The organism is Micromonospora inositola (assembly GCF_900090285.1).
Lineage (GTDB): Bacteria > Actinomycetota > Actinomycetes > Mycobacteriales > Micromonosporaceae > Micromonospora > Micromonospora inositola.
This window is the reverse complement of sequence record NZ_LT607754.1, coordinates 3,473,452-3,699,830: the sequence shown is the minus strand read 5'-3', so window position 1 is coordinate 3,699,830 and position 226,379 is coordinate 3,473,452. Positions and strand designations below refer to the sequence as shown.

At 73.0% G+C, this 226,379-nt stretch carries 218 protein-coding genes, 1 tRNA gene, 1 other RNA gene and 3 pseudogenes (2 of these 223 only partly in view); 104 read left to right on the top strand and 119 right to left on the bottom strand.

Annotation, left to right across the window (positions count from 1 at the left end; all coding sequences use genetic code 11):
* The 4 genes from GA0070613_RS17750 to GA0070613_RS17735 all read right to left on the bottom strand — a co-directional run.
* Positions 1-612, bottom strand: the 5' portion of a protein-coding gene (locus GA0070613_RS17750; RefSeq protein ID WP_089013322.1) for an endonuclease/exonuclease/phosphatase family protein. Its footprint begins 87 nt before the window's first position; only the first 612 of its 699 coding nucleotides appear in the window; its start codon is at positions 610-612; its stop codon lies beyond the left edge, outside the window.
* A gap of 1 nt (position 613) precedes the next feature.
* Complete coding sequence (locus GA0070613_RS17745) at positions 614-1,561, bottom strand: ROK family glucokinase (RefSeq protein WP_089013321.1); 948 nt, start codon at positions 1,559-1,561, stop codon at positions 614-616.
* 61 nt (positions 1,562-1,622) lie between these two features.
* Positions 1,623-2,306: a hypothetical protein gene (locus GA0070613_RS17740; RefSeq protein ID WP_089016021.1), complete on the bottom strand. Its 684-nt coding sequence runs from the start codon at positions 2,304-2,306 to the stop codon at positions 1,623-1,625.
* A 40-nt stretch (positions 2,307-2,346) separates the two neighbouring features.
* Positions 2,347-2,802 (bottom strand): SRPBCC family protein, encoded by a 456-nt coding sequence (locus GA0070613_RS17735; RefSeq protein ID WP_089013320.1) that lies wholly within the window; start codon positions 2,800-2,802, stop codon positions 2,347-2,349.
* 190 nt (positions 2,803-2,992) lie between these two features.
* On the opposite strand from GA0070613_RS17735, the gene GA0070613_RS17730 reads away from it, so the two are divergent.
* The 5 genes from GA0070613_RS17730 to GA0070613_RS17710 all read left to right on the top strand — a co-directional run bounded on the left by GA0070613_RS17730 (position 2,993) and on the right by GA0070613_RS17710 (position 9,977).
* Positions 2,993-4,804: an AMP-dependent synthetase/ligase gene (locus GA0070613_RS17730; RefSeq protein ID WP_089016020.1), complete on the top strand. Its 1,812-nt coding sequence runs from the start codon at positions 2,993-2,995 to the stop codon at positions 4,802-4,804.
* A gap of 14 nt (positions 4,805-4,818) precedes the next feature.
* Positions 4,819-6,510, top strand: a complete 1,692-nt coding sequence (locus GA0070613_RS17725) for a GAF domain-containing sensor histidine kinase (RefSeq protein ID WP_089013319.1) — start codon at positions 4,819-4,821, stop codon at positions 6,508-6,510.
* 7 nt (positions 6,511-6,517) lie between these two features.
* Positions 6,518-7,186 carry a response regulator transcription factor gene (locus GA0070613_RS17720; RefSeq protein ID WP_007072219.1) on the top strand — a complete coding sequence of 223 codons (669 nt, stop codon included), beginning with the start codon at positions 6,518-6,520 and terminating at the stop codon, positions 7,184-7,186.
* Between the two features lie 201 nt (positions 7,187-7,387).
* Positions 7,388-8,200: an SAM-dependent methyltransferase gene (locus GA0070613_RS17715; RefSeq protein ID WP_089013318.1), complete on the top strand. Its 813-nt coding sequence runs from the start codon at positions 7,388-7,390 to the stop codon at positions 8,198-8,200.
* Between the two features lie 82 nt (positions 8,201-8,282).
* Entirely contained in the window at positions 8,283-9,977 is a 1,695-nt protein-coding gene (locus GA0070613_RS17710; RefSeq protein WP_172876000.1) for a putative bifunctional diguanylate cyclase/phosphodiesterase, read from the top strand.
* A 26-nt stretch (positions 9,978-10,003) separates the two neighbouring features.
* Here GA0070613_RS17710 and GA0070613_RS17705 read toward each other — a convergent pair whose 3' ends face one another.
* Together GA0070613_RS17705 and GA0070613_RS17700 are read right to left on the bottom strand one after the other, a co-directional pair.
* A complete protein-coding gene (locus GA0070613_RS17705; protein WP_089013316.1) occupies positions 10,004-11,128 on the bottom strand; it encodes a glycosyltransferase family 4 protein in 1,125 nt (374 codons plus the stop codon).
* The gene (locus GA0070613_RS17700) at positions 11,125-12,384 is read right to left on the bottom strand and encodes a M48 family metallopeptidase (protein WP_089013315.1); all 1,260 of its coding nucleotides are present in this window, start codon (positions 12,382-12,384) and stop codon (positions 11,125-11,127) included. The genes GA0070613_RS17705 and GA0070613_RS17700 overlap by 4 nt, the downstream gene beginning before the upstream one ends.
* A 231-nt stretch (positions 12,385-12,615) precedes the next feature.
* Here GA0070613_RS17700 and GA0070613_RS17695 point away from each other — a divergent pair, with 231 nt between their 5' ends.
* The 4 genes from GA0070613_RS17695 to GA0070613_RS17680 all read left to right on the top strand — a co-directional run bounded on the left by GA0070613_RS17695 (position 12,616) and on the right by GA0070613_RS17680 (position 15,811).
* Positions 12,616-13,128 carry a hypothetical protein gene (locus GA0070613_RS17695; protein ID WP_089013314.1) on the top strand — a complete coding sequence of 171 codons (513 nt, stop codon included), beginning with the start codon at positions 12,616-12,618 and terminating at the stop codon, positions 13,126-13,128.
* Positions 13,129-13,197: 69 nt separating this feature from the next.
* Complete coding sequence (locus tag GA0070613_RS17690; RefSeq protein ID WP_089013313.1) at positions 13,198-14,043, top strand: DUF4097 family beta strand repeat-containing protein; 846 nt, start codon at positions 13,198-13,200, stop codon at positions 14,041-14,043.
* Between the two features lie 26 nt (positions 14,044-14,069).
* Positions 14,070-15,023 carry an ATP-binding cassette domain-containing protein gene (locus GA0070613_RS17685; RefSeq protein ID WP_089013312.1) on the top strand — a complete coding sequence of 318 codons (954 nt, stop codon included), beginning with the start codon at positions 14,070-14,072 and terminating at the stop codon, positions 15,021-15,023.
* Positions 15,020-15,811, top strand: a complete 792-nt coding sequence (locus GA0070613_RS17680) for an ABC transporter permease (RefSeq protein ID WP_089013311.1) — start codon at positions 15,020-15,022, stop codon at positions 15,809-15,811. The genes GA0070613_RS17685 and GA0070613_RS17680 overlap by 4 nt, the downstream gene beginning before the upstream one ends.
* 30 nt (positions 15,812-15,841) lie before the next feature.
* Here GA0070613_RS17680 and GA0070613_RS17675 read toward each other — a convergent pair whose 3' ends face one another.
* A complete protein-coding gene (locus GA0070613_RS17675; RefSeq protein ID WP_089013310.1) occupies positions 15,842-16,063 on the bottom strand; it encodes a hypothetical protein in 222 nt (73 codons plus the stop codon).
* 121 nt (positions 16,064-16,184) lie between these two features.
* The gene (locus GA0070613_RS17670; RefSeq protein WP_089013309.1) at positions 16,185-17,636 is read right to left on the bottom strand and encodes an NYN domain-containing protein; all 1,452 of its coding nucleotides are present in this window, start codon (positions 17,634-17,636) and stop codon (positions 16,185-16,187) included.
* Between the two features lie 127 nt (positions 17,637-17,763).
* Here GA0070613_RS17670 and GA0070613_RS17665 point away from each other — a divergent pair, with 127 nt between their 5' ends.
* From GA0070613_RS17665 to GA0070613_RS17645, 5 genes are all read left to right on the top strand, one after another.
* On the top strand, positions 17,764-19,521 hold the full coding sequence (locus GA0070613_RS17665; RefSeq protein WP_089016019.1) for a DEDD exonuclease domain-containing protein: 1,758 nt from the start codon (positions 17,764-17,766) through the stop codon (positions 19,519-19,521).
* Between the two features lie 128 nt (positions 19,522-19,649).
* Complete coding sequence (locus GA0070613_RS17660) at positions 19,650-21,440, top strand: RelA/SpoT family protein (protein ID WP_089013308.1); 1,791 nt, start codon at positions 19,650-19,652, stop codon at positions 21,438-21,440.
* Positions 21,441-21,488: 48 nt separating this feature from the next.
* On the top strand, positions 21,489-22,028 hold the full coding sequence (locus GA0070613_RS17655; RefSeq protein WP_089013307.1) for an NUDIX hydrolase: 540 nt from the start codon (positions 21,489-21,491) through the stop codon (positions 22,026-22,028).
* Between the two features lie 113 nt (positions 22,029-22,141).
* Entirely contained in the window at positions 22,142-22,969 is an 828-nt protein-coding gene (locus GA0070613_RS17650) for a sugar phosphate nucleotidyltransferase (RefSeq protein WP_089013306.1), read from the top strand.
* 80 nt (positions 22,970-23,049) lie between these two features.
* Complete coding sequence (locus tag GA0070613_RS17645; protein WP_013287689.1) at positions 23,050-23,337, top strand: Lrp/AsnC family transcriptional regulator; 288 nt, start codon at positions 23,050-23,052, stop codon at positions 23,335-23,337.
* A 57-nt stretch (positions 23,338-23,394) separates the two neighbouring features.
* Here GA0070613_RS17645 and GA0070613_RS17640 read toward each other — a convergent pair whose 3' ends face one another.
* The 5 genes from GA0070613_RS17640 to ctaE all read right to left on the bottom strand — a co-directional run bounded on the left by GA0070613_RS17640 (position 23,395) and on the right by ctaE (position 28,585).
* Complete coding sequence (locus GA0070613_RS17640) at positions 23,395-24,069, bottom strand: DUF4142 domain-containing protein (protein ID WP_089013305.1); 675 nt, start codon at positions 24,067-24,069, stop codon at positions 23,395-23,397.
* Positions 24,070-24,295: 226 nt separating this feature from the next.
* Positions 24,296-25,918 (bottom strand): cytochrome bc1 complex cytochrome b subunit, encoded by a 1,623-nt coding sequence (qcrB, locus tag GA0070613_RS17635; RefSeq protein ID WP_089013304.1) that lies wholly within the window; start codon positions 25,916-25,918, stop codon positions 24,296-24,298.
* Positions 25,915-27,009, bottom strand: coding sequence for a cytochrome bc1 complex Rieske iron-sulfur subunit (gene qcrA, locus GA0070613_RS17630; RefSeq protein WP_089013303.1), 1,095 nt, complete (start codon positions 27,007-27,009; stop codon positions 25,915-25,917). The genes qcrB and qcrA overlap by 4 nt, the downstream gene beginning before the upstream one ends.
* Before the next feature lie 67 nt (positions 27,010-27,076).
* A complete protein-coding gene (gene qcrC / locus GA0070613_RS17625) occupies positions 27,077-27,913 on the bottom strand; it encodes a cytochrome bc1 complex diheme cytochrome c subunit (protein WP_089013302.1) in 837 nt (278 codons plus the stop codon).
* Positions 27,914-27,985: 72 nt separating this feature from the next.
* The gene (gene ctaE / locus GA0070613_RS17620; RefSeq protein ID WP_089013301.1) at positions 27,986-28,585 is read right to left on the bottom strand and encodes an aa3-type cytochrome oxidase subunit III; all 600 of its coding nucleotides are present in this window, start codon (positions 28,583-28,585) and stop codon (positions 27,986-27,988) included.
* 108 nt (positions 28,586-28,693) lie between these two features.
* Between ctaE and GA0070613_RS17615 the strand changes: the two genes are divergently transcribed.
* From GA0070613_RS17615 to GA0070613_RS17600, 4 genes are all read left to right on the top strand, one after another.
* Positions 28,694-29,647 carry a cytochrome c oxidase assembly protein gene (locus tag GA0070613_RS17615; protein ID WP_089013300.1) on the top strand — a complete coding sequence of 318 codons (954 nt, stop codon included), beginning with the start codon at positions 28,694-28,696 and terminating at the stop codon, positions 29,645-29,647.
* 105 nt (positions 29,648-29,752) lie between these two features.
* Complete coding sequence (locus GA0070613_RS17610) at positions 29,753-30,151, top strand: response regulator (RefSeq protein ID WP_089013299.1); 399 nt, start codon at positions 29,753-29,755, stop codon at positions 30,149-30,151.
* Between the two features lie 89 nt (positions 30,152-30,240).
* Positions 30,241-31,287, top strand: coding sequence for an anthranilate phosphoribosyltransferase (trpD, locus tag GA0070613_RS17605; protein ID WP_089013298.1), 1,047 nt, complete (start codon positions 30,241-30,243; stop codon positions 31,285-31,287).
* 229 nt (positions 31,288-31,516) lie between these two features.
* Positions 31,517-31,720 carry a hypothetical protein gene (locus GA0070613_RS17600; protein ID WP_089013297.1) on the top strand — a complete coding sequence of 68 codons (204 nt, stop codon included), beginning with the start codon at positions 31,517-31,519 and terminating at the stop codon, positions 31,718-31,720.
* Positions 31,721-31,918: 198 nt separating this feature from the next.
* On the opposite strand, the gene GA0070613_RS17595 is transcribed toward GA0070613_RS17600, so the two are convergent.
* Together GA0070613_RS17595 and ctaC are read right to left on the bottom strand one after the other, a co-directional pair.
* Positions 31,919-32,344 carry a cytochrome c oxidase subunit 4 gene (locus tag GA0070613_RS17595; RefSeq protein WP_089013296.1) on the bottom strand — a complete coding sequence of 142 codons (426 nt, stop codon included), beginning with the start codon at positions 32,342-32,344 and terminating at the stop codon, positions 31,919-31,921.
* 10 nt (positions 32,345-32,354) lie between these two features.
* Positions 32,355-33,326 (bottom strand): aa3-type cytochrome oxidase subunit II, encoded by a 972-nt coding sequence (gene ctaC, locus GA0070613_RS17590; protein ID WP_089013295.1) that lies wholly within the window; start codon positions 33,324-33,326, stop codon positions 32,355-32,357.
* A gap of 170 nt (positions 33,327-33,496) precedes the next feature.
* On the opposite strand from ctaC, the gene GA0070613_RS17585 reads away from it, so the two are divergent.
* A complete protein-coding gene (locus GA0070613_RS17585) occupies positions 33,497-34,648 on the top strand; it encodes a cysteine desulfurase family protein (protein ID WP_089013294.1) in 1,152 nt (383 codons plus the stop codon).
* A complete protein-coding gene (locus tag GA0070613_RS17580; RefSeq protein ID WP_089013293.1) occupies positions 34,645-34,872 on the top strand; it encodes a sulfurtransferase TusA family protein in 228 nt (75 codons plus the stop codon). The genes GA0070613_RS17585 and GA0070613_RS17580 overlap by 4 nt, the downstream gene beginning before the upstream one ends.
* A 4-nt stretch (positions 34,873-34,876) precedes the next feature.
* Here GA0070613_RS17580 and GA0070613_RS17575 read toward each other — a convergent pair whose 3' ends face one another.
* From GA0070613_RS17575 to GA0070613_RS17560, 4 genes are all read right to left on the bottom strand, one after another.
* Entirely contained in the window at positions 34,877-35,470 is a 594-nt protein-coding gene (locus GA0070613_RS17575) for an AAA family ATPase (protein ID WP_089013292.1), read from the bottom strand.
* A complete protein-coding gene (locus GA0070613_RS17570) occupies positions 35,467-36,444 on the bottom strand; it encodes a carbohydrate kinase family protein (protein WP_089013291.1) in 978 nt (325 codons plus the stop codon). The genes GA0070613_RS17575 and GA0070613_RS17570 overlap by 4 nt, the downstream gene beginning before the upstream one ends.
* Before the next feature lie 228 nt (positions 36,445-36,672).
* A complete protein-coding gene (erpA, locus tag GA0070613_RS17565; protein WP_089013290.1) occupies positions 36,673-37,041 on the bottom strand; it encodes an iron-sulfur cluster insertion protein ErpA in 369 nt (122 codons plus the stop codon).
* Between the two features lie 166 nt (positions 37,042-37,207).
* On the bottom strand, positions 37,208-38,344 hold the full coding sequence (locus GA0070613_RS17560; protein WP_089013289.1) for a glycerate kinase family protein: 1,137 nt from the start codon (positions 38,342-38,344) through the stop codon (positions 37,208-37,210).
* A gap of 68 nt (positions 38,345-38,412) precedes the next feature.
* On the opposite strand from GA0070613_RS17560, the gene nadA reads away from it, so the two are divergent.
* The 3 genes from nadA (at position 38,413) to GA0070613_RS17545 (ending at position 41,866) form a co-directional block, all read left to right on the top strand.
* Positions 38,413-39,612 carry a quinolinate synthase NadA gene (nadA, locus tag GA0070613_RS17555; RefSeq protein ID WP_089016018.1) on the top strand — a complete coding sequence of 400 codons (1,200 nt, stop codon included), beginning with the start codon at positions 38,413-38,415 and terminating at the stop codon, positions 39,610-39,612.
* A 157-nt stretch (positions 39,613-39,769) separates the two neighbouring features.
* Complete coding sequence (gene murA / locus GA0070613_RS17550; RefSeq protein ID WP_231929255.1) at positions 39,770-41,182, top strand: UDP-N-acetylglucosamine 1-carboxyvinyltransferase; 1,413 nt, start codon at positions 39,770-39,772, stop codon at positions 41,180-41,182.
* A gap of 75 nt (positions 41,183-41,257) precedes the next feature.
* Positions 41,258-41,866 (top strand): DUF3043 domain-containing protein, encoded by a 609-nt coding sequence (locus GA0070613_RS17545; RefSeq protein WP_089013288.1) that lies wholly within the window; start codon positions 41,258-41,260, stop codon positions 41,864-41,866.
* A 52-nt stretch (positions 41,867-41,918) separates the two neighbouring features.
* Here the strand turns inward: GA0070613_RS17545 and GA0070613_RS17540 are convergent, their stop codons facing one another.
* A complete protein-coding gene (locus GA0070613_RS17540) occupies positions 41,919-42,227 on the bottom strand; it encodes an AzlD domain-containing protein (protein WP_089013287.1) in 309 nt (102 codons plus the stop codon).
* Positions 42,221-42,985, bottom strand: a complete 765-nt coding sequence (locus tag GA0070613_RS17535) for an AzlC family ABC transporter permease (protein WP_089013286.1) — start codon at positions 42,983-42,985, stop codon at positions 42,221-42,223. The genes GA0070613_RS17540 and GA0070613_RS17535 overlap by 7 nt, the downstream gene beginning before the upstream one ends.
* Before the next feature lie 67 nt (positions 42,986-43,052).
* Between GA0070613_RS17535 and GA0070613_RS17530 the strand changes: the two genes are divergently transcribed.
* A complete protein-coding gene (locus tag GA0070613_RS17530) occupies positions 43,053-43,613 on the top strand; it encodes a helix-turn-helix domain-containing protein (protein WP_089013285.1) in 561 nt (186 codons plus the stop codon).
* 20 nt (positions 43,614-43,633) lie between these two features.
* Here the strand turns inward: GA0070613_RS17530 and GA0070613_RS17525 are convergent, their stop codons facing one another.
* Genes GA0070613_RS17525 through GA0070613_RS17515 form a run of 3 tightly spaced genes read right to left on the bottom strand, consistent with a single transcriptional unit; the run spans position 43,634 to position 46,302 of the window.
* Positions 43,634-44,623 carry an ABC transporter ATP-binding protein gene (locus GA0070613_RS17525; protein ID WP_089013284.1) on the bottom strand — a complete coding sequence of 330 codons (990 nt, stop codon included), beginning with the start codon at positions 44,621-44,623 and terminating at the stop codon, positions 43,634-43,636.
* A 31-nt stretch (positions 44,624-44,654) separates the two neighbouring features.
* Entirely contained in the window at positions 44,655-45,458 is an 804-nt protein-coding gene (locus GA0070613_RS17520) for an ABC transporter permease (RefSeq protein WP_089013283.1), read from the bottom strand.
* A complete protein-coding gene (locus GA0070613_RS17515) occupies positions 45,451-46,302 on the bottom strand; it encodes an ABC transporter permease (protein ID WP_089013282.1) in 852 nt (283 codons plus the stop codon). The genes GA0070613_RS17520 and GA0070613_RS17515 overlap by 8 nt, the downstream gene beginning before the upstream one ends.
* A gap of 160 nt (positions 46,303-46,462) precedes the next feature.
* Between GA0070613_RS17515 and GA0070613_RS17510 the strand changes: the two genes are divergently transcribed.
* Positions 46,463-50,518 (top strand): WG repeat-containing protein, encoded by a 4,056-nt coding sequence (locus tag GA0070613_RS17510; protein WP_231929253.1) that lies wholly within the window; start codon positions 46,463-46,465, stop codon positions 50,516-50,518.
* Positions 50,519-50,600: 82 nt separating this feature from the next.
* Entirely contained in the window at positions 50,601-51,599 is a 999-nt protein-coding gene (locus GA0070613_RS17505) for an aldo/keto reductase family protein (RefSeq protein ID WP_089013281.1), read from the top strand.
* Between the two features lie 147 nt (positions 51,600-51,746).
* Here the strand turns inward: GA0070613_RS17505 and GA0070613_RS17500 are convergent, their stop codons facing one another.
* Both GA0070613_RS17500 and GA0070613_RS17495 read right to left on the bottom strand, forming a co-directional pair.
* Positions 51,747-52,544: a site-2 protease family protein gene (locus tag GA0070613_RS17500; protein WP_089013280.1), complete on the bottom strand. Its 798-nt coding sequence runs from the start codon at positions 52,542-52,544 to the stop codon at positions 51,747-51,749.
* Positions 52,541-52,741: a hypothetical protein gene (locus tag GA0070613_RS17495; protein ID WP_089013279.1), complete on the bottom strand. Its 201-nt coding sequence runs from the start codon at positions 52,739-52,741 to the stop codon at positions 52,541-52,543. The genes GA0070613_RS17500 and GA0070613_RS17495 overlap by 4 nt, the downstream gene beginning before the upstream one ends.
* Before the next feature lie 148 nt (positions 52,742-52,889).
* On the opposite strand from GA0070613_RS17495, the gene GA0070613_RS17490 reads away from it, so the two are divergent.
* The 4 genes from GA0070613_RS17490 (at position 52,890) to GA0070613_RS17475 (ending at position 58,796) form a co-directional block, all read left to right on the top strand.
* Positions 52,890-54,641 (top strand): serine/threonine-protein kinase, encoded by a 1,752-nt coding sequence (locus GA0070613_RS17490; protein WP_089013278.1) that lies wholly within the window; start codon positions 52,890-52,892, stop codon positions 54,639-54,641.
* 96 nt (positions 54,642-54,737) lie between these two features.
* The gene (locus tag GA0070613_RS17485; RefSeq protein ID WP_089013277.1) at positions 54,738-56,675 is read left to right on the top strand and encodes a bifunctional adenosylcobinamide kinase/adenosylcobinamide-phosphate guanylyltransferase; all 1,938 of its coding nucleotides are present in this window, start codon (positions 54,738-54,740) and stop codon (positions 56,673-56,675) included.
* Positions 56,665-57,438, top strand: a complete 774-nt coding sequence (cobS, locus tag GA0070613_RS17480; RefSeq protein ID WP_089013276.1) for an adenosylcobinamide-GDP ribazoletransferase — start codon at positions 56,665-56,667, stop codon at positions 57,436-57,438. The genes GA0070613_RS17485 and cobS overlap by 11 nt, the downstream gene beginning before the upstream one ends.
* Before the next feature lie 65 nt (positions 57,439-57,503).
* Positions 57,504-58,796, top strand: a complete 1,293-nt coding sequence (locus tag GA0070613_RS17475; RefSeq protein WP_089016015.1) for a DUF2314 domain-containing protein — start codon at positions 57,504-57,506, stop codon at positions 58,794-58,796.
* A gap of 4 nt (positions 58,797-58,800) precedes the next feature.
* Here GA0070613_RS17475 and gcvT read toward each other — a convergent pair whose 3' ends face one another.
* Complete coding sequence (gene gcvT / locus GA0070613_RS17470) at positions 58,801-59,931, bottom strand: glycine cleavage system aminomethyltransferase GcvT (RefSeq protein WP_089013275.1); 1,131 nt, start codon at positions 59,929-59,931, stop codon at positions 58,801-58,803.
* Positions 59,932-60,092: 161 nt separating this feature from the next.
* On the opposite strand from gcvT, the gene GA0070613_RS17465 reads away from it, so the two are divergent.
* Entirely contained in the window at positions 60,093-61,658 is a 1,566-nt protein-coding gene (locus GA0070613_RS17465) for a leucyl aminopeptidase (protein WP_089013274.1), read from the top strand.
* A 63-nt stretch (positions 61,659-61,721) separates the two neighbouring features.
* Here the strand turns inward: GA0070613_RS17465 and GA0070613_RS17460 are convergent, their stop codons facing one another.
* Entirely contained in the window at positions 61,722-62,051 is a 330-nt protein-coding gene (locus GA0070613_RS17460; RefSeq protein WP_089013273.1) for a hypothetical protein, read from the bottom strand.
* 141 nt (positions 62,052-62,192) lie between these two features.
* On the opposite strand from GA0070613_RS17460, the gene lpdA reads away from it, so the two are divergent.
* The gene (lpdA, locus tag GA0070613_RS17455; RefSeq protein ID WP_172875842.1) at positions 62,193-63,620 is read left to right on the top strand and encodes a dihydrolipoyl dehydrogenase; all 1,428 of its coding nucleotides are present in this window, start codon (positions 62,193-62,195) and stop codon (positions 63,618-63,620) included.
* Positions 63,621-63,687: 67 nt separating this feature from the next.
* Positions 63,688-65,529, top strand: a complete 1,842-nt coding sequence (gene sucB / locus GA0070613_RS17450) for a 2-oxoglutarate dehydrogenase, E2 component, dihydrolipoamide succinyltransferase (protein ID WP_089013272.1) — start codon at positions 63,688-63,690, stop codon at positions 65,527-65,529.
* Between the two features lie 60 nt (positions 65,530-65,589).
* Here the strand turns inward: sucB and GA0070613_RS17445 are convergent, their stop codons facing one another.
* Positions 65,590-66,537 carry an SDR family NAD(P)-dependent oxidoreductase gene (locus GA0070613_RS17445; protein WP_089013271.1) on the bottom strand — a complete coding sequence of 316 codons (948 nt, stop codon included), beginning with the start codon at positions 66,535-66,537 and terminating at the stop codon, positions 65,590-65,592.
* 146 nt (positions 66,538-66,683) lie between these two features.
* Between GA0070613_RS17445 and GA0070613_RS17440 the strand changes: the two genes are divergently transcribed.
* The 4 genes from GA0070613_RS17440 to GA0070613_RS17425 all read left to right on the top strand — a co-directional run bounded on the left by GA0070613_RS17440 (position 66,684) and on the right by GA0070613_RS17425 (position 70,145).
* On the top strand, positions 66,684-67,259 hold the full coding sequence (locus GA0070613_RS17440; RefSeq protein ID WP_197698921.1) for a TetR/AcrR family transcriptional regulator: 576 nt from the start codon (positions 66,684-66,686) through the stop codon (positions 67,257-67,259).
* Positions 67,260-67,303: 44 nt separating this feature from the next.
* A complete protein-coding gene (locus GA0070613_RS17435) occupies positions 67,304-68,635 on the top strand; it encodes a low temperature requirement protein A (protein WP_089013269.1) in 1,332 nt (443 codons plus the stop codon).
* Positions 68,636-68,724: 89 nt separating this feature from the next.
* Complete coding sequence (locus GA0070613_RS17430) at positions 68,725-69,255, top strand: hemerythrin domain-containing protein (RefSeq protein ID WP_197698920.1); 531 nt, start codon at positions 68,725-68,727, stop codon at positions 69,253-69,255.
* Positions 69,252-70,145, top strand: coding sequence for an oxidoreductase (locus tag GA0070613_RS17425; protein WP_089013268.1), 894 nt, complete (start codon positions 69,252-69,254; stop codon positions 70,143-70,145). Before GA0070613_RS17430 ends, GA0070613_RS17425 begins: the two co-directional genes overlap by 4 nt.
* A gap of 14 nt (positions 70,146-70,159) precedes the next feature.
* Here the strand turns inward: GA0070613_RS17425 and GA0070613_RS17420 are convergent, their stop codons facing one another.
* The 6 genes from GA0070613_RS17420 to GA0070613_RS17395 all read right to left on the bottom strand — a co-directional run bounded on the left by GA0070613_RS17420 (position 70,160) and on the right by GA0070613_RS17395 (position 77,928).
* A complete protein-coding gene (locus tag GA0070613_RS17420) occupies positions 70,160-71,173 on the bottom strand; it encodes an SDR family oxidoreductase (RefSeq protein WP_089013267.1) in 1,014 nt (337 codons plus the stop codon).
* 110 nt (positions 71,174-71,283) lie between these two features.
* Positions 71,284-71,646, bottom strand: a complete 363-nt coding sequence (locus GA0070613_RS17415; RefSeq protein ID WP_231929252.1) for a hypothetical protein — start codon at positions 71,644-71,646, stop codon at positions 71,284-71,286.
* A gap of 25 nt (positions 71,647-71,671) precedes the next feature.
* Positions 71,672-72,751: an enolase C-terminal domain-like protein gene (locus GA0070613_RS17410; RefSeq protein WP_089013266.1), complete on the bottom strand. Its 1,080-nt coding sequence runs from the start codon at positions 72,749-72,751 to the stop codon at positions 71,672-71,674.
* A 6-nt stretch (positions 72,752-72,757) separates the two neighbouring features.
* Positions 72,758-75,844 (bottom strand): FAD-binding and (Fe-S)-binding domain-containing protein, encoded by a 3,087-nt coding sequence (locus GA0070613_RS17405; RefSeq protein ID WP_089016011.1) that lies wholly within the window; start codon positions 75,842-75,844, stop codon positions 72,758-72,760.
* 41 nt (positions 75,845-75,885) lie between these two features.
* Complete coding sequence (locus GA0070613_RS17400) at positions 75,886-77,655, bottom strand: thiamine pyrophosphate-dependent enzyme (RefSeq protein ID WP_089013265.1); 1,770 nt, start codon at positions 77,653-77,655, stop codon at positions 75,886-75,888.
* A gap of 90 nt (positions 77,656-77,745) precedes the next feature.
* Positions 77,746-77,928: a hypothetical protein gene (locus GA0070613_RS17395; RefSeq protein ID WP_089013264.1), complete on the bottom strand. Its 183-nt coding sequence runs from the start codon at positions 77,926-77,928 to the stop codon at positions 77,746-77,748.
* A 181-nt stretch (positions 77,929-78,109) separates the two neighbouring features.
* Here GA0070613_RS17395 and GA0070613_RS17390 point away from each other — a divergent pair, with 181 nt between their 5' ends.
* From GA0070613_RS17390 to GA0070613_RS17380, 3 genes are all read left to right on the top strand, one after another.
* Positions 78,110-79,030 carry an LLM class flavin-dependent oxidoreductase gene (locus tag GA0070613_RS17390; RefSeq protein WP_089013263.1) on the top strand — a complete coding sequence of 307 codons (921 nt, stop codon included), beginning with the start codon at positions 78,110-78,112 and terminating at the stop codon, positions 79,028-79,030.
* Positions 79,031-79,133: 103 nt separating this feature from the next.
* Entirely contained in the window at positions 79,134-79,493 is a 360-nt protein-coding gene (locus GA0070613_RS17385) for a hypothetical protein (RefSeq protein WP_089013262.1), read from the top strand.
* 19 nt (positions 79,494-79,512) lie between these two features.
* The gene (locus tag GA0070613_RS17380; protein WP_089013261.1) at positions 79,513-81,003 is read left to right on the top strand and encodes a hypothetical protein; all 1,491 of its coding nucleotides are present in this window, start codon (positions 79,513-79,515) and stop codon (positions 81,001-81,003) included.
* A gap of 41 nt (positions 81,004-81,044) precedes the next feature.
* On the opposite strand, the gene GA0070613_RS17375 is transcribed toward GA0070613_RS17380, so the two are convergent.
* The gene (locus tag GA0070613_RS17375; protein WP_089013260.1) at positions 81,045-81,272 is read right to left on the bottom strand and encodes a GntR family transcriptional regulator; all 228 of its coding nucleotides are present in this window, start codon (positions 81,270-81,272) and stop codon (positions 81,045-81,047) included.
* A gap of 506 nt (positions 81,273-81,778) precedes the next feature.
* Here GA0070613_RS17375 and GA0070613_RS33975 point away from each other — a divergent pair.
* The 5 genes from GA0070613_RS33975 to GA0070613_RS17350 all read left to right on the top strand — a co-directional run bounded on the left by GA0070613_RS33975 (position 81,779) and on the right by GA0070613_RS17350 (position 84,763).
* Positions 81,779-81,913: a hypothetical protein gene (locus tag GA0070613_RS33975; RefSeq protein ID WP_269458997.1), complete on the top strand. Its 135-nt coding sequence runs from the start codon at positions 81,779-81,781 to the stop codon at positions 81,911-81,913.
* Positions 81,910-82,197 (top strand): hypothetical protein, encoded by a 288-nt coding sequence (locus tag GA0070613_RS17365; protein ID WP_089016010.1) that lies wholly within the window; start codon positions 81,910-81,912, stop codon positions 82,195-82,197. Before GA0070613_RS33975 ends, GA0070613_RS17365 begins: the two co-directional genes overlap by 4 nt.
* 9 nt (positions 82,198-82,206) lie before the next feature.
* Positions 82,207-82,713 carry a DinB family protein gene (locus tag GA0070613_RS17360; protein ID WP_089013258.1) on the top strand — a complete coding sequence of 169 codons (507 nt, stop codon included), beginning with the start codon at positions 82,207-82,209 and terminating at the stop codon, positions 82,711-82,713.
* A gap of 98 nt (positions 82,714-82,811) precedes the next feature.
* Positions 82,812-83,810, top strand: coding sequence for an aldo/keto reductase (locus GA0070613_RS17355; RefSeq protein WP_089013257.1), 999 nt, complete (start codon positions 82,812-82,814; stop codon positions 83,808-83,810).
* 53 nt (positions 83,811-83,863) lie between these two features.
* On the top strand, positions 83,864-84,763 hold the full coding sequence (locus GA0070613_RS17350) for a TIGR01777 family oxidoreductase (RefSeq protein ID WP_089016009.1): 900 nt from the start codon (positions 83,864-83,866) through the stop codon (positions 84,761-84,763).
* Between the two features lie 11 nt (positions 84,764-84,774).
* Here the strand turns inward: GA0070613_RS17350 and GA0070613_RS17345 are convergent, their stop codons facing one another.
* Positions 84,775-85,998 carry an extracellular catalytic domain type 1 short-chain-length polyhydroxyalkanoate depolymerase gene (locus GA0070613_RS17345; RefSeq protein ID WP_089013256.1) on the bottom strand — a complete coding sequence of 408 codons (1,224 nt, stop codon included), beginning with the start codon at positions 85,996-85,998 and terminating at the stop codon, positions 84,775-84,777.
* 193 nt (positions 85,999-86,191) lie between these two features.
* On the opposite strand from GA0070613_RS17345, the gene GA0070613_RS17340 reads away from it, so the two are divergent.
* The 3 genes from GA0070613_RS17340 to GA0070613_RS17330 are packed head-to-tail and all read left to right on the top strand — an operon-like array spanning position 86,192 to position 89,112.
* Positions 86,192-88,015, top strand: coding sequence for a DUF2079 domain-containing protein (locus GA0070613_RS17340; RefSeq protein ID WP_089013255.1), 1,824 nt, complete (start codon positions 86,192-86,194; stop codon positions 88,013-88,015).
* Between the two features lie 52 nt (positions 88,016-88,067).
* The gene (lipB, locus tag GA0070613_RS17335; protein ID WP_089013254.1) at positions 88,068-88,715 is read left to right on the top strand and encodes a lipoyl(octanoyl) transferase LipB; all 648 of its coding nucleotides are present in this window, start codon (positions 88,068-88,070) and stop codon (positions 88,713-88,715) included.
* 4 nt (positions 88,716-88,719) lie between these two features.
* On the top strand, positions 88,720-89,112 hold the full coding sequence (locus GA0070613_RS17330; RefSeq protein WP_089013253.1) for a VOC family protein: 393 nt from the start codon (positions 88,720-88,722) through the stop codon (positions 89,110-89,112).
* A gap of 43 nt (positions 89,113-89,155) precedes the next feature.
* Here the strand turns inward: GA0070613_RS17330 and aspS are convergent, their stop codons facing one another.
* Positions 89,156-90,442 (bottom strand): aspartate--tRNA(Asn) ligase, encoded by a 1,287-nt coding sequence (gene aspS, locus GA0070613_RS17325; protein ID WP_089016008.1) that lies wholly within the window; start codon positions 90,440-90,442, stop codon positions 89,156-89,158.
* A gap of 359 nt (positions 90,443-90,801) precedes the next feature.
* Here aspS and lipA point away from each other — a divergent pair, with 359 nt between their 5' ends.
* Complete coding sequence (lipA, locus tag GA0070613_RS17320) at positions 90,802-91,848, top strand: lipoyl synthase (protein ID WP_172875840.1); 1,047 nt, start codon at positions 90,802-90,804, stop codon at positions 91,846-91,848.
* A gap of 59 nt (positions 91,849-91,907) precedes the next feature.
* Positions 91,908-93,599, top strand: coding sequence for a hypothetical protein (locus GA0070613_RS17315; RefSeq protein ID WP_089013251.1), 1,692 nt, complete (start codon positions 91,908-91,910; stop codon positions 93,597-93,599).
* A 41-nt stretch (positions 93,600-93,640) separates the two neighbouring features.
* Here the strand turns inward: GA0070613_RS17315 and GA0070613_RS33970 are convergent, their stop codons facing one another.
* Together GA0070613_RS33970 and GA0070613_RS32790 are read right to left on the bottom strand one after the other, a co-directional pair.
* On the bottom strand, positions 93,641-96,550 hold the full coding sequence (locus GA0070613_RS33970) for a helix-turn-helix transcriptional regulator (protein WP_269458996.1): 2,910 nt from the start codon (positions 96,548-96,550) through the stop codon (positions 93,641-93,643).
* 128 nt (positions 96,551-96,678) lie between these two features.
* Positions 96,679-96,849 (bottom strand): hypothetical protein, encoded by a 171-nt coding sequence (locus GA0070613_RS32790; RefSeq protein ID WP_172875839.1) that lies wholly within the window; start codon positions 96,847-96,849, stop codon positions 96,679-96,681.
* Between the two features lie 217 nt (positions 96,850-97,066).
* Here GA0070613_RS32790 and GA0070613_RS17305 point away from each other — a divergent pair, with 217 nt between their 5' ends.
* A complete protein-coding gene (locus GA0070613_RS17305) occupies positions 97,067-97,756 on the top strand; it encodes a DUF4191 domain-containing protein (RefSeq protein ID WP_089013250.1) in 690 nt (229 codons plus the stop codon).
* An 86-nt stretch (positions 97,757-97,842) separates the two neighbouring features.
* On the opposite strand, the gene GA0070613_RS17300 is transcribed toward GA0070613_RS17305, so the two are convergent.
* Positions 97,843-98,241 carry an RDD family protein gene (locus tag GA0070613_RS17300; protein WP_089013249.1) on the bottom strand — a complete coding sequence of 133 codons (399 nt, stop codon included), beginning with the start codon at positions 98,239-98,241 and terminating at the stop codon, positions 97,843-97,845.
* Between the two features lie 254 nt (positions 98,242-98,495).
* Here GA0070613_RS17300 and glnA (GA0070613_RS17295) point away from each other — a divergent pair, with 254 nt between their 5' ends.
* On the top strand, positions 98,496-99,920 hold the full coding sequence (glnA, locus tag GA0070613_RS17295; protein ID WP_089013248.1) for a type I glutamate--ammonia ligase: 1,425 nt from the start codon (positions 98,496-98,498) through the stop codon (positions 99,918-99,920).
* 81 nt (positions 99,921-100,001) lie between these two features.
* On the opposite strand, the gene GA0070613_RS17290 is transcribed toward glnA (GA0070613_RS17295), so the two are convergent.
* Positions 100,002-100,649, bottom strand: coding sequence for a site-specific integrase (locus GA0070613_RS17290; protein WP_231929251.1), 648 nt, complete (start codon positions 100,647-100,649; stop codon positions 100,002-100,004).
* Positions 100,650-100,851: 202 nt separating this feature from the next.
* Positions 100,852-101,157 carry a hypothetical protein gene (locus tag GA0070613_RS17285; protein ID WP_089013246.1) on the bottom strand — a complete coding sequence of 102 codons (306 nt, stop codon included), beginning with the start codon at positions 101,155-101,157 and terminating at the stop codon, positions 100,852-100,854.
* A gap of 205 nt (positions 101,158-101,362) precedes the next feature.
* Between GA0070613_RS17285 and GA0070613_RS17280 the strand changes: the two genes are divergently transcribed.
* Together GA0070613_RS17280 and GA0070613_RS17275 are read left to right on the top strand one after the other, a co-directional pair.
* On the top strand, positions 101,363-101,875 hold the full coding sequence (locus GA0070613_RS17280) for a hypothetical protein (RefSeq protein WP_089013245.1): 513 nt from the start codon (positions 101,363-101,365) through the stop codon (positions 101,873-101,875).
* A 195-nt stretch (positions 101,876-102,070) separates the two neighbouring features.
* On the top strand, positions 102,071-102,484 hold the full coding sequence (locus GA0070613_RS17275; RefSeq protein ID WP_089013244.1) for a contact-dependent growth inhibition system immunity protein: 414 nt from the start codon (positions 102,071-102,073) through the stop codon (positions 102,482-102,484).
* A 197-nt stretch (positions 102,485-102,681) separates the two neighbouring features.
* On the opposite strand, the gene GA0070613_RS17270 is transcribed toward GA0070613_RS17275, so the two are convergent.
* Positions 102,682-102,993: a DUF6966 domain-containing protein gene (locus GA0070613_RS17270; RefSeq protein WP_157746378.1), complete on the bottom strand. Its 312-nt coding sequence runs from the start codon at positions 102,991-102,993 to the stop codon at positions 102,682-102,684.
* 963 nt (positions 102,994-103,956) lie between these two features.
* Between GA0070613_RS17270 and GA0070613_RS17265 the strand changes: the two genes are divergently transcribed.
* Positions 103,957-104,283: a hypothetical protein gene (locus GA0070613_RS17265; RefSeq protein WP_157746377.1), complete on the top strand. Its 327-nt coding sequence runs from the start codon at positions 103,957-103,959 to the stop codon at positions 104,281-104,283.
* 446 nt (positions 104,284-104,729) lie between these two features.
* On the opposite strand, the gene GA0070613_RS33020 is transcribed toward GA0070613_RS17265, so the two are convergent.
* The 6 genes from GA0070613_RS33020 to GA0070613_RS17235 form a co-directional block, all read right to left on the bottom strand.
* Positions 104,730-105,380 carry a hypothetical protein gene (locus GA0070613_RS33020; protein WP_197698919.1) on the bottom strand — a complete coding sequence of 217 codons (651 nt, stop codon included), beginning with the start codon at positions 105,378-105,380 and terminating at the stop codon, positions 104,730-104,732.
* Between the two features lie 138 nt (positions 105,381-105,518).
* Positions 105,519-106,352 carry a hypothetical protein gene (locus GA0070613_RS17255; RefSeq protein ID WP_157746376.1) on the bottom strand — a complete coding sequence of 278 codons (834 nt, stop codon included), beginning with the start codon at positions 106,350-106,352 and terminating at the stop codon, positions 105,519-105,521.
* Positions 106,353-106,715: 363 nt separating this feature from the next.
* Positions 106,716-107,567 carry a DUF4262 domain-containing protein gene (locus GA0070613_RS17250; protein ID WP_089013240.1) on the bottom strand — a complete coding sequence of 284 codons (852 nt, stop codon included), beginning with the start codon at positions 107,565-107,567 and terminating at the stop codon, positions 106,716-106,718.
* A gap of 83 nt (positions 107,568-107,650) precedes the next feature.
* Positions 107,651-108,460, bottom strand: coding sequence for a DUF5984 family protein (locus tag GA0070613_RS17245; RefSeq protein WP_089013239.1), 810 nt, complete (start codon positions 108,458-108,460; stop codon positions 107,651-107,653).
* A gap of 259 nt (positions 108,461-108,719) precedes the next feature.
* A complete protein-coding gene (locus tag GA0070613_RS17240; RefSeq protein WP_456299206.1) occupies positions 108,720-108,977 on the bottom strand; it encodes a DUF7660 family protein in 258 nt (85 codons plus the stop codon).
* 183 nt (positions 108,978-109,160) lie between these two features.
* Positions 109,161-109,784 (bottom strand): hypothetical protein, encoded by a 624-nt coding sequence (locus tag GA0070613_RS17235; RefSeq protein WP_089013237.1) that lies wholly within the window; start codon positions 109,782-109,784, stop codon positions 109,161-109,163.
* Between the two features lie 239 nt (positions 109,785-110,023).
* Here GA0070613_RS17235 and GA0070613_RS17230 point away from each other — a divergent pair, with 239 nt between their 5' ends.
* Together GA0070613_RS17230 and GA0070613_RS17225 are read left to right on the top strand one after the other, a co-directional pair.
* Positions 110,024-110,683: an HAD family hydrolase gene (locus GA0070613_RS17230; protein ID WP_197698918.1), complete on the top strand. Its 660-nt coding sequence runs from the start codon at positions 110,024-110,026 to the stop codon at positions 110,681-110,683.
* A 312-nt stretch (positions 110,684-110,995) separates the two neighbouring features.
* Positions 110,996-111,589 (top strand): GNAT family N-acetyltransferase, encoded by a 594-nt coding sequence (locus tag GA0070613_RS17225; RefSeq protein ID WP_231929250.1) that lies wholly within the window; start codon positions 110,996-110,998, stop codon positions 111,587-111,589.
* Between the two features lie 515 nt (positions 111,590-112,104).
* Here the strand turns inward: GA0070613_RS17225 and GA0070613_RS17220 are convergent.
* From GA0070613_RS17220 to GA0070613_RS17210, 3 genes are all read right to left on the bottom strand, one after another.
* Positions 112,105-112,620, bottom strand: coding sequence for a pyridoxamine 5'-phosphate oxidase family protein (locus GA0070613_RS17220; protein ID WP_089013234.1), 516 nt, complete (start codon positions 112,618-112,620; stop codon positions 112,105-112,107).
* 122 nt (positions 112,621-112,742) lie between these two features.
* On the bottom strand, positions 112,743-113,495 hold the full coding sequence (locus GA0070613_RS17215) for a MerR family transcriptional regulator (protein ID WP_231929249.1): 753 nt from the start codon (positions 113,493-113,495) through the stop codon (positions 112,743-112,745).
* A gap of 13 nt (positions 113,496-113,508) precedes the next feature.
* Positions 113,509-114,891: a serine hydrolase domain-containing protein gene (locus GA0070613_RS17210; protein WP_089013233.1), complete on the bottom strand. Its 1,383-nt coding sequence runs from the start codon at positions 114,889-114,891 to the stop codon at positions 113,509-113,511.
* Between the two features lie 382 nt (positions 114,892-115,273).
* Between GA0070613_RS17210 and GA0070613_RS17205 the strand changes: the two genes are divergently transcribed.
* A complete protein-coding gene (locus GA0070613_RS17205) occupies positions 115,274-116,476 on the top strand; it encodes an MFS transporter (RefSeq protein WP_089013232.1) in 1,203 nt (400 codons plus the stop codon).
* A gap of 451 nt (positions 116,477-116,927) precedes the next feature.
* On the opposite strand, the gene GA0070613_RS33015 is transcribed toward GA0070613_RS17205, so the two are convergent.
* Positions 116,928-117,251 carry a hypothetical protein gene (locus GA0070613_RS33015; RefSeq protein ID WP_197698917.1) on the bottom strand — a complete coding sequence of 108 codons (324 nt, stop codon included), beginning with the start codon at positions 117,249-117,251 and terminating at the stop codon, positions 116,928-116,930.
* A 29-nt stretch (positions 117,252-117,280) separates the two neighbouring features.
* Complete coding sequence (locus GA0070613_RS33010) at positions 117,281-117,565, bottom strand: hypothetical protein (RefSeq protein ID WP_197698916.1); 285 nt, start codon at positions 117,563-117,565, stop codon at positions 117,281-117,283.
* 287 nt (positions 117,566-117,852) lie between these two features.
* Between GA0070613_RS33010 and GA0070613_RS17195 the strand changes: the two genes are divergently transcribed.
* Complete coding sequence (locus tag GA0070613_RS17195) at positions 117,853-118,527, top strand: nucleoside/nucleotide kinase family protein (RefSeq protein ID WP_089013231.1); 675 nt, start codon at positions 117,853-117,855, stop codon at positions 118,525-118,527.
* 152 nt (positions 118,528-118,679) lie between these two features.
* On the opposite strand, the gene GA0070613_RS17190 is transcribed toward GA0070613_RS17195, so the two are convergent.
* From GA0070613_RS17190 to GA0070613_RS17185, 4 genes and pseudogenes are all read right to left on the bottom strand, one after another.
* On the bottom strand, positions 118,680-119,372 hold the full coding sequence (locus GA0070613_RS17190) for a hypothetical protein (RefSeq protein ID WP_089013230.1): 693 nt from the start codon (positions 119,370-119,372) through the stop codon (positions 118,680-118,682).
* A gap of 89 nt (positions 119,373-119,461) precedes the next feature.
* Complete coding sequence (locus GA0070613_RS32120; protein WP_157746375.1) at positions 119,462-119,617, bottom strand: hypothetical protein; 156 nt, start codon at positions 119,615-119,617, stop codon at positions 119,462-119,464.
* A 187-nt stretch (positions 119,618-119,804) separates the two neighbouring features.
* Positions 119,805-119,929 (bottom strand): annotated as a pseudogene (locus tag GA0070613_RS32115).
* A gap of 209 nt (positions 119,930-120,138) precedes the next feature.
* Positions 120,139-121,716, bottom strand: coding sequence for a DUF885 domain-containing protein (locus GA0070613_RS17185; RefSeq protein ID WP_231929248.1), 1,578 nt, complete (start codon positions 121,714-121,716; stop codon positions 120,139-120,141).
* 290 nt (positions 121,717-122,006) lie between these two features.
* Here GA0070613_RS17185 and GA0070613_RS33005 point away from each other — a divergent pair, with 290 nt between their 5' ends.
* Positions 122,007-122,579: an ankyrin repeat domain-containing protein gene (locus GA0070613_RS33005; RefSeq protein WP_197698915.1), complete on the top strand. Its 573-nt coding sequence runs from the start codon at positions 122,007-122,009 to the stop codon at positions 122,577-122,579.
* Complete coding sequence (locus GA0070613_RS33000; protein WP_197698914.1) at positions 122,549-122,977, top strand: hypothetical protein; 429 nt, start codon at positions 122,549-122,551, stop codon at positions 122,975-122,977. The genes GA0070613_RS33005 and GA0070613_RS33000 overlap by 31 nt, the downstream gene beginning before the upstream one ends.
* A gap of 240 nt (positions 122,978-123,217) precedes the next feature.
* On the opposite strand, the gene GA0070613_RS17175 is transcribed toward GA0070613_RS33000, so the two are convergent.
* Entirely contained in the window at positions 123,218-123,955 is a 738-nt protein-coding gene (locus tag GA0070613_RS17175; RefSeq protein ID WP_157746374.1) for a hypothetical protein, read from the bottom strand.
* 223 nt (positions 123,956-124,178) lie between these two features.
* Here GA0070613_RS17175 and GA0070613_RS17170 point away from each other — a divergent pair, with 223 nt between their 5' ends.
* The 4 genes from GA0070613_RS17170 to GA0070613_RS17155 all read left to right on the top strand — a co-directional run bounded on the left by GA0070613_RS17170 (position 124,179) and on the right by GA0070613_RS17155 (position 127,504).
* On the top strand, positions 124,179-125,087 hold the full coding sequence (locus tag GA0070613_RS17170) for an aminoglycoside phosphotransferase family protein (protein ID WP_089013228.1): 909 nt from the start codon (positions 124,179-124,181) through the stop codon (positions 125,085-125,087).
* Positions 125,088-125,490: 403 nt separating this feature from the next.
* Positions 125,491-125,871 (top strand): YciI family protein, encoded by a 381-nt coding sequence (locus GA0070613_RS17165; RefSeq protein WP_089013227.1) that lies wholly within the window; start codon positions 125,491-125,493, stop codon positions 125,869-125,871.
* A gap of 5 nt (positions 125,872-125,876) precedes the next feature.
* Positions 125,877-126,263, top strand: coding sequence for a YciI family protein (locus GA0070613_RS17160; RefSeq protein ID WP_089016005.1), 387 nt, complete (start codon positions 125,877-125,879; stop codon positions 126,261-126,263).
* Positions 126,260-127,504: an RNA polymerase sigma factor gene (locus GA0070613_RS17155; RefSeq protein ID WP_089013226.1), complete on the top strand. Its 1,245-nt coding sequence runs from the start codon at positions 126,260-126,262 to the stop codon at positions 127,502-127,504. Before GA0070613_RS17160 ends, GA0070613_RS17155 begins: the two co-directional genes overlap by 4 nt.
* A gap of 52 nt (positions 127,505-127,556) precedes the next feature.
* On the opposite strand, the gene GA0070613_RS17150 is transcribed toward GA0070613_RS17155, so the two are convergent.
* Positions 127,557-128,114 carry a DinB family protein gene (locus tag GA0070613_RS17150; protein ID WP_089016004.1) on the bottom strand — a complete coding sequence of 186 codons (558 nt, stop codon included), beginning with the start codon at positions 128,112-128,114 and terminating at the stop codon, positions 127,557-127,559.
* Positions 128,115-128,538: 424 nt separating this feature from the next.
* On the opposite strand from GA0070613_RS17150, the gene GA0070613_RS17145 reads away from it, so the two are divergent.
* Positions 128,539-128,748 (top strand): hypothetical protein, encoded by a 210-nt coding sequence (locus GA0070613_RS17145; RefSeq protein WP_172875724.1) that lies wholly within the window; start codon positions 128,539-128,541, stop codon positions 128,746-128,748.
* A gap of 491 nt (positions 128,749-129,239) precedes the next feature.
* Here the strand turns inward: GA0070613_RS17145 and GA0070613_RS17140 are convergent, their stop codons facing one another.
* The 7 genes from GA0070613_RS17140 to GA0070613_RS17110 form a co-directional block, all read right to left on the bottom strand.
* On the bottom strand, positions 129,240-129,701 hold the full coding sequence (locus GA0070613_RS17140; RefSeq protein WP_231929247.1) for an SRPBCC family protein: 462 nt from the start codon (positions 129,699-129,701) through the stop codon (positions 129,240-129,242).
* Positions 129,698-130,051, bottom strand: coding sequence for an ArsR/SmtB family transcription factor (locus GA0070613_RS17135; protein WP_089013224.1), 354 nt, complete (start codon positions 130,049-130,051; stop codon positions 129,698-129,700). The genes GA0070613_RS17140 and GA0070613_RS17135 overlap by 4 nt, the downstream gene beginning before the upstream one ends.
* A gap of 77 nt (positions 130,052-130,128) precedes the next feature.
* Positions 130,129-131,628 (bottom strand): polyprenol phosphomannose-dependent alpha 1,6 mannosyltransferase MptB, encoded by a 1,500-nt coding sequence (gene mptB, locus GA0070613_RS17130; protein ID WP_089016002.1) that lies wholly within the window; start codon positions 131,626-131,628, stop codon positions 130,129-130,131.
* Positions 131,629-131,640: 12 nt separating this feature from the next.
* A complete protein-coding gene (gene mptB, locus GA0070613_RS17125) occupies positions 131,641-133,056 on the bottom strand; it encodes a polyprenol phosphomannose-dependent alpha 1,6 mannosyltransferase MptB (RefSeq protein WP_089013223.1) in 1,416 nt (471 codons plus the stop codon).
* 62 nt (positions 133,057-133,118) lie between these two features.
* A complete protein-coding gene (locus GA0070613_RS17120; RefSeq protein WP_089013222.1) occupies positions 133,119-134,756 on the bottom strand; it encodes a hypothetical protein in 1,638 nt (545 codons plus the stop codon).
* A complete protein-coding gene (locus GA0070613_RS17115; RefSeq protein ID WP_089013221.1) occupies positions 134,749-137,820 on the bottom strand; it encodes a bifunctional [glutamine synthetase] adenylyltransferase/[glutamine synthetase]-adenylyl-L-tyrosine phosphorylase in 3,072 nt (1,023 codons plus the stop codon). Before GA0070613_RS17115 ends, GA0070613_RS17120 begins: the two co-directional genes overlap by 8 nt.
* Before the next feature lies 1 nt (position 137,821).
* Complete coding sequence (locus tag GA0070613_RS17110; protein WP_089013220.1) at positions 137,822-138,589, bottom strand: type 1 glutamine amidotransferase; 768 nt, start codon at positions 138,587-138,589, stop codon at positions 137,822-137,824.
* A gap of 71 nt (positions 138,590-138,660) precedes the next feature.
* On the opposite strand from GA0070613_RS17110, the gene GA0070613_RS17105 reads away from it, so the two are divergent.
* Entirely contained in the window at positions 138,661-139,590 is a 930-nt protein-coding gene (locus tag GA0070613_RS17105; RefSeq protein ID WP_089013219.1) for a S66 peptidase family protein, read from the top strand.
* Positions 139,591-139,696: 106 nt separating this feature from the next.
* Positions 139,697-140,158 (top strand): hypothetical protein, encoded by a 462-nt coding sequence (locus GA0070613_RS17100; RefSeq protein ID WP_089013218.1) that lies wholly within the window; start codon positions 139,697-139,699, stop codon positions 140,156-140,158.
* Positions 140,159-140,299: 141 nt separating this feature from the next.
* Here GA0070613_RS17100 and glnA (GA0070613_RS17095) read toward each other — a convergent pair whose 3' ends face one another.
* Positions 140,300-141,649, bottom strand: coding sequence for a type I glutamate--ammonia ligase (glnA, locus tag GA0070613_RS17095; protein WP_089013217.1), 1,350 nt, complete (start codon positions 141,647-141,649; stop codon positions 140,300-140,302).
* Positions 141,650-141,873: 224 nt separating this feature from the next.
* Here glnA (GA0070613_RS17095) and GA0070613_RS17090 point away from each other — a divergent pair, with 224 nt between their 5' ends.
* Positions 141,874-143,637, top strand: a complete 1,764-nt coding sequence (locus GA0070613_RS17090) for an NAD+ synthase (protein ID WP_089013216.1) — start codon at positions 141,874-141,876, stop codon at positions 143,635-143,637.
* Between the two features lie 120 nt (positions 143,638-143,757).
* Positions 143,758-144,603, top strand: coding sequence for a 3-methyl-2-oxobutanoate hydroxymethyltransferase (gene panB / locus GA0070613_RS17085; RefSeq protein WP_089013215.1), 846 nt, complete (start codon positions 143,758-143,760; stop codon positions 144,601-144,603).
* Between the two features lie 74 nt (positions 144,604-144,677).
* Here panB and GA0070613_RS17080 read toward each other — a convergent pair whose 3' ends face one another.
* The 3 genes from GA0070613_RS17080 to GA0070613_RS17070 all read right to left on the bottom strand — a co-directional run bounded on the left by GA0070613_RS17080 (position 144,678) and on the right by GA0070613_RS17070 (position 147,392).
* Positions 144,678-145,121 carry a VOC family protein gene (locus GA0070613_RS17080; RefSeq protein ID WP_089013214.1) on the bottom strand — a complete coding sequence of 148 codons (444 nt, stop codon included), beginning with the start codon at positions 145,119-145,121 and terminating at the stop codon, positions 144,678-144,680.
* 56 nt (positions 145,122-145,177) lie between these two features.
* Positions 145,178-145,876: an NADPH-dependent F420 reductase gene (gene npdG / locus GA0070613_RS17075; protein ID WP_089013213.1), complete on the bottom strand. Its 699-nt coding sequence runs from the start codon at positions 145,874-145,876 to the stop codon at positions 145,178-145,180.
* An 82-nt stretch (positions 145,877-145,958) separates the two neighbouring features.
* Positions 145,959-147,392, bottom strand: a complete 1,434-nt coding sequence (locus tag GA0070613_RS17070) for an RNB domain-containing ribonuclease (protein WP_089013212.1) — start codon at positions 147,390-147,392, stop codon at positions 145,959-145,961.
* A gap of 21 nt (positions 147,393-147,413) precedes the next feature.
* Here GA0070613_RS17070 and GA0070613_RS32110 point away from each other — a divergent pair, with 21 nt between their 5' ends.
* A complete protein-coding gene (locus GA0070613_RS32110; RefSeq protein ID WP_157746373.1) occupies positions 147,414-148,271 on the top strand; it encodes a hypothetical protein in 858 nt (285 codons plus the stop codon).
* A gap of 234 nt (positions 148,272-148,505) precedes the next feature.
* Here GA0070613_RS32110 and GA0070613_RS17060 read toward each other — a convergent pair whose 3' ends face one another.
* Positions 148,506-148,709 (bottom strand): hypothetical protein, encoded by a 204-nt coding sequence (locus GA0070613_RS17060; RefSeq protein WP_089016001.1) that lies wholly within the window; start codon positions 148,707-148,709, stop codon positions 148,506-148,508.
* A 94-nt stretch (positions 148,710-148,803) separates the two neighbouring features.
* On the opposite strand from GA0070613_RS17060, the gene GA0070613_RS17055 reads away from it, so the two are divergent.
* Positions 148,804-149,295: a hypothetical protein gene (locus tag GA0070613_RS17055; RefSeq protein WP_089013211.1), complete on the top strand. Its 492-nt coding sequence runs from the start codon at positions 148,804-148,806 to the stop codon at positions 149,293-149,295.
* 103 nt (positions 149,296-149,398) lie between these two features.
* The gene (locus GA0070613_RS17050; RefSeq protein WP_089013210.1) at positions 149,399-150,673 is read left to right on the top strand and encodes a M48 family metallopeptidase; all 1,275 of its coding nucleotides are present in this window, start codon (positions 149,399-149,401) and stop codon (positions 150,671-150,673) included.
* A 450-nt stretch (positions 150,674-151,123) separates the two neighbouring features.
* On the opposite strand, the gene GA0070613_RS17040 is transcribed toward GA0070613_RS17050, so the two are convergent.
* The 5 genes from GA0070613_RS17040 to GA0070613_RS17020 all read right to left on the bottom strand — a co-directional run bounded on the left by GA0070613_RS17040 (position 151,124) and on the right by GA0070613_RS17020 (position 156,993).
* Positions 151,124-152,359 (bottom strand): MFS transporter, encoded by a 1,236-nt coding sequence (locus GA0070613_RS17040; RefSeq protein WP_089013209.1) that lies wholly within the window; start codon positions 152,357-152,359, stop codon positions 151,124-151,126.
* Positions 152,360-152,884: 525 nt separating this feature from the next.
* Positions 152,885-153,619: an FAD:protein FMN transferase gene (locus GA0070613_RS17035; protein ID WP_197698913.1), complete on the bottom strand. Its 735-nt coding sequence runs from the start codon at positions 153,617-153,619 to the stop codon at positions 152,885-152,887.
* Positions 153,616-154,101, bottom strand: a complete 486-nt coding sequence (locus tag GA0070613_RS17030; protein WP_089013208.1) for an FMN-binding protein — start codon at positions 154,099-154,101, stop codon at positions 153,616-153,618. The genes GA0070613_RS17035 and GA0070613_RS17030 overlap by 4 nt, the downstream gene beginning before the upstream one ends.
* Before the next feature lie 51 nt (positions 154,102-154,152).
* Positions 154,153-155,544, bottom strand: a complete 1,392-nt coding sequence (locus tag GA0070613_RS17025) for a ferredoxin reductase family protein (protein ID WP_089013207.1) — start codon at positions 155,542-155,544, stop codon at positions 154,153-154,155.
* Between the two features lie 489 nt (positions 155,545-156,033).
* Positions 156,034-156,993, bottom strand: a complete 960-nt coding sequence (locus GA0070613_RS17020) for a helix-turn-helix transcriptional regulator (RefSeq protein ID WP_089013206.1) — start codon at positions 156,991-156,993, stop codon at positions 156,034-156,036.
* Positions 156,994-157,054: 61 nt separating this feature from the next.
* Between GA0070613_RS17020 and GA0070613_RS17015 the strand changes: the two genes are divergently transcribed.
* Positions 157,055-157,639, top strand: a complete 585-nt coding sequence (locus tag GA0070613_RS17015; protein WP_089013205.1) for a DinB family protein — start codon at positions 157,055-157,057, stop codon at positions 157,637-157,639.
* Position 157,640: 1 nt separating this feature from the next.
* Complete coding sequence (locus tag GA0070613_RS17010) at positions 157,641-158,078, top strand: VOC family protein (protein ID WP_089013204.1); 438 nt, start codon at positions 157,641-157,643, stop codon at positions 158,076-158,078.
* A gap of 55 nt (positions 158,079-158,133) precedes the next feature.
* Here GA0070613_RS17010 and GA0070613_RS34420 read toward each other — a convergent pair whose 3' ends face one another.
* Complete coding sequence (locus tag GA0070613_RS34420) at positions 158,134-158,778, bottom strand: phosphotransferase (protein ID WP_197698912.1); 645 nt, start codon at positions 158,776-158,778, stop codon at positions 158,134-158,136.
* 191 nt (positions 158,779-158,969) lie between these two features.
* On the opposite strand from GA0070613_RS34420, the gene GA0070613_RS17000 reads away from it, so the two are divergent.
* Positions 158,970-159,428 (top strand): NUDIX domain-containing protein, encoded by a 459-nt coding sequence (locus GA0070613_RS17000; RefSeq protein WP_089013202.1) that lies wholly within the window; start codon positions 158,970-158,972, stop codon positions 159,426-159,428.
* Between the two features lie 125 nt (positions 159,429-159,553).
* On the opposite strand, the gene GA0070613_RS16995 is transcribed toward GA0070613_RS17000, so the two are convergent.
* Complete coding sequence (locus tag GA0070613_RS16995; RefSeq protein ID WP_089015999.1) at positions 159,554-160,084, bottom strand: winged helix-turn-helix transcriptional regulator; 531 nt, start codon at positions 160,082-160,084, stop codon at positions 159,554-159,556.
* Between the two features lie 58 nt (positions 160,085-160,142).
* On the opposite strand from GA0070613_RS16995, the gene GA0070613_RS16990 reads away from it, so the two are divergent.
* Positions 160,143-161,687, top strand: coding sequence for an MFS transporter (locus tag GA0070613_RS16990; protein ID WP_089013201.1), 1,545 nt, complete (start codon positions 160,143-160,145; stop codon positions 161,685-161,687).
* Between the two features lie 253 nt (positions 161,688-161,940).
* Here GA0070613_RS16990 and rnpB read toward each other — a convergent pair.
* An RNA gene (gene rnpB, locus GA0070613_RS16985) (RNase P RNA component class A) lies at positions 161,941-162,353 on the bottom strand.
* A 138-nt stretch (positions 162,354-162,491) separates the two neighbouring features.
* Between rnpB and GA0070613_RS16980 the strand changes: the two genes are divergently transcribed.
* Positions 162,492-163,253: a sulfite exporter TauE/SafE family protein gene (locus GA0070613_RS16980; protein WP_089013200.1), complete on the top strand. Its 762-nt coding sequence runs from the start codon at positions 162,492-162,494 to the stop codon at positions 163,251-163,253.
* Between the two features lie 85 nt (positions 163,254-163,338).
* Here the strand turns inward: GA0070613_RS16980 and GA0070613_RS16975 are convergent, their stop codons facing one another.
* On the bottom strand, positions 163,339-164,571 hold the full coding sequence (locus tag GA0070613_RS16975; RefSeq protein ID WP_089013199.1) for an MFS transporter: 1,233 nt from the start codon (positions 164,569-164,571) through the stop codon (positions 163,339-163,341).
* 58 nt (positions 164,572-164,629) lie between these two features.
* Here GA0070613_RS16975 and GA0070613_RS16970 point away from each other — a divergent pair, with 58 nt between their 5' ends.
* Positions 164,630-165,109, top strand: coding sequence for a MarR family winged helix-turn-helix transcriptional regulator (locus tag GA0070613_RS16970; protein WP_089013198.1), 480 nt, complete (start codon positions 164,630-164,632; stop codon positions 165,107-165,109).
* A 52-nt stretch (positions 165,110-165,161) separates the two neighbouring features.
* On the opposite strand, the gene mctP is transcribed toward GA0070613_RS16970, so the two are convergent.
* The 7 genes from mctP to GA0070613_RS16935 all read right to left on the bottom strand — a co-directional run bounded on the left by mctP (position 165,162) and on the right by GA0070613_RS16935 (position 171,994).
* Positions 165,162-166,817 carry a monocarboxylate uptake permease MctP gene (gene mctP / locus GA0070613_RS16965; protein ID WP_089013197.1) on the bottom strand — a complete coding sequence of 552 codons (1,656 nt, stop codon included), beginning with the start codon at positions 166,815-166,817 and terminating at the stop codon, positions 165,162-165,164.
* Positions 166,814-167,056, bottom strand: a complete 243-nt coding sequence (locus GA0070613_RS16960; RefSeq protein WP_089013196.1) for a DUF3311 domain-containing protein — start codon at positions 167,054-167,056, stop codon at positions 166,814-166,816. Before GA0070613_RS16960 ends, mctP begins: the two co-directional genes overlap by 4 nt.
* A 151-nt stretch (positions 167,057-167,207) precedes the next feature.
* Positions 167,208-168,428, bottom strand: a complete 1,221-nt coding sequence (locus tag GA0070613_RS16955) for a bifunctional RNase H/acid phosphatase (RefSeq protein ID WP_089013195.1) — start codon at positions 168,426-168,428, stop codon at positions 167,208-167,210.
* 5 nt (positions 168,429-168,433) lie between these two features.
* The gene (locus GA0070613_RS16950) at positions 168,434-169,171 is read right to left on the bottom strand and encodes a zinc ribbon domain-containing protein (protein WP_089013194.1); all 738 of its coding nucleotides are present in this window, start codon (positions 169,169-169,171) and stop codon (positions 168,434-168,436) included.
* Positions 169,161-170,033, bottom strand: a complete 873-nt coding sequence (locus GA0070613_RS16945; protein ID WP_089013193.1) for a Nif3-like dinuclear metal center hexameric protein — start codon at positions 170,031-170,033, stop codon at positions 169,161-169,163. The genes GA0070613_RS16950 and GA0070613_RS16945 overlap by 11 nt, the downstream gene beginning before the upstream one ends.
* Positions 170,034-170,169: 136 nt before the next feature.
* Positions 170,170-170,751, bottom strand: a complete 582-nt coding sequence (locus GA0070613_RS16940; protein WP_089013192.1) for a flavoprotein — start codon at positions 170,749-170,751, stop codon at positions 170,170-170,172.
* Positions 170,752-170,767: 16 nt separating this feature from the next.
* Positions 170,768-171,994 carry a helix-turn-helix domain-containing protein gene (locus GA0070613_RS16935; protein ID WP_089013191.1) on the bottom strand — a complete coding sequence of 409 codons (1,227 nt, stop codon included), beginning with the start codon at positions 171,992-171,994 and terminating at the stop codon, positions 170,768-170,770.
* Positions 171,995-172,207: 213 nt separating this feature from the next.
* On the opposite strand from GA0070613_RS16935, the gene GA0070613_RS16930 reads away from it, so the two are divergent.
* The gene (locus GA0070613_RS16930) at positions 172,208-172,879 is read left to right on the top strand and encodes a bifunctional DNA primase/polymerase (RefSeq protein WP_089013190.1); all 672 of its coding nucleotides are present in this window, start codon (positions 172,208-172,210) and stop codon (positions 172,877-172,879) included.
* Between the two features lie 110 nt (positions 172,880-172,989).
* Complete coding sequence (locus GA0070613_RS32105; protein ID WP_157746372.1) at positions 172,990-173,151, top strand: hypothetical protein; 162 nt, start codon at positions 172,990-172,992, stop codon at positions 173,149-173,151.
* 16 nt (positions 173,152-173,167) lie between these two features.
* Here GA0070613_RS32105 and GA0070613_RS16925 read toward each other — a convergent pair whose 3' ends face one another.
* The 5 genes from GA0070613_RS16925 to GA0070613_RS16905 form a co-directional block, all read right to left on the bottom strand.
* Positions 173,168-173,890, bottom strand: a complete 723-nt coding sequence (locus GA0070613_RS16925) for an FAD:protein FMN transferase (protein ID WP_089015998.1) — start codon at positions 173,888-173,890, stop codon at positions 173,168-173,170.
* Positions 173,891-173,951: 61 nt separating this feature from the next.
* The gene (locus tag GA0070613_RS16920; protein ID WP_089013189.1) at positions 173,952-174,533 is read right to left on the bottom strand and encodes an FMN-binding protein; all 582 of its coding nucleotides are present in this window, start codon (positions 174,531-174,533) and stop codon (positions 173,952-173,954) included.
* Positions 174,534-174,548: 15 nt separating this feature from the next.
* A complete protein-coding gene (locus GA0070613_RS16915) occupies positions 174,549-175,970 on the bottom strand; it encodes a ferredoxin reductase family protein (protein ID WP_089013188.1) in 1,422 nt (473 codons plus the stop codon).
* Positions 175,967-177,346, bottom strand: coding sequence for a DUF1501 domain-containing protein (locus GA0070613_RS16910; protein ID WP_089013187.1), 1,380 nt, complete (start codon positions 177,344-177,346; stop codon positions 175,967-175,969). Before GA0070613_RS16910 ends, GA0070613_RS16915 begins: the two co-directional genes overlap by 4 nt.
* Before the next feature lie 8 nt (positions 177,347-177,354).
* On the bottom strand, positions 177,355-179,397 hold the full coding sequence (locus GA0070613_RS16905; protein ID WP_089013186.1) for a DUF1800 domain-containing protein: 2,043 nt from the start codon (positions 179,395-179,397) through the stop codon (positions 177,355-177,357).
* A gap of 471 nt (positions 179,398-179,868) precedes the next feature.
* On the opposite strand from GA0070613_RS16905, the gene GA0070613_RS16900 reads away from it, so the two are divergent.
* Positions 179,869-180,126, top strand: coding sequence for a DUF3040 domain-containing protein (locus GA0070613_RS16900; protein ID WP_089013185.1), 258 nt, complete (start codon positions 179,869-179,871; stop codon positions 180,124-180,126).
* Here the strand turns inward: GA0070613_RS16900 and GA0070613_RS16895 are convergent.
* The 3 genes and pseudogenes from GA0070613_RS16895 to GA0070613_RS34410 all read right to left on the bottom strand — a co-directional run.
* On the bottom strand, positions 180,016-181,167 hold the full coding sequence (locus tag GA0070613_RS16895) for an SWIM zinc finger family protein (protein ID WP_089013184.1): 1,152 nt from the start codon (positions 181,165-181,167) through the stop codon (positions 180,016-180,018). The genes GA0070613_RS16900 and GA0070613_RS16895 overlap by 111 nt on opposite strands.
* Complete coding sequence (locus GA0070613_RS34415; protein ID WP_408631006.1) at positions 181,164-183,113, bottom strand: DEAD/DEAH box helicase; 1,950 nt, start codon at positions 183,111-183,113, stop codon at positions 181,164-181,166. Before GA0070613_RS34415 ends, GA0070613_RS16895 begins: the two co-directional genes overlap by 4 nt.
* Positions 183,114-183,386: 273 nt before the next feature.
* Positions 183,387-184,349, bottom strand: a pseudogene (locus GA0070613_RS34410) (ATP-dependent helicase); the annotation flags it as partial.
* A gap of 63 nt (positions 184,350-184,412) precedes the next feature.
* Here GA0070613_RS34410 and GA0070613_RS16885 point away from each other — a divergent pair.
* Positions 184,413-185,285 carry a carbohydrate kinase family protein gene (locus GA0070613_RS16885; RefSeq protein ID WP_089013182.1) on the top strand — a complete coding sequence of 291 codons (873 nt, stop codon included), beginning with the start codon at positions 184,413-184,415 and terminating at the stop codon, positions 185,283-185,285.
* A 127-nt stretch (positions 185,286-185,412) separates the two neighbouring features.
* Entirely contained in the window at positions 185,413-185,619 is a 207-nt protein-coding gene (locus tag GA0070613_RS16880) for a hypothetical protein (protein ID WP_089013181.1), read from the top strand.
* 25 nt (positions 185,620-185,644) lie between these two features.
* On the opposite strand, the gene GA0070613_RS16875 is transcribed toward GA0070613_RS16880, so the two are convergent.
* A complete protein-coding gene (locus tag GA0070613_RS16875; protein WP_089013180.1) occupies positions 185,645-186,796 on the bottom strand; it encodes a polysaccharide pyruvyl transferase family protein in 1,152 nt (383 codons plus the stop codon).
* 303 nt (positions 186,797-187,099) lie between these two features.
* Between GA0070613_RS16875 and GA0070613_RS16870 the strand changes: the two genes are divergently transcribed.
* Complete coding sequence (locus GA0070613_RS16870; protein WP_089013179.1) at positions 187,100-188,035, top strand: phosphotransferase; 936 nt, start codon at positions 187,100-187,102, stop codon at positions 188,033-188,035.
* A gap of 92 nt (positions 188,036-188,127) precedes the next feature.
* A complete protein-coding gene (locus tag GA0070613_RS16865; protein WP_089013178.1) occupies positions 188,128-188,871 on the top strand; it encodes an SDR family NAD(P)-dependent oxidoreductase in 744 nt (247 codons plus the stop codon).
* A 27-nt stretch (positions 188,872-188,898) separates the two neighbouring features.
* Here the strand turns inward: GA0070613_RS16865 and GA0070613_RS16860 are convergent, their stop codons facing one another.
* Positions 188,899-189,696 carry an alpha/beta fold hydrolase gene (locus tag GA0070613_RS16860; RefSeq protein WP_089013177.1) on the bottom strand — a complete coding sequence of 266 codons (798 nt, stop codon included), beginning with the start codon at positions 189,694-189,696 and terminating at the stop codon, positions 188,899-188,901.
* Positions 189,697-189,828: 132 nt separating this feature from the next.
* On the opposite strand from GA0070613_RS16860, the gene GA0070613_RS16855 reads away from it, so the two are divergent.
* Positions 189,829-190,380, top strand: coding sequence for a uridine kinase family protein (locus GA0070613_RS16855; RefSeq protein ID WP_172875998.1), 552 nt, complete (start codon positions 189,829-189,831; stop codon positions 190,378-190,380).
* A gap of 126 nt (positions 190,381-190,506) precedes the next feature.
* On the opposite strand, the gene GA0070613_RS32100 is transcribed toward GA0070613_RS16855, so the two are convergent.
* The 3 genes from GA0070613_RS32100 to GA0070613_RS16845 form a co-directional block, all read right to left on the bottom strand.
* Positions 190,507-190,662 (bottom strand): hypothetical protein, encoded by a 156-nt coding sequence (locus GA0070613_RS32100; protein WP_157746371.1) that lies wholly within the window; start codon positions 190,660-190,662, stop codon positions 190,507-190,509.
* 72 nt (positions 190,663-190,734) lie between these two features.
* Entirely contained in the window at positions 190,735-192,225 is a 1,491-nt protein-coding gene (locus GA0070613_RS16850; protein ID WP_089013175.1) for an NCS2 family permease, read from the bottom strand.
* A 335-nt stretch (positions 192,226-192,560) separates the two neighbouring features.
* Positions 192,561-193,325: a Stf0 family sulfotransferase gene (locus GA0070613_RS16845; protein ID WP_157746370.1), complete on the bottom strand. Its 765-nt coding sequence runs from the start codon at positions 193,323-193,325 to the stop codon at positions 192,561-192,563.
* Between the two features lie 254 nt (positions 193,326-193,579).
* Between GA0070613_RS16845 and GA0070613_RS32995 the strand changes: the two genes are divergently transcribed.
* Positions 193,580-193,735 (top strand): hypothetical protein, encoded by a 156-nt coding sequence (locus tag GA0070613_RS32995; RefSeq protein ID WP_197698911.1) that lies wholly within the window; start codon positions 193,580-193,582, stop codon positions 193,733-193,735.
* Positions 193,736-193,740: 5 nt separating this feature from the next.
* Here the strand turns inward: GA0070613_RS32995 and GA0070613_RS34405 are convergent.
* Positions 193,741-194,109: pseudogene (locus GA0070613_RS34405) on the bottom strand (MFS transporter); the annotation flags it as partial.
* A gap of 79 nt (positions 194,110-194,188) precedes the next feature.
* On the opposite strand from GA0070613_RS34405, the gene GA0070613_RS16835 reads away from it, so the two are divergent.
* Positions 194,189-194,674 carry a GNAT family N-acetyltransferase gene (locus GA0070613_RS16835; RefSeq protein ID WP_172875835.1) on the top strand — a complete coding sequence of 162 codons (486 nt, stop codon included), beginning with the start codon at positions 194,189-194,191 and terminating at the stop codon, positions 194,672-194,674.
* A 511-nt stretch (positions 194,675-195,185) separates the two neighbouring features.
* On the top strand, positions 195,186-195,581 hold the full coding sequence (locus GA0070613_RS16830) for a hypothetical protein (protein WP_089013173.1): 396 nt from the start codon (positions 195,186-195,188) through the stop codon (positions 195,579-195,581).
* An 883-nt stretch (positions 195,582-196,464) separates the two neighbouring features.
* On the opposite strand, the gene GA0070613_RS16820 is transcribed toward GA0070613_RS16830, so the two are convergent.
* On the bottom strand, positions 196,465-197,049 hold the full coding sequence (locus GA0070613_RS16820; protein ID WP_089013171.1) for a TetR/AcrR family transcriptional regulator: 585 nt from the start codon (positions 197,047-197,049) through the stop codon (positions 196,465-196,467).
* A 196-nt stretch (positions 197,050-197,245) separates the two neighbouring features.
* On the opposite strand from GA0070613_RS16820, the gene GA0070613_RS16815 reads away from it, so the two are divergent.
* Both GA0070613_RS16815 and GA0070613_RS16810 read left to right on the top strand, forming a co-directional pair.
* Entirely contained in the window at positions 197,246-198,274 is a 1,029-nt protein-coding gene (locus GA0070613_RS16815; RefSeq protein ID WP_157746369.1) for a hypothetical protein, read from the top strand.
* 159 nt (positions 198,275-198,433) lie between these two features.
* Positions 198,434-199,339, top strand: a complete 906-nt coding sequence (locus GA0070613_RS16810) for an NmrA family NAD(P)-binding protein (protein ID WP_089013169.1) — start codon at positions 198,434-198,436, stop codon at positions 199,337-199,339.
* Positions 199,340-199,414: 75 nt separating this feature from the next.
* Here GA0070613_RS16810 and GA0070613_RS16805 read toward each other — a convergent pair whose 3' ends face one another.
* The 8 genes from GA0070613_RS16805 to GA0070613_RS32095 form a co-directional block, all read right to left on the bottom strand.
* Positions 199,415-199,756 (bottom strand): hypothetical protein, encoded by a 342-nt coding sequence (locus GA0070613_RS16805; protein ID WP_157746368.1) that lies wholly within the window; start codon positions 199,754-199,756, stop codon positions 199,415-199,417.
* 448 nt (positions 199,757-200,204) lie between these two features.
* A tRNA-Val gene (locus tag GA0070613_RS16795) sits at positions 200,205-200,279 on the bottom strand.
* 83 nt (positions 200,280-200,362) lie between these two features.
* Positions 200,363-200,830, bottom strand: a complete 468-nt coding sequence (locus tag GA0070613_RS16790) for a peroxiredoxin (protein WP_089013167.1) — start codon at positions 200,828-200,830, stop codon at positions 200,363-200,365.
* Positions 200,831-200,911: 81 nt separating this feature from the next.
* Positions 200,912-201,349 carry a DUF3052 domain-containing protein gene (locus GA0070613_RS16785; RefSeq protein ID WP_089013166.1) on the bottom strand — a complete coding sequence of 146 codons (438 nt, stop codon included), beginning with the start codon at positions 201,347-201,349 and terminating at the stop codon, positions 200,912-200,914.
* Between the two features lie 111 nt (positions 201,350-201,460).
* Positions 201,461-204,085, bottom strand: a complete 2,625-nt coding sequence (locus tag GA0070613_RS16780) for a thiamine pyrophosphate-dependent enzyme (RefSeq protein WP_089013165.1) — start codon at positions 204,083-204,085, stop codon at positions 201,461-201,463.
* Between the two features lie 51 nt (positions 204,086-204,136).
* Positions 204,137-204,619, bottom strand: coding sequence for a MarR family winged helix-turn-helix transcriptional regulator (locus GA0070613_RS16775; RefSeq protein WP_089013164.1), 483 nt, complete (start codon positions 204,617-204,619; stop codon positions 204,137-204,139).
* Between the two features lie 260 nt (positions 204,620-204,879).
* Positions 204,880-205,284, bottom strand: coding sequence for a secondary thiamine-phosphate synthase enzyme YjbQ (locus tag GA0070613_RS16770; RefSeq protein ID WP_172875834.1), 405 nt, complete (start codon positions 205,282-205,284; stop codon positions 204,880-204,882).
* Entirely contained in the window at positions 205,274-205,570 is a 297-nt protein-coding gene (locus GA0070613_RS32095) for a hypothetical protein (protein WP_157746367.1), read from the bottom strand. Before GA0070613_RS32095 ends, GA0070613_RS16770 begins: the two co-directional genes overlap by 11 nt.
* A 180-nt stretch (positions 205,571-205,750) precedes the next feature.
* Between GA0070613_RS32095 and aceE the strand changes: the two genes are divergently transcribed.
* Complete coding sequence (aceE, locus tag GA0070613_RS16765) at positions 205,751-208,495, top strand: pyruvate dehydrogenase (acetyl-transferring), homodimeric type (RefSeq protein ID WP_089013162.1); 2,745 nt, start codon at positions 205,751-205,753, stop codon at positions 208,493-208,495.
* 223 nt (positions 208,496-208,718) lie between these two features.
* Here aceE and GA0070613_RS16760 read toward each other — a convergent pair whose 3' ends face one another.
* Complete coding sequence (locus GA0070613_RS16760; protein WP_089013161.1) at positions 208,719-209,165, bottom strand: SRPBCC family protein; 447 nt, start codon at positions 209,163-209,165, stop codon at positions 208,719-208,721.
* 186 nt (positions 209,166-209,351) lie between these two features.
* Here GA0070613_RS16760 and GA0070613_RS16755 point away from each other — a divergent pair, with 186 nt between their 5' ends.
* From GA0070613_RS16755 to gltX, 3 genes are read left to right on the top strand one after another with little or no spacing between them, the layout of a single operon-like run.
* Complete coding sequence (locus GA0070613_RS16755; protein WP_089013160.1) at positions 209,352-210,683, top strand: GH1 family beta-glucosidase; 1,332 nt, start codon at positions 209,352-209,354, stop codon at positions 210,681-210,683.
* A complete protein-coding gene (locus GA0070613_RS16750; RefSeq protein ID WP_089013159.1) occupies positions 210,680-211,957 on the top strand; it encodes an MFS transporter in 1,278 nt (425 codons plus the stop codon). Before GA0070613_RS16755 ends, GA0070613_RS16750 begins: the two co-directional genes overlap by 4 nt.
* 48 nt (positions 211,958-212,005) lie before the next feature.
* Positions 212,006-213,415, top strand: a complete 1,410-nt coding sequence (gene gltX, locus GA0070613_RS16745) for a glutamate--tRNA ligase (RefSeq protein WP_089013158.1) — start codon at positions 212,006-212,008, stop codon at positions 213,413-213,415.
* Positions 213,416-213,668: 253 nt separating this feature from the next.
* On the opposite strand, the gene GA0070613_RS16740 is transcribed toward gltX, so the two are convergent.
* Positions 213,669-214,289, bottom strand: a complete 621-nt coding sequence (locus GA0070613_RS16740) for a copper resistance CopC family protein (RefSeq protein ID WP_089013157.1) — start codon at positions 214,287-214,289, stop codon at positions 213,669-213,671.
* A gap of 224 nt (positions 214,290-214,513) precedes the next feature.
* On the opposite strand from GA0070613_RS16740, the gene GA0070613_RS16735 reads away from it, so the two are divergent.
* Positions 214,514-215,167, top strand: coding sequence for a hypothetical protein (locus tag GA0070613_RS16735; protein WP_089013156.1), 654 nt, complete (start codon positions 214,514-214,516; stop codon positions 215,165-215,167).
* A 42-nt stretch (positions 215,168-215,209) separates the two neighbouring features.
* On the opposite strand, the gene GA0070613_RS32985 is transcribed toward GA0070613_RS16735, so the two are convergent.
* From GA0070613_RS32985 to GA0070613_RS32980, 3 genes are all read right to left on the bottom strand, one after another.
* Positions 215,210-215,344, bottom strand: coding sequence for a zinc-binding dehydrogenase (locus tag GA0070613_RS32985; RefSeq protein WP_408631005.1), 135 nt, complete (start codon positions 215,342-215,344; stop codon positions 215,210-215,212).
* A gap of 10 nt (positions 215,345-215,354) precedes the next feature.
* Positions 215,355-215,693, bottom strand: a complete 339-nt coding sequence (locus tag GA0070613_RS32090) for a hypothetical protein (RefSeq protein ID WP_157746366.1) — start codon at positions 215,691-215,693, stop codon at positions 215,355-215,357.
* 149 nt (positions 215,694-215,842) lie between these two features.
* Positions 215,843-215,992 carry a hypothetical protein gene (locus tag GA0070613_RS32980; RefSeq protein ID WP_197698910.1) on the bottom strand — a complete coding sequence of 50 codons (150 nt, stop codon included), beginning with the start codon at positions 215,990-215,992 and terminating at the stop codon, positions 215,843-215,845.
* Between the two features lie 44 nt (positions 215,993-216,036).
* Between GA0070613_RS32980 and GA0070613_RS16725 the strand changes: the two genes are divergently transcribed.
* The 7 genes from GA0070613_RS16725 (at position 216,037) to GA0070613_RS16695 (ending at position 223,326) form a co-directional block, all read left to right on the top strand.
* Entirely contained in the window at positions 216,037-217,362 is a 1,326-nt protein-coding gene (locus GA0070613_RS16725; RefSeq protein WP_269459054.1) for a PucR family transcriptional regulator, read from the top strand.
* 78 nt (positions 217,363-217,440) lie between these two features.
* The gene (locus GA0070613_RS16720) at positions 217,441-218,610 is read left to right on the top strand and encodes an acyltransferase domain-containing protein (RefSeq protein ID WP_089013153.1); all 1,170 of its coding nucleotides are present in this window, start codon (positions 217,441-217,443) and stop codon (positions 218,608-218,610) included.
* Complete coding sequence (locus tag GA0070613_RS16715; protein WP_089013152.1) at positions 218,610-219,554, top strand: beta-ketoacyl-ACP synthase III; 945 nt, start codon at positions 218,610-218,612, stop codon at positions 219,552-219,554. The genes GA0070613_RS16720 and GA0070613_RS16715 overlap by 1 nt, the downstream gene beginning before the upstream one ends.
* Positions 219,555-219,638: 84 nt before the next feature.
* Entirely contained in the window at positions 219,639-219,878 is a 240-nt protein-coding gene (locus GA0070613_RS16710; protein ID WP_089013151.1) for an acyl carrier protein, read from the top strand.
* 1 nt (position 219,879) lies between these two features.
* Positions 219,880-221,106: a beta-ketoacyl-ACP synthase II gene (gene fabF, locus GA0070613_RS16705; protein WP_089013150.1), complete on the top strand. Its 1,227-nt coding sequence runs from the start codon at positions 219,880-219,882 to the stop codon at positions 221,104-221,106.
* Between the two features lie 22 nt (positions 221,107-221,128).
* Positions 221,129-222,553 carry an acyl-CoA carboxylase subunit beta gene (locus tag GA0070613_RS16700; RefSeq protein WP_089013149.1) on the top strand — a complete coding sequence of 475 codons (1,425 nt, stop codon included), beginning with the start codon at positions 221,129-221,131 and terminating at the stop codon, positions 222,551-222,553.
* Positions 222,554-222,609: 56 nt separating this feature from the next.
* On the top strand, positions 222,610-223,326 hold the full coding sequence (locus GA0070613_RS16695) for a class I SAM-dependent methyltransferase (RefSeq protein WP_089013148.1): 717 nt from the start codon (positions 222,610-222,612) through the stop codon (positions 223,324-223,326).
* 22 nt (positions 223,327-223,348) lie between these two features.
* Here GA0070613_RS16695 and GA0070613_RS16690 read toward each other — a convergent pair whose 3' ends face one another.
* Both GA0070613_RS16690 and GA0070613_RS16685 read right to left on the bottom strand, forming a co-directional pair.
* On the bottom strand, positions 223,349-225,628 hold the full coding sequence (locus GA0070613_RS16690; RefSeq protein WP_089013147.1) for a hypothetical protein: 2,280 nt from the start codon (positions 225,626-225,628) through the stop codon (positions 223,349-223,351).
* On the bottom strand, positions 225,625-226,379 hold the 3' portion of the coding sequence (locus GA0070613_RS16685; protein ID WP_269458995.1) for a glycosyltransferase family 2 protein. Its footprint extends 238 nt past the window's final position; 755 of the gene's 993 nt are visible here — the last part of the coding sequence; its start codon lies off the right edge, out of view; its stop codon occupies positions 225,625-225,627. Before GA0070613_RS16685 ends, GA0070613_RS16690 begins: the two co-directional genes overlap by 4 nt.

Here is a 226,379-nt window from a genome sequence, read left to right as displayed (position 1 = left end):
GACCACGGTGACCCGCGGGTCGACGAAGAGGGCGTCGATCCGGCGGCGCGGGTCGACACAGGGGTAGGTGTGCCGGTCGGCCCGGTCGGCGGCGACCGCGGCGTCGGTCAGTCCCGCCGCGACGGTCCGCCAGGCGGGCCCGTCCGGCCCCTCGTTGAGGTCGGCGCCGGCGATCACCGGCAGCGTGGCGGCGGCCAGCTCCCGCTTGAACGCCGCCGCCTGGGCCGGCCGCTCCGCCGGGTCGGTGGACAGGTGCGAGCCGGCCAGCAGGAACCGCGCCGCGCCGACCTGGCATTCGGCGTACGCGGCGCCGCGCAGGTGCCGGCCCGGGGTCAGCGGGTAGCGCTGGCAGCGGGTGCCGCGCACCCGGACCCGGAGGCTGGTCAGCAGCAGGTTGCCCAGCGACGGCAGGCCGCCGGCGGCGACCACCAGCCCGAACGACTCGGCCAGCGTGGCCGACTTCTGCCGCCACCGGAACCGCCGCGGCGCCTCCTGCACGATCACCACGTCCGGCGCGGCCGCCCGCACCACCACGGCCAGCGCGGCCGCGTCGTCGCGCTGGCTGTGGATGTTGTACGACACCACCCGCAGCGGCACGCCCTGGCCCGGCACCTCAGCGCCGGCGGGCGAGATCGGCAGCGCCGATGACGCCGGCGGTGTTGCCGAGCTCGGCCGGGCGGATCTCGGCCACCGGGAGCCGGCTGCGCTGGGCGAGGGCGTCGGTGTACGACCGGCGGGTCGGGCCCATCAGCAGGTCGCCGGCGTCGATGACGCCACCGCCGACGACGAGCAGCTGCGGGTCGAGGATCTGCGCCATGTCCGCGAGGCTCGTGCCGAGCCAGCGCCCGACCTGGGCGAACGCCTCGGCGGAGACCGGGTCGCCGCCCTTGGCGGCCGCGGTCACCATCGGCCCGGTGATCGCCTCGGCCTCACCGCCGGCCAGCTCCAGGAGCGCGGTGGCCCGGTGCGGTTCCTGGCGGGCGGCGGCGCGGGCGAAGCGGACCAGGGCGCTGCCGCTGGCGTACTGCTCGATGCAGCCCAGCCGGCCGCAGCCACACTGGTGACCGTCCGGCACGGTGAGCATGTGCCCCAGCTCGGCCGCAATGCCGTGCGCGCCACGGACCAGCTCGCCGCCGAGCACGATGCCGCCGCCCACCCCGGTGCCGATGGTGAACATGACCATCGAGTCCTCGGCGTCCCGGGCGGCGCCGTAGCGGAACTCCGCCCAGGCGGCCACGTTGGCGTCGTTCTCCACGATCACCGGCAGGCCGGTGGCGGTGCTGACGTACTCGCGCAGCGGCTCGTCCCGCCAGGCCAGGTTGGGGGCGAAGAGGACGGTGGAGCGGCTGGCGTCGATCCAGCCGGCCGCGCCGATGCCGACCCCCTCGACGGTGTGGCCGGTGGCCAGCTCGGTGACCAGCTCGATGATGACGTCCCGGGTCTTGGCCACGTCGTCGGCGGGGGTGTCCCGTCGGGCCTGCACGAGAACCTTGCCGGTGTCGTCAACGACACCGCCGGCCACCTTCGTGCCACCGACGTCGACTCCAATGGTCAGCGTCACCGCTGCCACTCCCCTCTGCTGTGCTGCCCGAACCGCCGTGCAAGGTCGGGATGTCCGGTGGTCAGGCCCCGTCGCCTGGTGCGTCCTCGCCCACCTCGCCGGACGCCCGCGAGGCGGGCACCACGGGACGGCCGGCCGGCGGCCGGGTCACCGGCACGTCCGGCCCGCCAGCATCGGCGGGCGGCACGACGGCACCCGGATCGGTCGCGCCCTCCCCCCGGGTGGCGGCGGACCACACGTCCTGCTCGGGTGCCGGCTGAGAATCATGCCCGGTACGGGTGGCCTCGCGCCACACGTGGTCCCCCGCCGCTGCGCCGGCGGCCGGTCCGGCCGACCCACCGGCGGCGGCCGGTGAGGTCGGGCGGGTGGGCTCGGCCGGGGCGAAGGCGCGCAGCAGGCTGGCCACCCCCGCGGCCAGGTCCCCGGCTCCGGTCGCCAGCCGCTCGGCGAATTCGGGACTCGGATCGCGCAACGCGGCGATACCCCGGCAGACCGGGCAGACGCAGCACTCGGCCGAGCCGGTGGCGAAACCGGCGGCCCCGGAGCCGGCGCCGGACGGCGGGCCGTCCCCGCCGCCGGTCCGGCCGGTGCCGGCACTGTGACCGAGGACACCCGAGAGGATCCCACCGAGCGGACCCCAGGGCCCGGCCCCGGGATTCGAACCGGTCAGCCGGGCGGTCGCCAGCAGCATGGCGACCAGACGTTCCGCCTCTTCCCGGGCCGAACCCGGATCCGTACTCCCCATGGTCGGCTCCTCTACCGTGCAGACCGGGTCGCCGGTCGGGTCAGTGGGCCGCACCGGGTGCTTCTACCCGGCGCTTGAGCTGCTTCAACGCGGTATCCATGATCATTTTCTCGGCCTTGCGCCGAAACATGCCGAGCATCGCCACGGAGAGCTCCACCTCGAGCGTGTACGTCACGGTCGTGGTGCCGTCCGGGTTGCCGACCAGGTCGTACGAGCCGCGCTGGGCCTTCTGCATCTTCGAGGGCTCGACCAGGTGCCACTCGATCCGGGAGACGTCCTCGGCGTACTCGTAGGCCAGCACGTACTCGTCGGCCAGCACGCCGGCGTCGATGGTGAACCGGACCTGGCTGGCGTACCCGTCCTCGTACTCCTCGACCACCTCCGCCCGCCGCACCGCTTCGGTCCACTCGGGGTAGCTGGGGAAGTCGCAGATGACCGCCGCCACCTGGTCCGGTGGCGCGCCGATGATGATCGACTGGGTGGAGGAGTCCGCCATGGGGGGAGGCTACCCGGCGGCGGCCCCGCGCGCGTCGCTCCACCCCGCGCCGCCGAAGTCGGCGGCGCGGGCCCGGCGTCCCACCAGCCGGGCGGGCAACCTCCCTACCTCACCCGCCGGGGTGGACGGGTAGGTTTCGACAGAGCCGACCACGGCCGGCCCCGGCCAGTGCGAGCACGAGGGAGTGCAGGTGCGCGAGTTCTCCGTTCCGCCCATCGTCACCGTCGGCGACGCGGCAAACCTGACCGACCCGGTCTGGGACAACGCCGAGGTCGCCCCGGACAGCGTGCAGTTCGTCCGGCGGGCGCCGGCCGGCGCCGAGGGCCGGGCCTGGGTGGACGTGACCTGCCGGCAGTTCCGCGACGAGGTCGTCGCCGTGGCCCGCGGCCTGGTCGCCGCCGGCATCTCCCCCGGTGGCCGGGTCGCCCTGATGAGCCGCACCCGCTACGAGTGGACGCTGCTCGACTACGCCATCTGGGCGGCCGGCGCGGTCACCGTGCCGATCTACGAGACCTCCAGCGCCGAGCAGGCCGCCTGGATCCTCGCCGACTCCGGCGCGGTCGCCGCGGTGGTGGAGTCCACCGGCCACGCCACCCTGGTCGCCGGCGTCCGCGACCGCCTGCCGGAGCTGCGCCAGGTCTGGCAGATCGACCTGGGCGCGGTGGACGAGCTGGTCGCCGCCGGCGAGTCGGTCGACCCGGCCGAGATCCAGGTACGCCGCAAGACGGTGAAGGCCGGCGACGTGGCGACGATCATCTACACCAGCGGCACCACCGGCCGCCCGAAGGGCTGCGTGCTGACCCACCGCAACATGTACGCCGACATCGCCAACGCGGTGCCGGTGCTGCCGAACCTGTTCCGCCCGGGTGCCTCCACCCTGCTCTTCCTGCCGCTCGCGCACGCGTTCGCCCGGCTCATCCAGATCGGCGTGGTGCAGGCCCGGGCCACCATGGCGCACTGCGCCGACACCAAGGACCTGGTCGGCGAGCTGCAGGAGTTCAAGCCGACCTTCGTGCTCTCCGTGCCCCGGGTCTTCGAGAAGGTCTACAACGGGGCCCGGCAGAAGGCCGAGGCGGACGGCAAGGGCAAGATCTTCGACCGGGCCGAGAAGGTCGCCATCGCGTACAGCGAGGCGCTGGAGACCGCCGACGGGCCCGGCCTGGCGTTGCGCGCCCAGCACGCGGCCTTCGACAAGCTGGTCTACCGCAAGCTGCGGGCCGCGCTCGGCGGCCGCTGCCGCGACGCGATCTCCGGGGGCGCCCCGCTCGGCGCGCGGCTCGGGCACTTCTTCCGGGGCATCGGGGTGACCATCTGCGAGGGCTACGGGCTCACCGAGACCTCCCCCGCCGCCGCCGCGAACCTGCCCACCGGCACCAAGATCGGCACGGTCGGTCGTCCGCTGCCCGGCGTGACCATCCGGATCGACGACGACGGCGAGATCCTGATCTCCGGCGACCTGGTCTTCCAGGGCTACTGGCACAACGAGGCGGCCACCGCCGAGGCGCTGACCAGCGACGGCTGGTTCCGCACCGGCGACCTGGGCCAGCTCGACGAGGACGGCTACCTGAGCATCACCGGCCGCAAGAAGGAGATCATCGTGACCGCCGGCGGCAAGAACGTCGCCCCGGCCATCCTGGAGGACCAGGTCCGCGCGCATTCGCTGATCAGCCAGTGCGTGGTGGTCGGCGACCGGCAGCCGTTCATCGCGGCGCTGGTCACCATCGACGAGGAGGCGCTGCCGAAGTGGCTCGCCGCGCAGGGTCGGCCGGAGGCGACCACGGTCGCCGAGCTGCGGGACGACGAGACGCTGCGGGCCGAGGTGCAGGACGCGGTCGACCAGGCCAACCAGTCGGTCTCCAAGGCCGAGGCGATCAAGGTCTTCCGGATCCTGCCACAGGACTTCACCGAGGCCACCGGCGAGCTGACCCCGTCGCTGAAGGTCAAACGGCAGGTCGTGCACAAGACGTACGCGGCGGAGATCGCCGACATCTACCGAGGCTGACTACGATCCGTCACGTGCCCGCCTCCACACCCAGCCAGCCCCAGACGCAACCCCTCGCCGCGGCCGCGCGCGCGGTCCTGCTCACGCTGGTCGCCGTCCTCACCCTGTTCGCCACCCGCGACGTCGCCCAGCTCTGGTGGATAGCCCTGCTGGGCGTCGCCGGGCTGCCGGCCGTCCTCGCCCCCCAGCATCGGCTGCTCGGCCCGCTCAGCCGGTTCGCCGAGGTGGTCGTCCTCGGGCTGGCCGCCAGCCAGGTCGCCGCCGACACCCACCTGACCGGCGTGACCGGCGGGCTGGGCGCCTCGGCCGTGCTGCCGTACCTCGCCGTGCCGGTGACCGTGACGGCACTGCGCCGCCGGTTCACCGAGGGCGCGGCGCTGCTCGCGGTCGCCGCGGCCACCCTGCTGGTCGCCGCGGCGCTCACCGAGGTCCACGGCGCCCGCCAGGTCACCGAGCCCGGCTACCTCGCGGTCTGCGCGCAGTGGCTGATCCTCGCCGCGCTCGGCCTGTACACCGCCCGCACCCTGCAGCGGGTGATGCGGGTCCGCGGCGAGGGCAAGCCCCAGCCGTACGCCGAGGCCACCCGGCTGCTGACCCAGCTCCGTACGGTCGCCCGCCAGCTGCCCGGGGCCACCCTCGACCCGGGTGGCATCTCCGAGCACCTGCTGGAGGAGCTGCGGGTGGTGGCGAAGACCGACCGTGGCGCGGTGCTCTCCGCCAGCGGCGGCGGCCGGCTGGTGGTGCTCGCCCAGGTCGGCGTGGACCGGGTCGACTGGGAGACCACGCTCGACGCGGACTCGGCGATCGCGGACGCCTGGGCCAGCCAGCAGGCACAGACCTCGGCCCGCTCCCAGTCCCGCTCGCACCGCGGCGGGGAGGTCTCCGCGCTGATCGTGCCGCTGGTCGCCGGGGTCCGGACGGTCGGCCTGGTGGTCCTCGAGGCGGACGCCGGGCACGCCTACCCGCCGCCGGTGGTGGCCCGGGTGACCGCGCTGACCGGGCCGGCGGCGCTGCGGCTGGAGGCCGCCCTGCTCTTCGACGAGGTGCGGTCGCTGGCCACCAACGAGGAGCGGCAGCGGCTGGCCCGGGAGATCCACGACGGGGTCGCCCAGGAGCTGGTGATGGTCGGCTACGGCATCGACAACGCGCTGGCCACGGTGCACGACGACGCGGAGGAGACCGCCGACTCGCTGCGGACCCTGCGCCAGGAGGTGACCCGGGTGATCACCGAGCTGCGGCTGAGCCTGTTCGAGCTGCGCAGCGAGGTGGACCGGCACGGTGGCCTGGCCGCCGCGATCGCCGAGTACGCCCGCACGGTGGGCGCGTCCGGCGGCCTGCGGGTGCACCTGTCGCTGGACGAGTCGACCGCCCGCCTGCCCGCCGCCACCGAGGCCGAGCTGCTGCGGATCGCCCAGGAGGCGGTGACCAACGCGCGCAAGCACGCCGGGGCGTCCAATCTGTGGGTCACCTGTGAGGTGGACCCCCCGTACGCCCAGATCGAAGTGTCGGATGATGGTCACGGCATCGGTGATCAGCGCCCGGACGGGCACTACGGGCTTGCGATCATGGCGGAGAGGGCGGAACGTATCCGGGGCCGGCTGGAGATCAGACCGCGACAACCCAGCGGGACGACCGTGGCGGTGGTACTCGGCTCCTCACCCCGGCGCGATAAGGTGCGCGGCAGCACAGCAGCAGAAGGGGAGTAACCCGAGGATGACCACTAGTCCGACACCGGCCACCCGTACCAAGGTTCTCCTTGTCGACGATCACGACCTGATCCGCAAGGGCCTGCGGCACGCGTTCGAGCGGGACCGGCAGTTCGAGGTCGTGGGCGAGGCCGCCACGGCCGCGGAGGGTGTACGCCAGGCCGGCGCGCTCCAGCCGGACGTGGTGATCATGGACCTGCGGCTGCCCGACGGCAGCGGGCTGGAGGCCACCCGAGCGCTCCGCAAGTCCAGCGCGTCGATGGGCATCGTCGTGCTCACCATGTACGCCGGCGACGACCAGCTCTTCGGTGCCCTGGAGGCGGGAGCGAGCGCGTTCGTGCCGAAGACCGCCCCGGCCGACGAGGTGGTGGCGGCCGCCCGGCACGCCGCCTCCTCCCCCAGTGCCTTCACCGCGGCCGACCTGGCCGAGGCGATGAAGCGCCGGCTGGCCCCGTCCGGGCCGCAGCTCTCCCCGCGCGAGGGGCAGGTGCTGCGGCTGCTCGCCGACGGCATGAGCGTGGCAGGCATCGCCAAGCAGCTCTTCGTCAGCGAGTCGACCGCCAAGACGCACATCTCGAAGCTCTACGAGAAGCTGGGCGCCGCCAACCGGGCCCAGGCGCTGATGACCGCGCTGCGGCTCGGTCTGCTGGAGGCCCCGGACGCCCCCAAGTTCTAAAGGCTCCGACAGCTCACCGCAGCGGCCCGCGTCCGTCCCGGACCGGGCCTCTGCGGCATTCCGGGCGGTTGCGGTTGCGTACGGTGAAAGGTCGACCGCGCAGAGACCGCGGTCTTTGCACCGCGACAGCGGCCGGGCAGAATACCCGGGTGGCCCACGTGGCCGCGGATTTCACGCGCTGGCGACACAAAGGGGCAAGGCATGCAGCGGCCGGACTGGGCACCCGACACGATCGACATCGAGCGCCCCAGCGTGGCCCGCATGTACGACTACTACCTCGGCGGCTCGCACAACTTCGCCGCCGACCGGGCGGCGGCCCGGGCCATGGTGGACGCGGTGCCCGAGGCCCCGCTGATGGCCCAGGCCAACCGGGCCTTCCTGCGCCGCGCGGTGCAGTTCCTGGCCGACGCCGGGGTACGCCAGTTCCTCGACATCGGTTCCGGCATCCCCACCGTCGGCAACGTGCACGAGATCGCCCAGCGGATCGACCCGGAGTCGCGGGTGATCTACGTCGACGTCGACCCGGTGGCGGTGGCGCACAGCCGGGAGATCCTCAACGGCAACGACCGGGCCACCGTCATCCAGGAGGACCTGCGCCGGCCGGAGGCGATCCTGGGTCATCCCGAGGTCACCAAGCTGCTGGACTTCTCCCAGCCGGTCGCGGTGATGATCGTGGCGGTGCTGCACTTCATCCCGGACTTCGACCGGCCGGAGGAGATCCTGCGGACGCTGCGGGCGGCCCTGGCGCCCGGGAGCTACCTGGTGATGTCGCAGGCCAGCGACGACGGCCGCGGCGAGACCGGTGAGCGGGCGAAGGCGGAGCGGGTCTACCGCCGCACCGACAACCAGCTCTGGATCCGCAGCCGGGCCGAACTGACCGCGCTCTTCGACGGCTTCGAGCTGGTCGACCCGGGCGTGGTCTGGGTCCCGCAGTGGCGGCCGGAGTCCCCGGAGCAGGCGGAGAACGCGGAGCAGGCGGTCTTCATGGGCGGCGTCGGGCGTCTCGGTGGGTGACGGGGCCTCCGGGGCCCGCTCCTGCCCCGGCGCCTTCGCCCGGGCCTGGGCCAAGGCGGTCTCCGGGACGAGCTACCTGCCGATGACCCAGGCCCAGCTGGAGGCCCTGCTGCAACGGCTCACCGAGCGGCTGGCCGTGGCGATCCAGGCCGAGCCGTTCGACCTGCGGATCGGCCAGCAGGTCGGCGCCGAGCTGGTGTCGGCGCACATCGCCTCGGCGGAGGGGCTCGGCCGGACCATCGAGGTCATCCAGCTCCGCCTGGTCCGCGACCTCGGGCTGGTCGCAGACGACGTCGAGGACCGGATGGCCCGGCTGCTGGCCACCGTGGCCACCGGGTACGCCCGCGCAGTGCGGGACCGGACGCTGGACGAGCAGGAATCCATCCGGCGGGCCGCGATGGTGGCCCGGGCGCAGGCCGAACGGGCGCTGCGGGACAGCGAGGCCCGGTTCCGGCACCAGGCCACCCACGACCCCCTCACCGACCTGCCCAACCGCACCCTGTTCACCGAACGGCTCTCCGCCGCCATCGACGAGCCCGGCCGGGGCGCCGACCGGATCGGCGTCTGCTTCCTCGACCTGGACCGGTTCAAGGTGGTCAACGACTCCCTCGGCCACCAGGTCGGCGACTCGCTGCTGGTGTCGGTGGCGCAGCGGCTGCGCCGGGCCGTCGGCGAGCGCCTGGTCGCCCGGCTCGGCGGGGACGAGTTCGTGATCCTGGTCGAGCGGACCGCCGGCACCGACGACGCGGTCAAGGTCGCCGAGGCGGCCCTCGCGGCGGTGAGCGAACCGGCCCTGGTGGACGGTCACGAGCTGACCGTGTCGGCGAGCATCGGCATCGTCGAACGGCAGGTGGCCGGCACCTCGCCGGGTGAGCTGATGCGGGCCGCCGACAGCACGCTGCACTGGGCCAAGGCGGCCGGCGGCGCCCGCTGGGCCCTGTTCGACGCCGACCGCAACCGTCGCGAGCTGGCCCGGTACGCCCTGTCGGCGGCCATCCCCGCCGCCCTCGACCGGGGCGAGTTCTATCTGGACTACCAACCCCTGACCTCGCTACGGAACGGGCGGGTGCTCGGCATGGAGGCGCTGGTCCGCTGGCGCCACCCCGAGCTGGGTGTGCTCCGGCCGGACAGCTTCATCGGGCTGGCCGAGGAGACCGGGTTGATCGTCCGGCTCGGCGGTTGGGTGCTGGCCGAGGCCTGCCGGGAGGCGGAGCGCTGGTCGGCGGGGCACGACGACCCGCCGTTCGTCAGCGTCAACCTCGCCGTCCGCCAGGTGCGCCGCCCCGGCCTGGTGCAGGAGGTGCGGGGCGTGCTCCGGCAGACCGGACTGCCCCCGGAACGGCTTCAGCTGGAGATCACCGAGAGCACCATGATGAGCGCGGCCGAGGAGCCGGTACGGGCCCTGCGGGTGCTGGCCGGCCTCGGGGTGCGGATCGCCATCGACGACTTCGGCACCGGCTACTGCAACCTCGCCTACCTGCGGGACCTGCCGGTGACCGAGCTGAAGGTGGCCGGCGAGTTCGTGGCCGGCCTACGCGCCCCGGCCGGCGACCCGGGCTGCCGTACCGACGAGCGGATCCTCGCCTCGCTGGTGTCCCTGGCGCACGCCCTGGACCTGACCGTCACCGCCGAGGGCGTGGAGACCGCCGACCAGGCCGACCGGCTGCGGACGATCGGCTGCGACGCCGGCCAGGGCTGGCACTTCGGGCGCCCGGCCCCCGCCGACCGTACCCTCGCCCACCTTGGCCTGACCGCGGACGCCCCTGGCGGTCGGTGATCCCGCGGGAGGCGGCGCGCCGGAGGTCAGCCGGCGAGCAGGGCGGCCATCCGCTGCGCCTGGGTCTCCCAGCGCCACTCGCGCTCCACCCAGGCCCGGCCGGCCGCGCCGAGCTGGCGGGCCAGGTCCCGGTCGGCGAGCAGCGTCGCCACCCGGTCGGCGAGCTGGGCGACGTCCCGACCCCGGACCACGTAGCCGGTCTCCCCCTCACGGACCGCGTCCGGCGCGCCGCCGGAGTCGCCGGCCACCACCGGCAGCCCGGTCGCGCTGGCCTCCAGGTAGACGATCCCCAGGCCTTCGACGTCCAGGCCGCGGTTGCGGGTGCGGCACGGCATGGCGTACACGTCGCCGGCCGCGTAGTGCGCCGGCAGTTCCGCCGACGGCACCGAGCCGGTGAAGACCACGTCCCGCTCCACTCCCGTCTGGCGGGCCAGCTTCTCCAGGTACGCCCGGTAGGGACCCCCGCCGACGATCAGCAGTGCGGCGTCGGGCACCCGCCGGCGGATCTCCGGCATCGCCCGGATCAGCATGTCCTGGCCCTTGCGCGGCACCAGCCGGGACACGCAGACCACCACCGGCCGGTCGGCCAGGCCCAGCCGGACCCGGACCGGCTCCCCGTCGACGGACGGGTGGTAGGTGTCCACGTCCACCCCCGGCGCCAGCCGGCGCAGCTCGGTCACCCCGTCCAGCACCCGGGCCAGCCGCACCCGGGTGTACTCCCCCAGGTAGGTGGTGACGTCCACGCCCCGGCCGATCCGGCGCAGCGCGGCGCGGGCGCCGGGCAGCGCCGCCCAGCCGACCTCGTGGCCGTGGGTCAGGGCCACCGCCCGCCGGATCCCGGCCCGCCGGCGCAGCCCCGCCGCGAGCAGCCCCAGCGGGGCCGCCGCGCCGAACCAGACCGTGTCGCAGTCGTACGCGCGGGCCAGTTTCGCCGCCCGCCGGGCGATCAGCGGGGTGGGCAGCAGCACGCGGGTGCGTTCCCGGACCACCTCGAAGGGCTGGTCGGCGTCGAACTTCTCGGCGCCCCGCCAGCTCGACGCGTACACCACCACCGAGCCGGCGGGCTGGCGCACCGCGAGCTGGTGCACGAAGGACTGGATGCCGCCGGGGCGGGGCGGGAAGTCATTGGTGACCAGCAACGTCCGGCTCATCGGCCGCTCTCCCTGGCGTAGGCGCGGGCGGCGGCCATCCGCTCCACGGTGGACGGATGCGAGGCCGACCAGAGGTACTCCCAGCGGGGCGGGTCGGGGTCCGCCAGGTTCACCCCGGCCAGCCGGCGCTGCATCGCCTCGAAGGTCGCGGGATCGCCGGTCAGGGCGAGCGCGTGCGCGTCGGCCCGGGCCTCCACCCGCCGGGAGACCAGCGCCTGGACCGGCGCGGCGACCAGCCCGACGACCGTGACCAGCGCGATCAGCAGCGGGAAGGCGCGCGGCTCGGCCACGGAGTCGACCCCGGCCAGCCGCAGCAGCGGCGCCCAGGAGCCGATCAGGTAGAGCGCGACCACCGCGGCCGCGGCGCCCAGCGCCCCGGTCAGGGTGCCGACCCAGACATCCCGGTCCTTCGCGTGCCCCAGCTCGTGGGCGACCACGCTGGTCACCTCGGCCGGGGTCGCCTCGCGCAGCAGGGTGTCGTAGACCACCACCCGCCGGGTCGGCCCCAGCCCCGAGACGTACGCGTTGACCGCCTTGGTACGCCGGGACGCGTCGGCGACCAGCACGTCGCGCACCGGCACGCCGTCCCGGGCGGCCAACGTGATCAGCTCGCTGCGCAGCGGGCCCTGCTCCATCGGGGTGAACCGGTTGAACACCGGCTCGACCAGCACCGGGAGCACGAACGACAGCAGCACCACCAGTCCGGCCGCGCCCGCCGCCCCGAACGCCCACCACCAGCGCGGCGCGATCCGGATGACGGTGTAGAAGCCGAGCAGCGCGAGCCCGCCGATGACCGCGCTGACCGCGTACGACTTGAGCAGGTCGACCGCCCAGCCGCCCCAGCCCTGGGTGCTCAACCCGTAGCGGGTCAGCACGGTCTGCCGCCAGGCGGCGAAGGGCAGGGTGAGCAGGTCGGCGAGGAGCATCACGGCCAGCCCGCCGAGCACCGCCCGGGCGGTCCAGTGGCCGCCGAACGGCCGGCCGGCCAGCTCGACCAGGCGGCTGCCGAGCGGGGTCAGCCCGAGCAGGAGGGCCACCGCCAGGCCGACGGCCAGGGCGCCGTACCCGCCGGGGCGCAGCGCGGCGTGGAAAGCCCGGCCGCGGGTCACCTGGTCGACCGGGAGGGACCGCAGCGCGGCGAGCTGGTCGGCGCGGGGCGCCGGCGGGCGGTGCCAGGGGATCAGCAGGGCGCCGGCGACGAGCAGCGCCACGACCAGCCCGGCCAGGGTCAGCACCGCCCAGCCGCGGGCGGTCATACCGACACCTCGCGCGCCGGTCCGCCGCCACCACGCCGTAACCGCGTCATGCCGCCGCTCCCTCCCGCCGTGAGCGCCCATCCTATTGCCCGCCCGGCCGCCGCCCGCACGGCCTCCGCGCGCCGGGACGGGCGGTAGAACGGCGGCCCCCAGCACCGCGAGGCGCCAAGGAGACGCCATCTGATGCCAATCAGACTTGATATGGCGTCATAGTGATGCCATGATGGCGTCATGGATCTGACGTCGTATGTCGACAGCCTCCGTCGGGAACTGGCCGATGTCGCCGAACTCGGCGGCGAGGAGGCTCGCACGCTGGCCGGGCGGCTCACCGGGCCGATGGAGTCAGCCTTCCGGCTGGCGCTGCTGGAGGCGCTGTCCGCAGCGGCCAACGAGATCACCCGGGACCTCGCTCCGGGGTCGGTCGAGCTGCGACTGCACGGCCGGGAGCCCAGCTTCGTGGTGACGCCACCGCCGGTCGAGCCGCAGTTCGAGGCCGGCCCCGCCGACTCCGGCGCCGACGCCTCGGCGGTGCCCGACGCCGAGGACGGCGCGGTGTCGCGGATCAGCTTCCGGCTGCCCGACCAGCTCAAGAGCCGGATCGAGGAGGCCGCGGGCCGGGAGGGGCTGTCGGTCAACGCCTGGCTCGTCCGGGCCGCCACGGCCGCGGTGCAGTCCACTCCCCCGACCCGACCGGCGACGCGGGCCCCCCGCGGCGGCCAGCGCTACACCGGCTGGGTCCGCTGACCGCCCGGCGCCGCCAGCACCCTCCACCACAGAACACCCCCATCGACCCGAACACGGGAGGACCCGGCCATGCCCACCTTCGACACCCCGGAACCGATCCAGGTCACCGTGGACGTCGCCGTCGGCGACGTCCGCATCGCGGCCGGCGACCGCGAGACCACCGTCGTCGAGGTACGCCCGACCGACGGCACCGCGGAGGCCGACGTCCAGGCCGCACAGCAGACCCGCGTCGAATACGCCGACGGCAGGCTGCTGATCAAGGGGCCGCGGCAGAAGGTGCTGGGCATGTTCGGCAAGGTCGGGTCGATCGACGTGACGATCGACCTGCCGACAGACTCGCGGGTGCAGGGCAGCGCCTCGGTCGCCGGATTCCGCTGCACCGGTCACCTCGGCGAGTGCCGGCTGAAGACCTCCGTCGGCGACATCCACGCCGACCACACCGGCCCGCTGGACCTGTCCACCTCCGCCGGCGCGGTGGAGGTGGCCTCCGTCGCCGGTCGCGCCGAGGTCAGCACCGGCTCCGGCCGGCTCCGGCTGGGCGAGATCGACGGAAACGCGGTGATCAAGAATTCCAACGGCAACAGCTGGGTCGGCACGGTCGCAGGCGACCTGCGGGTGAACGCGGCCAACGGTGACATCTCCGTCGACCGTGCCCGGGCCGGCGTCACCGCCACCACGGCCAACGGCGACATCCGGATCGGCGAGGTCCTCCGTGGATCGGTGTCGGTGAAGACCGCGATGGGCGAACTCGAGGTCGGCATCCACGGCGACACCGCGGCCTTCCTGGACCTGCACACCCAGTTCGGCACCGTGCGCAACCAGATCGAGCCGTCGGACGCCCCGCCGCAGCACGAGCGGACCGTCGAGGTCCGGGCCCGCACCTCGTACGGCGACATCGTCATCCGGCGCAGCTGATCCCGCCCCATCCCAGAGGAGAAACGATGATCACCTCGGCCCCACCCGCGATCGCGGCCACCGGGCTCCGCAAGTCCTACGGCGACCAGGTGGTGCTCGACGGCATCGACCTCGCCGTGGCCCCGGGAACGATCTTCGCGCTGCTCGGTCCGAACGGCGCCGGCAAGACCACCACCGTGCAGATCCTGTCCACGCTCATCCCGGCCGGTGACGGCGAGGCCCGGGTCGCCGGCCACGACGTGACCCGGGAACCCGACGCGGTGCGCGCGGCGATCGGCGTGACGGGTCAGTTCGCCGCCGTCGACGGCCTGCTCACCGGCGAGGAGAACCTGCTCCTGATGGCCGACCTGCACCACCTCGACCGTCCGGAGGGCCGGCGACGCACCCGCGAGCTGCTGGCGCGCTTCGACCTCGTCGAGGCGGCCGGCAAGGTCGCCGCCACCTACTCCGGCGGCATGCGCCGCCGTCTCGACCTGGCGATGGGGCTGATCGGCGCGCCGCGCGTGCTCTTCCTCGACGAGCCGACCACCGGCCTCGACCCGCGCAGCCGGCGCGCGGTGTGGCGGATCGTCCGCGACCTCGTCACCGACGGGGTGACCGTCTTCCTCACCACCCAGTACCTGGAGGAGGCGGACCAGCTCGCGGACCGGGTGGCCGTGCTCGATCACGGCCGGCTGGTCGCCGAGGGCACCCCGGACGAACTCAAGCGCCTGGTCCCGGGCGGGCACATCGCCCTGCGGTTCACCGATCCGGCGGAGTGCGCCGCGGCGGCGTCCCTGGTCGGCGGCGCCCCGGGCACCGACGAGCTCACCCTGCAGGTCCCCGGCGACGGCGGGGTCGCGTCGCTGCGGGCGCTGCTCGACCGCCTCGACGGCGCCGCGATCGGCGTCGAGTCGCTCGCGGTGCACACCCCCGACCTCGACGACGTCTTCCTGGCGCTCACCGGCCAGCCCACCGCAGAGAGGGTTCCGCTGCCATGACCACGCTCTCCCACGCCGTCCGCGACTCGAGCACGATGCTGCGCCGCAACCTGCGGCACATGCGGCGTTACCCCTCGATGACGCTGATGCTCGCCGGCCTGCCGGTGGTGTTCCTGCTGCTCTTCGTCTACGTCTTCGGCGGGACCCTGGGCAACGGCCTCGGCGGCCCCTCCGGCGGGCGGGCCGCGTACCTCACCTACGTCGTGCCCGGCATCCTGCTGATGGGCGTGGCCGGCGCGGCCACCGGCACAGCGGTGTCGGTCGCCACCGACATGACCGAGGGGATCATTTCCCGGTTCCGCACCATGGCGATCGCCCGCGCTTCGGTGCTGACCGGTCACGTGGTCGGCAGCCTGATCCAGACGATGCTCAGCCTGGTCGTGGTCGTCGGTGTCGCGCTGCTGGTCGGTTTCCGGTCCGACGCCGACCCGCTCGCCTGGCTCGCCACCGCCGGGGTGCTGGCCATGACGGCCTTCGCCCTCACCTGGCTGGCGGTGGCTCTCGGCCTGGTCAGCGAGAGCGTCGAGACGGCCAGCAACCTGCCGATGCCGCTGACGCTCCTGCCGTTCCTCGGCAGCGGTTTCGTGCCCACCGAGTCGATGCCGGCCGGGCTGCGCCAGTTCGCCGAGTACCAGCCGTTCACCCCGATCATCGAGACCCTGCGCGCTCTGCTGACCGGCGGCCCGGTGGGGTCGAACGCCATCGTCGCCACCGCCTGGTGCGCCGGCATCGCGCTGGTCAGCTACCTCTGGGCGAGGCGGCTCTACGCCCGCCGCACCGTCCGCTGACGGGCCCCCGCGGCCACCGCGGCGCCTGGTTCACGCCGCCCGGCCCCGCCGCCCGGCACGGGGGCGGGCGGCGGGAGCCGGCGGCGCGGGCAGCACCTGCACCTCGAAGCCGGCCCGGGCGAACACCTCGATCGCCCGGTGGTCCGCGGCGTCCAGCCCGGCCCCGGGCGAGTCCACCTCGAGCAGGGCGGTCACCAGGCAGCCGGAGCAGCCGGCGCCCCGGATCCCGCACCTGTCGCAGTCGATGAGCATCGCGCCTCCTGACGCAGTCTGGCGGCCCGGGCGCGACAGCATCGTCACAGCCCGACCACCGTCGGTCAGGTCGGACACTAATCACCGGGTACGACACAACCGGACAACCGGTGATCAACGGTCAGGAGCGGGACAGCCGGCGCAGCAGCGAGTCCGCGCCGAGCGGGTACGCGCCGTGCCGACGCACCCCGTCGGCGACCTCGCGGTCGGAGGAGATCACCACCACCGGCCGGCCGGTGGGCTCGGCGCGGACCAGCCGGCGGATCAGCTCGTCGGCGGTCTCCCCCTTGCGGGAGAAGAGCACCCGCACCCCCCGCGGCGTGGGCGGCAGGCCGTGCATCCGCTCGGCCCCGTCGAAGACCACGGTGACCTCGTCCCCGGTCTGCGCGGCGATCCCGCCCAGGCCGCTGATCAGCCGCTTGCGCTGCTGCTCCAGGGACATCTCGCCGAAGCCGCGCTTGGTCACGTTGTAGCCGTCGACGACCAGGTGGGCCCGGGGCAGGGCGAGCAGCTGGTCCAGCCGGGCCGGGTCGTCGGTGTCCCGAGCCCGGGCGGCGGCGCCGGCCGGGGCGGTCGCCGACTGGTTGGCGAAGGCGTCGGCGACGAAGTCGGCCGGCAGCTTCTCGACCGGGTCCAGGGCCAGCTCGCGGCGCAGCCCGACGGCCGCCTGGCCGATCGTCTCCAGCAGCAGCCAGAGCCGGGCGTCGTCGACCGAGCGCGCCTCCTTGGCGCTGGCCCGGACGACCCCGGCCACCGACTCCGCCTCGGCCAGCCGGGCCCGGGCCCGGCGCAGCTCCGCCTCCGTGTCCGCGGCGGCCCGGGCGGCCCGGCCGCGCTCGGTGGCGAGCAGTTCGTTGGCCCGCCGCTCCCGGGCCTGGGTCTCGCGCAGCGTACGGCTGAGCTGTCGGGACTCCTCGCGGAGCTGACCCAGCTCCTCCCGGACCCGGGCCAGCTCGTCGCGGAGCTTGTCGGCCTCGACCCGGGCCACCGCCCGGTCGTGCTCGGCCCGAGTGGCCCGCTGCTCGGCCTCGCGCACCAGCTCCGCCACCACCGCGCTGTCCGCCTCGGCCCGTACCGCGGCGCCGCTCGCCTCGATCAGCTCCCGCCAGCCGCGCGGCCGGACGAGGTACGCCAGCGCGGCCACCTCCACCGGGTCGGCGGCGGCCGGCGCGGTCCCCTCGGCCACGGCGGTGCCCAGGTCACCGGCGTCGGCCAGCACCCGCGCGGTCACCCGCTGCCGGAACAGCGGGTCGGCGGTGAGCTGGGCGGCGATCGCCGGCGCGCCCAGCCGGGCGCGGCGGTTGGGGGCGAACTTGGCCACCCGGCGCAGCGGGACCGGCACCTCGTCGGTGGGCATCGCCGGCAGCACCGCGGCGGTCAGCGCCACGATCCGCTGCCGGACCGGCTCGGGCAGGACCGGCTCGGGCTCCGGCGTGGCGGGCTCGGTCTCCCCCGGCCGGGGCTGCTCGGCGCCGGCCGCGAGGTCGTCCGCGTCGCCCCCACCGGCGTCCCGCCCGGCAGCCACCGGCCCCGCCTCGGGGAGGTGGTCGTCGTGCGGCTCGGTGAGGGGCATGTGGCAAGTCTCCCACCGCGAACGGGCCCTGTGCCCATTGAGTGAGCCGATCTCTCATCGTAGCCCCGTGGTAACTCCTGGGACGGCTGAGACGGGAGTGTCGGACCCGGCCGCTAGCGTGCCGCGGGTGGCACGAGCGGAGTACGTCCAGGAGGTGCTGGCCGGCCTGGACCGGACGGCGGGCGCGGGGGTGGACCCGGCGCTGCCGCTGTACGCGACCACCTTCGTGGTGGTCGACCTGGAGACCACCGGCGGCGCGCCGGACGGCGGCGGGATCACCGAGATCGGCGCGGTGAAGGTGCGCGGCGGCGAGGAGCTGGGGGTGCTCGCCACCCTGGTCAACCCGGGCGTGCCGATTCCGCCGTTCATCACCGTGCTGACCGGGATCACCCAGGCCATGCTCGTCCCGGCGCCGCCGATCGAGCAGGTGCTGCCGAGCTTCCTGGAGTTCATCGACGACGCCGTGCTGGTCGCCCACAACGCCCCCTACGACGTGGGGTTCCTCAAGGCGGCCTGCGTGAAGCACGGCTACCGCTGGCCCAACCCGCGGGTGCTGGACACCGCGGCGCTGGCCCGCCGGGTGCTCACCCGGGACGAGGTGCCCAACCGCAAGCTCGGCACCCTGGCCGCCTACTTCCGCACCGCCACCCAGCCGACCCACCGGGCGCTCGACGACGCCAAGGCCACGGTGGACGTGCTGCACGGGCTGATCGCCCGGCTGGGCGGCCACCGGGTGGACACCGTCGGCGACGCGATCGAGTTCGCCCGGGCGGTGACCCCGACCCAGCGCCGCAAGCGGCACCTGGCGGAGGGGCTGCCGAAGGTGCCCGGGGTGTACATCTTCCGGGCCGCCGACGACCGGCCGCTCTACGTCGGCACCTCCGGCGACATCGCCACCCGGGTGCGCAGCTACTTCACCGCCGGGGAGAAGCGGGCCCGGATCTCCGAGATGCTCGCCGCCGCCGAGCGGGTCGAGGCGGTCGAGTGCGCGCACTCGCTGGAGGCGGAGGTCCGCGAGCTGCGGCTGATCGCCGCGCACGCGCCGCCGTACAACCGGCGTTCCAAGTACCCGGAGCGGATGGTCTGGCTCAAGCTCACCGACGAGGCGTACCCCCGGTTGTCGGTGGTGCGGAACCTGGGCCCCACCGACACCGCGTACCTCGGCCCGTTCCGCTCCAAGCACGCCGCCGAGCTGGCCGCCGCGGGTTTCCACGACGCCGTACCGCTGCGCCAGTGCACGCACCGGCTGTCGCGGCGCACGACCATGCCGGCCTGCGCGCTGGCCGAGCTGGGTCGCTGCCCGGCGCCCTGCGAGCACCGGATCAGCCCCGAGGAGTACGACCACCGCGCCGCCGCGCCGTTCCGTACGGCGACCACCACCGACCCGCAGGTCGTGGTGGACGCCCTGCTCGGCCGGATCGAGGTGCTCGCCCGCGACCAGCGCTACGAGGAGGCGGCGGTGGTGCGGTCCCGGCTGGCGGCGGTGCTGCGCGCCACGGTCCGGATGCAACGCCTGGTCGGGCTGACCGGGATCGCCGAGCTGGCCGCCGCCCGGCGGGCCGCGCACGGCGGCTGGGAGCTGGCCCTGGTCCGGCACGGCCGGCTGGCCGGGGCCGGGGTGTCCCCGCCGGGTGTCCACCCGCGACCGACCCTGGAGGCGATCCGGGCGACCGCCGAGACGGTGCTGCCCGGGCACGGTCCGGTGCCCAACGCCTCCGCCGAGGAGACCGAACGCATCCTGTCCTGGTTGGAGCGACCGGAGACCCGACTGGTGGAGATGTCCTCCGGCTGGGCGTCGCCCGTCACCGGCGCGGGCCGCTTCCGGGACCTGCTGGCCAAGGCGGAGAACGGCGGGTCCCACCAACTCTCGACCGAACGCTCATGACCAAGTGACCGATCGGACTACGTCGACTCGCTTAGGCTGTTGGAGAAGTGCAGTCCTGCCCGTTTCGCGGGCCTGCTCCCGATCGTCGGTGACGGCGACCGTGGGGCCGGGGTGAGGAGGTGTCCCAGGTGGACGTCGACGCCGGACACGGCGCCGCCCTGGGCGGCGCCCTTCCGACCCAGCCCGGCGAGCTGCCGCTCACCCGCCGGCTGCGCTCCCTGCTCGCCTGGCCCACCAACGACACCGACCCGGTCAGCGCGCTGGTCCGCGCCCACCGGACCATCCACGCCAGCGCCGACTCCTCGGTGCTGCGCCGCGCCTACACCATCGCGGAGAACATGCACCGCGGCCAGTTCCGCAAGAGCGGCGAGCCGTACATCACCCATCCCCTCGCGGTCGCCCAGATCTGCGCCGACCTCGGGATGGACACCATCACCCTGGTCGCCGCGCTGCTGCACGACACCGTGGAGGACACCCGCTACACCCTCCAGGCCCTCGCGGAGGACTTCGGCCGGGAGGTGGCCCACCTGGTCGACGGGGTGACCAAGTTCGACAAGGCGTTCTACGGAAAGGCCGCCGAGGCGGAGACCGTCCGCAAGATGATCATCGCGGCCGGCAAGGACGTCCGCGTGCTGATCATCAAGCTGGCCGACCGGCTGCACAACATGCGCACGCTGGGCGTCCGGTCCGCCGCCTCCCGGGAGCGCATCGCCCGCAAGACCCAGGAGGTGCTGATCCCGCTCTGCGACCGGCTGGGCATCCAGACGCTCAAGCGCGAGCTGGACGACGTGGTGCTGCTGCACCTGGAGCCCGACGAGCACGCCCGGATCGCCCGGCACGTGCACGACCGGCCGGGCTGGGACGCGTACCTCGACGCCGTGGTCGTGAAGACGAGGGTGGCGCTGCGCCACAGCCGGGTGGACGCCGAGGTCGCCCCCCGCCCCCGCCACCTCTACTCGATCTGGAAGGACACCGTGGCCGGCGGCCACGCCGCCCCCTTCGACCTGCCCCGCATCTCGATCGTGGTGGCCGGCCCGGCCACCGACTGCTACGCGGCCCTCGGCGCGGTGCACGGGCTGTGGCGCCCGGCGCCCGGCCGCTTCAAGGACTTCATCGCCTCGCCGAAGAACAACCTCTACCGGTCGCTGCACACCAGCGTCCGCGGCCCCCAGGACCGCACGGTCGAGGTGCTGATCCGGACCGAGGAGATGCACCGCGCCGCCGAGTACGGCGTCGCCGCCCACTACCGGTTCCCGCGCGCCACCGGCCGGGCGGCCGACCGGGCCGACGAGCTGGCCTGGCTGCGCCGGGTGCTGGACTGGGAGCAGGAGGCCGTCGACCCGGCGCAGTTCCTCGAGTCGCTGCGCTGCGACCTGGCCGAGGCGCAGATCCAGGTGGTCGCCGACGGCCGGCAGGTCGTCCTCCCCGCCGGCGCGACACCGGTGGACCTGGCGTACGAGCTGGGGGCGGAGCGGGGCGACCACTGCCTGGCGGCGCACATCAACGGCCGGCTGGCCCCGCTCTCCTCCGAGCTGAAGGAGGGCGACGTGGTGGAGATCTTCACCGAGTCCGACGCGGAGAGCGGCTTCGAGGCCGACGCCGCGCCCCGGGGGCCGCGCCGGGAGTGGCTCGGCTTCGTGAAGTCGCCGCAGGCCCAGATGCAGATCACCCGCTGGTTCGCCGGGCACACCGAGCCGGGCATCTCGATCGCCGACAAGGTACGCCTCGGCCGCGCCACCATCGGCCTGGCCCTGCGCAAGCACGACCGGGGACTGGCCAGCGACCTGCCGCTGCTGCGGCTGTCGGAGGAACTGGGCTACCCCGACCTGGAGACCCTGCTGGTGGCGGTCTTCGACCGGGCGGTCGAACCGGACGCGGTGGTCCGGCAACTCATCGACCTGGTCGACCACCGGCAGTAGCCGAACGCCGCTCGCGCGACCGGACCAGGCGGCCACTAGCCTGGAGGCATGATCCCCCGCGCGCGTGCCACCGGACGGGCCCTCGGCTATCAGGTCTTCTACCGGCTCCCCGTCCCGCTGCGCCGCCGGCTGGTCCGGCTCGCCGTGCCGAAGTACATCGTCGGCGCGGTGACGCTGGTCCGGGACGCCGAGGCCGACGGGCCGGGCCGGCTGCTGCTGCTGCGCCAGCCGCCCGGCTACAGCTGGACCCTCCCCGCCGGGCTGCTGCAGCGGGGTGAGGCGCCGGTGGTCGGCGCGGCCCGGGAGCTGTTCGAGGAGTCCGGCATCCGGGTCACCCCCGGGCAGCTCCGCCCGGCCGTGCCGAACGCGGTGGTGCACGCCAAGGGCTGGGTGGACGTGGTCTTCGAGGTGGAGGTGCCGGCGTCGACGACCGAGCTGGTGGTCGACGGCGCGGAGGTCTTCGAGGCGGCCTGGCACCCGCTGGACGACCTGCCCCGGCTCAGCCGGGCGACGGCCGGCCTGCTCGGCCGCTACGGCATCGGCCCGGAAGCCGAACGGGTCCCACCGGCCACCCCGTCGGGAGCGTGACCAACTCCGGGCCGCCCCCGGCAGGCGCGCGCAGCGCGAGCGAGCCGAGGGGCACCACCACGCCGAGGGGGTCAGCCGGCGCGGGTTGGCGGGCGGAGGTCGAGGTCTGCGCGGTGGTGCTCGCCGCGGGCGAGGGCACCCGGCTGCGACCGCTGACCGCGCGGCTGCCCAAGGCGCTCTGCCCGGTCGGGAACGTGCCGCTGCTGGACCGGGCCCTGGCCCGGCTGGCCGGGCTCGGCCTCGCCGGCCCGGACCGGGTCGCGGTGAACGCCTGCTACCTGGGCGGCCGGGTGGTCGACCACGTCGGGGCGCGGGCCCACCCGTCGGTCGAGCCGGGCGACCCGCTGGGCACCGCCGGCGGGCTGGGCAACCTGCGGGGCTGGATCGCCGGCCGGGGCGTGCTGGTCGGCAACGCCGACGCGTACCTGGCCGACCCGCAGGCCCCACCGGGCCCGGACATCGCCGCGCTGGTGGACGGCTGGGACGGGCGGAGCGTACGCCTGCTCGGTCAGCCGGCCGACGACCCGGCGGTGCCCGGGACCTTCAGCGGCCACCGCTTCGTCGGTTTCTCGCTGCTGCCCTGGCGGCTGGTCCGCGAGCTGCCACCCACCTTCGGCGACCTGGTCCGGTCGGTCTGGCGGCCGGCGGAGGCGGCCGGTGCGCTGGAGGTGGTGCCGTACCGGGGGACCTTCTACGACACCGGGACCCCGGCCGACTACCTCGCGGCCAACCTGCACGCCGCCGGGAGCGGGAGCCTGGTCGACCCGACGGCGACGGTGAGCGGCCCGGTGGAGCGGGCGGTGGTCGGCGCGGGCGCGGTCGTCCACGGGGCCGTGACCCGCGCCGTGGTCTGGCCCGGCGCCACGGTCGCCGCCGGCGAGCACCTCACCGACGTGGTGCGCGCCGGCGCCCGCCTGACGGTCCCGGCGGCCCCCCGGTAGCGGGATCCACGAGCCGGGGACGCCGTGCGCCGGCGAGCCTCTAGCATGGGCGACGACGTCGACGAACGGAGAAATGTCCCGTGATCACCGCGATCGTGCTGATCGACTGCGCCACCGACTCCATCCCCGAGGTGGCCGAGACCCTGGCCAACCTCCCCGGTGTCAGCGAGGTCTACTCGGTGGCCGGCCACGTCGACCTGATCGCCATGGTCCGGGTCCGCGAGTTCGAGCAGATCGCCCAGGTCATCGCCGGCAGCATCTCCAAGGTCCCCGGTGTGCTCAACACCGAGTCGCACATCGCGTTCCGGGCGTACTCCCAGCACGACCTGGAGGAGGCGTTCGCGATCGGGCTGGCCAACGCCGACTGAACGCGCGGCGGCCGGCCCGCCCCGGAGGACGGACCGGCCACCATCGGCCGTACGACGTCAGCTGGTGCTCGGAGCCGGCGTCTCAGTGGTGCCCGGGGCCGGTGACTCGGTGCTCGTGCCGCCCGGACCCGGGGACTCGGTGCCGCCCGGACCCGGCGTACCGCTGCCGCCCGGGCTGGGCGTGCCGCTGGCGCTGGTCTGCGGGACCGGGACGCCCAAGGTCTGGGCCAGGGCCGTCAGCGCGTCGAGGTGCGCCTGCAGGACCGGCAGGGCGTCCTGGGCCAGCTGGACCACCGTCTGCTCGGAACCCTGCGAGATCTCGGTCTGGCTGGCCTGGATGGCCTGAACGTGGCCGGTCAGCTCGGCGGTCACCCACGCCTTGTCGAACTCGGCGCCGCTGAGGTTGTTGAGCTTGTCGACCATCTTCTGCTGGTCGGCGGTGGGCTCGGACGGCAACTTCACGTTCAGCTGCTGCGCGGTGCTCTGCACCGTCTGGTCCAGCTGGGTGTGGTCCGTCACGAACTGCTTGCCGAGGTCCTTGACCTGCTGGTTCTGGCCCTTCTGCTGCGCCAGGTTGCCGGTGACGATTTCCTCCAGGTTCACCTGGTGCAACGCCTGCAGGTACTGGGTGTCCTGCGTGGACGGCTGTGCCGCGGCCTGCGCCGCCGCTGCGGGCGCCAGCCCGACCACCACCACGGCGGCCAGCACTCCGAGGCGTTTGATACCCAACATGTTCCCCCCCTTTTTCGTTGGACCGCACGGATACCCGGCTGACCCGGGTTATTCCTGCGATTCCACCCGTCCGGGTCGCGGGGCGGCGGGCCGCCGGGACGGGACCGGCGGGCAGCACCCGGCGCGGAGGGGGCACCGGTGGGACGGAGCGGACGAGCGTGGCCGGAAACGGACGTGGCGCCCGCCGGAGATCCGGCGGGCGCCACGGTCGGGTGTGTCGGGCGGGTCAGCGACGGCTCTCGCCGCTGCCGACCTCCTCCCGCTCCGGTCGGGGCTCGACCGGCGGGTGCCCCGGCGAGACCGGCGCCTCGGCCGGCTTCTCGATCGGGTAGAAGAAGCCCCGGATGGCCGGGCCGAGGGCCCCGAGCCGGTTCATCTTCTTCGGCACGACCCAGCCGGCGTACTCCAGTCCGTGCCCGTCGTGCTCGGCCGCGGTGAGCGGCTGGTGGACCTCGACGAACCGGCCGTCCGGCAGCCGCTTGATGATGCCGGTCTCCACGCCGTGGGCCAGCACCTCCCGGTCGTGCTGCTGGAGACCGAGGCAGATCCGGTACGTGAAGTAGTAGGCCAGCGGCGGGACGATCAGCAGGCCGATCCGGCCCGCCCAGGTCATCGCGTTCAGGCTGATATGGAACTTGTCGGCGATGACGTCGTTGCCTCCGGAGAGGGTCAGCACGACGTAGAAGGACACCGCCATCGCGCCCACGGCGGTCCGGGCCGGGACGTCCCGGGGCCGCTGGAGCAGGTTGTGGTGCTTGTGGTCCTTGAGGCGGCGCGCCTCCACGAACGGGTACATCATCGACAGGCCCACCAGGATGCCCGGCAGCACGACCGTCGGCCAGAAAATCGGCGGGATGACGTACCCGTCGCCGATCGGGATGTTGATCTGCCAGGCCGGCATGAGGCGGGTCGAGCCGTCGAGGAACATGACGTACCAGTCGGGCTGGCTGGCGGCCGAGACCACCCACGCCTCGTACGGGCCGAAGTACCAGATCGGGTTGATCTGGAAGAGGCCACCCATCAGCGCGATCACGCCGAAGACGACCATGAAGTAGCCGCCCTGCTTGAGCGCGTAGCGCGGGAACATCCGCTCGCCGACCACGTTCTCGTTGGTCCGGCCGGGGCCGGGCCACTGGGTGTGCTTCTGCTTGAAGACCAGGCCCAGGTGGACGCTGATCAGGGCGACCAGCAGGCCCGGGATGAGCAGCACGTGGGCGATGAAGGCCCGGCTGATGAGGATCTCACCCGGGAACTCCCCGCCGAAGATCGACGAGGTGACCCAGGTGCCGATCACCGGGATCGACAGCATGATGCCGGAGGCGATCCGCAGACCGGTGCCGGAGAGGCCGTCGTCCGGCAGCGAGTAGCCGGTGAAGCCGGCCAGGAAGCCCACCCAGAACAGCAGCGAGCCGATGATCCAGTTCGTCTCCCGCGGCTTGCGGAACGCGCCCGTGAAGAAGACCCGGAGCATGTGCACCACGATCGAGGCCATGAACAGCAGCGCCGCCCAGTGGTGCATCTGCCGCATGATCAGGCCGCCCCGGACGTCGAACGACAGGTCCAGGCTGGAGGCGTACGCGGCCGACATCGGGGTGCCCCGCAGCGGGGCGTAGCTGCCGTTGTAGACGACCTCGGTCATCGCCGGCTCGAAGAAGAAGGTCAGGAAGACACCGGTCAGCAGCAGCACGACGAACGAGAAGAGCGCGATCTCGCCGAGCAGGAAGGACCAGTGGTCCGGGAAGACCTTGTTCAGCAGCTTCCGCAGCGGGGTGGCCGCCTGGAAGCGGTCGTCCAGCGCCCCGGCGGTCTTGCCCGGCACCGCTGCTACGTCAAACTTTCGGCGCTTCATGGCCGCTCCCAGAAGTCGGGACCGATGGTTTCGGTGTAGTCGGACTTCGCCACGAAGAAGCCCTCCTCGTCCACCTCGATCGGCAGCTGCGGCAGCCGCCGGCTGGCCGGGCCGAAGATCGGCCGGGCGTTGTCGGTGATGAGGAACTGCGACTGGTGACAGGGGCAGAGCAGCCGGTTGGTCTGCTGCTCGTAGAGACTGGCCGGGCAGCCGGCGTGCGTGCAGATCTTGGAGAACGCCGCGTAGTTGCCCCACATGTAGTCGCCGTGGCCGACATCCGGCCGGGCGTTGGCCGCGCGCGACTTCTGCGCGTCGTCCTCGCGCATGTGGATCAGCAGCGTCGGCGAGTCGGCATGCTTGTTGCTCACGCCGTGCTCAATGCCGGGGAAGGCAGTGATCTGGCCGCCCGCGCTGATGTCCGCCGGGCGGATCGGCCGGCCGTCCTGGGTGACCAGCCGGATCTTCTTGCCGCCCTCGGCCGGCGCGAAGCCGGTGGTGAACATCTGGTTGTTCTTGTGCGGCTGGGAGATCAGGCCACCGACCAGCGGGGCCGCGACGACCGCACCGACCGGCGCGAGGCCGGCCAGCAGCGAGATGCCGAGCAGCGGCCGGCGCCGGATACCCATCTCGTCGGCCATGTAGAGCATGGTCTCGCCGGTGATCTTGCGCTCCTCCGGCGAGCCGGGCTGGTCGTGGCGGTCCTGGATCGAGACCTCCTTGGGCAGCAGCTTCTTGCCCCAGGTGAGGATGCCGAAACCGATGCCGAGGAGCGCGACGCCCAGGGTGAGGCCGAGCAGCGGGGTGAAGTACTTGTCGCCGCCGCGGCCGGCCTCGTACCTCCACGGCCACCAGATGTAGATGACCAGGAAGGCGGTCGCGGCCAGGCCGGTCAGCAGGAACATCCCGGCGACCAGCCGGGTCAGCCGGCGCTCGGCCTTGGTGCCGGGGATGACCTGCGGCTCGTAGTGGACGATCTCGATGTCGTCCCGCCGGGCGCCCTCCTCGACGATGTCGAACCGGGAGAGCCGGGGGTCGTTCACGTCGAGCCGCTCCCGGCCCTGCGGGGCCTGGTGCTCGGTGTGGGTGCTCATGCCGTCACCTCGCTACGGGCGGCGCCGGAGCCCGGCACCGCAGCACTGAAACGAATGATCCGCTGGGTCACGACTTGCCCGCAATCCACAGGCTAGCGAAGACCAGCGCGACGATGCCGATCAGGAAGGCCGCCAGACCCTCGGTGGACGGCCCGTACCGGCCGAGGTTGAAGCCGCCCTGGTCCTGGTCGTGCTTCAGGGTCTCCTGGATGTAGGCGATGATGTCCGCCTTCTGCTCCGGCCGCAGCTGGTTGTCGCCGAAGACCGGCATGTTCTGCGGGCCGCTCAGCATCGCGGCGTAGATCTGCCGGTCGCTCGCGGGCCTCAGGCTCGGGGCGTACTTGCCGGAGGAGAGGGCGCCGCCGCCACCGCCGAAGGCGTGGCACTGCGAGCAGTTGATCCGGAACAGCTCGCCACCGGTCGCCAGGTCGGCGCCCTCGTGGAGGTTGTTGCCCGCGGGGACCTGCGGACCGCCGCCGAGCTCCTGGAGGTACTGGCCGAGCTGGCGCACCTGCTCGTCGGTGAACTGCGGGGGCTTCCGAATGGCCTGGGCTTCCTGCCGGGCCATCGGCATCCGACCGCTGCTGACCTGGAACTCGACCGAGGCCGAGCCGACTCCGATGAGGCTCGGCCCGCGTCCCTCGACACCCTGGGCGTTGCGACCGTGACAGGTCACACAGCTCACGTCGAACAGCGCCTTGCCCTCGCCGGCGGCGGCGCTCAGCGGCGGGTTTTCCTGCGCCTGCACGCCGGGGGCGAAGACGGTGTAGGCGCCGCCGGCCAGCGTCAGCGCGGCGATCAGCCGGACCGCGGCGCCCAGCCGGCGGCGGCCCCTGCTGCGCGCTACGGGCCGCCCGCGCAGGCGCGCGAGCAGACCGCGTCGGCGGTCGTTGTCAGAAGTCATGACCTGTGTCCTTAACCGGTTGGACCTTGTCTCAGGGGACGGGGCAGCGGCGCGGTTCGTGACGCGCCAAGATCACTGGAGCCAGTAGATCATGGCGTAGAGGCCGATCCACACGACGTCGACGAAGTGCCAGTAGTACGACACGACGATCGCCGACGTGGCCTGCGCCGGGGTGAACCGGCCCATGGTGGTGCGGATCATGAAGATGATGAAGGCGATCAGACCGCCGGTCACGTGCAGGCCGTGGAAGCCGGTGGTCAGGTAGAACATCGACCCATAACCGTCTACGTTGATCTTCACGCCCTCGTGGACCAGGTTGCGGTACTCGTTCGCCTGGCCGAGTACGAAGATCAGACCCATCACGAAGGTGATCGTGAACCAGCGCCGCAGGGCGTGGACGTCACCCTTCTCCGCGGCGAACACACCGAGCTGGCAGGTCACCGAGGACAGCACGAGGATCACCGTGAAGGTGGTCGCGTACGGGATGTTCAGGATCTCGGTGTGCTTCTCCCACTGCTCCGGCGCAGCCGCGCGGATGGAGAAGTACATCGCGAACAGCGCCGCGAAGAACATGAGTTCGCTGGAGAGCCACACGATCGTCCCGACGCTGACCATGTTGGGTCGGGTCAGGGAGTGGATCCGGCTCTTGTCAATGGCTGGGGCCGCAGTCACGCGGTCATTATTGCCCTTGGCCGGGACCGGCGATCAGCGGGGTGGCAAACCTGCGCCATCCGTGGCCCGATCGGGGTGGTCCGGTTCGCCTGACCTACCCTGAAAAGCGTGCTGCACGTCGATCCGATCTTAGCCGCCACCTCGGTCGCCCCGTCGACCCTCGCGGCGGGGGGCGAAGCCGTCCCGCCGCCCTTCACCGTCGCCCGGGTGTTCACCGAGACCCGGCTGGACAGCTGGCTCGCCCTCGGGCTGGTCGTCGCCGCCGGGCTCTACCTCTACGGCGTCTACCGGATGCGGCTGCGCGGCGACCGCTGGCCGGTCGTCCGCACGGTCTGCTTCCTCGGCCCGGGGCTGGGCGGCATCGCCTCGGTCACGGTCAGCGGGCTGCACGCGTACGACACCGCGCTGCTGTCGGTGCACATGGTCCAGCACATGGTGCTGTCGATGGTGGCGCCGATCTTCCTGGCCCTCGGCGCGCCGGTGACGCTCGCCCTGCGCACCCTGCCGGTCCGCCCGCGCAAGCGGCTGCTGGCGATCGTGCACAGCCGGATCGCGCGGATCTACACCTTCCCGCTGGTGGCGTTCGCCATCTTCGTGGTGAACCCGTTCGCGCTGTACTTCACCGACCTGTACCACTTCACCCTGCAGCACGACTGGGCGCACGAGCTGGTGCACGCGCACTTCATCATGACCGGCTGCGTGTTCTTCTGGCCGCTGGTCGGCCTGGACCCGCTGCCCGGCCGCTGGCCGTACCCGGCCCGGGCGCTGCTGATGGTGCTCTCCGTGCCGTTCCACACCGTGCTGGGGCTCACCATCATGCAGAGCACCACGCTCTTCGGCGGCGACTGGTACCCGTCGCTGCACCTGAGCTGGTCGAACCCGTGGGACGACCAGGTGGTGGCCGGCGGCGTGCTCTGGGCCGGCGGCGAGTTCGTCAGCGTCACCATGCTGGCCGTGCTGGTCGTGCAGTGGGTGAAGCAGTCCGAGCGGGAGGCCCGCCGGGTGGACCGCGAGCTGGACCGCCAGGAGGCCCGGCAACGCGCCGCCGAGTCGCCCGCCTGACCGTCCCGGGCGGTACGCCCAGCGGCCCGCCAGGGCGGGCCGTCCGGCCCGATGTGACGACCGCTACGATCAGCGGGCAGCTACGAGGTGGGAGCCAAGCCAGCGATGAGCGATCGTCTTTGCACCGTCCTGCTCTACAGCGACGACCCGAAGGTCCGCGACCGGATGCGGCTGGCCGTCGGCACCCGGCCCGCGCCCGGGCTCCAGATCGAGTTCGTCGACGCCGCCGACTACGCCGAGTGCGTCCGGCTGGTCGACGACTACGAGATCGACCTGCTCCTGCTCGACGGCGAGGCCACCCCGGGCGGTGGCATCGGCATCGCCCGGCAGATCAAGGACGACCGGGACGACGCCCCGCCGACCTGCGTGGTGATCGCCCGGGCGGCCGACCGCTGGCTGGCCGCGTACGCCGAGGTCGACGCGACGCTGGTGCACCCGCTCGACCCCGTGACCACCGGCACCACCGTCGCCGAGCTGCTGCGGCGTACGCACGCCGCGGCCTGACCCACCCCCTCGGCGCCACGGCATCGCGGCCGTGGCGCCGACGTCGTTCCTCACCACCCGCATCTCCACGCCCGCTCGGGAGGCCCGCCATGGGCGAACGGACCTGGCCGCTGCTGCTCAACGCGCTGCTGCGCGGCGACGAGCTCACCACCGCCGACACCGCCTGGGCGATGGACGAGATCATGACGGGTGCGGCCAGCCCGGCCCAGGTCGCCGGCTTCGCCGTGGCGCTGCGCGCGAAGGGTGAGACCCCGGCCGAGCTGGCCGGCCTGGTGCAGGCGATGCTCGGCCGCTCCGTCGAGGTGGTGCTGCCCGAGGAGCTGCGCCGGACCGCCCTGGACGTGGTCGGCACCGGTGGTGACCTCGCGCACACGGTCAACATCTCCACCATGACCGCGCTCGTGGTGGCCGGCGCCGGGGTACGCGTGGTCAAGCACGGCAACCGCGCCGCCTCGTCCTCCTGCGGCACCGCCGACCTGCTGGAACACCTCGGCGTCCCGCTCGACCTGGCTCCCGAGCAGGTCGCCCGGTGCGTCGAGGAGGCGGGCATCGGCTTCTGCTTCGCGGCCCGGTTCCACCCCGGGATGCGGCACGCCGGCCCGGTCCGCCGGGAGATCGGCGTGCCCACCGCGTTCAACTTCCTCGGCCCGCTGACCAACCCGGCCCGGCCCCGGGCCGGCGCGGTCGGCTGCTTCGACCTGCGGATGGCGCCGGTGATGGCGGCCGTCTTCGCCGAGCGGGGCGACTCCGTCATCGTGATGCGCGGCGAGGACGGGTTGGACGAGTTCACCACCGCCGCGCCGACCCGGGTCTGGGTGGCCCAGCAGGGCACCGTCAGAGAGGCGCTGCTGGACGCGGCCGACCTCGGGGTGCCCCGGGCCACCCTGGCCGATCTGCGGGGCGGAGACGCGGCGTACAACGCCGGGGTGGCCCGGCGGTTGCTGGCCGGCGAGACCGGCCCGGTCCGCGACGCCGTGCAGGTGAACGCGGCGGTGGCGCTGGCCACCCAGGGGCCGCTGGACGGGGACCTGACCGCGGCGCTGCGGGCCGGAATGGCCACGGCCGCCGAGTCCATCGACTCCGGCGCCGCCGCCGGCGCGCTCGACCGCTGGCTCGAGGTCGCCCGCTCGCTCTGACCGGCCCGGCTCCCCCGGCCCGGTCTCCTCGGCCGGTTGTCGGGGTGGGTGCTACCCAGGAACTGCGGCCGCCCCGGGACGACCGTGCCGACGCCGCCGTTGCCGGGCGAGCCGGTCGGGTCCGATCCGGAAAGTGTCGGACCGGCGTGCCAAACTACACGGGAGTAATTTCCGTTTTCCGCCGGTGGCGGCGCTGCCCTTCGGCGGGCCGGAGCGAGAGGAGACGCCCGTGTCGGACCGTGAGCTCTACTGCGACAGCTGCGAGGGCGTTCAGCCGTTCGAGGCCCCGCCCTGCGCCGACGGCCACGGCGTCGACTGCCCCGAGCTGGTCTGCGCCGGCTGCGGCGTGGCCCTGCTGATCGCCACGTTCGCCTTCCGCCCCCCGCGCCTGGACAGCCGCCGCCGGGTCGCCACCCACCGCCGCGCGGCCTGACCCGCACCGCCGACCGCGCTCTGGTCCGCACACCACGTCGCCGACCTGGCGCTGTCCGGGCCGGCCCGACAGGCCATGTCGCCTGGCCGGGGCGAGTCGGGCGGCCCAGCGTCGCCATGCGGCGCGGAGGCGCGGCCAGCCGGGGACGGCGACAGGCCCGCGTCCGGAGGACGCGGGCCTGTCGGGGAAGCCGTCAGCTCAGTGCTCGGCGGTGCGGCGGGTGCCGCTGTAGTACTCGAAGAGCAGGCCGCAGGCGGCGAAGATGACCGCCACCAGGCCGAGACCCAGCAGCCAGAACTGCCAGAACACCAGGCCCAGACCGGCGATCGCGGCGGCCAGCGCCAGCCCGAACGGCCAGTAGCTGCCGGGGCTGAAGAAGCCGATCTCGCCCGCGCCGTCGGCGATCTCGGCGTCCGCCCGGTCCTCGGGGCGCAGGTCGATGCGGCGGGAGACGAACCAGAAGAAGCCGCCGCACATCGAGCAGAGCAGGAAGGACAGCAGCAGCGCCACGGTGCCGACCCACTCGACCCGGCCGCCCTCGCCGTACGTCCAGGCGGCGTAGAGGATCGCGACGCCGAAGAGGAACGTCGCGATGACCAGGAAGATTTTCCACTCGGTCTTCATGCCGGATCCCTCAGCTTCCCGCGCCGACCGGAGCGCTGTCCGGGTTGAAGTTGTTCTTGTCACGCCGGGTGTTGAACGGCGCGGTCTTCGTGGCGTACTCGGGCTCGCCGATCGCCTTGAGCGCCTCCTGCGTCGACTTGCCGGCCTTCTTCGCCGCCAGGAACTGCTCGTACTTCTCCGGCGAGACGACCCGCAGCTCGAAGTTCATGAAGGCGTGGTAGCTGCCGCACAGCTCGGCGCAGCGGCCGACGTACGCGCCCTCCTGGTCGAGGCTGGAGACCTCGAAGACGTTGCGGATGTTGCCCGGCATGACGTCCCGCTTGAACAGCAGCTCCGGCACCCAGAAGGAGTGGATGACGTCGCGGCTCTGCTCCTCGAAGCGGATCGACTTGCCGGTCGGCAGGACCAGCACCGGGATGACCTCGCTGGTGCCGAGGACCGAGGCGACGGTGTTGGCGTCGCGGCCCTGGCCGTCGCGGTAGTTGAACTGCCAGTTCCACTTGAAGGCGACGACCTCGACGGTGACGTCCGGGTTCTTCGTCGTCTTGTTCACACCGGTCTGCACGATCGCCGTGTAGTAGAAGAGCACGGAGACGATCAGGATCGGCGCGATGGTGTAGAGGAACTCCATCGGCAAGTTGTAGCGGGTCTGCACCGGCAGCGCGTTGCCCCGCTTCCGGTAGCGGATCACGCACCAGAAGATGAGGCCCCAGACGAAGACGCCGACCGCCAGCGCCGCGATGCAGGACGCGATCCACAGGTCGTACATCTTGTGCGACTCGGGGGTGATGCCGCCCTGCGGCCACCCGAAGCCGCCGAACGTCCCGCCGACGTCGCAGCCGGTGAGCAGAACCAGCAGCGCCGCTCCGCCGAGACCGAGCCCGGCGAGTCGACCAGCACCACGCCGCCGGCGCCCACCGGCTCCTGGGGAAGCGCTGTGCCGTACGGCCGTCGGCCGTACCTCCGAACTCCTTGCGACCACCTGGTCCTGCCTCCCTAGCGCGCCGCGGTGGTTGTTTCCTCAACACCGACGGCAAAGGCGTCACCGACGGTCGCAGATTACTCGACCATGACGGGCCGGACCGTGTTGGGGTCAGTGTCCGCCCCCATTGGGGGGATCTTGGGCGTACCGGCGCGATAGCGTGGGCATTCGTGAGCGCATCCCCGGTCTACCTGGACGCGGCCACCGCGGCGCCGCTGCATCCGGTCGCGCGGCAGGCGTTGCTGGCCGCGCTAGACGACGGCTGGGCCGACCCCGGCAAGCTCTACACCCAGGCCCGCCGGGCCCGCCAACTGCTCGACGCCGCCCGCGAGGCCACCGCGCAGACGCTCGGCGTCCGCGCCGACGAACTCTCCTTCACCCCCAGCGGTACGACCGCCGCGCACGCCGCCGTGCTCGGCGGGCTGAGCGGCCGGCGCCGGGTCGGGGCGACCCTGGTGCACTCCGCGATCGAGCACTCCGCGGTGCTGCACGCCGCGGAGCGGCACGTCGCCGCCGGCGGGACGGCCGTCCCGGTACCGGTGGACCGGGTCGGCCGGCTCGACCTGGACGCCTGGTCGGCGGCGGTCCGGGCGCCCGGGGTGGCGCTCGCCGCGCTGATCGCGGCCAGCCACGAGGTGGGCACCGTCCAGCCGGTGCCGGCGGCGGCCGCCGAGTGCGCCGACGCCGGGGTGCCGCTCTACGTCGACGCCGCGCAGCTGGTCGGCCGGGCACCGGTGCCGGCCGGCTGGTCGGTGCTCAGCGCCAGCGCGCACAAGTGGGGCGGGCCACCCGGCGTCGGGCTGCTGGTGGTCCGCAAGGGCGCCCGCTGGGAGTCGCCGTTCCCGGCCGACGAGCGGGAGTCGGGGCGTACGCCGGGGGTGGTGAACCTGCCGGCGGTGGTCGCGGCGGCGGCGAGCCTGCGCGCGGCGGCGGCCGACGCGGCGGCCGAGGCGACCCGGCTGGCGCCGCTGGTGGACCGGATCCGGGCCCGGGTGGCGGCCGACGTGCCGGACGTGGAGGTGGTCGGCGACCCGGTCGACCGGCTCCCCCACCTGGTCACCTTCTCCTGCCTCTACGTGGACGGCGAGGCGCTGCTGCACGCGCTGGACCGGCGCGGCTTCGCCGTCTCCTCCGGCTCCTCCTGCACCTCGTCGACGTTGCGGCCGTCGCACGTGCTGGAGGCGATGGGGGTGCTCTCGCACGGCAACGTCCGGGTGTCGCTGCACCGGGAGACCACCGAGGCGGACGTCGAGCGGTTCCTCGCCGAGCTGCCCGGCATCGTCGCCGACCTGCGCGCCGAAGCGGGGGTGGTGGGGCTGTGAGCGAGCCGGACGAGGTGCTGGACTGCCGGGGCCAGCGCTGCCCGCTGCCGGTGATCGCCCTGGCCCGCCGGCTCCCCGAGCTGCCGGTCGGCGCGGTGCTCCGCGTCCTCGCCGACGACCCCGCCGCGGCGGTCGACATCCCAGCCTGGTGCCGGATGCGGGGGCAGGAGTTCCTCGGCGCCGGGACGGGCGGGTCCAGCTACGACGTCCGGCGCAGCCGGTGACGGGTCATGCGAGATAGCTGAGGATGGCGGGGAGGGGGTCGATGTCGACCGTGGTGTCGACCACCAGGCGGGGACCGATGATCGGCTCGTACTCGGCGCGGCGGAGCAGCGTCTGCTCCCAGGTGGGCAGGTGCGGGTCCGGCTCGGCGGGCAGCCGCGCCTCGACCCGGCGGCGGTGCTCGGCCTCGTCACCGCAGTGCACCTCGATCACCCGCAGCGGCACCCCGGCCCGCTCGGCCAGGTCGTGCCAGAGGCCGCGGGCGCTGGCCACCGGGTTGACCGCGTCCACCACCACGCTGAGCCCGAGGCCGAGCTGCACCTCGGCGAGACCGGCGACCGCGCCGTACGCGGCCATCCCGGGCACGTCGCCGACCAGGCCGTACCGGCCCAGCGCCCGCTCGACCGGGTCCACCGGCAGGACCGGGGCGCGCAGCGCCGCGCCGACCCGGACAGCCAGGGTGCTCTTGCCCACCCCGGGCAGCCCGGCGAACGCCACCAGCACCGGACCGGCGGCGACGGCCGCGCCGGGGCGGACGGCGCCCGGGTCCACCCCGCCGGACACGCCGGGCTGGCCGGGGTCGGGTACGGCGGACCTCATGGGAGCAGGTGCGGCCGGACGTCCTCGGCGGCCACGTCGCCGTACGACTCGGCGAGGCGCTTCACGAACAGGTCCCGGCGGACCTCGTACTCCTGGGTGCCGACGGTCTCCAGGACCAGGGTGGCGAGCAGCGAGCCGACCTGGGCGGCCCGCTCCAGGCCCAGCCCCCAGGACAGGGCGGTGAAGAAGCCGGCCCGGAACCCGTCGCCGACGCCGGTCGGGTCGACGGCCTGGATCTCCCGGGCGATCGGCACGTGGATGGTGTCGAAGTCCCGGCCGGCGATCTCCGCGCCGTCCTTGCCCAGCGTGGTGACCCGGACCTTGACCCGCTCCAGCAGCTGCGCGTCGCTGAGACCCGCCTTGCTCTGCAGCAGCGACTTCTCGTAGTCGTTGGTCATCAGGTACTCGGCGCCGTCGATCAGGCCGAGCACGTCCTCGCCGTCCATCCGGGCGAGCTGCTGGGACGGGTCGGCGACGAAGGCGTACCCGCGCTCCCGGCACTCGGCCGAGTGCCGGACCATCGCCTCGGGATCGTTGGCGCCGACGAGCACCAGGTCGAGGCCGCCGAGCCGCTGGGCCACCGGAGCCAGCTCGATGTTGCGGGCCTCGCTCATCGCCCCCGCGTAGAAGGAGGCGATCTGGCACATGTCGGTGTCCGTGGTGCAGACGAACCGGGCGGTGTGGGCCACCTCGCTGACGTGCACCGAGTCGCAGTCGACCCCGTGCCGCTCCAGCCACGAGCGGTAGTCGGCGAAGTCGGGGCCGACGGCGCCCAGCAGCACCGGACGCAGCCCGAGCTGGGCCATGCCGAAGGCGATGTTGGCCGCCACCCCGCCGCGCCGCAGCACCAGCTCGTCCACGAGGAACGACAGCGACACCTTGTGCAGCTGGTCGGCGATGAGCTGGTCGGCGAAGCGACCGGGGAAGCTCATCAGGTGGTCGGTCGCGATCGAGCCGGTCACGGCGATCTTCATGTCAGCCCTCGGGGTCGGCAGCACGGCGCCGGTCAGCCTACCGGCCCGGTCGGCGCGTCGGTCGCGGGTCGGTCGAGAACCGGTCGACCCACGCATACCCGGACGTCACCGCCCGGACACCCGGAGGCGCGAAGAAACGGCGGGACCACCCGAGGAGGGTGGTCCCGCCGTTTTCGTCACGTCACCCGTCGGCCCCGTACGGGCCGGCCGGCTCGGCGCGACGTCGACTCAGCTGAAGGAGTCGCCGCAGGCGCAGGAGTTGCCGGCGTTCGGGTTGTCGATGGTGAAGCCCTGGGCGTCGATCCGGTCGGCGAAGTCGATCGTCGCGCCGGCCAGGTAGGGGGCGCTCATCCGGTCGACGACGACCTCGACACCGTCGTAGTCGGTGACGATGTCACCGTCGAGCGACCGCTCGTCGAAGAAGAGCTGGTACCGCAGGCCGGAGCAGCCGCCCGGCTGCACCGCGATCCGGAGCCGCAGGTCGTCGCGGCCCTCCTGCTCGATCAGGGCCTTGACCTTCTGCGCTGCGACGTCGGTGAGGACGACGGAAGTAGGGGCCTTGGCCTCGGTCGACTCGGTCTGCGCTGGCGTGGTCACGTGGAAATCTCCCTGCGCGGTGTGGGTCCGGACGCACTGGCCAACGTCGCGCGTCGCCCAGTGATTCCCGGTGTGGTCCAGATCTGATCGTACGCCGCCCCGGCGGGAGTCACCTCCGGTGGCGTGGTCCGGGGCGCGTGAGCCGCGCCGCAGGCCAGCGGCCCGCTCAACGGCTCCACTGTCGGGCCAGCCGGGCGCCGAGCGCCCGCAGCCCCTCGGCGGGCCGGCCCATCGCCGCCTCCATCCCGCCGCGTTCCTCGCCGCCGAAGTGCTCCACCAGGCTGTACGCCTCGGTGACCCCGGCCGCGGCGGCCTCCCGGCGGCCGGTGCTCACCCGTCCCGCCAGCACCACACAGGGCACGCCGCGGTCCCGGGCGGCCCCGGCCACCCCGGCGACCACCTTGCCGCGCAGCGACTGGTGGTCGAAGGAGCCCTCCCCGGTGATCACCAGGTCGGCGCGGTCGAGCGCGGCGTCCAGCCCGATGGCCCGGGTGACCAGGCCGATGCCCGACTCGCACCGGCCGCCCAGCGCCAGGATCGCCGCGCCCAGCCCACCGGCCGCGCCGCCACCGGGCAGCACGCTCAGCCCCGGCGGGCAGCCGGGCAGGTCATTCTCCAGCATCGCGGCCCAGCGTTCCAGGGCCGCGTCGAGCAGCAGCACGTCCTCGCGGGTCGCGCCCTTCTGCGGGCCGTACACGTTGCTGGCCCCGTGCAGGCCGAGCAGCGGGTTGTCCACGTCGGTGGCGGCGACCAGGTCCACCCCGCGCAGCCGGGGCGCGCCGTCCAGCGCGGCCACCGCGGCGAGCGCCGCTCCCCCGTACGGCAGGGCGTGGCCGGTCTGGTCGAGGGGGGTGACGCCGAGCGCGGTGAGCATGCCGGCGCCCCCGTCGTTGGTGGCGGAGCCACCCAGCCCGACCACCACGGTCCGGGCCCCGGCCTCGACGGCCGCGGCCACCAGCAGCCCCAGCCCGTACGAGGTGGTGGCCTTCGGGTCGCGCTCGGCGGCGGTGAGCAGGTGCAGCCCGCACGCCTGGGCGCTCTCCAGGTAGGCCACGCCGTCGTCGGTGAGCAGGATCTCACCGGCGGCGGGCCGGCCGAGCGGGTCGACGGTCGGCACCGGCACGCGCCGGCCGCCGAGCGCCTCGGCGAGGACGGCGACGAAGCCGGGCCCGCCGTCGGCGAGCGGCCGGATCAGCAGGTCGTCGCCGGCGGCCACCGCCCGCCAGCCCTCGGCCACCGCGGCGGCCACCTCCGGGGCCGGCAGGGTGCCGGCGAACTTGTCCGGGCAGAGCAGCACGCGCATGCCCAGCAGTGTGGCAGGCCACACCTGGAGCCGCTGCGCACCGGCCACGCTGTGGGACCATGGGAGGCGTGACTTCGACCTGGGTTGAGCCCTCCAACACCGCCACTGCGCTGCTGCTCCTCGGCCGCGGCAGCGACCCCGCCACCGAGCGTGGCGTGGAGTGTCCGGGTGACCTCCCCGCGCCGAGCGACCCGGACCTGGTGGCCCGGGCGGCGGCGGCCAAGGCCGCGCTCGGCACGAAGGTGTTCGTGCTGGGGCACCACTACCAGCGCGACGAGGTGATCCAGTTCGCCGACGTGACCGGCGACTCGTTCAAGCTCGCCCGCGAGGCGGCGGCCCGGCCCGACGCGGAGTACATCGTCTTCTGTGGCGTGCACTTCATGGCCGAGAGCGCGGACATCCTCACCTCGGACGCCCAGAAGGTCATCCTGCCGGACCTGGCCGCCGGCTGCTCGATGGCCGACATGGCGGTGCTGTCGCAGGTCGAGACCGCCTGGGACGTGCTGACCGAGCTGGGCATCGCGCGGGACACCGTCCCGGTGACGTACATGAACTCCTCGGCGGACATCAAGGGCTTCGTCGGGCGCAACGGCGGCGTGGTCTGCACCTCGTCGAACGCGAAGCGGGCGCTGGACTGGGCGTTCGAGCAGGGGTCGAAGGTGCTCTTCCTGCCCGACCAGCACCTGGGCCGCAACACGGCGGTGCTGGAGATGGGCCTCTCGCTGGACGACTGCGTGCTCTACGACCCGCACAAGCCGAACGGCGGGCTGACCCCGGAGCAGCTGCGCGACGCGAAGATGATCCTGTGGCGCGGGCACTGCTCGGTGCACGGCCGGTTCACCCTGGACAGCGTCAACGACGTCCGGGAGCGGGTGCCGGGGGTGAACGTGCTGGTCCACCCGGAATGCCGGCACGAGGTGGTCACCGCCGCCGATCACGTCGGCTCGACGGAGTTCATCATCAAGACCATCGAGGCGGCCCCGGCCGGCTCGGCCTGGGCGGTCGGCACCGAGCTGAACCTGGTCCGCCGGCTGGCGCTGGCCCACCCGGACAAGCAGATCATGTTCCTGGACAAGGCCGTCTGCTACTGCTCGACGATGAACCGGATCGACCTGCCGCACCTGGTCTGGGCGCTGGAGGAGCTGGTGGCCGGCCGGGTGGTCAACCAGATCACCGTGGACCCGGACACCGCGCATCACGCCCGGGTGGCCCTGGACCAGATGCTCGCCCTCCCCGGGGCGGACACCCCGCCACCCACCGCCGGTTGATCACGCTCGGTCATGTCGCTGGTACGGAAACGTGCCGGACACCCCGGTTCGTGCCCTCACTGGTGATGTGACCGATTCCATTCTCGTCACGGACGGCTATGCTGCCGGGGCGACAACAGATGCGGGCCGTTTTCACCTGGCCGCGTTTCGGGTAGCGATGCAGATCGTGGACCCCAACCATCTACACGGCAGCACCAACGCGCTGGAGGTTGCGTTGACCGACGACGTCCTGGTCGTACACGGAGGCACTCCGCTGGAAGGGCGGATCCGCGTGCGCGGCGCGAAGAACCTCGTTTCCAAGGCGATGGTCGCGGCCCTGCTGGCCGACTCGCCCAGCCGGCTGTTCGACGTGCCGCGGATCCGCGACGTCGAGGTGGTCCGCGGCCTGCTCGACCTGCACGGGGTGAAGGTGAGCGACGGCGAGGAGGACGGCGAGCTCATCCTCGACCCCTCGAACGTCGAGAGCGCCAGCACCGATCAGATCAACGTGCACGCGGGGTCCAGCCGGATCCCGATCCTGTTCTGCGGCCCGCTGCTGCACCGGCTCGGCCACGCCTTCATCCCCGACCTGGGCGGCTGCCACATCGGCCCCCGCCCGATCGACTTCCACATCCAGGCGCTGCGCGAGTTCGGCGCGACCGTCGACAAGACCCCCGAGGGGATGCACCTGTCGGCGCCGAACGGGCTGCACGGCACCAAGTTCGCCCTGCCGTACCCGAGCGTGGGCGCCACCGAGCAGGTGCTGCTGACCGCGGTGATGGCCGAGGGCGTCACCGAGCTGCGCAACGCGGCGGTCGAGCCGGAGATCATCGACCTGATCTGCATCCTGCAGAAGATGGGCGCGATCATCAAGGTGCACACCGACCGGGTGATCGAGATCCAGGGCGTGAAGAAGCTGCACGGCTACACGCACCGGCCGATCCCGGACCGGATCGAGGCGGCGAGCTGGGCGGCGGCCGCGCTGGCCACCCGCGGGGACGTCGAGGTGCTGGGCGCGCAGCAGGCCGACATGATGACCTTCCTGAACGTCTTCCGCTCGGTCGGCGGCGAGTACGAGGTGACCGACGCCCGCCCGCCGAAGCTGGGCGACCCGGGCCAGGAGGGCGGCATCCGGTTCTGGCACCCGGGCGGCGAGCTGAACGCCGTGGCGCTGGAGACCGACGTGCACCCCGGCTTCATGACCGACTGGCAGCAGCCCCTCGTGGTGGCGCTGACCCAGGCCCGGGGCCTGTCGATCGTCCACGAGACGGTCTACGAGCAGCGGCTGGGCTACACCGAGGCGCTGAACACCATGGGCGCCAACATCCAGGTCTACCGGGACTGCCTGGGCGGCACCCCGTGCCGCTTCGGCCGGCGCAACTTCAAGCACTCCGCGGTGATCGCCGGGCCGAGCAAGCTGCACGCGGCCGACCTGGTCATCCCGGACCTGCGGGCCGGCTTCAGCCACCTGATCGCGGCGCTCGCCGCCGAGGGCACCTCCCGGGTGTACGGCGTCGACCTGATCAACCGGGGCTACGAGGACTTCGAGAAGAAGCTGGCCGACCTGGGCGCGCACGTCGAGCGTCCGTAACATCACACCGCTTCATTCGCGCCCGGTGCACCCGCGATGTGCACCGGGCGCGGCCGTGTGGCTACCCTTCACCTCGTGCCGTCGCTGTTTCGCCGCAAGCCCGCCGACCTCGTCCAGGAATCCGTCACCCCGGTGACGACCGACGAGGAGTCCACCGCCGCCCGCACCCGGGGATACACCCCGAGCAAGAAGGAGCTGGGCCAGGTCACGCCGAAGCGGCCGACCGCTGGCCGGCGGGTCAGCGGCCCGACCCGGCCGCTGACCAAGGAGGAGGCCCGGGAGCAGCGCCGGGCGGCCCGCGCCGAGGCGTCCTCGGAGTTCCGTCGCGAGGGCGGCCCCCGCGACCGGGGACCGGAGCGGCTGCTGGCCCGCAACGTGGTCGACTCCCGGCGTACGGTCGGCACCTGGTTCTTCGGCGGCGCCCTGATCGTGCTGGTCGGCTCCAACCAGGCCATGCCGCCGATCGTCCGGTTGGCCTCCAACGTCATGTGGGGCGCGCTGGCGCTCGGCGTGGTGGTCGACTCCGTCCTGATCTCTCGCAAGATCAAGAAGCTGATGCGGGAGCGGTTCCCGAAGAGCGACCAGAAGCTGGGCTCGCTCTACCTGTACGCGATCATGCGGTCGATCACCTTCCGCCGGATGCGCGCCCCGGCGCCGCGGGTCAACATCGGCGACAAGATCTGACCCGAGCCCGTTCCGACCGGCCCCTTCCCGCCCGCCGCGGGGAGGGGCCTCGTCATGCCACCCCGGCCAGGCGCAGCAGCGCGGTGGTGCCCGCCGCGGCGACCACCACCAGGACGAAGGGCGCGCGGCGCCAGGCGAGCAGCACCCCGACCAGCACGCCCGCCGGCCGGGCGTAGCCGGCGAACCCGCCGGCCTCGGCCAGCGCGGCGGTCGCGGCGAGGGCGGCCAGCAGGGCGGCGGCGGCGACCGGCAGCAGTTGCCGGGACCAGTCGGGCAGGTCCAGCCGGTCCCGCATCAGCACTCCGGCGACCCGGAAGCCGTACGTGCCGGCGGCCAGGGCGAGGATCACGGCGATCAGCACGGCGCCTCCTCCGTCGCGACGACCCGTCCCGGTCCGGCTTCCCGGTGGTCCGCCCCGGCGGCGGTCACGGGCACCGGGTCGGTGCCCGGCGGCCGGCGGCGGATCAACGGCAGGACCAGGGCGCCGAGCGCGAGCAGCACCGGCAGCCCGGCCGGCAGCACCGGGGTGGCCAGTACCGCCAGCCCCGCGCCGGTCAGCGCCACCCGGCGGATCTCCGGGTCGCGCAGCGTCGGCAGCAGCAGGGCGATCAGCCCGGCCGGGAAGGCCGCGTCGAGGCCCAAAGCGGTCGGGTCACCGACCGCGCCACCGGCGAGCACGCCCAGCAGGGTGCCGGCGTTCCAGGCCAGGAAGAGCAGTGTCCCGGCGAGCCAGAAGGCGCGGTGGCGCGCGCCGCCGGCCGGTCGCGCCAGCGCGAAGGCGGTCGCCTCGTCGGTCATCAGGTGGCTGCCGAGCAGCCGCCGCCAGCGCTGGTGGCCGAGGCTGTCGCCCAGGGTCAGGCCGAACGGCAGGTGCCGCGCGTTGAGCAGCAGGCCGGCGAGGACCGCCGCGAGGGGGCTGCCGGCGGCCACCAGCCCCACGGCCATGAACTGCGCGCCGCCGGCGTACACCAGCACGGACATGGCGACCGTCGCCCAGCCGGGCAGCCCGGCGGCGACCCCCATCGCGCCGAACGAGGCGCCGACGGCGACCATCGCCGCGCCGATGGCGGCGACGTCCCGCAGCATCGCCACGTCGGGCGTTCGGTTTGGCGTACGCATGGTCCATTATGATGAACACACCTCGCCGCGTTCGTCAAACCGAACAAATAGACCTATGGAGCGAACAATGCCCGTCGAGCCCGCTCCGCCGTTGGCCACCATCGCGGCCGCCCTGCGCCGCGAGCGCGACCGGGCCGGCATCTCGCTGACCGAGCTGGCCCGTCGCGCGGGCATCGCCAAGTCCACCCTCTCCCAACTGGAGTCCGGGGTGGGCAACCCGAGCGTCGAGACGCTCTGGGCGCTCGGCGTGGCGCTCGGCGTACCGTTCAGCCGCCTGGTCGAGCCACCAACGGCCGCCGTCCGGGTCATCCGGGCCGGCGAGGGCCCCCGGGTCCGCTCCGAGCACGCCGACTTCACCGCCACCCTCCTCGCCGCGGGCTCCGCCCACAGCCGGCGGGACGTCTACGTGATGGAGCTGGAGCCGGGCGCCGTCCGCGTCGCCGAGCCGCACACCCCGCGCAGCATCGAGCACATCGTGGTCGCCGCCGGCCGGATGCGCGTCGGGCCGGAATCCGACCTGGTCGACCTCGGTCCCGGCGACTACGCCACGTTCCCCGGCGACGCGCCGCACCGGTACGAGGCGCTGGCGCCGGGCACCTTCGCGGTCCTGGTGATGGAGCATCCCTGAGCCCGGCCCTCCACCGCGGATCAGCCGGTGACCGCCGGAGCGCGGTAGAGGCGGGCGACGACCTCCTCGATGTCCGGCTCGACGATCGAGATGTCGCGCAGCGTGGCCAGGCCGGCGAGCCCGGCGACCACCTCGGCGACGCCCGCCGACTCCAGGGCGAAGACCAGCCGGTGCCCGTCCGCATCCACCCGGTACAGCGGGGCGCCCGGCAGCGTCGGCGGCGCGGCGAGGGCGGTGTCCAGTTCGGCGACGACGAGTCGGCGGGAGCCGTACCGGCTGTGCAGGGCGGCGATGGAGCCGTCGTGCACCACCCGGCCGTGGTCGATCACCACCAGGCGGCGGCAGAGCCGCTCGATGTCGGCCAGATCGTGGGTGGTGAGCACCAGGGTGGTGTCACCGGCCCGGCCCAGCTCCGCCAGGAAGCCCCGGACGGCCTGCTTGCTCACCACGTCCAGCCCGATGGTCGGCTCGTCCAGGAAGAGCACCTCCGGGCCGTGCAGCAGGGCGGCGGTCAGCTCGCCGCGCATCCGCTGGCCCAGCGACAGCTGCCGGACCGGGGTGTCCAGGAACTCGTCGAGGTCGAGCAGGTCGCGACAGCGACGCAGCCGGGCCGCGTGCTCGGCCGCCGGCACCCGGTAGACGTGCCGCAGCAGGTCGAACGAGTCGCGCAGCGGCAGGTCCCACCAGAGCTGCGAGCGCTGGCCGAAGACCACCCCGATGCGCAGCGCCAGCCGGGTCCGCTCGGCCACCGGCCGCAGGCCGCAGACCCGGACCTCCCCCGCCGACGGCATCAGCACGCCGGTGAGCATCTTCAGGGTGGTCGACTTGCCGGCGCCGTTGGGGCCGATGTAGCCGAGCATCTCGCCGCGCTCCACCCGCAGGTCGACCCCGTCGACGGCGGCGACCACCCGCTTCTCCCGGCGCAGCCGTCCCGCCTTCACCCGGACGGTGAACTCCTTGCGCAGCCCGCGCACAAGAATGACCTCTGTTTGTGACTGCGGGGCTCGCAAGCTCACTCCTCGCACTGCACGGTGATGACGCTCACGATCCCGTGCTCCGGTAGTGACGGACCCCGACGCGCCAGGCCGCGGTGGCGACTCCGGCGGCGACCAGTGCGACGCCCGGCGACACCCAGCCGACCCAGCCCGGCAGGCCGAGCGGGTCGGCCCGGCCGAGCAGCGCCAGCGCGGGGTGGTAACTGACGAAGGCGAAGCCCATCCCGTACGCGAAGAGCGCCCGGAACCAGCCGCCGTAGACGGTGATCGGGTACGACGTGAAGTCGCGCCCGCCGTAGGTGACCGAATTGGCCAGCTCACCGGAGTCGATCCAGTAGAACGACACCGTCGCGGTGGTCACGAAGACCGCGCCGAAGAAGACCACCGCGGCGACCGGGGCGACCACCACCAGCGCCAACCGGCCCGGCGTCCAGTCGATCCCGGCCGAGGTGACCGCCACGACCAGGACGGCCAGGCCGAAGAACGCGCGGGACACCTTGCGCAGCGGCAGGTCCATCAGCAGCAGCTGGGGCAGCGCACCCAGCGGGCGGACCAGCACGGCGTCGAAGAGCCCGGTCCGGACGTACCGGGGCAGCCGTTCGATGTTCCCGACCAGCAGGTCGGCGGTGGCGAACGCGAACGACGAGATGCCGACGATCACCAGCGCCTCCCGCAGCGTGAACCCGCCCAGCTCCCTGGTCACCCCGAAGAGCACCAGCACGGTGACCACGTCGAAGACCGTCGCGCCGACGTTGCCGACCAGGTCCACCACGAACGAGGTCCGGTACGCGGCCTGCGACCGGGCCTGCGTCCTCAACAACGCCCGGTACGCGGCCAACCGCTCAGCCACCCTGCACCACCAGCCGGAGTTCGGCCCGGTGCTGCACCAGCCGGCAGGCGGCAAGGATCAGCACCGCCCAGGCGACCTGGAGCCCCACCAGCCCGAGCTGCGCCGGGGCCGGGTCCCGCTCGACCAGCACGTCGAGCGGGGTCTGGAACAGGCTCGGGAACGGGGTGCCGTACCAGAGCGCGAGCTGGAGCCACCCGGGCAGGAAGCGCAGCGGGAAGTAGAGCCCCGCGAGCACCCCGGAGGAGAGCGTCCAGAGGATCATCGCGCCCCGGACGTCCTGCAGCCAGTACGCGGTGGCGTTGACCAGGAACCGGCAGCCGAAGCAGAGCACCACGGCGACCAGCACGGAGAGCGCGAAGAGCGGCACCGTGGCCCACCGCCGGGGCAGGTACACGTCGAAGAAGAGCGGGCCGATCAGCACCGGCGGCAGCAGCCGGGAGAGCGAGGCGAACCCCGCGCGGCCCAGGTCGGTGGCGAGGTAGCTGGTCACCGGGTGCACCGGTCGGAGCAGGTCGCTGGCGATCTCCCCGGTCCGGATCCGGTCCGCCAGGTCGGTCCAGCCCCAGAGCAGGATCACCGCCAGCAGGCCCTGCCCGGCCCAGACGATCGTGGCGAGCTGGGCCCGGTCGTACCCGGCGACGGTCCCGGCCGCGCCGGCCACGGCGAGGAAGATGTAGCAGCGCAGGAAGCCGAAGACGGTGTTGGTGACCACGCCGGCTACGGCGGCCTGCCGGTAGGTGGCGTGGCGCCGGAAGCCGGAGGCGACTATGGCGCTAAATGTCCGAAACCATCGGGTAACGTTTGAGTCCGTGGGCGGCGCCACAGTGGCGGTGACAGAGCCCACGCCGCTACCCTCCTTCCGCAGCCACGAGGTGCTGGACCGGGCGACTCTACCGGCACGTGGGGTGCCCAGCGCGACAATTTCCAACGAGGTGACACGCCGTGAGCGAGCGACGCGAGCCGGCCCCGGGGCCGCGCCGCGCGGGCGGCCACCGGGTGCCCCGATGAGCGGCGGCTACGACCGCTGGCGCGATCCGGCGGAGCCGGCCTGGGTCGCCGAACCGACCACCGAGTGGCACCCCCAGTTCGCGGGCCAGCGCTACCCGGGCGACATCGGCATGGAGTACCTGACCCCGCCCGCCCCGCGCGGGCGAGTCGCCGCCGTCGGGCGCGCCGAGGTGCAGCCGGTCAGTCCTGCCCCTGGCGGACCGCGCGACGACGCCCACCCGATCAGCCCCGCCCCGGACGACCGGCGCGGGTCGTACCCGGTCAGCCCGGCCCCCGGCGACCGGCGCGGCGCGCACCCCGTGGCCCCCGGCGGCGGCGACCGGCGCGGCGCGTACCCGGTGATCCCCGGTCCGGACGCGCGGCGCGGCGCACCGGACGGACGCGGCCGGGACGACCCGCGCGCCACGCCCGACGGCCGCGAGCGTCCGGCCTGGCCGGACCGCCGGGGCGACGTGGACGCCCGCGACCGGCGGCCCCGGACGGACGGACCCGCGGAGGAGGGCCGTACCGGCGAGGACTCCCACCGGCGCGGCCCGGCGCAGCCCGGTGAGCGCGCCGACCACGGACCCGGCCGGTACGACCGGCGCGCGCCGGAGTGGACGGTGGACCGCGACCGCGCCGCCGGCTGGCACGGCGACCGGCCCGGCCAGCCGTGGGGTCGCCCGGAATCCGGCCGGCGGATGCCGCCGCCGGACGGTGGCCCGCGCCGGCCGGTCTCCCCCGCGCCGGAGCCCGGCTGGCTGCCCGAGCCCGACGAGTTCCCGCACCGCCCGCATCCAGCCGACCGGCGCCCGGACGCGCCGATCCGGTCGGAGCGCCAGTGGGGCACGCCGCCGGCCGACGCGCGGCCGACGGCCGCGCCGCGTGGTCCCGCCGACCGGCGGGACCAGGGTTCCGACGGCCCACCGCCCCGGGAGCGCGACCCGCGCCGGGAGGCCGCGGCGCGGGCCGAGACGTACCGGGACGCGCCTGCGGCCGCCGAGCGCGACGGCCTGCGCCGGCCGACCGGGGATCCGCACCGCCCGGCGCCCGGCCGGCTGCCCGGGCAGCACGGCGACCCCCGTTCGGTCGGCCGGCCCGCCGCCTTCGCCCCCGACGAGCGGCGGGACACCGTCCGCCCCCAGGGCGACCCCCGGCCGCGGCCCGACGCCTTCGACGAGCGGCCGGACACCGCTCGCCGCCAGGGCGACCCCCGACCGCGGCCCGACGAGCGGCCCGGTGCCGAGCAGCGGGCCCGGACCGAGCCGGCCCGGTACCGGCCGGACGACCGACCGGGTCCCCCGGCCGCACCGACCGACCGGCCCGGCCCGGACGGCCGGGCCGCGCGCCCGGTCGATCCCGCGCCGCCCGGCCGGGACGAGCGGCGGCCCGCCGGGCCGCACCCGGACGGCCGGCAGCGCCACCCGGCCGAGGAGGCCGCTCCCCGGTACGACGGCCGGCGTCCCGAGCCGGCCGCCGCCCAGCCCGAGGATCGGTACCGACCGGAGGACCGACCCACGTCCCGCCGCCCCGAGGAGCGGCAGGGCCACCCGGCCGAGCGGGGCACGGCCCGGCCGGCCGACGGCTGGCGTCCGCCGGCGGAGCCGGCTGGCCGGACCCGGCCCGAGGAGTTGCCGGGCCGGCCGGTCGAGTCCCCGCCGACCCGGCACGACGACGGCCGACGCCCGCCCGTCGAGCCCGCCGCCCGCACCCGGCCCGACGACCGGCCGGTGGCACCCGCCTCGGGCGCTCCGGTCTCGGGCGGGCCCGGATACCCGGTTCCGCAGGCGGACCAGCCGCACACCCGCGACCGGTCCCCGCGACCGGCCGCGCCGGAGGAGCCGACGCCGACCTCGGCGCCGCCGGCCGCCGGGCTGCGCCTCGAATTCCTCCCCGGGCCGGCGCCCGCGCCGCGTCCCGCCGGCCCGGACGCCGACGACGACCGGACGGCCACGCACCCGACGGCGGCACGGCACAGCGAGACCCACCGCGTCGCCGACGCGCCGGCCCGCCCGGCACCGCCCGCGTACCCCGGCCCGGCCGGCTCCCGGCCGGGCGAGCGGGGCACTCGGGCCGAGGACGGTGCGAGCGCCCCCGCCGCGCCACGGCCGGTCTCCGCACCGCCGGCTGCCCCGCCGGTCCCGGTGTCCGCGCCGCCCGCGCCGCCGGCCACCCCACCTGCTCCGGTGTCCACGCCCCCCGCGCCACCGGTTTCCGAGTCGGCGGCGCCGGCCGCCGCGCCGGCCTCCAGGTCGGCGCCCCCGCCCGCGACGCCGACGGTCGCCGCGGAGGAATCCGGCCCCGCGCCGCGGACCGAACCGGACCCCGCCGGGCCGCCCAGGTCCGCTCCACCGCCGTACCGGCCCGTGTCCGCGCCACCCGCCGGGCCCGTCTCCGCGCCACCCGCCGGGCAGGTCAGCGCGCCACCGGCCGGGGCGGCGCCCGCCCGGCCCGTCTCCGCACCGCCCGCGTCCGGGCCGGTCCCGTCGCCGCCCACCCCGGCCCGGGCCGGCGGGCCGCCCGCCGGGACGGCCGGCACGCCGACCGAGGCCGCCCCGGTGTCCGCCGCTCCGGGCGACCCGACGCCGACGCCGTCGGCGCGTCCGGTCTCCGCCCCACCGGCCGCGTCGCTGTCCGCCCCACCGGCCGCGTCGGAGTCGGCGCGGCCGGTGTCCGGGCCGCCCGCGGGGCCGCTGTCGGCGGCTCCGGCGCCGCAGCCCGACACCACCTCCGAGGCCGATCGGCCGGCGGAACAGCCGGCGCCCCCGACGGACCCGGAGCAGGAACTGGCCGCCTTCCGGTGGCGGCTGGACCCCGAGACGCTGCGCGAGGAGGCGACCGATCCGGCGGAGCTGCGGGTCGTCCGCGACGGCCTCACCGCCAAGCTGGGCACGGCGCTCGACAACCGGAGTCGGGCCCGGCTGCTCAGCCTCCGCTCGGTGGCCTCGCGGATCCTCGGCGACCTGGACGACGCGCTCGCCGACGGTCGGCTCGCGGTCACGTACGCCGAGGCCACCGGCGAGTTGCGGCGGACCGCGCTGGCGCGTGCCCGACTCGCCCAGGTGCTGCGCTGGCGGGGCGAGCACGCGGAGGCGGACCGGCTCTTCGCCGCGGCGAACTCCCCGGAGCTGCCCGACCGGCTGCGCGCGGCGCTGCACGAGCACGCCGGCCGGTCCTGCTACGACCAGGGACGGCTGATCGAGGCCTGCCAGCACTTCGAGCGGGCGCTGGACCTGCGCCAGGGCGCGGACCCGGGGCTGGTCGCGCGTACCGGGGTGGCCCTGGACGCGGTCCGGGAACGGGCCGCGGCCGGTGGGTTCGGCCCGTCGCCGCGCGACCGCGACGCGATGCTGCGCGCCGAGCGCTCCCCCGTGCCCACCTTCGACGAGGAGCTGGAACGCTGGGGGTACGCCGACGCCGAGGGCAACCTGGTGATCGACCACCGGTACGCCGAGGTGCAGCCGTTCCACGAGGGCATGGCCTGGGTACGCCGCCCGGAGGCCTCCCGGTGGGCGCTGATCGACACCTCCGGGGCCGCCCTGATCGAGGCGAACAACGGCTACCGGGCGGTCGGATCCTTCTCCGGCGGCCTGGCCTGGGTGTCGATGGACGGCAAGGGCAACTGGATGGCGGTCGACCCGACCAACATCGTGAAGATCCCGCCGGGCTTCGAGGACGTACGCCCGTTCCGGGGCGGCCTGGCGGCGGTCCGCCGGGGCGGCTGGGGCGCGGTCGACCGGACCGGTCAGCTCGTCGTGCCGACCCGGTACCACGGCTTCCCCACCGCCCTGGCCGACGGCCGGTACGTGGACGGCTTCACCGAGGAGGGCCTGGCCGTGGTGGAGCTGGCCGGTCGCCGGGGTGTCGTGGACCGCACCGGCCGGGTGATCGTCGAGCCGGCGTACCGGGCGCTGGTGATCCACCCGGTCGCCTTCCTGGTCGGCGACGGCGGCGGGCGGTGGGGCGCGCTCGACCGGCAGGGCGAGCCGCTGATCGACCCGGTGCATCCGAGCCGCGCCGAGGTGGTCGCGGAGATCGACCGGTTGCTCGCGGACACCAGCCCGGTGCTGTGAGCCGCCCGGCCGACCGTGCCCGACACCACCACGGCCGGTGCGCGTCGCGGTGACCCCGGTCCGGCGGGACTAGGGTCGGGGCATGGAATTCCGACACCTAGGCCGTTCCGGCCTGATGGTCAGCGAGATCTCGTACGGCAACTGGATCACCCACGGCTCGCAGGTCGAGGAGGACGCGGCAACCGCGTGCGTGCGGGCCGCCCTGGACACCGGCATCACCACCTTCGACACCGCCGACGTGTACGCCGGCACCAGGGCCGAGGCGGTCCTCGGGCGGGCGCTCAATGGCGAGCGGCGCGAGGGGCTGGAGATCTTCACCAAGGTCTACTGGCCGACCGGGCCGGGCCGAAACGACCGCGGCCTGTCCCGCAAGCACATCATGGAGTCGATCGACGGCTCGCTGCGTCGGCTGCAGACCGACTACGTGGACCTCTACCAGGCCCACCGGTACGACTACAGCACCCCGCTGGAGGAGACGATGGAGGCCTTCGCCGACGTCGTGCACTCCGGCAAGGCGCACTACATCGGTGTCTCGGAGTGGCAGGCGTCGCAGCTCCGCGAGGCCCACAAGCTGGCCAGGGAGCTGCGCATCCCGCTGGTCTCCAACCAGCCGCAGTACTCGATGCTCTGGCGGGTCATCGAGACCGAGGTCATCCCCACCAGCGAGGATCTGGGCATCGGTCAGATCGTCTGGTCGCCGATGGCGCAGGGCGTGCTCTCCGGCAAGTACCTGCCGGGCCAGCCGCCGCCGGCCGGCTCCCGGGCCACCGACGAGAAGTCCGGCGCGGGCTTCATCGCCAAGTTCATGACCGACGAGGTGCTCACCCGGGTGCAGCGGCTCAAGCCCCTCGCGGAGCAGGCCGGGCTGACCATGCCGCAGCTCGCCATCGCCTGGGTGCTGCAGAACCCGAACGTCTCCTCGGCGATCGTCGGGGCGTCCCGCCCAGAGCAGGTGCACGACAACGTCAAGGCGGCCGGCGTGAAGCTCGACGCCGACCTGCTCAAGGCGATCGACGAGATCGTCGAGCCGGTCACCGAGCGCGACGCGGCCAAGACCGAGTCCCCGGCCCAGCGCCCGTGAGCGCCGCCCGGTCCGGTCGGCGCGGTCGCGCCGGCCGGGCCGGGCCTGCTCAGTCCGGCGCCCGCGCCGGACCCAGCCCGCTCAGTCCGGCGCCCGCGCCGGACCCCGGCCCGCTCAGTCCGGCGCCCGCGCCGGACCCCGGCCCGCTCAGCCCTGCCAGAAGCGGATCAGATTGAAGCCGACCGAGAAGAACTCCGGCGGCAGCCCGAGCAGGTCGGCGATCGCGAAGACCGCGTTGAAGAACCAGCCGCCGATCCGCGGGCTCCACAGCAGCGCGAAGAGCAGGATGAAGCCGTACGGGGCGAACAGGTCGTACATCCGGCGGTACTGCGGGCTCAGCCACGGCTGGATCATGTTGCCGCCGTCCAGGCCGGGCACCGGCAGCAGGTTGAGCACGCTGGCGGTGAGCTGGAGGAACGCCAGCAGACCCACCCCGGCCCAGAACTCGATCGAGCCACCGGTGCCGAAGCCGATCCGCAGGGCCGCCACCAGCACCAGGGTGAACAGCACGTTGGTGGCCGGGCCGGCGAGGCTGACCAGGGTGTGCCGCAGCCGGCCGGGGATGGCGTGTCGGTCCACCCAGACCGCCCCGCCGGGCAGGCCGATGCCGCCGAGCAGCACCACCAGCACCGGCAGCCCGACCGACAGCAGCGGGTGGGTGTACTTGAACGGGTTGAGCGTCAGGTAACCCCGGTGGGCGATGTCCCGGTCCCCCGCCCGGTACGCGACCACCGCGTGGGCGTACTCGTGCAGGCAGAGCGAGACCAGCCAGCCCGAGACCACGAACAGGAAGACGTCGAACCGGACGTTGCCGTACCGCTGCCAGGCCAGCACCCCGCTGGTCACGAAGAGCGCGACCAGGCCGAGGAATACCGGGCTGGGCCGGAACGCCGCCCGGGGCACCCCGAGCACCAGTGGCTCGCCCGGGCGGTCGTAGCCCATCATTCGGCCGTGGGCAGCAGGCTCATCCGGTACTCCACCCGGTCGTCCTCGACGAGCGCGACGGAGGTGACGCCGGACGCCGCGAGCTCCCGCCAGGTCTGGCCGACCCACGACTCGGCGTCCGCCTGGCTCGCGAACGACTCCGTCGGTCCGTCCACCGACTTGCCGTCCGTGCCCTCGTACCGCCAGCTCCACGCCATGCCGCGTCTCCCCTCGCCGCCGTCGTCCCCCTGGGACGTAAACCTCCGCAAGCGTAGTCGGCCGGGCGCGGAACGGCCCCGGCCACCACCTACCGGACGGGCCACCCGGTGGATCAACGGCATCGGCGCCGGCCGGTACGGTGACGCGGTGCTGACTCAAGGAGTGGTGCTCAGCGACCGCTATCTGCTGAGCGAACGCATCGCGACCGGTGGCATGGGGGCGGTCTGGCGGTGCACCGACACCCTGCTCGGCCGGGAGGTCGCGGTGAAGGTGCTGCTGCCGTCGCTGGTCGCCGACCCGGAGTTCACCACCCGCTTCCACGCCGAGGCGCGGATGATGGCCGCGCTGCGGCACCCCGGCATCGTGCAGGTCCACGACTTCGGCTCCGCGACGCTCGCCGACGGCAGCCAGGTCAGTTACCTGGTGATGGAGTACGTGGACGGCGAGCCGCTGGTGACCTGGGTCCGCCGCGCCGGCCGGCTCGACCCGGCCTCCACCATGTCGGTGGTGGCGCAGGCCGCCCAGGCCCTGCACGCCGCCCACCTCGCCGGGATCGTCCACCGGGACGTCAAGCCGGGGAACCTGCTGGTCAAGCGGGACGGCAGCGTGGTGCTGGTGGACTTCGGCATCGCCCGGTCCACCACCATGGCCGCGCTCACCGCCGCGCACATGGTGCTCGGCACCGCCTCCTACATGTCGCCGGAGCAGGCGGCCGGCCAGCCGGTCTCGCCGGCCACCGACGTGTACGCGCTCGGCGCGGTCGCCTATTACTGCCTCGCCGGCCGCCCGCCCTTCGAGGGCGAGAACCCGCTCCAGGTGGCCATGCGGCACGTCCAGGACGAGCCGGCCCCGCTGCCGCCGGGAACACCCCCCGCGGTGCTGGAGGTGGTCCGCCGGGCGCTGGCCAAGAGCCCCGCCGACCGGTATCCGGGCGCGGCCGCGATGGCCGAGGCCGCCCAGGACGCCCGGGACGCCACGCTGGCCAGCATTCCGGTGCCGCCGCGCCCGCCGTGGGCGGTGCCGGGCCCCGCCGTTCCCGGCCCCGCCGCGCTGCCGACGCCGGGCCCGGCGACACCCGGCCCGGCAACACCAGCGCCGGCGACACCAACGCCGGCCGGACCGCCGTCCACCGCGGCGGCCGGCGCGTCGCCTCCTCCAGGCTCCGGCGTCCCGCCGACCCTGGAGGAGGCGACGGGCGGCCGGCGGGGGCGGAAGCTGGCCCTGGTTGGCGCGGCGGGCGTCGTGCTGGTCGCGCTGGTGACCCTGGTGGCGGTGGCCGCGCTGCGCCCACTGGCCGGGGCGGGCGAGCAGGAGCGCCGGGCTGCCCTGACCGGTGAGTCGGAGGCCGCCGGGCCGGAGCAACCGGCGCCGGCCGCCAGCGGTGACACCGCGGTGGCCACGCCGAGCCGTACCGGGCGGGCCACCCGGTCCCCGTCGGCCGCGCCGACCCGCTCGGCGGACCCGGTGACCGCCCCGACGACCGGCCCGGCGGCCACCGGGCCGGCCGGCGGCGCCTCCGGGTCGCCGAAGCCGTCCGGCACGACCAGCGCGCCGGAGAAGCCCAACCCGTACACGGCCGGGCAGGCGTGCGGCAGCGGCTACCAGGTGATCGACTCGGCGACGCTGACCGCGGGCGGGATCCGCAAGGGCCGGGTCTACCTGCTCTACAACGCAAGCAACGGCTACAACTGCGTGGTCACCCTCAAGGACACCGCCGTCGGCCGGGCCACCACCGTGTCGGCGTACCTGGAGGTGCAGGGGAAGGCGCGCAGTACCGACAGCGGCGCATTCCAGTACTACGCCGGCCCGGTCCGGGCGGGCGCCGCCGGGGCTTGCGTGAAGTGGGGCGGCGCGGCCGGCGGGGCCAGCTACGGCAGCCCGTTCGAGCACTGCGGCTGAGCCGACCGGACACCCACCGGCCCGTTCGCCGTCCGCCGGTCGGCCGGCGTCCGGGGCGGCGGGCGGCGACCCGCCGGACGGCCTTAAGGTACGGGCATGTCCGTTGACGGGTGGAACACGCTCCTGGTGCTCGGCGGTATCCGGTCCGGCAAGTCCGAGTTCGCGGAATCGCTGGTCGCCGACGCGCCGACGGTCCGCTACGTGGCCACCGCCCCGGCGGGGGACCCGGAGGACACCGAGTGGGCCGCCCGACTGGCGACCCATCGGGCCCGGCGGCCGGGCAGCTGGACGACCGAGGAGACGGCGGACGACCCGCGTCGGTTGGCCGACGTCCTCGCCGCCGCCGGGTCGAACGACACGCTGCTCGTCGACGACCTCGGCGGCTGGGTGACCGTCCTGCTCGACCCGGCCCACCAGCCGGCCGACGACACCGCGACCGTCGAGGAGCTGGCGGCGGCGATCCGGGCGAGCGCCGCGCGGGTCGTGCTGGTCAGCCCGGAGGTCGGGCTCTCCCTGGTGCCGACCACCCCGCTCGGCCGGGCGTTCACCGACGCGCTGGGCGCGACCAACCGCGCGGTCGCCGACGCCTGCGACGCCGTGGTGCTGGTGGTCGCCGGCCAGCCCAGCTGGCTGAAGCCGGCCGCCGCGCCGCGTACCGCCGCCGTGCCCGCGCAGGCCGGCCCCGGCCAGGCCGGCGCGCCCGAACAGCCCGCGCCGACCAACGGCGGCGCGCCGGCCCGCGCCACCGGGGCGCCGGAGACAGCGCTGCCGGAGGTGTTCACCCCGGCCGCGGCGCCCGCGCCGACGCCCGCGCCGGCCGAGCAGAGCGCGACCTGGGCCGCGCCGACCATGGCCCTGCCGATGGTCGCCACCGGCCTGGTCATCCAGCCCGGCATGGAACTGCCGATGCCCGACGACTACGCCGGCCCGCAGGCCGTCGACCGGCTCACCACCCTGGACGTGCCCGGCGCCGGGCTCGGGGTGCTGGAACGGGTGGTCGGCTTCGCCGGCGCCACCCAGGGCACCCCCACCCCGGCCCCCTGGGGCTCGGTGCGGGTGCTGCTGCTGCACGGCGACCACGCCGGCGGGGCCGCCGCCGGCACCGTACCCGGCGAGTCCGCCCGCCGGGCCCGGCAGGCCCGCGCCGGCCGGGGGTCGCTGGCCCGGCTGGCCGCCGAGAGCGGCGCCGAGCTGCAGGTGGTCGAGGCGCCGAGCTCGGCGCCGATGGAGGACGGGCCGGCGCTCACCGCCGACGAGGTCGACTCGGCCCTGCGGTACGGCTGGCGGCTGGCCGAGCAGGCCGCCGACGCGGGCGTACAACTGCTGGTGCTGGCGGCGTGCGGCGCCGGCACCGAGGCGGCCACGGCGGCGGTGCTCGCGGCGACGGCCGGCGCGGAACCCCCGGCGGTGCTCGGCCGGGTGGTCACCGAGGCCGGCGAGATCGACGACGCGGCCTGGATGGCCCGCTGCGCGGCGGTCCGCGACGCGCTGCACCGCACCCGGCGCTCGCCGCGCGACGCCAAGGACGTGCTGGCCGAGCTGGGCGGCGGCGACATCGCTGTGGCGACCGGGGTGCTGCTCGGCGCGACCGCCCGGCGGCTGCCGGTGCTGCTCGACGGGCCGGTCGGGGTGGCCGCCGGCATGGTCAGCCGGGACCTGGCCGGGCAGGCCCGGCACTGGTGCCTGCTGCCCGACCACGGCGGGCAGCCGGCGGTCCGGCTCGCCGCCGACGTGCTCGGCCTGACTCCGATGCTCGACCTGCGGCTCGACCTCGGCGAGGGGGCCACCGCGCTGGCCACGCTGCCGCTGCTGCGCTCGGCGCTGGCGCTGGCCGCCACCCTGCCGGTGCACCCGTCGCTGGGCGGCGACCCGGAGGACGAGGAGGAGTTCGTCGAGCCGGAGCCGGCCGGGCCGGGGCCGACCACCGTCGAGCCGGAGTTCGCCGAGCCCGAGCCGGCCGGGCCGGGACCCACCACGGTCGAGCCGGACGAGCGGGTCGCCGTGCCGGATTCTCCCGGTCGGCGTGCCGACTGAGTCGCGGCTCGCCGACGGCGTCCGACTGGCGGTCACCACCTTCACCACGCTGCCGCTGCGCGCCGGCCGGGTCGACCGGGCCGCGGCGGGCCGGGCGATGGCGGTCGCCCCGGCGGTGGGCGCGCTGCTGGGCGCGCTGCTCGCCGGGGTGCTGCTGCTGACCGCCGCGCTCGCTCCCCCGCTGGTCGCCGCCGGGGTCACCGTCGGCCTCGGCGCGCTGCTCACCCGGGGCCTGCACCTGGACGGGCTGGCCGACACCGTGGACGCGCTGGGGTCGTACCGCCGGGGCGCCGCCGCGCTGGAGATCATGAAGAAGCCGGACGTGGGCCCGTTCGGGGTGGTCGCGCTGGTGGTCGTACTGCTGCTGCAGACGGCGGTGCTCGCGGAGCTGGCCGGGCGATCCTGGCCGGCGACGCTCGCAGGCGTGGTCGCCGCGACCGCGGCGGGTCGGCTCGGCGTCGCGGTCGCCTGCCGGCGCGGCGTCCCGGCCGCCCGGCCGGAAGGGCTGGGCGCGCTGGTGGCCGGCACGGTGGGCCCCGTCGCGCTGGTCGTCGGCACGGTCGCCGTCGCGCTGCTGGCGGTGCCGGCGGCGCCGGGCCGCCCGTGGCAGGGGCCGCTCGCCGTCGTCGCCGCCCTCGCCGTCGCGGTCGGGCTGCTCGGGCACGCGGTACGCCGGCTCGGCGGCGTCACCGGGGACGTGCTCGGCGCCACCGTGGAGATCGTCACCACGCTGGTCTACCTGGGACTGGTGCTGTCCGGCTGAGCGCGGCACGCCCGGCCGGGTAGCGTTCTTCAACGACAGCACCGGCGCGGTCGATGGGGGACGGCATGCTCATCACGGACGACTTCCTGCCCGTACCCGTGCCGGAGTCGCTCGACGCGACCTACCTGGTGCCCATCGCGGGGCTGCCGAAGGTCAGCCCGAAGACGGCGGTGGAGGCCCTGGCCGGGCGGCTCGCCGAGCCGGTGCACGGCCTGGCGAAGCAGATGCTCGACAGCCCGCTGATGACCGTGGACACCCGGCCGATCGGCGAGTTCCCGGAGCTGCCGCCGGACCTGCTCACCGCGTTCGGCGCCACCAAGGCCCAGCTGGCCCGGCTGGCCGCCGCGACGCACCTGGTGGTGGTCCAGGCCGAGTACCGGCCGGGCTGGCCGCCCGCGCACGAGTGGGCAGCCCGGGCGGTCGCCGCCGCGGTGGCCGAGACGGTCGGCAGCGACGTGGTGGACGTCTTCGGCCTGCAGTTCCTCGACCCGGCGGCGGCACTGCGCTCGCTCCCGGACGCCCAGGGCCGGATCAGGCTGGTCGACTGGGTGCTGGTGCCCTACTCCTCGGACGCCGACGGGCTCTGGTTCACCACCAAGGGGCTGCGCCGGTTCGGGCTGCTGGAGCTGCAGGCCCAGGGGGTGCCGGACCACCTCACCCGGGCCTGGGGCGCGGTGATGACCGGCGCGGCCCGGCGGCTGCTGCGGGACTGGACCGACGGGCTGGCCGGCGAGGAGGTGCCGGCGTTCGTGCAGCTCCCGGTGCTGGCCACGGTGACCGGCCACGACATCGCGGTGGCGTACGGCAACCCGGAGCAGCACGGGGCGACGGCGCCGGTGCTGCTCCGGCTGGAGCTGGACCCGGCGACGGACCCGGACGCCGACTCGTTCCTCAGCCTCCGACCGCCGCCCGGCCACCCGGGGCCGGCCGGGCGGTACTTCGCCGCCGCCTGCGCCACGCTCTTCGCCGGCATCCAGCCGGACGTCCGCTACGCCCGCCCAGGCGACGCGATGAGCAAGGCGATCGCCACCGCCCGGGCCGGGTTGGGCGACATCCGGGCCCGGTTCCTGGCCGGTCAGCTCCCCGCCGAGACCCAGCTCGTGGTCAAGTACGGCCTCCCCGGCGACGACGGCCCCGAGTTCGTCTGGGCCGGGGTGACCTCGTGGGACAGCCCGGAGCGGATCGTCGGGGCCAGCGCCAGCGACGCCGCCACCGACCCCACGGTGCGGATCGGCGCCTCCGTGGTGGTCGAGGCCACCGACGTCGTCGACTGGGCCGTCCTCGACGGCACCGGCGTCATCGAGGGCGGCTGGACCCAGGCCGTCCTCGACGCCGGCGAACGCCCCACACCCGACTGACCGGTCACCTGACCGAGGGGGTGACGAAGGGGGGGCGGGTGACGGTCATCTGGGCGCGGCGGCCGCGGATGTCGACCTCGACCACGTCGTCGTCGGCCAGCTTCGGGTCGGTGTTCAGGAGGGCCAGGGCGATGCCCTGCTTGCGGGTCGGCGAGAAGGTGCCGCTGGTGATGGTGCCGACCTGGGTGTCGCCGACGTACACCGCCATGCCGGGGCGCGGGATCGCCCGGTCGACCGCCACCAGGCCGCGCAGCGTACGCCGCGGGCCGGCCGCCTTCTCGGCGAGCAGCGCGTCCCGGCCCCAGAAGGCCGGCTTGTCCCAGCCGACCGCCCAGCCGGAGCGGCCCTGCACCGGGGTGATCTCCAGCGACAGGTCCTGCCCGTGCAGCGGGTAACCCATCTCGGTGCGCAGGGTGTCCCGGGCGGCCAGGCCGCAGGCCCGCAGCTCGTACGCCGCCCCGGCGGCGAAGAGCGCGTCCCAGACGGCGACCGCGTGCGCCGCCGGTACGACCAGCTCGTAGCCCAGCTCGCCGGTGTAGCCGGTGCGGCACACGGTCAGCCCCACCCCGTCCAGGCCGGCGGTGGAGAAGCTCATGTAGCCGTGTTCGGTGGGCAGCCCCAGCGCGCCGAGCAGCTCCGCCGAGCGCGGCCCCTGCACCGCGAGGACCGCGTACGCCTCGTGCTCGTCGCTGACCTCGACACCGGCCGGCGCGGCGGCGCGCAGCCGGCGGACCACCTCGGCGGTGTTCGCCGCGTTCGGGATCAGGAAGACGTGGTCGTCGGCGTGCAGGTAGGCGATGATGTCGTCCACCACGCCGCCGGTGGCGTCGTCGCAGCAGAGGGTGTACTGCGCCTGGCCGGGGCCGATCCGGCCGAGGTCGTTGGTGAGGCAGGCGTTGACGAAGTCCGCGGCGCCCGGCCCGGTGACCCGCGCCTTGCCCAGGTGCGAGACGTCGAAGACGCCCACCCCGGTGCGGACCGCCGTGTGCTCCTTGAGCACACCGCCACCGGCGTACTCCAGCGGCATCTCCCAGCCCCCGAACGGGGCGAACTTGGCGCCGAGAGCGGTGTGCCGCTCGTGCAGCGGGGAACGACGCAGCCGGGTCGCGGCGGCGTCGGAGGTCACGTCGGTCATGGGTGGCAACTTACCGGGGCCTGAACGGCTGGTTAGCATCGGCGGGACCCGTCAGGACGATCGGCGGGACGCACCCGACGTCCGGCGGGTAGGTTCCGCCGGAGACCTTCATCGCCGGTACGCGACCCCGCGGCCGGCCCGGCCCGCCCGGAGTAGCTTCAGTGACATCGCCCAGCACCACCCTGAGCCTGGTCGACACCGACCCCGCCGAACTCGTCGTCGACGCGATCGTGATCGGCGTGCACAGCCGGCCCGCAGAGCAGGACACCACCCCGACCGGTTCTCTGCTGCTGGCCAGCGGCGCGGAGAGCATCGCCGCCGCGTTCGACGGCAAGCTGACCGAGACGCTGGCGCTGCTCGGCGCGACCGGCGGCGCCGGCGAGGTGATCAAGCTGGCCACGCTGGGCACGATCACCGCCCCGGTGGTCGCCGCCGTCGGTCTCGGCCCGGAGCCGACCGGTGCCGCCCCGGCGCCGGAGACCCTGCGCCGGGCCGCCGGTGCGGTGGTCCGCGCCCTCGCCGGCGCGCCGCGGGTGGCGCTCGCGCTGCCGCTGCCGGACGACGCCGACGCCCCGGCCGCGCTGCGCGCGGTCGCCGAGGGCGCGCTGCTCGGCGGGTACCGGTTCGCCGGCTACAAGACCAAGCCGCAGCCCACCCGGCGGGAGCCGGTGGGCGAGGTGCTGGTGGCCGTGCCGGACGCCGGCGACGCGACCGCCCAGGCGGAGATCGACCGGGCGCGGACGGTGGCCGGCGCGGTCCGGCTCAGCCGCGACTGGGTGAACACGGCCCCGAACGAGCTGCGGCCCCCGTCGTTCGCCGACGCGGTGGCGAGCGCCGCCCGGGACGCCGGCCTGGGCGTCGAGGTGCTGGACGAGGCGGCTCTGGCGGCCGGCGGGTACGGCGGCATCCTGGCCGTCGGGCAGGGCTCGGAGGCCCCGCCGCGGCTGGTCAAGCTGACCTACACCCCGGAGGGTGGCGGCACCGGCAAGCGGGTGGCGCTGGTCGGCAAGGGCATCACCTTCGACACCGGCGGCATCTCGATCAAGCCGGCGCAGGGCATGTGGGAGATGAAGTCCGACATGGCGGGCGCGGCGGCGGTCGGCGCGGCCATGCTGGCGATCGCGGCGCTCAAGCCCTCGGTGGCGGTGACCGGGTACCTGCCGATGGCGGAGAACATGCCGTCGGGCACCAGCTACCGGCCGGGCGACGTGATCACCATGTACAACGGCAAGAAGGTCGAGGTGCTCAACACCGACGCCGAGGGCCGGATGATCCTGGCCGACGGCATCGCCCGGGCCTGCGAGGACGGCGCGGACTACCTCTTCGAGACCTCCACCCTCACCGGCGGCCAGGTGATCTCGCTGGGCAAGAAGATCGCCGGCGTGATGGGCACCCCGGAGCTCTGCGAGCGGGTGAAGGCCGCCGGCGAGGCGACCGGCGAGCCGGCCTGGCCGATGCCGCTGCCGGACGACGTGCGCAAGGGCATGGACTCCGACGTCGCGGACATCTCCCAGGTCAACGCCGGGATGGACCGGGCCGGTCACATGCTCCAGGGCGGCGTCTTCCTGCGCGAGTTCGTCACCGACGAGGTCGCCTGGGCGCACATCGACATCGCCGGCCCGGGCTACCACTCGGGCGAGGCCACCGGCTACTGGACCAAGGGCGGCACCGGTGTCCCGGTCCGCACCCTGGTGCACCTGGTCGAGGACGTCGCCGCCAACGGCTGACGGGTACCGGACAGCACGACGGGGCGCTCCCTGCGCGGGGGCGCCCCGTCCGCGTTCCCGGCCTCAGAACAGCTCGGGGCGGCGCTTGCGGCGTTCGTTGTAGTCGCGCATCCGTTGCGGGTAGCCCATCAGGCGGACGTCGTAGACCGGGATGGCCAGCCGGTGGGCGAAGCGGCGCGCGCCCTCCGGGCCGTCGATCCGCCGCCGGGTCCACTCCCCGTCGTCGGCGATCAGCATGACGGTGGTCTCGGTGACCGTCGTCCGCGGCTCGATGTACGCCTCGACCCCCCGCCGGGTCCGGACGAAGTTCTCGAGATGGTCCAGGTCGGCGCGGTCGGCAACCCGGTCGCGGCTCGCCACGCTCGTCCGCTTCCGTCGACGGAACAGCCCCACCGGACGCTCTCCTCCCCCGTGCACCATCGAAGACGGTGCCAAGAGTACGTGTCCACGACGTGTCGTTGGGCACCTCACTACGCGCCCTCGAGCTCGGAGTGACAAGATGACCGAGGTGGGGTCTGTCCGTGCCACCCTGCCGTGACCCCCCGATGCAGCGACGCGACCTGGGAGTTGGACGTGAGCGAGCCGAACGAAGCGACCTTCGACATCGTCATTCTCGGAGGTGGCAGCGGCGGCTACGCGGCGGCGCTGCGTGCCGCCCAGCTGGATCTCTCCGTCGCGCTGATCGAGAAGGGCAAGCTCGGCGGCACCTGCCTGCACAACGGCTGCATTCCCACCAAGGCGCTGCTGCACGCCGCCGAGATCGCCGACCAGACCCGTGAGTCGGAGCAGTTCGGCGTCAAGGCCGAGCTGGTCGGCATCGACATGGCGGCGGTCAACTCGTACAAGGACGGCGTGATCTCCCGGCTGTACAAGGGCCTGCAGGGCCTGGTCGGGGGCGCCAAGAACATCACCTTCGTGGCGGGCGCCGGCAAGCTGGTCGGCAGGAACGTCGTCGAGGTGGACGGCAAGCGCTACACCGGCCGCAACGTCATCCTGGCCTCCGGCTCGTACGCGAAGAGCCTGCCCGGCCTGGAGATCGACGGCGAGCGGATCATCACCAGCGATCACGCGCTGACCCTGGACCGGGTCCCGTCGTCGGTGATCGTGCTGGGCGGCGGCGTGATCGGCGTCGAGTTCGCCAGCGTGTGGAAGTCCTTCGGCGTGGACGTGACGATCGTCGAGGCGCTGCCCCGCCTGGTCGCCGCCGAGGACGAGGAGTCGTCGAAGGCGCTGGAGCGGGCCTTCCGCAAGCGGAAGATCAACTTCAAGGTGGGCAAGCCGTTCGAGAAGGTCGAGAAGACCGAGAACGGCGTCAAGCTGACCATCCAGGGCGGCGAGACCGTCGAGGCCGAGCTGCTGCTGGTCGCGGTCGGCCGCGGCCCGAACACCGCCAACCTCGGGTACGAGGAGCAGGGCGTCAAGATGGACCGCGGCTACGTGCTGACCGACGAGCGGCTGCGCACCAGCGTGCCGAACGTCTACGCAGTCGGCGACATCGTGCCGGGCCTCCAGCTCGCCCACCGCGGCTTCCAGCAGGGCATCTTCGTCGCCGAGGAGATCGCCGGCCAGAACCCGGCCGTGATCGACGAGGCCGGCATCCCGCGGGTCACCTACTCCGACCCGGAGCTGGCGTCGGTCGGCCTGACCGAGGCGAAGGCCAAGGAGCAGTACGGCGACAAGGTCAGGACCTACAACTACAACCTCGGTGGCAACGGCAAGAGCCAGATCCTCAAGACGGCCGGCTTCGTGAAGTTGGTCCGGATCGAGGACGGTCCGGTGGTCGGCGTGCACATGGTCGGCGCCCGGGTCGGCGAGCTGGTCGGCGAGGCGCAGCTCATCTACAACTGGGAGGCGTACCCGGCCGAGGTCGCGCAGCTCGTGCACGCCCACCCCACGCAGACCGAGGCCCTGGGCGAGGCGCACCTGGCCCTCGCTGGCAAGCCGCTGCACTCGCACGCCTGATCACGACAACCGCGGCGTCCGGCGACGGGCGATGATCCCACCAGGGGAATGAAGGAGTCTGGAGAACATGCCGGTATCGGTCACCATGCCCCGGCTCGGCGAGAGCGTCACCGAGGGCACCGTCACGCGCTGGCTCAAGCAGGAGGGCGACACCGTCGAGGTCGACGAGCCGCTCCTCGAGGTCTCGACCGACAAGGTCGACACCGAGATCCCGTCGCCCGCGGCGGGGGTGCTGAGCCGCATCGTGGTCGGTGAGGACGAGACCGCCGAGGTCGGCAGTGAGCTGGCCGTCATCGCGGGCGAGGGCGAGGCGGCCGGCGCGGCCGCCCCGCAGCCGCAGGAGGCCCCGGCCGAGCAGGCCGCGGCGGCCGCCGCGGAGCCGCAGGCCGAGGCGGAGCAGCCGGCCGTCGAGGAGCCGGCGGCCCAGGCCGCCCCGGCGCCGTCGGGCGAGGGCACCCCGGTGAAGATGCCGGCGCTGGGCGAGAGCGTCACCGAGGGTACGGTCACCCGCTGGCTCAAGCAGGTCGGCGAGACCGTCGAGGTGGACGAGCCGCTGCTGGAGGTCTCCACCGACAAGGTCGACACCGAGATCCCCTCGCCGGTCGCCGGCACCGTGCTGGAGATCAAGGTCGCCGAGGACGAGACCGCCGAGGTCGGCGCCGACCTGGCGATCATCGGCGCCGCCGGCGCCGCGCCGGCCCAGCCGAAGGCGGAGCCCAAGCCGGAGCCGAAGGCCGAGGCGAAGCCCGAGCCGAAGCCGGAGCCCAAGGCCGAGCCGGAGCCGGAGCCGGAGCCGGAGCCCAAGGTCGAGGAGCCGACCCCGGGCATGTCGTACAACCAGCCGGCGGCCGAGGCGGAGACCGCCCCCCAGCCGGCGAAGGCCGAGCGGGCGGCCCAGCCCGCCGCGCCGACCCCGACCCCGCAGCGTCCCTCCGCCCCGGCGCAGGGCGGCGGCGAGGAGGCGGCCGGTTACGTGACCCCGCTGGTGCGCAAGCTGGCCAGCGAGCACGCCGTCGACCTCGCCTCGGTCAACGGCACCGGCGTCGGCGGGCGGATCCGCAAGCAGGACGTGCTGGAGGCGGCCGAGAAGGCCAAGGCGGCCAAGGCCGCCCCGGCTCCGGCGGCGCAGCCGGCCGCCGCCGCGGCGGCCCCGGCGAAGCCGGCCGCGAAGCCGCAGCCGAGCGGCAAGCGGGGCACCACCGAGAAGCTGACCCGGATCCGCACGGCCATCGCCAAGCGGATGCAGGAGTCGCTGCACGAGATGGCGCAGCTCACCACGGTGATCGAGGTGGACGTCACCAGAATCGCCAAGCTGCGGGCGCAGGCGAAGGACTCCTTCCAGCAGCGGCACGGTGTGAAGCTGTCCTTCCTGCCGTTCTTCGCCCTCGCCGCCGTCGAGGCGCTGCAGGCGTATCCGATCGTCAACGCCCGGATGGACCTGGCGGCGGGGACGATCACCTACCCGGACGCGGAGCACCTCGGCATCGCCGTGGACACCGAGCGGGGCCTTCTGGTGCCGGTCATCCACAACGCCGGCGACCTCAACCTGGGCGGCATCGCCAAGCGGGTCGCCGACCTGGCCGAGCGCACCCGGACCAACAAGATCAGCCCGGACGAGATCGCCGGTGCGACGTTCACGCTGACCAACACCGGCAGCCGGGGCGCGCTCTTCGACACCCCGATCGTGCCGTCGCCGCAGTCGGCAATGCTCGGCACGGGTGCCGTGGTGAAGCGTCCGGTCGTGGTGAACGACCCCGAGCTGGGCGAGGTCGTCGCGGTCCGGCAGATGGTCTACCTGGCCATGTCGTACGACCACCGGCTGATCGACGGCGCGGACGCCGCCCGCTTCCTGGTCGCGGTCAAGGAGCGGCTGGAGGCCGGCAACTTCGAGGCCGAGCTGGGCCTGTAACACCCGCGCGAAGGCGCCCCGGTCACCTCGACCGGGGCGCCTTCGCCGTTCCCGGGTCGGTCAGGCGCGCAGGTGTTCCTCGGAGACCTGCCAGAGCCGTTCGGCGGCCTCCGGGTCGCGGGCGTACGGGGCGTACCCGATGCGGGTGCCGGGCTGGTTCGGCCCGGCCTCCTGGACGTCCTCGAAGTACCGCCCGCCGACGCCGTCGAGCAGCGGCGAGGTGGCGACCAGCACCGAGGTGGCCGCGCCCTGTTCGGTGTTTTTCCAACTGGGCGTCGTCCCGCCCCCGCTCTCGGCGCGCAGCCGGGCGAGGTCCTCGTCGCTGATGTAGCGCTGGAGGTTGGTCCGGATCGCGCCCGGCATCAGCGCGTTGCTGAGGATCCCGTCGTCGGCCCAGCGCCGGCTGACCTCGACGGCGAAGAGCACGTTCGCCGTCTTGGACTGCCCGTACGCCTCCCACGGGTCGTAGGGCCGCTGCCGGAAGTGGATGTCCTCGAAGACCACCGGCGAGCGCAGGTGGGCGGCCGAGCTGACCGAGACGACGCGGGCCCCGTCGGCCGCGGCCAGGGCCGGGCGCAGCCCGGTGGCCAGGGCGAAGTGGCCCAGGTGGTTGGTGGCGAACTGCATCTCCCAGCCCTGCGGGGTGCGCATCTCGGGCGAGGCCATGATGCCCGCGTTGTTGACCAGGATGTGCAGCGGCCCGTCCCAGGTCCGGACGAAGGCGGCCACCGACGACAGGTCGGCCAGGTCCAGCTGGGCCACCAGGATCCGGTCGTTGCCGGTGGTGCCGGTGATGTCGGTGGCGGCCTGCTGACCGGCGTCGACGTTGCGTACGGCGAGCGTGACGTCGGCCCCGGCGGCGGCGAGCGCGCGGGCGGTCTCCACGCCGATCCCGGACGCGCCGCCGGTGACGACGGCCCGGCGCCCGGTGAGGTCGATGCCGCGCACCACCTCCATGGCGGTGGTCTCCCGGGAGTACGGCGTGGTGACGGGTGTGCTGGTGGTCATGATCATCCTTGTCGGTGGCGACGCGGACGCCCGGTCCGGCCGCTACGATGAGAATCGGAGGATCCTCCGTTACAGTCGAGACTAACCGGAGGTTCCTCCGCTTGCCAATCCGACCGCGCCCCGGCCGGTCGCCCCGAGGAGGAGACGTGCCCGACACCGGCCCCCGACCGCTGCGCGCCGACGCGCTGCGCAACCGGCAGCGGCTGCTGGACGCCGCGGTACGCGCGTTTTCCCACGCCGGGCCGGAGGTAACGCTCGACTCGATCGCCCGGGAGGCCGGGGTCGGCATCGGCACCCTCTACCGGCACTTCCCCACCCGGGAGGCCCTGGTCGAGGCGGCCTACCGCAACGAGCTGGCCAAGCTCTGCGACGCCGCGCCGGAGCTGCTGGCCAGCCTGCCGCCGGACCGGGCGGTACGTGCCTGGATGGACCGTTTCATCGACTACCTCTCCACCAAGCGGGGCATGGCGGACGCGCTCCGGCTGGTCATCGCCTCCGGCGCCAACCCGTACGCGCACAGCCGGGACCGGCTCCTGGCGGCCCTGGGTCAGCTGCTAGAGGCGGGGGCTGCGGCGGGCCGGGTCCGGGCCGACGTCGCCCCCGCCGACGTGCTGGCCGGCCTGAGCGGGGTCTCCCTGGTCGCCGGCGAGCCCGGCCAGCGCGAGCAGGCCGGCCGCCTGCTCAACCTGCTGATGGACGGCCTGCGGCAGCGGAGCGGCTGAGCGATTCGGAACCGGAGCCGGCCGGGCGCTGCGAGACTCGACCGGTGGGGGGCAAACGGCGGCGCGGGTGGTTGGGCCCGGCCATCGCGGTCGCCCCAGGCGCCCGGGTGGACCGGTTCGAGGTCTTCTTCGACCTGGTCTTCGTCTTCTCGTTCTTCATCATCACCCGGGCCACCGCCGTGGACGTCAACGGCACGAACCTGCTGCACGCGCTGCTGGTGCTCGCCGTGCTCTGGTGGTCCTGGGTGGTGCACAGCGTGGTCGCCACCCGGGTCCGGCTCGGTGAGGGGTTCGTCCCGGCGCTGATGACCCTCGGGATGGCCGCCCTGTTCACCTTCGCGCTGGCACTTCCCCAGGCCTTCCGCGACCCCGGCGAGAACGCCGCCGGGCCGATGGTGGCAGCGGTCAGCTACGTGATCATCCGCTTCGTGCACCTGGCCCTCTACCTGCATGTCGTATGGGACAGCCCGAACGAGCGCCGGCAGCTGCGCCGGTTCGCCCCGGAGTTGGTGCTGAGCACCCTCCTGCTGCTCGCCGCCGCGCTGATCCCGGCGCAGGTCCAGGACCCCGGCCGGGCCGCCCTGATCCGGGACGGGCTGTGGGCGACCGTGGTGCTGCTGCAGTATTCCACCGGTTTGATCGCGGGCACCTGGGGCTGGAACGTCATCTCCGCCGAGCACTGGACCGAGCGGTACGACCTGATCCTCATCATCGCGCTGGGCGAGTCGGTCATCTCCGTCGGCGTGGGCAGCAACCTGCTCGGCCAGCCGCCGACCTGGCCGGCGGTGACGGCCGCCATCCTCGGCATCTTCTTCACCGCAGCCCTGTGGTGGGTGCACTACGACTGGGTGGGACCGGCCGCCCGGATCGCCCTGCACGCGGCGCAGGGCGGCCCCCGGGTGTCGATGGCCCGGGACGCCTACGCGTACCTCTACCTGCCGATGATCGCCGGGATCATCCTGTTCGCCCTGGGCGCCGAGGGGATCGTGCACGAGATCGCCGATCCGCACATCCCGCTGGCCGACCGCGCGCACGGTGCCGACGTGCCGCTGCTTTTCGGCGGGGTGATCTGCTACCTCTGCGGCAACATGCTGTTCCAGCTCCGCACCCTGCACACGGTCACCTGGCTCCGGGTGGGCACGGTGCTGCTGCTCGGAGCGTGCATCCCGGTCGGCGAACGGCTGCCGGGCCTGGCCGCCCTCAGTCTGCTGACCGCCGTCTGCGTCGGGTTGGTGGCGCTGGAGGTGCTGATCATGGGCGATGCCCGGGACGCCCTGCACGAGGTCGTCGTCCAGGAACGGACCACCCACGAGGCGACGGAGGCCGCCTACCGGGCCCGGTGGCACGGGCCGGAGCCCGGGGAGCCGTCGACCTGACTTCGTCCCCGTAGACTCGCCGGAGCGTCGCGGTGCGCCCGGCAAGGAGACCGCCGTGGGCATGGAGGCGCGGGACAGCAGGGGACCATGTGCACCCATCCCACGAGCCGAACGGGCGGCTGACCGCCCTCGGCAACCAGTTGGTCGAAATCCATCTCTGGCTCCGCGAGGAGCTGGCCCGGCTCCGTACGAGCCTCGACTCCCCCGCCGCCGACCTCCGGTCGTCCCCGGACCTGCGCGCCCACTGCCTGGGTTTCTGCGCGGCACTCACCCGGCACCACGGCGGGGAGGACGGCGGCGCGTTCCGGGTCCTCGCCGAACGGGAGCCGGCGCTGCGCCCGGTCCTCGCCGAACTGGCGGAGGACCACAAGGTGGTAGCGGGCATCCTGCGCCGGATCGGGGACCTGACGGCCGGCCCGGCCGCCGGCCCGGCGGTCCGCGCCGAGCTGGACGGCCTCGCCGCGCTGCTGGAGTCGCACTTCACCTACGAGGAGAAGAAACTGGTCGCCGCGCTCAACGCGGTGAACCGGGAGGCGGGCGACAGCGTGGAACTGCTCGGCGTCCCGCTGCCCGACCTGGGGACGCCGACCGTGGATCTGAGGGGGACGGAGAGACGATGACCACCGACACGATCACCGCCGCGGCGGCGGGCACCTGGCGCCTGGGCGACCGGACGGTCAACCGGATCGGCTTCGGCGCGATGCGGCTGACCGCCGACGCCGACGGCGGCCCGAGCGACCGGGACCGGGCGATCACCGTCCTGCGCCGGGCGGTCGAGCTGGGCGTCAACCACATCGACACCGCCGCGTTCTACTTCTCGTCGCTGCGGTCGGCCAACGAGCTGATCAACCGGGCGCTGGCCCCGTACCCGGACGACCTCGTGATCGTCACCAAGGTCGGGCCGAGCAAGGATCCGTCCGGCGAGTGGCTGCCGATGGCCCGGCCGGACCAGTTGCGCGGCCAGGTCGAGGAGAACCTCCGCCAGCTCGGCCGGGACCACCTGGACGTGGTCAACCTCCGGGTGTACGGCCCGGAGCCCCTCGCGGAGCACTTCGGCGCGCTCGCCGAGCTGCGCGACGCCGGGCTGATCCGCCACCTCGGCGTCTCCGCCATCCGCCCGCACCAGCTCGCCGAGGCGCAGGCCGTCGCGCCGGTGGTCTGCGTGCAGAACTCGTACGGCCTCGGCTACCGCGCGAGCCAGGACCAGCTCCTGCGGGACTGCGCGGCGCAGGGCATCGCGTTCGTGCCGTTCTTCTCCCTCGCCACCAGCGGCCGCGAGGCCGGCGCGAGCGGCGCCGAGCACGACGAGGTGCGGGCCGTCGCCCGGGAGCACGGGGTGACCCCGGCCCAGCTCCGGCTGGCCTGGACGCTGCACCGCGGGCCGAACGTGCTGGCCATCCCGGGCACCGGCAACCCGGACCACCTCGCGCAGAACGTGGCGGCAGGCGCGCTGCGCCTCACCGCCGACGACCTGGCCCGCCTGGAGGCCGTCCACAGCCAGGCGGGGTGACCCTGGGGCGGTGGTCAGTGCCGGCGCCAGGCCAGGACGCCCACGGCCGCCCCGGTCAGACCTGCCGCGGTCACCAGTCGGTGCCGGGACAGCCAGGCCTGCGAGCTGTGGCCGTGCGACCGGTTGGTGAAGTCACCCCGAGTTCCAAAGTCCGGGCCGTCCGGGCCGTCCGCCGGGCGCCAGAGGTTGCTCGGTCGGTTCGGGTCGGCCGGCTGGGGAGTCTGCTGGGAGTTGTATCCGGTCCGGGCCAGGTACCGGTCGAGCAGACCGGGGACCAGCCGATTGGCGAGGATGGTCAGCGCGGTGGGCGCGCCCACCCAGTACTCCCGCCGCCCGGGGCGGTCGGCGGCGGCCACGATCGCCCGGGCCGCGACGATCGGGTCGTAGATCGGCGGCACCGGCTGGGCGTGCCGGGGCAGCCGGGACAGCAACCAGTCGAACTGCGGGGTGTTGACCGCGGGCAGGTGCACCATGGTCACCTTGACGTTGCTCTTGTCGTGCAGCAGCTCGCAGCGCAACGACTCGGTGAACCCGACAACGGCGTGCTTCGCCCCGCAGTAGGCGGTCTGCAGCGGGATCCCTCGGTACGCCAGGGCCGACCCGACCTGCACGATGGTCCCCCGGTCGCGCGGCGTCATGTGCGACAGCGCGACCCGGGTGCCGTGCACGTAACCGAGATAGCTGACCTCCGTCGTACGCCGGAACTCCTCCGGCCGAATCTCCTGGAACGGGGCGAAGACCGAGCTGAAGGCATCGTTGATCCACAGATCGATCGGTCCCAGTTCGGCGTTGATGCGCTGCCCGGCGGCGACCACCTGCTCGTAGTCGGCCATGTCCGTCTCGACGGGCAGGGCCCGGCTGCCGGCCGCGCGTACCTCGTCGGCCACGGCGTCGAGCCCGGTGCGTCCGCGGGCCAGCAGAGCGATGGCGATGCCCCGCCGGGCGAGCAGCTGGGCGGTGGCCCGCCCCACCCCGGCGCTGGCGCCCGTGACCACCGCCACCCGCGTGTCCTGTCGCTTGCGGCCCATGTCATCCCTCCCGGTGTGCTCCGTCCTATCCGGCTGTACCCCGCGCGGGATGAGGTAGTCCGGACCGCCCAGACAGGTGTGCCCCGCCCCGGATCAGCCACGGTCGGCGATCAGCGCCGGGGGCGGCGGGCCGCGCGGAGATCCAGCACCATCCAGCCGGCGGCGATGGCGGTGTCGAGCAGGGCGATGCGGCGCTGCCGCCGGTCAACGGCGGCGAGCGCCACCGCGCTCACCGCGTGCAGCGCATCCGCCGCCGCGCCGCCGGTGAGCACCACCGGGGTCGGCCGGCGCAGGGTCACCGCCGCCTGGACCAGATGGCGTACGCCGAGCACCCGCAGCGTCGCCACCGCGAGCCCGCTCGGCCGGCCGAGCGCCCCCAGCACCCGGCGCGGCGCCAGGGTCAGCGTGCCACCCCAGAGCACCCGCGCGAGCGCGCTGGTGTGCCACACCGGCACCGCGGTCGTCGGGTCCATCGCACCGCCCCTTTCGCCCGCCGATTCAGCCCACCCGATAGGTCTCCGCCTCGACCGTCCGCAGGTCGAGGCCGTTGCCCGGCCGGTCCAGGGGGACCGCGGCGGCACCACCCGTGGCCGGCAGCGCTCCGTCGAACAGCATCGACTCGATTCGCACGTGATCGTGGAACCATTCGACGTGCCGCAGGTTCGGCACCGCGGCGGCGACCGGCAGGTGCTGATGCGGGGCGCAGTGTGCGGAGACCTCCAGCCCGGCCGCGGCGGCCACCGCGGCCGCCCGGAGGAACTCGCTGATCCCGCCGCACCGGGTCACGTCGATCTGCAGGCAGTCGACGTACGGGGCCATCCGGTGGAAGTAGACCAGGTCGAAGCCGTACTCGCCGGCGGCCACGTCGGGCAGGACGTGGTCGCGAACCAGTCCGAGGCCGGCCAGGTCGTCGGAGCTGACCGGCTCCTCGTACCAGCGCACGTCGAGGTCGCGCGCGGCGTGGGCCACCCGGATCGCCTGCTTGCGCTGGTAGGCGCCGTTCGCGTCGACGTACAGCTCGGCGTCGTCACCGATGCTGTGCCGGGCGGCGCCCATCCGGGCCAGGTCGCGGGACACCTCGGTCCCCGACGACTCGCCAATCTTGATCTTCACGCGGGGAATTCCCTCGTCGTGCACCCAACCGGACAACTGGCGGTCCTGACGCTCCGCGTCGTAGGTGGTGAACCCGCCGCTGCCGTACACCGGGACGTGGCGGCGGGCGGTGCCCAGCAGGCGGGCCAGTGGTAACCCGTGCCGGCGGGCCTTGAGGTCCCAGACCGCGCAGTCAGCCGCGGAGAGCGCCAGCCCGGCGACCCCCGGCCGTCCGGTGTTCCGCAACGTCCGCTGCATGACCGACCAGATCGCCGGAACGTCGTCCGGGTCGAGCTCGGCCACCACCGGCGCGAGCTGCTCGGCCACGACCGGGACCACCGCGGCCGGCCCGTACGTCCAGCCGATCCCGGTGTGCCCGTCGGTCTCGGCCTGGACCAGCACGAGGGTGGTGCTGGTCCAGGCGACGGTGCCGTCGCCCTCGGGCGCGTCGGTGGGCACCCGGTACGCCGCCGCGGTCAGCCGCACCGTCCGTCACCGCGCCCTGCGAACTCGCACGGCGAGCGCGACCACCGGGGCGAGCGCGGCCAGGCCGAGCGCCCCGACGGCGAGCAGACGGGCCGCCGGGGACGGCCCGGCCGGCCGCTCGACCCACCGGCGCTCCGGCCGGGGCGGCACTCCACCACCGTGCAGGCCGGCGCGGAGCAGCTCGGCGAGGTGGATGGCCGTTCGGCCGCCGGAGGCGCTCTGTTCGACCTGGGTACGGCAGCTGAAGCCGTCGGCCAGGATCACGTCGGTGTCGGCGGCGTCCCGTACGGCGGGCAGCAGCACCCGCTCGGCGCAGGCCTCGGAGACCTCGTAGTGCCCCTGCTCGAAGCCGAAGTTGCCGGCCAGCCCGCAACAGCCGGAGTCGAGGAAGTCCGCCCGGACCCCGGCGTCGGTGAGCACCGCCTGGTCGGCGGAGGTGCCGAGGATGGCGTGCTGGTGGCAGTGGGTCTGGATCAGCGCGTGCGCGGGCAGCCGGGGCGGCCGCCAGCCCGGGGTGTGGTCGTGCAGCAGTTCGGCCAGGGTGACCGTCTGCTCCCGCAGCCGGGCGACGTCCTCGTCGTCCGGGAAGAGCTCGACAGCGTCGCTGCGGAACACCGCCGCGCAGGAGGGTTCCAGGCCCACCACCCGGGTGCCGGCGCGCAGGTGGGGTCGGAGCACCTCCACCGTCCGCCGCAGGACCTTCTTCGCCACGCCGAGCTGCCCGGTGGAGATCCAGGTCAGCCCGCAGCAGACCGGCTGCTCCGGCACCCGCACCCGCCAGCCCGCCGCCTCCAGCACCTCGACCGCCGCCTGGGCGACGCCGGGGTGGAAGTGGTTGGTGAAGGTGTCCGGCCAGAGCAGCACCTCGCCGCGCGAGCCGTCGCCGCCGGGGGTCCGCCGGGAGAACCACCGCTGGAAGGATTCCGGCGCGAAGGCCGGCACCTTCCGGCGCTGGTCGATGCCGCCGACCAGCTTGACGAGCCGACCCAACCCGGGGGCCTGGATCAACGCGTTGACCACCCGGGGCGCAAACCCGGCAACGGCGGCCGCGACCGGCAGCCACCCCATGGAGTAGTGGGCGCGGGGACGCAGCCGGCCGGCGTAGTGGTGGGACAGGAACTCCGCCTTGTACGTCGCCATGTCCACGTTGACCGGGCAGTCGGCTTTGCAGCCCTTGCACGCCAGGCAGAGGTCGAGGGCGTCGCGCACGGCCGTGGAGCGCCAGCCGTCGGCGATTGTGCCGCCCCGCGCGGTCCCGTCGAGCATCTCGAAGAGCAGCCGCGCACGCCCCCGGGTGGAGTGCTCCTCCTCGCGGGTGACCATGTAGGACGGGCACATCACCCCGCCGTGCTGCCGCCGGCAGTCGCCGACCCCGACGCAGCGCAGCACGGCCCGACTGAAGCTGCCGGAGTCGTCGGGGTAGCGGAACCGGGTTTCCACCTCGCCGTGGTTGTAGTCGACGCCGAGTCGGAGGTGGCTGTCCAGCGGGTAGGGGGCGACCTTCTTGCCCGGATTCATCCGGTCGTCCGGGTCGAAGATCGCCTTGAACTGCCCGAACGCGCGGATCAGCCGGTCGCCGAACATCTTCACCAACAGTTCGCCGCGGGCCTGCCCGTCGCCGTGCTCGCCTGAGAAGGAGCCACCGTAGGACAGCACCAGGTCTGCGGCCCGCTCCACGAACGAGCGGAACTGGCGTACCCCGTCCGCGGTCGTCAGCCGGAACGGGATCCTGGTGTGTACGCAGCCCTGCCCGAAGTGGCCGTAGAGTGCGGCCTGATCGAAGTCGTACTCCCGGAACAGGCGGTCCAGGTCCCGCAGGTAGTCGCCCAGCCGGTCCGGGGCGACCGCCGAGTCCTCCCAGCCCTCCCAGGTGTCCGGCTCATCCGGTACACGCGCGGTGGCACCGAGCCCGGACTCGCGCACCAGCCACATCTGCTCCTCGTCGGCCTCGTCGTCGAACCGGCGCACGCCGGGGGCGCCGTCGCCGCGCAGCGCGATCACCATCCGCTCGACGGCGGCGTTCGCCTCCTCGATCGTGTCGCCGCCCATCTGCACCATCAGCCAGGCGCCGCGCTCCGGCAGCTTGTGCAGGGCCTCCGGATGCAGGTGCTTGCGCTTCTCGAAGTTGATCAGTTTGTCGTCGATGCCCTCGATCGCGACCGGGTCGTACGGCAGGATCCGGGGTACGTCGTCGGCCGCGGCGGCGATGTCCGGGTAGGACAGGAACACGAGCGACTTGGCCCGGATCACCGGCAGCAGCTTCAGCCGCGCCCGCAGCACGGTGACGAGGGTGGCCTCGGAACCGATCAGCGCCTGCGCCACGTGGAAGTTCTTCTCCGGCAGCAGGCTGTCCAGGTTGTAGCCGGACACCCGGCGCGGGATGTCCGGATAGCGGGCGCGGATCTCCGCCCGATACTCGTCCCGCAGCGTCCGCAACTGGCGGTAGATCTCGGCCTGGCGGCCACCGCGCTGCTGGATCTCGGCGTACCGCTCCTCGGTGGTCTCGCCGACCCACATCCGGGTGCCGTCGTAGAGCAGCACCTCCAGGTCGACGATGTTGTCGACCACCTTGCCACCGCGCTGCGCGCTCGATCCACACGAGTTGTTGCCGATCATCCCGCCGACGGTGCATTGGCTGTGGGTGGACGGCCGTGGGACGAACTCCAGTCCCTCCGGTGCCAGCAGTTCGTTGAGCGTGTCGAGCACGATGCCCGGCTCGACCAGGCAGGTACGCGCCTCCCGGTCGACCTCCAGCAACCTGGTGCAGTACTTCGACCAGTCGATGATCACCGCCACGTTGGTGACCTGCCCACCCAGGCTGGTGCCGCCTCCCCGGGAGAGCACCGGCGCCCCGTGCCGGCGGCAGGTGGCGACGGCGGCCACCGCCGCCTCGACGGTACGTGGCACCACCAGGCCGAGCGGCACCTCGCGGTAGTTGGAGCCACCGGTGGCGTACGCCGCCCGAGAGCCGGCGTCGAAGCGCACCTCGCCATCCACCTCGGCCCGCAGGTCCGCGGCGAGCGCGGCCAGGTCGGTGCCCTCGGCCGGCTCGGGCGGGCGCAGGACGGGCTCGGGCAGGGCGACCGGGCTGATGGTCGGAGCCGCCGTCCGTGCCGTGCCGCTGGGGCGCCGGCTCATGACCGCAGCTCGTTGATCTTGTCGCGGGCCACGGTCGCCAGGGTGGCCGCCTTGTGCGGCTGCCCGCGCAGGAACGCCTCGGTGAAGTACTTCGCCTGGTCGTACTTGACCTTGCCGGGCATCGGCGGCTCGTTCGGGTTGACGTCACAGTCGACCAGCGCCGGGCCGGGGTGCGCGAGGGCCTCCCGGATCGCCCCGGGCAGCGCCTTCGGGTCGGTGACCTTCGCGCCGTACCCGCCGCACGCCCGCGCCCAGGCGGCGAAGTCCGCCTCCGGCTGCCGGTGCCGCACGGCGTACTCGGGGTAGCCGAGAACGATCTGCTCCCAGAGGATCTGGCCGTACGAGTTGTTGTTGTTGACGATCACCTTGATCGGCAGCTCGTGCCGCACGGCGGTGAGGAACTCGGCCATCAGCATGGCGAACCCGCCGTCACCGACGAACGCGATGACCTGCCGGCCCGGGTACGCGTGCTGCATGGCGACCGCGTACGGCAGGCCGGGCGCCATCGTGGCGAGGTTGCCCGAGAGGTAGAACTCCCGGCCGCCGCGGATGGTCCAGTGCCGGGCGGCCCAGGTGGCGATGGTGCCGGAGTCGCAGGTCAGGATGGCGTCCGAGGTGGCGGCCCGGTCGAGGCAGCTCATCAGGTACTGCGGGGCGATCGGGTCGCGGTCGGGGTCCTCCAACGCGGCCATGTCCGCGCGCCACACGTCCCGCGCCTGCTGGTACCTGGTCAGGAAGGACCGGTCGGTGCGGGCCTGGAGCATCGGCAGCAGCTGCTGCAAGGCCAGCCGGGCATCAGCGGTGACCGCCGCGTCGACGGGCAGCCGCAGCCCGATCAGACTCGGATCGATGTCGATCTGGACCACCCGCGCCTGCCCGGGCGAGGGCAGGTACTTCCCGTACGGGAAGGAGGTGCCCACCATCAGCAGGGTGTCGCACTCCTCCATCAACTCCTCGCTCGGCTTCGTGCCGAGCAGGCCGATGCCGCCGGTGGTGAGCGGGTGGTCGTCCGGCACCACCAGCTTGCCGGGCAGCGTCTTGACGATGGGGCTGGCCAGCGCCTCCGCCAGCGCGAGCACCTCGTCCCGCGCGCCGCGGGCGCCGACGCCGACCAGCATGGCGACCTTCCTGCCGGCGTTGAGCACCTCCGCCGCGCGGGCCAGCTCGGCCTGGGCGGCCGGCAGCGGCGGCCGCGACACGATGGGGCTGCTCATCGGCGGTTCGCCCGGGCTGACATGCCGGTACGGGTCCTCCCCGGCGGCGGCGACCTGCACGTCGTTGGGGAGGGTCAGGTGCGCGACCGTCCGCTTGGCCAGGGCGTGGCGGATGGCGATGTCGACCACCCCGGGCACCTGCTGCGGGTTGGTGACCATCAGGTTGTAGGCCTCCGCGACGTCCTGGTAGAGCAGGTCGGTGTGCACCTCCTGCTGGTAGTGCGAGCCGAGCACCGACGTCTCCTGCATGCCGGTGATGGCCAGCACCGGGACGTGGTCGAGCTTGGCGTCGTACAGCCCGTTGAGCAGGTGGATGGCGCCCGGGCCGGAGGTGGCGGCACACACGCCGAGCCGCCCGGTGGCCTTGGCGTAGCCGGTGGCCATGAAAGCGGCCGCCTCCTCATGGTGCACCAGTACGAACCTGAGCTTCTCGCGCTGCCGCCGGAAGCCCTCCATCAGGCCGTTGATGCCGTCACCGGGCAGGCCGAAGACGGTGTCGACCCCCCACGCCACCAGTCGCCGGGCCACGCTCTCGCCTACGATCTCCTGCACGTCACGCCCCCCGAGAACAGGCACAGCCGGACACCACGGCTGCGCCCGCGGCGCGTCGCGGCTACCCGCGCGCAGGGGCGGCAAACCCGATCAGCCGCGGCGGAGTCCGCGGGCGATCAGGAAACCGGCGGCCAGACCGGCCAGCACCATCGCGGCGGTCTTGCCGGAGACCGCCGACCGCACCTGGCTGAACCCCCGCCGGGGATCGACCACCGCGCCCGCCACGTCGCCGATCGCGCCGACGACCACGTCACCAATCCGATCCCGCTTCATCGCGTACCGTCCTCTCGCACCGGCCCTGCGGGCGGTACCCGGCCACCCTGCCCGCAAACGGTCCTCAGTCCGCCCGAGCTGCCAACCCGCGGTGCCGACGCCGCCGGTCGGCCGCTCTGCCGCTGGCAGAATCGATCGCGCCCGGCTGGTCGACCCCGGCACCGCACTGCATGCTTGGCTCGTGGTGATCTTCTCCGTTCAGGCCCGTCCCGCCGACGCCGCGAGCTGGCTCGACCTGGCCCGCCGGGTCGAGGCCGCCGGCTTCGACGCACTGCTGGCCTCGGACCACCCCGGCCACGGCGCGTCGCCGTTCGTCTCGCTGGCGGCCGCGGCGGCGGTGACCTCGACGCTCGGCCTCGGCTCGTACGTCTCCAACGCCGGCGTCCGGGAGCCGATCCTGCTCGCCACCGACGTGGCCACCCTGGACGTGGTCTCCGGCGGCCGGGCCCGGCTCGGCCTCGGCGCGGGCCACACCCCCGCCGAGTGGCGGGCCGTCGGCCGCGAGCGGCCCGACGTCGCCGCCCGGGTACGCCGCTGCGTGGCCGTCGCCGAGGCCGTCCGGGACCTGCTGGCCGGCGCGGAGGTCACCGTGGACACCCCGGAGCTGGTCGCCCGCGCGGCCCGGCTCACCGAGCTGCGGCCCGTCCAGGACCGGGTCCCCCTCACCATGGGTACGGCGAACTCGACCCTGCTGCGCTGGGCCGGCGCGCACGCCGACGTGGTTGGCCTGACCGGCTTCGGCCGTACCCTCGCCGACGGCCACGCCCACGACGTGCGCTGGCGGGCCGACCAGATCGACGCGCAGCTCGCGCACGTGGCCACCGGGGCCGCCGGCCGGGCCGAGCCGCCCGCGTTGGAGGCCCTGGTCCAGCAGGTGACGGTGACCGACGACGCCGAGGCGGCCGCCGCAGAGACCGCCGCCGACACCGGGCTGACCGTCGCCGAGGTGCTGGCCACCCCGTTCGTCCTGATCGGCACGGCGGACGAGATCATCGCGGCGGTCGCGGAACACCGGCGCCGCTGGGGCATCACCCGCTTCGTCGTACGCGAGAACGCCGTCGACCAGCTCGGACCACTGCTCCCCCGGCTGGCGCAGCTCTGATCGCACCGCTGGCGAGGCAGCGACAGTCGGGTAGCTGAAAGATCGTTGACCTGGCGATCGACCACGCTCACAGTCAGGGTGTCAGTTGGAAGGTGACACCGTCATGCACATCGAGATCGCTGATCGCGCGGGTCTCGATCGGGCGGAGGCGCTGGTCTCGTTGCTCCGGCGTCCCCACCTCGACCGGGTCACCGTCACGCTGCCCGGGCTCGACGCGACGGAGCGCGAGCGTACGGCAGCGACCATCCGCCGCCTGTTCAACGACTGCGGCTGCGACTGGGGAGCGTTGGCCCTCGTCACCGCCGTGGCCGGCGTCCTCATGATCGGACCGAGCGGCGGCCGGGCCGTCGCCGCAGCCGGGCTCGGCTGCCTCGCGGCGGCGGTCGCCGGCAAACTCCTCGGGCTGTCCTGGAGCCGTCGGCGCCTGCTGCATCGACTGCGCGCGCTGCGCGCGGTCTCCTGACTCGGAGGGGGGATCTCCCATGCCACTCGTCTGCACCGAAATCACCGAATGGGTCGAGGAGGAGGTCTCCAAGCCCGTCGAGGAGTGGGAGGAACGGCAGGAGAAGAAATGCAAGGACTACCCGTGGTACGACCCGCGGGGCTGGGTCTGCTGGTTCGTCACGTACTTCGTGAAGGTCGTCCGCTGGGTGATCGTCAAGGTCGGCAAGTGGGTGGTCCGTACGGTGTGCAAGCTCGTCGGGGTGGTCGTCGAGGCGGTGATCGACATCGCGGCCGGGCTCTGGGACGTGGTCGTCGGCATCGTCACGCTCGACTGGCGGCGGATCCTCGACGGGCTGCTGCGGGCGGTGATCGGCCTGGTGCTGGGGATCATCCGGCTGGCTCGCATCGTGTTCCTGGGCGACACGATCGACTACATCATCGAGGAGATCAACCGGGAGCGGTTGCGCCGCTACGTGCGCGGACTGCTCGAGGCGAAGTACTCCGGTGACACGCTGACCGAGATCAAGGCGGCGATCCGCCTCGACCACGGCGCGTTCGGTCTGCGGCTGCACGGCACCGCGTACCGGACGACGCTGGACTCGGAGACCCCGTCGCTGCGCGAACCGACCGTGCCCAACCTGGTCGTGCTGCACGAGCAGGGCGCGATCAACCTGCGGGAGCTCTGCGGCTTCGAGTTCCACGAGGGGTTCTGGAACCGCAAGCGGTACAAGACCCTGAAGAAGGGGACCGTCCTGGGTGGCGGTGGTGGCGGCGAGTTCGACAACCCGATCTCCGCCGACGAACTGGACACCTACCTCAGCTCACGCGGCGCGCAGGGGCCCGCGTTCATCGTGCTGCCGATGCGGGACGGCGTGCTGGACACCAAGGTCTCCACGGCCCGCGAGAAGGGGCGCGAGCTCGCGCTGATGCTGGACTTCGACCGGGAGACCCGCGAGGTCACCGACCCCGGCCACATCGTCCACAAGGGGTACGACCAGTTCGGCACGCACGACGCGCTGACCGGGTTCCTGACGCAGGTGATCGGCCGGCACGACAAGTCCAGCGAACCGGACGCGGCGACGGCCGACCTCTGTCACCCGGTGGCCGTCGGGGTCTTCCGCTACACCGACACCCTGCGCGGGTTGGCCAACAACCTGCACGAGAGCGCCTGCGGGCTGGACGGCAAGAAGACCTCCGGCGCCACCTTCATCGACAACACGCCGGACCAGATCTGGAAGTACGTGCCGATCCACGAGCTGGGCCACACCTTCGGCCTGTGCCACACCGACGGCGTGGACCGGATCATGTTCTCGCCGAAGACCAACACCTGGTGGCGGAAGTGGTACCTGATCCCCCGCACGATCGGGAGCATCTACCTCGACGGCGAGCCGACGTTCACCTTCGACGAGGCGAAGGCGGCGTGGGACTACATCGTGGCGCACTTCGCACCCCAGTGCCTGGGCGCCCGACCGGTCGTCATCGGGGTGGGCCCGGTGGTCCGGGGCGGCGCCGTGGGGCACCAGCGGTAGCCGGTACGCAACGGGCGGCGGCAGCACGAGCTGCCGCCGCCTCAGCTGTCGGCCCGCTCGGCGACGAACACGCCGACGCCGTGGACGCCCTCGACCAAACCCTGCATCTGAAGCACGAGGATCGCCTGACGAACGACGGTCTGAGAGACCCCGTGCTCCTGCTTGAGTTCGGCGGTGGACGGCAATTTGTCTCCGGGCGCCCACTCGCCTGACTCGATCCGGCTGCGGATGTGGTCGGCGAGCTGCGCCCACTTCGGCTTGGCGGGCATTCACACTCCCAGGTCTGCACCGCCATTCGACCATGAACAACTTGTCAGTACAAGTAAGGACAAGCTGGAGGCTTGCTTTGCACAACATGTCGTGCAAAGCTCTCTGTGACTGGTTCCCAGGTCTGGAAACCGGAGCTGGTCGTCCCGTAGGACCACCCGGCCGGCCACTCCCCCGGTAGTCGGCCGGGTGCCACCCCCTGCCCGCGACCCATCGGCGGGCCCGTGAGCAGGCCCGGGGCGGGTGTCGGGCTCCGGCCACGTACGGCCGACCCCGCCCGCCTCGGCGCCGCACGAACGAGAGAGGCGGAGCAGCGTGCGGTCAATGGTCGACGAGCTGGTGGCGCGCGGCGACCAGCAGGTCCGCGTACCCGATCGGCGGCACTGACGTGCGCCGGAATGCGAAGCCGGTCCCGCTCGGACCCCGCCACCGGCGGACCTGGCGGCGCGCGCGGCGCTGGTGCTCGTGCGGCCTGCGCTGGACCGCCTGTCCGGACCGGCACGCGCCGGTGCCGACCGAGCCGCCCGGCCCGCCGCCAAACAGCCGGTGGTGGGACGAGGCGACCCGGGCGAACCCGCAGGTCGGGCGGGTCGGCGGGCTCACCCCGGCGCAGACCTGGCGGGCCAACGGCGGCCGGTGGTGAGCGCCCCGCCGCACGTGGCGTTGCGCCCGCTCTGGCTCTGCCGGGCCTGCGCCGCCCCCTGGCCGTGCGCGACCGCCCGCCTCACCCTGCTCCGCGAGTACGCCGACGACCGCGTCGCGCTGCTGATCTACCTGGGTGGGCTGCTGCACGACGCGGCCGGCCAGCTGCACACCCTGCACCCACACGACGGGCCCGAGCCGGGACAGCTCTTCGCCCGCTTCCTCGGCTGGGCGATCCCCCGCCGGCCGACGCGCGGGTCGGCCGGCGGCGGCAAACTCGCCTAGCATCCGCCAATGATCGATGAACGTTTCGAGCTGTCGCCCACGGTGGACGAGCGGACGCTGCTGGACGCCTTCCTCGACTACCAACGCCAGGCGCTGCTACGCAAGTGCGCCGCGCTGACCGACGAGCAGCTGCGCCGGCGGGCGGTGCCGTCGTCCAGCCTCTCCCTGCTCGGCCTGGTCCGGCACCTGGCCACGGTCGAGCGGTGGTACTTCCAAGCAGTGCTCGACGGGAACTTCCCGGGCAGCCTCTTCACCCGCACGGACGACCGGGACGAGGACTTCAACGACGTCGAGCACGCCACCGGCGCGGAGACCTTCGCGATCTGGCGGACGGAGGTCGAGACGTCCCGGCGGATCGCCGCCGACCGTCCGCTGGAGGCGGTCGGCCGGTCCCCCGACACCGGCTGGGAGCACTCGCTGCGCTGGGTGCTCACCCACATGATCGACGAGTACGCCCGGCACCTCGGCCACGCCGACCTCATCCGGGAGGCGATCGACGGCCAGACCGGCGAGTGACCGGTCAGGTGAGCCGCGCCGGCAGCGGAACAGCGGGCTCATGTCCCTGGATGCGAGTGCTTGACCTGGAGTGCACTCCAGGTTGAAAGCTGGGCGGCATGACGATGACACGGACACTGGGCCGCAGCGGCATCGAGGTCAGCGCGCTCGGCATGGGGTGCTGGGCGATCGGTGGGCCGCTCTGGGGCGACGGCGGGCAGCCGTTCGGCTGGGGCGAGGTGGACGACGACGAGTCGATCCGCAGCATCCACCGCGCCCTCGACCTGGGCGTGACCCTCTTCGACACCGCCAGCAACTACGGGGCCGGGCACAGCGAGCGGGTCCTCGGCCGGGCCCTCGCCGGCCGCCGCGACCGCGCGGTGATCGCCACCAAGTTCGGCAACCGCAGCGACGAGGCCAGCCGGCGGTGGACCGGCACCGACGCCAGCCCGGCCTTCGCGGTGACCAGCCTCGAGGAGTCGCTGCGCCGGCTCGGCACCGACCACGTCGACCTCTACCAGCTGCACCTCAACGAACTGCCGGCGTCCGCCGCGCTCGACCTGGTCGACACCCTGGAGGGCCTGGTCGCCCAGGGCAAGATCCGGGCGTACGGCTGGAGCACCGACAACCCGGCCTCGGCCCGGGCGTTCGCCGAGGCCGGGCCGCACTGCGCCGCGATCCAGCACGACGAGTCGGTGCTGAAGGACAACCCGGAGATGTTCGCGGTGTGCGACGCGCTCGACCTGGCCAGCCTCAACCGCGGTCCGCTCGCGATGGGGCTGCTCACCGGGGCGACGCGGAAGGTCGGGTCGGACGACGTACGCGGATCGGCCCCGGACTGGCTGGTCTGGTTCACCGACGGCCGCCCGACGCCGCAGTGGTCCGCCCGGGTGGCCGAGATCCGGGACGCGCTCACCGCCGACGGACGCACCCTCGCCCAGGGCGCGCTGGGCTGGCTGCTGGCCCGCAGCCCCCGGACCCTGCCGATCCCGGGTTGCCGCACCATGGCCCAGGCCGACGAGAACTTCGCCACCCTCGCGCTCGGCCCGCTGCCGGCGGACGCGTTCGCCGAGGTGGAGCGCCTTCTCGCCGACCTGCGACCGGTACCAGCAACCTGAGCGGAGATCCGCCGAACGCATCCAAGCCGTGCTCCATGTCCGAAGATATGGGCATGCGGATCCTCATGGCCGGCTCGTCCGGCTTCCTCGGCACCCGGCTGGTCGACCGGCTCACCTCGGACGGCCACCAGGTCACCCGACTGGTCCGGCGACCGGCACGCACCCCGGACGAGCGGCAGTGGAACCCGTCGGCCGCGCAGCTCGACCCGGCGGTGGTCGCCGAGGCCGACGCGGTGGTCAACCTGGCCGGCGCCGGGGTCGGCGACAAGCGCTGGAGCGACGACTACAAGAAGCTGATCCGGACCAGCCGGGTGGACAGCACGACCACGCTGGCCATCACCATCGCCGGCCTGGCCGCCCCCGACCGGCCCTCGGTGCTGCTCAACTCCTCCGCCGTCGGCTGGTACGGCGACACCGGCGACCGGGTGGTCGAGGAGGACGCCCCGGCGGGCGAGGGCTTCCTCGCGGACGTCTGCCGGGTCTGGGAGGCCGCGACAAGGCCGGCCGAGGACGCCGGCGTACGCGTGGTGCGGCTGCGCACCGGGCTGCCGCTGCACCGGGACGGCGGGATGCTCGAGCCGCAACTGCGCCCGATCAAGCTGGGCCTCGGCGGGCGGCTGGGCAGCGGTCGGCAGTGGTGGTCCTGGATCTCGCTGCGCGACTGGCTGGACGCGACAGCGTTCCTGCTGGACCGGGACGACCTCGCCGGCCCGGTCAACGGGGTCGGCCCGGCCCCGGCCACCAACGCGGAGTTCACCAGGGAGCTGGCCCGCCAGCTGCACCGCCCGGCGATCATCCCGATCCCCGCGCTGGCCCTGAAGGTGGCCCTCGGTGGCTTCGCCCAGGACATCCTCACCAGCACCCGCGTCCTGCCCGGCGTCCTCACCAAGGCCGGCTTCGACTACACCCACCCCGACCTCCCCTCCGCCCTGCACGCCGCGCTGACCGAGTGAGCGCGGCGGTATCAGCAGCCGATGACCCAGTAGTTCGGGGCGGTCTGCTTGAGGGTGCTGGTGTAGAAGGTGTTGTACAACCCCATCTGCTGGTTGCTGCCGAGGGCGTAGGCGTAGCCGCCGGACTGGTAGGCGCGGCCGGCGGTCACGTGCGCGTAGTTGCTGGCGGTGACGCAGACCGGGGAGGCCGTCGGCGACGGGGACGCCGTGGGGCTCGGGCTCGCGGTGGGGGTGGCGGTGGCCGTCGGGCTGGGCGTGACCCCGCCGTCGAGGCCGAAGAAGAGCGCGTCCCGGTACGTCGAGCAGATGGTGTCCAGGAAGTACGACGTGGCGGTGCCGCACTGGTCGGTCGCCGAGCCCGGGTCGACCGGGGTGCCGTGCCCCATCCCGGCGACCCGGTAGAGGCGGACCGTGTCGTTGCCGTACACCTCCAGGCTGGTGCCGCCGGGCAGCGACGCCGTGCTGGTCGGGGTCTGCGAGACGCCGAGCACGTTGGTCCACTGGTCGCGGGACTCGGTGGCGTTCATCGGCACCACGGTGGTGTCGGAGGTGCCGTGCCAGATGGACACCCGGGGGCGCCGGCCCGAGTAGCCGGAGTAGGCGGCGCGGACCAGGTCGCCCCAGGCCGCCGGGGTCTTGTCCACCCCGCTGTACTGGCAGGTGCTGGTCGACGCCGGCGGCGAGCAGCGGTACGGCAGGCCGGCGATGACCGAGCCGGCGGCGAAGACGTCGGGATAGGTGGCGAGCATGACCGAGGTCATCGCGCCCCCGGCCGAGAGTCCGCTGATGTAGATCCGGTTCCCGTCCAGCCCGTAGTTTGACCTCGCGTAGTCGACCATCTGCCTGATCGACAGCGCCTCGCCCTGGCCCCGGGTGATGTCCCCCTCGGTGAACCAGTTGAAGCAGCTCAGCGACTGGTTGGCCGACGACTGCTGGGGCACGATCAGGGCGAACTTCCACAGGTCGGCGTACTTCTGCCAACCCGAGTTGGCGAAGTAGCCGGCGGCGTTCTGAGTGCAGCCGTGCAGCAACACCACGGCGGGCGCGTTGGCCGGCAGGCCGTCCGGGCGGTAGGCGTACATGCTCAGGTTGCCGGGGTTGGAGCCGAAGCCGGTCACCTGGGTGAGGGTGGCGGCCTGGGCGGGCACGGCGGCGGCGAGCGCGGCGGCCGCCGCCAGCACGACCGCGGTGGCCGCCCCGGCGAGCCGGATGCGGAGGGATGAGGAGCGGCGCACGACGACCTCCCGGTTGCGGAAATGTGAACTGGGTCACTCCCGATTTGCCGAGACGTTACGTCCGTGTTTCATTCCGCCGACATGGCCGGGGCAACCACATTTGTCGATGCCGGGGTATGGCCGGAGCGGACGCGGCGAAGTGAGGTTTCGTGTCTGACCGGCGGGTCCGGATCAGGTTGGTAACGTCCGCTGCGTGCCGACCTCCCCGTCCCTGGCCACGGAGCCGTCGCCCGGGTCCGCGCCCGTCACCCGGGACCGCCGCGCCGACCTGATCATGGTGCTGGCCGCGCTGGGCCTGGCGTTCTGGGTGACCAGCGGGATGTGGCGCGACCCGAGCACCCGGGCGATCACCGTCAACTCCAGCGACCAGGCCCTCTTCGAATGGCTGCTGGCCTTCGGCGGACACTCCCTCACCCACGGGGAGAACCCCCTCTTCACCCACCTGATCAACGTCCCGGACGGGGTGAACCTCGCGGTCAACACCTCGATCACCGTGTACGCCTGGGTCTTCGCGCCGCTGACCTACCTGATCGGGCCGCCCGCGACGTTCCTGGTGATCCTCACCCTCAACCTGGCCGCCACCGCGTTGGCCTGGTACTGGCTGCTCAGCCGGCACCTGGTGCGCAGCCGGCTGGCCGGCGCGGTCGGCGGGCTCTTCATCGGCTACTGCCCGGCCATGGTGGCGCACGCCAACGCCCACCTGAACTGGACCGCCGGCTGGCTGGTGCCCCTGCTGATCCAGGGCGTGTTCGCGCTGCGCCGCCCCGGCAACGCGGTACGCGGCGGGGTGCTGCTCGGCGTGCTGGTGGCGGTCGCCTTCTCGATCGCCGCCGAAGGGCTCTTCTTCACCGCCATCGCGCTCGCCCTCTTCCTCGCCCTCTGGGCGGTGCAGCCGTCCCGCCGGGCCGAGGTCCGCGCCGCGCTGCCGCACTTCCTGCGCGGGCTCGGGGTCACCGCGCTGGTCGCCGGGGTGCTGCTGGCGTACCCGCTCTGGCTGCACTTCGCCGGGCCGCAGCGCTTCCACGGCACCGGCTTCGACCCGCTCATCCACTCCGAGGACATCGCCGCGTACGGGTCGTACCCGCGCCGGTCCCTCGCCGGGTGGGCCGGGCTCGGCACCTCGCTGGCGCCCAACCCGACCGAGGAGAACTCCTTCTTCGGCATCCCGCTGCTGCTGCTCGCCGTCGCCTGCTTCGTCCTGCTGTGGCGGCGCGCCGACCGGGCGTTCCGGGCCACCCTCTGGGCCCTCGCGGTCACCGCGATCGTCTTCGCGGTGCTCTCCTGGGGGCCGACAGCCAAGTGGAACGGCCGGCGCACCGGCCAACTGCTGCCGTTCCAGGTGCTGGACAACCTGCCGGTGGTCAACGCGGCGCTGCCCTCCCGGCTGGCGCTGGTCGTGGCGCCGGTGATCGGGCTGCTGCTGGCGTACACGATCGACCAGCTCCGGGCCCGGCCGCCCCAGCACCGCTCCACCGAGCTGGCCTGGGCGCTCGGCTTCGCCGCCGCGCTGCTGCCGCTGCTGCCCACCCCGCTGCTGACAAGCGTGCGCGAGCCGATTCCGGCGTTCATCACCGCCGGCACCTGGAAGCAGCACGTCTCCCCCGGCGGGGTGCTGACCCCGCTGCCACTGACCGTCGACGTCACGCCGGACGGCCAGCGCTGGCAGGCGTACGCGCTGGCCCACCGGCAGGGCGAGTTCCGCATCCCGGCCGGCTTCTTCCTCGGCCCCGGCGGCCCGGCCGGCCGGGGCCGGATCGGGCCGGTGCCGCGCACCTTCGACTCGCTGATGGACCAGGCCGGACGGACCGGCCTCGTCCCGATCATCACCGACGGCAGCATCCGGCAGTCCCGGGCCGACCTGCGCTACTGGCACGTCGAGGCGGTGGTCCTGCCCGACCGGGTGCACGGCGCGAAGTACGACATCGACGAAGAGGCCCTCCGCCGCACCGCCACCGCCCTCCTCGGCTCCCCGCAACGCGTCGACGACGTCTGGCTCTGGAAGGTCCCGCCGGCCTGACGCGACGAGGCTCACGCAGCCCGCCGGCGGTCAGCGGGGCTAGGGTGGGCGAGTGAGCGTGACGACTTCCGGTTTGACGGCCGTTCGGGCTGGGCTCCTCGACTACCAGGCCGCCTGGGACGAGCAGCGCCGGCTGCACGAGGCCGTGGTGGCCGGCGAGCAGGGCGACACCGTGCTGCTGCTGGAGCACCCCAGCGTCTACACGGCCGGCAAGCGCACCGAGCCGTGGGACCGCCCGATGGACGGCACCCCCGTGGTCGACGTGGACCGCGGCGGCAAGATCACCTGGCACGGGCCGGGGCAGCTCGTCGGCTACCCGATCGTCAAGCTGCCCGACCCGGTGGACGTGGTCGCCTACGTGCGCCGCACCGAGCAGCTGCTGATCGACGTCTGCGCCGAGTTCGGGCTGACCGCCGGCCGGGTCGAGGGGCGCAGCGGCGTCTGGGTGCCCGAGGACGATCGCGGCCCGGCCCGCAAGGTCGCCGCCATCGGCATCCGGGTGGCCCGCGGGGTCACCCAGCACGGCTTCTCGATCAACTGCGACTGCGACCTGTCGTACTACGACCGGATCGTCCCGTGCGGCATCCGGGACGCCGGCACCACCTCGCTCACCGCCGAGCTGGGCCGCCCGATCACCGTCGCCGACGTGCTCCCGGTCGTCGAGCGCCACCTGCCGACCCTGGTCACGCTCGAAGGCTGACCGGGTGCGCATCGATCTGGTCACCCTCGTCGTCGCCGACTACGACCCGGCCATCGCCTTCTTCACCGAGGTGCTCGGCTTCGAGCTGGCCGAGGACAAGCCCTCGCTCACCAACGACGGGCGGCCGAAGCGCTGGGTGGTGGTCCGCCCGCCGGGTGGCGGGACCGGGCTGCTGCTGGCCCGCGCCGACGGCGAACGGCAGGAGGCGGCGGTCGGCGACCAGACCGCCGGCCGGGTCGGCTTCTTCCTCCAGGTCGACGACTTCGAGGCCACCTACCGCCGGATGCGGGAGGCGAACGTCGAGTTCGTGAGGCCCCCGCGCACCGAGCCGTACGGCCGGGTGGCCGTCTTCCGCGACCTCGCCGGCAACCCCTGGGACCTGCTCGGCCCGGCCTGACCGCGCGGCGGCCCGCCCCGACGAGGGCGGGCCGCCGGCCGGGTCACGGCGTCAGGCGGTGCAGGTCGCGGGGGAAGGCGGTGACCTCGCGGACGTTGGCCGCGCCGGTGAGGCGGGCGACGAAGCGTTCCAGCCCGATGGCGAAGCCGCCGTGCGGCGGCATGCCGTGCCGGAACGCGTCCACGTAGCCGGCGTACGGCTCGACCGGCTCGCCGCGCGCGGCCAGGGCGGCCAGGTAGTCGTCGTACCGGTGCAGCCGCTGCCCGCCGGTGACCAGCTCCAGCCCGCGGAAGAGCAGGTCGAACCCGTTGGAGTAGGCGGGCCGCTCCGGGTCGGGGTGGGTGTAGAAGGGCCGCTTCGCCATCGGGTACCCGGTGACGAAGAGGAACTCGGACCCGTGCTCGGCCCGGGCCCACTCCCCCAGCGCCCGCTCGTGGGCCGGGGCGAGGTCCGGCTCGTCGGCCGGCGCCCCGGCGATCTTCAGCGCCTCGGTGAAGTGCACGGCGGGGATCTCGGCCGGCACCTCCGGCGCCTCGATCCCCAGCGTGGCCAGCGCGCCGCCCGCCCGCTCGGTCACCGCGCCGAGCATCCCGGCCAGGGTGTCCCGCAGCACCCGCATGACGTCCCGGTGGTCGGCGACGAAGCCCAGCTCGACGTCGAGCGAGGTGTACTGGGCCAGGTGCCGGACGGTGTCGTGCGGCTCGGCCCGGAACACCGGCCCGACCTCGTAGACCCGCTCGAAGACGCCCACCATGAGCTGCTTGTAGAACTGCGGCGACTGGGCCAGGTACGCGGGCCGGCCGAACCAGTCCAGCGCGAAGACGTTCGCCCCGCTCTCGGTGGACGAGGCCACCACCTTCGGCGTGTGGATCTCGACGAAGTCGCGGGCGTCCAGCGCGGCCCGGAAGCCGGCCACCGCCGCCGCGGAGATCCGCAGCGCCGCCGACCTGGACGGGTGGCGCAGCGCGGTCGGGGCGTTGTCGAGCTGGGTGGGCAGGGTGGCGGTGAGCGCCGGCCGGTACAGGTCGAACGGCGGCGGCACGGCGGGCGGGCCGAGCGGACGTACCGCCGGGTCGGTCAGCTCCACCCCGGCGGGCGCGGTGGCGTTCGCCGCCACCGTGCCGGTGACCTCGACGACGGTCTCCTCCGGCAGCGACTCGACGACCGCGCGCACGGCGGGGTCGGTGACCACCACCTGAGCCTGGCCGGCGGCGTCCCGCACGATCAGGAAGGCCACCGACTTGAGCAGTCGGCGGCGGTGCACCCAGCCGGCGATCCGGACGGTGCTGCCGACATGGGTGGAGAGTTGGGTGGAAAGGATGCGTTGCACGGCGGTTACCTCCTTGATCAATCGCAACGCGATCCCCAGGGAGGTGTGGGCGAGCGGGAACCTCGCGGTGCCACCACACCTTCGCCCCCGCCGCGGCGGGGGCCTCGTTCGTCGCCCGTGACGTGGGCCAGTCGGCGGGCTCTACTGGGCGCGCGGGCGCGCCGTTCTTCCCGCAGCTCGGGAGGGTCTTCGCGCGCCGGCGCCAGACCGCCTTCCAGCAACCGGCGGCTCTCTGCGCTGGCGGGTCGGTGCGCTACTCGGCTCCGTCACAGCTTTGCCGGGCACGCTAGCACGCCGCCCCGGACGGGTGTGACGGCAATTTCTCGGCCTCCGGTGTCCGGTGTCACAACATCTGCGGCGTGACGCCGGTCGCCCGACGTTCATCGACGGCCACCGTCGGGCGTAGGCTCGGTTTTGTGACGATCGAGCACTCCGCGCCGACGACTGAGCAGGCTGCGCGCACCGCGACGGTCGCCCCCGAGGGGCGGCGCATGCTGCGGATCGAGGCGCGCAACGCCGAGACGCCGATCGAGCGCAAGCCGCCATGGATCAAGGTGAAGGCCAAGATGGGCCCGGAGTACACCCAACTGCGCGGGCTGGTCTCGCGCGAAGGGCTGCACACCGTCTGCCAGGAGGCCGGCTGCCCCAACATCTACGAATGCTGGGAGGACCGGGAGGCCACCTTCCTCATCGGTGGCGACCAGTGCACCCGGCGCTGCGACTTCTGCCAGATCGACACCGGCAAGCCGGCCGAGTTCGACGCCGACGAGCCCCGCCGGGTCGCCGAGTCCGTGGCCGCGATGGGGCTGCGCTACGCCACCATCACCGGCGTCGCCCGGGACGACCTGCCCGACGGCGGCGCCTGGCTCTACGCCGAGACCGTCCGGCAGATCCACGCCCTGCAGTCCGGCTGCGGCGTCGAGCTGCTGATCCCCGACTTCAACGCGGTCCCCGAGCAGCTCGCCGAGGTGTTCAGCTCCCGTCCCGAGGTGCTGGCGCACAACGTCGAGACCGTGCCGCGGATCTTCAAGCGGATCCGGCCGGCGTTCCGCTACGAGCGGTCCCTCGACGTGATCCGGCAGGCCCGCGCCGACGGCCTGGTCACCAAGAGCAACCTGATCCTCGGCATGGGCGAGGAGCGGGAAGAGGTGTCGCAGGCCCTGCGCGACCTGCACGACGCCGGCTGCGAGCTGATCACCATCACGCAGTACCTGCGCCCCTCCCCCCGGCACCACCCGGTGACCCGCTGGGTCAAGCCGGAGGAGTTCGTCGAGCTGCGCGAGGAGGCCGAGGAGATCGGCTTCGCCGGCGTGATGAGCGGCCCGCTGGTCCGCTCGTCGTACCGGGCCGGCCGGCTCTACCAGCAGGCCCTCGCCGCCCGCGAGGGGGTCACCGCCGCCGGCTGAGCCGGGTAAATCCGGCATTTCCGGTTATAATCCGGTGCCCCGATGCCACGATCACAGGCATGTCCACCGGGGTACGCCTGGAGTGGCGGGAAGCCGCGCGCCCGCAGGCGCCCCGGCGTGCCCGGCGCGGCCGGCTGCCGGTGCTGCTCACCCTGCTCATGGTCCGCGCCGCGATCGGCTACCGGCTGGCCCTGCTGGTCGCCGACGCGCCGCCGACCAACAGCGACGAGGCGACCATGGGGCTGGCCGCCCTGCACATCGCCCGCGGCCACGAGTTCCCGGTCTGGTTCTACGGGCAGGCCTACATGGGCACGCTGGAGGCGTACCTGGCCGCGCCGCTGGTCGCGCTGACCGGCCCGTCGGTGCTCGCGCTGCGGCTGCCCACCCTCGCCCTCTACGCGCTCTTCCTCCTGCTGGCCTGGCGGCTGACCCGGCGACTCGGCGGGGACCGCTGGTTCGCCCTGCTGGTCGTCGGCTTCCTCGCGCTCGGCTCCGACCGGATCGTCAAGAACCAGTTGATCGCCGGCGGCGGGTACCCCGAGCTGAACCCGGCCGGCGTCGGGCTGGCCCTGCTCACCCTGGACCTCTGCGCCGGCCGGCCGGGCGCGCGGCTGCCCCGCTGGGCGGCGTGGGGGCTGATCTCGGGGCTGATGCTCTGGGTCGACCCGCTGCTGCTGCCGTACATCGGCGGCACCGGCGCGGTGCTCCTGGCCTGGCGGCGGCGGGAGCTGGCCGGACGGGCCGGCCTCGTGGCGGTGGCCGCGGCCCTGCTCGGCGCGGCGCCGATGTGGCTCGACAGTCTCCGGCACGGGCGTAACCCCATCGCGGCCGTCCTCGCTGCCGGCGGCGGGGACGCGGCCGCCGGCTGGGGCGAGCGGCAGCACGGCGGGCTGCTGCTGGGGCCGCCGCTCGGGATGGGCTTCTGTTCCCCGGGCCACTGCGCCACCTGGCAGCTTTGGTGGGCCCTCGCGTTCCCCGTCCTGCTGCTGCTCGCCGGGCTCTCCGCGTGGCGCGCCCTGCGCACGTCCGCACCGGCCGCCACCTCGGCACCGCCCCAGGCGCCGTCGGCCGTGGCCTGGTCGCCGTCCGCGCCGGCGTCACCGGCGGCAGGCGCGGTGGGGTCGGCGGGGGGCCCGGACGCGCGGCGGGCCACGGCGGGGGTGCGCCTGGCGCTGGTCGTCGGGGCGGTGACGGTGTTCGGGGCGTACGTGCTGAGCAGCGCCGCCGGGCGGACCCCGATGGAGAGCGCCCGCTACCTCTCCGGGCTGGCGATCGCCGCCCCGGCCCTGCTCTGGCCGCTCCGGGCCGCGACGCGGGACGGCCGCCGGGCCGCCCGGATCACGGCGATCGCCGTGCTGGTGGCCCTGCTCGGCACGGCGGCCGTCGCCACCGCCGGCGCCGTCGGCGCCGTGCCGGCCACCCACGCCGAGGCCGACCGGCACCGGGCGCTGGTCGACACCCTCGACGAGCTGGGGGTACGGCACACCCGCGCCGGCTACTGGACCTGCAACCGGCTCACCTTCGCCAGCGGGGAGGACGTGGTCTGCGCGGTGGTCGACGACGAGCTGCGCCCCGGCTTCGACCGGTACCCCGCGTACCGGCGGGCGGTGGACGCCGACGACCGCGCGGCCTGGGTGGCGCCGGTCGGCTCGCCGCTGGCCGCCCGGCTCGACCAGCGGCTCGGCCCCGACCCGGGCGAACTGGCCGTGGTCGCGGTCGAGGGCTGGCGGATCTACCTCCCCCGCCGCTGACCCGTCGGCCCGCCCCCGGGCAGGGCCCCGACGCGGGTGGGCTAACGGGCGCGGGGCGGCGGGACGGCCGCGGCGGGATGGTCCAGCAGGCCGAGGCGGTGGGCCAGCGCGGCGGCCTCGACCCGGTTGCTGACGTCCAGCTTGGCGATGATTCGGGAGACGTGCACGCTGGCCGTCTTCGGCGAGATGAAGAGCCGCTCGGCGATCCGGCTGTTGCTTTGCCCCTCGGCGACCAGCCGCAGCACCTCCTGCTCCCGGCTGGTGAGCAGGTCCGGGCCGGGACGGCCACCGCCGCGCAGCCCGACCCGGCGGGCCAGGACGGCTGCCTGCTCGGCCAGCGGCGCCGCGCCGAGCCCGGCGGCGAGGTCCGCGGCCTCCCGTACCGCCGTCGCCACGGCGTCCCGCTCCCCGGCCGCGGCGGCTGCCTCGGCCAGCCCGAGCAGCGCCCGACCCAGCGGGTACGGCTGCCCGGCCGCCCGCCACGCGTCGACCGCCGCCCGCCAGGCCGGCAGCGCCGCGCCACCGGTGGCCAGGATCGCGGTGACCAGGGCGGCGTTCGCCCGTTCCGCCGGATACCGGGCGGGCAGGGCGGCGGCTACCGTGGAGACCTCGGCGGCGAGGCCCGCGTCCCCGCCCAGCGCGGCGGCGCGGGCGACGGCGCTGAGCACCGGCCAGGCCTCCCGGGGCAGGTCGGACAGGCGCTCGTCGGCCAGCGCGCTACGGGCCGCCCGTACCGCCTCCACCTTGTCGTCCGCGGCGAGCGCGGCCTCGACGCGCAGCTCGTGCAGCGGCAGCCGGTGGTTGGGCCAGAGGTACGGCCGGGCGAGGAAGGCCAGCGCGCGGCCGACCAGCTCGTCCGCGGCCGGATGCGCCCGGGCCAGCCGCAGCCCGGCCCGGAGCTGAAGCCAGTGCAGGCCGGAAACGCCGGGCGGGTCGATCCGGGCCGCCTCGGCGCAGGCCGCGTCGGCCTCGTCCCAGCGGCCCAGGGCGATCAGCGCCTCGGCCCGGTTCGACAGCAGGTACGCCCCGGTGGAACGGCTGATCCCGACCCGGCGCGCCTCGCTCACCCCGGCGGCGGCGGCCTGCTCGGACTCTTCGTAGCGGCCCAGCTCGAACAGCACGTCGGAGAGGTGGACCAGGGCGCTGACCAGGGCGGGAGCGTTGCCGGTGGCCCGGGCCAGGGCCTCCGCCCGGCGCAGCTCGGCCAGCCCCAGGTCGGGCGCCTTGTCGGTGCGGCAGAGCAGGGCGATCCGGGTGGGCAGCAGCGCCACGTCCACGCCGATCGCCTCGGCGGCGGCCATCGCCTCGGCGGCCACCGCGGCGGCCTGCTCCGGGTCGATCTTCACCAGGTGGGCGGCGATGTCGGCGAGCACCCGGACCCGCTCCGGGCCGTCCGGCACCCCGCTGGCCAGCCGGTACGCCTCGCGCAGCTCGGCGGCGCCGTCGCTCTTGCCGAGCAGCGCCAGCAGCCGGCCCCGCTGGTCGAGCAGACAGGCGGCGCGCAGCGGCTCGGCGACGGTGTCCACCTCGGCCAGCGCGGCCCGGGTCAGGGTGGCCGCCCGGTTGTAGTCGCCGGCCGTGGTCGCGGCGGCGACGGTGTCCTCGAGCACGCGAAGGTGGTCCATGCCGAGCCGGTCGGCGGCGTCGGGCACCAGCTCCCACAGTTCCAGCACCCGTTCCAGCAGCCGGCTCTGCTCCGCGTACGCGTACCGGTCGGCGGCGGCGCAGGCCGCGGCGCGGGCGGCGACCAGGGCGCGGGGGTGGTCGTGCGCGGCGTACCAGTGATGGGCGACCTCGGCCGGGGCGCGGCCCGCGGCCACCAGGTGCGGCTGCGCCTCGATCGCGGCGGCGTAGCGGGCGTGCAGCCGGGCGTGCTCGCCGGGGAGCAGCTCGTCGTGGACGGCCTCGCGGACCAGCGCGTGGCGGAACTCGTAGTCGCCGTCGGGGTCGGCCACCACGAGCTGGGCGGCCACCGCCGCGCGCAGCGCGTCCTCCAGCTCGGGCTCGGGCAGGCCGGCGACCTCGGCGAGGAGCTGATGGGCGAAGCGGGTGCCACCGGCGGCGGCGATCCGCAGCACCCGCTGGGCCGGCTCCGGCAGCCGGTCGACCCGGGCGAGCAGCAGGTCACGCAGGGTCTCCGACAGCGCGGCGCAGCCCACCGGGTCACCCGCGGCGGCCAGTTCCTCGATGAAGAAGGGGTTGCCCTGGGTCCGGTCGTGCACGTCGTCAACGGCCCGGGGAGCGGGTTCGACGCCGAGCAGGTCGGCCAGGATGGCGCCGGTGCCGTCCCGGTCCAGCCGGCCCAGCTCGACGCGTTCGACGCCGCGGGCGCGGTCCAGTTCGGCGAGGAAGGGCCGCAGCGGGTGGCCGCGGTGCAGCTCGTCGGTGCGGTAGGTGCAGACCAGCAGCAACCGCGCGGTCCGGGCGGCCCGGACCAGGAAGCCGATCAGGTCCCGGGTGGACCGGTCGGCCCAGTGCAGGTCCTCGATCACCAGGACCAGGGGCTGCCCGGCGGCGAGCCGCTGGAAGAGTTCGGCCACCAGGTCGAAGAGGTAGCCGCGCGGGGTGTCCGAGGCGGGCAGGCCGGTCGGCGCGGCGACCCCGGCCGGCACCCGGGCCAGCTCCGGCAGCAGGCGGGCGAACTCCGCCTCGTACCCGGAGAAGACGCCCGGGCCGTCGTGGCGCAACACCTCCCGCAGCGCCGCGGCGAACGGCGCGAAGGGCAGGCCGGCCTCACCCAGCTCCAGGCACTGGCCGACCAGGACGCGCGCCCCGGCGGCGGTGGCGAGGCCGCCGAACTCCTCCAGCAGCCGGGTCTTGCCGACCCCGGCCTCACCGCCGACCAGGACGGTGGTGGGTTCGCCGGCGCGGGCCCGGACGAGCGCGTCGCGCAGGGCCGTCACCTCCTGCTGGCGGCCGACGAGGACGGTGCTGGCGGCGCGTGCGGTCACGCCATCGAGCATGCCATGACGGGTGGCGACGCCGTCCCGGCCGACCGGTCGATCTCCCGGCCCTCCGTGGGCGCCCGCCGGACCCGGGCCGGCCGCCCCCGTGGCGGCCGGCCCGACGGCGGGGGCGGTCACCGGCGGGTGTCGACGGCGCGGCCGGTGTGGGTCCGCCGGCTGAGCCAGCCGCGCGGGTGGCGGCGGGGCAGCGCCCGGGCGAGCCGGTCCGCGGCCGCGTCGGCCTGCAGCTCGGAGGCGTGCGTACGGTGGATGGTGAGCAGAAAGTCTGCGTCGTTGCCGAACATCTCGGTTTCCCCTGTCGTGCGGTGTCGTTTCGCTGTCGAGATTCACTTTCCGCGCGAAGGTGGCCCCGGGGCATGGGTACGCCGCCCGATCTTCAGCCCCTCCCCCTCCTTACCGGGGGGCCTCAGCGGCCGGGTGGCGACGTAAGGTACTCAGCTCGCCCGGCGAAGGGGCGGCCGCGGATCAACGGGGCGTGCGCCGACCACTAGACTCTCCGGCATGGCAAAGCCCCAGGAGAAGGTCTCGTTCGGCCAGCGGCTGAAGCAGATCGGGATGGTGTTCCAGTTCACCGCGAAGCAGGACAGGTGGTTCGCGCCGCTGACCGCGGCGGCGGTGCTGATCCCGCTCGCGCTCACCGTGGTCGCGGTGATCCTCTGGGGCTGGATCTGGCTGCCGATCGGCATCCTGCTCACCCTGCTCGCCGTGCTGATCGTGCTGAACCTGCGGTCCAACAAGGCGATGATGAACGCCGCCGAGGGCCAGCCCGGCGCGGCGGCGCAGATCATGGAGAGCATGCGCGGCGACTGGCGGGTCACGCCGGCGGTCAGCTCCACCACCCAGATGGACATGGTGCACCTGGTGATCGGCCGGCCGGGCGTGATCCTGCTGGCGGAGGGGAACCCGCAGCGGGTCCGCGGCCTGCTCGGGCAGGAGAAGCGGCGGCTGGCCAAGGTGATCGGCTCCGCACCGCTGCACGACTACGTCATCGGTCAGGGCGAGGGCGAGCTGCCGATCCGCAAGCTGCGGACGACCCTGATGCGGCTGCCGCGCAGCCTCGCCCCCAAGGACGTCAACGCCCTGGACAAGCGGCTCAAGGCGCTCACCGCCCGCCCGCAGATGCCCAAGGGAGCGATCCCCAAGAACATGCGCCCCCCGGGTGGCGCCTTCCGCCAGACCCGCGGCCGCTGACCCACGGCCTTACGCACGAAAGAGCCGGGCCCGTCAGGGTCCGGCTCTTTCCGTTCCCCGTGATCGCGGAGGTGAAGAGGGCGGGGTCAGGGGCGGGGGGCGGGGGTGATGACGGAGCCGGTGAGGCGGTCGTGGAGGCCGCGGCGGTGTTCGTCCATGATCAGGGCGGGGACGACCAGGGCGAGCAGGAGGCCGCGGAGCAGGGCGCGGAGCACGCCGATCCGGCCGCCGTCGGACCAGGCGACGCAGCGGATCCGGGTGACGTACATGCCGGGGGTCTGGGCGAACAGGCCGAGGAAGAAGCCGTACTCCAGGATCAGGACCAGCACCGGAGCCCAGCCGTCGCGGACCGGGTTGGCGAAGAAGTTGGACACCAGCAGGCAGAGCACCCAGTCGACGACCAGCGCGCCGAAGCGGCGACCGAGGCTCGGCGGGGCGAAGGCGGGGTCCGTGGCGGGCGGCGCGGGGTGCTGCGGGTTGGTCACAGCGGTCAAGGGTAGCCAGCGGAGTGGACCGGCCCGGATGCACTCTCCCCGTCAAATCGGACCAAGGGTGTCAATTGGCGCGACATCGCTACAGCCGGTATGGTCCGAACGGAGAACCAGAGGAGACTGAGCGGCCGGGATGACGCTCCGCCAGGGACGTAACACGGCGGAAACAGAGGAGACACCGCCGGGCAACCGCACGGTCATAGCGTCGCCAGGAGCCCAGCCACCCCGTGGACGTGCCAGGAGGACGTGTGTTCGCCAATCCCGAGGAACTCCTGCGATACCTCAAGAACGAGGACGTGAAGTTCGTCGACGTACGTTTCTGTGACCTGCCCGGCGTGATGCAGCACTTCAACCTGCCGGTCGAGTCCGTCGACGACGCACTCTTCACCGACGGCCTCGCGTTCGACGGCTCGTCGATCCGCGGCTTCCAGGCGATCCACGAGTCGGACATGCTCCTGCTCCCGGACGTCGCGAGCGCCTTCATCGACCCGTTCCGCGCGCAGAAGACCCTCGCGCTGAACTTCTTCATCCACGACCCGTTCACCCGCGAGGCGTACTCCCGGGACCCGCGGAACGTGGCGAAGAAGGCCGAGGCCTTCCTCGCGGCGAGCGGCATCGCCGACACCGCGTACTTCGGCGCCGAGGCGGAGTTCTACATCTTCGACTCGATCCGCCACGAGACCTCCGCGCACCAGTCGTTCTACTACATCGACTCGATCGAGGGCGCCTGGAACTCCGGCCGCGAGGAGGAGGGCGGCAACCGCGGCTACAAGACCGCGTACAAGGGCGGCTACTTCCCGGTGCCCCCGGTGGACCACTACGCCGACCTGCGTGACTCGATCGTGCGTCGCCTGGTCGACAGCGGTTTCACCGTGGAGCGCTCGCACCACGAGGTGGGCACCGCCGGCCAGTCGGAGATCAACTACAAGTTCTCCACCCTGCTGCACGCCGGTGACCAGCTTCAGCTCTTCAAGTACATCGTGAAGAACGAGGCCTGGGCGAACGGCAAGACCGCCACCTTCATGCCGAAGCCGCTCTTCGGCGACAACGGCTCCGGCATGCACACCCACCAGAGCCTCTGGCTGAACGGCGAGCCGCTGTTCTACGACGAGACCGGCTACGCCGGCCTGTCGGACACCGCCCGCTGGTACATCGGCGGCCTGCTGCACCACGCGCCGTCGCTGCTGGCCTTCACCAACCCGACGGTCAACTCGTACCGCCGCCTGGTGCCGGGCTTCGAGGCGCCGGTCAACCTGGTCTACTCGCAGCGCAACCGGTCCGCCTGCACCCGCATCCCGGTCACCGGCAGCAACCCGAAGGCCAAGCGGGTCGAGTTCCGGGTGCCGGACCCGTCCAGCAACCCGTACCTCGCCTTCTCGGCGATGATGATGGCCGGCCTGGACGGCATCAAGAGCAAGATCGAGCCGCCGGCGCCGATCGACAAGGACCTGTACGACCTGCCGCCGGAGGAGTGGGGCGACGTCAAGCAGGTGCCGGGCTCGCTGCCCGAGGTGCTCGACGCGCTCGAGGCCGACCACGACTACCTGCTCGACGGCGGGGTGTTCACCCCGGACCTCATCTCCACCTGGGTGGGCTGGAAGCGGGCCAACGAGGTCGACCCGGTGCGCCTGCGCCCGACCCCGCACGAGTTCGCCATGTACTTCGACTGCTAAGCCCAATCAAGGCGCTGACCTGGACCAACAGGATTGCCACTGATCTTGGGTACAGTTTGGGTACAACCTCACGGACGGCGGTCATGCCCGGCTCACAGCCGGCGTGGCCGCCGTTCCGTGTTGACCGAGCGCGCCGTCAATGAGCAGCCGGGTCCGGTCGAGCACGTCCGGCCACTCGTGGACGTAGATGTTGAGCGTGACGGTGGGCGTGCTGTGCCCAAGCGAGAGTTGGACCGTCTTTACCGATGCGCCCGCGTGGATCAGCACCGTCGCGTAGTAGTGCCGCAGTCCGTGTATCCCCCACCGCGCTGGCAGGCCGACCGCTTCCCGAGCAGTCGCCCACGTCCGGGAGAAGGTCGCTGCGTTGACAGGCTCGCCACCGACACCGCGGAACAGCAGGCGTGCGGCCCGGCGGACCGGCCGGCGGCGGTCCGTGTCGTCGTCGACTTCGACCGCGTCGCACCCGTCGGCCAGGTGTTGACGCAACGCCACCGCTACGACCTCAGGTAGCTCGACGGTGCGGGCGCTGGTGTTCGTCTTGACCGGGCCGAGAAACGGCTGACGACCCTTGAGCACCTTGAGTTGGCGGCGGACGTGCACCTCTCGCGCGTCGAAATCGATGTCGTCCATTTCCAGGCCGAGGATCTCGCCCATGCGCAGGCCGCAACCGGCCGCGAGATAGACCGTTGCGGCCAGCCGAGCCGGTAGCAGACGCGCCAGGTCGTGCACCTGCTGCGCCGTGGGAAGGACTCGGGTCCCACGGCTGATCGGCGGAAGCCGGATGCCCTTGTCGCACGGGCTGGCCGAGATCAGCTGTCCGCAACGGTCCGTGTTGCGCTGGCCAACGCATGGTCGTCGGCCAGCCCGGTTCGCCGCTGTCCGGTCGCGTTCGTCTCCGTGGCTCCCACGCGTGGCTCCCAGGCCAGCACCGTCACTCGTCGGTGAAGGGCTCGTCATGCCAGCGAAAACCGGCGTAGTCCCCCTCAATACCGAGCATGAACTCAGGGACCTGGCGACCGTCCGGGTAGGTCATCGTGACCGCCGCTCGGATCGCGCCGTACGCGCTATCGATCAGCTCGGGATCCTCGGAGTCGACGGCTCGGTTCCATGCGTCGAACAGCGGGCGCAGCTGCTCGAACCCCGCGAGAGGGTGGAACTGGTCGCGGATCCTGCTCCTCGATCTCTCCGACGAGTTCCCCATCGTGATAGACCTGCCACCGCACACGATCCTCGACACGCGCTGTCATGGCGAGCACCCTATTACTGGCCTACGTCAAGCTCGCCTTGACGGCCTGGCCGACTACCTTTGCCTTGCAAAGATCAAGCTCTCTGTCGGCTGGCGTCGCTCCTCGTCGTTGACCTGCGCGAGCTGTCAGCCACCGTCGCCCACCCCCGACCGATGTTGGTCGGCTTGGCTGTACCGATGGCTGTACCGTTGATCTATGACAGCGGCCGAGAAAGGGTACGCGGGACGCTTCCGCGACCCGAAGTATTGGCTTCGTGGCTTGGCTGCTGGCGAGATCTTCGTCCGTTGCCCGCGCTGTGCCGGACGGGCCTCGGTCCTTCCTGATCCTGAGTCAGCCGATGGCACCCGGAATCATGTCTGGCTGCGCCGTAGGCTCAGTTGTCTCGGTTGTACGTATACGGCCGACTGGGATGCTCCTCGCCGCGCAGGCGACAACGCCCGAATATTGCCTGAGTTCTCGGGCCCGAATGACCCGTACTTTGGCCTGCCCCTCTGGCTTTCGGTTGACTGCCGCGGCCGGCTGCTCTGGGCATACAACGCCGAGCACCTGGACCTGCTGGAGGCGTACGTGTCCGCTCGGTTGCGGGAACGCGGCCGGGACATGGGGAGCCAAACCCTTGTCGAGCGCTTGCCCGCGTGGATCAAGGATGGCAAGAACCGCGCCGACGTGCTGGACGGGATAAGGCGACTTCGGGCGCTGCTGGCCTGACCGTCGACGAACGGCACCCTCAGTTTGGAAGAGCGCGCTCAACCGACCGTGATGCCCGGAACGCCTGCTGCTGGCGGCCGATCCGATTACGTCTCGTGCCCGCTCGTGCCCGCTGGGCCGCGTGGCTACTTGCCCGTGGATGGCCCGCCAACCTCATGGCGGCCCAGGGTTGCCGCGCGGACTACCCTGACCGCCGTGACGACCATCGAGCAGCTTGAGCGGGACGTTTGGCCGGATCCGGGCCCGGACGACAGCTTTCTCGTGAGACGTTGCACCGAGCTGCGACGCAAGCCGTTGGCTGAGTTCACGGTTGAAGACCTGCGCATCATGTTCGGTCAACAGATTGGCGTGCCGGCTCTGCTGCCTCTCGCGGTACAAGTGCTGCTCTGCGACCCCTTGGCCGAGGGCGACTACTACCCGGGCGACCTGCTCTCCAACGTGTTGCGGCTACCCGACTCGGCGTGGTCGAGCCGACGAGCGGAACGGAAGCGACTGGCATCAGTTCTGGCTGAGCTCGTTGCCGGTCCCCCCTTCTCCGACCCTGACCTTAGGCCTCGCGACCCGGCCCGACTGCTTCGCGACGCCATCGTGCGGTTTCTTAATCGATGAGAGCGGATCTCCCCGTCGGGCAGTCGTAGACCGTCCAGCCTCCCCGACCTACGCATTACGAGATCAAGTTGGCGACCTGGGCTGACCTGACCAAACTGCGCCTGAACTGCGCAAACGCCTCTCGACATCTCTCAGCCTCGGTGGTCACGGTCCGGCCTTCTAAGGACTAAATGAGGACTGATGCCCCAGCTGCCCCGCTACAGCGGCTCGCCGGCCAACTGCCGTCTCGACTCCTCGAAGAGCGCGGAACGCAGACGGTCGAGCTGCTGCTGCTCAGGCAAGACTGCACCGTCTCGCTGCAGTACAACGTCCTGGAAGCCGCCCATCCCATGTCGGTAGAGGCCGAGGATGTCCCGGACCACTCGCTGCCGGACGTGGCGATCCGTGCCCGCTTCATCCAACCGTCGACCGAGTCCGGCCACGCTGCTGCTCCACCTGGGTTCGTCGATCCGCAGCACGTAGGCGACCTCCAGGAGAAGGTTGTGCAGCCTGTCCGCGTTGTTCTTCACGAGCAGCAGCTTCCCAGGATCGCACGATGGCTGGAAAGCGCCTGCCACTGTCTTGCAAAGATCAAGACTGCTGTCGGTCCGAGTCGGTGACCGTAGCTGACCTGCTCGGCTTGTCGGTTGCCGTCGCTCGTCACCCACGCCTGTCGGCCGGCTTGGCGTACCGATGGCTGTACAGCCGGCGTCAGGTTCGCACCTTCCAGTATGGGCGCACCCAAGAAATGGGCGCCGCGTCGTCGGGCTCGAACCATCCCGCGTCACAGTCGAGGCAGACGAAGCTGTCCGCTAGCCAAGCGGTCTCATGCCATGCAACTGGGTGGATATCTTCACGTCCGCATCCCGGTTGGCGCTCCTCCGCAGCGAGCACTGCCCACGCGACCCGGCTGAAACCACACGCAGGACAGCTGTCCGGCCCGCCAGTCACGACAACACCCTCGGGCAAGGTGACCTTCTCGCCAACCGCCCGCGACAGGGACTCCTCCATATCACGAGGGTCGACCCGAGGCCTACCCCTGGGCGGGGCGGTTCCCACCTCGTTGCCGGTATGCATTCCGGGACCCTACCGCCGGTCCGCACCTTCAGTTTGGAAGAGCGTGATCCGCCGCCCGTGATGCCCGAAACGCCTGCAGCCGGCTGCCAGCCGGAGTGCGTCTCGTGCCCGCACATGACCGCTGCGCGCCACAGTTACTGGCCCGTGGATGGCCCATGACGGCCTCGGGATGATGGCTCACGCCAGGCTTGCTCTCGACTGCCAGACTTGATCGACGGAATGAGGAGGGGAGACACCTGGCCGTGGCTAGGCGTAAGTACCGCAAGTCCCGGCCGGTGGAGCCACCAATCCCGCCCCCGATGCCCCGCACGCTCATGGGCAGGTTCCTACGCGCGAGCATGCTGCGCCAGTCATCGGAGCGCGAACCACTCACGGCAAGGTTCCCAGAGTTCAGCTCGCTCGGCTCCGTCCATGTCATGATCGCCGCCTTCCAAATCGCGGTGGCCCGACTCTTCGAGCCCAATACCGGTCTCAAAGACGTCAGCCTCCTCGTCTCTGACATGCGGCGCGCGTTCGGCCCGGAACTGCCTTCGCTGGAGACCGAGGCCCTCATCCGCTTCGAGATGGGTGAGGACGTTGCGATCGGTGACCTCTCGGTTCGGACCAAGACTTCCGCCATGATCTTGACCCTGGGGACCTATGCCGACTTCGTGGAGCGGAACCAAGCAGAGGTAGACGGACTCCTCCTCGAAGCCGAGCAAAGAGCCTTCGACCGCGGGCACCATCCGGAGCTTGCGGAGTAGCAGCGCTGCCGACCAACGTCGTCATGGGCCACTCGCACCAAGAGACGGCAAAGCAGTTGCAGCAGGAAAGCGGCGCCTAGGCTCGGTGAAGGGTGAGGATCTCCTCGTCGGGCAGTCGCCAGACCGTCCAGTCTCCCCGGACGGGGTCCAGGTGGAGCGCCCTACCAGACGTACGACCTGGACCCCGTCCGGGGAGACTGGTAGCCCTTGTGGTGCCCGGCTAGGAGATCCGCTCCCGGCTGATCTCTGAGGAGGGCCGGGGTTCGGGGCGGAGCCCCGAGGTCTTCAGGATCTTCCGTCCGTCAGCGTGGCCGGCCGGCCCGGCCGATGCCGGCCGGCCCGGCCGATGCCGGCCGGAGGTCGCCAGCAGGCCGGGGCCGGGCCGGCGCGGCCCGCTTTGCGGGCCGCCTTGATCCTAAAGAGGGGAATTCGGCAGTGCGCGGGCCTCAGCGGTTGTCCTCCGTCGACTGATGTGCGACACGCGTCTGCCAACTGACCTGCGACATGCGCGCGGATCGCGGCATGTGCGTGCGCGTGACTCGTGCGTCTGTGAGGGTGCATCCGGCGGTGGGTGCCGCTATCAGGGTGATTGGTTCCGATCGCTGGGGGCGGCGGTTAGTCGCGTCCCACGGCGTTAACCCGTGCCCGGTCGCCGTTGAAGTCCGGGTTGAGGCGGTCGGCCAGACAGGACCGGTGCGCGGCGAACGACGCACATCCCGGTCCTCACTGCTGCGCACATCGACGGTGACGCCGTCGCCGCCAGGGCTGAGGATCGTGAGCTGGCCGCAGCATCCGCACGGCCAGCTGAACTTATGCAGGTCCGCGGCACGCATCGTGAGGCGTATCCAGACGGGCGGGTGGTACCGGCTGATCTCCTGGACGACCGCGTCGACCTGCTCGCCGACTGGCGGGTACTCCTCGGGCAGTGCCCGAGGTGCGCCCGACGGGCTGTCGATGACGCCGGCGTCAACCGACGCGCCCACCGTTTCATGTCCGAGGACCTCGGCCATGACCCCCCAAGGCTCATGGCTCATGACCGTCGCCCGGACGGCGGTGCCCACCACCAGGTCACAGCCAACGCTGTCGAAACGCTGCACCGGCTGATCGTCGCGCACCGCCTCGTCAGCGGCACAGCCGGGCATGCCTACTCCAGTCGGGGGCAGCCAAAGACGGCCCAGGTACGACTTGCAGCACGTCCGCTCGCTCGGCGGCATGTGCGTGCACCTCGGGCGGCTCTATGGTGCCTGCTCCACAAACGTGTCGTCGAACGGCCATTGATCGGCGCCGAGATCGGTTCGGATGCTGCACCGGTACCTGAGCAGGTCGATCCGGTCCGCGTCGTTCAGGTCCCGGTCCGGCTGTCTCGACGGATCGGCGTCGACGTTGTAGTGCAGGTGGCCCTCGGCGATGTAGTCGCGACGAAAGTCCGTGCTCCACTGGGAGTTGTGACCCCATCCGTGGGATAGATCCACGACTCTGCGGTTGCGCCGCCACCAGGCCCAGTACAGTGCCGAGCGTGCCGCCACGTCGGGGTCGAGGTGCTGGGCGCCGGCCCGGATCGCCACGCCTGCTCGGGCCACCAGCAGGCTGCCGACGATCGCGCCCGGCCAGAACTCGCCGATGATGCCCGGCGGCTCGTCGGCGTCGTTGCTGACCTGCACCGAGACGATCTCGTGGAAGAACGGGTGGAATGACGATTCGGCCAGCGGTGCCGCCCTGATCGCCGCGCGAAACGCCGGCCATGCCGACGTGCCCGGGATGGTGCCCCGCCACCATGGCTTGCCGTCGGTCCAGTCCATCAACTGCGGACCGGGGTCCGGCTGAAACGCCGACACCAACACGTCGACGATGCGACTGAACGCGTACAGCCCCTCCAGGGCCGTGTAGTAGTTGCCCTCGCGCGGTACACGCACCCGGCGGCTATCCGGACGGCCCAGCTCGTGCAACTCCGCCACGAGGTGAGGACGCCTATCAAGCCACGGCTGCAACACCTCGCCACCCCAACCCGCAGCCGGCCCATCCCGCAGCTCGACGAACAAGTCTCGGAACTCCCACAGCGTCGACGGCACGCCGCGCACGGTAAGCCACCCGCACCGCGGCGACAACCGGCTTCTGCCCGGACGCGGCCGGCATCGCAGGGCCAGTGCGCGTACGACTGCGACGCCACAGCCCTCTTGATCACCTGCGCTGTCATCGGCAGAGTCGGATGTTCCGCAGCCTCTGCGCTGTCAACGCCCGGCCAGCGGCAGAAGAGTGCAGCGGTGAGCGTTCCGGGCAGCGTGGCAGCATCAGATCGTCTGCCGCATCCGCTCCTTGCAGACCGGCGAGCAGTTGCTCCGACTCCGTCGGTTGCGGGCAGCTCGACCTGGAGCCAGGCGTCCATTGGTCAGGTCCTCGCTGCTGGGCCCGGGCCCGCAGTGGGACTGGCAGGCTTACTGCGGCTCGACGGTCGAGCGTAGCCAGCTGCCGTCGGGCTGCCGCCAAGCGCGCCAACCCGCCGGCAGGTCCAGCAACTGGCCGACGTCGTGGTGGGCGACGAGGTGGACCAGATGCGCGGTGGTCACGTCCGGCTGCTCCATCGCGTCGCCGTCGAGGAACTGCCAGCTCCCGTCGTGATCGTGGATCACACCGTTGACCGGGCGGCCGCCGTCCATGATGCGCTTGAGCGTGAACACGACCTGGCAAGGATCAAGGTTCGGGTACATCCATGGCGGCGTCGGCTCGGTCCACATACTGCGTGGATGCTCGTCCATCGGCAGCCACAGCGACGGCTGGGTCTCATGCGCGCCGTCTTCGAGCTCGGGGTCACCCGGGTAGCGGCCGGCCTTGTCCGGCCACAGCAGTTGCACGACCGGAAACGGCGGACGCTGATAGTAATCGATGGCCGCGCCGAACAGTTGCCCGTACCAACTGCCGTGCACCGGAGCGAGCGCGAGCTCGTACCCGTCGATGACGCCTGCCAGCCTGCGGCCGGGGGTCAGCGGCTGCCCGTCACGGATCAGGCGGCTGACCGTGTTGACGATCTCCATGGCCCGCTGCTGCGGGATGCCGAGCAGGCACAACTCGACGCTGCCGTAGCTGTGCCACAGACCGATCGAGTAGGCCCAGTCGGGCGTGGTCATGCCTAGAACGCCGGTGACGCCCCAACCGTACTCACGAACCAGCCGGGCATTGCGGCGCTCGCGCTCCGGCCAGGATTTCTCTGCCCGCCGCCACCGAACCCGCGGTGTGCCGTCGCCCTCGCAGAGGAGGCAATGACACTCGCGGTCGGGCGCGTCGGGCATCCGCGGAGCTTACAAGGCGACCGCCCGGTCAGCGGCAGATCCGCGCATCTGGTCTTGGCAGGGTACGGTCGGCTCCGGGGTCGCTAGGCCGTAGGGGCGCTGGCCTGATGTGGGTCACCGAGCAGCCGGTGGGCGCCCTGGCGGACGGCGTCCCAGTCGGTCTTGGGTGTGCGGTTGAGGTTCTTAGCGAGCCAATGCCCGCGGTCCTCGTGTTCCCGCCGCAGCCCGGCGAGGTCAAGGTCCACGCCGGGCAGGCCGCCACGGCGTTCCAACTCCTCGACCCGCTGCAGCATCGCCGTCATCAGCCCTCGGTCGAGCGTGTGTACAGCCTCGAGGTACGCGGCGGTCGGGACGCAGAACCGGACGGCCTGGCCGGCAGTGAAACCGATCTCCCCGTTGTCCTCGTGCCGCCAGTCCACGGTGATCCCGTCGCGATCGCCGCGGACGGTTCGCCAGAACCGGAGACTCGGAGCATTCCGCAGGTAACCGAGGTCCAGGTAGTGCTCGCCGTGCCAGTTCGCGGCCGTGACCACCGGGTGGTCGGGCACATTCGGGTCGATGTCCCCGAATCTGTCCTCGTCACCGGCGGTGACGAATGCGAGCGGATCGCATGCCCACTGCGCGGGGTCGGAGGCGATGAACAGCTGCAGATCGGCGGGCACCGGCTCGAGGACGTCCGGTGTGAGGACATTGACGTCTTCCCAGAGCCGGGCCAGGTAGTAGTCGACGTAGGGATGCGGATGATCGAGGCGGGTCCGCCGCAGCAACTGGTGCCCGCCGACCTCGAGCCAGTACCAGCCCTCGGTGAGCCCGAACCAGTGCAGCGTTGGTTCGTCACCGCCCCACGACGACACCTCGTCCAGCGGATACAGCTCGAAGCGGAACCTGATCATCGAGGCAGTATCCCGTACGCCTCGCTGCGTCAGAGGATGTCGACATGGGCGATCGCGACCCGGTCCGCACGGATCGCGGCATAAGCGTGTGTTGCCGCCGTCCTGAAACCTCTTCCGTCCTCGCGCCAGGGGCGGCGGCTCCGGATGACCGTTCCCGAAAGGGGGTGGCAGCCGTTCGCGCCGGACCGAGTCCGGGGAACGGCTCGCTGTCGGCCCTGCGTCCCCAAGCCCTTTCCCGAGCGGACCAACGGCACAGCGTTCACTCGTATCCCGTTGCCGCCACGATCATCTCTGCGAACAGTCGCCATGTAGGTGTCTCTTGGTCGTCATGTCCGTTGACGCGGGCGCCCGCGAACGCAGCGAGAGCGTCGAGGAAGCGATCGAGCGTTCCGTTTTCCCATTCCGCATCGCCCCCTTGGCGGTAGTCCCGAAGCACGGCCTCCATGAAGGCCGCGAACTCGTCGCGGCTGGAGACACCGGCGCTCTCAGCATGGGTCGCTCCTCCGGTCTCGTACATCACTCCCGGATGGTTCCACGGGCGACGGACGTGCTCATCGGCACGCCCGGACGTCAGCCGCCGGGCACAACCTCACCTTCGGTGACGAGCGCTTCGCGGCAGATCCGGATACGTGACCTTGGCAAATCCGCGCGGCGGTGGTAACAGCCGTGACGGTGACCCTCGGGTCGTGGACCAGGCCGGTCAGGCGGCCGGTTCGCTGGTGGGCGACCGGTGGCCTCCGTGGCACGCGACCAACGCGTCTGCCACGATTTCAGCGTCAGCTTCTGCGACGTCCGCCGGGTACTCCGGTAGCAGGTCGTCCCAGACGACCAGCCACGACCCGTACAATTGGGCCTGCCCCTCGGGCCGAGCGAAGAACCAAACGTGCAGGTGGGCGCCACCATCTCCGATGCGGTAGACGTGGGCCCGCGAGATGTGCGGCAGTGCCTGCATGTGGCGGACGATGCGAGTGCTCAACAGCCCCAGTTCGGCGGCCAGTTCGTCAGGTAGATCCGCCATGTCGTAGTGATCGCGCGGATACAGCATGAGCACCAGCGGGACGCCCACTCCCGGAATCCGGACCAGGCGCCAGTGATCGTTGATCCAGATCCCTTCGTCCCGGTCGCGGCAGGCGTTGCAGTCCGACGGATCCTCGCCGTGCCGCGCGGGCTCCGGGAGCACCGGCGGGCGCAACGGCGCTACGCGCAGTCCGTCCGGCTCGAACGGGCTGATCTCCCATCCCGTCATGCGTGCCAACGGGAGCCGGCGCTCGCTGTCCGCGACGGCGACTGCGTGGTCATAGAACTCGTCCGGTCGCAAGGCCATGCGGCGAAGACTAGTACGACAAGATTCCAAGTGATCGACAGCCCCGTTGTGGCTGCCAGGCACCGCCCGATGGTCTCGTACTCGATGGTCCGGATGAACCCGAAGCATCCGCTCGTCGGCATGTCAGCACGCCGAGCAGCCGGGCGAAGTGGTCACCAAGCGTAGCGATCGCATCGCGGCATGAGCGCGCGTTGCTGCGCTGGAGTTCGCGCTCCCCTGGCGGCCGGTAGCCTTCGACCGTGATCCGTGGAGCGGTGTTCTTCGATGTCGACGGGACGCTGACGCCGACCAGCAGCGGGCAGCACCTCGCGGAGTTCCTCGGCCATACCAAGGTCATTCAAGAGGTGCAGGCCGGCTACGGCGCCGACACCCTGAGCAGCCAGGAGGCTGCCGTCCTCGAAGCTCGTGGCTGGGCAACACGGACGCCCATAGAGGTCCGTGGGTTCCTGGAATCGCTGCCGCTGGTGGACGGCATTGCCGAGACGGTCCGGTGGTGCCGTCAGCGCGGGCTGGCGCCCGTGCTGGCCACACTGGCGTGGGACGTCGTAGGCGCCCATCTCTGCGACCGCTTCGGCTTCGATCGCGCCTGCGGACCGCGCCTGGAGCTGGTTGACGGCCGCTACAGCGGGGAGGTCGCCGAGCAGCTCGACGAGCTGAGCAAGCGCGACTTCGCGGTGAGCGTGGCCGCCGAGCTGGGCGTGGACCCGAAGCGTTGCGCGGCCGTCGGCGACGGCCGCTCGGACGTGCCGCTCTTCGCCGCGGTCGGGCTGGCCATCGCCTTCAACGCAACCCCGGCGGCTCGCGCAGCCGCCCACGTATCAGTCGACGGAACCGATCTGCGCGCCGTGCTGCCACTCCTCGGCGCATGGCTGAACGCCGCGCACACATCGTCGGAATGACGAGCGCGCCGAAGGCACCGGCAGACGGACGCCGGGCAGACCCACCCACCGTAGCGTCCCCATGTCGGGCCGCCGGACTACCCGTAGTGCCACTCCCGCTCGACGCACTGTTCTCGGCATGTCCGGATGTTCAGCACCAGCGGACCGGTGACGCATCGTGACGAGCGGATCGCGGCAGATCCGGATGTCGATTACGCCGAGCACGGTCACCTGCCGATCATCGTCTCTGTGTGGCATTGATGCACCACCGTGACCCTTGAGGTCGGACAGAAATCTCCGACTACGCGGCGGCGTTACGGCTAACCTTGCGCCGTGACGGGACATGACGTGCGACTGGAGCAGGAACACGATCACGCGGCGGTGCGGGAAGTTCACGCCCGCGCGTTCGGCCATCCAGACCGGGTGCCGGGCCTGGTTGACGACCTGCGGACCGCCCGAGCGCCATTGCCTCCACTGTCACTGGTGGCCACCGTCGACGACTCGGAAGGCGATCGGGTCGTCGGGCACGTGATGCTCAGCGGTTGCCGGTTGGACGCGCCGGAGCGGTTGGTGGCCGTGTACGCGCTGTCGCCGCTGGGCGTCCTGCCGGAGTTCCAGCGATCCGGGATCGGCACCGCGTTGATCGGCCACGCCTTGTCCGCCGCCGACGCCCAGGGCATACCGCTGGTGTTCTTGGAGGGCGCGCCCGGCTACTACGGTGCGCGTGGCTTCAACGACGCCGAGCGGCTGGGCTTCCGGCCGCCGACGCTGCGGTACCCGCCGGGCGCGTACCAGGTCGCCCGGCTGTCGGCGTACGAGGACTGGATGCACGGCACCCTTGTCTACTCCGACGTCTTCTGGGCCCACGACTGCGTCGGCCTGCGTGGCGAACGGCTGCGCGCGCTCCAACGAGCCGGAGGCCGATGACCCATGGTGTCAGCGGCCCGGTGACGCTGCGGTACGGCCGTCGCCAACTTGACCACTGATCGATGGTCAACAGCACGAGCCGGTAAAGATCAGCGCCGGGGCGGGCCGGCCGTGTGTGGTCGAAAGAGCAGGCGGCGTCACGCGGGGTGAAGTCCTCTCGTGATTGAGTCGGAGAAGAAGCAGTTACAAGGTAGGGCGGGACGGGCTGGCGAGGCCACCCATTTTTGTCCTGGTGCGGAGCATTGAGGGGCGGGGTCGGCGAGCTGGGCGTCGACCATGCGCCGATCACCCCCGCGGCCCCTTTCTGCCATATACCGCCGCCCCCCCCGTGGGACTTGTTCCTCCCGCTGGCCTTCGCCCTGTCCTTCGGCAGCCTCGCGGGGACGACCGCCGCCTACCTGCCGCGGCGGATTGGTGAACAGAGAGGATAGGAGCATCCGCCTCGAAAGCCCGAGCCCCGACATCCGTCGTCGTCACGGCGGCGCTCGCATCGCGGCAGAAGCGGGTATCAGAGCCTATGCAGGGCGCCAGGTCTGCCGGGGTCGGTATCCAGCACGTCGCAGCCAGTGCTCTGTGTAAAGGATGCGGTTGGGGGTGATGATCGTCAGAGGGTCGGTGGGCGGCTCCCTCAGGGAGCGTCCTTGCTCAACGTGGTCCGACTGCCACCGGAACGCCTCCCAGTACTGCTCAACCTCGGGGTCGTCACGCTCAAGAGTCCGTGCCCTGCCGAACAGCTGCGCCCCGCGGCTGCTCGACTGTCCGACAAGGGGCGCGACGATCCCTGCGGAGATCCGCGGGTCGCGCTTGAGGTTCCGGGACTTCACCGAGGCATTCCAACTGGTGTAGAAGATCTCGAAGCCCAGGCTGCAGTAGCGCACCGGGGTCGCGGAAGGGCTGCCGTCCTTGTTGACGGTGGCGATCACAGCGAGGTTGTGAGTCGACAGCAGATTCAGGATGCGTTCTTCGAGCTGCTCACGCGGCAGGTCTCGATCAGGAGTTGGACCGGCAAGCCAAGGGTTCGTCAGCGGCATACCGGCATTCTCACTGAGCCGCTCAAACTCCCACCGACCCTCCTCACCCGGACCTCGGCGGCCTCGCCGACTGATTGGGAGGCATTCCGGGGGCTATCGTCACGGATGCTCTGGTGCCGGATTCAAGGGACTTCCTTCGCCAGTTCGGCGATCCGTGCCCAGGCCGGTGAGGAAGCGCCGGACGCCACGCCGGCCAGCCGGGTGATTGTCGGGTCAGGCGGCGGCCCGGCGTCGGCGCTGCCGTCCTGTCCGGCGTACCATCGCCGGGTCCGTTCGGCCAGCGCGGGCAGGCGCGGATCGTCCGGTGACCAGTCGAAGGCGGCGTCGTAGTCGAGATTCAGCGCGCGGAACTCGGGATCGGCGATGGCCGCCAGTTTGTCGGCGATCCATGCCGCCGCCTGCTCTGGCGCCACCGACTGCAGCAGGATCCACAGGTCGCGCTCGAGTAGTACGCTGCGCTCGCTGACCCCTATCTGGCGCAGCCGCTCCAGATAGTCGGCGACCTCTGCCGAGACGAACAGCCGGTCCCCACTGTGGAGCTGAGCGATCCGCTGCCGGGTCCGGCGGATCTCCTCGGCTCGCTTCCGTAGGTTGCGGTCGATCTCGTCGAGCGCCGCGGTGAACCGCTCCGGGCCGGCCCCGAGCAGCTCCTTGATCCGGGCCAGCGGCACGCCGGCCTCGACCAGTGTCCTGATCTTGACGAGCTGGATCGCGTGCTCGGCGCCGTACCGTCGGTAACCGGACGAGTCGCGTGGCGGCTCGGGCAGCAGGCCCCGGTCGTGATAGACCCGCACCGCCTTGATCGTGACGCCGGCGTAGTCGGCGAGCTGGCCGATGGTCAACAGGTGCCGCCCGCCGGCCAGCTCGTCGCTCATGCACCGCATCGTGTCAGACGGACGAGCGCCGGGTCATCCGACCGCCGGCGCACCGGTACGCCGCCCCGCCGTGGTAGGACACCAGATAGTGCGACGGCAGCCCCTGCAACGGGATCCCAGCCGGGGCGAAGAGATCCTTCCCGACCGGCACGTAGCGCAGCGGCGGCGCCGTGAACGAGCCACCAACGAAGCCGGTGAAGATCCGCTCCTGCACCTCGTCCGCCGGCTCGTAGGTCACCTGCTCCTCCAGTCCGCCGTCCACGACGCGTACGTCGACCCGGAGCTGGTTCGAGCGGTACGTCCCCGCGTACGGCTGAAGATCGACTGCCTCCGGCGCGTAGGCCGGCGTCTCCACCGTGCCGAACAGCCCGGCGAGCCAGAGCAGCAGCTCGTCGTGCAGCGCAAGCGCCCGCGAATCGTTGCCGTACGCGGCGAACACCAGGTCGTGCTCCGGCACGACGACCAGCACCGCCACTCCGCCCGGCGAGGCCCCGGACATGGTCAGCACCGTCGTGCCGCCGAGTGACCGCACCAGCCAGCCGAGGCCGACGGGCGACGTGTTCGGCGTACTCAGGTCGTACGTGACCGACTGCATACGCGCGACCGATCTCGCCGACAGCACCCGCGTGCCCGACGGCGCCAAGCCGTCGCCGAGATGGACCCGCCCGAAGGCGAGCAGGTCCTCGATGGTGCCAATCGGCGTGCTGCCGGCCGGCCCCCACGTCTGCGGCAGCATGAACATGCCGGTCGGCCGGATGCCACCGGTGGTCGGATCGGGGAAGTGCCCGATCGCGGTGGAGCGCAGGATGGCCTGCTCGGCGGAGGTGCAGGCGCTGGCCATCCCGGCGGCCGCGAAGACGTCACGCTCGAGCAGCTCGTGGTATGGCCGGCCGGTCACCACCTCCAACAGCCGGCCGGCGACGATCATGCCACCGTTGGAGTAGCTGACGTACTCGCCCGGCTCGAAGAGAACGCCGCACTCGCGGCCGAGCCGCTCCAGGTAGATCTTGAGGGCCTCGCGGCCGACCGCGTCCGGGAAGAACAGGTCGGCGTCGATGCCGCTGGTGTGGGTGACGAGGTGGCGGACGCGGATCTTCTCGGCCGCGCCGGGCGTGGCCAGCCGGAACTCCGGCAGGTAGTCGACGACCGGCGCGTCGAGGTCGAGAGTGCCCCGCTCGACCTGCTGGAGCACCAGAGTCGTCGTCATGATCTTGGTGATGGACCCGAACAGGAACTTGGTGTCCTCGCTCATAGGGGCTCCGGTGGCGACGTTCGCCACACCGTGAGCGACGACGGCCTGCTCTCCGGCGTGGTAGATGCCGGCGAGGAATCCGGGAACCTGGGTGGCTTCGCAGAAGTCGGCGGCCCGCTTGCTGATGTGTGCGATCTCGTTCATGTCATCGATCCTCGAACCCTGCCCCGGGGGCAAGGTCAAGCCCCATTTTTTGGCGGCGTCGCCGTGCTGGTCGCGCTCACTTGGCCGAACTACGGGTGACGGATGCCCCAGCAGCGGCGTGCGACTCGCGCCATGACAGTGTGCTTGGTCTTGGCTGCGCAGGGGCGAGCCCGCGTCGCTGCAGCCTGCCGACTCATGCCGTTGTCGCCTGTAGGTCACGACTTTTTGCCGGGCATGCCAGTGAGCAAGCCCTCCTCGGCCTACAGGTGCCCCAGTCAGGTCGCCCTCGATCCGCTATCTCCCGGCAACCAGCCGGCTCCCTGGGCTTCGTGATCCGGTCCGCCTACGGTGTGTCTCTTGCAGAGGCTGAGAAGGAGTACGCGTGCGTGACATCCCCCGCATCGTCTGGACCCTCGCCGCCGGTCGTTTCGTCAACGCCGCCGGCACGTTCATGTACTTCTACCTGTTTCTGTACCTCACGGGCCCCCGTGACCTGCCGATCGGCTTTGCGGGGCTGATCAGCGGTGGGTTGGGTGCGGGCATGCTGGTCGGCAACTTCACCGGCGGCTGGTTCGGCGACCACTTCGGTCACCGCCGGATCCTGTTGGTCTCGTCGGCCTTCGTCGGGCTGGGCACCCTGGCCATCCCGTGGCTGCCGACGGCAGTCCTCGCGGTGGGCATGCCGCTGCTGGGCTACGCCGGCGCGACCTCGGGAGTGTCGCAGGGCGCGCTGGTTGCCCTCGCGGTGCCCGCCGGCGACCGCCGGCGCTCGGTGGCGGTCACCCGGGCCGCCTTCAACGCCGGCTGCGTGATCGGGCCACCGCTCGGCGCGCTGCTCTCGGCGTACGACTTCACCTGGCTCTTCGTCATCGACGGCGCCGTCACCCTGCTGGTGCGGGCGGCGACCGCGCGGCTGCTGCCCACCGAGCCGCCGCCGGCCCCGCGTGGAGTCCGGGCCCACGGCCTGTGGCGCAGCGTACGCACGGATCGCGCCCTGCTGTTGCTGCTGCCGGCGATCGTGGTCGTGGACATCGTCTACCGGCAGCTCTACTCGACGCTGCCGGTCTACCTGCGCGACCACGGTCAGCCCATCGGCCTCTACGCGGCGCTCATCGCCCTAGGGTCCGGCATGATCCTCATCCTGGAGATCCCGGCGACGATGGCGCTGCGCAGGCTGCCGGCGCTGGGCATCATCGGTGCCGGGTACGCCTTGGTCGGACTCGGCTTCGGGCTGTTCGGCCTCGGCACCGCCAGCTGGCTGGCCGTCGCCGCGATGGTCGTGCTCACGATGGGGGAGATCCTCTACAAGACGACCGCCACCGCGCATGTGCTGGACGCCGCCCCGCCGCACCTGGTCGGCCGGTACCAGGGGCTCTACACCGGCGCTGCAACCAGTGGCAGCATGCTCGCCCCACCCGTCGGCGCCTTCGTCTACAGCGTCGCCCCCGCAGCGCTCTGGCCGTTGTGCGCGGTCGCGGCCATCGGGGCCGGCGTGCTCGCCTGGCGTTCCGGTCGGGTCGCAACGCCGAGGCACGAGCCGGCGCTGGCCGCCGCGTCCGATCCCGCGCCGAAAGCCGCGGCGTAGGCGCGATCCACGGATGTAACGGCCGCCGCCGGCTACCGGCTGCCAGGCTCAGCGATCGGGGTTGCAGCACCCCGGGCGTGCCGCATTCGCAGAAGCTGCTGCTTTTCGCGGGGATGGCCGGGTTTCTCCTGGCGGCGGTGGGGTGCCGCACGCCTTCGACCAAACGGGAGTGGTCTTCGGCCTGGGCTACCTCGTGGTGATCTCCGCCCATCTGATCCTGTTCACGCAGTCCGGCGTCGGTGCCGGCGGTGCGGCTGGCGCCGTTCAACCTCGCGGCGGCGCTGCTCGTGCTCACCGGGGGCTTCGTCGACGGAGCTGCCAGGTGGCTTCGATCCTTCCCATCGATCCATAACCAGCTCTGGAACCGCGACATCCTCATCGGCATGACGTCTCACGCAAGACCCGATGGTCGCACACGATCCGATGTCGGCCGCCTATCCGCGATGCACTGTCATCGGCACGACCGGACGGCCTCGACACTGTGGCCACTTACCCAGCGTGACGCCCGGTCGGCGGCAGAAGCGGATGTCGGCTGGAATGCCGATCGAGCGGGTGCGAAGTTCCATAGCGTCGGCAGAGCGCTGTCGCACAGGGCGCAGGTGAAGTCGCCGTCGCGAACGATGTTGCGTTCGCCGCAGGAAAGGCACCGGCGGAAGACGATCTTGACGCTGAAGTCGCCGGGGTTCAGGCCGAGGCCGTCGAGCGCTTCGCCTACTGCCGTCCAGCAGTCGGGATCGGGGCAGTAGCCGGTCGACTGGTTGGTCTTGTCAAGCACGCGGCGAACATCGGCATCGTGCGTCAACGTCATCTCGCCCGCGGCGAGCACGTCTCGGCCGGCGGCCAAGGCGACCTGTTCGCTGCGGCGCGGGGCGAGCCTGAGGCGACGTGTTCGCTGCGGCGCGGGGCGAGCCTGAGGCGACCGTCGAGCGCCACGACGAAGGTGAACGGCCCGTCCAGCTCGGCTCGTGCACGCCCGGCGAGCCAGCGGTCAAGAGCGGCGCCAGAAACGACGATGACCGCCTCCGCTGCCGGAATTTCGTCGTGGAGTTCTGCCCGACCGACATAGCGGTACCGCCGCAGACGCTTCATCGCGCGACGGTAGCGAGCCACGACGCAGCTCGTCGACTCAGCTCCGTTGCGCCTCGTCGCCCGGTGACCAGACGCCCGGCTGGTCAGCCAAGACGCGCAACTGGCGGTAGGACGTTCACGCAATACCGCGCGACCAGCGCCGGCATGACAGTGCGTTTGCGCCACGACCGCAGCCAATTCCGCATGCGGCAATCTGGCTCACTCGGGCATTGGCAGGCGCGAAAAGGCTGGCGCGCATAAGGTCGGCCCGACACGGCGACTTTCGCGAGACTGGGACGGGGCAGACCATGGACCAAGGCAACCGCGACGAGATGCTCGGCCTCCTGGCTGAGGCAGTCGGGTCCGTCACCGTCGCACACCCGACGCGGGTTGCCATCGACGGACCGCCCGCCGCAGGCAAGACCACCCTCGCCGACGAGCTGGCCGTCGTCCTGCGCGAACAGGGCCGCGACGTCATCCGCGCGACGATCGACGATTTCCTCTTCCCCCGGGCACAGCGCTATCCGCGCGGCGAGTACTCGGCCGAAGGCTGCTACTTCGACACCCACGACTACGACGCGCTGAACCGGGTTCTGCTCGATCCGCTCGGCCCGGGCGGAGACCGACGCTTCCAACACGCGGTCTACGAACGCACCGGAGATACTGCGCTGTCCCCGCCGTTCACGACTGCCCCAGCCGACGCCGTACTGGTCTTCGACGGCGTCTTCCTCATGCGCCCGGAACTGATTGGTCGGTGGGACCTGCGCATCTTTGTGTCGACGGCACTCGAGAAAACGGTGGATCGTGCCGTGATCCGAGAGCGCCGGGTGTCGTCTCGGGCCGAAGTCGAACGGCGCTGGCGCGAGCGTTACATCCCCTCCCAACGGTTCTACTTCGCTACGGTCCACCCGACCGATCACGCCAACATTATCGTGCACAACGACGAGCCCCAACTGCCGGTCTGGAAGACCCAAACACACTGACCACACTCGATTCGGCACGACCGCGCGCCGTCACCCGTGGACAGCAGCTGCGCTCCGTGACGCGCGGTCAGCGGCAGAAGCGTGCACCCGCCCATAAGCGCGGGCTCAAAGGGCCTGTGGATTTAAGGGTGTTTCCGGCCTGACCCGCCGGGCTATGTGTCTGGCGACAACTGCCACGACGGGTCGTCGAACCAGACGGTGGCCGAGGCGGCGCGGAGGCGGCCCTGGGTGCCGACACGGACCTCGACTCCGGCGGTATCGGCGGCCACGGTAGCGCCGGCTCCGTCACCGCTGTCGAACCGCACGTCCCGGACGTCGCTGAGGAACAATTGCACGACCGCGTCTCCGTGGTCGCCCGGCGTGGCGTAGCGGCGCGGAGCCGCCAGGGCGACGTAGCCGCAGAGCTCATGCCCAGCGCGTTCCACCCGCACGGCGCGGACCTCGGCGCGGGCCAGGTCGTAGTCCTTCGCGACGCTTGGGACAGCCGTCGCGGTCAGCGGCCCGATGCCGGGCTGAATCTCCCCCCGGTAGTCGCGGTAGTGCACGACAGGGTGGACGAGCGGGGGCAGCAGGGGCTCCAGCCGGTGTCCGGCGACTGCGGCCTGCTCGATCATCCACGCCCGGCGGGACGGTCCCAGCTCTGCCATCCATACCAGCGCAGCCCTCGCGCGCCGCTCACGCAACCACGCAGGGCGACTGAGCGCTGTACTGAACAGCGGGAAGGTGTTGTTGTCCCAGACGTCCGCGATCTCGGCGATAGCCTGCCGGTCGAAATGGCGGCCATCGGCCGCCAGCTCCCCGATGCGGGCCACCGAGCGGTCCAGCAGTGCGGCGAACATCGACATGGCAGCTGCCCCGGTCATGACCGCGAAGCCAAATACCGCAACGGCAGTCAGAGCGGTGACCCAGGCGGCCTGCTCCTGCCGGACCCCGATTAGTTGTACAGCCAGATGGCGGCACCGCCGAAACACAGCGCGAGCAGCATGGCCGAGGCGAGCAGCAGCACGAGCAGCGTGAGCAGTTCGCTGCGTGCGTTCGCCGCGGGCGGCTCCGGCGGCGGACTGCCGTCGGTCGACTCGGGGTCGGGCACGTCGTGATCATGTCAGACCGGCGGCTACGTGGATCTAGACGGCAGCTGGCCAGGGGTAGCCGCGTCGTCGGTAGTGGCAGTTGCGGCCTTGATGTTGGCGTCGTCGGCGCCCTCACATCGGCTACGACCGGACGTCGGCTCCATCCGCTGGCCGTGACGCGCGGTCGGCGGCAGATCAGGATGCCGGCGGACCGGAGGGGATTTGGACCCCCGGTGGGGCATGGCTTGCCAGCGGCCCCACGCACCGTCGAATCGCCCGTGCGTGCCCGGCGTGTTCTGAGTGCTGCAATAACCCGGCTCTGCCACCGGTCCAGACGCAGTATGGTGCCATCCCGCAACCCGAGCAGCTGGGTTTTCCAGGCGGCGTCCGAGCACGATGTCAGCGGCAGATCCGGACGTCCAGGAGGTCAGGAGGCGGCCGCGGACACCACGGCCCTGCTCTCGCTGGATCGGGGGGAAGCGTAAGGAGTTACGAGCGTGGTGTCCGACCTGTTTCACTGCCATGCACGAGTGACGCTCGGTCATGCGGTCAGGGCGGCCGTCAACTGGTCCAACCCCAGCGAGCCCAGTTCCAGCGCCCGACGGTGGAACGCTCGCCGGTCGCCGGGGAAGGACGAGCGGCCTGCCAGCCACAGGCGCTCACCCACCTTGTAGGCCAGCGCCTGCCCTGGCCGGCCCAAGTAGCGCGCGAGCTCGGCGGACGCGTACGGCCCCTGATGACAGCGGTCCCGCAGCAGCTCCAACGCAGCATCCGGCGTCCACAATGCGCCGTCATCGGACGGCATCGGCAGTCGCAGGTGCAGGCCGATGTCGACCACAACCCGTGCCGCCCGCAGGAGCTGCATATATAGATACCCCAGTCGCGCACCCGGCTGTTCATAGAGCCCGAGCTCGTCCATGAACCGCTCGGCGTACAGTGCCCAGCCCTCCTGGCTGCCGGAGAGGCCGCCGAGCAGGTTCAGCCGCTGCCCGAGGCCGCCCCGGCAGACCTCGGAGCCGAGGTGGAGGTGGTGGCCGGGAACGCCCTCGTGATAGGCGGTGCTGTAGGCGTACCAGGTGGGGAAACTCGCTGCGTCCTCGGGGAGGGACCACCAGACCCGGCCCGGCCGCGTCAGGTCCCGCGACGGCCCGGTGTAGGCAATGCCGGACGACGTGGTCACCCGCGACTCGATGCGCCGCAGCGGGGCGGGGATGTCGAAGTGCATGCCGTCCAGTCGCTCGGTGGCGGCCTCCAGCAGCTCCTGCAGCCACGCGGCGAACGCCTCCCTGCTGTGCAGCGTGCCGGGCGCGTCGGGGCTGGCGAGCCAGGCGAGCACCTCTGGCACGCTCCCGCCCAGGGCCTTCGCTTCCGCGATCAGCTCTGCCTCTATCGCTCGGAACTCGTCCCAGCCCCAGTCGTACAGCTCACGCAGGTCGGGCTGGGCCGCGAGGAAGGTGCGCACCCAGAGTGCGTACCGCTGCTGGCCGAACGCTTCCTCCTCAACGGCCCGCGGTGCCAGGTCCGCGGTCAGCATCCCGGCCAGTTTCCGGTACGCCTCTCGCGAGCCCGTCGCTGCGGCCTGCAACGACGCCCGCTGACGCCCCTCGCCGTAGCGATCCACCAGGGCGACATCGTCGTCGATCCAGTTGCGGCAGCGCTGCATCACGAGCTCCACCTGACGCCGCGCCGGCAAATGGCCGCGCTCGGCGGCGAGTAGGAGGCTGCGGGCGTACCCATCCAGGGCCGCGGGGATCGCGGCCAGGCGCGCGCCGACACGAGCCCAGCCCTCCTCGAAGGCCGCGCCCTCGGCGCCGCGGCCCGGTACCGCGGCCTCGACGGCCTGGCGGATGAGCTGGAGCGGGCCGGTGGCCGCAGCGTGCAGTTCGCGCAGGTCCTCCCCGGCATCGTGGAAGGCGATGCGGGCATGCAGCCGTTCGGCGAGGTGAGCGTGCAGCGGGGTCGCGGCGGGCAGCGCCTCGCGCAAGGTCCCGAGCTCGCGCAGGGCGTGGGCCGCGAGGTCGGCGCGGGCCTGGTGGCCGTCCGGGCTGTAGTCGGTCAGCCCGTCGACATCCTGCTCGCCGGCCTCGACGACCGCTACGCAGGGGTCGAGACTGGCCACGTTCGCGCAGGAGCCGGTCCGCGAAGTCCCCGATCACGCAGGCAATGCTAGGGCCCTGTCCTACTTGTCGTGGCACAGGCCTGTATCGATCGCGGCGAGCGGTTCGATGTCAGCTGACAACTTCCGCTCATCGGCACGACAGCGCACTGCGCCGGGCGGGGCCAACGTGCGGACAGCGGCAAATGAGGACGATGCTGCTCGGAGAGTGGTGCAGTCAGTCGGGCTCGTATGGATCGGTCGATGCCTCTATCCTCGGCCCGTCAACGATGCGACTTGGGGAGGGTCAGGGCGTGGCAGACGAAGGCGGATGGTCCCGGATGGGTTTGCGGTCTTGGTCGGACCTCGCCGAGGTGCGTGCGCGGCTCGCCGCTGGCGCCGACCCAAACGCACACCAACGGCGGCGGCCGTTGCATCTGGCGGCTGAATGGGGCTCCGCCGACGTGGTCGCCGAGCTGGCGGGCCTCGTCGATGACGTCGACGTGGAGCACGACGGTCGCACCGCGTTGTGGGTCGCCGTGCAGGCCGACAAATCCGATAGCGCCCGCGCACTCGCTGCAGCCGGCGCGAACCCGTGGCGGTCGATGATGGCGGGCTGGTCGCCAGGGCGCCTGAGCCTGGCCAGCCGTACCCCCGGCCTGTTCGCCGCTCCACCCGGCACTCAAGGCCTGTCGCAGTCCGAGTCTGCCGCCGTTGCGGAGGCACATCGCCTCATCGGTGTGCTGGGCGACTTCCACTACGAGGGTTTCAGCTTGTCCTGCGTGGGCGGTATCGACGCGGCTGAAGCTGTGCGGCGGCTGGAAGGCATCGTCGTCGAGTACGACGTCCGGAGTCGATGGCTGAGGCCTTCGAGTACGACCCGTTGAGTGAGAATGCCCTGTTGACCGTCGGTGTCACGGACGTGCCGGGCGGCTGCGTCGTCAGCCAGCCGTGGGCGTACGGGGCGTCGACCCCGGGGGTCGCCAGGCGGCTGTCTACCTCCACCGCGTGCTACGCGATGTACGCCAACCCGAAGAGCGGCAACCAGGGCAGCATCATCCGCGACGGCGTCATCGCAGGCTGGGACCTACACCCCGGCGGTGGGTGGTCCGCCGCCGACGATTCGGCCGAGGACATTCTGCGCACATACCTGTACCGGCACAAGGCCGTTGCCTACTGCTGCGCCTATGCCGGCCTGAAGCCGACGGACGCCCGCCCGTTCACCGGCCCGCCGGACCTCTGGCTTCAATTGCCGGTCCGCGACTATTGGGCGCATGGCAGCTGAGCCGGCCCTCCTTCGCCGTGTCCGCGGTGGATTGCAGCCAGATTCCGTTACCTGCGCAGGAGCGGTTATTGGATGCGCCCACCACGACGTCGAGGATTCCGTGCAATCAATCCCGACCAACGCATTCCCCATCGACTATCGGACGTGTGCGCCACACGCTGAGCCGCCAACGCCCGACCAGCGGCAGATCAGGATGCCTGACGCACCTGACCACCCGCGCCTGCGGTCTGGTCGGCGCGTTCAGATGCTGTTTGCTGCGGCGTAGAGCACGTACCACAGCGCCGCACTCAGGGCACCGCTTGAGATGGCTGCGGTAAGCAGCATCGGCCATGCGCGCCAGAGGCGGTGCGCCGTGGCCAGCCAGGCCAGGACGACGATCGGAAGCACGATCTTGACGAGTTCCCCGACCACAACGCCTCGGAAGAACTCTGCTTGGTACGGGTCGGCCACGGTCAACAGCTGCCAGGGCGGTGCCAGCATCACGGCCTGCCAGCCCTCGCCCGACAGAAGGCCGCATATCGCACCCGCGGCCAGCGTCGAGGTCGACGCTTTGCCGACTCGCACGATATGGCCGAGCAGCCCGAGCATCGGTCCCGCGACGAGGCACCCGGTCAGCCACAGCGCCGTCATGATGGCAACCGAGCGCAGCCCCAGCAGGTCGGCCGACGTGCCGTCCTCCAGGGTGCCCCCACTCCAGCGGCGACTGACCATCAGCACAAGCAGGTAATAGAGCAGCGTGGCCAGCACCAACAGCGCGGTGGCACCGCCAACCGCTCGTTTCGCCGTGGCAGCCGAACGGCCGGCCAGGAACGCCGCCAAGCCCCAAGCGAAGCCGCTGCTGGTCAGCGCGATCAGGACCTGCCCCACAACGCCCTGGACGGAGTCGGCCGCGAACGCGAGCAGGCCAAGCGCAACAGCGGCAGTTGCGACCACCGCGGCATGGGTACGACGGGATCCCTCAACAGCAACGTCGGTCACGCCCATCTCCTCCGAAAAGGGCGCCGACCATACCAAGATCCAGCATTGCCGCGGTTCCTTCCGGCACCGAAGGGAAAGCATCCTCATCTCGGCAAGTCCGGACGTCGGCTCCATTCGCTTGACATGACGCTCCGTAACGCGCGGATCGCGGCAGAGTGCGTCTTACTCCGGTCGACCGAGAAATCACTGGCTTGCCATGTCATCCGGCGGAAAGATCCCCGGCGTGACGCTGCACGAGAACGAGGTTCCGATCGACGAGGCGGTTGTCAGGTCGCTGCTGGAGGCGCAGTGCCCGGAGTGGGCTGGCCTGTCGTTGTCGCCGGCGGGCGCGGGCACGGACAACACCATGTACCGGCTGGGTGACGACCTGCTCGTGCGACTTCCGCGAACGGCTGACAAGGCGCGGTCCGTGCGGAAGGAGCAGGAATGGCTTCCCCGTCTGGCGCCGCTGCTCGCGTGTCCGGTCCCGGAGCCGGTCCATGTCGGCACGCCCACCACAACGTTCCCGCTTTCTTGGTCGGTCTACCGCTGGCTCGATGGGAACGAAGCCCAGCCGGACACCGTCCAGGACTGGGCCGCCTTCGGAACCGACCTGGCGGCGTTCGTGCGGGAGCTCCACAACATCGACCTGATGGGAACGACTCGCACGGGTGACCTCAGCTGGTACCGCGGAGGCTGCCTGCAGCCCTGCGACCAATGGATTAGCACGTGCTTCGAAGACTGTCGGACCACGGTTGATGCGGAACTCGACGTCGAGACTCTGGAACGGTTGTGGACCGCCGCGCTCGCCCTGCCTGAGCCTTCCGGACCACACGTGTGGCTCCACGGCGACCTCAAGCCCACCAACCTCTTGGTGCAGGAGGGCAAGCTTCACGCGGTCATCGATTTCGGAGGCCTGTCGGTCGGCTTTCCCGACGCCGAGCACTCAACCGTCTGGGATCTGCCGCCCCAAGCACGACAGGTTTACTGGAACGCCTTGGACCTCGACGATCTGACCTGGGCTCGCGCCAGGGCCTGGGCCATCGCGGTGGGCGTCAGCGGAATCTCCTACTACTGGCACACTTATCCCGCCTTCGTCGCCGAATGCCGAGCACGACTTCAGGCGATCCTCGCTGACGCCACTGCACGTTGAGCGTCGGCGGCGGCCATCCTCGACGCACTGTCATCGGCATGTGCGTATGCCGGCCGAGTCAGCACTTCGTGACGCCGCGTAGCACGCGGATCGCGGCATGAGTGAGCGGTCACGGTGTTCCGTATCTGCAGACGAGGGGCGAACATCCGCGACACTCAAACCTGCTCGACCTCCCCAACTGCTCGCGGTTTGCCGGGGAGTCAAGCGGGCGAGTGTGCGTTTCGAAGGACGGAGGTCGATCCTTTCCTCAGCCACTACGCCGGGGCTGCCTTGAAACGGAGTTTCCGGGATGGTGTCGTATCAAGGCGTAGCCGTTCGTGGAACTAGTGTGCGGCGGCCGGCCGGGCCGCCGGACACGAGGAGTCGGGAAAGGCCCTCGTCCGGGGACTGAGAGGAGACGACCATGACGGAGTACCTGATCACCTTCAACGATGAGTGGGTGCCCGACCACACGGCGGAGGAGCTGCGCGAGAAGGGCACGGCCGCCCGGGCCGTGATCGAGGAGATGCAGGCCGACGGTGTCCTGATCTTCACCAACGGCGGGCTCGACCGGTCCACCGCGGTGTGCAGTGTCGAGCCGGTTGACGGCAAGCCCGTCTTCACCGACGGCCCGTACGTCGAGACCAAGGAGCACCTCGGCGGCTTCGCCGTCGTGGACGTGCCCGACGACGCGGCGGCGCGATACTGGGCCGGCAGGCTCGCGACCGTGCTCGACTGGCCGCAGGAGGTGCACCGGTTCCGAGGTCCCGGGCAGGCCCGGCGTAACGGCTCTGGGGAGAAGTGAGCGCGGTGCCCAGGTACCTGCTGTCCGTCTACGGACCGGCCGAGCGCACCGAGTTCGGCACCTACCCCTCCCAGGAGGCCATGCTGCAGGCGTTCGCCGACACCGGCGCCTTCACCGAGAGGCTCCAGAGGGACGGTCACTTCGTCTTCGCCGACGGCCTGGAGCCCGCGACGACCGCCACCACCGTCGACGGGCAGGGCGAGAGGCCGGCCTTCACGGACGGGCCCTACCTGGAGACGAAGGAGTACCTCGGCGGCTTCTGGGTCATCGAGGCGGCCGACCTCGACGTGGCCCTGGCGCTTGCCGCCGAGGGGTCGAAAGCGTGCCGCGGCACGGTCGAGGTGCGTCCCTTCCGAACCGAGGAATCCGTCCGAGCGCTGCTGGAGCCGTGACTGGTCCCACCGTCGAGCAGGCGATCACCCGTGTCCACCACGAGGAGTGGGCGCGGGTGGTCGCCGGCCTCGCGCGCCGTTTCGGCGATCTCGACGTCGCCGAGGAAGCGACGGCCGAGGCGTTCGTAGCGGCTGCAGAGCGGTGGCCGCGCGAGGGCGTACCGTCCAATCCCGGCGGTTGGCTCGCCACCACCGCGACCCGCAAGGCGATCGATCGGCTCCGTCGCGAGTCGCAGCGCGACGCCAAGCACCAGGCGGCCCGGATCGTGTACGACGACACCCCTCCTGAGCCGACCGGCCCGGTTGAGGATGACCGGCTCAGACTGGTCTTCACCTGCTGCCACCCTGCGCTCGCGTTGGAGGCCCGGGTGGCGCTCACCCTGCGCCTGCTCGGCGGCCTCACCGTCCCCGAGATCGCCCGCGCCTTTCTGGTGCAGGAGACCACGATGGCGCGACGGATCACCCGCGCCAAGGCAAAGATCAAGGCGGCACACATTCCCTACCGGGTGCCCTGGGCCGACGACATCCGCGACCGGCTCGCCGGCGTGCTCGCGGTCGTCTACCTCGTCTTCAACGAGGGCTATCTCGCCAGCGAGGGGGACGACCCGGTGCGCGTCGACCTCACCGACGAGGCGATCCGCCTCGGCCGCCTGCTCCGAACTCTCCTCCCGGACGACGGCGAGGTAGCCGGCCTGCTTGCCCTGATGCTCCTCACTGACGCCCGGCGGCCGGCGCGCGTGTCCCGCACCGGGGAGCTGGTGACCCTCGACGAGCAGGACCGCGGCGCATGGGACCGCACCCTCATCGCCGAGGGCAACGCCTTGGTTCGCGAGCGGCTCGAGGCGGTGGCGGCCGGCGGTGACCCACCCGGGCGCTACCAGCTGCAGGCCGCGATCAACGCGGTCCACACGGGTGCCCCATCCGCCCGAGACACCGACTGGTCCACCATCGTCGCCCTCTACGGCCGCATGGTGCTGCTCGACCCCTCGCCGATCGTGCGGCTCAACCGGGCGGTCGCGGTCGCCGAGGTCGACGGCCCCGGGGTCGGGCTCGCCGAGATCGACCGGCTTGGCGAGGTCCTTGACGGCTACCATGCCTTCCACGCCGCGCGCGCCGACCTGCTGCGGCGACTCGGGCGCGGCGGCGAGTCGCGGGCGGCGTACGACCGGGCCATCGGTCTTGCCGGCAACCCCGCGGAGCGGGCCTACCTCACCCGCCGCCGCGACCAGCTCGCCGGCTGACCGACACTTGGAGCCAGCCCGTTCCAGCACCGTTCGCGGCAGTTGAGGACGTTCAGACGGTGAAGTCTTCAGGCGCGCCTTCACCCACGCGACCATCCACTGCCTCTCGGAGGATGTCCGCGTGGCCCGTGTGTCGTGCGTACTCCTCAACCATGTCTAGGAGCATGGCGCGGACCGTAGGCGTGCGGCCGTCCGGCCAGGTGAAGGACGCCGGCCCGTCGAGCCCGCGCTCCTTGATGACCTCAGCCACGAGTTCGCGCGAACGCTCCACAGCGTCTCGCCACACTGCGTAGACATCTTCCGGAGAGTCCAGCGCCCCCGTGCGCCATTCCCAGTCAGGGTCGGCGTCGAAATCTACGGTGTCCCACGGGGTTCCGTACTCCTGTCCGGCGAGCTTGACCGCCAGCCAGTCTGCCTCGACAAGGGCCACATGCTTGACGAGACCACCGAGCGTCATCGCACTGGCCGCCGTGGTCGCGCGCAGACTCTTCTCGTCGAGCCCCGACGTCTTCCAGGCGAAGGTCCGCCGGTTGCGCTCGAGAACTGACAACAGGGGCTCGGCCTCGGTGGAGGCCGCCGACGGGGAAGGCTGCGGAGACGCTTCGCTCATGGCCGGCAGCATAGCCAGCCGCTCGTCTACCGCTCATCGGCAGAAGCGGATGTTGCCACATCCGCGTCTTCGGCCAGAGGTTCACAGTCGGTAGCCAGCGGATCGGGGACCGCGTAAACCATCAAGCGGAGTCAAGGTGTAACGCATCAACCGGAGTACGACATTGCCGCCGGTTCGCTGAGAACTTTCCATACGTCTTCAAGGCGGCCCTGCGGGCCGCTGCGCGCCGCTCGGGGCACGCCGCGCCTTGCCGCTTCGCTACCGGCGCGGCGACCCCGGCGGCACGCGAACTCCGGCGGGCACGACGAAGCCCGGCGTCCGCCGAGGTACAGCGGACGCGGGCTTCGGCTTGGTGCTATCAGCCCACCGATGGCACTCTGCCGAGATGGGAGAACATCCAGGAGGCCCGCTCACCGACTCCGAAGTGGCAGCCATGTTCCGCTTGTTGGCGCGGTTTGCTGAGCACGATCTGGACCAGTGGGACAACTGGCGATTGGACACGTCCTACGGACCGGTGTACATCAATGTCAGCCGAGCGCTGGGACCGGGCTGGCAAGACGATGCGTTCACCCCCGTTTGGCCGCTGCTGCCACGTTTCAAGGAGGCCAGCCGGGGCGATGCCTCCGGCGGGTAGGGCCTCCGGCCCTACGACCCGGGGATGGCCTCCGGCGGCCGGGGCTACTCGCCCCGGACCCTCGGCGACTCTGGGATGCCCGGGCCGCGACCGGGTACCCGTCGCACACCGGAGGCCACCAGACCGCGCCGACCTGGTCCAGGTCGTTCGTCCGGTGGGGCGCTCCACCTGGACCAGGTCGGCGCGGCCCGGCAGGGCGGAGCCTGCGCGACGGGATGCCGCACCGGTCCCCCTCGGAACCACTCGCACACCACCACCCCATGATCATTAGGTACACGAGGGGTACAGATGCCGCCTGGAAACACTGGACGACGATGGAAGTTGATATACGACGCACGACCTGCTCAGCGGCTTGATCGACGCCTCTCCCCCAGGTCAGCCGCCATGCGCGGTTAGTTCGCCATGTACTTCGACTGCTGACCGGCTCCACCAGCACCCGGCCGGGCCGGCTCCGCGACAGCGGGGCCGGCCCGGCCGTTTCCGGGCGCCGCTCAGCGGGCGAGCAGGGCGTCCAGCTTGGTGAAGGAGCTGCCCCAGCCCTCCTCGGCGCCGGACAGGATGGTCGGCGCGAACGGGCCCTGGCGCAGCACCAGCCGGGTCCGGTCGCCGGGCTCCTCGTGGAACTCCAGCCGCAGGGTGATCCGGGTGCCGTCGGGCAGGCCGGGGACGCCCTGGGCCTCCTCGTAGCCGACCAGCAGCTCATGCTCGACGACCTCGCTGAAGGTGCCGTCGGCCGGCGAGGTCATGCCGGGGTCCTCGTCGTTGACCATGGTGAACCGCTGGTGGCCACCGACCCGGACGTCCATGTCGACGGTGTCGCGCGGCACCGCCCAGCCGACCGGGCCGAACCACTGGGCGAACTGGTCCGGGTCGGTGAACGCCCGCCACACCAGCTCGCGCGGTGCGTCGAAGACGCGGGTGATGACGAGTTCCTGCAACATGGCCTCGGTCATGGTGCTTCCCTCTCTCGTGTTTCCTGTTCGGCCCGCATCCGCTTGAGGTGCGCGTCGAGCCGGTCGAAGTTGGTGTCCCAGAACTGCCGGTAGCGCTCCATCCAGGTGGTGGCCTCGCGCAGCGGCTCCGGGTTGAGGCTGCTGGAGCGCCACTGGGCGGTCCGCGAGCGGGTGATCAGCCCGGCCTGCTCCAGCACCTTCAGATGGCGGGAGATCGCCGGGAGGCTGATCGCGAACGGCTCGGCCAGCTCGCCGACGGTGGCGTCCCCCTCGGCCAGCCGGGCGAGGATCGCCCGCCGGGTCGGGTCGGCCAGCGCCGCGAAGATGACGCTGAGTCGGTCGGTCGCCACCACATAGCCACCTCGTTAATTAGCAAACACGTTAAATGTAGAGGACGACGCAGGTCGGGTCAAGGACTTCGCGAGGATCAGCGGGCGCGTCGGGCCAGCAGGGCACGGACCGCCCCGACGGCCACCAGCACGACCAGCGCTGTCATCAGGATCGCCCCCGGCGCCTTGGTGAACCGGACCAGGTTCGTGCCGTCCGGCAGGACCAGCACCGACGCCACCGCACACGGCGCCACGAACCACACCGTCCGGGCCGGCGACCGCGTCGCCACCGCCAGCAGCGCGAGGGGCCAGACCGCGTACCAGGGGTGGAAGACCGGGGCCAGCAGCACCGTGCCGGCCAACGCCAGGCCCGCGCCGGTCAGCGCCACCCGGGGCCGGGCCGCCGCCAGCCGGACCACCCACTGCCGGACGTCGTCCAGCCGGCGCAGCGACGTCCAGGCCCACCACCAGAGCACCACCACCAGCGCCGCGAGCAGCACCAGGGCGACCAGCCGGGCGACCGGCACGGCGTGCGGCTCCCGACCGAACAGGGCGCCCGCGTAGTCGACCACGAAGCCCACCGCGGTCGGCGGGGACGTCCACTGCTCGGAGTCGCCGCTGCGCGCCAGCCCATCCACCCAGCCCAGCCCCAGGCCGGTGACCAGGGAGCAGGCCAGCACCGCGGCCAGCACTCCCCCGGCCAGCCAACCCGCGTCCCGCAGCAGCACCCGCCCGGTGTAGCGGCCCAGCACCGCGGCGAGCGCGGCGAACGGGAGCACCACCACGGCGACCGCCTTCACCGCGACCGCCAGACCCAGCAGCACCCCGGCCACCACCAGCGCCCGCGGCTTGCCCGGCTTGCGGACCAGCAACAGCAGCCCGAACAGCACCAGACCGAGCCCGACGGCGTCGTTGTGCGCGCCGGCCGCCAGGTGCACCCCGACCAGTGGGCAGGCCAATGCCAGCCAGGCCGCCCGCCGGGTCGGCACGCCCACGGCCCGGGCCAGCCCGGGCAGACAGAGCGCGACGAGCAGCAGCCCCGCCACGGCGACCACCCGCAGCAGCACGAGCCCGCCGACCAGGCCGCCCCCGGCCAGCACTGCCAGGCCGGCCAGCAGAACGAAGAACGGCCCGTACGGGGCCGGGGTATCCCGCCAGATCGGCGGCACCGCGTCCGTCCACGGGCAGCCGGCCGCCGCCACCCCCACCCGGTACGGGTCGGCGCCGTGCGTCCACGACCAGCCCTGGCAGACGTACGAGTAGACGTCCCGGCTGCAGAGCGGGGGCGCGAACAGCAGCGGCAGCAGCCACAGCCCGGCGGTCAGGTACGCCCACCGGGCCGACGGGGCACCCCAGCGCAGCGACCACCAGGCGCCCACCAGCAGCAGCGTGCCGACCAGCCAGCAGCCGAGGACCGCGGGCCCGTGCGGGGCGCGCCAGACGTCGCCGAGGCGGTCGGCCGGCGGGGCGTCGGGCAGCGCGCCGCCCAGCCAGCCGGCGACGGTCAGCAGCACCGCGCCGAGCAGCCCGGCGTACCGGGCGAACGCGGCGGCCACGGGCCGGACCGGCCCGTCGGGAACCGCGTCCGGCTCGGTCACCGGCACCTCTCCTCAGTCGGCTGCCGCGTCGGCGGGGACCGGCTTCCGAGCCGCCCGAGCCGACCGTACCAACCGGACCGTGACCACGATCACCAACAGCGTCATCAGGGGTGCGCCGGGCATCTTGGACCACCGGGGCAGGCCGGTGCCGTCCGGCAGGATCAGGAACGACCCGACGACGGCCACCACGAGGTACCACTTCTCCCGCAGGGCGGCGGTCGCGGCGAGGACGCTCAGCGGCCAGATCCAGTACCAGGGATGCACCACCGGGGAGAGCGACACGGTCAGGGCCAGCGCCAGCCCCGCATGGTAGAGCGGGTTCCGGTCCCGGGCCCGCCACCAGAGCCACACCAGCAGCACGGCCAGCAGCACCACGGCGATCCCCCGGGTCACCGGGAGCGCATCGACGTGCGCGCCGAACAACGCCGCGACATAGCCGACGGTCTGGCCGACCGCGGTCGGCGGGGAGGTCCAGGCGATCGCCACCCCACCCTGCGACAGGCCGCCGACCCAGCCGAAGTCCAGGCCACCGCCGAAGGTCACCCCGACCACGACCGCGACGGCGCCGCCGACCACCCACCCGCCGTCGCGCACCAGCGTCCGGATCCGGTACGGCCCGACCATCGCGGCCAGCGCGGCGAACGGCACCACGACGAGGGCGGTCACCTTGATCGCCACCGCCACGCCGAGCAGCGCGCCGCCGGCCAGCAGCGGGCCGGGCCGGCCCGGCCGGGACGCCACCACGGCCAGCCCGGCGACCAGCGCCCCGACCATCAGGGCGTCGTTGTGCGGGCCGCCGATCAGGTGCATGGCGACCAGCGGGCAGGCCAGCGCCAGCCACACCGCCCGCCCGGCCGGCACCCCGCACCGCCGGGCCAGCACCGGCACGGCGTACGCCGTGAGCGCCACGCCGGCCAGGCTGAGCAGCCGGAACACCACGATGCTGGCGGTCAGCGAGCCGGTCGCCTTGACCACCGCGCCGGCCAGCACCACGAAGAGCGGCCCGTACGGGGCCGGGCTGTCCCGCCAGATGTACGAGACGGTGTCCAGCCACGGGCAGGGCAGCGCCGAGACGCCGTGCTCGTACGGGCTGATCCCGCCGGCGTAGCTGGCGCCCTGGCAGGCGTACGCGTAGACGTCCCGGCTGCCGAACGGCGGCGCGACCAGCATCGGCAGCAGCCAGAGCCCGGCCGTGACCAGCGCCCAGCGGACCGACGGCACCCGGTCGCGCAGCGACCACCAGGCCCAGACCAGCAGCGCGGTGCCGACCAGCCAGGCACCGAGGATCAGCGGCCCGTGCGGGCCCTGCCAGATGCCGACCGGGGTGGGGCGCAGGTTCCCGTGCGGAAACGCGCCGCCGAGGAAGACGGCCACGGCGAGCAGCACCGAGCCCGCCAGGCCGGTCCAGCGCGAGAGGTGGTGAGACACCCCGCCATGCTGCCAGCCCGCTCGGCCGGGACCGACGGTGGGCACCGGACCAGGGCGCGTGTTCAGCAGTGGTTCGCCGGCGCCATGCTGCTGGAGACCGAGAATTCACCCGGGATACGCACGCGTACCTCGGTCCACCCGTCGGGCCCCGGCCGCAGGCAGCCGCCCGGCCCGGCGAGGGAGAGCCAGCGCGACCACCGGACGCGGACCGGCACGTCGCCGGCCCGGTCCGCGGTGAACCGCACCCGGGCCTGGTCGGCGGCGACCAGCCGGCCCGGCGCGCCGACCAGCGGCGTCGGGTCGGCCACCGCGTACAGCCGCCAGTCGGCGTTGCGCCACACCTCGCGCAGGTAGGGCTGGCCGGCCGCGATCAGGTCGGCCTCGGCGCGTCCCCACCGGTCCGGCGGGGCGTCGGGCGCGACCGCGACGTACTGGACCGCCTCCCGGCGCAGCCAGTCGGCGTACGCGTCGGCGGTCAGCCCGTCGGCGTAGAAGAGGGCGTTGCGGTCGGTGTCGACCTGGCGTTCCCAACCCCGGGCCAGCGGCACCGTCGGCGGCAGGTACGCCGACTCCCAGTGGTCGCGCAGCGGCACCACCTCGACCCGGCCGACGGGCTGCCGCCGGGCCAGTTCGTCGGCGAGCGGACGGTGGAACGCGGCGGCGCTCTCCGCCGAGCCGGCCCGGGTCACGTCGCTGACCATCACCGGGTTCTGCCACCAGACGGTGGCGGCGAGCAGCCCGGCCAGCCACGCGCCGGGCAGCGGGGCGTACCCGGCGAGCACCGGCAGCGCGAACAGCATCGGCAGCCGCAGCGCGTTGGAGCCGACCGGGCTGGGCAGATAGAAGGCGGCGACCAGGAGCAGCACGGTGAGCACCGCGCCGATCCGCAGCACCCGGCGGCGCCGGGGCACGACGGCGAACACCAGCACGGCCAGCGCCACGTTGATCCGCATCGACTCGGCCGAGTACGGCTGGGTGCCGCCGTTGCCGAACAGCACCGCCATCGGCGCGAGCGCGAGCGCCGGCGCGAGGCAGAGGACCAGACTCTCGCCCAGCGGGCGGTCCATTCGCCAGCCGCCCGGCAGCGGGCGGCCCGGGCCGTCGCCCCGGCGCAGCCCGGCCAGCAGCAGCGCCGCGCCGGCCAGGCCGGTGAACAGCCCGGCGACCGGGCTGGCCCAGGTGGCGGCCGCGGCGAGCACGGCGGCCAGGATCAGCCGCGCCGGCCGCACCGGCCATCCGGCGCCGACGGCGCAGAGCGCGAGCAGCCCGAACGCCAGGCCGACAGCGAAGGTGATCCGGCCGCTGGCCAGGTTGCCGACCAGCACCACCGCGCCGAGCACGCCGGCCAGCACCGGCCGGCGGGCCCGGTGCCGGACGAAGAGCCAGCCCAGGGCCGCGGCGCCCAGCACGGCGGCGAGGACGCCCAGCGGCCGCACCCCGAGCCACGCGCCCAGCCGGGCGGTGAACAGGCTGTAGCCGTACTGGTTCACCCCGCCGTACCAGCCGAGGTCGATCGGCGTGCCGCCGTGGCGGGCGACGAAGCCGGCCCGGGCGACCTGCGCGGCCAGGTCGGTGCCCATCGGCGGGGCGAGCAGGAAGGCCACGCCGAGCAGCAGCGCCACCGCCGGGGCCGCCAGCCGACCGGCCGGAGCCCGACGGTCGGCCCCGGACCGGCCGCGGCGGGTGGACGCCTCAGGCACCGAAGACCCGCTCCATCGCGGCCCGGGACCGGCGGCCGGTGCGCAGGTATTCATCCAGGAACTCGCCGGGGTCGTCCCGGCCGAGCAGGCGCACCACCCCGGCCAGCTCCACCCCGTGCCGGGGCAGCTGGTCCCCGGCTCGGCCGCGGACCAGCATCAGCGCGTTACGGACCTGCGCCGCGAGCGTCCAGCCGGCGGCCATCGCCGCCGCGTCGTCCGCGTCGACCAGGCCGGCGTCCCGGGCCGCCGCGAGCGCGTCGAGGGTACGCGTGCCGCGCAGCGCCGGCACCTCGCCCGCGTGTCGGAGCTGGAGCAGCTGCACCGCCCATTCCACATCGGCGAGACCGCCCCGGCCGAGCTTGGTGTGGGTGGCCGGGTCGGCCCCCCGGGGCAGCCGCTCGGTCTCCACCCGGGCCTTGATCCGGCGGATCTCCACCACCTGCTCGCGGGTCAACCCGTGGGCCGGGTAGCGCACCGGGTCGACCATCGCCTCGAACTCGGCGCCGAGGTCGGCGTCCCCGCAGACGAACCGGGCGCGCAGCAGCGCCTGCGCCTCCCACACCTTCGACCAGCGCGCGTAGTACTGCGCGTACGCGGCGAGGCTGCGGACCAGCGGGCCCTGCCGCCCCTCCGGGCGCAGGTCGGCGTCCACGCCGAGGGGCGGATCTGGGGCGGGCACGCCGAGCAGCCGGCGCAGCTCCTCGGCGATCGCGTGCGCGGCGGCGCTGGCAGCGCTCTCGTTCGCCCCGGCCGGCGGGTCGTAGAGGAAGAGCACATCGGCGTCGGAGAGGTAGTTGGACTCGTAGCCGCCGAGCCGTCCCATCCCGATCACCGCGAAGCGCAGCCCCGGCAGCTCCGGCTGGGCGGCCCGCGCGGTCCGCAACGCGGCGGCCAGGGTGGCGTCGGTGACGTCGGACAGGGCGGTGCCGACCGCATTGATGTCGCCGAGCGTGGGCACCCGCTCGGCGCGGGCGCCGGGGTCGGCGGGACGCGGCGTGAGCGGGGCGAGCGTGCCGGCCCGGCTCAGCACGTCGGCGCAGGCCAGCCGGACCAGTTCCCGGCGGCGCAGCGCGCGTACCGCCCGGGTGGCCTGCTCCGGGTCGGCGTGCCGGGCCGCCGCGGCGGCGAAGCCCTCGCAGAGCACCTCGCGGGGCCGGGGGGTCAGTTCGGTGTCCTCGGCCAGCAGCCGCAGCGCCTCCGGCTCCCGGGCCAGCAGGTCGGCCGCGTACCGGGAGGAGGACAGCACCCGGGCCAGCCGGCGGGCCACCGGCCCCTCGTCGCGGAGCAGCCGCAGGTACCAGGGGGTGCTGCCGAGTTTGTCGGAGACCTGCCGGTAGTTGAGCAACCCCCGGTCCGGCTCCGGCGCGTCGGCGAACTCGCTGAGCAGCACCGGCAGCAGGGTGCGCTGGATCGCGGCGGTCCGGCTGACCCCGCCGGTGAGGGCCTGGAGGTGCCGCAGCGCCCCGGCCGGGTCGGCGAAGCCGAGGATCTCCAGCCGGTGCCGGGCCGCCTCCGGGGTCAGCCGCAGCCCGTCGGCGGGGACCCGGGCCACCGACTCCAGCAGCGGCCGGTAGAGCAGCTTGGCGTGCAGCCGGCGTACCTCGGTGGCGTGGGTGACCCACTCGGCCCGGAACTCCTCGACGGCGCTGCGGCCCGGGGTGGCCGCGTAGTCCAGCGCGGCGGCCAGCCAGCGCAGCGCGGCCGGCTCGGTCGGCACAGTGTGGGTGCGGCGCAGGCCCTGGAGCTGGAGGCGGTGCTCGACGCCGCGCAGGAAACGGTAGCCACGCAGCAGCGCCTCGCCGTCGGCTCGGCCGACGTAGCCGCCGGCGACCAGGGCGCGCAGCGCCGGGATGGTCCCCCGCGCCCGCAGTGACTCGTCGCCCCGGCCGTGCACCAGCTGAAGCAGCTGGACGGCGAACTCGATGTCCCGCAGCCCGCCCGGGCCGCGCTTGATCTCCCGCTCCAGCTCCTTCGGCGGGACGTTGTCGATGATCTTCCGACGCATCGACCGGACGTCCTCGACCGCCTCCGGGCGTTCCGCGGCCGACCAGACCAGCGGCGCGAGCTGGTCGACCCACTCCCGCGCGAGGTCCAGGTCGCCGGCCGCCGGCCGGGCCTTGAGCAGCGCCTGGAACTCCCAGGTGCGGGCCCAGCGCCGGTAGTAGGCCAGGTGGCTGGCGAGGGTACGCACCAGCGGCCCCCGGTTGCCCTCCGGCCGCAGCGCGGCGTCCACCGGCCAGGCGACCAGCCCGCAGACGTGGATCAGTCGGGTGGCGACCAGGGTCGCGGCGGCGACGTCGTCCTCGGCGGCGGCGACGAAGATGACGTCCACGTCGGAGACGTAGTTCAGCTCGTCCCCACCGCACTTGCCCATCGCCACCACGGCCAGCCGCGGGCGTGGCGTCCCCTCCGGCAGCTCACCGACGGCGATCTCGTACGCGGCCGCGAGGGTGGCGTCGGCCAGCGCGGAGAGCGCCGCCATGGTCTGCTCCAGGCCGCGCCCGCCGGTCAGGTCGGCCGCCGCGATCCGCAGCAACGCCAGCCGGTACGCCTGCCGCAGCGCCGCGACCGGCTGGGTGGACGGGGTGAGCCGGGCCGCGGCGGCCAGGTCGAGCCGGCCGTCGGCGGTCGGCGCGAGCCCGTCCGGGGCGGTGGCCAGCACCGGCCACTGGTGGGGGTTGGCCACCAGGTGGTCGCCGAGCGCCGAGGACGCCCCGAGCACGGCGACCAGCCGACGGCGCAGCCCCGGGTCGTCGTGCAGCGCGTCGAGCAGCGCCGACCTGGTCGGCTCCCCGGCGCCGCCGTTGGCCGCGACCGCCCGCCCGGCCCCCGCGGCGCGGCGTTCCGCCTCCACGAGGCGGTGCAGCTGGCGCAGCGCCAGGTCCGGGTCGGCGGCCCGGGAGAGGGCGGCCAGCAGCTCGACGGCCCGCTCGCCGGCGGGCTCCTGGGCGTCCGGCCGCCACAGCCCGAGCCCGTCCGGGCCGAGCAGGTCGGCGGCGCGCGCCCTACCGTCGCCCTCGGCGAAGCCGTACCGGGCGAGGCGGCCCCTGGCCGGTCGGGTCATCTCAGTGCCCGAGCAGCGGCAGGCTGCGGCGGGGGGCGTCGTCGTCCAGCTCGCCGAGGGCGAGGGCGGCGAACCGGATGGCGAACGGCTGCCAGACCTCCTCGACGTCGGCCATCACCCGGTCACAGGCGGCCACCACCAGCTCCTCGTCGTACCCCAGCTCGGCCAGCAGGTCCGAGTCGCGGGCCCAGTCGGCGATCATCGCGGTGTCGCACTCGATGTGGAACTGCAGCCCCCAGGCCCGGTCGCCGAGGCGGAACGCCTGGTGCGGGTAGCGGGTGGAGGCGGCCAGCAGCGTCGCGCCCCGGGGCAGCTCGGTGATCTCGTCGGAGTGCCACTGGAGCACGTCCGGGATCAGCGGCACGTACCGGAAGAGCGGGTCGGCGTCGGCGGCGTCCCGCTTGCCGACCACGCCCGGGCCGACCTCCGGGCCGGACGGGCTCCGCTCCACCAGGCCGGCGTGCGCGGTGGCCAGCAGTTGGGCGCCGAGGCAGACGCCGAGGGTCGGGACGCGGTACCGCACCGCCTTGCGCAGCAGCCCCTCCAGCGCGGGGAACCAGGGTGCGCCGGGGGTGCCGTCGGGCAGCGGGTACGCCTGCTGCTCGCCGCCGAGCACCACCAGGGCGGCGTACCCCGCCAGGTCGGCGGGGAGTTCCTCGCCCGCGTGCGGGCGGAGCACCCGCAGCTGGAGGCCCCCCTCGGTCAGCCACTCCCCCAGTCGGCGGAGGTCGTCGGTCGGGTCGTTCTCGATCACCAGCGCGGTCGCCACGGTGTCGAGGCTATCCGGTACGCCGCCGAACGCCCGGAACGGCTCAGCCCGGCGCGCACTAGGCTCCCGCTGTGCTCACCGACGACTGCCTGCGCCCACCCGTCCTGCGTCCCGGCGACACGGTGATGCTGGTGTCCCCGTCCGGCCCGACCCGGCCGGAGCGGGTGGCCCGGGGCATCGAGCTGCTCACCGGCTGGGGGCTGCGCCCGGTGCTGGCGCCGAACGGGTACGCCCGGCAGGGCTACCTGGCCGGCGGCGACGAGCTGCGCGCGGCCGACCTGAACGCCGCGTTCGCCGACCCGGAGGTGCGCGGCGTGCTCTGCACCCGGGGCGGCTACGGCGCGCAGCGGGTGGTGGACCTGGTCGACATGGCGGCGGTCCGCCGGGACCCGAAGGTGGTGGCCGGCTTCTCGGACATCACCGCCCTGCAGTTCGCGCTCTGGCGGGGAGCCCGGCTGGCCAGCGTGCACGGCCCGGGCGCGGCCTGGCTGGACGACCGGACCCCGCCCCGCTCCGCGGAGTCGCTGCACGCCGCGCTGATGACCACCGAACCGGTGACGGTCGCCGCGGTGGCCGACGAGGAGACCTTCGGCGTACGCGTGCCGGGGCGGGCCGAGGGCCGGCTGCTCGGCGGCAACCTCTGCCTGATCACCGCCTCGATCGGCACTCCGGACATGCCGGACCTGACCGGCGCGGTGCTGCTGGTCGAGGAGGTGCAGGAGCCGCCGTACAAGGTCGACCGGATGCTCACCCAGCTGCGCCGCTGCGGCGCGCTGGAGGGGGTGGCCGGCGTGGCGGTGGGCCAGTTCACCGACTGCGCGGACGGCTGGGAGACGACGGCGGCCGACGTGCTCACCGAACGCCTCGGCGACCTCGGGGTGCCGGTCCTCGGCGGCCTCCCGATCGGCCACGGCGTGGGCCAGCTCACCGTCCCCGTCGGCACCCCCGCCATCCTCGACAGCGACGCCGGGACCCTGACCGTCTCCCCCGCCGTCCGCTGACGGGCCGGATTGTCAGCGCGCTGACAGGTTCGCCACGGGTTCCCCCCAGCTCCGCCCGTCACTGTCGGTCACGTCATCGCACCACCACCGACCAAACGGAGGACTGATGTCCCGCACGATGTCGAAGAAGCACCTGCTGGCCGGCCTGGCCGCCGCCGGCGTCCTCGGCGTGGGGATCGCCGCCCCCACGGTGGCGTTCGCCGAGGACAACGCCACCCCGGCCCCCAGCGCCAGCAGCAGCAGCGACCAGGGCACCGACCGGCAGCAGCAGCGGGCCGACCGGGAGGCCGACTTCGCCGAGGCGCTGGCCAAGGAGCTGGGCGTCCCCACCGACAAGGTCACCGCCGCCTTGGAGAAGCTGCGCGAGCAGCGCAAGGCCGACCGGCCGGAGCGCCCGTCCACCGAGGACCGGCAGGCGATGCTGAAGGAGCGGCTGGACCAGGCGGTGAAGGACGGCAAGCTCACCCAGGAGCAGGCCGACGCCATCACCAAGGCCGCCGAGGCCGGCGTCTTCCCGGGCCCGGGCGGCCGGGGCCACCACGGCCCCTGGGGTACGACCGACAAGTGACCCACCCTTGATCCACTCCGGATCGCCGACATGGCGGTTTCCCGAGGCCGGGATACCGCCATGTCTCGGTGATTGCGCCGCCGCCATGTCCGCGGACCGCCTCAGGCGATGCAGGCGCAGGCGATACGGCGCCAGGGTGAGCTACAGAGACAGGTAGCGCTGCCGCTCGTACGGGGTGACCTCGCGGCGGTACTGCTCCCACTCGGCCCGCTTGTTGCGCAGGAAGAAGTCGAAGACGTGCTCGCCGAGCACCTCGGCGACCAGCTCCGAGCCGGCCATCACGTCGATGGCCTCGGCCAGGTTCTCCGGCAGCGCCTCGTAACCCATCGCGCGGCGCTCGGCGCTGCTCAGCGACCAGACGTCGTCCTCGGCGCCCGGGGGCAGCTCGTAGCCCTCCTCGATGCCCTTCAGACCGGCGCCGAGCATGACGGCGAAGGCCAGGTAGGGGTTGGTCGCCGAGTCCAGCGAGCGGACCTCGACCCGGGCCGAGTTCGGCTTGCCGTACGCGGGCACGCGGACCAGCGCGGAGCGGTTCAGGTGACCCCAGCAGACGTACGCCGGGCTCTCGGTGATCCGGTCGGGCAGCGCAAGCGGGAAGAGCCGCTTGTACGAGTTGACCCACTGGTTGGTGACCGCGGTGTACTCCCGGGCGTGGGTGAGCAGGCCGGCGATGAACGACTTCGCCACCTTGGAGAGCTTCATCGGGTCGCCGGCGTCGTGGAACGCGTTGCGCTCCCCCTCGAAGAGCGACAGGTGGGTGTGCATGCCGCTGCCGGGCTGGTCGGTGAAGGGCTTCGGCATGAAGCTGGCCTGCACCCCGGTGGAGAGCGCCACCTCCTTGACCACGTGCCGGAAGGTCATGATGTTGTCGGCGGTGGTCAGCGCGTCGGCGTACCGCAGGTCGATCTCCTGCTGGCCGGGGGCCACCTCGTGGTGGCTGAACTCCACCGAGATGCCGATCCGCTCCAGCGCCAGCACGGCCTGCCGGCGGAAGTCCCGGGCCACGGCGTGGGTGGTGTGCTCGAAGTAGCCGCCGGTGTCCACCGGGAGGGGCACCGAGCCGTCCTGGGGACCGTTCTCCAACAGGAAGAACTCGATCTCCGGATGGGTGTAGAAGGTGAAGCCCTTCTCGGCCGCCTTGGAGAGCATCCGGCGCAGCACGTGCCGCGGGTCGGCCCAGGAGGGCCCGCCGTCGGGCAGCAGGATGTCGCAGAACATCCGGGCGCTCTCGCCGCTGACCCCGCCCTCGAACGGGAAGACCTGGAAGGTGGTCGGGTCGGGCATGGCCACCATGTCGGACTCGAAGACCCGGGCGAAGCCCTCGATCGCCGAACCGTCGAAGCCGATGCCCTCCTCGAAGGCCGCCTCCAGCTCCGCCGGGGCCACCGACACGCTCTTCAGCGTCCCGAGCACGTCGGTGAACCACAGCCGGACGAACCGGATGTCCCGCTCTTCCAGCGTACGGAGGACGAACTCCTGCTGACGGTCCACTTCCACCCCTCGCGACACTGATTCCCGGCAACCGGTCGGGCCGGTCCGGCCTGACCGCCCAGTCTCCACCGGTCTCGTTACGCAGACGTTACGCGACCATCCGGCGCGCGTCCCGCCCTGTCCCGCCGCCCGGGCCCGGGCGGCGGGACAGGGCCGGCCGGGGGTGGCCGGCGTCTCCCGCGTCCTGACGTGATGGGTCCGCGGCGCTGGGGCAAAATGGGGACATGCCCACCCTGCGTCTCGCCCTGTGCCAGGTCGACCCGACCGTCGGTGACATCGCCGGCAACGCCGACCTGGTCCGCCGCTGGACCCGCAAGGCCGCCGACGCCGGCGCCCAGCTCGCCCTTTTCCCGGAGCTGATGCTGACCGGTTACCCGGTCGAGGACCTGGTCTTCCGCCGCTCCTTCGTGGCCGCCTCGAAGGCCGCGCTCCAGCGGCTCGCCGACGATCTGGCCGCCGACGGGCTCGGTGAGCTGCCGGTCCTGGTCGGCTACCTGGACGCGGACGGCCCGCCGCAGGTCAGCGCCGACGCCGAGCCGGGCAAGGGTGCCCGCAACGCCGCCGCGTTGCTGCACCGGGGGTCGGTCGTGGCCGCCTACTTCAAGCACCACCTGCCCAACTACGGGGTGTTCGACGAGGACCGCTACTTCGTGTCCGGCAACACGCTGACCGTGGTGCGGATCGGCGGGGTGGACGTCGCGCTGACCATCTGCGAGGACCTCTGGCAGGCCGGCGGCCCGTTCGCGGTGGCGCGGCAGGCCGGCGTGGGGCTGGTCCTCAACATCAACGGCTCGCCGTACGAGCTGAACAAGGACGACATCCGGCTGCCGCTGGTCCGCCGCCGGGCCGCCGAAGCCGGCGCCACCGTCGCGTACGTGAACATGGTCGGCGGCCAGGACGAGTTGGTCTTCGACGGCGACTCCATGATCGTCAGCGCGGACGGCGCGCTGCTCGCCCGGGCGCCGCAGTTCGTCGAGCACCTCCTGGTGCACGACGTGGAGCTGCCCCCGGCGAAGGAGCCGGTCGAGAGCACCGGCGAGCTGGCCGACGGGATGCGGGTGGTCCGAACCAAGGTCAGCGACACCCTCCCCCCGGTGCCCACCGGCGAGGCCGCGGTCGGCGGGATCATCGAGCCGGTCGCCGACGAGGCCGAGGTGTGGCAGGCGCTGGTGCTGGGCCTGCGCGACTACGTCAACAAGAACCGTTTCCCGTCGGTGGTGCTCGGCCTCTCCGGCGGGATCGACTCGGCGGTGTCGGCGGCCATCGCGGTGGATGCGCTCGGCCCCGACCGGGTGGCCGGCGTGTCGCTGCCCAGCCAGCACTCGTCGGAGCACTCCCGTGCCGACGCCGAGGACCTGGCCAAGCGGACCGGGATGGACTACCGGATCGAACCCATCCAGCCCATGGTCGACGCCTTCCTGGCCAACATGTCGCTCTCCGGGGTGACGGTGGAGAACCTCCAGGCCCGGGTCCGCGGCGTGATCCTGATGGCGCTGTCGAACCAGGAGGGCCACCTGGTCCTCACCACCGGCAACAAGAGCGAGCTGGCAGTGGGCTACTCCACCCTCTACGGCGACTCCGTCGGCGGCTACAACCCGGTGAAGGACGTCTGGAAGACGCTGATCTGGCGGCTGGCGAAGTGGCGCAACGCGGACGCGGAGCGCCGGGGCGAGACGCCGCCGATCCCGGAGAACTCGATCGGCAAGCCGCCGTCGGCGGAGCTGAGCCCGGGCCAGCTCGACAGCGACACCCTGCCGGACTACGACGTCCTCGACCCGATCCTGATCGGATACGTCGACGGCGACCTGGGCCGGGACGGGCTGATCGCGTCGGGCCACGACCCGGAGGTGGTGGACAAGGTGCTGCGGATGGTGGATACCGCCGAGTACAAGCGTCGGCAGTCCGCGCCCGGCACGAAGATCTCGCACAAGGCATTCGGGCGGGACCGCCGGCTGCCCATCACCAACCGCTGGCGCGAGCACGGCTGACCGGCTCCCCGGCCGGGGAGTGAAATCCTCCACTCCGCCCTGCCGTGAGCCGGTCGTCCGGTGCGACGATCGCGGCGGAACCCGGGGACCGCGGAGGCGGCCTCGAGGAAGGAGAGAGTCATGGTGGAGTCCACCCCGACCGAGGTGACCGCCCTGTACGGCGGGCCGGCCACCCGACGGGTCCGTACCCGCGACCTGATCACCGCCAAGGAGCGCGGTGAGCGGTGGGCGATGCTCACCTCGTACGACCAGTACACCGCCTCCATCTTCGACCAGGCGGGGATCCCGGTGCTGCTGGTCGGCGACTCGGCGGCGAACAACGTCTTCGGCTACGAGACCACCCTGCCGGTTACCGCCGAGGAGCTGCTGCCGCTGGTCCGCGCGGTGGTACGGGCGACCCGGCACTCGCTGATCGTCGGCGATCTGCCCTTCGGCTCGTACGAGGAGGGGCCGACGCAGGCGCTGCGCACGGCGGTGCGGTTCATGAAGGAGGGCGGCTGCCACGCCGTGAAGCTGGAGGGCGGGCGGCGCTGCGCCGACCAGATCGCGGCGATCGTCGGCGCCGGCATCCCGGTGATGGCGCACATCGGCTTCACCCCGCAGAGCGAGCACACCCTGGGCGGCTACCGGGTCCAGGGACGCGGCGACACGGCCGACGAGGTGATCGCCGACGCCCGGGCGGTGGCCGAGGCGGGCGCGTTCGCGGTGGTGCTGGAGATGGTGCCCGGCGAGGTGGCCAAGCGGATCACCGCCGAGCTGCGGATCCCCACCGTCGGGATCGGCGCCGGGCCGGACACCGACGCGCAGGTGCTGGTCTGGCAGGACATGGCCGGCCTGCGTACCGGCAAGGCGCCGCGCTTCGTCAAGCGCTACGCCGACCTGGCCGGCGCGCTGACCGACGCGACCCGCCGCTTCGCCGAGGAGGTCCGCGGCGGCGAGTTCCCGGCCGCCGAGCACACCTTCTGACGACGACGGGCGGTGCGGCCCGCAGCCGCACCGCCCGTCGCTCGGTGCACCGTCCCCCGGAACCGGCCGGCGGATCACACCACGCAGAACTCGTTCCCCTCCGGGTCGGCGAGCTGGACGGAGTAGTGGTCGTTCTCCGGCGCGTCCATCCCCCCGAGCACCCGTGCCCCGAGGTCCACCAGTCGGGTCGCCTCGGCGTCGACGCGGGACCGCCGCTCCGGCAGCGGCACGGCCCGCCCACCACCGACCTTCAGGTCGATGTGCAGCCGGTTCTTCATCGACTTCGGCTCCGGGACCGGCTGGAACCAGATCCGCGGCCCGGCCCCGGTCGGATCCTCCAGGCGGTCCAGGCAGTCACCATCGCCGAGCTCGTCGGGCGGAATCCCGATCGACAGGTACCAGTCACGCCATGTCGCGTGCCCATCCGGCGGCGGCTGCGGACGGTATCGCAGCGCCTCCGCCCAGAACCCGACGAGCCGCGACGGCTCCCGACAGTCGATCACCAGTTGCCATTCCATCCGCCGATGGTGCCCTGCGGGTGTGACGGTGCGCTTCCGGTGCGGCGCGAGGTCGGTCAGAGGTCGGTGACGCGGATGCCGGCGTGCGCCTTGTAGCGCTTGTTGATGGCGATCAGGTTGGCGGTGAACGCCTCGATCTGGTGGGCGTTGCGCAGCCGCCCGGCGTAGATGCCACGCATGCCGGGGATCCGGGCGGCGAGCGCGGCCACCACGTCGACCAGCTCCCGCTCCTCGGTGCAGATCAGCACGTCGAGGTCGATCCGGTCGATCTCCGGGTCGGCCAGCAGCGGCGCGCTGACGTGGTTGAACGCCGCGCAGACCCGGGAGTCCGGCAGCAGCCGGGCGGCCTGCTGGACGGCACTGCCCTCGTCGACCCGCAGGGCGTACGGGCCCTGCTTGTCGAACCCGAGCGGGTTGACGCAGTCCACCACGATCTTGCCGGCGAGCGGCTCGGCCAGCGCGGCGACGGTGGCCGCGTGCCCGTCCCACGGAACCGCGACGATCACCACGTCGCTGCCGCGGGCGACCTCGTCGTTGTCGCCGCCCGACACCGCCGCGCCCGCCGGCACGCCGGGCAGGGCGGCGATCTCGGCGGCCGACTGCGCCGCCCGCTCGGCGGAACGGGAACCGATCAGCACGGTCTGTCCGGCCCGGGCGAACCGGTAGGCGAGCCCCCGCCCCTGGTCGCCGGTGCCACCGATGATGCCGACGGTCAGCCCGGAGACGTCGGGCAGCGTGGTCGCGTCGTAAGCCATGCCGTCATCCTCGCAAACCGCCCCGCCGGGCAGCAGCGCAGCCGCTGTGACAATCCCCGCTGACCCACCCCCGGCGTGGCTGTCAGGCGACGTCGAAGACCACCTTGCGCCGGGTCGGGTCGGCGGTGGTCAGGCGGACCTGGACGCGCTCGCCGAGCGGGAGGTCGCCGGTGCAGCGGGCGCGGACCGGCGGCTCGTCCAGGGCCACCGTGCCGCCGGGCTCCCGGCCCGGCTTCGAGTTGCCGTTCGGCGGCGCGTCCACGTCCAGCACAGCCGCGGAGAAGGTCTCCCCCACCCGGTGTTCCAGCAGCACCGCCTCGGCCAGCTCGATCGCGCCCCGGGCGGCCGCCGACGCCGTCCGGTCGGTCGTCGCCATCACCTCCGGCAGCTTGGGCAGCGCGGCGCGGGTCCACTCGGGCACCTCCCGGCCCTCGTGCAGGGCCAGGCAGACCTCGGTCGCGTACCGGTCGGCCAGTCGGCGCAGCGGCGCGGTGACGTGGGCGTACGCGGCGGCCACCCCGCCGTGCTCCGGCTGCTCCGGCAGCTCGCCGTCGAAGGCGGTGTACGCCGCCCCGCGCATCAGCTCGGCCGCCTGGTCGATGAAGGCCGCGGCCCGGGGCCGGGAGGCGTCCAGCCCGGCGAGCACCTCGCCGACGGTGCGGTCCGCCGGCCAGTCGACCCCGAGCGGGGCGGCGGCGAGGCGCAGCCGGGCGACCGCCTCCGGCTTCGGCGGCGGCATCGTCCGCAGCAGGCCGATCCGGCCGGCGAGCATGATGTCGGCGGCGGCCATCCCGGTCAGCAGGGAGATCTGGGCGTTGTGGTCCTCCATCGGTCCCGGGCCGCGCAGCACCAGCCGCCAGCCGTCGCCGTCCGGTTCGACGTCCTGCTCGGGCAGGGGCAGGTTGATCGCGCCCCGGCGGAGCCCCCGGGCAGTGAGCAGCGCGCCGATCTCGGGCAGCAGGGCGATCGGTTCGGGCAGGCGGCCGGCGTCGGCGTCGAGCTGCACGCCGACGTAGTCGAGCTTGGCCCGGCTGCGGACCCGGGCGCGTTCCAGCGCGACGGCCACCGTGTCGCCGTCGGTGTCGAGGTCGATGGTCCAGAGCACCGCCGCCCGGTCGGCGTCAGGCAGCAGGCTGGCCGCCCCCTCGCTGAGCGTGTGCGGGTGCAGCGGCACGTTGCCGTCGGGCAGGTAGACGGTCTGGCCGCGGTGCCAGGTCTCCTCCTCCAGCGGACCGCCGGGGCGTACGTGCGTGGCGACGTCGGCGATCGCGTACCGGATCCGGAAGCCGCCACCCGGACGACGGCTGAGGTGCATCGCCTGGTCGAGGTCGCGCGAGGCCGCCGGGTCGACGGTGACGAACGGGATGTCGGTGCGGTCGGCGGCGGCCGGCAGCGGCGCGGCGGCCGCCTCGTCGGCCTCGCGCTGCGCCGCGGCCGGGAAGCCGTCGGGCAGTCCCAGCTCGCGGCGCAGCGCGCCGAAGTCGATGCGGTTCGCCAGTACGCGTCGGATCACCACGGGGTCAATCCTGACAGCGCGGTGCGTGATCCGCTCACCGGCCCGGCGTGCCGCCGGTCAGCGGCGGATTTCGGGCGTCAGCCGGTCGCCCTCCGGGCGCCGGCCGGCTTGATCGTCGAACGGCCGGCGGCGACCCTCGCGCCGGCGGGCTTCCGGGCGGCGGTGATCCGCTTGTGGGTGGCGGTCGAGCCGCTCGTCCTGGCCTCGACCGGGCCCACGGACGACGCCGCCGACGTCGTCTTCCTCGCCGCCACATTGCGCGCGGTGGCCGACGAACCGGCGGTCGACCTCCTCGCCGGCGCCGTCTTCGCCGCCGCCTTGCGGGCGCCCCCAGTCGGGCGGGTCGAGGTGGCCTTCGCGGCGGCGGTCTTCTTCGCCGGGGCCTTCTTCGCCGCGGTGGTGGTCTTCTTCGCCGCGGTCTTCTTCGCCGCGGGGCCGGTCTTCTTCACCGCCGCGGTGGCCTTCTTCCCCGTGGCGGTGACCTTCCGGGTGGCGGCCGTGGTCCTCGAGGGTGCCTTCTTCGCCGCCGCCTTCCGGGCGGGAGCCTTCTTGGCGGGCGCCTTCTTGGCGGGCGCCCTCTTCGCCGCCACGGTGGTCTTCTTGGCGGGCGCCCTCTTCGCCGCCACGGTGGTCTTCTTGGCGGGCGCCCTCTTCGCCGCCACGGTGGTCTTCTTGGCGGGCGCCCTCTTCGCCGCCACGGTGGTCTTCTTGGCGGGCGCCTTCTTCGCCGTGGTCTTCGTGGCCGGGGCCTTCTTGGCGGGCGCCTTCTTCGCCGTGGTCTTCGTGGCCGGGGCCTTCTTGGCGGGCGCCTTCCGCGCCGCCGACACGACCTTCTTGGCGGCCGCCTTCTTCGCGACGGCCCGCTTCGCCGGCACCTGACCGGCGCCGGCGCCCGAGGCGTTCGGCGCGGCCTTGGTGACCGTCGCCGTCGGGGCCGTGGCGGCCCCCGTGGACCGCCGCGTCGCGGCGGTCTTCTTCGCGGGCGTACGTTTGGCGGCCGGGCGGGTGGTGGCCTTTTGTGCTTCGGCCATCTCGGTTCCCTCCTTGGGGACGTGCTCTCGCGTGGCTCCTCGCGGAGCACGGAGTACCTCGACGCGGGCCGTCCCGCGCCGCCTACCTGTCCTCCCCGGCCCAACGGGCGTCCTCGGCGTCCCACGCTTCGTTGCGCTCCTGCACCTTCTGCAGGGCGTTCTCCGCGTCGGCGGCTGAGGCATACGGTCCGAGAACATGCTTCGCAGGGCACACGTCGGCATCGGTCTCGACCCGGTGGTGTCGCGCGCACCAGTAGTAGTGCACACCACTTCCGCTGTCGCTCATGAGATCACTGTGCACCGCGTAGCGTCCGGCCGCCACCGGATCGCCACAAAAAGTCGCCGATGTCCTCCACAATAGACGTGCTACCGGCCGCCGGATGCCGAAACGGCAAGGCACGGGGCAGCCGCGCACCGGTCCGGTGACGGACAATCCCGGGGTGCGGTACGGGGGAAGAACATCGGCACGCCTGCGGCGCCGCCTGCTGGCCACCGCAGTGGTCGCGGCGCTCGCCGCGGCCGGGGTGCTGGTGGCGGTGCCGCTGCTGCGGGACCGGTCCCAGCACCGGTTGGACCAGCGTGCCGACCGGGAGGTGACGACGACGGCGCAGCGGACCCGGGCGGCGCTGCTGGCCACGCCGTCGGCGTCCGGGCCGGCGCTGCGGGACGCCGCAGACGCCGTCGACGGGGTCGAGGTGCTGACGGTCGAGGACGCGGATCCGGGTGTCCGGCTGGTCTTCCGGGTCCGGGTGGCGAAGACCGCCGCCTCGGTCTTCGGGTGGCAGCGGGCGAACGTCGGGGCGTGCTTCGCCCAGCTGGTGCGCCCCGCCGCCGCCCCGGCGCCGATGGAGCGGCTGCCCTGCCCGGACTGACCCCGGCCGACACGACAACCGTCCGCCGGCCCGGCCATCGACCCGCCCGGTCGGCTGAACGGCCGGTTCCGCCGGTCACGCCCGCTCGGCAGGATCGGTCGTCATGATCGACACGACGACCGGGACCGGCGCCTGCCCCCGCTGCGCGGCGACGACAGTGTCCCTGTGGGACGCGACGCCGTGGTGCGCCGGCTGCGAGTGGAACCTCGACGCGTACGACCCGGAACGGCGGGCGAGCGAGTTCGGCTGGGCCTGGGTGGACCGGTGGACGTACCGGTTGGCGTACCGGATGACCACGCGACAGTTCGACCGGCTGGTCGGGCGGCCGCTGGACGACCCCGGGCCGGCCACCGCCCGGCTGGTCACCGCGATCGCCTCGATGCTGCTGCTCGGCGGCGCGCTCGCCCTCGCGGTCACCGGGGTGTGGCTGATCGTCGCCTTCTCCTTCCCGAACCCGTCGGTGGTGCTCGGCGTCGCCCTGCTCGGCCTGGCGTACGCGCTGCGGCCCCGCTTCGGCCGCCTGGACGAGGACCTGACGGTGCTCTCCCGGGACCGGGCGCCGGAGCTGTTCGCCCTCGTCGACGAGGTGGCCGCGGCGATCGGCGCGCCGGCACCGCAGGTGGTCGGGGTGGACGGCGACATCAACGCGTACGCCGGCACCGTCGGGGTGCGCCGGCGGCGGGTGCTCTGCCTGGGGCTGCCGCTGTGGGGGTCGCTGCCGGCGCAAGAGCGGGTGGCGTTGCTGGGCCACGAACTGGGCCACTTCGTCAACGGCGATCCGCGCCGCACGCTGCTGACCCAACCCGCCGTCACCATGCTCGGCTCCGCCGCCGACCTGGTGCGTCCGGTGCGTACCGTCTCCGGCGGCGGCATCGCCGAGCTGGTCGGCACCGCCCTGGCGAACGCCGTCCAGTGGGTGCTGGCCGGGCTGCTCTTCGGCGCGCACCTGCTGCTGGTCAGCGTCGCGCTACGGGACAGCCAACGCGCCGAGTACCTGGCCGACGAACTGGCGGCGCGGGTCGCCGGGTCGCCGGCTGCGTGCGGCATGCTCGACGCCTTCCTCGCCGAGGAGTCGATCGCCCTCGCGGTCCGCCGGGAGTCCCGGGCCGGGCACGGGCCCGACCGGTGGCGGGCGGCGGTCGCCGGGTCCCGGTCCGCCGCGGCGGAGCGGCTGCCGCTGCTGCGGCAGCTGTCGGTACGGGAGGAGGCGTCGCTGTTCGCCACCCATCCGCCGAGCGGGCTGCGCCGGCGGATGCTCGCCGGCCCGCCGGCGCACGAGCCGACGGTGGAACTGACCGACGAGCGGATGGCGCGGATCGACGCCGAACTGGCCCGCGACTACGAGCAGGTGCGCCGCGAGGTGAGCTGGTCGGGTTGAGCATCGGCCAGGCGGGGGAGAGTTGCGGTTCCGGCAGGTCGGTGCTCAGCAAGATCTCCCGCGGGTGAGTCCTTCGAGCTGCCGGACGACCGATTCGATCGGCGCCGAGGCGTCGATCTCGACGGTGGCGGTGGCCCGCAACAGCGGCTCGACGACGGCCAGGTGCTCCAGGATGGCGGCTCGTTCCTCGCGCCGCTTGCCGTACGGGTTGTTCGTGCGGGCGGCGATGCGGTCCGGCCAAGGTACGAGGCGGCGGCCTTGATGCTCATCGCCGCGGCGAGAAGCGCCAAGGCGTAGGAACGCCGGAGCGCGTGCATGCCGGTCGACCTACCAGGGACACACGGTCAGCGGCAATAGCGGGTGATTCCTCGTCTGGTGGACGGGACGCGAGTGGCCAGAACGTGAAGGCTCCCCCGGGGCCCGCCACGTGCGGGCCCCGGGGAGGCGGTCTCACCCGGTCGCTTGTGCGTTGCGGACTGTCCGACTGGTCGTGGCGATGAGCGCCAGAAGCAGCAGCCAGACGGCCAGTGCGTAGGTCAGCGTCCGTGCGCCGAGAAGGGCGATGAGGGCGCCGCTGGCCATGGCGCCGATGGCGGAAGCACCGGTGGTCAGCGTGTCGATCGCACTGGTCACACGTCCGCGGAGGGCATCTGGGGTCACGGTGATCCGATAAGTGTCGAGGCCGACGTTGTAGATCGGTGACACGACTGACTCTGCGAACGCCACGACCAGCAGGAGCCACCAGGTCGGGGCCAGGGCATAGAGGGGGAAGGTCAGCGCTTCCACCCACAGCATCACGATCGACAGCCGCCCGAGGGAAAAGCGTCGAGTCAACGCGGGCGCAGCAAGGCTGCCCACCAGCGCGCCGACCGCGGCACCCGTGAAGACGATGCCGACCTGGGTCGGATTCGCATGCAGCTGCTGGGCCAGCATGATGATCAGGAGGTAGCCGGCACCGTAGCGCAGGCTGTCGCCGGCATCGAGCAGCGCCAGAACGCGGATTACCGGCTTGCGCCACAGCCACGCCAGACCTTCGCGAATGTCGGTCAGTAACTCCCGAGGCGAGGCAAGCGCGGTGTTCCGCGCCTCTTGGAACTCCGCACGGACAGCGCGAAGCGCGACCGCCGAGACCAGGAACGAGACGGCGTTGAACGCGAACGGTACGACGCGGCCCAGCGCATAGGCGATGCCCGCCAGGGTGGCCCCCACGATCCGCAGTCCGTTGGACATGGCGCCGATCGCGCCCAACGCCGCTGGAAGTTCGGCCCTGCTGACGATGTTCGGCAACGCCGAGCTGTTCGCCGCCGAGAACAGGGTGCTCAAGACACCGGTCAGGAGCGCGACGGCGTAGAGCTGGGGCATACCCAGCACGCCAAGCGCAGCCGCGACCGGAACGGTAGCTACGAGAAGGCCACGGCCGATCTCGCAGATGATCATGGCGGCTTTGCGGTCCCAGCGATCGACCAGTGCGCCAGCAATCAGGCCGAACACGAGGAAGACGACGGTCTGCAGTCCGAGGACGAGCCCGGCCTGCGTGGATGATCCCGTCAGCGCGACTACCAGGAGCGGGAGAGCGAGAAACTGCAGCTGGTCACCCAGTTGGGAGACGAGCCGGCCGCCGAGGAGAAGTTGGAAGTCAAGGTGGCGCCAGACGCTAGGCGACTGGGCCGAGGTGAGGGTGTCCATGGTGAAGTCCTGTCGACTAATGCGCCATCCGGCGCCCTGCCAAGTGGTCGACAGACACGCGGCTTCCAGGCGAGAACGCGAGCCAGAGGGAGGGGATCATCACCGTGGAGTCACCTGAAAATGCGCAGACTCCACCCGCGTGCCGGGGCGAGGCAGCTAGGACTTACGCGGGCGGGACGTGGGAGGACCATACAGCAGGCCAGCCCCGAACGAGTCTCGCCCGCGTCCCGGGCCGTTACCTGGCCGTGGCCCTGTGCACCGCCGAAGTCTGGGTACGCAGGCACCGCACGGCCATCGGGAGAAGCGGATCAGATGGCCCGCCCGCGCGGTGGTTCGGCGAAGTCGAAGGGTGAGCCGGCTGTGGCAACCGGTGTGAGCGTCAGCGGCCGGCGTCGGGGACGGACGCCGGTAGGTAACCCGGCCGAGGCAGCAGTGCTGCCGCCGCAGACAGGTGGCCGCCGAGATGGTGGCGGAGATCAGGCGTGGGCAGTCCGACGAGGTGGAGGTCGAGCTCGGCCGGCCGGGTTACGCGGGTGGTGGCCAGCCGGGCGTGGCGAATAGGGCGCCGTCGTCGCCGACGAGCAGGGCCTCGTACCCGGGTAGCGTGGCGAGCCATGTCACCGCCTGAGGTCCCTGCGCAGCCGCTGCGGTGGCGTACACGTCCGCCCAGGTCAGGGACGGGCCGATGACGGTGACCGAGCGCAGGCCCCGGGCGGGGGCGCCGGTGTGCGGATCTACGATGTGCGCTCCGCGGTGTGCGCTGCCCGAGGTCGCGACGGCCCCGTCGACGACCTCGATGGTGGTGAGGAGCTGATCGGGCTGTGCCGGATCCTCCACGCCCACGCGCCAGGATCCGCGTACCGTCATGTCCCCACCTGCATTCAGGTAGAACGTGTACCCCTCGAGGTGCTCCGCGGCGCGCTCGACGGCCCAGCCCTTGACGAGGCCGGACGGGTCGAAGCGGGTGCCACCGCCGGGTTCGGGAAGGTACGCGTTGAAGTAGCCGGCCGTACGCTGCCGCGCCTGCTCGCACAGGTCGAGTACCGCGTCGATCAACGGATCATGTACCGGCTCTCCCCGGTTCAGCGCGCTCAGCCGGCTGTCCGGGCGGTACGGGCTGAAGACGGCGTCCATCGCGCGCAGTTCGGCGAAGGCCCCGGCGACGGCGTTCGCCGCCGCCGGGGAGTCGGCACCGGGACCGCGCACATGCACGCTGACCGGCAGACCCATGATCTGCTCGACGAACGCCTGCCTGGTCACGGCTTGGCCGTGAACTGAGCGGAGTCCAGCGCGGCCTGGAGCGACTTCGTGTAGCCCCCGCTGGTCAGCGTCGCCCCGGACACCGCGTCGATCTGGGCGCTCTGCGCGGCGAGCGCCTCCGCGCGCAGCTTCGGCACCGCGTACTTGTTGATCTCGCGGTCGCGGTTGTTCGTGCTCGGCACCGTCAGCGGCGTGATGTCGGTGATCCGGCCGCCGCTGATGTGGGCCTGCACCTGGACGCGCCCCCGCTTGGTCTGCACGGCTGGGCCGTCGGCGACGGTGGTGGAACCGGACCGTGCGACGGTGCCCCGTGACGTCCTGGGGTCCGCCGCCGCGCCGGGGCCGTTCTCCACGCCCGCCGCGCCTGCGCCGCCAACGGTCTCGGCCGAGGGGGAGCTGTCGGGTCCGGTCGATGTCCGGTAACTGAAGAGAAGTACCACTGCGGCGATCGTGGCGAGGAACCACATAGTGATCTTGCGCATGTCGTCCTCCTCGGGTCGGGATTGTGAGCGCCATGAGGATGGGTGGCCGAGTTACCAGGTGAAGCGCTCAAGATGAATGCGCTCCGCCGGCACGCCTGCCTGCCGCGCCGCCCGTACCACCGCTTGCATCCACTCATCCGGTCCGCAGATGAACACGTCGTGCTGCGCGATGTCCGGGACAAGCTCACGCAAGGCTTTCACGTCGTCGCCGACTCCGGCCGGCAACCACGAGTCTTCCCGCCCGCGCGGCCCCAACAGGTACTCCACGCGCACGCCACGGGCGGCCGCGAGGCGCTCCAGTTCCTGGCGAAACACCAGGTCTTCTGCCGAGCGCGCCCGGTACAGCAGCGTGGCTTCGCCCGGCGCGTACGGTAATGCTTCCAACAACGTCCGCAGCGGGGTAATTCCGATCCCGGACGCGATCATGGTGACCCGCGGCGCCGTGCGCCGGGCGGCGGTCAGCCGGCCGTACGGCCCCTCAATCAACACACGGGTGCCCGGCCGTAACTCTGATACCTTCTCGCTGCCCTCGCCGCGGGATCGCACCGTGATCCGCAGCATGTCCTCACGCGGTACCGCGGACAGCGAGTACGGATGGCCGCGACTCCAACCCGGGCCGCTGAGGAAGCGCCACTGGAAGAACTGCCCGGCCCGCACCGGCAACCGGTCCAGGTGGCGTCCGCGCATGTAAATCGAGTGAACGCCGGGAGCCTCTGGGACGACTGCGGCGACCGTGAGTCGGTGCCGCATCGTCCGCCAGGCCGGTAGCCCGAGCCGGAAGCCGACCACCGCGCCGGCGCACGCGGCGTACGCGGTCCACCAGTACAGCGTCGCGGCCCGGGAGCTGGTGAAGTCGGCCCCGGTCCAGAGCTGATGTGGCAGCGCCAGGCCGACGCCGAGGTAGGCGTACAGGTGCAGCAGGTGCCACGCCTCGTAGCGCAGCCGCCGCCGCGCGGCCCGCAGGGAGGTGAGCACGACCATCGTCAGGGCGGCCGCTCCGGCGAGCGCCAGCAGCATGCCCGGGTACGTGGTGACGAGGGTCCACGCCTCGCCTGTCACTGAGGCCCCATCCGTCGCGGCGTACCCGGCCGTGATCAGCACGATGTGCGCGAGCAGCAGATCAAAGGAGACGAACCCGACGACGCGGTGCCAACGGGCGAGCGTGTCCTGTCCGTAGGTGCCCTCGATCCACGGCACGCGCGCAATCAGCAGCACCTGGATGAGCAGCAGGTCGGCCGCGACAAGCCCGGTCAACCGGCCGAGCGACGTCAGGCCCGCCGCCCAGCCACGAAGATCCTGCACACCGCCGCCTCGCACCCAGAGCGCGACGACGATCAGCACGCTGACCGCGCCGGCAGAGGCGATCACATCGGCCCACCACGACCACGCGGCGGTTCGTGCGGGCCTGGCCGCAGCGGCGACCGCCTGCGCCTTCCCGGTCACAAGCCCCCCTCCCGCACCAGCCCCGCCCGTTCGCCCATTAACCGTCGGATTTCCCCATTGCCATCTCCGTGATCCGCCGACGAGCGTGAAGTGCGATCGGAGAATCGGTCAGAAAACGTCGCACCGGACAAAGATGATTGAGCGCGATCGCGTTTATTCACCGGCGAGTTTGGGTAGCGGCACAATGGCTGCATCTCTGCCGATTCTACGTACCGCGTCCGCCGTTTTTTATGGCAGCGGGATTTCAGTAAACGGTTCGATGGTTGGGGCTGCGCTTCGGGTCGTTCGGGCCGTCCTTGGGCCGTCCGGGACCGGCGCTGGGCCGCCAAACGCCGACCAACAACGATGGACGACGACCACTAGCGCCCGGAGAAACAGCAGGTCAGCCGCCATGCGTGGGCGGCCGACCTGGCGGGCGACGGACGAGTGGCGCTGCAGCGGATGCTCGACCTGCCGGGCACGGTGTCGAGCAAGGACTGACCGGGTCCGTCAGCCGGTCCCGGCCATCGCCGCGAGGCGGCGGGCGAGCAGGGCGGCGGCCTCCCGCAGCTCCGGAGGCTCCAGCACCTCCACCTCGAAGCCCAGCCGGGCCACGTGCGCGGCGAGCCAGTCCAGGTCCTCCCCGCCGACGACGAGCACGCACCACCCGTCGCGATCGTCCTCGACGCGCCCCACTTGGGGCGGCACCAGCTCCCGCACCCGGTCCGGCCGGGCGTGCACCCGCACCCGGGCGAGATACCGGTACGGCGCCTCGGTCACGGACCGCTGCACGTAGGCGACCGGGTCCGGATGCTCCCTCGCCCGGAAGTGCCATGTCGTCGCCACCACCTCGCGCATCCGGTCCAGCCGGAAGGTGCGCCAGTCGTCGCGGTCGACGTCCCGGGCCATCAGGTACCAGCGGCGGCCGGTGGCGACCATCCGCACCGGCTCGACCGTGCGCTCGCGCTCCCCGCCGTCGCGGCCGGCGTACCGGAACCGCACCCGCACGGCGTCGCGACAGGCCCGCGCGAGCGTCACCAGCAGCTCCGCGTCGATCTCGACCCCGGGGCCGACAAGGGTCTCGGTGGCGCCGTGCACCGCCCGCACCTCGGCGCGCAGCCGGGGCGGCATCACCTGGTCGAGCTTCGCGAGCGCCCGCAGTGCCGCCTCGCCCGCCCCGGCGACCGTGCCCCCCGACGCCAGCCGCAGGGAAACCGCCGTCGCGATTGCCTCCTCGTCGTCGAGGAGCAGCGGCGGCAGCCGGGTGCCCGCGCCGAGCTGGTAGCCGCCGCCGACGCCCGCCGTCGCGTGCACGGGGTAGCCGACCGCGCGCAGCCGCCCCACGTCGCGGCGCACCGAGCGGTCGGTGACCCCCAGCTCGGTGGCGAGCTCGGCGGCCGTCCAGGACGGCCGCCGCTGCAGCAGCGCCAGCAACCGCAGCACCCGCTCGGTCGTCGCCTCGACGGTCACGCGCTCATCGTTCCACAGATCAAGGAACGATCCTGTCCGCTATATGCGGGAGACTGGAACCATGACCGACCAGACCTGGAACCCCCTGCTTCGAGACCAGCTCGCCTGGCACTGGACCAACCAGCTGCGCGATCGCCTCGACGGACTCACCGACGACGAGTACTTCTGGGAGCCGGCGCCCGGGTGCTGGAGCGTGCGCCCGCGCGGCACCGGCGCCGCACCGGTGCAGGCCGGGTCCGGCGCGATGACCATCGACTTCGCGATGCCGGAGCCCGACCCGCCACCGTTCACGACGATCGCCTGGCGACTCGGGCACGTGATCGTCGGCGTGCTCGTGGTACGCAACGCCGCGCACTTCGGTCGCGCGCCCACCGACTACCAGTCGTTCGAGTACGCCGCGACCGCGGCCGCGGCGCTGGCCCAGCTCGACACGGAGTACGCCACGTGGCTGGCCGGGGTCGACTCCCTCGGCGAGACCGGCCTCGCCCGCCCGTGCGGGGAGGCGGAGGGACCGTACGCTGAGCTTCCTCTGGCAGCGCTGGTGCTGCACATCAACCGCGAGCTGATCCACCATCTGGCCGAGGTGGGCCTGCTCCGCGACCTCCACCTGCACACCCACCAGCAGACCCGGCGGGAGGCGAGCTGAGATGGCCCGCGACGTCCAGATCACCTTCGACTGCGCCGACCCGGCCGGGTTGGCGACGTTCTGGGCCGAGGCCCTCGGGTACCGGGTGCAGGACCCGCCCGAGGGCTTCGAGTCGTGGGAGCAGGCCCTGGAGGCGATGGGCGTGCCGCCCGAGAGCCGCAACGACGCGTCGGCGGTGGTCGACCCCGAGGGCTCCGGGCCGCGGCTGTTCTTCCAGCGGGTGCCGGAGCGCAAGCAGGCCAAGAACCGCGTGCACCTCGATGTGCGAGCCGCCCCAGGGCTCGAGCGCGACGCGCGGATGGCGGCCCTTGAGGCGGAGGCCGAGCGGCTCGTCTCCCACGGCGCCACCCGGCTCCGGCGCTACGAGCCCGCTCCCCCGCTCGGCGCCGGTCACATCGTGATGGCCGACCCCGAGGGCAACGAGTTCTGCCTCGACTGATCAGCCGCGCGGCAAGGCCGGCGACATCAGCGCGGTCCGGACCGAGATTCCCAGATCACGGGTACGCAGGGTGGTGATGATGCGGTTCGGTGGACCGCTGTCGGACAGGGCCGATCGCTCCACGTGGCCGCCGAGACGGGGATCTCACGGGCGAACACAATGCGGCGGTAAACGTCTCCTGGTTGGCCTCGGTGTAGGCGAGTTCGCGTCGGGTCCAAGCGAGAACTTCGGCACAACGTGCGCGATGGGCCGACGCCGCGACGTCGTCCTCCAGAATGTCTCGCCAGAACGCCTCGTTGCGGCGTAATCGCTCGCGGATGGCGGCTGGTAGGTCGTCACGGTCGCTCCGGCTCAAGCCGTAGGCGTCTGCCAAGACCCGCACCTGGCCGGCCTGTTCCGTTGCGGGTCCCCGGTCGGGCCGTGACGAGATGCACCACGCCCACGCCATGTACCCGACGTCCTCCAATCGCCGACCGGGCGCCGCGAAGTCGAAGTCGATGAACGCGACCGGCTGGCCGTCGCGGAATACCACATTGTTCGGCCCTGGGTCGTGATGGCAGACCACCTCACCACCCCCGAGGATGGACGCGAGTTCTTGCGTGGCGTCATGCAGCCGTCGCAGCAGTGCCGCTGCCTGTCCGATCTGGCCGTCGGTGAAGTGCCGCCATCGTGGAGGAACATGACCGGGCAGGAACGACAACTTGCGCAGCAGTTGGCCGCTTCGCTGAGGCCGGGACGGTGGTACGCCGACTACGCGACTGGCAGCATCAGGTGGGTGGTGTTCGCGGGTCGGATCTTCAAGTATCCGCGCGCCGACCGGGACGGGTACGCCGAGGCCGCCGAGGCCGCCCGCAGCGTTGGCGTGCCGCAAGCTCAGCTGGACTGGCCCGCGTGACCTCGACCGCGCAGACCGCGATGGTCGACGTCTTCCTTGTCCTTCGCGACGGGGACGGCCGGGTGCTATTCGGGCTGCGCGCGGCGGACCTGTACGCGGGCGGGCAGTGGAACCTCGTGTCGGGCAAGGCCGATGAGGGCGAGGACGTGATCACGGCGGTGCTGCGGGAAGCCCGGGAGGAGGTCGGGATCACCCTCAGCCGTGCTGATCTCACCCCGGCGGGCGTGGTGCACCTCCTTCCCGGCACCGGCACACCGCGCGTCGGGTTCGGCTTCCACGCCGTCCACGATCCGGCACGGCATGGTCTGGCGGTGAATGCCGAACCTGATAAGTGCGACGAGCTTCGGTGGGCGGCACCGGATACCCCGCCGCAGCCGTTCGAGCGATACAACGCTGCGGTCCTGGCCGTGAGCCGCACCGAGAACGGGTTCATGGTCGTCCGTTGGTCCGAGTAGCCGACCAACTGCGAGGCCGCCGTGGGCCGTGTCATGCAGCCGGCTGTCTTGGGCGAGGAGGTTCCTCGCAGCGTCCAGCGGCTGCCGCACTAGAGATCGTCGGCGGGAGAGGTGTGCCGGTCCAGTTACGGGAGGTCGGTGCCGTTTCCGTCCGTCACCAGCCGGGCGGCCGTGTCGGGTAGCGCCACCTCGTGCCCCTTTGCACACTTCACCACGACGCCGAGCGGACTCCCGCAGCCGGCGTGCACGAGTTCGACGCCGCCCTCCCGGCCGAGCCGCTCCCCCCACTGCATCAGGGCGACGAGCGCGGGGAAGAGCTCTCGGCCCAGTTCGGTGAGGACGTACTCGTACCTGGTCCGCTTGCCCGGCTCCTGGTAAGGCCGTCGCTGCAGCAGACCGTCGGCGACCAGCCGCTTGAGCCGCTTGGCGGCCACCGCCTCGGTCAGGCCGGTATGCCGGGCCAGTTCGTCGAAGCGCCGGCCACCGTAGTAGATCTCGCGCATCAGGATCATCGCCGACCGGGTGCCGATCAGCTCCAGCGCGTGCTCGATGCGGCACCAGCCCTCCGCCTGCCACGCGTCGCGATCGGCGAAGCGGCCGGTCAAGGTGACGACGGCGTCGGTGTCGGGCCCGGCCGGCCCGGCTGGCTGTGTCATGGCTACCACACCCATCTGGCTTGGTGTTTGCATAGCCAGGGGTGCTACCGTCCTGGCTATGGTTTTCACTAGCCAGCCTAACACCGCCGCAGCGGCGCCCACGACCGAGGCGCGGCGACGATGGTTCGCCCTCTTCGTCGTCGGCCTGGGCGTGATGATGACCTTCGTCAACGTGTCGTCGACCATCTCGGCGCTGCCGCCGATCCAGGACGACCTGCACATGTCCGCCAGCATGCTGGTCTGGGTGAGCAGCGCCTTCAGCCTCGCCGTGGTGAGCCTGGTCCTCTCCGCCGGCACGCTGAGCGACCTGCTCGGGCGGCGGCGGGTCTTCTGCTACGGCGTCGCTCTCTTCACGCTCGGCAGCGCGCTCGCCTTCGCCGCCCCGAACGCGGGTTTGCTCATCACGGCCCAGGCCGTGATGGGCGTCGGCGCCGCGGCCGTGTTGCCGTCGAGCCTGTCGATCGTGAGTCACGCCTTCACCGACCACCACGAGCGGACCGGCGCCATCAGCGTCTGGGCCAGCTGCGCCGGCCTCGGGCTGGCGATCGGGCCGCTGGTGGCGGGCGCGCTCCTGGACCAGGCCTCCTGGCACGCGGTCTACCTCACCAACCTCGTCCTCGGGGTGCTCGCCCTCGTGCTCGCCCCGCTGTTCGTGGCAGAGAGCAAGCACCCGACCCGGCAATTCGATCCCGCCGGCGTGCTGCTGGGCACCATCGCGATCGCGTCGGCGACCTACGCCATCATCCAGGGCGGCGCCAGCGGCTACGGCCGGCCCCCGATCATCGTGGCTTACGTGGTCTTCGCCGTCTCGCTGGTGGCCTTCGTCCGGCTCGAACTCCGCCACCACGACCCCATGCTGGACCTGCGGCTGTTCAAGCACGCCTCGTTCGCGACCGTGATGACCATCGGCGCCGTCACCATGTTCGGCTTCGTCGGCATCTCGCTGCTCACCGTCCTTTACCTGGAACGGATCGCCCACGCGAGCGCCCTGGAGACCGGGGTGAAGCTGCTCCCCATGTTCGTCCCCTACATCGTCGTCAGCGCACTCGCCGGACGCCTGGCCCGCCGGGTCGGCATCGCCCCCGTGCTCGCCGCGGGGCTCGTTCTCATGGGCGCCGGGGCCCTCGCGCTGCTGATGGTCGGCCCGTTCAGCGGGTACGGGGCGATGTGGCCGGGGCTGTTCGTCGCCGGCGTCGGCTCGGCGCTGCTGGTGGCGCCGTCGACCGCCGCCGCCGTCAACAGCGTGCCACCGCTGCAGGCCGGCATGGCCGCCGGCTCGGTCAACATGTTCCGCCAGCTGGGCAGCGTGCTCGGCCCGAGCATCCTCGGCACCCTCGCGACGACCCGCTTCCCGAAGTACCTGCACGAGCAGCTCGCGACGGCCGGAGTGCCGTCCGACACGTCCGAAGCGGTCGTCGCGGGAGCCACGCACGGCGGCAGCACGGGTCAGCTCCCGGCCCCGCTGGCACACACGCTCTCCCTGGCCGTGCCGCGGGCCTTCACCGACGCCCTTCACCTCGGCTGGCTCGTCGGCGGCGTCGTCCTGCTCGTCATGGTGATCCCGACGGTGCTGTTCGTCCGGCACCCCCCGGCAACTTCCTGATCCACCGGTCGCCCCGCTCGTCACTGACGATCGAGAGGGGCGTCCCGGCTCAGGCTTGGACGCAAGGTCACGAGTTGAAGCCGAAGGATGACGACGTCACGGGTTGTCAGGTGGCCCACGAGGCCAGAGCCGCCGAGGCGGATCGGATCAGGGCCTCCGCATCAGGGGCGCACAAGCCGGCGCTGAACGGCCATTGACTGCCCGGTATACGCCGAGGTCACCGCCTTGATCGAGGCGGTGACCTGGTGGGCGACGGACGAGTCGACCTGTACGCCGGATTCTGTGACCGACGCCATCCCGAAGGACGTCGTCGGCGGCGGCCATCCATCTCGGCCTGCCGTCGCCGGCAGGCTCCAGCGGCCTACCCGCAGACATCGGGCGGGCAGCCCTCAAGCGTCTGCGCGGACCGTCATCTTGCGGTGACGGCCCTTTCTTGGCCTTGCTCCGGGTGGGGTTTACCGAGCCATCCCGGTCACCCGGGATGCTGGTGGGCTCTTACCCCACCGTTTCACCCTTACCGTCCCATATAGGGCCGGCGGTCTGTTTTCTGTGGCACTGTCCCGCGGGTCACCCCGGGTTGCCGTTAGCAACCACCCTGCCCTGTGGAGTCCGGACGTTCCTCGGCGACGGGCCGAAGCCCGTCGACGCGACCGCCCGGTCGACTCGTCCGTCGCGCACTCATCCTAACGACGCAGCGTCCGCGGTCATTTCCGCCCCGGCAGCCCACGCGGGGGGGCGTACCGGGCGCGCACCGGAACGAGCCGGAACTGCGCTGGCGGGTCGCGGGTACTAGCCTCCGGGACCATGGATCTCTCCGACGCCGCGCTCCTGCTCGCCGCCGGTCTCGCCGCGGGCACGGTGAACGCGGTGGCCGGGGGCGGTTCCCTCATCACCTTCCCGGCCTTGATCGCGGTCGGGCTGCCCCCGGTGCCGGCGAACGTCAGCAACTCGGTGTCGGTCTTTCCCGGGTACGTCGCCAGCGTCGCGGGCAGCCACGCGGACCTGCCGCCGGCCCGGCGGATGGCCACGCTGGTGCCCACCACGATCGCCGGCACCGTGCTCGGCTGCCTGCTGCTGCTGGCCACCCCGGCGCGCGCGTTCGAGCTGGTGGTGCCGTTCCTGGTGCTGGGCGCGACCGCCGTGCTGGCCTTCCAGGATCCGCTGCGCCGGCTGGTCGGTCACCCGGCCGGCCTGAGCCCGCGCCGCCGTACCGTCACGGTGCAGGCCATGGTCGGGCTCGGCGCGGTGTACGGCGGCTACTTCGGCGCGGCGCTCGGGGTGATGCTGGTCGCCGGCCTGGCCCTGGTGCTGGACACCACGCTGGCCCGGGTGTCGGCGATCAAGAATCTGATCTCCGCGGTGGTGGGGCTGACCACGCTGGTCGTCTTCGCGCTCTTCGGCCCGGTCAACTGGGCGGCCGTCGCGGTGGTCGCGCCGGCGACGCTGGTCGGCGGGTACGCGGGCGCCCGGCTGGTCCGCCGGCTGCCGCCGGTGGTGCTGAAGACCCTGATCGTGGTCTTCGGCACGGCGATCGGCCTCTACCTGCTCTGGCGCGCGCTGCGCTGAGACCGGCGCGGGTTGCCCTGAGATGCCGAACCGCCCGGGCGCGACGCTGCGCCGGGGCGGTTCGACCAGGGGCGGAGGGGAAAGCTCAGTACGCCTCGCCGACCGGCTCCTCGGGGGCGTGCTCGGCGTCCCGGGCGGCGCGGTTCCAGCGGGCCCAGAGCACCCGCTCGCCGTAGCCGGCCGCCATCACGTGCGCGAAGGCGAGGTAGACCAGCGCCCCCACGGCGAGCACCAGCGCACCCACCCAGAACGGCAGGGCGAGGCTGTGCTCGGCGAGCTTGCCGGAGATGATCGGGGCCGGTGCCGCGGCGCCCCACCGGACCAGGTTGAACGCGCCGGTGGCGATCCGCCGGTCGGATGAGCCGAGGCCCAGCGCGAGGTCGGTCAGGTTGGCGTTGGCGAGCCCCATGCAGAGTCCGGCGAGGACCAGGACGACGAGGGACCGAGCGGTGCTGTGCGAGGTGGCGAAAAGCACCAGGCAGACGAGCAGGCCGGCGAGGGCGACACCGATGGTCTGCACCGCTCCGATCCGGTGCGCCAGGCGGTGGCCGATCACCAGGATGCCGGCGGCGAGCCCCAGGCCCCAGGCGGTGAAGGCCAGCCCCAGCGGCACCACCTCGAGGCGCAGGAAGAGCGGGGTGTAGCCGAGCACCACGAAGAAGATGAAGTTGTAGGCGGCGGTCACCACGCAGAGCGCGAGGAACGCCGGCTTCCGGTAGGTGGCGAAGATCGACCGGATCTTGACGGGCGGCAGTTTGGTGTCCGGTTCGCGCAGCCTGCGGGACGCCACGGCGAGCGCGACGACCATGAAGACGCCACAGACGAAGAACGGCAGCCGCCAGCTCACGTGGCCGAGCAGACCGCCGAGCAGCGGCCCCACGGCGAACCCGAGGCCGAGGGCGGTCTCGAAGAGACCGACCACCCATTCCCGGTCGATGGCGAGGTTGACCAGGACGACCATGGCGGTGGCGAAGAACATCGCGTTACCCAGGCCCCACACGCCCCGCAGCACGGAGAGCTGCACGATGTTGTGGCTGAACGACGCGAGGACCGCGGCCAGGCCGACCACCGACACCCCGGTGATCAGCACGGGCTTGAATCCGAACCGGCCGCTGGCCAGGGTCGCGGGGATCATGCCGACGGCCATGAGCGCGATGTACGCCGTGAAGAGCAACTCGATCTGCCAGGCGCTGACCCCGATGTCGGCGCCGATGGCCGGCAGGATCGGGTCGACCACGGCGATGCCGGAGATCGCGAGGAACGCCACCGTGACGGTGGCGTAGATGGCACTGCGGTTGGGTTCGGATCGCCGATCCACTCCGCCTCCCAGGGCAGATAGCTGTATCGTACAGGTAATTCCGTTGTATCATACAGCTATGAAGGACGACCACACGACGGGAACGGCTCGGGACGAGGTCACGCTCGGTCGGATCGAGACCGAGGTGGCGCTGCTGCTGCGACTCGGGGAGGCCACCCGGCGGGGCACCGGCACGATGGAGCACCGGCTGCTGGACCGCGCGGCGTACGTGATCCTGCGGCACCTGGCCAACGCCGGCCCGCAGAACGTCTCGGCGCTGGCCGCGAAGCTAAACCTGGACGGCTCCACGGTCACCCGCCAGGTCTCGGCCATGCAGCGGGACGGCCTGATCGCCCGCGCCCCGGACCCGACCGACGGGCGCGGCACGGTGATCTCCGCCACCCACGCCGGCCTGCAACGGATGGCCGCCGTGCAGGCGGCCCGCACCCGCCTCTACGGCGACATCCTGGCCGACTGGAGCGCCGACGACCGGGAGACCCTCGCGGAGATGCTGCACCGCCTCAACGGCGCCCTCGAGTCCCGCAACCGGCGCCGCTGACGCCACGACGCGCCCCCGCCACCCGATCGGTGGCGGGGGCGCGTCGTCGGCCTCAGGCGACCGGCTCCCGGGCGGAGTCAGCGTCGCGCTCGGTGCCGGAGGTGACCCGGGGGTCGCCCTCGTCGGCGAAGTAGTCGTCCGGCGTGGTGTGGTCCACCCCGTCGGTGACCTTCGCGGCCCGCAGGACCAGGGTCAACAGCGCGGCCACCACCAGGTTGACCAGCACGGCCACGATGCCCACGTAGATCGTCTTCTTGGTGTCGAAGCCGAACTCGGAGAGCGGGAAGGCCGAGCCGGCGAAGTGCTTCTTCCCGGTCGTCGGATTCGCGACCTGGTAGAGCATCCACATGCCGAGCCCCATGCCGGCCACCCAGCCGGCGATCAGCGCGCCCCGGTGGAACCAGCGGGTGTAGAGGCCCAGCGCCACTGCCGGCAGCGTCTGGAGGATGATCACGCCGCCGATGAGCTGGAGGTCGATGGAGAACTGCGGGTCGAGGAAGATGATGAACGCCAGCGCGCCCACCTTGACCAGCAGCGAGGTCACCTTCGAGACCTGCGCCTCCTGCGCCGGGGTGGCGTCCCGCTTCAGGTACTCCTTGTAGATGTTGCGGGTGAACAGGTTCGCCGCCGCGATCGACATGATCGCCGCCGGCACCAGCGCGCCGATGCCGATCGCCGCGTACGCGACGCCGGCGAACCAGCCCGGGAACTGCTGGTCGAACAGCAGCGGCACCACGGTGTTGCTGTCCACGCTGCCCGCCTTGGCGCCCGGCAGCGGCTTCACCCCCGCCGCGATGGCCATGTAGCCGAGCAGCGCGATCAGCCCGAGCAGCAGGCTGTACGCCGGCAGCGCGGACATGTTCCGCTTGATCACGTCCCGGTTCCGGCTGGCCAGCACGCCGGTGATGCTGTGCGGGTAGAGGAAGAGCGCCAGCGCCGAGCCGAGCGCCAGGGTGACGTACTGGAGCTGGTTGTTGGCGTTGAGCAGGATCCCGTCCCCGGGGGCGGGTGACGCCTTGAACTTGGCGTCGGCCGCGTTGAAGATGTCGCCCCAGCCGCCCAGCTTGTACGGCAGGTAGATGATCGCCACCAGGATCACGATGTAGATCAGCGAGTCCTTGACGAAGGCGATCAGCGCCGGCGCGCGCAACCCGGACTGGTAGGTGTAGGCCGCCAGGATCGCGAACGCGATGATGATCGGCAGGTGCCGCGCGAGGGCGTTGTCACCCGTCACGCCCATCGTCTTGAGCACCGCCTCGATGCCGACCAGCTGCAGCGCGATGTACGGCATCGTGGCGACGATGCCGGTGATGGCGATCAGCAGCGCCAGGATCGGCGAGTCGAACCGGTTGCGGACGAAGTCGGCCGGGGTGACGAAGCCGTGCCGGTGCGACACGGACCAGAGCCGGCAGAGCACCAGGAACACCAGCGGGTAGATGACGATCGTGTACGGCACGGCGAAGAAGCCGGCCGCGCCCGCGCCGAAGATCAGCGCCGGCACCGCCACGAACGTGTACGCGGTGTAGAGGTCACCGCCGACGAGGAACCAGGTGATCCAGCCGCCGAAGTTGCGGCCGCCCAGCCCCCACTCGTCAAGGTGGGCCATGTCTCGCGGCGCCCGCCAGCGGGCCGCCACGAAGCCCATCGCGCTGACCAGCAGGAAGAGGAACGTGAAGACGATGATCTCGGTCAGGTGGTCGCGCATCACCGGTCACCCCGCTTCTTGGTCATCTGGTAGACCAGCGTGGTGGTGGCCACGCCGAGGATGATCCAGGCCAGCTGCAGCCAGTAGAAGCGCGGGAACCCGAACAGCCGGGGTGAGTCGGCGTTGAAGAAGGCCGGGATCAGCGGCACCACGATCGGTATGAAAAGCAACCAGTTCCAGGGACTGTGGTCCTTCGCCCTGGATCGCACCGAGGTCGGCGCCTCCGGTTCGGGTGCTGCCATGTGACACACCTCCGGGAAAGTCGTAACTCGCCATGTGACGGCCGGAGGCTACGACCCTGTGAGCGCGGTCACGTTCAGCGGTGCGACGGCGGTGCGCCGAACGGCGTTCCGGCTGCGCCGAGCGGTGACGGCCACCGCCCGGCGACCCTGGTCAGAAACCGGTGAGGTGGGCGGTGTCGTTGACCGAACGGACCGCGACGCCGCCGTCCGGATACAGGTCGAGCAGCGAGATGCCGGCGGTGTCCAGGTACAGCCGGTGCAGGAAGGCGTCGCCGGCCGTGAGGGCGTCACGCAGCACCAACTTGATCGGCGAGACGTGCGAGACCACCACCACGGTCTCCCCCGGGTACGCCGCGCGCAGCCGGTCGACGGCCCGGCTGGTCCGCTCGGCGACGGCGACGAACGACTCCCCCTCCGGTGGGGCGACCCGGGTCGAGGCGAGCCAGGCGTCCAGTTCGCCCGCCCAGCCCTCGCGCACCTCGGCGAAGGTGCAACCCTCCCAGGCCCCGAAGTCGCACTCGATCAGGTCGTCGTCGGGGCGTACCGGCGGGTTGCCGACGGCTGCGGCGATCACCTCGGCGGTGGCCGTACAGCGGGACAGCGGTGAGCTGACCACGGCCGCGACGGTCGAGGCGAGCGCGGCCACCCGGGCGGCCGTGGCCCGGGCCTGGGCCCGGCCGCGGTCGGTCAGCGGCACGTCGCCGCGGCCGGAGTAGCGCTTCTGCACGGTCCGCTCGGTCTCCCCGTGCCGGACCAGGATGAGCCGGGTGGCCTCCTCGGTGGGGCGCGGCTCCCAGGAGGCGGGGATGGTGGCCGGGTCGGTGCCGGTGGTGCGTCCGGTGGCCGCCCGGGCGGCCACCTCGCGGGCGGCCGCGCGGGCCGCCGAGTCGGGGCCGGCGACCTCGCGCGGCGGCTCCACGATCCGCGGCGGCGCGACGGCGGCCCGGCTCGGGGCCTTCCCGGCGGCGACGTCCATCGCGGCGTTGGCGAGGGCGTCGGCGTGCTTGTTGCGCTCCCGGGGGACCCAGCTGAAGCGGACGTTCGCGAACCGGGCGACCAGCCCGGCCGCCTGGGCGGCGAGCGGCCGCAGGCCCGGGTGCTTGATCTGCCAGCGGCCGCACATCTGCTCGACCACCAGCTTGGAGTCCATCCGCGCCTCGACCTCGGACGCGCCCAGCTCGGCGGCGGCCTCCAGCCCGGCGATCAGGCCGCGGTACTCCGCGACGTTGTTGGTGGCGGTGCCGATCGACTCGGAGCGCTCGGCGAGCACCTCGCCGGTCTCCGGGTCACGGACCACCGCGCCGTAACCGGCAGGACCGGGATTGCCCCGGGACCCGCCGTCGGCCTCGACCACGACCGCGCGCACCGCCACGGCGGCTACAGGCCCGACTCGTTGGTACGGACCATGATCCGCCGGCACTCCTCGCAGCGGACCACGTCGTCCGGGTCGGCCTTGCGGATCCGGGCCAGGTCGGCGCCGGAGAGCTCCAGTCGACACCCGCCGCAGCGGCCCGCGGTGAGCAGCGCCGCCCCGAGCCCGGTGTCCTCGCGGATCTTGTCGTAGAGGCCGACCAGGTCGGCCGGGAGGTCACCGACGAGCGGCTGGCGGGCCGAGCGCTTGAACTCCTCCTCCTTGCCGATCTCGGCGAGGCTGTCGTCGCGGCGCTGCTCCGTCGCGGCGCGCCGGTCCCGGGCCTCGGCCATCCGCCGCTCGATGCCGTCGAGCACCCCCTGCGCGGTCTCCCGCTGCTCCATCAGCTCCAGCTCGGCGTCCTCCAGGTCACTCTGCCGGCGGTTCAGCGAGACCAGCTCGTGCTGCAGCGCCTCCAGCTCCCGGGCCGGGCCGCTACCGGCGGCGAGCCGGGCCTCGTCCTTGCTCTTGCGCGCCCGCACCTGGTCGACGTCCTTCTCCAGCCGGGCGATGTCCCGGTCCAGGTCGTCGACGGCCACCTGGGCGCGGACCCGCTCGTCCTCCAGCGCGGAGAGTTCCCGCGCGAGGGCCTCCAGCTCGGCCCGCTCCGGCAGCGACCGGCGGCGGTGGGCGAGCTGGGCGAGGGCGGTGTCGATCGCCTGGAGGTCGAGCAGCCGGCGCTGCACCTTCGGGTCAGCCTTCACGGGCGGGGCTCCTTGTCGTCGGGACGGGTGCGGCGGCGTGCACGGTCCACGGGTCGGTGTCCAGGTCGGACACCACGGTCTCGACGCCCAGCGCGGCCCGCAGGTGGGCGGCCAGGTCGTCCAACCAGGGGCGTTCGGTCGCCCAGTGGGCGGCGTCCAGCAGGGCGGGGCCGCCGGCGGCGAGGTGCTCACCGGCGGGGTGGTGGCGCAGGTCGGCGGTGAGGAACGCGTCCACCCCGGCGACGGACGCCTCGGCGAGGAAGCTGTCCCCGGAGCCGCCGCTGACGGCGAGGGTACGAACCATACGCCCGGGATCCCCGGCGGCGCGAACTCCCCAGGCGGTGACGGGCAGCACCGCGGCGGCCTGCCGGGTCAGCTCGGCGAGGGTCATCGGGGTGGGCAGCTCACCGATCCGGCCGATGCCCCGCCCCGGGCCGTCGGCCGCGGAGCCGGGGCGCGGCCGGTGCAGCGGGCGCAGCCCGGTCAGCCCGAACCGGGCCGCCAGGGCGTCGGAGACGCCGGGATCGGCCACGTCGGCGTTGGTGTGCGCCACGTACAGCGCCACGTCCGCCCTGATCAACCGGTGGACGATCCGCCCCTTGTACGTGGTCGCGGCGACCGACGAGACCCCGCGCAGCAGCAGCGGGTGGTGGGCGACGATCATGTCGGCCCCGGCGGCGAGCGCCTCGTCCACCGTCTCGGGCACCACGTCCACCACGCAGGCGACCCGGCGTACCCCGGTGCTGGGCTCGCCGAGCACCAGGCCGACCCGGTCCCACTCCTCCGCCCAGGCGGGCGGGTAGCGGCCGTCCAGCACGGCCACCACGTCGGCCACGGAGGGCGGGGATCCCGTAGTGCTCACGGCCGGCCAGCTTACCGGCGCGGGGCGTGACACACGCCCTGGACCACCGGGACGCGCCCCGCGCACGACCGGGCGCCGCGCCGGCCGACCCCGGCGGACGACCCCGCCGCGCGCCCCGAGGCCATCGGTCCCCGGCTCAGCCGACCGGGGCGACCGGACGGCGCACGCCGCGCAGCGCCGCCAGGCCGGCGGCCCACGGAAAGGCGTCCAGATGGCGCTCCCCGGTGCCGGGCGGGTGCAGCGGTACGACGTGGTCGCCGAAGACCACCGCCACCCCCCACTCCCGCAGCCGACCGAGGCTGGCCCGGAACGCCGGATGGGCGGCCATCGCCATGTTCGTGTACGGCACCGCGGCGATCGGCAACCCGAGTCCCTGGCCCTCGATCAACAGCCCGAGGGCGAGGGTGTCGGTGATCCCTACCGCCCACTTGTTGACCGTGTTGACCGTCGCCGGGCAGACCAGCATCGCGTCCGCCGCCGGCAGCACGTCGGGATCGCCCGGGTTCTTGTAGTGGGTGCGGACCGGATGACCGGTCTGCCGGGCCAGCGCGGTCCGGTCCACGAACTTCGCGCCGTCCGGCGTGGTGACCACGCAGACGTCCCACCCGTCCTGCTGGGCCAGCTCGACCAGCCGACCCACGTGCCGAGCCAGCGGCGAACCGCAGGCGATGACGTAGAGCACCTCGCGGCGCCCGTCGCTGCTGCGCGGACCGTTCATTCGACCGGCACCACGCTCATACCCCGACTCCCATGTGCTCAGCCAACTCCGCGATCGGCGGAGGCGGCGTACCCCGGGTGCGACGGAGGACGTCCGCCATCACCTCGTGGGCGATCGGCCGGCAGCGGATCTCGGACGGCGCCAGCCGGTCGCCGCGCAGCAGCATCTCCCCCGCGTTCGCCACGTCGCCGAGCTGCGCGTAACCCCGGGCGATGTCCAGCAGGTGGTGCGCCCGCCGCTCGGGCAGCAGCGCGTTGAACGCCGGCTCGGCGATGGCGTGGTGGATCTCCACCGCCCGCCCGCCGTCGCCCAGCTCCACCGCGGCGGCGGCCCGGTGCAGCTCCAGGTTGGTCGGGCCGAACGAGGTCCAGTAGTGGTTCTGGTCGCCGCCGAGCAGCGTCGCCGCCTCCTGCGCGCCGGTGAGCAGGTCGTCCACCGTGGCGGAGTCGCCGATCCGGGCGGCAGCCATCGCGCCCTGAAGCAGCAGCATGCCGTAGACGGAGAGCCGGCCCGGGGAGGCGTCGTTGCCGCCGCCCGGGGCGAGCCGGTTGGCGATGTTGACGTTGAGTTCGAGCGCCGGCCGGGCCCGGCCCATGGCGACCAGCGCGTTGCAGACCCGGGTGGTGGCGATGCCGGCCAGCAGTTGGTCGTCAGCCCGCTGGGCGACCGCCATCGAACGGTCCGCGGCCAGCCAGGCCAGGTCGCACTCGCCGAGCTTGCGCAGCACCGAGGAGGCGATCTGGTAGACCTGCCCGAGCAGGTGGGCCGACTCCCGGGCCTGGTCGCCGCCGTAGCCGGCGTCGGCCGCCTGGGCGTCGCGCAGCAGCTTCGGCAGGGCGCGGGTGAGCATCCCGTAGCGGCCGTACTGGTAGGTGAGCCAGGCGTGGTTGACCGCCTTGCGCATGTCGGCCAGCGGCGGCGGGTACGGGGCGGCGTCGAAGTAGGCGCTCATCGAGTCGTACCGCTCCAGCGCGGCCCGGATCTCCTCGACCTCGACCTGGTCGATGCAGTTCAACGCGTCGGTACGCCGCTCCGGGTCCTTGCCGAGCAGCAGTTGGACGTCGACCTGGAGGATGTCGGCGATCTCGTAGAGGACGGAGAACTTGTCCAGCCGCCGGACGCCGCGCTCGACCTTGTCCACCCAGCTCTTGGACTTGCCGAGCCGGTCGGCGAAGACCTGCTGGGACATCTTGCGCCGGCCGCGCCAATATGCCACCCGTCGGCCTATGGGTAGTTCGTCCATCGTGTCCTCCCCCTCGCGGTGTCGGCCGATCTCCCCACGTCACCAGGTTTTCGCTGGTCGCACAGTCTGTACGTCAGCCATCCAGCCAGTCCTCGTACTTTTCGTGCAAGTTGCATGGGCCGTTCGTCAGCTCAACGATCGTGGGTTACGGCAGTGACGGCGTTCGACATGTGACGTGGGGACAGCCGGGCAGGGCAAGAGGAGATGGCACACATGTGGGGGAATGTCGGACCGGGCGTCGCTCACCTGTCGCTCCTGGAGCGGGTCCGGCTGCGCCGGGTCGCGGTCCGCTACGCCGGGCACGGCTGGGCGGTGACCCCCGGCGCCTGCCTCGCCAACAGCCGCTTCGTCTGCGGCCGGGCGGGCTGTCCCACGGTCGGCTGCCACCCGGCGCTGGAGAACTGGGAACAGGCGGCGACCGCCGACCCGGCCCGGGTGGTCACCTGGTGGCGCAGCCGCCCGCACGGGGTGCTGCTCCCCACCGGACGCTCCTTCGACGTGCTGGAGGTCTCCGCCCACCTCGGCCGCCACGTGCTGGACGCCGTCGCGACCCACCCCGCCGGCTTCGGAGTACGCGGGCCGGTCCTGGTCACCCCCACCGGCCGGTGGATGTTCCTGGTCCGCCCCGCCGACCCGCTCCGGCCCGAGCTGGAACACTGCTTCCACGTGGTCCGGCACGGCCCGGGCTCGTGGATCCCGGCGCCGCCGACCCGGCTGCCGGAGGGCGTCGTCCGCTGGGCCGTCGCCCCCGAACAGGCCCGCTGGCAGCTGCCCGACTCCTACCTGGTGCAGAACGCGCTGATCGACGCGTTACGGGCGGCCGGGGTGACGCTCGCCTCCGACCTGCTCCCCGGCCAACTACCGCTGCCGCGCCGCGGCTGGTGACCGACCGCCGCCCGGCCGGGTGAACGACCGCCCTGCGACAGCGACCCCGGCCGCGTCGACCTCGTTGAACCGGGTGACGGCGCACCGACGCCCGTGAGCGGGGGTAGACCATGTCCAGGGACGACGCGGCACGCCACACCGGCGGCACCGAGCCATGGCGGCCCCGGCGCCGCCCGTACGGCTGGGCCGGCACCCGCCCGTGGGGCACCCGCCCCGGCCGCCCCCGCCCGCCCGGCTCCCGCCCCGCCACCACCCACCGCCCCCTGCGCTGATCCCCGGGGCCCCGGATCAGTCGACGAGGGACAGGCGGGTGGAGTGGAGGAGGCGGGCGTCGTCGGTGACCACCGCGTGCCCGTGGTCCGGGAGGCGGTCCAGCCAGCCGATCCCGGACCGGCCCATCGCCACGGCGGCGGTGGCGTACGCGTCGGCGACCCCGAGGTCCGCGCCGACCACGGTGACCGAGCGCAGGCCCGGGGCGGGGGCGCCCCGGCGGGGGTCCAGCACGTGCTGACCGCGCTCGTACACCCCCGAGGTGGCCACCGCCAGGTCAGTGCCGCTGAGCACCAGGCAGGTGGCCGACGGGTCCCACGGGTGCCGGACGCCGATCCGCCACGGCTCGCCGGTCGCGGAGTGGCCGCGTACCCGCACGTCGCCGCCGGCGTTGACGCAGTGGTTGGGCGCGCCGGCGGCGAGCAGCCGGTCCGAGGCGACCTGCGCCGACCAGCCCTTCACGTAGCCGGAGGGATCCAGCCGCCCGGTGACGTACGCGTCGAAGAAGCCGTCGGTGGCGTCCCAGAGGTCGGCGCACCGCTCCAGCACCGCCCGCAGGTCCGCCGACGCCTCGGCGAGCGGCAGCTCACCCCGGTCGAACCGGCACACCTCGCTGTCCTCCCGGTAGGTGCTGAACCGGGCGTCGACCTCCCGGAGCCAACGGAAGGTCTCCTCGGCCAGCTGGTGCAGGGTCGCGGCAGGCAGGTCGTCGGCCAGGTCCAGGCTGATCGCCGTACCCATGATCTGCTCGACCCGGCGCAGGCCCGGACGGGCGCGCGACGCCGTCACCTCCACCACTGGCTCAGGCCTTGTCGATCGCGGCCTGGAGCGACTGCCGGTATGCGGTGCTGGTGTAGGTGGCCCCGGAGACGGTGTCCAGGTTGGCGCTCTGCTTCGCCACCACCTCCCCCGAAGTGCCGCTGTAGCGGGCCTGCACGTCGTCGCTGCGCAGGCCCGACTGCCCGCCCACCGGCATGCCGACGGCGGTGGCGTCGACGATCCGGGTCCCGCTCAGGGTGATCCGCACCTGCAGGGAGCCGTACTTGTAGGTGACCGACGGCCCGGTCACGGTACGGGTGCTCGGCCTGGGCGCGGTGGTGGTGGTCCGGGGCGCGGCCGTGGTCGCCCTGGCGGTGGTGTCGGTCTTCTTCGTGCCCGGGGTGCGGCTGGCCCCGGCGCTGGGCGGGACCGAAGGGGCCGGGCCGGAGGCGGAGCCGGGGGTCGGGGTCACTCCGGGCGCGGGCCCGGACGCGCCCGGCGCCACGGACGCCTGGTCGGCGGGCAGGTCCTGAGCGACCTGGCTGGCGCCCGGGGAACCCTTGAGCACCACCAGCGCGGCGGTGCTGGCGGCCAGGCCGGTGATCGCGAGGACGGCGCGACGCATTCCAGGAGTGCCTTTCTACAGCTCGAAGGTGGCCAGGTGGATCTGCCGGCGGGGGACGCCGGCGCGGCGCAGCACCCGGACCGCCTCGTCGACCAGCCCGGCGGGCCCGCAGAGGTAGACGTCGCGGCGGGTCACGTCCGGCACCAGCCGGCGCAGTCCCTCCGGGCTCATCACCTGGCGGGGGCCGGGATCGTCGCGGGAGCCGATGACGTACCAGACGGAGGTCCGCCGGGCCTGGGCCAGCCAGTCCAGCTCCGGATGGAGCAACACGTCGGCCGGGGTGCGGGCGCGGTAGATCAGCGCGGCGCCCGGCGGCAGCTCCTCCAGCATCGCCCGCAGCGGGGCGATGCCGCTGCCGCCGGCGATCAGCAGGGCGCGTTCCCGGGTGCGGTGGGCGGCGGTGAAGGTGCCCGACGGGCCCTCCGCCCAGACCAGGGTGCCCGGTCGGAGGTCACGCAGGTCGGCGGTGTGCCCACCGACGACCTTCACGGTCAGCCGGAGCCAGCGGCCGTTGGCCGCGGCGGAGAGCGAGAACGGGTGGGACTGCCACCAGCCGCCGACGTTGAGGAAACGCCAACGGAAGTACTGCCCGCCGAGCATGTCGATCTGGTTCAGCCGGCGACCGGTCAGGTAGATCGAGATGGTGTCGGGGCTCTCCGCCACCACGTCCGCGACCCGCAGCCGGTGCCGCAGGTTGAAGTGCAACGGGGCCACCACCCGACCCCAGATCAGCGCGGCGAGGACCAGGAGGTACGCGGCGATCCAGCCGGTGCGGACCGGCCCGGGCTCGTAGAGCTGGGCGCCGTTGCTGAACTGGTGGCCGAAGCCGAGCAGCAGGGCGGCGTAGCTGGTCAGGTGCAGGTGGTACCAGAACTCGTAGGGCAGGACGGTGCGGACCGCCCGGATGCCGGTGAACCCAACCAGCACCATGATGCCGGCGGCCACGAACGCGGAGACCATGTCCTCGTAGTCGCGCAGCAGCGAGCCGACCTCACCGAGGATAGACTTCTCCTCCAGGCCGGCGTAGGCGACCACGATCAGCGAGAGGTGGGCGAGCACCGCGACGAGCAGGGTGGCGCCGACGTCCCGGTGCAGGCGGGACAGCCGCTCCCCGCCGACCCAGCGTTCCAGCACGCCGAGCCGGCTCATCATCGCCACCTGGACCAGCAGCAGGTAGCCGGCGACCAGGCCGGTGATCCGGCCGGCCGCGGTGAGGTCGTCGGTGGTGCCGGCGAAGGAACCGGCCGGGGTGTCCAGCCACCAGGGCAGCACCGCGGCCACCAGGCCGAGCCAGAACAGGGCCACCAGGGCCCGCCGGCCGCCGGCCCCCCGGCGGGGCAGCGCCGGCGGCGGGGGTACGGGGGCAGCCGAACGGCCGCCGTACTCCGGGGAGGTCCCGGTACGGCGGCCGGCGGCGCAGGTGTCCTGATATGTCACGCGTACAACTTCATGGGTACGTATTTCTGCCGGGGGAAGACCTTGTCCACTTCCGCCGTGGTGAGGCGGAACCGGCCCTGGGCCACGGACCCGTAGACGTTGAACATGTTGTTGTACTCGGGTACGTCGCCCGAGTCCAGATCGTTCAACCCGTTCCACCTGCCGAGCAGCGACCCGGCGAGCTTACGCCCGGACAGGATCGTCACCACCCCACCGTGCCCGTGGTCGGTGCCGCCGCCGTTGGACCCGACCCGGCGGCCGAACTCGCTGGACACCATGATCGTCACGTCGGCGGCACGGTCGCCGAGGTCGGTGAAGAACGCGGCCATCGCGGCGGCCAGCTCGTTGAGCCGCCGCCACAGGTTCCCGCCGTCCTGGGTGCCCTGGTTCTCGTGGGTGTCGTAGCCGCCCATGCCGACGGTAGCGACCCGCACGTTCGCCCCGCCCTTGATCAGCTGGGCGAGCTGCTGGAACGCGTACCCGACGCCCTCGTACTTCACCCCGGCGGCGGCCTGGTACGGCTTGGCGGCGAGCTTCTGGGCGGTGGCCAGCGCGCCCATCCCCTCGATGACCGCCTCCTCCACCGGGTGGTTGATCCCCGTGAACAGCCCGCGGATCGCCCTCTCGGTGGCGGCCCGGTACTTCTCGTCGCCGTTGAGCCGCAGCTCACCGACGCTGGTCAGGGAGAGCGCGCCGTTGACGCCGACCAGCGACCGGGGCAGCGTGCTGCCGATGCCCACGCTGCGGAACGCGGTGCCCTTGCCGAGCGCGTCGACCAGGCTGTCCAGCCAGCCCCGGCCACCGGTCTCGCCCGGCAGGCCGCCCAGGTTGCAGGCGTCGGCGGCCTGGAAGTGGCTGCGGGACAGCCGGGGGTCGGAGACCGCCGGGACGAAGCCGAGTTGCCCGGCCCTGAGCCACTTCTCCAGCGGGGCGAAGGCGCTGGTCAGCTTGAAGCCGCGGCCCAGGGCCAGCGAGTCGTTGCCGAGCAGCAGGTCCGGCCGGGCCTTGCCGAGGACCGGGTCGTCGGCCGGGGCGACCAGGCTCAGCCCGTCCAGCCCGCCGTAGAGGAAGACGTGGATCAGGGTGCCCGTCCTGGTCGCCGCGAAGGACGCCGAGGTGGTGACGAACTGGGCGGTGGCCAGCGCGGTGGCGGTGGCGGCGGCCCCGGCGACGAAGGTGCGCCGGGTGACGCCGCGCCCGTCCTGCTGGGCCTCCTCCAGCTCCTCCAGCCGTCGGTAGCGGTCCGCCTCGGCGGCGTTCTCCGCCGCGACGATGTCGACCTCCGCGCGCAGCAGCGCCTCGGCCGGGTTGTCGGCCAGCCGCCGCAGGTCCGGGCATTCGGGGTGCAGGGGATACGAGTACACGGTCTTCTCCATCGAATGCCTCACCGGAGGTGGTGCTGGGGGGAAGCGAGGATCGTCCGCGCGACGGCGGCGACGGCCCCGTTGAACGTGGCGTCGACCTTCGTGGTCGCCGGGACTCCGGCGACGCCGAGGATCAGTGCCTTCTCCTTGCCGCTCAGCTTCTGGTGCACCAGCCGCTCGGCCAGCTCGTCCACGTACGCCCCGGCGGTGGCCGGCGGGCGCGCCACCAGCTTCTCCGGCGCGGTGTAGGTGAACTGCTTGCGCCAGCCGCCGAGCAGCTCGCCGGCCTCGTTCCAGCCGTCGACCATGGTGCCGGCCGAGGTCCAGGCGACGTAGACGTCCGCGTAGCCGTCCGGGGTGGGCTTGCCCATCGGGTACTGGCCCAGCTCGCGCATCTTGTCCTGGATCTGCCGCAGGCCCTGCGCGTACGGGGTGCGCCGGTTGTCGCCCTGGAAACCGGGCGACGCCTCCGGCCGGACCCCGAGGGTCCGGTAGGTGGCGACCAGGTACTCCATCGGCCGGCGCACCTTCTGGCCCACCGCGGCCCAGAACTCCGACGAGCTGAAGAGCGTCATCAGCACCGGCTTGATCAGGCCCTTGTTCGCCGCGTAAGTCTTGGCCAGGCGGTCCACCAGGGACTTGGGCGGGGTGTCCGAGACGAACCGGGTGGCCAGGCTGCGGGCCACGTACCGGGCCGTCGACGCGTGCAGCGCGAGGTAGGCGATGTACTGGTCGATCACCCGGTCGGCGACCTTCGGGTCCGCCGAGCTGTTCGGGTGGCTGAAGCCGAGGATCTTCACCCTGCCCACGTAGTGCCGCTCCGGGTGGAAGACGTACTTCCCGTCGGCGACGCCCCGGCCGGTCTGCAGCATCGCGGCCTGCCGGACGTCCTTCTCGGTGTACCCGCCGTCGACGCCGACCGAGTACAGCTCCAGGTTCTCCCGGGCCAGGTTCTCGTTGACCGCGTCCTTGCGGGAGTCGACCTGATTCAGGTAGAGCAGCAGCGCCGGGTGCTTGTTCGCGGCGATCAGCATCTCCGGGTAGCTGCCCAGGGCGTGGGCCCGGACGACGTCCCGGTCGAACGAGTTGCGGTAGACCTCACCGCCGTCGAACTCGGCGGCGACGTGCAGGAAGTCGTTCCAGAAGTCGACCATCACCTCGAAGAGCTGCCGGTCGGACCAGATCTGCCGGGCGATGGTCCCGTCGATCATCTCCCGCTCCGGCTGGGCGCCCCGCTCGTTGAGCTGGTCCCGCTGGTCGCGCAGCTGCTGCGGGGTCAGCTTCAGGGTGGGCAGCTCGGCGAGCTTCAGCTCGGCCCTGGTCGGGGCGATCTTCTCCGGGTCGAGCTGCCGGCGCAGCCAGCCGTCGATGCCGAGCCGCTTGATGTCGGCCAGCACCTTCGGGGTGGCGCCGAAAGTGGCCCGGCTGGCCAGGTGCCGGACCGGGTCCTTGGCGAGCACGGTCTTCACGGTCACCCGGGTCGCCGCGGCGGCGGCCGCCGGGCCGTCGAAGACCCGGCCGCCGGTCGGGGAGTTCCGCTTCAGCGCCGCGCCGGCCCGGGAGCCCATGTAGCTCTCGTTCTGCTCGGTGTAGGTGCGCACTGTGCTCGGCTGCTGCCCGCTGGGCCGGGCGGCGGTGCCGTCGGTGACCACGGTGCCGGTGGCGTCGCCGGCCACCGGGTCGTCCCGGAACAGCCCGCGCACCTGGGGGGTCATGGCGAGGGCGGCCCCGCCGGCGACGACCGCCGCGCCGCCGAGCGCGGCGAGGGCGCGCCGCCGACCGCGGCGACCCGGCTCGCCGTCATCGTCCAGGTTGGGCAGTCCCGCGCCGGGCGCCGGGGCGTGACCCTGGCGGCCGAAGCCGTCCGGGCCGACCCACTGCGATCCCTGGCCGGGGAGGGTCGTGGTGGCACGGCGGTACCCGGCGGGTCCGCCGTAGCCGGCGGCGGGGGCGTACGTCGTCGCGTGGTCCAGGTCGCGGTACCCGTCCGAGGTGGGGTGCTGTCGCCCGTCCCACCCGCGGTCGTCCCGGGGTCGACGTGGTGGCACATTCTGGTCGGCCATGTACCAATCCCGTTTTCTTCGAGCGCCGGCACGCCTGCGACCGGGGAGGACATCAGGGGCGGCGACTGTTGCCGGAGGAGTTGTACGGAAAGTAGCCACGTGTTCCCCGGCGCTCAAGGCGGCCGGAAGGCGCTCCGGAGGGCACTTAAGACGGTGCTCATGCCCCGGCCGGGCGGTCGGTCCGGCACCGCCCGGGCGGCGTCATCCCAGCAGGGTCGACGTCGCCCCCGAACGCCGGGACGTAACGTTTTCGACCGCCGTGGCGCTGCTTGCGCCGTTCAACGGCACAGGCAAACTTAAGGCGCGGATAAGCCTGCGCTGAGGTCGTCCGACCGGAAGCTGCCCACCCGCGCCGAGCCGCCTCCACCTCCCCACCGCCGTGGCCGAAAGTGGCAGCTGGAGCAGCGCGTGACCCGCCTCCGTTGCGGGTATGCCGACGAACCGCTGAAGCCGTGAGGGGAAGGCACCGCCATGCTCAGCAAAGAGGATCAGCGCAGGTTCGAGCAGATCACCCGCCAGCTGCGGGAGAGCGATCCGCAGTTCTTCGCCCGGCTCGACCATCGGGCGCGCGCCCGCCGGGGCCGGTACCTCATGCTGTTGACGATCGTGCTGTGGGCCTCACTGCCGGCGATGACCGTGCTGGCCGGGCGACTGGCCGGCGCGATCTGCGCCGTGGTGCTGCTGGCGAACGCCGGTCTGATGTGGCGATTCCGACGGCGCTGGCTGTGACCGCGCCGACCCCGACCGGTCGGTGGGCGTCGCCTCCGCAGAGCCGGTGGTGGGCAGGTCCGACCGGGGCCGGCCGAGGTCCCGGTAGGCCCGGCGCAGCCGTTCGACCAGCCCCGGGCCGCCGATGGCCGGCCCGGGCGGGCCGAGCTGGCGCAGCAGCAGGTCGGGGGCGGTCGCGAGGGTCGGTGGCCGGTCGGGCACCGGCACCGGCGCCACCCAGAACCGGTCGACCGGGTCGGCCGGCGACGCCGCGGGCAGGGCGCCGAGCACCCGGGCCGCCCCGGCCGCCGTCGACCGTCCGGTCGGCGCCGGACCGGCCGTCGGGGTGGACGGGCGGCTCGTCGCCGGCCCGGCCGGGTCCGGACCGGACCGTGCCGTGGCCACGTGGGCCCCACCGGTCACCGTCTCCGGCGTACCGGTTTCGCCGGCGGCGGCACGCAGCATACGGAGCCGGTCGAGCAGCTCGGCCCGACTGCGGCCGCGCCAGTGCAGGAGCTGGAACGGGTCGGCGTCGAAAGCCTCGGCGAGCAGGTAGAAGGTGGCCGCGAGATGCTTGCACGGCACCGCGAAGTCGGGGCAGCCGCAGCGCTGGGTCAACTCGTCCACGGTGGACGGGAAGAGCGGCGCGCCCGCCCCGGCGAACAGCTCCTCCAGCTCGGTCGGGAGGTCGCCGGCGAGGAGCCGGGCGCTGAAGAACGCCTGCCCGGCGAGTTCCGCCTCGATGCGGGCCCACAGCTCGACCGGATAGGCGGCCAGCTCGATCCGCACCGGGTACGGGTCGGGCCGGGAGCCCTGCACGGCGGCGGTGACCAGCCCGGGGGCGATGTCCAGCCGGAGCACCTGACCGCGGCGCGCGTACGCCCGGCCCCGGGTGAGCCGGGTGCCGAGGGCGAAGGACTCCAGCACCTCCAGGAACCGGCGAGACCACCAGGACTGCCCGATCGCGCCCCGGGTGCTGCGCGCCCGCAGGCCGCCCTCCACCCGGCGCGGCGGCCCGAACTCGGCGAACCGCCCGCTCGCGTTCCCGTCCGGGGTGGTCACTCCACCACCGCCCCGGACTCCAGGGCGAACAGCTCGCGCAGCGCGCCGGTGGAGAGTTCGGTGACCCACTGCTCCCCGCTGCCCACCACGCGCCCCGCCAGGCTCCGCTTGTCGGCGATCATGGCGGCCACCTTCTCCTCCACCGTGCCGGCGGAGACGAACTTGCGGACCTGCACGCGGCGGCGCTGGCCGATCCGGAACGCCCGGTCGGTGGCCTGGTCCTCGACGGCCGGGTTCCACCACCGGTCGACGTGCACCACGTGGTTCGCCGCGGTGAGGGTGAGCCCGGTGCCGCCGGCCTTGAGCGAGAGCACGAAGAGCGGCGGTCCGTCCGCGGACTGGAACCGGGTGACCAGGGTGTCCCGGTCGGCCTTGTCGACGCCGCCGTGCAGGAAGAGCACCTCCCGGCCGACCCGGGCCGACAGGTGGCCGCGCAGCATGCCGCCGAACTCGGCGTACTGGGTGAACAGCAGGGCCTTCTCCCCCGCCGCGAGGACCTCGTCGACGATCTCCTCCAGCCGCTCCAGCTTGCCGGAGCGGCCGGGCAGCGGCGAGCCGTCGCGCAGCAGCTGCGCCGGGTGGTTGCAGACCTGCTTGAGGCGGGTCATGGTGGCCAGCACCAGCCCCCGGCGCTCCATCCCGTCGCTGGACTCGATCTTCGCCAGCATGTCGTCGACCACCGCCCGGTAGAGCGCGGCCTGCTCGGCGGTGAGGTTGCAGAGCACCTCCATCTCCAGCTTCTCCGGCAGGTCGGAGATGATCGACGAGTCCGTCTTGAGCCGGCGCAGCACGAACGGACCGGTGATCCGGCGCAGCCGGCCGGCCACCTCGTCGTCGCCGTGCCGCTCGATCGGCTCGGCGAACTTCTTCCGGAAGGTGGCGGCCGGGCCGAGCAGTCCGGGATTCGCGAACTGCATGATCGACCAGAGGTCGGCCAGCCGGTTCTCCACCGGCGTACCGGTGACCGCGACCCGGTGCCGCGCGGGCAGCGACCGGACCGCCTCGGCCTGCCGGGTCGACGCGTTCTTGATCGCCTGCGCCTCGTCCACCACCACCCGGTGCCAGTCGATGCCGGCGAGCGCGAACGCGTCCCGCGCCGCCACCGAGTAGGTGGTCAGCACCAGGTCCGCGCCGTGCACGGTGGTCCGGAACTCCGCCCCCCGGGCCCGCTCGGCCCCGTGATGCACGTGTACGCGCAACCCGGGCGTGAACCGGGCCGCCTCCCGCTGCCAGTTGCCGACCAGCGACATCGGACAGACCAGCAGGGTCGGTCCGGCCTCCGGCGGATCCCCGGCCAGCAGGGCGAGCAGCTGCACGGTCTTGCCCAGCCCCATGTCGTCGGCGAGGATCCCGCCGAGCCCGAGCGACTGGAGGAAGGCCAGCCAGGCCAGCCCCCGCCGCTGGTACGGCCGCAGCGTGCCGTGGAACCCGGGCGGCGGGTCGGCCGGCGTGAGCCGCCGCTCCGCGGCCCCGGCGAGCAGCTCGCCGAGCGCGCCATCGGCGCTGACCTCCAGCACCGGCAGCTCGTCCGCCCGGTCGGTCTCGGCGAGGCCGAGCCGGAGCAGGTCGGCGACGGTCAGCTCCCCGGTCGAGCGGAGCAGCCGGAGGCCGGCGGCGAGCCGCTTCGGGTCCAGCTCGACCCACTGCCCGCGCAGCCGGACCAGCGGGGACTTCAGCTCGGCCAGGGCGGCCAGTTCCTCGGCCGTCAGCGGCTGGTCGCCGAGGGCGACCTCCCACCGGTAGTCGACCAGCGCGTCCAGCCCCAGCCCGCCGGAGGCGGCGGCGACGGTGCCCGGGGCGGTCCGGCTCCGGGCCCGCAGCCGGGCGCCCAACCGCGTCGACGGCCGCCGCCACCAGGACGGCAGCAGCACCCCGAAGCCGGCCGCGTGCAGCACCGGCGCGCCCTCCCGCAGGAAGCGGTGCGCCCCCTCCGGGTCCAGCTCCATCCCCTCCGGCGTGGCGGTACGCAGCGCGTCGTCCAGCTCCGGCCAGAGCCGGCTGGCCCGGCCCAGCTCGGCGAGCAGGGTCTCCTGCGGGTCTGCGACGGCGAGCGCGGGCAGGCTCCCCGGTGACCGCCACACCTGGCCCGCCTCGATCAGCAGCCCCGGCTCGTCGGCCGGTTGCAGGCCGAACTCCACCCGCCACCGCCCACCCTGCGCCACCACGGCGGTGGGGTCGGCCGGCACCACCAGCAGTGGTTCGGCGATCTCGTCGGGATCCGGCTCAACCAGGCGGAAGCTGGCCCGCACCGGGCCCCCGGCGGCGTCGCGCTGCCAGGCGTCCAGCTCGGCGCGGAGGGTGTCCAGCCCGGCCGGATCGGCGGTGAACTCCCGGCGCTCGCCGGTGAGCGCCGCCAGCCAGGCCGGCACCGGCCCGCCCGGCCGGAGGCCCCGGGTCAGCGCGGTCCCCGCGAGGGCGGCCCGGGCCGCGGCGTCGGTCAGCGCGTCCAGCGCGTCGGCGACCAGCGCGCCGGGCTCGACCAACCCACCCGGCTCGACCCGCGCACCCGGCCCTACTGGCGCATCCGGTTCGACCTGGGCGGGCGGAGCGGCGGCGGCGCGGGCGGCCGGCGGCAGCGCGAGGGCCAGGGACCGGGCCCAGCCGGCGTCCGTGCCGGTCAGCAGGGGCCGCCAGACCGCCCGGGCGGTCACCCCGTCGGCGTCGTCCACCGGGCCGGGCCGGGCCGGCGGGTCCGCGCTGGTAGTCGGCGCGGCGCCGGCCGGGGACGCGACGCCGGGCAGCACCCGGCCGCGGGTGACCAGGTCGGCGGCGAAGTCGGCCAGTTCGGCCAGGTGACGCAGGTCCGCCCCCGGCACGGCCGCGCCGAGGTCGATCTCCCGCAGCACGGCGAAGGCGGCGTCGGGGGCGTACGTCAGGGCGGGGACCCGCCAGCCGGCGAGGGCGACCCGGCCGCGGACCGGTTCCGCGACGGCGGTCCGGACCAGCTCCGGCGAGTCGAGCGGCGAGCCGGCCCGGGTGGGGAGGGTGAGCAGGACGGAGGTGGCCCGGGCCGGGAGGTCGCCGAGCACCCCGGCCAGCGTGGCGTGGCCGGCGGCGAACGGGTGCGGCCGCTCGCGCGGGACCCGGCCGGGCCGGCGCGGCGCCCGCGCCGGCAGCGTGCTGTCCTCGGCCCAGACGGCGAGCCCGACGCCGGACAGCCACACCCCGTGGATGACCAGCACGCACTCCCCCTCGTCGACGCCCGGGGCAAGGATAGGCGGCCCGGCCCGGCTACTGTCGGCGCCATGTTCGATCTGCTCGTGATCGGCGGCCTCGGGGTCGATGTGCGGACCCGGGTGCCCGCGCTCCCGCTGCCGGCCGCCGACTCGCTGACCGTGCCCCCCATCGACCTGCGGATCGGCAACACCGGCGCCGGGGTGGCGCTCGCCGCGCACGCGCTGGGCCTGCGGGTGGCCCTGGTGGACGTGCTGGGCGCCGACCCGGCCGGGGACGTGGTCCGGGCGGCGCTGGCCCGGACCTCGGTGCACGCCGTGCTCGCCGACGCCCCGGCCGGCACCCGCCGCTCGGTCAACCTGGTCGACTCCGGCGGCCGGCGGATGTCCCTCTACGATCCGCGGCCCTGGCAGGGGCCACCGCCGTTCCCGCCAGACGCGCTCACCGCGCTGGTCCGGGAGGCGGCCCACGTGCACGTGTCGATCATGGACTGGGCGCGCGACGCGCTGCCGGTCCTGCGCGCCGGGCTCGCCGAGGGCGTAGGGCTCTCCACCGACCTGCACGACTGGGACGGGGACAACCCCTACCACCACCCCTTCGCCGAGGCGGCGGACCTGGTCTTCGTCAGCGGGGTTCGCCTCGGTGACCGCGCCGAAAAGCTCGCGGCGGAGCTGGCGCCCCGGACGGTGCTGGTGACCGGCGGGGAGGCGGGCGCGACCCTGCACCCGGCGGACGGCCCACCGGTACCGGTGCCCGCGGCCACCCTGCCCGGCGCGGTGGTCGACAGCAACGGCGCGGGCGATGCGTTCGCCGCGGGCCTGATCGCCGCCCGGCTGCGCGGCGCCGCCCTGCCCGACGCGGCCGGGTACGCCGCCCGGGTCGCCGCCGCCGCGTGCACCCACGACGGGATGGAGTACCCGCCCGGGCTGCTGCCACGGGGTTGAGCCGGCGGCCGGTCAGCGCGCGCCGGTCTCGCCGTCGGTCAGCTCGCGGAGGATGTCGGCCCGGTGGAAGCGGCCCGCTGCCCCGCTATCCGCTGCGGGCCGGCGGCGTCCGGGGCAGGATGGGCCCATGGCATCCACGGTGCAGATCCCCCTGGCGGGCGGCGCGGCCGATGGCGAGACCGTCACGGTCGAGCTGGACGGCAACGGCCGTCCGCCGCTGACCCACCACCACCTCGGCCCGGAGGGGCTGGCCGAGGCGCAGATCTACGAGCTGGAGTCGGACGACCGGGCGGGCCGGCCGTGGATCTACAACTGGCGGGGGCCGGCGCTCTGACCGGCCGGCGGGGCGCCGGGCCGGCTCAGGCCGCGTGAACCCCGGTCAGGCGGCGGGAGCGGATGCTCTCCAGCACCCCCCGGGTGACCTGGGAGGTGCCCCGGGCCTGCTCGCACACCTCGGCCACCAGGCGGGCGGTCTCGTTCGCCCGGGCCTCCCGCTCGTCCCACAGCCGGTCCACCTCGGCCAGCAGCGGGCCCTCCACCTCCCGCTCCACGCCGCGCAGCGCCGGCACCCCGAGCCGCTGGGCCAGGTCGAAGACCTTTCCGGCGTACGGCAGCGGCAGGAACGGCGTGCCCACCATGGCCGCGAAGATCAGGAAGTGCAGCCGCATGCCGACCGCGAGGTCGAAGTGTTTCATCAGCCCCAGGATCTGGCGGGGCATGTAGTCGCCGTGCAGGACCCGGCCCCGCTCGGCGGCGACCATGTGCGACATCACGCCGTGGGCGTGCCGGATGTCGTCGCGTTCCATCGGCACGAACAGCACGTACGCGTCGATCCGGTGCACCAGGAAGTCACTGATCTGGGCGAGCAGCCGGTGGTAGCCGTCCACGTCGAGGCGTTCCGCCGCCCGGCCCGGCTCGCGGACGCTCAACCCGACGAGCCGCTTGCCCTCCGGGACCCCCTCGTCGCGGAGCCAGCTCGCCGGGAAGTCCTCCGGTTCGAGCAGGAACGCCGGGTCGGCGGTGACGGTGATGGGGTTCACCAGGCCGGCCTCCTCGAGCACCATCCGGGACTCCTGGTCCCGCACGGTCACCTCGGTCGCCCCGGCCAGGGTTTCCCGGACCATGCCGGTGTCCACCCCGTCGCTGAGCGGCCCGACCCCCACCGCGTATGTGAGCAGGGGCAGCCCGCGTTCCTGGGCGACCCGGACCACCCGCAGGTAGCGCCGGGCCTCGCGGTCGTAGAGGATGCCGCCGCCGCCCAGGATGAGCAGGTCCAGCTCGGACAGGGTCACCGACGAGTCGGCCCGGCTGACGCCCTCCCAGGGCACCGCCTCCACGTCCGGGTGGGCCAGGGCGGTGTGCGCCGGGTTGCGGGAGAAGACGATGATCCGCGCGTCCGGCTCCTGGTGCCGCAGGTCGGCCAGGAGCCCGCTGAGGATCGCCTCGTCGCCGAGGTTGCGACCGCCATACGAACCGAGCAGACCGATTGTCAGTCCGTCGCCATCCGTCATCGTCGCTCCTCCCCAGGTGCGTCTCCGGCCGGTTTCCCGCTGCGCCGGTGGACATACCTGGGCGCGTGGCCAGCCCGCCGCCGCACCGACCAGGCGGGACACCAGGGCGGAAACCACCTGATCCGTGTCGAAGCGGGGCCATCCCGTCGAAGATCCGCTCGCCGACGGCGCCGAGCAGCGCCGTGCGGGACGGGAAGTAGTTGGACGCGCGACCCTTCGCCAGTGAACCGGTGATCCTCCGCTACGCCGCGACGCCCCGGTAATCGGCTTGCCCGCCGGGGCGGCCGGACCCACCGTGGAGGGATGGCGAGCGCGACGAAGACCCGGATCGGCTGGGCCGACCTGCCGACCGACGTCCGGGCCACGGTCGAGGAGATCCTGGGCGACCGGGTCGTCGAGGCGGTGTCCCAGCCGGGCGGCTACTCCCCCGGCACCGCCGACCGGGTCCGCACCGCCGGCGGTCGGCGAGCCTTCGTCAAGGCGGTCAGCCCGGCGCAGAACGACCGCAGCCCGCACCTGCACCGCGCGGAGGCGCGGATCGCGGCCGCGCTGCCGCCGTACGCGCCGACGCCCCGGCTGCTGGGCAGCCACGACGACGGCGAGTGGGTGGCCCTGGTGTTCACCGACGTCGACGGCCGGCATCCGGCCACGCCCTGGCTCGCCACCGAGCTGGCCGCCGTGCTCGCCGCCCTGGCGGACATGGCCGCGACGCTGACCCCGGCGCCGGTCGCGGCCGTGCCCACCGCGGCCGAGCAGCTCGGGTACGACTTCGCCGGCTGGCGGCGGATCGCGGCGGACCCGCCGGCTGACCTGCCGCCGTGGGCCCACGCGCGCCTGCCCGAACTGTGCGCCGCGGCGGACCATGGACTCGCCGCGCTGGCCGGCGACACGCTGTGCCATCTGGACGTCCGCGCCGACAACCTGCTGGTCGGCCCGGACGGCACGGTCAGCGTGGTGGACTGGCCGTGGGCCTGCCGGGGACCGTCCTGGTTGGACACCCTGCTCCTGCTGGTGAACGTCCGGCTGCACGGCGGCCACGACACCGAGGCGCTGCTGCGCGACCTGCCGCTCACCGCCGGGGTGGACCCGGCCGCGCTGACCGGGGTGCTGGCCGGTCTCGCCGGCTTCTTCATCGACGGGTCCCGGCAGCCGCCCCCGCCCGGCATCCCGACGGTCCGCGCGTTCCAGCGGGCCCAGGGCGACGCGCTGCTGCCCTGGCTCGCCGAGCGCCTGGGCTGAGAGCCGGCGGGGCCGCGCCGAGCAGCGCCGGTGCCGAACGAGACGTCCGATCTCCGCCGGACCCGCGCCGCCGCAACGGCGATGCTCGTCTCATGACGACCACACTGGACGGAAAAGTCGCCCTTGTCACCGGGGGCAGCCGGGGCATCGGCGCCGGGATCGCCGTGCGCCTGGCCACCGAGGGCGCCGACGTGGCGCTGACCTACCAGCGGGACGCCGACCGGGCCGCGTTGGTGGTGAAGCAGATCGAGGCGCTGGGCCGGCGGGTACTGGCCGTGCGGGCCGACAGCGCGGACCCGGACGCGGTACGGGTGGCCGTGGACCGGACGGTCGAGGAACTGGGACGACTCGACATCCTGGTCAACAATGCCGGGGTGTTCCTGGTCGGCCCGGTCGATGAACTCGGCCCCGACGAGCTGGACCGGACGCTGGCGGTCAACGTCCGGGCACCCTACGTGGCCGCGCAGGCAGCGGCCCGGCACATGACCGACGGCGGCCGGATCATCAACATCGGCAGCAACGTCGCTCGCCGGGCCCCCTTCCCCGGCCTGGCGCTCTACTCGATGAGCAAGACTGCGCTCGTCGGCCTGACGAAGGGGCTCGGCCGGGAGCTGGGTCCGCGTGGAATCACCGTCAACCTGGTGAACCCGGGTCCGACCGACACGGACGCCAACCCGGCGGACGGCCCGAACGCCGCGGCGATCAGCGGCCTCACCGCCCTCGGCCGGTACGCCGCACCGGCCGAGATCGCGGCGATGGTCTGCCACCTCGCCGGCCCCGACTCCGGCTACGTGACCGGGGCGACCATCGACGTCGACGGCGGCTTCGCGATCTGAGCCGCTGGGCGGGACGTCCCGGGCGGATCAGGCCGGTGAGCGCACCTCGTGGGTGAGGAACGGCAGGACGGCGGCGGGCAGCGCCGGTGAGGTGACGATGTCGTAGTGGGTCAGGCCGGGCAGCACGGCCAGCCGCGCGGCCGGACGGTCCGAGCCGTCCCAGCCGGCGTCCCGGTGACCGCCGCCCAGCAGCCCGAAGAACTCCGCCATGTGGCTCACCGGGACCGAGTCGGCGTCGGCGAAGACCAGCATGACGGGCATGGCGAGCGCAGCCACCTCCGCCGACCAGTCGTACTCGCGGCGGAGCAGGTCACCGGTCTTGGCCCAGAGCTTCGGCCAGTCCTCCGGCCGCGGCGCGACGCGGGCGTAGAGCTCGTGCGGCGGGGTGCCGCGCATCTGCTCCCCGACCCGCTCGTCCTGGGTGGCCATCGCGGCCAGCACCTCGGCATACCAGCCCAGCCGGCGGCAGGGGGTGGAGACCAGCACCAACCGACGGACCAGCTCCGGGTGCTGGATCGCGGTCCGCAGCGCCACCCCGCCGCCGAGCGAGTAGCCCAGCAGGTCGGCCCCGGGCAGGTCGAGGTGCCGGAGAAGAGCCGCGACGTCGTCGGCCATCGACTCGTACCGCAGCGGCCGGTCGAGGTCTGCGGTGCGGCCGTGCCCCTGCAGGTCGACCGCGATCACCTGCCGGTGCGCGGCGAGGGCCGGCAGGACCGGCGCGAACATCTCCACCGACCCGTACCCGCCGTGGAGCAGCACCAGCGGCCGGCCGGAGCCGTGGATCTCGTGCCAGAGGCGCACCCCGTTGACGTCCGCGTAGCTCACCCTGAATCTCCTCCGTCGGGTCGTGGACCCGTCGCGACCACCGCCGCACTCCGTGAAACGCCGGCGCCGCCCGGAACTCATCGGTGCCGCGAACATCTGGAAAACGGCGGTGTGCCAGAGTGCGACGTGGCCATCCTCTCCGACGACGAACTCCGGGACGAGATCCTCCGCCGTGAGCCGGTCCACGGCATCCGGATCGTCGGCGTGGACGGGCCGAGCGGCGGCGGCAAGAGCCTGCTGGCCCGTCGCTTGGCGGAGCTGACCTCGGCCCCGGTCGTCGAGATCGACGACTTCGTCTCGTGGGACGACTTCGCCGGCTGGTGGCCCCGTTTCGACGAGCAGGTCCTCACCCCGCTGCTCGCCGGCCGGGACGCCCGATACCAGGTACGCGACTGGGCGCGGGACTGGCGGGGTGGCTCGCTGGGCAGCTGGAAGACTCTCCCGTGGCACCCGCTGGTGATCCTCGAAGGAGTCACCTGCACCCGTCGGGAGACGGTCGGCCGGCTCGCGTACGCGATCTGGGTGGAGGCCGATCCGGCCGTGCGGCTGGCGCGCGGCCTGGCCCGCGACGGCGCCGAGCACCGCGACCTGTGGGAACGGTGGATGCGCGAGGAGGCGGCGTTCTTCGCCGCCGACGGCGCCCGGGAGCGGGCCGACCTTCGGGTGGACACCTCGGAACGCTGACCGCGCCGGCGGTGGGCGGCCAGAACAGGCCGATGGCGCCGACGGTCAGGCCGGTCTCCCGTTCGATGATCTGGCGGTGCCCGTACTCGTGGAGGGAGTCGGGTTGCCGGGCGAGGAGACGGGCGATCATGCGGTCACCCTCGGCGGGGAGTCCTCCGCCCAGTGCTGCGGTCGATCGCCGTCGACGACGGCGGCGACCTCGTCGGCCGACCAGGGGCGCAGGACGAGCCGGTCGGTGATCAGGTCGGACGTACGGAAGGAAAGGTTCTCGCGCGGTCGCACTCTACCGCCCGGTGCGGATACGACGCGCCCCCGCTGACTCGGCCGGAGGCAGCGGGGGCGCGTCGGTGCCGGTCAGCTGACGCCGGTGACGGCCTTGACCAGGTTGATGCCGAAGTAGAACACGAACGCCACCGCGACCGCCCACATCAGCGGGTGAATCTGGCGGGCCTTGCCCTGCGCGACCCGGATCGCCACCCAGCTGACGAAGCCGGCGCCGATGCCGTTGGTGATCGAGTAGGTGAAGGGCATGAGCGTCATGGTCAGGAACGCCGGGACCGCCACCCCGACGTCCGAGAAGTCGATGTCCTTGACCTGACGGATCATCAGCGCGCCGACGACGACCAGCGCCGGACCGGCGGCCTCGCTGGGCACCAGCGACACCAGCGGGGTGAGCAGCAGCGCGCCGAGGAAGAGCAGCCCGGTGACCACGCTGGTCAGACCGGTACGGCCGCCGTCCGCGATGCCCGAGGACGACTCCACGTACGTGGTGGCCGAGGAGGCGCTGCCCGCGCCACCGGCGACCGCGGCGACGCCGTCGACGAAGAGCACCTTGCCCAGCCGCGGCATGTCGGTGCCGTCGGCGGTGGCCAGGCCGGCCTGCTTCGCCAGACCCACGGTCGTGCCCATCACGTCGAAGAAGTCGGCGAGGACGAGCGTGAAGACCAGCAGCACGGCGGTCATCACGCCGACGTGCGCGAACGCCGTGAACGACACGTTGCCGAGCAGGTGCAGGTCGGGCGCCTTGATCAGCGGGTCGGGCAGGGTCGGCACGTTGAGCTGCCACCCGGTCGGGTTCGGCTTGCCGTCGACGAACGCCGGGCCCGGCTTGGCCAGCGCGTCGACGATCACGGCGACGACCGTGGTCGCCACGATGCCGATCAGGACGCCGGCCTTCACCTTGCGGGCGACCAGGATGCCGGTGACCAGCAGGCCGACCAGGAAGACGACGGTGGTCCAGCCGCGCAGCGTACCGTCGCCACCGAGCTGCACCGGCACCGTCGTGCCGGCGGCGTCCGGCATCCGCCGGACCAGACCGCCGTCGACGAAGCCGATCAGCGCGATGAACAGGCCGATGCCGGCGGCGATGGCCGCCTTCAGCTCGCCGGGGATGGCGCGGAACACGGCCTTCCGAAAGCCGGTCAGCACCAGCACGGTGATGATCAGACCCTCGATGACGACCAGGCCCATCGCCTCGGCCCAGGTCATCTGGGAGGCGACGGCGTACGCGACGAAGGCGTTGAGGCCCAGGCCGGTCGCCACCGCGAAAGGCACCCGGCCGACGATGCCCATCAGGATGGTCATCACCGCCGCGACCAGGGCGGTGACCCCGGCGACCGGCGCGATGCCGAGCAGGTTGCCGTCGGCGTCCGGTGCGGTGCCGATGATGAGGGGGTTGAGCACGACGATGTAGGCCATCGTCGCGAAGGTGGTGAGCCCGGCGAGCACCTCACGCTTGACGGTCGAGCCCCGCCGGGTGATCTCGAAGAAGCGGTCGAGACGGCCGCGCTCGGCGGGTTCCGTCGGCTCGACCGGGACAGCAGGATCCTGCGTAGTCACGCTCATGGCGTGGCTTACTCCGTTCCGGGTTGGCCCGCCGGACGTGCCGGTCGGGCGTGGGGGTGCAGCCGTCCCGGAGCGGTTGGCCCGGAGAACGTCGGAACGGCTGGGCTCCACGGATCCCGTGAAGCACTACGAAGCCGCACCCCGGTCGGGGAGCGACTTCGCCCCACCACCTTAACTGCCCGGTAACGCCGGATGACCTGCCCCTACCCGTGCGCCCGCAGTGGGGGTGGGCAACGTCACCGTCAGCCGACTGTCCAGGACAGCGGGCCGCTCGCCCGGCGCGGCGGTGATCGGGTCCGGATCATGGTCGACGGCCGGCGCGAGGGGTTGATCGGTCACCCGCTGGTTCCCGGTGGGTGCGGCGACATCCGCCACCCCGTCGACCCGGCCCGGTGACGGGCGACCCACTCCGCGTTGAGCGCGTCGGCCTGCCGCTGGTGCCGGGGGCGGATCGTCGCGCCGGCGGGCAGGCCGAGGCCGAGGAAGCCGAGGACCTTCCGGGTCACCCCGGTCGGGTCGCCGGCCAGGTCCTCGTAGCGCACCCGGTGGGGCGTCACGTCGTACGCGGCGAACCACTCCTCCCACGCCGCCTGGTGCGTCTCGATGGTCCGGATCAGCTCGTCGATACCCTCGCCGTCGTACCAGGGTGCCGCGCCGTTCGCGTCCGGGCAGCCGACGTACCAGAGGTCGGTCTGCTCCGCGCGCAGCCACGAGACCGCCTGCGTCAGCACGTCGTCGCGCCGCAGGTGGACGAAGGCGGTCCGCCCGAAGGCACGACGCAGCAGCGCGTCGTCCGCGCCGGCCAGCTCGGGGTGGACCGCGGCCAGTCCTTCCACCACCCGGTCCAGCGTCCCCCACATCAGCTTCGCCCCGAAGACCCCGTTGCCCGTCCGCCCGGCCGCCAGCGCCGCGGCCACGAAGTCGCCGTAGCCCCAACCGCCCGCGGGAAGCCCCCACCGCCCGGCCCAGAGTGGCTCGTCGGGCACCCGGAAGTACGCCTCCGGCCGCCCGGCGACCCCGGTGGAGGCGAGCAGGCCGCAGAGCAGCGAACTGCCCGTCCGGGGCGTGGCGCAGATGAAGTACGAGTCGACGTCGGCCACTCCCCCAGCCAACCGACCGACACCGGCAGAGGCAACCGGATAAGCCGTCAGGGCTGCTACCCGCGCCCAGGGTCAGTCCTGAACGGCCGGGATCGGCGTCGGTTCCGCGGCCGGGGTCGGCTCGGCGTGCCGCGCGGTACGCAGCGGGGAGAGCGCGGCGACCACGGCGGCGACCGCCATGCCGGCCACGCCGACCCAGATCGCCGGCCGTGCGTGAGGACGGTCGACGCCAGGCTGGCGAAGAGGAAGCGCGCGTGCAGGGTGACGGCGTACGGCGCCAGCACCGGGTGCCGGTACACCCAGGCGAGACCTTCGCGCAGTTCGTGGCCGAGGTGGCGGCGGCCCGGGTCTGCTCCATCCGGGCGTTGGCCCGGGTCAGTGCCGCGGTGGGCACGAGTCGGGGCAGGTAGGACTGGTGGGCGGCCTCGTAGAGCAGCGACAGCGCGCCGAAGACGGCGACGAGGACCATCAGCGCGGGCACGCTCAACGCCCCGAGCAGGGCGAGCGCCGCTATCAGGGTCAGCAGCACCGCGCGGGCGACGTCGGTGGCCACCAGGATCGGCCGCCGCCGGTACCGGTCGGCCACCATCCCGGCCAGCAGCCCGAACAGCAGGTACGGCGTCCAGCGCGCGCCGTTGACGAGCCCGACCTCGGCGTCGGTCGCGTCCAGGGTCACGATCGCGATGATCGGCAACGCCACCGTGGTCAGGTACGTCCCGAACGTGGAGACCGCGTCGGCCGCCCAGAACCGCGCGTACCCGGGGTGGCCGGACGGTCGTGTCACCCCCCGGACGGTAGTGCGCCCGGCGGGTCCGTCGCCGTCCGGGCCGACCCGGTCGCCGTCGCTACGTAGGCTGTCCGACGTGATCAGGTTGGAACGGCTGCGGGCCGACCACGCGCCGGCTCTCCTGGCCTTCGAGCGGGAGAACCGGGAGTTCTTCGCCCGGACCGTGCCGGATCGCGGGGACGCGTACTTCGCCGAGTTCGCCGCCCGGCATCGCGCCCTGCTGGCCGAGCAGGACGCCGGCTCGATCCACTTCCACGTCGTCCTGGACGAGCGGGGGGAGCTGATCGGCCGCGTCAACCTCGTGGACGTCGAGGACGGGGCGGCCGAGCTCGGCTACCGGATCGGCGAGCGCGCCACCGGTCGCGGCGTGGCGACGGCGGCGGTCGAGGAGGTGTGCCGGCTGGCCGCCACGGCGTACGGACTCACCGCGCTCGCCGCGGTCACCACCCGGGACAACCCGGCGTCCATGGCGGTGCTGGGACGCACCGGGTTCACCACGGTCGCGGACATCGTCCTCGACGGTCGCCCCGGTGTGCGGTACCACCGTCGACTTGCCGGGTGAGCCCGGCCGGCCGGTGCTGGTGGTGATGGGTGGGCGCAGCAGGTTTCGAACCTGCGATGACTGAGCGCCTGGACTGGGTGGACCGCTACGTCGCTGGCGAGCGAGAGCGGGTCTGGCATGAGATGAGACAGCTGGGCAACGGCGTTCGTGACCCAGTGTTTGCCGCAGAGGCGCAGGCGGTCTGCGACGAGATGGCCCGACGAGCGCGGAGCAACATCGAGACGGTCATCGCGCGCCTACGCCAGCAGGGCTACCGGTTCCACGAGAACAACGACGACCAGACTCCGACCGAGCCATACGCTCCGCCCGGACCCGATGCAGAAGACCACCTCCGCTGGCTGGAGGAGCGTCTCGGCCCACTGGCGATGGCGCTGTCGTCGTGGATCCGCATCGTAGGCGACGTGTGGCTGGTGGGAACGCACCCGCAGTGGTCCAGTTCGGCAGCGGCCGACCCGCTCGTGCTCGAAGTGGAGGGTTCCCGCTACGAAGGCATCCGGGATAGCCTCCGAGCATGCGTTACCTCACCCGGTCGTTTGTCCTCGGCGCGCTCGGCCGCAGGAAGGGCGTTGAGCAGTTCGTCGGACCCATCACGCTGGCGGGCGTCCGGGGCATCCGCTGGGTCTCGGTCTGGCCCTGGCAGGACGGCTACAACGTGTCCGTCCATGACGTACAGGATCTGGACGACGAGCACTACCGCGACGTGTCCGTGTTCCCGCCCCTCGATCCAGAAGACGAAGGCGACACGGGCTTTGGCCGCGTGATCGGCCACGTTCAAGACCCGGCCGAAGCATTGGAGCTGGCAAAGCGGGCAACCGGGGCCTCCCCGCATCGGTGGGTCAACCACGGGGTTGCCGGGGACGACTATGCGGACCTCGTGTTGGCGAGGCGCGCGCAGCACCAGCCCTGACCATCAGTTTGGAAGGTGCCTTGCTCGTCACGCTGCGCTCGCTTGTTTCGAGATCATGGCCGCCGTAGCGCTACGGAGTGCCACTGGAAGAGGCCAGGGAAGCGCCGTTGTTGGCCGCTGCTGACCAATGGATCGGGCACGCATCGGGCACACGACCGCCAGCGACCACCCCGGTCATCGGCCGACCTCGGCGCCGCCGCGCACCGGGTAGTACCGACGCAGCCACATGATTGCCCGGTCGATCTGGTGCGGCGACATCTGGCTGCTGTCGGACGGTCGGCTCTGGCGGGCTCGTGGCCGCGTTGGTGACGGAGGGCAGGAGGTCTCGTACGACTTCGCGGATGAGGCGTCCGCCCGGTCGATGGTCGACCGGATGATGAAGACCTCGGCCGGTACGTGGTGCGACCTCACGGAGGCGCTCCGGCAGGAGGCCAATCACCGGCGCAGTGAATAGCTAGACCGCGGTGACTCGCCGCGACGGATACAGCAACGTGGGTGCCCACGCGAAACCAGAACCCCATCTCCCCGCCACGGCGTCGACCAAACCCCTGTCGACCGCGACTCGCCGGATGTGCACCGAGGGAGGTTTGACCAGGCCAGGGCCGGGGACGCGAGTTGGTATGGCGACAGGAGCAGCGGGACAGCGACGGCTGGCGAACGTGGTGGAGGGCTGGATCGGCCGTGGGCTGCTGATGGTGGGCGACGCGATGCTCGGCGAGTGGCGATTCGCCGAGTGAGATCGGCTCTGCCGGGAGGCGCTGGCCCCCGTGCTGACCCTGCGCCGGCGCCCGGTCCTGCCGCGGGCCGGGAACGGACGGCCGGGCCCGGCCTGGAGCCGACCTGCAGCCCCGGGCGGCGGCCGACGCCGTCGGCCGGCCCCCGGTCAGTCCGTGCGCTGCTGCGGTTCGGACTGCCCGGTGCCGCTCTCGGTGAGAGCCGTGCGCGCGGCCTGCAGCAGTTCTTCGGAGAGCGGGTTGCCCCGGGTGGCGCGGGCGAGGACGAGGGCACCGACCATGGTGCAGAGCTGGGCCATGCCGTCGTCGTCGCCGGTGGCCAGCTGAGCGGCGCGGTTCCGTACCGCGTTGATGTAGACGTGGTGGGCGCGGGCGGCCTGGTCGGGCTCGCGCCCCAGGTCAGCGGCGAATCCGGAGACGGGGCAGCCGTCTCCGGCGTGATCGCGGTGCCAGACCGAGAGGTAGTGCTCGATCAGCGTCCGGCGGGCGGCCTCGTGCTCCACGAGCGTCACCGCCGAGTGTGCCGCCTGCTCGGCGAAGGCGTGGGCGATGGCCTCGTCGACCAGGGCCTCCTTGGAGGCGAACTGCTTGTAGAACCCGCCATGGGTGAGCCCGACGGCCTTCATCAGGTCGGCGATGCTGACCGCGGTGCCCTTCTCGCGGAACATCCGGGAGGCGGCGGCTACGACGCGCTGCCGGTTCTCCTGTGCTTGCGCCTGGGACACGCGGCTCATGGAATCACTCTCCTCAGATGGATGATGGATGTCACTTGCCATCTATCCTAGCCTCCGTTTAGATTGTTGGCGACATCCAATTGAGGCCGACTGGGTCACCCGGCAGGTCAAGCAGGGCCTAGCGCTGCCTCCCACCGTCTGAGGGCGACGGCCTCAGTCCAGCAATCGCAGCACCGCCGACAGAACTGGACACCCTATGACATCGCCACCCACCCCCACCGAGTCCACGCCACCCGTGCCGTCCGGGCCGTCCGCCCGCCGGAGGGTGCCGGTGCGGGCCTGGCTGCAACCAGCGATCGTCGGACTGATCGTGGTATCGGCCTTCATCGGCTTATATGTGGGCCTCCAGCGCAACCCCGAGCCGCACGGCGTGCCGCTGGCCGTGACCGGGCAGCAGCTCGCCACCGAGGTCCAGCAGACGCTCGGCGACCGAGTCGACGTGCACCAGGCAGCCGACGCCGCCTCGGCGCGCCGCGCAGTGCTCTACCGTGACGCCGTCGCAGCCCTCGGCCCCAACGGTGACGGCGGGCTGCGGCTGGACGTGGCCGGAGCCAACGGCGTGTCCACCACCAACGCCGTCACCGGCCTCGCCGCCACCTATGCGAACCAGGCGGGGCAGCACCTGGAGACCGCGGACATCGTCCCGCTGGCCAAGTACGACAGTCGCGGACTGAGCGGCTTCTATGTGGCGTTCGGTGTGACCCTCGCCGGGTTCGTCCTCGCCCAGGCCACCTTGGGCCTCAGCCACGTGCTGCCCCTGCGCTACCGGTTCCGGCTGATCTGGGGCTTCTCGGCAGCCTGCGGCACCATCGCGGCCGCCATCGCCGGACCCATCCTGGGAGCCCTACCGGCACCGTTCCTGCCCCTGGCGGGCACGCTCGCGCTGCTGGCAGCCGCGGCAGCGTTCGCCACCAAGCTGCTCGGCACCTGGCTGGGCCCGATCGGCGTCCCGGTGGCCACCCTGCTGCTGCTCACCATCGGCAACTCGACCAGCGGCGCCACCATCGGCGTCGTCCTGCTGCCCCGTCTGGCCCGCATCGTCTCGGGGCTGCTCCCGCCCGGCGCCGCCATACGGGCCGTCGGCGACCTCAGCTACTTCGGCGGTGCCCACGTCGCCGGCCCGCTGATCACCCTCGCGCTGTGGGCCGTGCTCGGGACGCTGCTGGTGGGCCTGCGGTCCCGACAGGTCGCCACCCGGGCCGGACAGGTCGCCACCCGGGGGTGAGGGCCCGCTGCCCGGGACCCGCAGGTCAGGCCCCGTTTGCCGTCCTATGCTCGGTGCCCACCGTGCACATCGCCGCGGCCGACGCCTTGCTGGCAGCTCCGCTGACGCTCTGATCACACCTCAACTCAGATAATCCATTACTCCGAAGGAGATCGACTGATGGTTGCCAGCAACCTTGTTCTCATCCCCGGTGCCGGCGGCGTGGGCCGTACGGTCTTCGAGCAATTGCGCGCTCAGGATGTGCCGGTGCGTTTCATGGTCCGTCGCGAGGACGAGCGTGCGGCTGAGCTGCGGGCGCTCGGCGCGGAGGTCGTCATCGGTGACCTGACCCGGCCCGAGACGGTAGCGGCCGCGCTGCAGGGCGTGGCGCGGATGTACTTCGCGATGCCCGTGTCGCCGGACCACCTGCTGGCGGCGACCGTGGTGGCCACCGTGGCACGGGAGTACGGGAAGCTGGAGGCCCTGGTCGACCTGTCGCAGATGACGGTGTCGCAGATGACCGCCACCAGCACCGAGGAGTCGCACCAGCAGCGGCTGCACTGGCTGGCGGAGCAGGTATTCAACTGGTCCGGCCTGCCCGTGGTGCACATCCGGCCGACGGCGTTCCTGGACACTCCGCTGTTCACCACGATGGCGGCGCGGTCGATTCAGGAGAACGGCACGATCGCGCTGCCGTTCGGCACCGGACGCACCTCGCCGGTCGCCGTGGGCGACGTCGCCCGGGTCATCGCCACCGTGCTCCGCGACCCGGCTCCGCACATCGGGCAGGTCTACGAGCTGACCGGGCCACAGTCGGTCGACATGACGGAGCTGGCCGCGGAATTCTCTCGGGCGCTGGATCGTCAGGTGTCCTATGTGGACGTGCCGCTGGACCGGTGGCAGACCCAGGGGCTCTCCAGGATGGGCCTGCCGCCGCACGTCGAACAGCACATCGCCACCATGGCCCAGCTGCACCGGGACAACCGTTACGACCGTACGGCCGACGGCGTCGAGCGCGTGACGGGCATCCCGCCCCAGTCGATCGAGGCGTTCGTGGCCGCCCGCAGGGACTTCTACCTGGGCTGAGCCGCCCCGGCCAAGGCCGGCCCCGGGGCGACTGCTGTCGCGGGGCCGGCTCAGCCGACGCGTGGCGGCAGCTGCTCAACGGCAGGCATCCGCTCGGACGTGCACACCGCACCACGGCGGCAGGTCGGCTGCCCACACCCGCCAGCCGCCCGCGTCGCACCGCGTCTCGAACCGCCGCGGATGGGCTGTGCCGCTGAGGTTGGCCTGTTCGTTCCACCAGATCGCGTGGACCTGGGCGGTCACCGTCGCACGCTCGTCGCCCTGGTCCTCGACGTCAATCGGTCCGACCGTCTCAAGCTTCGACGGAACATTGGCGCGCTCCATCTCGCCGCGGTACTGACGCCACTGCCGCAGCAGCTCGTCATGACGCCTGCCGGCCAGCACCCGCGACAGACCGATCTCCTCCCCGCTGCTCATCTGGAGTACGTATACGGTCACCGCCGCGTCCCGCGTCGCCTCACCTCGCTCCGCCTCGGCCTGCCGCAGAACAGCCCACGACACCGGCACAGCCACGATCCCGGTACGCCGCCAGCCTGTCCTTGGCCGCGCAAACTCGCGGTCGCCAAGTCCGGCCCGTCCGGCTGGCTTCTCTCGGCTGTCCCGGCCCAGGCGTTCATGGCGCTGGTCAAGCTCGTCCTCGCCCCGGCTCCGGCCGGGTCGCAGGACACCCCGCCGGCCTCTGCGCCGGCTGAGCCGATCCGCGTCCAGATAGCCGAGCAGGTCACCCAGCCGGCACCGCCGGCCGCCCTCACCCCGGCCCCCAAGCCGGAACCCGTCACCGTCCCGACGCACCTGCTGCCCACCGCCCGTTTCGCTGCCGTGCAGCACGAACAGGGTGTGGAGCAGGTTTTCCCTGGTCAGTTGGTGGTGGGCGCGGCAGGTTTCGAACCTGCGACCCCTCGCTTGTAAGGCGAGTGCTCTCCCGCTGAGCTACGCGCCCGGAACGCCCGTACGGCGGGCCGGTGGCTGGCAAGCTTACCTGCCGGTCACCGGCCCGGTCGAACGGTATGCCCGGTTCTGGGATCACGCGGCGGCGGTCTCGGCGAGCGCCTTGCGCCAGCCCTGCTGGTCCCGCGCCTCGCCCGGCATGTTCATCTCGGCGAAGCGGACCACGCCAGCCTTGTCGATCACGAAGGTGCCCCGGTTGGCGATGCCCGCGACGTCGTTGAAGACGCCGTACGCCTGGGCCACCGCGCCGTGCGGCCAGAAGTCGGCCAGCAGCGGGAACTGGTAGCCCTCCCGGTCGGCCCAGATCTTGTGGGCGTAGACCGAGTCGACGCTGACGGTCAGCACCTGGACGTCGTCGTTGACGTACTCGTTGAGGTTGTCCCGCACCTCGCACAGCTCGCCCTGGCAGATGCCGGTGAAGGCGAGCGGGTAGAAGACCAGCAGCACGGTGCGCTTGCCGCGGAAGTCGGAGAGCCGGACCTCCTGGTTGTTCTGGTCCTTCAGCACGAAGTCCGGCGCCTCGGCGCCAACCTCGATGGTCATGCGAGCTCCTCGGGGGGTCGAGTCTGGAGACAATCAGCCTGCCACACCCGGCGGCGCGGGCCGCCGGGGCGTGGACAGTCGCTACTTCTTCGCCTTGGACCCGCGCCGGAGCACCAGGCGCGCGCCGCTCCAGTCGCGGCCCGCGTTGATGGTGGAGGTCTGCTGGAGGCCGGCGGTCTGCGCACTCTCCGCGACCTCGCTCGGCTCGACGTGGCCGTCCCGCCCCGCCTTGGGCGTCAGGAGCCACACCACCCCGTTGTCGGCCAGCGGCCCGAGGGCGTCGACGAGAAGCTCGAAGAGATCACCGTCGCCGTCGCGGTACCAGACGAGCACCGAGTCGACCACCTCGTCGGTGTCCTCGTCGACCAGCTCTCCACAGCGGTCGGTCAGGGCGTCCCGGAGATCCTGGTCGACATCGTCGTCGTACCCCATCTCCATGACGACCATCCCCGGCTCGATCCCGAACCGGTCCGCCAGGCTGCGTACCCCGTCGGCGGCCTGACCAGCGGTCGCGCTCACTGTCGCGTGCCTCCTCATCTCATCCCTGCTCGCGGCGTCGTACGACGCCGTCGGGCCAAGTCCACACAGTTGTGGCTCCCCGCGCAAGTGGCGCACCGGGTGGAACGGAATTTACCGTGCCAGCAGCGTACGGGCACCCTGGGTAATGGCTTCCTCGGAGACCAGAACCTGACGTGCTGCCGGACCTAATGGTACAAAAGAGTCGACGCCGGCCACCCGCCGCGCCGCGCCGACGTACCCGGCGTCGACCAGCGCGGCGATCACCCCCTCGCCCACCCCGCCCGACCGACGGGTCTCGTCGACGACCAGCACCCGGCCGGTGGCCGAGGCCTCCCGGATGATGTCCGCCACCGGCAGCGGGGCGAGCCAGCGCAGGTCCACCACCCGGCTGCCGATCCCCTCGTCGGCGAGGGTGGCCGCCGCCCGCAGCGACATCCGCACCCCGTTACCGAAGGTGATGATGGTGACGTCCTCGGCCGAGCCGACCCCGTACACCCGGGCCCGGCCGATCGGGACGTGGCCGGCCGCCCACGCGCCCGGTTCGGCGTACTCCCTCAGCCACTCCCCGTCGCCGTCGGTGTAGAGGTCCCGGGTGTGGTAGAGCGCGATCGGCTCCAGGAAGACGCCGACGCTGCCGTCCACCGCCGCGGCGGCCAGGCAGGTCCGCAGCATGGGCGCGGCATCGTCCGGCCGCGCCGGCACCGCGATCAACAGGCCGGGCACGTCCCGCAGTACGGCCACCGAGTTGTCGTTGTGGAAGTGCCCGCCGAACCCCTCCTGGTACGCCAGCCCGGCGACCCGCACCACCATCGGGTTGCGGAACGCCCCGCCGGAGAAGAACTGCATGGTGGCCGCCTCGCCACGCAGCTGGTCCTCGGCGTTGTGCAGGTACGCCAGGTACTGGATCTCCGGCACCGGCAGCATCCCGGCGGCCCCCGCGCCGAGGCCCAGCCCGAGGATCGAGGTCTCGTCGAGGAGCGTGTCGAAGACCCGGGCCGCGCCGAACCTGTCCCGCAGCCCCTTCGTCACCCCGTACACCCCGCCCTTGGCGGCGACGTCCTCGCCGAACACGGCCATCCCGGGGTGGTCCAGCATCCCGTCGGCCAGCGCCGCGTTGATGCTCTGCGCCAGGGTGAGCGGGCCGGCCAGCTCCGGCGGCTTGCCGCCGAACGCCTCGGCGCGCGCGCCCGCGTTCGGCCCGGCCGCCCGGGCCGCCGCGTCGGCCACGGCGCGGGAGATCCGCACCGGTCGGCGCGGGGCCAGCGCCGCCACCACCTCGGCCGGGGAGGCGAGCTTCGGCTCGTCGAGCACCTCCTCGGCCACCCGGCGGACCTGCCAGCCCCGCTCGTCGTACCGGGCCAGCAGCTCCTCGCCGGTGGCGAAGCCCCCCTCGACCAGCAGCCGCGCGGTGGCCAGCAGCGGGTCCCGCGCGGCGTCGGCGGCGATCTCCGCCGGGCTCCGGTACGCGGTCTCCGCGTCCGCCCCGGCGTGCCCCATCAGCCGCACGGTGGTCAGGTGCAGCACGGCGGGCCGCCGGTGCCGGCGCACCCACGCCGCCGCCTCCCCCGCCACCCGGTACGCCTCGACCGGGTCGGCGCCGTCGGCGGCGAAGTAGCGGATCCCCGGCTTGGCGCGCAGCGTCGCCGCCACCCAGCCCTGCGGCGAGCGGACGCTGATGCCGAGGCCGTTGTCCTCGCAGACGAAGAGGACCGGGATGCGCAGCCCAGTGTGGTCGTACCAGCCGGCGGTGTTGAACGCGGCGGTGGCGCTGGCGTGGTTGACCGAGGCGTCGCCGAACGAGCAGACCACGATCGCGTCCGGCGGCCACGGCGAGCCGGTCGCCTCGCCGGTCGACGCCGCGGACCCGGCCCGTCGCCCGCCGCCCACCCGGCGCAGCCGTTCCAGGGCCAGCCCCAGGCCGACCGCCCGGGGCAGGTGCGAGGCGATGGTGGAGGTGGTGGGGATGACGGCCAGGTCGGCCCGGCCGAACACCTTGTGCCGGCCACCGGCGATCGGCTCCCGCGCCGAGGCGACCATCCCCCGCAGCACGTCCCGCGCCGCCTCCGCGTACGCGTCCTCGGCGACCGGGACCCGCTCACCGACCACCGCCTCACCCGTCGCGTCGACCGCCACCCCGGCGCCGGCCGGCACGGTGGCCGCCTCGTCGGCGGGGGCGTCCCGGTCCCGGGCCGGCGACGTGGTGGCTGCGGCGGACTCCCGGCCGTGCTCCGGTGACGCGGTCCCGGAAGGCGGCGGCTCGACCGCATCCTCGACCGACCGCCCGGCGTCGGCCGACCCGCCGCCGTCGGTGGAGTCGGCGCCGTCGACCGGAACGCCGACGGACCCCGGGCCGGTCGACGGACCGTCCGCGATCCCGGGCGGGAAGGTACCGGCGGCCTGGGCGGCACGGAGGCAGTAGAAGGCCCCGGAGCGGTAGTGCAGGAGGGCGGGGTCGGTGGGCCGGAGGGCGGCGGCCACCGCCGCGTTGCTCTCGTGACCGGCGGAGCCGATCGTGTAGAACCCCTCACCGAAGCTGCGCAGCCACCGCCCGGCGAGGTCCAGCAGCCGACTGGTGACCTGGGCGTCGAAGAGGGCCAGCGCCTGGGCTCCGGTCAGCGGCGCGCCCTCGGTGAGCGGCTCGTCGAGGTCACGCCGCCGGGCGGGGACGCCGAGCGCGCCCAGAGCCTCCCGGAACCGGTCGTCGAGATCTTGCGGGGTGGTCACGTCGGACAGCATTACCGACGAAGGGCCCCCTCGCCCACCCGGACACGATCCGCCCGCCGACGATCACTCGTCGCCGCACTGCTCCGGGCAGCCGCCGTCGGAGACCTTCCAGACCAGCTCACGCAGGGCGGCCAGCTCACCGGTGGTGAGGCTGCCGAGCAGTCGCGAATCGGACATCACCTGGTGCACCCGGTCCCGCATCCGCCGGCCGGCGTCGGTCACCACCAGCGTCTTCTGCCGCCGGTCGGCGGGGTCGACCCGCCGCTCCACCAGGCCGGCCTGCTCCAGCTTGTCGACCAGGCCGGTGACGTTGGAGCGGTCGCAGCGCAGTTGCTCGGCAAGGTCCCGGGCGGGCAGCGGCCGGTCCGGGTCCAGCTCGTGCAGCGCCCGGGCGACGGCCGGGGTGAGGCCCAGCTCGGAGATCTCCACGTCCTGGTAGTGCCGGATCGCGGAGGCGATGTGCATGATCCGGCGCACCGCGTCCCCGGCCAGGCCGGAGCGGTCGCCCGCGTCGGGGCCGGCGGTGGGGGCGGTGGGTTGCGCCATGCCTCACATCCTACTTGCCATCCAATTGCGCCCTGTTCACCAAGATCCGCGTAACCCAGCTCGCGCTCACCGCCGCCTGACCCCCACCACAACCCGGGGGTGGGGTGGGGCGGGTGGCGTGGTGGGCGAAGAGAGCGCCGAGCGGGAGGAGGGCCGCGGTGAGCGCGGCCCTGACCGGTCCGGCCGGACCGGTCAACACCACCGCGGAAAGGTCGGGGTGTGCGGAGCACCGGACACCGCGACCTGCCGTACCGGGCCCGTCAGCCCGGGAGGAAGGAGAAGCGGACCTTCCGGCTGGGGTTGTCGCCGTTGGTGTCGACCAGGCAGATCGACTGCCAGGTGCCGAGCGCCAGCCGCCCGTCGACCACCGGCAGGGTCGCGTACGGCGGGACGAACGCCGGGAGCACGTGATCGCGCCCGTGACCGGGTGAGCCGTGCCGGTGCTGCCAGCGCTCGTCGGCGGGGAGCAGGTCGTCGATCGTCCGCAGCAGGTCGTCGTCGGAGCCGGAACCCGTCTCGATGACGGCCAGGCCGGCGGTGGCGTGCGGCACGAAGACGTGCAGCAGGCCGTCGCCCTGACCGGAGACGAACCGCTCGGCCTCGGCGGTGATGTCCCGGACGGTCGGCCGGGACCCGGTCTGGACGGTGATCACCTCACTGCGCATACGGCGCATTCTGCCGCAGCGGCTCAGGAACCGCCGCCGCTCCCGCCACAGTCGCCACCGCCGCCGCCGCCGTGGTCACCACCGCTGCCGCCGCAGTCGTACGACGGCATGTGCCCGCCGCCGTCCGGATGCGGCGGCGTGTACGGGAACGGGGCGGCGGAGCGGGGCGTGCCCCGTACCCCCACGGGCCGTCCCGCACCACGACGGCGCCGAAGACCGCGCCGACGGCCACCCCCGCCACCGCCGTCGTCGCGCCCAGGGTCACCGGTCGCCACCGCCACCGCATGCCGGCAGGGTAGCCCCTGGTGGCGAGCGGCGGATCCTGGCGCACCCGGTGATCGCGCAAAGTTACTGGTGGGTACCTGTGTTCAGCGTCGCGTCTGGGGGAGGGAGACGTGACGACGGGCGCCACCAGGGGGCAGGATGGCGCTAGAGACCTATCCCACACACAACCGAGGGAACGCCTGTGGCTACGGAACGCAAGCGCCCGGTGATCACCGCTGGTCTGCCGAGCCAGCTTCCGGACATCGACCCTGAAGAGACCGGCGAATGGGTCGAGTCGCTCGACGGTGTCATCGACGAGCGCGGGACCAAACGCGCCCGGTACGTCATGCTGCGCCTGCTGGAGCGGGCCCGCGAGCGCCAGGTCGGGGTGCCGTCCCTGACCACCACCGACTACATCAACTCCATCCCCCCGGAGCGCGAGCCGTGGTTCCCGGGAGACGAGCACATCGAGCGGCGGGTCCGGGCGTACATCCGGTGGAACGCCGCCATGCTGGTGCACCGGGCGCAGCGTCCCGAGATCGGCGTCGGCGGCCACATCTCCACCTTCGCCAGCTCGGCGTCGCTCTACGAGGTGGGCTTCAACCACTTCTTCCGCGGCAAGGACCACCCGGGCGGCGGCGACCACATCTTCTACCAGGGTCACGCCTCCCCCGGCATGTACGCCCGGGCGTTCCTCGAGGGCCGGCTCAGCGAGGACCAGCTCGACGGCTTCCGCCAGGAGCTGTCGCACCCGGGCGGCGGCCTGCCGTCGTACCCGCACCCGCGGCTGATGCCGGACTTCTGGGAGTTCCCCACCGTCTCGATGGGCCTCGGCCCGATCAACGCGATCTACCAGGCCCGGTTCAACCGGTACCTGCACCACCGCGGCATCAAGGACACCTCCCAGCAGCACGTCTGGGCGTTCCTCGGCGACGGCGAGATGGACGAGGTCGAGTCGCTGGGCGCGATCGGGGTGGCCGCCCGCGAGGAGCTGGACAACCTCACCTTCGTGATCAACTGCAACCTGCAGCGCCTGGACGGTCCGGTCCGCGGCAACGGCAAGGTCATGCAGGAGCTGGAGGCGTTCTTCCGGGGCGCCGGCTGGAACGTGATCAAGGTGGTGTGGGGCCGGGAGTGGGACCCGCTGCTCGCGGCGGACACCGACGGCGCACTGGTCAACCTGATGAACACCACGCCCGACGGTGACTACCAGACCTACAAGGCGGAGTCCGGGGCGTACGTCCGGGAGCACTTCTTCGGCCGCGACCCGCGGACCCGCAAGATGGTCGAGCACCTGAGCGACGACGAGATCTGGAACCTCAAGCGGGGTGGGCACGACTACCGCAAGCTATACGCGGCCTACAAGGCGGCGATGGAGCACACCGGTCAGCCGACGGTGATCCTGGCCAAGACGATCAAGGGCTGGACGCTGGGCTCGCACTTCGAGGCCCGCAACGCCACCCACCAGATGAAGAAGCTGACGCTGGAGGACCTGAAGCTCTTCCGCGACCGGCTCTACCTGGACATCCCCGACAAGCAGCTGGAGGACAACCCCTACCTGCCGCCGTACTACAACCCGGGTGAGAAGTCCGACGAGATCCAGTACCTCAAGGAGCGGCGGCAGCAGCTCGGCGGGTACCTGCCGTCCCGGCGGACCACCGGCAAGCGGCTGCAGATCCCCGGCCCCGAGCGGTTCTCCGACGTCAAGCGCGGCTCGGGCAAGCAGAAGGTGGCCACCACGATGGCCTTCGTCCGCCTGCTCAAGGACGTGATGAAGGACAAGGAGTTCGGCAGGCGCTGGGTGCCGATCATCCCGGACGAGGCCCGTACCTTCGGCATGGACTCGCTCTTCCCGACGGCGAAGATCTACTCGCTGCACGGCCAGCGGTACACCTCGGTGGACCGGGAGCTGTTCCTGTCGTACAAGGAGGCCACCGACGGACAGATCCTGCACGAGGGGATCAACGAGGCCGGCTCGGTCGCCTCGTTCACCGCCGTCGGCAGCTCGTACGCCACGCACGGCGAGCCGATGATCCCGATGTACATCTTCTACTCGATGTTCGGGTTCCAGCGGACCGCCGACGGGCTGTGGGCGGCGGCGGACCAGATGGCGCGGGGCTTCCTGCTCGGCGCGACCGCCGGGCGGACCACGCTCAACGGTGAGGGCCTCCAGCACGAGGACGGCCACTCGCTGCTGATCGCCGCCACCAACCCGGCGGTGGTCGCCTACGACCCGGCGTTCGCGTTCGAGATCGCGCACATCATGGAGAACGGCCTGCACCGGATGTACGGCGAGGCGCAGGAGAACGTCTTCTACTACCTGACGGTCTACAACGAGCCGATCTTCCAGCCGGCCGAGCCGAAGGGCGTGGACGTCGAGGGCATCCTCAAGGGCATCTACCGCTACTCCCCCGCGCCGCAGGTGGACGGGGACGCGCCGAAGGCGAACATCCTGGCCTCCGGCACCGGCATGCAGTGGGCGCTGAAGGCGCAGCAGGTGCTCGCCGCGGACTGGGGCGTGGCCGCCGACGTCTGGTCGGTGACCTCCTGGACCGAGCTGCGCCGGGACGCGGTGGAGTGCGAGGAGCACAACCTGCTCAACCCGGGCGGCGAGCAGCGGGTGCCGTACATCCAGCAGAAGCTGGCCGACGCCGACGGGCCGAAGGTCGCGGTCAGCGACTGGATGCGCGCGGTGCCGGACCTGATCTCCCGCTGGGTGCCCGGCGACTACACCTCGCTCGGCACCGACGGCTTCGGCATGTCGGACACCCGGCACGCGCTGCGCCGGCACTTCCACGTCGACGCCGAGTCGGTGGCGGTCGCGACGCTGCGGCAGCTCGCGCTGCGCGGCGCGGTGCCGGCGAACGTGCCGGCCGAGGCCGCCAAGAAGTACGCGCTGGAGGACGTCAACGCCGCCCCGGTCGGCGAGACCGGCGGCGACAGCTAGGTCGTACGCGAGAAGGGCCCGGCGCGATCCCGCGCCGGGCCCTTCGCCTTCCCTCGTCGATCATGGAGTTGTGGTGGTTGACAAAGGGCAGGAGGGTGTCGAATCGGGCGCCACAAGTCCATGATCGGCGCGCGCGGGGGTGGCGGCGGAATCGACGATGGTCCGGCGTCCCTGGCGGGGACGCCGGACCATCACCATCGCGGGCGACGCCGGGCCGGGCCCGTCAGCCGACGGCGGCCAGGTCGGTCAGTCGGGCCAGCGAGTCCTCCAGGTCGGCGCCGACCCGACGCAGGCCGAGCCGGAGCAGGGCGGCCTTCACCGGGCCGGCGGGCCACCGTACGACGATGAGCCGCACGATCGTCCCGCCCTCCTCCTCGTCCGGGGTCAGCTGTACGTAGATCTCGGTGCGCGCCTCGGCCCGGGCACCGGCGCCCTTGGCCCGTTCGCGCCACCCGATCAGGGTCGGCTCCTGGTAGGCGATCACCTCGGCCTCGTGCGCCGCGCCGCGCCCGGCCTGGACCAGCTGTCGCCGGCCGAAGCCCTCCCCCGAGAGGACCTCCGCCGCGCGAACTCCCGCCAGCCAGGCCGGCAACTGCTCGGCCCGCTGCACGACGTCCCAGACCGCTTCCACCGGCGCCATCACGTGCGCACTGCGTTCCACGAGGATCATTTCTGTCTTTCCCCCACTAAGGACACATCCGCGATATTCCGACTGTATGCGGTAATTCGGACTTACCCGGACGGGTTTGGAAAAGACACGCCGAAAACCCTTGCGCCGCCAGCGCCGCCCGGCCTATAGCGCATCGGCGGCTCGCGTCCTAGAGTCCCGAACACGCTTCGCGTTCTGGGAGGGCGAATGACGACCGCGCCGATGCCGGAGTTCCCCGCCGGGTTCCGCTGGGGGGTGTCCACCTCCGCCTACCAGATCGAGGGCGCGGTCGACGCCGACGGCCGCGGACCCTCCATCTGGGACACCTTCGCCCACTCCCCCGGGCGGATCGCCGACGGCAGCACCGGCGACGTGGCCTGCGACCACTACCACCGGTACCGCGAGGACGTCGCGCTGCTGGCGGGGCTCGGGGTGTCCGCGTACCGGTTCTCGATCGCCTGGCCCCGGGTACAGCCCACCGGGGTCGGGGCGGCCAGCCCCGCCGGGCTGGACTTCTACGAACGGCTGGTGGACGAACTGCTCGGCCGGGGCATCGACCCGGTCGCCACCCTCTTCCACTGGGACCTGCCGCAGGCCCTGGAGGACGCCGGCGGCTGGCTCAACCGGGACACCGCCGCCCGCTTCGCCGAGTACGCCGACCTGGTCGCCGCCCGCCTCGGCGACCGGGTGAAGCTCTGGATCACCCTCAACGAGCCGTTCATCCACATGAGCCTCGGGCACGGCATGGGCGTGCACGCCCCGGGCTGGATGCTGCTCTTCGACGCCTTCCCGGTGGCCCACCACCAACTGCTCGGGCACGGCCTCGCGGTGTCGGCGCTCCGGGCGCGCAGCGCCAGCCCGGTCGCCATCGCGAACAACTACTCCCCGGTGCGGCCGGCCGGCGACACCGACGCCGACCGGGCGGCCGGGGCGGCGTACGACGCGCTGCACAACCGGCTCTTCACCGACCCGCTGCTCGGTCTCGGCTACCCGGAGGGGCCCGACTTCGACCCGGGCGTGGTGCGCGACGGCGACCTCGACCTGATCGCCGCGCCGATCGACGTGCTCGGGGTGAACTACTACAACCCGACGGGGATCCGGGCTGCCGAACCGGACTCGCCGCTGCCGTTCGAGATCGTCCCGCTGGAGGGGTACCCGCGGACCGCCTTCGACTGGCCGGTGGCCCCGGACGGCCTGCGCGACCTGCTCGTCGGGCTGCGCGACCGGTACGGCGACGCGCTGCCGCCGATCCAGGTCACCGAGAGCGGCTGCGCGTACGACGACGTGCCGGACGCCGAGGGCCGGGTCGACGACCCCGAGCGGATCGCGTACCTGGACGGGCACCTGCGCGCCGTGCGGGCCGCGATCGACGAGGGCGTCGACGTGACCGGGTACTTCGTCTGGTCGCTGTTGGACAACTGGGAGTGGGCCGAGGGCTTCACCAAGCGGTTCGGCCTGGTGCACGTCGACTACGCCACCCAACGGCGGACGCCCAAGTCGTCGTACGGCTGGTTCCGCGACCAGGTGATCAAGCCGTGACCACGATGAACCCGACGCCGGCCTCGCTGCCGGCGGCGCTCGCCGAACCGACCGTGCCGGTCCGGCGGAGCTGGATCGCGCTGATCTTCGCGGCCAACCTGGGCGTCTGGATGGCCTTCTTCACCCCGATCCAGGTGCTGCTGCCCCAGCAGATCGAGCGGATCGCGCCGGGCGACAAGGAGGCGATGCTCGCGGTCGTCACCGGGCTGGGCGCGCTCGCCGCGGTGCTGGCCAACCCGCTCGCCGGGGCGCTGTCGGACCGGACGGTGATCCGGGTGGCCAGCCGGCGCCTCGGCCGGCGGCACGTCTGGACCGCCTCCGGCGCGGTGCTCGGCGCCCTGGCGCTGGTGCTGCTGGCCCGGCAGGACACCGTCGCCGGGGTGGCACTCGGCTGGGTGGCCGCGCAGGTCTGCTTCAACGCGATGCTGGCCAGCCTGACCGCCGCCATCCCGGACCGGGTGCCGGTCGCCCAGCGCGGCGGCGTCTCCGGCTGGGTCGGCATCCCGCAGGCGCTCGGCCTGGTGGTCGGGGCGGTGCTGGTCACCGCGCTGGTCACCGGCAACGCCGCCGGGTACGCCGCCATCGCCCTGGTGATGCTGCTGCTGTCGCTGCCGTTCGCGCTGCTCACCGCCGACGACCCGCTGCCCCGGGAGCACCGGCCGGCGCTGCGGCTGCGCGGGCTGCTCGCCTCGATGTGGATCAGCCCACGCCGGCACCCCGACTTCGCCTGGGCCTGGTTCACCCGGTTCCTGGTCCAGACCGGCAACGCGCTGGGCACCCTCTACCTGCTGTACTTCCTCACCGACGGGGTGCGCCACCCGGACCCCGAGGGCGCGCTGCTGGTGCTGATCCTGCTCTACACGCTCGGCATGATGCTCACCGCCGTGGTCGCCGGCCGACTGTCCGACCGGTCCGGCCGGCGCAAGGTCTTCGTGATCACCTCGGGTGTGATCATGGCGGTGGCGGCGCTGCTGCTCGCCGTGGCGCCGGTCTGGTCGATGGCGGTGGCCGCCGCGCTGCTGCTCGGCGCCGGCTACGGCGTCTACCTTGCGGTGGACGCGGCGCTGATCACCCAGGTGCTGCCGGCGGCCACCGACCGGGCAAAGGACCTCGGCGTGATCAACATCGCGAACTCGGCGCCGCAGGTGCTCGGGCCGGCCATCTCCGCCCCGATCGTGGTGCACCTGGGCGGCTACCCCACGCTCTACGCGGTCACCGCGGCGGTCACCCTGCTCGGCAGCGCGCTGGTGCTCAAGATCCGTTCGGTGCCCTGACCGGCCCCCTGGCGGAAAGCGGTCGCGGCCGGCCGTAGGCTGGGGGACGTGACGGTACGTGTACGCTTCGCCCCTTCCCCGACCGGTATGTTCCACGTCGGCGGCGCCCGCTCGGCGCTGCAGAACTGGATCTACGCCAAGCAGCAGGGCGGGGTGTTCGTGCTCCGCATCGAGGACACCGACGCGGCCCGCAACAAGCCCGAATGGACCGAGGGCATCCTGTCGGCGCTGGACTGGATCGGCATCGAGCGGGGCAGCTACGAGGGCCCGTACTTCCAGTCGTCGTACGCCGGCGAGCACCGGGCCGCCGCCCAGCGGCTGTACGACGCCGGCCGGGCGTACTACTGCGACTGCACCCGGGAGGACGTGCAGGCGCGGACCGGCTCGCAGTACCAGGGTTACGACGGGTTCTGCCGGGACCGGGGCCTCGGCCCGGGCGAGGGGCGCGCGCTGCGCTTCCGTACGCCGGACGAGGGCGAGACCGTGGTGGTCGACCTGATCCGTGGCGAGCCGACCTTCGAGAACAAGCTGATCGAGGACTTCGTGATCGCTCGCGGCGACGGCTCGCCGGTCTTCCTCCTCGCCAACGTGGTCGACGACATGACGATGGGGATCACCCACGTGATCCGGGCCGAGGAGCACCTGCCCAACACGCCGAAGCAGCAGCTCCTCTGGGACGCCCTCGGGGTCAAGCCGCCGATCTGGGCGCACGTGCCGGTGGTGGTCAACGAGAAGCGGCAGAAGCTCTCCAAGCGGCGGGACAAGGTCGCCCTGGAGGCGTACCGGGACGAGGGCTACCTCGCCGCCGCGATGCGCAACTACCTGATGCTGCTCGGCTGGGCCCCCTCCGGCGACCGGGAGATCGTGCCCTGGTCGGTGATCGAGGAGGAGTTCCGGCTGGAGGAGGTGAACCCCTCCCCCGCGTTCTTCGACGAGAAGAAGCTGCGCGCCTTCAACGGCGAGTACATCCGCGCACTGCCGGTCGAGGAGTTCATCGCAGCCTGCCAGCCGTGGCTGACCGGCACCGGCACCATCGCCCCGCCGCCGTGGCAGCCGGAGGAGTTCGACCCGGCCGCGTTCGCCGCGGTGGCGCCGCTGGCCCAGACCCGGATCGCGGTGCTCAGCGAGATCGTGCCGAACGTCGACTTCCTCTTCCTGGCCGACCCGCTGATCGACGAGGCGGCCTGGGCGAAGGCGATGAAGGAGGGCGCGGCCGAGCTGCTGGACGCCGCGATCGCTGCCTTCGACGCGCTGGAGTCCTGGGACGCGGAGTCGCTCAAGTCCACCCTGGAGGCGGTCGGCACGGAGCGCGGCCTGAAGCTGGGCAAGGCCCAGGCGCCGGTCCGGGTCGCGGTCACCGGCCGCACCGTCGGGCTGCCGCTCTTCGAGTCCCTGGAGGTGCTCGGCCGCGAGCGCGCCCTGACCCGGCTGCGCGCCGCCCGGGTCCGCCTGGTCTGACCCCGACATCCGAAGGGCCCGCCGGTCGTCCGGCGGGCCCTTCGTCGTACGGCGTGGCCGCGCCCTCAGCACACCGCTGTCCATCCTTTGCTCTGCTGCAGCCCACGCAACAGTGGACGGCGCTCGGTGTTGCGTCCAGTGCAGCAGAGCAAAGGGGCCGCGGCGGAGTGTCGGTCCCACCGTCGAACACCTCGCCCGACCGGCAGGGACGATCCGGGCAACGGCAGGGCGGCCCGCACCCACCGGGTGGCGGTCAGTCGCGCGCGGCGCGGCGGCGGAGCAGGAACGCCCCGCCGAGCAGCGCGAGCAGCGCGACGGCGCCGAGCGCCCAGAGCCAGCCCGATCCGTCGTCGGAGCGGCGGTCGGCGGCGAGCGCGGGGCTGGCCGGCGGGACGGCGGCCGAGCTGGCCGCGGCACCGGTCGGCAGGGCGCTGGCCGACACGGCACTGCTGGCGGTGGTAGTCGCCGACGGCGGCTCGGCCGGCAGGCCGGTGGTGACGGTGAAGCGGATCTCGCCGGTCACCGGGTGGCCGTCGGTCGATCCGACCCGGTAACCGACAATGTAGAGGCCGGCCGCGCCGGGCTTGAACGGCACACTCACCCGGTTGCCGGTGAACGTCGGCGCGCCGCCCGTCGCCGGCACGTTCTCCGGCCCGGTGACTGTGATCTTCGTCGTAGCGGGGGTCGGGGTGGCGAGGAAGCGGAGCTCGATCCGCTTCGGCGCAACCGCCAGTCGTGCCCCGTTCCGCGGGTCGCTGCCGGTCAGCGAATTGTGCGCGGCCGCCGGGGTGGCCGGCAGCATCACCGACACACCGACCGCCACGCCCAGAACCGCCAGCCAGGTACGCGCCACGCGTGCCACACTGCCCCCCATGAGTCCCTCCGCAAAGGTACGATCCGCCCGCTGATCAACGGCCGCTCGTTAGTCGGTCACAGATCGCAGATAGTTCCAATTACTCTTCCAGCAGCTGCAACCGAGCGACGTTCTGCGGAGTCTTTGAGGTGGGCACCCGGTCTGTGGGCTTGACCACCCTCGTCGGCCGATCAACGTGTGACCTGCAGCGGAAGCCACCCATCGAACGGGGCGAGGAGGCGGCGATGGTCCGGAAGGTGAGGCGGCTGCTGGCCGCGGTGACGGGTGCGCTGACAGCCATCGCCTGCTCGCTGGCGTTCGCCGGCACGGCCCAGGCGGCGGGGCCCAAGCTGCCACCCGCCGGAGTGGACATCAGCGGCTACCGGCTCGACCAGCCGCTGCGGCTGCGGGCCGACACCCGGCCGACCGAGGTCGTCGCCGTCATCGACCAGGTGAGCTGGCTCGGCCGTACCGGCCAGCAGCGCGGGCCGGAGGCGAAGAACCTCGGTCCGAAGTACACGGTCGTGGTGCTCGCCGGGGACGTGCCGATGCACACCTACGACCTCTACCCGCTGGCCAAGGGCGGCCCCCGGGTCTACCGGCCGGCCAAGCAGCCCGACCTCAGCAAGACCCGGGCCGGCTGGTTCTTCGGCCGGCTCAACATGTCCGAGACGCTGCGCAGCGTCGGGGTGCCGCTGGAGCGGCAGTTCGACACGGTCAGTGGCGGCGTGGGCGGCGGCGAACGGGTCATCCCGGAGGAGGCGCTGAACCCGGTGCAGGACATCAACGACGCGATGGACGAACTCCAGCGGCTGCTGCTGCTCAACGTCGGGGTGATGGTGGTCATCACGACCGGCCTTGCCGGCATCGCGCTGCTGATCCGGCGCCGCACCCGTTGAGCGGGTCGCCGACGGCGACCGGCCGGCGGCTCCGGCCCCCGCTCAGACCTCCAACACCACCTTGCCCCGGACGTGCCCCGGCTCCACCAGCCGCTGAGCCTCCGCGGCCTCCGCGAGCGGGAACGTCCGGGCCGCGTGCACGGTGAGCCGGTCGGCGTCGACCAGGGTCAGCACCAGTCGACCAGGGTCAGCACCAGCGGTGGGGCGGCCGTTCCCGGCGGAGCGTCCGGCTGCGGGGCCGGACCGGGCCGTGCCGGTGCGCCCCGGCCCAGCCGGCCAGGTCGCTGCGGCAGCCCTGGGCGGCCGCAGGCTCGGGCGGAGCCAGCTCGTCCGGCTCGGGCCCGCGCTGGCGCGGGGCGGGCGGGTCGTCGTCGACACGGTCGGGCCCGCGCCCGGCGGTCGGCTCCCCCTGGTGCGTCGCCCCGCTGAGCCGGCGGGGGTGCTTGGCGGACGCCGCTTGTTCGTGGTGGCCCGGCCGGCAGGGCTCGCCCTGGGCGCAGCCGTGCTCGGCCTCCCCGTGCCCCATCCCGGTCTCCTCACGCTCGCCGTCGCCCGTCGGGCAGGTCGCCCCGACGTGCCCTGACACCGTACTGGCCGGGGCCGACGGGCTGTGCGCCGCGTACCGGATCGGCCTGCGGCGGAGATCGTCCGGCGGACCGGGCCGCCGGCGGCCGCTCAAGCTCGGCGGTGGGCGTCCAGGTTGGCGCGGGTGAGCAGGGCGCGCAGGGCGTCGGCGACGCGGCCGGAGCGGAGCACGAAGCGTCCGGTGAGCCGGCAGGTGGCGTCGATGTCGCGGGCCAGCGCGGCGAGGTCGTGGTCGGTCACGGGAGATCATTCTGACGGGTGCCGCCGCCCCCGGGGTCGAGCGCATCCCCGCCGACCGACCCCTCGGTGTGGAGGCCCTGCTCAGGGCGTGTCAGGCTGGAGCGGTGAGCGAGCCGGGCGGTAGCGACCTGTCGGCCACGCTGCGCCGGATCGAACGGGCGGCGGGGGCGTTGGCCACCGCCAGCGTGGCCCGGATGGACGAGACGCTGCCCTGGTTCCGGGAACTCCCGGCGGACCAGCGCTCCTGGGTCATGCTGGTCGCCCAGGCGGGCGCCCGGTCGCTGGTGCAGTGGCTGCGGGAAGGTGGCGGCACCGCCGACAGCACCCAGGAGGTCTCCGACGAGGTCTTCGCCACCGCCCCCCAGGCCCTGGCCCGCTCGATCAGCCTCCAGCAGACCGTCGCGTTGATCAAGGTGACCATCGACGTGGTCGAGGAGCAGGTGTCGCACCTGGCCGCGAAGGGCGAGGAGGAGCAGCTGCGCGAGGCGGTGCTGCGCTTCTCGCGGGAGATCGCCTTCGCCGCCGCCCGGGTCTACGCCCGCGCCGCCGAGTCGCGCGGCTCGTGGGACGCCCGGTTGCAGGCCCTGCTGGTTGACGCCCTGCTGCGCGGCGACTCGCCGGACGTGCTGGCCAGCCGGGCGGCGGCGCTGGGCTGGACGGACGCGCCGCCGGTGGCGGTGGCGGTGGGCCGCTCCCCGGGGGGCGAGGTGGCCGCCGTGCTGCACACCGTCTACCGGCAGGCCCGGCGGATCGGGGTGGAGGTGATCGGCGGCGTGCACGGCGACCGGCTGGTCATCGTGCTCGGCGGGGCGGCCGACCCGATGGCTGCGACGGAGAAGCTGCTCACGGCGTTCGGCGACGGGCCGGTGGTGGTCGGTCCGGCCGTACTCAGCCTGGACGAGGCGACGGACTCGGCGCGGGCCGCGCTGGCCGGCTTCCGCGCGGCGCCGGCCTGGCCGGCCGCGCCGCGCCCGGTGCCGGCCGCCGACCTGCTGCCCGAGCGGGCCCTGGCCGGCGACGCGGAGGCTCGCCGCCGGCTCCGGCACGACGTGTACGCCACGCTGGTCCGGGCCGGTGGCGAGCTGCTGGAGACCCTGGACGCGTTCTTCGCCGCCGGGGGCACGCTGGAGAGTGCCGCCCGGGCGCTCTTCGTGCACCCGAACACCGTCCGCTACCGGCTGAAGCGGATCGCGGAGGTGACCGGCTTCTCGCCGCTGACGCCCCGCGACGCGTTCGCCCTCCAGGTGGCGCTGACCGTGGGTCGGCTGGACCCGGTCGTCCCGGGGGTCGCACCCGTCCCGACCCAGACAATGACCCCAGGCGTGAGGAAAACGTCACAGGCCGGTGATGATCACCGCCGATTTTTGTAGGAATCCTCCAAAGGTTCTAGTGCGGTTTGGTGTCGCCCGTTACAGCGCGACCCACGAGTATCAGTCAGAGTCATAAGCGTGCTCGCCGTACTCTCGCCCGGCCAGGGTTCCCAGAAACCCGGCTTCCTGACCCCTTGGCTCGACCTGACCGGCTCCGAGGCGCGGCTGCGCTGGTGGTCCGCGCTGGCCGGCGTCGACCTGGTCCACCTCGGCACGAAGGCCGACGCCGAGGAGATCAAGGACACCGCCCGCACCCAGCCCCTGCTGGTCGCGGCCGCGCTGCTCGCCGCCGAGCACCTGCCGATGTACGACGTGGCGGTGACCGCCGGGCACAGCGTCGGTGAGCTGGGCGCCGCCGCCCTCGCCGGGGTGCTGCCCGCCGAGGCGGCGATCACCCTCGCCGGCGTACGCGGTCGGGAGATGGCCGCCGCCTGCGCGCTGGAGCCCACCGGGATGGCCGCCGTGCTCGGCGGCGACCCGGACGAGGTGCTCGCCGCGATCGAGGCACACGGGCTGCACCCGGCCAACCGCAACGGCGCCGGCCAGGTCGTCGCCGCGGGCGCGGTCGACGGGCTGGACAAGCTGGCCGCCGAGCCGCCGGCGAAGACCCGGGTGATCCGACTCCAGGTGGCCGGCGCCTTCCACACCCCGTACATGGCCCCGGCCGAGGCCGCGCTGGCCGGCGTCGCCGCCGGGATCACCCCGACCGACCCCGCCCGGATCCTGCTCTCCAACCTCGACGGCTCGGCGGTCAACCACGGCCGGGAGATGGTGCAGCGGCTGGTCCGGCAGGTGACCGCGCCGGTCCGCTGGGACCTGTGCATGCGCACCCTGGCCGACCTTGGTGTCACCGGGGTGATCGAGCTGCCCCCCGCCGGCACCCTTGCCGGCCTGGTCAAGCGGGAGCTGAAGGCCACCGGCGTCCCCGAGATCGTCACCCTGAACACCCCCGACGACCTGCCCGCCGCACGGGACCTGATCGCCCGGCACAGCGGCCTGGGCGGCCACGAGCCGGTGATCCAGTTCCGGGTGGTGGTCTCCCCCGCCGCCGGCACCTTCGAGCCGGCCGCCGAGCTGGCCGAGGGCGCGGACCTGCGCGTCGGCCAGGTCATCGGTCACGTCGCCACCCGGCAGGGTCCGGTCGAGGTGACCGCGCACGACAGCGGGCTGCTCACCGAGTGGCTCGCCCACCACGACGACCCGGTCGCACCGGGCCAGCCGCTCGCCCGCATCGGAGGACAGCACTAATGGCAGGCAGTCGGATCGTCTCGATGGGCCACTACCAGCCTTCCCGGGTGGTGACCAACGACGACCTCGCCCAGCTCGTGGACACCAACGACGAGTGGATCCGGGACCGGGTCGGCATCGTCACCCGGCGGATCGCCGGCGACGAGACGGTGGCCGACATGGCCACGGCCGCCGCCGGCAAGGCGCTGGCCAACTCCGGCCTCACCGCCGCCGACATCGACCTCGTCGTGGTGGCCACCTGTACCTCGGTCGACCGCAGCCCGAACGTGGCCTGCCGGGTCGCCGCCAAGCTCGGCATCACCGCCCCGGCCGCGTACGACATCAACACCGCCTGCTCCGGCTTCGCGTACGCCCTCGGCACCGTCGACCACGCGATCCGGGCCGGGGCGGCGCGCAACGCGATCGTAATCGGCGCCGAGAAGCTCTCCGACTTCACCGACTGGACCGACCGCTCCACCTGCATCATCTTCGGCGACGGCGCCGGCGCGGCCGTGGTGACCGCCGCCGCCGAGGGCGAGCCCGCCGGGGTGGGCCCGGTGGTCTGGGGCTCGGTGCCGGAGAAGAGCGACGCGGTCCGCATCGAGGGCTGGCGGCCGTACATCGCGCAGGAGGGGCAGGCGGTCTTCCGCTGGGCCACCACCGCGCTGGCCCCGCTGGCGCTGCAGGCGTGCGAGAAGGCCGGGGTCGCGCCGTCGGAGCTGGCCGCGTTCGTGCCGCACCAGGCCAACGCCCGGATCATCGACGGCATCGTCAAGCGGCTGAACATCCCGGACGCGATCATCGCCAAGGACATCGTCGAGTCCGGCAACACCTCGGCGGCGAGCGTGCCGCTGGCCCTGTCCAAGCTGGTCGAGCGGCGGGAGGTGCCCGCGGGCGCCCCGGTGCTGCTGTTCGGCTTCGGCGGCGGCCTGACCTACGCCGGCCAGGTCGTCCGCTGCCCCTGAAGACCCCCTGGGCGCGCACGCGCCGAGGAGTGACGACCGGCAACGCCGGCCGTCGAGAACCCCCGATGAGAGGAACCAACCGCAATGACCCGTGACGAGATCACCGCCGGCCTCGCCGAGATCCTCGAAGAGGTTGCCGGGGTGAACCCGGACGACGTGGCCGAGGGTAAGTCCTTCACCGACGACCTCGACGTCGACTCCCTCTCCATGGTGGAGGTCGTGGTGGCGGCCGAGGAGAAGTTCGGCGTCAAGATCCCGGACAACGAGGTGCAGAACCTCAAGACCGTCGGGGACGCCGTCACCTACATCGAGGCGCAGTCCTGATATGAGTCGCATCGACGTCGTCGTCACCGGGCTCGGCGCGACCACCCCGCTGGGCGGGGACGTCGCGTCGACCTGGGACGCCATGCTCGCCGGCCGCTCCGGGGTGAGTGCGCTCACCCAGGAGTGGGCCGAGCAGTTGCCGGTCCGGATCGCCGCTTCGCTGGCGGTGGATCCGGCCGGGCTGCTGGACCGGGTCAAGCTGCGCCGGTTGGACCGTTCCGAGGCGATCGCGATCATTGCGGCGCAGCAGGCCTGGGCGGACGCCGGCCTGGCCGACTCCGGGCTCGACCCGGAGCGGTTGGGCGTGAGCGTCGGCTCCGGCATCGGCGGCGCCCTGACCCTGCTCGCTCAGGACGACATCCTGGAGGCGTCCGGTCCGCGCCGGGTCTCCCCGCACACCATTCCGATGCTGATGCCGAACGGTCCCGCCGCCTGGGTGGGGCTGGAGCTGGGCGCCCAGGCGGGCGTGCACTCGGTGGCCAGCGCCTGCGCGACCGGCGCGGAGGCGATCGCGCTCGGGCTCGACATGATCCGGGCCGGTCGCGCCGACGTGGTGATGGCCGGCGGCACCGAGGCGGTCATCCATTCGCTGCCGATCGCCGGTTTCGCCTCGATGCGGGCCATGTCGACCCGCAACGACGAGCCGGAGCGGGCCTCCCGCCCCTGGGACAAGGGCCGGGACGGTTTCGTGCTCGGCGAGGGCGCGGGGGTGATCGTCCTGGAACGGGCCGACCACGCCGCCGCCCGGGGCGCCCGGGTGTACGGCCGGCTGGCCGGCGCCGGCCTCACCTCCGACGGCTACGACATCGTGCAGCCGCACCCGGAGGGCGCTGGCGCGATCCGGGCCATCGCGAAGGCCATCGCCGACGCGGGCGTCGCCCGCCAGGACATCGTGCACGTCAACGCGCACGCCACCTCGACCCCGGTCGGTGACATGGCCGAGATCAAGGCGCTGCACCAGGCGCTCGGCGACCACCCGGTGCTGACCGCCACCAAGTCGATGACCGGGCACCTGCTCGGCGCGGCTGGCGCGCTGGAGTCGATCGCCACCATCCTGGCGATCCGTGACGGAGTGGTGCCGCCGACGATCAACCTGGACGACCCGGACGACGGTCTCGACCTGGAGGTGGTCGCCCACAAGGCGCGCCACATGGACATCCCCGCCGCGCTGAACAACTCGTTCGGCTTCGGCGGTCACAACGTGGCTCTCGTCTTCACGCGGGCCTGAGACCACAGCCTTGGAGGCACAAGTGACCACCACCGCCGTCAGTGCGGACAGCGCGACTGTGGACTACCGAGATCCCGAGGTCCGGCTCCGGGCCCTGTTCGACGCCGGCACGCTGCGCCTGGCCTCGCCGCGGGACACCTCCGGGGCGCTCTGGGCTCGGGGTGAGATCGACGGCACGCCGGCGATCGCGTTCGCCACCGACGCCACCAGGATGGGCGGCGCGATGGGCACCGACGGGTGCCGGCACGTCGTCGACGCCATCGACACCGCCGTCCGGGAGCGGGTGCCGGTGCTCGGCCTCTGGCACTCCGGCGGCGCCCGGCTGGCCGAGGGCGTCGTCGCGCTCGACGCCGTCGGGCAGGTCTTCGCCGCCATGGTCCGGGCCTCCGGCCGGGTGCCGCAGATCTCGGTGGTGCTGGGCCCGGCCGCCGGCGGCGCCGCGTACGGCCCGGCGCTGACCGACATCGTGGTGATGAGCGGCGCCGGCCGGATCTTCGTCACCGGCCCCGAGGTGGTCCGCAGCGTCACCGGCGAGCAGGTCGACATGGAGCGCCTCGGCGGCCCCGAGCCGCACGGCCGGCGCTCGGGCGTCGTGCACGTGACCTGCGCCGACGACGAGGCGGCGATGGTCGAGTCGCGCAAGCTCGCCGCGCTGCTGGGTCACCAGGGGCGGCTGTCCCCGGACGACGTGCCGGCCGGCGCGACGGACGGGCACGACCTGGCCGCGAAGATGCCGGCCGAGACCAACCGGGCGTACGACGTGAAGCCGGTGGTCAAGGCGCTGCTCGACGCCCCGGGCGTGGAGCTGCACGCCAAGTGGGCGCCGAACATCGTCACCACGCTCGGCCGGTTCGCCGGCCGCACGGTCGGCGTGATCGCCAACAACCCGCTGCGGCTGGGTGGCTGCCTGGACGCGTCCAGCGCGGAGAAGGCCGCGCGGTTCGTGCGGATGTGCGACTCGCTCGGGGTGCCGCTGATCGTGCTGGTCGACGTCCCCGGTTACCTGCCCGGCCTGGGCCAGGAGTGGGACGGCGTGGTCCGGCGCGGCGCGAAGCTGCTGCACGCGTTCGCCGAGGCGGTGGTGCCGCGGGTGACGCTGGTGACCCGCAAGGCGTACGGCGGCGCGTACATCGCGATGAACTCCCGGTCGCTCGGCGCCACCGCGGTCTTCGCCTGGCCGAACGCCGAGGTCGCGGTCATGGGCGCCAGCGCGGCGGTCAACATCCTGCACCGCAAGAAGCTGGCCGCCGCCCCCGCCGAGGAGCGGGAGGCGCTGCGCGCCCAGCTGATCGAGGAGCAGACCCGGGTCGCCGGTGGCGTCAACCGGGCGCTGGAGATCGGCGTGGTGGACGACATGATCAAGCCGGAGGAGACCCGGCGCCGGATCGCCGAGGCGCTCGCCGCGGCGCCGGCCGCCCGGGGCGCGCACGGCAACATCCCGCTGTAACAAACGGGATTGGACAGGGCCCCTCCGTGCCGGAGGGGCCTTGTTACCGTGTCCGCGTGGAAGCGACCGAGATCCGCAAGCTCGCCGCGCTCGAGGACACCCACTGGTGGTACCGGGAGCGGCGCGCCCTGCTCGGACGGGCGCTGCACCGGCTGGCGGCGACCGGGACGCGGCCGGAGCGGGCACTGGACATCGGCGCGGCCGGCGGCGGCAACACCCGGGTGCTGCGGGCGCACGGCTGGCAGCCGCTGGCCCTGGAGTACAGCGCCGAGGGCGCCGGGGTGGCCCGGGAACGCGGCCTCGACGTGATCCGGGCGGACGCCCGCCACCTGCCGGTCGGGTCGGCCAGCCTGGGTCTGGTGGTCGCCTTCGACATCCTGGAACACTTCGACGAGGACCACCTCGCCGCCGCCGAGATCCGCCGCGCCCTGCGCCCCGGCGCGACCGCGCTGATCGCGGTGCCGTGCGACATGCGGCTCTGGTCCGCGCACGACGTGGCGGTGGGGCACGTGCGCCGCTACGACCGCGCCTCGCTGCGCGCCGTCATGGAGAAGGCCGGCCTGGTCGTCGACGAGCTGTGGAGCTGGAACGTGGTGCTGCGCCCGGTCGCGGCCTGGCGGCGCCGCCGGTCCACCGGCAGTGACCTGGACGACCTGCACCCGATGGTCAACCTCGGGCTGCGCACGATCATCACCGCCGAGCGGTACCTGCCGGTGCGGTCGCTGCCCGGCGTCTCGCTGATGCTCCGGGCCCACCGCCCGACCGAGGGCTGAGCCGACCGCCGGCGGCGGGGGGTCAGCGCAGCCGGTAGACGGCCGTCCGGGAGTTCTCGAAACGAAGGTCGGCCAGGGTACGCAGCGTCGGCGACTCCGGTTCGACCCCGCGGTCGGCGACCAGCCAGCGCACCCCGTACCGGTCGCGCAGCGCGGCCAGCCCGGAGGCGGTCGGGGCGGTGAACGCGGCGTCGTTCGCGCGCAGCCGGTCGGCGTCCCAGAACGGGGCGTACGGGCCCTCGGGCAGCCCGACCATCCGGGGCGCGAACGCCCACCCCTCCACCAGCACCGCGCGCTCGGCGTAGCCGCTCAGCCAGAAGGTGCGGGCGTCGCACCAGCCGTCCACCACGGCCCGGCAGTGCACGTTGGTGGCGACCACGTCGTCCGGGTCGCTGTGCGCGTGGACCCAGCGGGCCGCCTCGACCCGGGAGGCGGGCATCGGCACCACCGGGTACGCCCCACCGTTGGGTTGCTGCCGGGCGGCGGCCGCGTCCATGACGAGGCCCGGCGCGCCGGCGACCAGCACGGCGGTGAGCAGCAGCAGCCCGCCCCGACCGGCCAGCCCGGGCCAGCGCCCGACCAGCGCCGGCCAGCACAGGGCCACCAGCAGCGCCACCAGCGTCAGCGCGACGGCCCACCGGAGCAGCGGCAGCACCGGGGCGTACGCGGGGATCGCGGGCGTGCTGGTCGCCGAGCCGAGCTGGACCGCGGTGAGCAGCACGGCGAACCCGGCGGTGCCCACCCCGAGCAGCAGCCGTCCCCGGGCCGACAGGGCGGCCCGGTCGGCCACCTCGACCCAGCCCCAGGCGGAGAGAAGGACGCCGAAGGCGAAGCCGGTCCGGGTGAAGTACTGGTTGCTGCTGCCCGGGTGGCCGACCAGCAGGTAGATCGCCGGCCCGGCGAGCGCGCCGCCGAGCAGGAGGAGCTGCACCGGCTCGAGCCGCCCGCGGCGCAGCCGCAGCAGCGCCGGGACGCCGGCCAGCCGGAGCTGGAGGCTGAGCAGGAAGGCCAGGAGGACCGCCGCCCAGAGCACCACGGTGACCCCGGCGGAGCGGCCCTCGGGCAGGTACGTCCGCAGCCCGGAGAACGGATCGACGGTGATGCCGTGGCTCTCGAAGGCGAAGAGCACGGCCGTGGCGAAGACCTGCGCCGCGAGGGTCAGACCGGCGGCGACGAGCACCGCGCGGGGCAGCCGGCGCCGGACCGCCAGCAGCAGCACGGCGGTGAACGCGAGCGCGGCCAGCACCACCGGCACCGTGCTGGCCTTCGCCCCGGTGGAGGCGGCCAGGAAGAGCGCCGCGAGCACCCAGGCGCCGCGCCCGAGCGGGGGCACGGCCACCCCGCGGGCCCGCCCGACGATCTCCCCGAGCGCCGCGATCAGCGGCAGCAGCAGCACCCAGCTGTACGTCATCGACGGGCTGCCCCAGACGATGAAGGTGGCCTGGGTGCCGAAGAGCTGCCGCCACCCGTTCTCGAAGCCGAACTCGCCGACGGTGAACAGCAGCGCCGCGGCGACCACCCCGGCGTACGGCCGGCCGGTGATCCGCCAGCCGACCACGGCGACCAGCACGGCCGCAAGCGCGCAGAGCGCCGGCACGGCGAGCCGGAAGAAGACCGTCGGCAGGTCGACGCCGCTGACCAGGCTGGTCGCCGCCAGGTGGGCGAAGCCGAACCAGTGGTAGTGCAGCGGCTCCCCGGCCACCTGCGGCACCTCGAGCGGCACCTGGTGGGTGGCCGCCCCGGCGAGGGAGAGCTGGAACGCCAGGTCGATGTACTGCGCCTGCCCCTCGTCGGTGGGAAGCACCGGGTTGACGGTCAGGAACGACTCGTACAGGTAGAGGGTGAAGCCGGCGACCACCGCGGTCAGCGCCAAGGCCCAGCCGGCCGGGGCGACGGTGTCGTAGCGGACCCGCCAGTGCCGGCGCAGCGCCGGCACGGCGGCGAACGGCGCCAGCACCGCCAGCGGCCAGAGGCGCAGCCAGCCGGGCGCCCCGACGGCGGTGAACGCCGCCCAGGCGGTCAGCTCCAGCACCAGTCCGACTGCCGCGCCCATGGCCAGGTCCTCGACCAGGGTGTGCGGCCGGCGGCGCAGGGCCCGGAACACCAGGGTCCCGGGCAGCAGTACGGCCAGCAGGGCGTACGCCGTCCACCGGCCGAGGTCGGGCGCGGGCGTGCCGGTGGTGAGCAGGACGGCCGCGACGGCCGCGTAGCCGGCGAGGGCCGGGGCGAACCGGACGGCGGCCCGACGGCGGCGCGGCCCCACGGCCGACGGGGCGGCGTCCCCGGTGGCGAGCGTGGTCACCGCAGCGTGTCGGCCAGCTCGACGACGTCCCGGCCGGGGGCCGCCGGTTCGGCGGCGGCGCTGTCGCCGGCCACGAAGTACGCGGGCCGGCCCTGCACCGCCGTGTAGATCCGGGCGACGTACTCGCCGAGCAGGCCGAGGCAGAGCAGCTGCACCGCGCCGAGGAAGAGGATCGCCACGTAGAGCGACGGCCAGCCGCTCACCGTGGCGCCGGCGAACCAGGCGAGCACCGCCACCACCACCAGCACCCCGCAGACAGCCACCCCGGCCAGCCCCAGCCAGGTGGCCACCCGCAGCGGCGCGGCGGAGAAGCTGGTGACGCTCTCCGCGGCCAGGCCGGCCATCCGGGACAGCGGGTACTTGGTCCGCCCGGCGGCGCGTTCCTGCCGCTCGTAGCCGACCTCCCCGCTGGGGAAGCCGAGCCAGGGCACCACCAGGCGGAGCACCGGGTTGCGCTCGGGAAGCTCCCGCAGCGCCTCCACGGCGACTCGGCTGAGCAGCCGGAAGTCGCCGGCCTGGGCGGGCACCTGCTGGCCGACCAGCCGCCGCATGAGCCGGTAGTAGCCGGCCGCGGTCCACCGTTTGAACGCGCTGTCCCGGCTCCGGTCGGCCCGGACGCCGTAGACGATGTCCAGCTCGTCGGCGCGGGCCCGGCGGAGCATCTCGACGATCACCTCGGGCGGGTCCTGGAGGTCGGCGTCAATGCTGACGACGTACCCGCCGCGGGCGCGGAACAGCCCGGCGACCAGGG

Coding starts and splice junctions, on each gene's coding strand:
- GA0070613_RS17740 (WP_089016021.1), bottom strand. CDS start 2,306: ATGGGGAGTACGGATCCGGGTTCGGCCCGGGAAGAGGCGGAACGTCTG.
- GA0070613_RS17735 (WP_089013320.1), bottom strand. CDS start 2,802: ATGGCGGACTCCTCCACCCAGTCGATCATCATCGGCGCGCCACCGGAC.
- GA0070613_RS17720 (WP_007072219.1), top strand. CDS start 6,518: ATGACCACTAGTCCGACACCGGCCACCCGTACCAAGGTTCTCCTTGTC.
- GA0070613_RS17715 (WP_089013318.1), top strand. CDS start 7,388: ATGCAGCGGCCGGACTGGGCACCCGACACGATCGACATCGAGCGCCCC.
- GA0070613_RS17710 (WP_172876000.1), top strand. CDS start 8,283: ATGACCCAGGCCCAGCTGGAGGCCCTGCTGCAACGGCTCACCGAGCGG.
- GA0070613_RS17705 (WP_089013316.1), bottom strand. CDS start 11,128: ATGAGCCGGACGTTGCTGGTCACCAATGACTTCCCGCCCCGCCCCGGC.
- GA0070613_RS17700 (WP_089013315.1), bottom strand. CDS start 12,384: ATGACCGCCCGCGGCTGGGCGGTGCTGACCCTGGCCGGGCTGGTCGTG.
- GA0070613_RS17695 (WP_089013314.1), top strand. CDS start 12,616: ATGGATCTGACGTCGTATGTCGACAGCCTCCGTCGGGAACTGGCCGAT.
- GA0070613_RS17690 (WP_089013313.1), top strand. CDS start 13,198: ATGCCCACCTTCGACACCCCGGAACCGATCCAGGTCACCGTGGACGTC.
- GA0070613_RS17685 (WP_089013312.1), top strand. CDS start 14,070: ATGATCACCTCGGCCCCACCCGCGATCGCGGCCACCGGGCTCCGCAAG.
- GA0070613_RS17680 (WP_089013311.1), top strand. CDS start 15,020: ATGACCACGCTCTCCCACGCCGTCCGCGACTCGAGCACGATGCTGCGC.
- GA0070613_RS17675 (WP_089013310.1), bottom strand. CDS start 16,063: ATGCTCATCGACTGCGACAGGTGCGGGATCCGGGGCGCCGGCTGCTCC.
- GA0070613_RS17670 (WP_089013309.1), bottom strand. CDS start 17,636: ATGCCCCTCACCGAGCCGCACGACGACCACCTCCCCGAGGCGGGGCCG.
- GA0070613_RS17655 (WP_089013307.1), top strand. CDS start 21,489: ATGATCCCCCGCGCGCGTGCCACCGGACGGGCCCTCGGCTATCAGGTC.
- GA0070613_RS17640 (WP_089013305.1), bottom strand. CDS start 24,069: ATGTTGGGTATCAAACGCCTCGGAGTGCTGGCCGCCGTGGTGGTGGTC.
- qcrB (WP_089013304.1), bottom strand. CDS start 25,918: ATGAAGCGCCGAAAGTTTGACGTAGCAGCGGTGCCGGGCAAGACCGCC.
- qcrA (WP_089013303.1), bottom strand. CDS start 27,009: ATGAGCACCCACACCGAGCACCAGGCCCCGCAGGGCCGGGAGCGGCTC.
- qcrC (WP_089013302.1), bottom strand. CDS start 27,913: ATGACTTCTGACAACGACCGCCGACGCGGTCTGCTCGCGCGCCTGCGC.
- GA0070613_RS17610 (WP_089013299.1), top strand. CDS start 29,753: ATGAGCGATCGTCTTTGCACCGTCCTGCTCTACAGCGACGACCCGAAG.
- trpD (WP_089013298.1), top strand. CDS start 30,241: ATGGGCGAACGGACCTGGCCGCTGCTGCTCAACGCGCTGCTGCGCGGC.
- GA0070613_RS17595 (WP_089013296.1), bottom strand. CDS start 32,344: ATGAAGACCGAGTGGAAAATCTTCCTGGTCATCGCGACGTTCCTCTTC.
- GA0070613_RS17575 (WP_089013292.1), bottom strand. CDS start 35,470: ATGAGGTCCGCCGTACCCGACCCCGGCCAGCCCGGCGTGTCCGGCGGG.
- GA0070613_RS17570 (WP_089013291.1), bottom strand. CDS start 36,444: ATGAAGATCGCCGTGACCGGCTCGATCGCGACCGACCACCTGATGAGC.
- GA0070613_RS17560 (WP_089013289.1), bottom strand. CDS start 38,344: ATGCGCGTGCTGCTCTGCCCGGACAAGTTCGCCGGCACCCTGCCGGCC.
- murA (WP_231929255.1), top strand. CDS start 39,770: ATGCAGATCGTGGACCCCAACCATCTACACGGCAGCACCAACGCGCTG.
- GA0070613_RS17535 (WP_089013286.1), bottom strand. CDS start 42,985: ATGCGTACGCCAAACCGAACGCCCGACGTGGCGATGCTGCGGGACGTC.
- GA0070613_RS17530 (WP_089013285.1), top strand. CDS start 43,053: ATGCCCGTCGAGCCCGCTCCGCCGTTGGCCACCATCGCGGCCGCCCTG.
- GA0070613_RS17510 (WP_231929253.1), top strand. CDS start 46,463: ATGAGCGGCGGCTACGACCGCTGGCGCGATCCGGCGGAGCCGGCCTGG.
- GA0070613_RS17505 (WP_089013281.1), top strand. CDS start 50,601: ATGGAATTCCGACACCTAGGCCGTTCCGGCCTGATGGTCAGCGAGATC.
- GA0070613_RS17500 (WP_089013280.1), bottom strand. CDS start 52,544: ATGATGGGCTACGACCGCCCGGGCGAGCCACTGGTGCTCGGGGTGCCC.
- GA0070613_RS17495 (WP_089013279.1), bottom strand. CDS start 52,741: ATGGCGTGGAGCTGGCGGTACGAGGGCACGGACGGCAAGTCGGTGGAC.
- GA0070613_RS17485 (WP_089013277.1), top strand. CDS start 54,738: ATGTCCGTTGACGGGTGGAACACGCTCCTGGTGCTCGGCGGTATCCGG.
- GA0070613_RS17475 (WP_089016015.1), top strand. CDS start 57,504: ATGCTCATCACGGACGACTTCCTGCCCGTACCCGTGCCGGAGTCGCTC.
- gcvT (WP_089013275.1), bottom strand. CDS start 59,931: ATGACCGACGTGACCTCCGACGCCGCCGCGACCCGGCTGCGTCGTTCC.
- sucB (WP_089013272.1), top strand. CDS start 63,688: ATGCCGGTATCGGTCACCATGCCCCGGCTCGGCGAGAGCGTCACCGAG.
- GA0070613_RS17445 (WP_089013271.1), bottom strand. CDS start 66,537: ATGACCACCAGCACACCCGTCACCACGCCGTACTCCCGGGAGACCACC.
- GA0070613_RS17425 (WP_089013268.1), top strand. CDS start 69,252: ATGACCACCGACACGATCACCGCCGCGGCGGCGGGCACCTGGCGCCTG.
- GA0070613_RS17420 (WP_089013267.1), bottom strand. CDS start 71,173: ATGGGCCGCAAGCGACAGGACACGCGGGTGGCGGTGGTCACGGGCGCC.
- GA0070613_RS17415 (WP_231929252.1), bottom strand. CDS start 71,646: ATGGACCCGACGACCGCGGTGCCGGTGTGGCACACCAGCGCGCTCGCG.
- GA0070613_RS17395 (WP_089013264.1), bottom strand. CDS start 77,928: ATGAAGCGGGATCGGATTGGTGACGTGGTCGTCGGCGCGATCGGCGAC.
- GA0070613_RS17385 (WP_089013262.1), top strand. CDS start 79,134: ATGCACATCGAGATCGCTGATCGCGCGGGTCTCGATCGGGCGGAGGCG.
- GA0070613_RS17380 (WP_089013261.1), top strand. CDS start 79,513: ATGCCACTCGTCTGCACCGAAATCACCGAATGGGTCGAGGAGGAGGTC.
- GA0070613_RS17375 (WP_089013260.1), bottom strand. CDS start 81,272: ATGCCCGCCAAGCCGAAGTGGGCGCAGCTCGCCGACCACATCCGCAGC.
- GA0070613_RS17360 (WP_089013258.1), top strand. CDS start 82,207: ATGATCGATGAACGTTTCGAGCTGTCGCCCACGGTGGACGAGCGGACG.
- GA0070613_RS17355 (WP_089013257.1), top strand. CDS start 82,812: ATGACGATGACACGGACACTGGGCCGCAGCGGCATCGAGGTCAGCGCG.
- GA0070613_RS17350 (WP_089016009.1), top strand. CDS start 83,864: ATGCGGATCCTCATGGCCGGCTCGTCCGGCTTCCTCGGCACCCGGCTG.
- GA0070613_RS17315 (WP_089013251.1), top strand. CDS start 91,908: ATGTCCACCGGGGTACGCCTGGAGTGGCGGGAAGCCGCGCGCCCGCAG.
- GA0070613_RS32790 (WP_172875839.1), bottom strand. CDS start 96,849: ATGTTCGGCAACGACGCAGACTTTCTGCTCACCATCCACCGTACGCAC.
- GA0070613_RS17305 (WP_089013250.1), top strand. CDS start 97,067: ATGGCAAAGCCCCAGGAGAAGGTCTCGTTCGGCCAGCGGCTGAAGCAG.
- GA0070613_RS17280 (WP_089013245.1), top strand. CDS start 101,363: ATGACAGCGGCCGAGAAAGGGTACGCGGGACGCTTCCGCGACCCGAAG.
- GA0070613_RS17265 (WP_157746377.1), top strand. CDS start 103,957: ATGATCGCCGCCTTCCAAATCGCGGTGGCCCGACTCTTCGAGCCCAAT.
- GA0070613_RS17250 (WP_089013240.1), bottom strand. CDS start 107,567: ATGCCCGACGCGCCCGACCGCGAGTGTCATTGCCTCCTCTGCGAGGGC.
- GA0070613_RS17245 (WP_089013239.1), bottom strand. CDS start 108,460: ATGATCAGGTTCCGCTTCGAGCTGTATCCGCTGGACGAGGTGTCGTCG.
- GA0070613_RS17240 (WP_456299206.1), bottom strand. CDS start 108,977: ATGTACGAGACCGGAGGAGCGACCCATGCTGAGAGCGCCGGTGTCTCC.
- GA0070613_RS17235 (WP_089013237.1), bottom strand. CDS start 109,784: ATGGCCTTGCGACCGGACGAGTTCTATGACCACGCAGTCGCCGTCGCG.
- GA0070613_RS17220 (WP_089013234.1), bottom strand. CDS start 112,620: ATGCCGCTGACGAACCCTTGGCTTGCCGGTCCAACTCCTGATCGAGAC.
- GA0070613_RS17215 (WP_231929249.1), bottom strand. CDS start 113,495: ATGAGCGACGAGCTGGCCGGCGGGCGGCACCTGTTGACCATCGGCCAG.
- GA0070613_RS17210 (WP_089013233.1), bottom strand. CDS start 114,891: ATGAACGAGATCGCACACATCAGCAAGCGGGCCGCCGACTTCTGCGAA.
- GA0070613_RS33010 (WP_197698916.1), bottom strand. CDS start 117,565: ATGAAGCGTCTGCGGCGGTACCGCTATGTCGGTCGGGCAGAACTCCAC.
- GA0070613_RS17195 (WP_089013231.1), top strand. CDS start 117,853: ATGGACCAAGGCAACCGCGACGAGATGCTCGGCCTCCTGGCTGAGGCA.
- GA0070613_RS17190 (WP_089013230.1), bottom strand. CDS start 119,372: ATGTCGATGTTCGCCGCACTGCTGGACCGCTCGGTGGCCCGCATCGGG.
- GA0070613_RS33000 (WP_197698914.1), top strand. CDS start 122,549: ATGGCTGAGGCCTTCGAGTACGACCCGTTGAGTGAGAATGCCCTGTTG.
- GA0070613_RS17165 (WP_089013227.1), top strand. CDS start 125,491: ATGACGGAGTACCTGATCACCTTCAACGATGAGTGGGTGCCCGACCAC.
- GA0070613_RS17150 (WP_089016004.1), bottom strand. CDS start 128,114: ATGAGCGAAGCGTCTCCGCAGCCTTCCCCGTCGGCGGCCTCCACCGAG.
- GA0070613_RS17140 (WP_231929247.1), bottom strand. CDS start 129,701: ATGACCGAGGCCATGTTGCAGGAACTCGTCATCACCCGCGTCTTCGAC.
- GA0070613_RS17115 (WP_089013221.1), bottom strand. CDS start 137,820: ATGACCCGACCGGCCAGGGGCCGCCTCGCCCGGTACGGCTTCGCCGAG.
- GA0070613_RS17100 (WP_089013218.1), top strand. CDS start 139,697: ATGTCCCGCACGATGTCGAAGAAGCACCTGCTGGCCGGCCTGGCCGCC.
- GA0070613_RS17090 (WP_089013216.1), top strand. CDS start 141,874: ATGCCCACCCTGCGTCTCGCCCTGTGCCAGGTCGACCCGACCGTCGGT.
- panB (WP_089013215.1), top strand. CDS start 143,758: ATGGTGGAGTCCACCCCGACCGAGGTGACCGCCCTGTACGGCGGGCCG.
- GA0070613_RS17080 (WP_089013214.1), bottom strand. CDS start 145,121: ATGGAATGGCAACTGGTGATCGACTGTCGGGAGCCGTCGCGGCTCGTC.
- npdG (WP_089013213.1), bottom strand. CDS start 145,876: ATGGCTTACGACGCGACCACGCTGCCCGACGTCTCCGGGCTGACCGTC.
- GA0070613_RS17060 (WP_089016001.1), bottom strand. CDS start 148,709: ATGAGCGACAGCGGAAGTGGTGTGCACTACTACTGGTGCGCGCGACAC.
- GA0070613_RS17055 (WP_089013211.1), top strand. CDS start 148,804: ATGCCGAAACGGCAAGGCACGGGGCAGCCGCGCACCGGTCCGGTGACG.
- GA0070613_RS17050 (WP_089013210.1), top strand. CDS start 149,399: ATGATCGACACGACGACCGGGACCGGCGCCTGCCCCCGCTGCGCGGCG.
- GA0070613_RS17040 (WP_089013209.1), bottom strand. CDS start 152,359: ATGGACACCCTCACCTCGGCCCAGTCGCCTAGCGTCTGGCGCCACCTT.
- GA0070613_RS17030 (WP_089013208.1), bottom strand. CDS start 154,101: ATGCGCAAGATCACTATGTGGTTCCTCGCCACGATCGCCGCAGTGGTA.
- GA0070613_RS17015 (WP_089013205.1), top strand. CDS start 157,055: ATGACCGACCAGACCTGGAACCCCCTGCTTCGAGACCAGCTCGCCTGG.
- GA0070613_RS17010 (WP_089013204.1), top strand. CDS start 157,641: ATGGCCCGCGACGTCCAGATCACCTTCGACTGCGCCGACCCGGCCGGG.
- GA0070613_RS16995 (WP_089015999.1), bottom strand. CDS start 160,084: ATGACACAGCCAGCCGGGCCGGCCGGGCCCGACACCGACGCCGTCGTC.
- GA0070613_RS16990 (WP_089013201.1), top strand. CDS start 160,143: ATGGTTTTCACTAGCCAGCCTAACACCGCCGCAGCGGCGCCCACGACC.
- GA0070613_RS16980 (WP_089013200.1), top strand. CDS start 162,492: ATGGATCTCTCCGACGCCGCGCTCCTGCTCGCCGCCGGTCTCGCCGCG.
- GA0070613_RS16970 (WP_089013198.1), top strand. CDS start 164,630: ATGAAGGACGACCACACGACGGGAACGGCTCGGGACGAGGTCACGCTC.
- GA0070613_RS16960 (WP_089013196.1), bottom strand. CDS start 167,056: ATGGCAGCACCCGAACCGGAGGCGCCGACCTCGGTGCGATCCAGGGCG.
- GA0070613_RS16940 (WP_089013192.1), bottom strand. CDS start 170,751: ATGAACGGTCCGCGCAGCAGCGACGGGCGCCGCGAGGTGCTCTACGTC.
- GA0070613_RS16935 (WP_089013191.1), bottom strand. CDS start 171,994: ATGGACGAACTACCCATAGGCCGACGGGTGGCATATTGGCGCGGCCGG.
- GA0070613_RS16930 (WP_089013190.1), top strand. CDS start 172,208: ATGTGGGGGAATGTCGGACCGGGCGTCGCTCACCTGTCGCTCCTGGAG.
- GA0070613_RS32105 (WP_157746372.1), top strand. CDS start 172,990: ATGTCCAGGGACGACGCGGCACGCCACACCGGCGGCACCGAGCCATGG.
- GA0070613_RS16925 (WP_089015998.1), bottom strand. CDS start 173,890: ATGGGTACGGCGATCAGCCTGGACCTGGCCGACGACCTGCCTGCCGCG.
- GA0070613_RS16920 (WP_089013189.1), bottom strand. CDS start 174,533: ATGCGTCGCGCCGTCCTCGCGATCACCGGCCTGGCCGCCAGCACCGCC.
- GA0070613_RS16910 (WP_089013187.1), bottom strand. CDS start 177,346: ATGGAGAAGACCGTGTACTCGTATCCCCTGCACCCCGAATGCCCGGAC.
- GA0070613_RS16905 (WP_089013186.1), bottom strand. CDS start 179,397: ATGGCCGACCAGAATGTGCCACCACGTCGACCCCGGGACGACCGCGGG.
- GA0070613_RS16900 (WP_089013185.1), top strand. CDS start 179,869: ATGCTCAGCAAAGAGGATCAGCGCAGGTTCGAGCAGATCACCCGCCAG.
- GA0070613_RS34415 (WP_408631006.1), bottom strand. CDS start 183,113: ATGGAGCTGGACCCGGAGGGGGCGCACCGCTTCCTGCGGGAGGGCGCG.
- GA0070613_RS16885 (WP_089013182.1), top strand. CDS start 184,413: ATGTTCGATCTGCTCGTGATCGGCGGCCTCGGGGTCGATGTGCGGACC.
- GA0070613_RS16880 (WP_089013181.1), top strand. CDS start 185,413: ATGGCATCCACGGTGCAGATCCCCCTGGCGGGCGGCGCGGCCGATGGC.
- GA0070613_RS16875 (WP_089013180.1), bottom strand. CDS start 186,796: ATGACGGATGGCGACGGACTGACAATCGGTCTGCTCGGTTCGTATGGC.
- GA0070613_RS16870 (WP_089013179.1), top strand. CDS start 187,100: ATGGCGAGCGCGACGAAGACCCGGATCGGCTGGGCCGACCTGCCGACC.
- GA0070613_RS16865 (WP_089013178.1), top strand. CDS start 188,128: ATGACGACCACACTGGACGGAAAAGTCGCCCTTGTCACCGGGGGCAGC.
- GA0070613_RS16850 (WP_089013175.1), bottom strand. CDS start 192,225: ATGAGCGTGACTACGCAGGATCCTGCTGTCCCGGTCGAGCCGACGGAA.
- GA0070613_RS16830 (WP_089013173.1), top strand. CDS start 195,186: ATGCGTTACCTCACCCGGTCGTTTGTCCTCGGCGCGCTCGGCCGCAGG.
- GA0070613_RS16820 (WP_089013171.1), bottom strand. CDS start 197,049: ATGAGCCGCGTGTCCCAGGCGCAAGCACAGGAGAACCGGCAGCGCGTC.
- GA0070613_RS16815 (WP_157746369.1), top strand. CDS start 197,246: ATGACATCGCCACCCACCCCCACCGAGTCCACGCCACCCGTGCCGTCC.
- GA0070613_RS16810 (WP_089013169.1), top strand. CDS start 198,434: ATGGTTGCCAGCAACCTTGTTCTCATCCCCGGTGCCGGCGGCGTGGGC.
- GA0070613_RS16805 (WP_157746368.1), bottom strand. CDS start 199,756: ATGAGCAGCGGGGAGGAGATCGGTCTGTCGCGGGTGCTGGCCGGCAGG.
- GA0070613_RS16790 (WP_089013167.1), bottom strand. CDS start 200,830: ATGACCATCGAGGTTGGCGCCGAGGCGCCGGACTTCGTGCTGAAGGAC.
- GA0070613_RS16780 (WP_089013165.1), bottom strand. CDS start 204,085: ATGCTGTCCGACGTGACCACCCCGCAAGATCTCGACGACCGGTTCCGG.
- GA0070613_RS16775 (WP_089013164.1), bottom strand. CDS start 204,619: ATGGCGCAACCCACCGCCCCCACCGCCGGCCCCGACGCGGGCGACCGC.
- GA0070613_RS16770 (WP_172875834.1), bottom strand. CDS start 205,284: ATGCGCAGTGAGGTGATCACCGTCCAGACCGGGTCCCGGCCGACCGTC.
- GA0070613_RS32095 (WP_157746367.1), bottom strand. CDS start 205,570: ATGCGGTGGCGGTGGCGACCGGTGACCCTGGGCGCGACGACGGCGGTG.
- GA0070613_RS16760 (WP_089013161.1), bottom strand. CDS start 209,165: ATGATCCTCGTGGAACGCAGTGCGCACGTGATGGCGCCGGTGGAAGCG.
- GA0070613_RS16755 (WP_089013160.1), top strand. CDS start 209,352: ATGACGACCGCGCCGATGCCGGAGTTCCCCGCCGGGTTCCGCTGGGGG.
- GA0070613_RS16740 (WP_089013157.1), bottom strand. CDS start 214,289: ATGGGGGGCAGTGTGGCACGCGTGGCGCGTACCTGGCTGGCGGTTCTG.
- GA0070613_RS16735 (WP_089013156.1), top strand. CDS start 214,514: ATGGTCCGGAAGGTGAGGCGGCTGCTGGCCGCGGTGACGGGTGCGCTG.
- GA0070613_RS32090 (WP_157746366.1), bottom strand. CDS start 215,693: ATGGGGCACGGGGAGGCCGAGCACGGCTGCGCCCAGGGCGAGCCCTGC.
- GA0070613_RS16715 (WP_089013152.1), top strand. CDS start 218,610: ATGGCAGGCAGTCGGATCGTCTCGATGGGCCACTACCAGCCTTCCCGG.
- GA0070613_RS16710 (WP_089013151.1), top strand. CDS start 219,639: ATGACCCGTGACGAGATCACCGCCGGCCTCGCCGAGATCCTCGAAGAG.
- fabF (WP_089013150.1), top strand. CDS start 219,880: ATGAGTCGCATCGACGTCGTCGTCACCGGGCTCGGCGCGACCACCCCG.